The sequence below is a fragment of the Desertivibrio insolitus genome (assembly GCF_017355965.1).
Lineage (GTDB): Bacteria > Actinomycetota > Actinomycetes > Actinomycetales > Microbacteriaceae > JAFIQW01.
This window is the reverse complement of record NZ_JAFIQW010000002.1, coordinates 322,512-549,711: the sequence shown is the minus strand read 5'-3', so window position 1 is coordinate 549,711 and position 227,200 is coordinate 322,512. Positions and strand designations below refer to the sequence as shown.

General features: G+C 70.6%; 203 protein-coding genes, 3 tRNA genes and 2 pseudogenes (2 of these 208 only partly in view). 66 read left to right on the top strand and 142 right to left on the bottom strand.

Features of this window, described 5'->3' with window-relative positions; genetic code table 11:
• Positions 1–27, top strand: the end of a protein-coding gene (locus tag JUB10_RS06515; protein WP_207454847.1) for a glutamate--cysteine ligase. The gene continues 1,104 nt to the left of window position 1, outside the view; 27 of the gene's 1,131 nt are visible here — the last part of the coding sequence; its start codon lies beyond the left edge, outside the window; the stop codon is at positions 25–27.
• A gap of 85 nt (positions 28–112) precedes the next feature.
• Here the strand turns inward: JUB10_RS06515 and JUB10_RS06510 are convergent, their stop codons facing one another.
• The 3 genes from JUB10_RS06510 to ftsY all read right to left on the bottom strand — a co-directional run bounded on the left by JUB10_RS06510 (position 113) and on the right by ftsY (position 3,564).
• Positions 113–895, bottom strand: coding sequence for an LLM class F420-dependent oxidoreductase (locus JUB10_RS06510; protein WP_207454846.1), 783 nt, complete (start codon positions 893–895; stop codon positions 113–115).
• 183 nt (positions 896–1,078) lie between these two features.
• The gene (ffh, locus tag JUB10_RS06505; RefSeq protein ID WP_207454845.1) at positions 1,079–2,629 is read right to left on the bottom strand and encodes a signal recognition particle protein; all 1,551 of its coding nucleotides are present in this window, start codon (positions 2,627–2,629) and stop codon (positions 1,079–1,081) included.
• Between the two features lie 68 nt (positions 2,630–2,697).
• Positions 2,698–3,564 (bottom strand): signal recognition particle-docking protein FtsY, encoded by an 867-nt coding sequence (gene ftsY / locus JUB10_RS06500; protein ID WP_207454844.1) that lies wholly within the window; start codon positions 3,562–3,564, stop codon positions 2,698–2,700.
• Positions 3,565–3,695: 131 nt separating this feature from the next.
• On the opposite strand from ftsY, the gene JUB10_RS06495 reads away from it, so the two are divergent.
• Both JUB10_RS06495 and JUB10_RS06490 read left to right on the top strand, forming a co-directional pair.
• Positions 3,696–4,676: a TIGR03885 family FMN-dependent LLM class oxidoreductase gene (locus tag JUB10_RS06495; RefSeq protein ID WP_207454843.1), complete on the top strand. Its 981-nt coding sequence runs from the start codon at positions 3,696–3,698 to the stop codon at positions 4,674–4,676.
• Positions 4,673–6,340, top strand: a complete 1,668-nt coding sequence (locus JUB10_RS06490) for an alpha-amylase family protein (RefSeq protein ID WP_207454842.1) — start codon at positions 4,673–4,675, stop codon at positions 6,338–6,340. Before JUB10_RS06495 ends, JUB10_RS06490 begins: the two co-directional genes overlap by 4 nt.
• Here JUB10_RS06490 and JUB10_RS06485 read toward each other — a convergent pair.
• Together JUB10_RS06485 and smc are read right to left on the bottom strand one after the other, a co-directional pair.
• Positions 6,292–7,068 carry a YqjF family protein gene (locus JUB10_RS06485; protein WP_207454841.1) on the bottom strand — a complete coding sequence of 259 codons (777 nt, stop codon included), beginning with the start codon at positions 7,066–7,068 and terminating at the stop codon, positions 6,292–6,294. The genes JUB10_RS06490 and JUB10_RS06485 overlap by 49 nt on opposite strands.
• The gene (smc, locus tag JUB10_RS06480) at positions 7,065–10,598 is read right to left on the bottom strand and encodes a chromosome segregation protein SMC (RefSeq protein WP_207454840.1); all 3,534 of its coding nucleotides are present in this window, start codon (positions 10,596–10,598) and stop codon (positions 7,065–7,067) included. The genes JUB10_RS06485 and smc overlap by 4 nt, the downstream gene beginning before the upstream one ends.
• Positions 10,599–10,743: 145 nt before the next feature.
• Here smc and JUB10_RS06475 point away from each other — a divergent pair, with 145 nt between their 5' ends.
• Positions 10,744–11,817, top strand: coding sequence for a GNAT family N-acetyltransferase (locus JUB10_RS06475; RefSeq protein ID WP_207454839.1), 1,074 nt, complete (start codon positions 10,744–10,746; stop codon positions 11,815–11,817).
• Positions 11,818–12,004: 187 nt separating this feature from the next.
• On the opposite strand, the gene mutM is transcribed toward JUB10_RS06475, so the two are convergent.
• The 4 genes from mutM to JUB10_RS06455 form a co-directional block, all read right to left on the bottom strand.
• Entirely contained in the window at positions 12,005–12,910 is a 906-nt protein-coding gene (gene mutM / locus JUB10_RS06470; RefSeq protein ID WP_207454838.1) for a bifunctional DNA-formamidopyrimidine glycosylase/DNA-(apurinic or apyrimidinic site) lyase, read from the bottom strand.
• A gap of 23 nt (positions 12,911–12,933) precedes the next feature.
• Positions 12,934–13,596 (bottom strand): ribonuclease III, encoded by a 663-nt coding sequence (rnc, locus tag JUB10_RS06465; protein ID WP_307859120.1) that lies wholly within the window; start codon positions 13,594–13,596, stop codon positions 12,934–12,936.
• Between the two features lie 62 nt (positions 13,597–13,658).
• Positions 13,659–13,862 carry a 50S ribosomal protein L32 gene (gene rpmF / locus JUB10_RS06460; RefSeq protein WP_207454836.1) on the bottom strand — a complete coding sequence of 68 codons (204 nt, stop codon included), beginning with the start codon at positions 13,860–13,862 and terminating at the stop codon, positions 13,659–13,661.
• Between the two features lie 2 nt (positions 13,863–13,864).
• Positions 13,865–14,431, bottom strand: a complete 567-nt coding sequence (locus tag JUB10_RS06455) for a YceD family protein (RefSeq protein ID WP_207454835.1) — start codon at positions 14,429–14,431, stop codon at positions 13,865–13,867.
• A gap of 96 nt (positions 14,432–14,527) precedes the next feature.
• Here JUB10_RS06455 and JUB10_RS06450 point away from each other — a divergent pair, with 96 nt between their 5' ends.
• Positions 14,528–14,980, top strand: coding sequence for a nitroreductase family deazaflavin-dependent oxidoreductase (locus JUB10_RS06450; RefSeq protein WP_207454834.1), 453 nt, complete (start codon positions 14,528–14,530; stop codon positions 14,978–14,980).
• A gap of 50 nt (positions 14,981–15,030) precedes the next feature.
• Here the strand turns inward: JUB10_RS06450 and JUB10_RS06445 are convergent, their stop codons facing one another.
• From JUB10_RS06445 to JUB10_RS06410, 8 genes are read right to left on the bottom strand one after another with little or no spacing between them, the layout of a single operon-like run.
• Complete coding sequence (locus JUB10_RS06445) at positions 15,031–16,356, bottom strand: aspartate aminotransferase family protein (protein WP_207454833.1); 1,326 nt, start codon at positions 16,354–16,356, stop codon at positions 15,031–15,033.
• Positions 16,357–16,413: 57 nt separating this feature from the next.
• Positions 16,414–17,556 carry an ABC transporter substrate-binding protein gene (locus tag JUB10_RS06440; RefSeq protein ID WP_207454832.1) on the bottom strand — a complete coding sequence of 381 codons (1,143 nt, stop codon included), beginning with the start codon at positions 17,554–17,556 and terminating at the stop codon, positions 16,414–16,416.
• A 29-nt stretch (positions 17,557–17,585) separates the two neighbouring features.
• Positions 17,586–18,380, bottom strand: coding sequence for an ABC transporter permease (locus JUB10_RS06435; protein ID WP_207454831.1), 795 nt, complete (start codon positions 18,378–18,380; stop codon positions 17,586–17,588).
• Positions 18,377–19,207, bottom strand: a complete 831-nt coding sequence (locus tag JUB10_RS06430) for an ABC transporter ATP-binding protein (protein WP_242682173.1) — start codon at positions 19,205–19,207, stop codon at positions 18,377–18,379. The genes JUB10_RS06435 and JUB10_RS06430 overlap by 4 nt, the downstream gene beginning before the upstream one ends.
• Positions 19,204–20,121: an ABC transporter permease gene (locus JUB10_RS06425; protein ID WP_207454830.1), complete on the bottom strand. Its 918-nt coding sequence runs from the start codon at positions 20,119–20,121 to the stop codon at positions 19,204–19,206. Before JUB10_RS06425 ends, JUB10_RS06430 begins: the two co-directional genes overlap by 4 nt.
• The gene (locus JUB10_RS06420) at positions 20,118–21,134 is read right to left on the bottom strand and encodes a TIGR03842 family LLM class F420-dependent oxidoreductase (RefSeq protein WP_207454829.1); all 1,017 of its coding nucleotides are present in this window, start codon (positions 21,132–21,134) and stop codon (positions 20,118–20,120) included. Before JUB10_RS06420 ends, JUB10_RS06425 begins: the two co-directional genes overlap by 4 nt.
• Positions 21,135–21,144: 10 nt before the next feature.
• Positions 21,145–22,578 carry a dihydropyrimidinase gene (gene hydA, locus JUB10_RS06415; protein WP_207454828.1) on the bottom strand — a complete coding sequence of 478 codons (1,434 nt, stop codon included), beginning with the start codon at positions 22,576–22,578 and terminating at the stop codon, positions 21,145–21,147.
• A 32-nt stretch (positions 22,579–22,610) separates the two neighbouring features.
• A complete protein-coding gene (locus tag JUB10_RS06410) occupies positions 22,611–23,459 on the bottom strand; it encodes a nitrilase-related carbon-nitrogen hydrolase (RefSeq protein ID WP_207454827.1) in 849 nt (282 codons plus the stop codon).
• A 292-nt stretch (positions 23,460–23,751) separates the two neighbouring features.
• Here JUB10_RS06410 and JUB10_RS06405 point away from each other — a divergent pair, with 292 nt between their 5' ends.
• From JUB10_RS06405 to cofD, 4 genes are read left to right on the top strand one after another with little or no spacing between them, the layout of a single operon-like run.
• Positions 23,752–24,729: a putative F420-0 ABC transporter substrate-binding protein gene (locus tag JUB10_RS06405; RefSeq protein ID WP_307859119.1), complete on the top strand. Its 978-nt coding sequence runs from the start codon at positions 23,752–23,754 to the stop codon at positions 24,727–24,729.
• 53 nt (positions 24,730–24,782) lie between these two features.
• Positions 24,783–25,781, top strand: coding sequence for a putative F420-0 ABC transporter permease subunit (locus tag JUB10_RS06400; RefSeq protein ID WP_242682294.1), 999 nt, complete (start codon positions 24,783–24,785; stop codon positions 25,779–25,781).
• Positions 25,778–26,545: an ABC transporter ATP-binding protein gene (locus JUB10_RS06395; protein ID WP_207454824.1), complete on the top strand. Its 768-nt coding sequence runs from the start codon at positions 25,778–25,780 to the stop codon at positions 26,543–26,545. Before JUB10_RS06400 ends, JUB10_RS06395 begins: the two co-directional genes overlap by 4 nt.
• Positions 26,542–27,486 (top strand): 2-phospho-L-lactate transferase, encoded by a 945-nt coding sequence (cofD, locus tag JUB10_RS06390; RefSeq protein ID WP_207454823.1) that lies wholly within the window; start codon positions 26,542–26,544, stop codon positions 27,484–27,486. Before JUB10_RS06395 ends, cofD begins: the two co-directional genes overlap by 4 nt.
• Before the next feature lie 7 nt (positions 27,487–27,493).
• On the opposite strand, the gene cofC is transcribed toward cofD, so the two are convergent.
• The 9 genes from cofC to JUB10_RS06345 form a co-directional block, all read right to left on the bottom strand.
• Positions 27,494–28,093: a 2-phospho-L-lactate guanylyltransferase gene (gene cofC / locus JUB10_RS06385; protein WP_207454822.1), complete on the bottom strand. Its 600-nt coding sequence runs from the start codon at positions 28,091–28,093 to the stop codon at positions 27,494–27,496.
• A 9-nt stretch (positions 28,094–28,102) separates the two neighbouring features.
• A complete protein-coding gene (locus JUB10_RS06380) occupies positions 28,103–30,313 on the bottom strand; it encodes a transglutaminase family protein (protein ID WP_207454821.1) in 2,211 nt (736 codons plus the stop codon).
• Positions 30,306–31,541: a DUF58 domain-containing protein gene (locus JUB10_RS06375; RefSeq protein ID WP_207454820.1), complete on the bottom strand. Its 1,236-nt coding sequence runs from the start codon at positions 31,539–31,541 to the stop codon at positions 30,306–30,308. The genes JUB10_RS06380 and JUB10_RS06375 overlap by 8 nt, the downstream gene beginning before the upstream one ends.
• 2 nt (positions 31,542–31,543) lie before the next feature.
• Positions 31,544–32,515, bottom strand: coding sequence for an AAA family ATPase (locus JUB10_RS06370; RefSeq protein ID WP_207454819.1), 972 nt, complete (start codon positions 32,513–32,515; stop codon positions 31,544–31,546).
• A 344-nt stretch (positions 32,516–32,859) separates the two neighbouring features.
• Positions 32,860–33,621: a coenzyme F420-0:L-glutamate ligase gene (locus JUB10_RS06365; RefSeq protein WP_207454818.1), complete on the bottom strand. Its 762-nt coding sequence runs from the start codon at positions 33,619–33,621 to the stop codon at positions 32,860–32,862.
• On the bottom strand, positions 33,621–34,625 hold the full coding sequence (locus JUB10_RS06360; RefSeq protein WP_207454817.1) for a TIGR03557 family F420-dependent LLM class oxidoreductase: 1,005 nt from the start codon (positions 34,623–34,625) through the stop codon (positions 33,621–33,623). The genes JUB10_RS06365 and JUB10_RS06360 overlap by 1 nt, the downstream gene beginning before the upstream one ends.
• Positions 34,626–34,664: 39 nt before the next feature.
• The gene (coaD, locus tag JUB10_RS06355) at positions 34,665–35,156 is read right to left on the bottom strand and encodes a pantetheine-phosphate adenylyltransferase (protein WP_207454816.1); all 492 of its coding nucleotides are present in this window, start codon (positions 35,154–35,156) and stop codon (positions 34,665–34,667) included.
• A gap of 69 nt (positions 35,157–35,225) precedes the next feature.
• Positions 35,226–36,242, bottom strand: coding sequence for a glucose-6-phosphate dehydrogenase (coenzyme-F420) (gene fgd / locus JUB10_RS06350; protein WP_207454815.1), 1,017 nt, complete (start codon positions 36,240–36,242; stop codon positions 35,226–35,228).
• Positions 36,243–36,320: 78 nt separating this feature from the next.
• Positions 36,321–38,471, bottom strand: coding sequence for an ATP-dependent DNA helicase RecG (locus tag JUB10_RS06345; protein ID WP_307859118.1), 2,151 nt, complete (start codon positions 38,469–38,471; stop codon positions 36,321–36,323).
• 52 nt (positions 38,472–38,523) lie between these two features.
• Between JUB10_RS06345 and JUB10_RS06340 the strand changes: the two genes are divergently transcribed.
• Entirely contained in the window at positions 38,524–39,315 is a 792-nt protein-coding gene (locus JUB10_RS06340) for an EI24 domain-containing protein (protein ID WP_207454813.1), read from the top strand.
• Here JUB10_RS06340 and rsmD read toward each other — a convergent pair.
• Both rsmD and thiL read right to left on the bottom strand, forming a co-directional pair.
• Positions 39,312–39,890, bottom strand: a pseudogene (gene rsmD, locus JUB10_RS06335) (16S rRNA (guanine(966)-N(2))-methyltransferase RsmD); the annotation flags it as partial. The gene JUB10_RS06340 and the pseudogene rsmD overlap by 4 nt on opposite strands.
• Before the next feature lie 25 nt (positions 39,891–39,915).
• Positions 39,916–40,911, bottom strand: a complete 996-nt coding sequence (gene thiL / locus JUB10_RS06330) for a thiamine-phosphate kinase (protein WP_207454811.1) — start codon at positions 40,909–40,911, stop codon at positions 39,916–39,918.
• Positions 40,912–40,934: 23 nt separating this feature from the next.
• Here thiL and JUB10_RS06325 point away from each other — a divergent pair, with 23 nt between their 5' ends.
• Positions 40,935–41,465, top strand: coding sequence for a DUF3515 family protein (locus JUB10_RS06325; protein ID WP_207454810.1), 531 nt, complete (start codon positions 40,935–40,937; stop codon positions 41,463–41,465).
• Between the two features lies 1 nt (position 41,466).
• Here the strand turns inward: JUB10_RS06325 and JUB10_RS06320 are convergent, their stop codons facing one another.
• The 10 genes from JUB10_RS06320 to JUB10_RS06275 form a co-directional block, all read right to left on the bottom strand.
• On the bottom strand, positions 41,467–42,480 hold the full coding sequence (locus tag JUB10_RS06320; protein ID WP_207454809.1) for a CPBP family intramembrane glutamic endopeptidase: 1,014 nt from the start codon (positions 42,478–42,480) through the stop codon (positions 41,467–41,469).
• A 497-nt stretch (positions 42,481–42,977) separates the two neighbouring features.
• Entirely contained in the window at positions 42,978–44,066 is a 1,089-nt protein-coding gene (locus JUB10_RS06315) for a D-alanine--D-alanine ligase family protein (protein WP_207454808.1), read from the bottom strand.
• Positions 44,066–45,091, bottom strand: a complete 1,026-nt coding sequence (locus JUB10_RS06310; protein ID WP_242682172.1) for an NAD(P)H-dependent glycerol-3-phosphate dehydrogenase — start codon at positions 45,089–45,091, stop codon at positions 44,066–44,068. The genes JUB10_RS06315 and JUB10_RS06310 overlap by 1 nt, the downstream gene beginning before the upstream one ends.
• A complete protein-coding gene (locus tag JUB10_RS06305) occupies positions 45,088–45,840 on the bottom strand; it encodes a lysophospholipid acyltransferase family protein (RefSeq protein WP_207454807.1) in 753 nt (250 codons plus the stop codon). Before JUB10_RS06305 ends, JUB10_RS06310 begins: the two co-directional genes overlap by 4 nt.
• A gap of 27 nt (positions 45,841–45,867) precedes the next feature.
• Positions 45,868–47,181, bottom strand: coding sequence for a UDP-N-acetylglucosamine 1-carboxyvinyltransferase (gene murA, locus JUB10_RS06300; protein WP_374191694.1), 1,314 nt, complete (start codon positions 47,179–47,181; stop codon positions 45,868–45,870).
• Between the two features lie 59 nt (positions 47,182–47,240).
• Positions 47,241–47,837, bottom strand: coding sequence for a 3-isopropylmalate dehydratase small subunit (gene leuD, locus JUB10_RS06295; protein WP_207454806.1), 597 nt, complete (start codon positions 47,835–47,837; stop codon positions 47,241–47,243).
• Positions 47,837–49,309, bottom strand: coding sequence for a 3-isopropylmalate dehydratase large subunit (leuC, locus tag JUB10_RS06290; RefSeq protein WP_207454805.1), 1,473 nt, complete (start codon positions 49,307–49,309; stop codon positions 47,837–47,839). The genes leuD and leuC overlap by 1 nt, the downstream gene beginning before the upstream one ends.
• Positions 49,310–49,481: 172 nt before the next feature.
• The gene (locus tag JUB10_RS06285) at positions 49,482–50,516 is read right to left on the bottom strand and encodes a TerC family protein (protein WP_207454804.1); all 1,035 of its coding nucleotides are present in this window, start codon (positions 50,514–50,516) and stop codon (positions 49,482–49,484) included.
• Between the two features lie 299 nt (positions 50,517–50,815).
• Positions 50,816–50,888: transfer RNA gene (locus JUB10_RS06280), tRNA-Glu, on the bottom strand.
• A gap of 65 nt (positions 50,889–50,953) precedes the next feature.
• Positions 50,954–51,853 carry a diacylglycerol/lipid kinase family protein gene (locus JUB10_RS06275; RefSeq protein WP_207454803.1) on the bottom strand — a complete coding sequence of 300 codons (900 nt, stop codon included), beginning with the start codon at positions 51,851–51,853 and terminating at the stop codon, positions 50,954–50,956.
• Positions 51,854–52,014: 161 nt separating this feature from the next.
• On the opposite strand from JUB10_RS06275, the gene JUB10_RS06270 reads away from it, so the two are divergent.
• The 5 genes from JUB10_RS06270 to JUB10_RS06250 are packed head-to-tail and all read left to right on the top strand — an operon-like array spanning position 52,015 to position 56,604.
• Positions 52,015–53,304 carry an ABC transporter substrate-binding protein gene (locus JUB10_RS06270; RefSeq protein ID WP_207454802.1) on the top strand — a complete coding sequence of 430 codons (1,290 nt, stop codon included), beginning with the start codon at positions 52,015–52,017 and terminating at the stop codon, positions 53,302–53,304.
• Positions 53,301–54,245: a carbohydrate ABC transporter permease gene (locus JUB10_RS06265; protein ID WP_207454801.1), complete on the top strand. Its 945-nt coding sequence runs from the start codon at positions 53,301–53,303 to the stop codon at positions 54,243–54,245. Before JUB10_RS06270 ends, JUB10_RS06265 begins: the two co-directional genes overlap by 4 nt.
• 9 nt (positions 54,246–54,254) lie before the next feature.
• On the top strand, positions 54,255–55,142 hold the full coding sequence (locus JUB10_RS06260) for a carbohydrate ABC transporter permease (RefSeq protein ID WP_307859116.1): 888 nt from the start codon (positions 54,255–54,257) through the stop codon (positions 55,140–55,142).
• Positions 55,139–55,933 carry a DeoR/GlpR family DNA-binding transcription regulator gene (locus tag JUB10_RS06255; protein ID WP_207454800.1) on the top strand — a complete coding sequence of 265 codons (795 nt, stop codon included), beginning with the start codon at positions 55,139–55,141 and terminating at the stop codon, positions 55,931–55,933. The genes JUB10_RS06260 and JUB10_RS06255 overlap by 4 nt, the downstream gene beginning before the upstream one ends.
• A gap of 29 nt (positions 55,934–55,962) precedes the next feature.
• Positions 55,963–56,604 (top strand): MBL fold metallo-hydrolase, encoded by a 642-nt coding sequence (locus JUB10_RS06250; RefSeq protein WP_207454799.1) that lies wholly within the window; start codon positions 55,963–55,965, stop codon positions 56,602–56,604.
• Between the two features lie 28 nt (positions 56,605–56,632).
• Here the strand turns inward: JUB10_RS06250 and JUB10_RS06245 are convergent, their stop codons facing one another.
• The 4 genes from JUB10_RS06245 to JUB10_RS06230 all read right to left on the bottom strand — a co-directional run bounded on the left by JUB10_RS06245 (position 56,633) and on the right by JUB10_RS06230 (position 57,983).
• The gene (locus tag JUB10_RS06245) at positions 56,633–57,004 is read right to left on the bottom strand and encodes a PH domain-containing protein (protein ID WP_207454798.1); all 372 of its coding nucleotides are present in this window, start codon (positions 57,002–57,004) and stop codon (positions 56,633–56,635) included.
• 124 nt (positions 57,005–57,128) lie between these two features.
• On the bottom strand, positions 57,129–57,449 hold the full coding sequence (locus tag JUB10_RS06240; RefSeq protein ID WP_242682171.1) for a DUF7882 family protein: 321 nt from the start codon (positions 57,447–57,449) through the stop codon (positions 57,129–57,131).
• 10 nt (positions 57,450–57,459) lie between these two features.
• Entirely contained in the window at positions 57,460–57,780 is a 321-nt protein-coding gene (locus tag JUB10_RS06235; RefSeq protein WP_207454796.1) for a hypothetical protein, read from the bottom strand.
• A 131-nt stretch (positions 57,781–57,911) separates the two neighbouring features.
• Positions 57,912–57,983, bottom strand: a tRNA-Gln gene (locus JUB10_RS06230).
• Between the two features lie 138 nt (positions 57,984–58,121).
• On the opposite strand from JUB10_RS06230, the gene JUB10_RS06225 reads away from it, so the two are divergent.
• On the top strand, positions 58,122–59,060 hold the full coding sequence (locus JUB10_RS06225) for a cytochrome b/b6 domain-containing protein (RefSeq protein ID WP_307859115.1): 939 nt from the start codon (positions 58,122–58,124) through the stop codon (positions 59,058–59,060).
• Positions 59,061–59,069: 9 nt separating this feature from the next.
• Here the strand turns inward: JUB10_RS06225 and gltX are convergent, their stop codons facing one another.
• The 4 genes from gltX to JUB10_RS06205 all read right to left on the bottom strand — a co-directional run bounded on the left by gltX (position 59,070) and on the right by JUB10_RS06205 (position 63,613).
• On the bottom strand, positions 59,070–60,560 hold the full coding sequence (gene gltX, locus JUB10_RS06220; RefSeq protein WP_207454795.1) for a glutamate--tRNA ligase: 1,491 nt from the start codon (positions 60,558–60,560) through the stop codon (positions 59,070–59,072).
• 148 nt (positions 60,561–60,708) lie between these two features.
• A complete protein-coding gene (locus JUB10_RS06215; RefSeq protein WP_207454794.1) occupies positions 60,709–61,461 on the bottom strand; it encodes a fumarylacetoacetate hydrolase family protein in 753 nt (250 codons plus the stop codon).
• Positions 61,458–62,549, bottom strand: a complete 1,092-nt coding sequence (locus JUB10_RS06210) for a branched-chain amino acid aminotransferase (protein ID WP_207454793.1) — start codon at positions 62,547–62,549, stop codon at positions 61,458–61,460. The genes JUB10_RS06215 and JUB10_RS06210 overlap by 4 nt, the downstream gene beginning before the upstream one ends.
• A gap of 11 nt (positions 62,550–62,560) precedes the next feature.
• Positions 62,561–63,613, bottom strand: a complete 1,053-nt coding sequence (locus JUB10_RS06205) for a 3-isopropylmalate dehydrogenase (RefSeq protein WP_207454792.1) — start codon at positions 63,611–63,613, stop codon at positions 62,561–62,563.
• A gap of 102 nt (positions 63,614–63,715) precedes the next feature.
• Here JUB10_RS06205 and JUB10_RS06200 point away from each other — a divergent pair, with 102 nt between their 5' ends.
• Complete coding sequence (locus JUB10_RS06200; protein WP_207454791.1) at positions 63,716–63,964, top strand: DUF6458 family protein; 249 nt, start codon at positions 63,716–63,718, stop codon at positions 63,962–63,964.
• A 148-nt stretch (positions 63,965–64,112) separates the two neighbouring features.
• On the opposite strand, the gene serA is transcribed toward JUB10_RS06200, so the two are convergent.
• Positions 64,113–65,705: a phosphoglycerate dehydrogenase gene (gene serA / locus JUB10_RS06195; RefSeq protein ID WP_207454790.1), complete on the bottom strand. Its 1,593-nt coding sequence runs from the start codon at positions 65,703–65,705 to the stop codon at positions 64,113–64,115.
• 225 nt (positions 65,706–65,930) lie between these two features.
• On the opposite strand from serA, the gene JUB10_RS06190 reads away from it, so the two are divergent.
• Complete coding sequence (locus tag JUB10_RS06190) at positions 65,931–66,380, top strand: RbsD/FucU family protein (RefSeq protein ID WP_207454789.1); 450 nt, start codon at positions 65,931–65,933, stop codon at positions 66,378–66,380.
• Between the two features lie 35 nt (positions 66,381–66,415).
• Here JUB10_RS06190 and JUB10_RS06185 read toward each other — a convergent pair whose 3' ends face one another.
• From JUB10_RS06185 to JUB10_RS06160, 6 genes are all read right to left on the bottom strand, one after another.
• Positions 66,416–67,156, bottom strand: a complete 741-nt coding sequence (locus tag JUB10_RS06185) for a triose-phosphate isomerase family protein (protein ID WP_307859114.1) — start codon at positions 67,154–67,156, stop codon at positions 66,416–66,418.
• Between the two features lie 23 nt (positions 67,157–67,179).
• Entirely contained in the window at positions 67,180–68,052 is an 873-nt protein-coding gene (locus JUB10_RS06180) for a phosphogluconate dehydrogenase C-terminal domain-containing protein (protein WP_242682170.1), read from the bottom strand.
• Entirely contained in the window at positions 68,045–68,848 is an 804-nt protein-coding gene (locus tag JUB10_RS06175) for a sugar phosphate isomerase/epimerase family protein (protein ID WP_207454788.1), read from the bottom strand. The genes JUB10_RS06180 and JUB10_RS06175 overlap by 8 nt, the downstream gene beginning before the upstream one ends.
• A gap of 4 nt (positions 68,849–68,852) precedes the next feature.
• Positions 68,853–69,314 (bottom strand): ribose-5-phosphate isomerase, encoded by a 462-nt coding sequence (locus tag JUB10_RS06170; protein ID WP_207454787.1) that lies wholly within the window; start codon positions 69,312–69,314, stop codon positions 68,853–68,855.
• 9 nt (positions 69,315–69,323) lie between these two features.
• On the bottom strand, positions 69,324–71,057 hold the full coding sequence (locus JUB10_RS06165; RefSeq protein WP_207454786.1) for a dihydroxyacetone kinase family protein: 1,734 nt from the start codon (positions 71,055–71,057) through the stop codon (positions 69,324–69,326).
• Between the two features lie 69 nt (positions 71,058–71,126).
• Entirely contained in the window at positions 71,127–72,512 is a 1,386-nt protein-coding gene (locus JUB10_RS06160; protein WP_374191691.1) for an MFS transporter, read from the bottom strand.
• A 132-nt stretch (positions 72,513–72,644) separates the two neighbouring features.
• Here JUB10_RS06160 and JUB10_RS06155 point away from each other — a divergent pair, with 132 nt between their 5' ends.
• From JUB10_RS06155 to JUB10_RS06145, 3 genes are all read left to right on the top strand, one after another.
• Positions 72,645–73,394, top strand: a complete 750-nt coding sequence (locus tag JUB10_RS06155) for a FadR/GntR family transcriptional regulator (RefSeq protein ID WP_207454785.1) — start codon at positions 72,645–72,647, stop codon at positions 73,392–73,394.
• 92 nt (positions 73,395–73,486) lie between these two features.
• Positions 73,487–74,251 carry an SDR family NAD(P)-dependent oxidoreductase gene (locus tag JUB10_RS06150; protein WP_207454784.1) on the top strand — a complete coding sequence of 255 codons (765 nt, stop codon included), beginning with the start codon at positions 73,487–73,489 and terminating at the stop codon, positions 74,249–74,251.
• Between the two features lie 5 nt (positions 74,252–74,256).
• Positions 74,257–76,062, top strand: coding sequence for a hypothetical protein (locus tag JUB10_RS06145; protein ID WP_207454783.1), 1,806 nt, complete (start codon positions 74,257–74,259; stop codon positions 76,060–76,062).
• A gap of 128 nt (positions 76,063–76,190) precedes the next feature.
• Here JUB10_RS06145 and JUB10_RS06140 read toward each other — a convergent pair whose 3' ends face one another.
• From JUB10_RS06140 to JUB10_RS06040, 21 genes are all read right to left on the bottom strand, one after another.
• Positions 76,191–77,171 (bottom strand): D-ribose ABC transporter substrate-binding protein, encoded by a 981-nt coding sequence (locus tag JUB10_RS06140; protein ID WP_207454782.1) that lies wholly within the window; start codon positions 77,169–77,171, stop codon positions 76,191–76,193.
• A 69-nt stretch (positions 77,172–77,240) separates the two neighbouring features.
• Positions 77,241–78,365 carry an ABC transporter permease gene (locus JUB10_RS06135; protein WP_207454781.1) on the bottom strand — a complete coding sequence of 375 codons (1,125 nt, stop codon included), beginning with the start codon at positions 78,363–78,365 and terminating at the stop codon, positions 77,241–77,243.
• Positions 78,362–79,918 (bottom strand): sugar ABC transporter ATP-binding protein, encoded by a 1,557-nt coding sequence (locus tag JUB10_RS06130; RefSeq protein WP_307859113.1) that lies wholly within the window; start codon positions 79,916–79,918, stop codon positions 78,362–78,364. Before JUB10_RS06130 ends, JUB10_RS06135 begins: the two co-directional genes overlap by 4 nt.
• Positions 79,915–80,565 carry a DUF2291 family protein gene (locus JUB10_RS06125; RefSeq protein ID WP_207454780.1) on the bottom strand — a complete coding sequence of 217 codons (651 nt, stop codon included), beginning with the start codon at positions 80,563–80,565 and terminating at the stop codon, positions 79,915–79,917. The genes JUB10_RS06130 and JUB10_RS06125 overlap by 4 nt, the downstream gene beginning before the upstream one ends.
• Positions 80,566–80,966: 401 nt before the next feature.
• Positions 80,967–81,374, bottom strand: coding sequence for a hypothetical protein (locus tag JUB10_RS06120; protein WP_207454779.1), 408 nt, complete (start codon positions 81,372–81,374; stop codon positions 80,967–80,969).
• Positions 81,371–81,802 carry a hypothetical protein gene (locus JUB10_RS06115; protein WP_207454778.1) on the bottom strand — a complete coding sequence of 144 codons (432 nt, stop codon included), beginning with the start codon at positions 81,800–81,802 and terminating at the stop codon, positions 81,371–81,373. The genes JUB10_RS06120 and JUB10_RS06115 overlap by 4 nt, the downstream gene beginning before the upstream one ends.
• Complete coding sequence (locus JUB10_RS06110) at positions 81,802–82,932, bottom strand: mannitol-1-phosphate 5-dehydrogenase (protein ID WP_207454777.1); 1,131 nt, start codon at positions 82,930–82,932, stop codon at positions 81,802–81,804. The genes JUB10_RS06115 and JUB10_RS06110 overlap by 1 nt, the downstream gene beginning before the upstream one ends.
• Entirely contained in the window at positions 82,929–83,831 is a 903-nt protein-coding gene (locus JUB10_RS06105; RefSeq protein ID WP_207454776.1) for an EamA family transporter, read from the bottom strand. Before JUB10_RS06105 ends, JUB10_RS06110 begins: the two co-directional genes overlap by 4 nt.
• 161 nt (positions 83,832–83,992) lie before the next feature.
• Entirely contained in the window at positions 83,993–85,018 is a 1,026-nt protein-coding gene (gene ilvC, locus JUB10_RS06100; RefSeq protein WP_207454775.1) for a ketol-acid reductoisomerase, read from the bottom strand.
• Between the two features lie 48 nt (positions 85,019–85,066).
• Positions 85,067–85,573 carry an acetolactate synthase small subunit gene (gene ilvN, locus JUB10_RS06095; RefSeq protein ID WP_207454774.1) on the bottom strand — a complete coding sequence of 169 codons (507 nt, stop codon included), beginning with the start codon at positions 85,571–85,573 and terminating at the stop codon, positions 85,067–85,069.
• Between the two features lie 3 nt (positions 85,574–85,576).
• Complete coding sequence (locus JUB10_RS06090; RefSeq protein WP_207454773.1) at positions 85,577–87,373, bottom strand: acetolactate synthase large subunit; 1,797 nt, start codon at positions 87,371–87,373, stop codon at positions 85,577–85,579.
• A 36-nt stretch (positions 87,374–87,409) separates the two neighbouring features.
• Positions 87,410–89,104, bottom strand: a complete 1,695-nt coding sequence (gene ilvD, locus JUB10_RS06085; protein WP_207454772.1) for a dihydroxy-acid dehydratase — start codon at positions 89,102–89,104, stop codon at positions 87,410–87,412.
• A gap of 44 nt (positions 89,105–89,148) precedes the next feature.
• Positions 89,149–89,571 (bottom strand): monovalent cation/H(+) antiporter subunit G, encoded by a 423-nt coding sequence (gene mnhG, locus JUB10_RS06080; RefSeq protein WP_207454771.1) that lies wholly within the window; start codon positions 89,569–89,571, stop codon positions 89,149–89,151.
• Positions 89,568–89,852, bottom strand: a complete 285-nt coding sequence (locus tag JUB10_RS06075) for a monovalent cation/H+ antiporter complex subunit F (RefSeq protein ID WP_207454770.1) — start codon at positions 89,850–89,852, stop codon at positions 89,568–89,570. Before JUB10_RS06075 ends, mnhG begins: the two co-directional genes overlap by 4 nt.
• A complete protein-coding gene (locus JUB10_RS06070) occupies positions 89,852–90,415 on the bottom strand; it encodes a Na+/H+ antiporter subunit E (RefSeq protein WP_207454769.1) in 564 nt (187 codons plus the stop codon). Before JUB10_RS06070 ends, JUB10_RS06075 begins: the two co-directional genes overlap by 1 nt.
• Positions 90,412–91,971, bottom strand: coding sequence for a Na+/H+ antiporter subunit D (locus JUB10_RS06065; protein WP_207454768.1), 1,560 nt, complete (start codon positions 91,969–91,971; stop codon positions 90,412–90,414). Before JUB10_RS06065 ends, JUB10_RS06070 begins: the two co-directional genes overlap by 4 nt.
• Positions 91,968–92,426 (bottom strand): Na(+)/H(+) antiporter subunit C, encoded by a 459-nt coding sequence (locus tag JUB10_RS06060; RefSeq protein ID WP_207454767.1) that lies wholly within the window; start codon positions 92,424–92,426, stop codon positions 91,968–91,970. The genes JUB10_RS06065 and JUB10_RS06060 overlap by 4 nt, the downstream gene beginning before the upstream one ends.
• Positions 92,423–95,326 (bottom strand): Na+/H+ antiporter subunit A, encoded by a 2,904-nt coding sequence (locus JUB10_RS06055; RefSeq protein WP_207454766.1) that lies wholly within the window; start codon positions 95,324–95,326, stop codon positions 92,423–92,425. Before JUB10_RS06055 ends, JUB10_RS06060 begins: the two co-directional genes overlap by 4 nt.
• A gap of 86 nt (positions 95,327–95,412) precedes the next feature.
• A complete protein-coding gene (otsB, locus tag JUB10_RS06050; protein ID WP_207454765.1) occupies positions 95,413–96,222 on the bottom strand; it encodes a trehalose-phosphatase in 810 nt (269 codons plus the stop codon).
• A complete protein-coding gene (otsA, locus tag JUB10_RS06045) occupies positions 96,219–97,718 on the bottom strand; it encodes an alpha,alpha-trehalose-phosphate synthase (UDP-forming) (protein WP_207454764.1) in 1,500 nt (499 codons plus the stop codon). Before otsA ends, otsB begins: the two co-directional genes overlap by 4 nt.
• A gap of 48 nt (positions 97,719–97,766) precedes the next feature.
• The gene (locus JUB10_RS06040) at positions 97,767–98,531 is read right to left on the bottom strand and encodes a fructosamine kinase family protein (RefSeq protein WP_307859112.1); all 765 of its coding nucleotides are present in this window, start codon (positions 98,529–98,531) and stop codon (positions 97,767–97,769) included.
• 64 nt (positions 98,532–98,595) lie between these two features.
• Here JUB10_RS06040 and JUB10_RS06035 point away from each other — a divergent pair, with 64 nt between their 5' ends.
• Both JUB10_RS06035 and JUB10_RS06030 read left to right on the top strand, forming a co-directional pair.
• Positions 98,596–99,558: a magnesium transporter CorA family protein gene (locus tag JUB10_RS06035; RefSeq protein WP_207454762.1), complete on the top strand. Its 963-nt coding sequence runs from the start codon at positions 98,596–98,598 to the stop codon at positions 99,556–99,558.
• Positions 99,559–99,625: 67 nt separating this feature from the next.
• On the top strand, positions 99,626–100,465 hold the full coding sequence (locus tag JUB10_RS06030) for a sugar phosphate isomerase/epimerase family protein (RefSeq protein WP_207454761.1): 840 nt from the start codon (positions 99,626–99,628) through the stop codon (positions 100,463–100,465).
• Positions 100,466–100,483: 18 nt separating this feature from the next.
• On the opposite strand, the gene JUB10_RS06025 is transcribed toward JUB10_RS06030, so the two are convergent.
• From JUB10_RS06025 to JUB10_RS06015, 3 genes are read right to left on the bottom strand one after another with little or no spacing between them, the layout of a single operon-like run.
• Complete coding sequence (locus tag JUB10_RS06025) at positions 100,484–102,370, bottom strand: YhgE/Pip domain-containing protein (protein WP_207454760.1); 1,887 nt, start codon at positions 102,368–102,370, stop codon at positions 100,484–100,486.
• A complete protein-coding gene (locus tag JUB10_RS06020; protein WP_207454759.1) occupies positions 102,367–105,246 on the bottom strand; it encodes an MMPL family transporter in 2,880 nt (959 codons plus the stop codon). Before JUB10_RS06020 ends, JUB10_RS06025 begins: the two co-directional genes overlap by 4 nt.
• A gap of 4 nt (positions 105,247–105,250) precedes the next feature.
• Positions 105,251–105,811 carry a TetR/AcrR family transcriptional regulator gene (locus JUB10_RS06015; RefSeq protein WP_207454758.1) on the bottom strand — a complete coding sequence of 187 codons (561 nt, stop codon included), beginning with the start codon at positions 105,809–105,811 and terminating at the stop codon, positions 105,251–105,253.
• Between the two features lie 143 nt (positions 105,812–105,954).
• Between JUB10_RS06015 and JUB10_RS06010 the strand changes: the two genes are divergently transcribed.
• Together JUB10_RS06010 and JUB10_RS06005 are read left to right on the top strand one after the other, a co-directional pair.
• Entirely contained in the window at positions 105,955–106,146 is a 192-nt protein-coding gene (locus JUB10_RS06010) for a hypothetical protein (protein WP_207454757.1), read from the top strand.
• Positions 106,143–106,346, top strand: coding sequence for a hypothetical protein (locus tag JUB10_RS06005; protein ID WP_207454756.1), 204 nt, complete (start codon positions 106,143–106,145; stop codon positions 106,344–106,346). The genes JUB10_RS06010 and JUB10_RS06005 overlap by 4 nt, the downstream gene beginning before the upstream one ends.
• 71 nt (positions 106,347–106,417) lie before the next feature.
• On the opposite strand, the gene JUB10_RS06000 is transcribed toward JUB10_RS06005, so the two are convergent.
• Together JUB10_RS06000 and JUB10_RS05995 are read right to left on the bottom strand one after the other, a co-directional pair.
• Positions 106,418–106,897 (bottom strand): histone-like nucleoid-structuring protein Lsr2, encoded by a 480-nt coding sequence (locus JUB10_RS06000; protein ID WP_207454755.1) that lies wholly within the window; start codon positions 106,895–106,897, stop codon positions 106,418–106,420.
• A 47-nt stretch (positions 106,898–106,944) separates the two neighbouring features.
• Positions 106,945–107,020 (bottom strand) — tRNA-Lys (locus tag JUB10_RS05995).
• A gap of 160 nt (positions 107,021–107,180) precedes the next feature.
• Here JUB10_RS05995 and bcp point away from each other — a divergent pair.
• Positions 107,181–107,657: a thioredoxin-dependent thiol peroxidase gene (gene bcp, locus JUB10_RS05990; RefSeq protein WP_207454754.1), complete on the top strand. Its 477-nt coding sequence runs from the start codon at positions 107,181–107,183 to the stop codon at positions 107,655–107,657.
• 32 nt (positions 107,658–107,689) lie between these two features.
• Here the strand turns inward: bcp and JUB10_RS05985 are convergent, their stop codons facing one another.
• Positions 107,690–108,931, bottom strand: a complete 1,242-nt coding sequence (locus JUB10_RS05985) for a mechanosensitive ion channel family protein (protein WP_207454753.1) — start codon at positions 108,929–108,931, stop codon at positions 107,690–107,692.
• Positions 108,932–108,987: 56 nt separating this feature from the next.
• The gene (locus tag JUB10_RS05980) at positions 108,988–109,410 is read right to left on the bottom strand and encodes a hypothetical protein (RefSeq protein ID WP_207454752.1); all 423 of its coding nucleotides are present in this window, start codon (positions 109,408–109,410) and stop codon (positions 108,988–108,990) included.
• 177 nt (positions 109,411–109,587) lie between these two features.
• Here JUB10_RS05980 and JUB10_RS05975 point away from each other — a divergent pair, with 177 nt between their 5' ends.
• A complete protein-coding gene (locus tag JUB10_RS05975) occupies positions 109,588–109,836 on the top strand; it encodes a WhiB family transcriptional regulator (protein ID WP_207454751.1) in 249 nt (82 codons plus the stop codon).
• Positions 109,837–109,992: 156 nt separating this feature from the next.
• The gene (locus JUB10_RS05970; RefSeq protein ID WP_207454750.1) at positions 109,993–111,069 is read left to right on the top strand and encodes a DNA polymerase IV; all 1,077 of its coding nucleotides are present in this window, start codon (positions 109,993–109,995) and stop codon (positions 111,067–111,069) included.
• Positions 111,070–111,151: 82 nt separating this feature from the next.
• Here JUB10_RS05970 and JUB10_RS05965 read toward each other — a convergent pair whose 3' ends face one another.
• The 3 genes from JUB10_RS05965 to JUB10_RS05955 form a co-directional block, all read right to left on the bottom strand.
• Positions 111,152–112,642 (bottom strand): sensor histidine kinase, encoded by a 1,491-nt coding sequence (locus tag JUB10_RS05965; protein WP_207454749.1) that lies wholly within the window; start codon positions 112,640–112,642, stop codon positions 111,152–111,154.
• Between the two features lie 170 nt (positions 112,643–112,812).
• On the bottom strand, positions 112,813–114,042 hold the full coding sequence (locus JUB10_RS05960) for an AAA family ATPase (RefSeq protein WP_207454748.1): 1,230 nt from the start codon (positions 114,040–114,042) through the stop codon (positions 112,813–112,815).
• Positions 114,042–114,665 carry a hypothetical protein gene (locus JUB10_RS05955; protein ID WP_207454747.1) on the bottom strand — a complete coding sequence of 208 codons (624 nt, stop codon included), beginning with the start codon at positions 114,663–114,665 and terminating at the stop codon, positions 114,042–114,044. The genes JUB10_RS05960 and JUB10_RS05955 overlap by 1 nt, the downstream gene beginning before the upstream one ends.
• 90 nt (positions 114,666–114,755) lie before the next feature.
• Between JUB10_RS05955 and JUB10_RS05950 the strand changes: the two genes are divergently transcribed.
• Positions 114,756–115,055, top strand: a complete 300-nt coding sequence (locus JUB10_RS05950) for a helix-turn-helix domain-containing protein (protein ID WP_207454746.1) — start codon at positions 114,756–114,758, stop codon at positions 115,053–115,055.
• On the opposite strand, the gene JUB10_RS05945 is transcribed toward JUB10_RS05950, so the two are convergent.
• Positions 115,052–115,633 (bottom strand): hypothetical protein, encoded by a 582-nt coding sequence (locus tag JUB10_RS05945; RefSeq protein ID WP_207454745.1) that lies wholly within the window; start codon positions 115,631–115,633, stop codon positions 115,052–115,054. The two genes, JUB10_RS05950 and JUB10_RS05945, sit on opposite strands and share 4 nt — an antisense overlap.
• 148 nt (positions 115,634–115,781) lie before the next feature.
• On the opposite strand from JUB10_RS05945, the gene JUB10_RS05940 reads away from it, so the two are divergent.
• From JUB10_RS05940 to JUB10_RS05930, 3 genes are all read left to right on the top strand, one after another.
• Positions 115,782–116,243, top strand: a complete 462-nt coding sequence (locus JUB10_RS05940; protein WP_207454744.1) for an Rv3235 family protein — start codon at positions 115,782–115,784, stop codon at positions 116,241–116,243.
• A 42-nt stretch (positions 116,244–116,285) separates the two neighbouring features.
• Positions 116,286–118,274: an acyltransferase family protein gene (locus JUB10_RS05935; protein WP_207454743.1), complete on the top strand. Its 1,989-nt coding sequence runs from the start codon at positions 116,286–116,288 to the stop codon at positions 118,272–118,274.
• A gap of 93 nt (positions 118,275–118,367) precedes the next feature.
• Positions 118,368–121,067 carry a glycoside hydrolase family 9 protein gene (locus tag JUB10_RS05930; protein WP_307859111.1) on the top strand — a complete coding sequence of 900 codons (2,700 nt, stop codon included), beginning with the start codon at positions 118,368–118,370 and terminating at the stop codon, positions 121,065–121,067.
• A gap of 81 nt (positions 121,068–121,148) precedes the next feature.
• On the opposite strand, the gene JUB10_RS05925 is transcribed toward JUB10_RS05930, so the two are convergent.
• The 10 genes from JUB10_RS05925 to mtrA all read right to left on the bottom strand — a co-directional run bounded on the left by JUB10_RS05925 (position 121,149) and on the right by mtrA (position 134,042).
• Positions 121,149–122,141: an LLM class F420-dependent oxidoreductase gene (locus JUB10_RS05925; protein ID WP_207454741.1), complete on the bottom strand. Its 993-nt coding sequence runs from the start codon at positions 122,139–122,141 to the stop codon at positions 121,149–121,151.
• A gap of 20 nt (positions 122,142–122,161) precedes the next feature.
• Entirely contained in the window at positions 122,162–123,157 is a 996-nt protein-coding gene (locus tag JUB10_RS05920; RefSeq protein WP_207454740.1) for a PHP domain-containing protein, read from the bottom strand.
• 1 nt (position 123,158) lies between these two features.
• Complete coding sequence (gene secA / locus JUB10_RS05915; RefSeq protein ID WP_207454739.1) at positions 123,159–126,050, bottom strand: preprotein translocase subunit SecA; 2,892 nt, start codon at positions 126,048–126,050, stop codon at positions 123,159–123,161.
• A 69-nt stretch (positions 126,051–126,119) separates the two neighbouring features.
• A complete protein-coding gene (locus tag JUB10_RS05910) occupies positions 126,120–127,592 on the bottom strand; it encodes a sensor histidine kinase (protein ID WP_207454738.1) in 1,473 nt (490 codons plus the stop codon).
• Positions 127,589–128,320: a response regulator transcription factor gene (locus tag JUB10_RS05905; RefSeq protein WP_207454737.1), complete on the bottom strand. Its 732-nt coding sequence runs from the start codon at positions 128,318–128,320 to the stop codon at positions 127,589–127,591. The genes JUB10_RS05910 and JUB10_RS05905 overlap by 4 nt, the downstream gene beginning before the upstream one ends.
• A gap of 130 nt (positions 128,321–128,450) precedes the next feature.
• Complete coding sequence (gene hpf, locus JUB10_RS05900) at positions 128,451–129,152, bottom strand: ribosome hibernation-promoting factor, HPF/YfiA family (protein ID WP_207454736.1); 702 nt, start codon at positions 129,150–129,152, stop codon at positions 128,451–128,453.
• A gap of 93 nt (positions 129,153–129,245) precedes the next feature.
• Positions 129,246–129,905 (bottom strand): ComF family protein, encoded by a 660-nt coding sequence (locus tag JUB10_RS05895; RefSeq protein WP_207454735.1) that lies wholly within the window; start codon positions 129,903–129,905, stop codon positions 129,246–129,248.
• Positions 129,906–129,967: 62 nt separating this feature from the next.
• Positions 129,968–131,680 (bottom strand): LpqB family beta-propeller domain-containing protein, encoded by a 1,713-nt coding sequence (locus JUB10_RS05890; RefSeq protein ID WP_207454734.1) that lies wholly within the window; start codon positions 131,678–131,680, stop codon positions 129,968–129,970.
• Positions 131,677–133,344 (bottom strand): MtrAB system histidine kinase MtrB, encoded by a 1,668-nt coding sequence (gene mtrB, locus JUB10_RS05885; protein WP_207454733.1) that lies wholly within the window; start codon positions 133,342–133,344, stop codon positions 131,677–131,679. The genes JUB10_RS05890 and mtrB overlap by 4 nt, the downstream gene beginning before the upstream one ends.
• Positions 133,345–133,355: 11 nt before the next feature.
• Positions 133,356–134,042 carry an MtrAB system response regulator MtrA gene (gene mtrA, locus JUB10_RS05880; protein WP_207454732.1) on the bottom strand — a complete coding sequence of 229 codons (687 nt, stop codon included), beginning with the start codon at positions 134,040–134,042 and terminating at the stop codon, positions 133,356–133,358.
• Positions 134,043–134,203: 161 nt separating this feature from the next.
• Here mtrA and JUB10_RS15020 point away from each other — a divergent pair, with 161 nt between their 5' ends.
• Genes JUB10_RS15020 through JUB10_RS05855 form a run of 5 tightly spaced genes read left to right on the top strand, consistent with a single transcriptional unit; the run spans position 134,204 to position 139,704 of the window.
• On the top strand, positions 134,204–135,601 hold the full coding sequence (locus tag JUB10_RS15020; RefSeq protein WP_307859110.1) for a glycerophosphoryl diester phosphodiesterase membrane domain-containing protein: 1,398 nt from the start codon (positions 134,204–134,206) through the stop codon (positions 135,599–135,601).
• Positions 135,598–136,239, top strand: a complete 642-nt coding sequence (locus tag JUB10_RS05870; RefSeq protein WP_207454731.1) for a DUF4129 domain-containing protein — start codon at positions 135,598–135,600, stop codon at positions 136,237–136,239. The genes JUB10_RS15020 and JUB10_RS05870 overlap by 4 nt, the downstream gene beginning before the upstream one ends.
• Positions 136,236–137,396 carry a DUF4350 domain-containing protein gene (locus JUB10_RS05865; protein ID WP_207454730.1) on the top strand — a complete coding sequence of 387 codons (1,161 nt, stop codon included), beginning with the start codon at positions 136,236–136,238 and terminating at the stop codon, positions 137,394–137,396. Before JUB10_RS05870 ends, JUB10_RS05865 begins: the two co-directional genes overlap by 4 nt.
• A 44-nt stretch (positions 137,397–137,440) precedes the next feature.
• Positions 137,441–138,391 (top strand): AAA family ATPase, encoded by a 951-nt coding sequence (locus tag JUB10_RS05860; RefSeq protein ID WP_207454729.1) that lies wholly within the window; start codon positions 137,441–137,443, stop codon positions 138,389–138,391.
• Entirely contained in the window at positions 138,391–139,704 is a 1,314-nt protein-coding gene (locus JUB10_RS05855) for a DUF58 domain-containing protein (RefSeq protein ID WP_207454728.1), read from the top strand. The genes JUB10_RS05860 and JUB10_RS05855 overlap by 1 nt, the downstream gene beginning before the upstream one ends.
• Positions 139,705–139,823: 119 nt before the next feature.
• On the opposite strand, the gene JUB10_RS05850 is transcribed toward JUB10_RS05855, so the two are convergent.
• Complete coding sequence (locus JUB10_RS05850) at positions 139,824–140,819, bottom strand: stage II sporulation protein M (protein WP_207454727.1); 996 nt, start codon at positions 140,817–140,819, stop codon at positions 139,824–139,826.
• 16 nt (positions 140,820–140,835) lie between these two features.
• On the opposite strand from JUB10_RS05850, the gene JUB10_RS05845 reads away from it, so the two are divergent.
• The gene (locus JUB10_RS05845; protein WP_207454726.1) at positions 140,836–141,687 is read left to right on the top strand and encodes an RDD family protein; all 852 of its coding nucleotides are present in this window, start codon (positions 140,836–140,838) and stop codon (positions 141,685–141,687) included.
• Between the two features lie 87 nt (positions 141,688–141,774).
• Here JUB10_RS05845 and ahcY read toward each other — a convergent pair whose 3' ends face one another.
• The 3 genes from ahcY to JUB10_RS05830 form a co-directional block, all read right to left on the bottom strand.
• The gene (gene ahcY, locus JUB10_RS05840; protein ID WP_207454725.1) at positions 141,775–143,256 is read right to left on the bottom strand and encodes an adenosylhomocysteinase; all 1,482 of its coding nucleotides are present in this window, start codon (positions 143,254–143,256) and stop codon (positions 141,775–141,777) included.
• Between the two features lie 74 nt (positions 143,257–143,330).
• Positions 143,331–144,752, bottom strand: coding sequence for a phosphomannomutase/phosphoglucomutase (locus JUB10_RS05835; protein WP_207454724.1), 1,422 nt, complete (start codon positions 144,750–144,752; stop codon positions 143,331–143,333).
• Positions 144,749–144,970, bottom strand: coding sequence for a DUF3499 family protein (locus JUB10_RS05830; protein ID WP_207454723.1), 222 nt, complete (start codon positions 144,968–144,970; stop codon positions 144,749–144,751). Before JUB10_RS05830 ends, JUB10_RS05835 begins: the two co-directional genes overlap by 4 nt.
• Positions 144,971–145,014: 44 nt before the next feature.
• Here JUB10_RS05830 and JUB10_RS05825 point away from each other — a divergent pair, with 44 nt between their 5' ends.
• Positions 145,015–145,449, top strand: coding sequence for a metallopeptidase family protein (locus JUB10_RS05825; protein WP_207454722.1), 435 nt, complete (start codon positions 145,015–145,017; stop codon positions 145,447–145,449).
• 22 nt (positions 145,450–145,471) lie between these two features.
• Here the strand turns inward: JUB10_RS05825 and JUB10_RS05820 are convergent, their stop codons facing one another.
• From JUB10_RS05820 to JUB10_RS05800, 5 genes are all read right to left on the bottom strand, one after another.
• The gene (locus tag JUB10_RS05820; RefSeq protein ID WP_207454721.1) at positions 145,472–146,884 is read right to left on the bottom strand and encodes a DUF5719 family protein; all 1,413 of its coding nucleotides are present in this window, start codon (positions 146,882–146,884) and stop codon (positions 145,472–145,474) included.
• Positions 146,877–149,693, bottom strand: a complete 2,817-nt coding sequence (locus JUB10_RS05815; RefSeq protein WP_207454720.1) for a glycosyltransferase family 2 protein — start codon at positions 149,691–149,693, stop codon at positions 146,877–146,879. Before JUB10_RS05815 ends, JUB10_RS05820 begins: the two co-directional genes overlap by 8 nt.
• Before the next feature lie 75 nt (positions 149,694–149,768).
• Positions 149,769–150,095 carry a WhiB family transcriptional regulator gene (locus tag JUB10_RS05810; protein WP_207454719.1) on the bottom strand — a complete coding sequence of 109 codons (327 nt, stop codon included), beginning with the start codon at positions 150,093–150,095 and terminating at the stop codon, positions 149,769–149,771.
• Positions 150,096–150,449: 354 nt separating this feature from the next.
• Positions 150,450–151,412, bottom strand: a complete 963-nt coding sequence (gene galE / locus JUB10_RS05805; RefSeq protein ID WP_207454718.1) for a UDP-glucose 4-epimerase GalE — start codon at positions 151,410–151,412, stop codon at positions 150,450–150,452.
• A 6-nt stretch (positions 151,413–151,418) separates the two neighbouring features.
• The gene (locus JUB10_RS05800) at positions 151,419–151,637 is read right to left on the bottom strand and encodes a hypothetical protein (protein ID WP_207454717.1); all 219 of its coding nucleotides are present in this window, start codon (positions 151,635–151,637) and stop codon (positions 151,419–151,421) included.
• Positions 151,638–151,727: 90 nt separating this feature from the next.
• Between JUB10_RS05800 and JUB10_RS05795 the strand changes: the two genes are divergently transcribed.
• Entirely contained in the window at positions 151,728–152,693 is a 966-nt protein-coding gene (locus tag JUB10_RS05795; protein WP_374191690.1) for a GlxA family transcriptional regulator, read from the top strand.
• Positions 152,694–152,796: 103 nt separating this feature from the next.
• The gene (locus JUB10_RS05790; RefSeq protein WP_207454715.1) at positions 152,797–153,894 is read left to right on the top strand and encodes a hypothetical protein; all 1,098 of its coding nucleotides are present in this window, start codon (positions 152,797–152,799) and stop codon (positions 153,892–153,894) included.
• Between the two features lie 16 nt (positions 153,895–153,910).
• On the opposite strand, the gene manA is transcribed toward JUB10_RS05790, so the two are convergent.
• Entirely contained in the window at positions 153,911–155,095 is a 1,185-nt protein-coding gene (gene manA / locus JUB10_RS05785) for a mannose-6-phosphate isomerase, class I (protein WP_207454714.1), read from the bottom strand.
• Positions 155,096–155,201: 106 nt separating this feature from the next.
• Here manA and JUB10_RS05780 point away from each other — a divergent pair, with 106 nt between their 5' ends.
• A complete protein-coding gene (locus JUB10_RS05780) occupies positions 155,202–156,410 on the top strand; it encodes an acyl-CoA dehydrogenase family protein (RefSeq protein ID WP_207454713.1) in 1,209 nt (402 codons plus the stop codon).
• Here JUB10_RS05780 and JUB10_RS05775 read toward each other — a convergent pair.
• Positions 156,407–157,516 carry an acyltransferase family protein gene (locus JUB10_RS05775; RefSeq protein WP_207454712.1) on the bottom strand — a complete coding sequence of 370 codons (1,110 nt, stop codon included), beginning with the start codon at positions 157,514–157,516 and terminating at the stop codon, positions 156,407–156,409. The two genes, JUB10_RS05780 and JUB10_RS05775, sit on opposite strands and share 4 nt — an antisense overlap.
• An 83-nt stretch (positions 157,517–157,599) precedes the next feature.
• Between JUB10_RS05775 and JUB10_RS05770 the strand changes: the two genes are divergently transcribed.
• Together JUB10_RS05770 and JUB10_RS05765 are read left to right on the top strand one after the other, a co-directional pair.
• A complete protein-coding gene (locus tag JUB10_RS05770; RefSeq protein WP_207454711.1) occupies positions 157,600–158,961 on the top strand; it encodes an O-antigen ligase family protein in 1,362 nt (453 codons plus the stop codon).
• 9 nt (positions 158,962–158,970) lie between these two features.
• Positions 158,971–160,245: an exopolysaccharide production protein gene (locus JUB10_RS05765; protein ID WP_207454710.1), complete on the top strand. Its 1,275-nt coding sequence runs from the start codon at positions 158,971–158,973 to the stop codon at positions 160,243–160,245.
• On the opposite strand, the gene JUB10_RS05760 is transcribed toward JUB10_RS05765, so the two are convergent.
• Genes JUB10_RS05760 through JUB10_RS05750 form a run of 3 tightly spaced genes read right to left on the bottom strand, consistent with a single transcriptional unit; the run spans position 160,242 to position 164,157 of the window.
• On the bottom strand, positions 160,242–162,248 hold the full coding sequence (locus tag JUB10_RS05760) for a glycosyltransferase (RefSeq protein WP_207454709.1): 2,007 nt from the start codon (positions 162,246–162,248) through the stop codon (positions 160,242–160,244). The two genes, JUB10_RS05765 and JUB10_RS05760, sit on opposite strands and share 4 nt — an antisense overlap.
• A gap of 49 nt (positions 162,249–162,297) precedes the next feature.
• Positions 162,298–163,458, bottom strand: coding sequence for a UDP-galactopyranose mutase (gene glf, locus JUB10_RS05755; RefSeq protein ID WP_207454708.1), 1,161 nt, complete (start codon positions 163,456–163,458; stop codon positions 162,298–162,300).
• Positions 163,459–163,518: 60 nt separating this feature from the next.
• Complete coding sequence (locus tag JUB10_RS05750; RefSeq protein WP_207454707.1) at positions 163,519–164,157, bottom strand: histidine phosphatase family protein; 639 nt, start codon at positions 164,155–164,157, stop codon at positions 163,519–163,521.
• A 114-nt stretch (positions 164,158–164,271) separates the two neighbouring features.
• Here JUB10_RS05750 and JUB10_RS05745 point away from each other — a divergent pair, with 114 nt between their 5' ends.
• Positions 164,272–165,147 (top strand): decaprenyl-phosphate phosphoribosyltransferase, encoded by an 876-nt coding sequence (locus tag JUB10_RS05745; RefSeq protein ID WP_207454706.1) that lies wholly within the window; start codon positions 164,272–164,274, stop codon positions 165,145–165,147.
• Here the strand turns inward: JUB10_RS05745 and JUB10_RS05740 are convergent.
• Together JUB10_RS05740 and JUB10_RS05735 are read right to left on the bottom strand one after the other, a co-directional pair.
• The gene (locus JUB10_RS05740) at positions 165,123–166,301 is read right to left on the bottom strand and encodes a glycosyltransferase family 4 protein (RefSeq protein WP_207454705.1); all 1,179 of its coding nucleotides are present in this window, start codon (positions 166,299–166,301) and stop codon (positions 165,123–165,125) included. The genes JUB10_RS05745 and JUB10_RS05740 overlap by 25 nt on opposite strands.
• Entirely contained in the window at positions 166,274–167,515 is a 1,242-nt protein-coding gene (locus JUB10_RS05735) for a lipopolysaccharide biosynthesis protein (protein ID WP_207454704.1), read from the bottom strand. Before JUB10_RS05735 ends, JUB10_RS05740 begins: the two co-directional genes overlap by 28 nt.
• A gap of 172 nt (positions 167,516–167,687) precedes the next feature.
• On the opposite strand from JUB10_RS05735, the gene JUB10_RS05730 reads away from it, so the two are divergent.
• Positions 167,688–170,651 carry an arabinosyltransferase domain-containing protein gene (locus JUB10_RS05730; protein ID WP_242682245.1) on the top strand — a complete coding sequence of 988 codons (2,964 nt, stop codon included), beginning with the start codon at positions 167,688–167,690 and terminating at the stop codon, positions 170,649–170,651.
• Here the strand turns inward: JUB10_RS05730 and JUB10_RS05725 are convergent, their stop codons facing one another.
• Genes JUB10_RS05725 through JUB10_RS05715 form a run of 3 tightly spaced genes read right to left on the bottom strand, consistent with a single transcriptional unit; the run spans position 170,652 to position 174,638 of the window.
• Positions 170,652–171,482, bottom strand: a complete 831-nt coding sequence (locus JUB10_RS05725; RefSeq protein ID WP_207454702.1) for a glycosyltransferase — start codon at positions 171,480–171,482, stop codon at positions 170,652–170,654. It abuts the gene before it with no gap.
• A complete protein-coding gene (locus JUB10_RS05720) occupies positions 171,479–172,408 on the bottom strand; it encodes a glycosyltransferase (protein ID WP_207454701.1) in 930 nt (309 codons plus the stop codon). Before JUB10_RS05720 ends, JUB10_RS05725 begins: the two co-directional genes overlap by 4 nt.
• Positions 172,409–172,451: 43 nt before the next feature.
• Positions 172,452–174,638 (bottom strand): LGFP repeat-containing protein, encoded by a 2,187-nt coding sequence (locus JUB10_RS05715; RefSeq protein ID WP_207454700.1) that lies wholly within the window; start codon positions 174,636–174,638, stop codon positions 172,452–172,454.
• A 231-nt stretch (positions 174,639–174,869) separates the two neighbouring features.
• Here JUB10_RS05715 and JUB10_RS05710 point away from each other — a divergent pair, with 231 nt between their 5' ends.
• The 6 genes and pseudogenes from JUB10_RS05710 (at position 174,870) to JUB10_RS05695 (ending at position 180,105) form a co-directional block, all read left to right on the top strand.
• Positions 174,870–175,301 (top strand): GtrA family protein, encoded by a 432-nt coding sequence (locus JUB10_RS05710; protein WP_207454699.1) that lies wholly within the window; start codon positions 174,870–174,872, stop codon positions 175,299–175,301.
• Positions 175,302–175,305: 4 nt separating this feature from the next.
• Positions 175,306–177,282 (top strand): DUF6541 family protein, encoded by a 1,977-nt coding sequence (locus JUB10_RS14575; RefSeq protein WP_242682169.1) that lies wholly within the window; start codon positions 175,306–175,308, stop codon positions 177,280–177,282.
• 44 nt (positions 177,283–177,326) lie between these two features.
• On the top strand, positions 177,327–178,199 hold the full coding sequence (locus JUB10_RS05705; protein ID WP_307859109.1) for an ABC transporter permease: 873 nt from the start codon (positions 177,327–177,329) through the stop codon (positions 178,197–178,199).
• Positions 178,183–178,926: pseudogene (locus JUB10_RS14570) on the top strand (ABC transporter ATP-binding protein); the annotation flags it as partial. The gene JUB10_RS05705 and the pseudogene JUB10_RS14570, both read left to right, overlap by 17 nt.
• A complete protein-coding gene (locus JUB10_RS14565; protein ID WP_242682243.1) occupies positions 178,912–179,373 on the top strand; it encodes an S-layer homology domain-containing protein in 462 nt (153 codons plus the stop codon). The pseudogene JUB10_RS14570 and the gene JUB10_RS14565, both read left to right, overlap by 15 nt.
• A 72-nt stretch (positions 179,374–179,445) precedes the next feature.
• Positions 179,446–180,105, top strand: coding sequence for a hypothetical protein (locus JUB10_RS05695; RefSeq protein ID WP_207454696.1), 660 nt, complete (start codon positions 179,446–179,448; stop codon positions 180,103–180,105).
• On the opposite strand, the gene JUB10_RS05690 is transcribed toward JUB10_RS05695, so the two are convergent.
• From JUB10_RS05690 to JUB10_RS05680, 3 genes are read right to left on the bottom strand one after another with little or no spacing between them, the layout of a single operon-like run.
• Entirely contained in the window at positions 180,102–181,442 is a 1,341-nt protein-coding gene (locus JUB10_RS05690) for an LCP family glycopolymer transferase (RefSeq protein WP_307859108.1), read from the bottom strand. The two genes, JUB10_RS05695 and JUB10_RS05690, sit on opposite strands and share 4 nt — an antisense overlap.
• Positions 181,439–181,906: a 5-(carboxyamino)imidazole ribonucleotide mutase gene (gene purE, locus JUB10_RS05685; RefSeq protein WP_207454931.1), complete on the bottom strand. Its 468-nt coding sequence runs from the start codon at positions 181,904–181,906 to the stop codon at positions 181,439–181,441. Before purE ends, JUB10_RS05690 begins: the two co-directional genes overlap by 4 nt.
• Before the next feature lie 44 nt (positions 181,907–181,950).
• Complete coding sequence (locus JUB10_RS05680; RefSeq protein WP_207454695.1) at positions 181,951–183,066, bottom strand: 5-(carboxyamino)imidazole ribonucleotide synthase; 1,116 nt, start codon at positions 183,064–183,066, stop codon at positions 181,951–181,953.
• Between the two features lie 153 nt (positions 183,067–183,219).
• Here JUB10_RS05680 and JUB10_RS05675 point away from each other — a divergent pair, with 153 nt between their 5' ends.
• Positions 183,220–183,924 carry an SGNH/GDSL hydrolase family protein gene (locus tag JUB10_RS05675; protein ID WP_207454694.1) on the top strand — a complete coding sequence of 235 codons (705 nt, stop codon included), beginning with the start codon at positions 183,220–183,222 and terminating at the stop codon, positions 183,922–183,924.
• Here JUB10_RS05675 and JUB10_RS05670 read toward each other — a convergent pair.
• The 7 genes from JUB10_RS05670 to JUB10_RS05640 all read right to left on the bottom strand — a co-directional run bounded on the left by JUB10_RS05670 (position 183,921) and on the right by JUB10_RS05640 (position 190,641).
• Complete coding sequence (locus JUB10_RS05670) at positions 183,921–185,261, bottom strand: UDP-glucose dehydrogenase family protein (protein ID WP_207454693.1); 1,341 nt, start codon at positions 185,259–185,261, stop codon at positions 183,921–183,923. The genes JUB10_RS05675 and JUB10_RS05670 overlap by 4 nt on opposite strands.
• An 89-nt stretch (positions 185,262–185,350) precedes the next feature.
• On the bottom strand, positions 185,351–185,890 hold the full coding sequence (locus JUB10_RS05665; protein ID WP_242682168.1) for a PH domain-containing protein: 540 nt from the start codon (positions 185,888–185,890) through the stop codon (positions 185,351–185,353).
• 3 nt (positions 185,891–185,893) lie between these two features.
• Positions 185,894–186,700 (bottom strand): biotin--[acetyl-CoA-carboxylase] ligase, encoded by an 807-nt coding sequence (locus tag JUB10_RS05660; protein WP_207454692.1) that lies wholly within the window; start codon positions 186,698–186,700, stop codon positions 185,894–185,896.
• A 134-nt stretch (positions 186,701–186,834) separates the two neighbouring features.
• Positions 186,835–188,142, bottom strand: a complete 1,308-nt coding sequence (locus JUB10_RS05655) for a DUF6716 putative glycosyltransferase (protein WP_207454691.1) — start codon at positions 188,140–188,142, stop codon at positions 186,835–186,837.
• The gene (locus tag JUB10_RS05650) at positions 188,139–189,011 is read right to left on the bottom strand and encodes an N-acetylneuraminate synthase family protein (protein ID WP_207454690.1); all 873 of its coding nucleotides are present in this window, start codon (positions 189,009–189,011) and stop codon (positions 188,139–188,141) included. Before JUB10_RS05650 ends, JUB10_RS05655 begins: the two co-directional genes overlap by 4 nt.
• Positions 189,008–189,751: an acylneuraminate cytidylyltransferase family protein gene (locus JUB10_RS05645; RefSeq protein ID WP_207454689.1), complete on the bottom strand. Its 744-nt coding sequence runs from the start codon at positions 189,749–189,751 to the stop codon at positions 189,008–189,010. Before JUB10_RS05645 ends, JUB10_RS05650 begins: the two co-directional genes overlap by 4 nt.
• Positions 189,748–190,641, bottom strand: coding sequence for a hypothetical protein (locus tag JUB10_RS05640; RefSeq protein WP_207454688.1), 894 nt, complete (start codon positions 190,639–190,641; stop codon positions 189,748–189,750). The genes JUB10_RS05645 and JUB10_RS05640 overlap by 4 nt, the downstream gene beginning before the upstream one ends.
• A 221-nt stretch (positions 190,642–190,862) precedes the next feature.
• Between JUB10_RS05640 and JUB10_RS05635 the strand changes: the two genes are divergently transcribed.
• Both JUB10_RS05635 and JUB10_RS05630 read left to right on the top strand, forming a co-directional pair.
• Entirely contained in the window at positions 190,863–192,434 is a 1,572-nt protein-coding gene (locus JUB10_RS05635) for an acyl-CoA carboxylase subunit beta (RefSeq protein ID WP_207454929.1), read from the top strand.
• Positions 192,431–192,658 (top strand): acyl-CoA carboxylase subunit epsilon, encoded by a 228-nt coding sequence (locus JUB10_RS05630; RefSeq protein ID WP_307859107.1) that lies wholly within the window; start codon positions 192,431–192,433, stop codon positions 192,656–192,658. The genes JUB10_RS05635 and JUB10_RS05630 overlap by 4 nt, the downstream gene beginning before the upstream one ends.
• Positions 192,659–193,229: 571 nt before the next feature.
• Here the strand turns inward: JUB10_RS05630 and JUB10_RS05625 are convergent.
• Genes JUB10_RS05625 through JUB10_RS05610 form a run of 4 tightly spaced genes read right to left on the bottom strand, consistent with a single transcriptional unit; the run spans position 193,230 to position 197,346 of the window.
• Positions 193,230–194,282, bottom strand: coding sequence for a hypothetical protein (locus JUB10_RS05625; RefSeq protein ID WP_307859106.1), 1,053 nt, complete (start codon positions 194,280–194,282; stop codon positions 193,230–193,232).
• Positions 194,279–195,475: a sensor histidine kinase gene (locus JUB10_RS05620; RefSeq protein ID WP_207454687.1), complete on the bottom strand. Its 1,197-nt coding sequence runs from the start codon at positions 195,473–195,475 to the stop codon at positions 194,279–194,281. The genes JUB10_RS05625 and JUB10_RS05620 overlap by 4 nt, the downstream gene beginning before the upstream one ends.
• The gene (locus JUB10_RS05615) at positions 195,459–196,115 is read right to left on the bottom strand and encodes a response regulator transcription factor (protein WP_207454686.1); all 657 of its coding nucleotides are present in this window, start codon (positions 196,113–196,115) and stop codon (positions 195,459–195,461) included. The genes JUB10_RS05620 and JUB10_RS05615 overlap by 17 nt, the downstream gene beginning before the upstream one ends.
• Before the next feature lie 10 nt (positions 196,116–196,125).
• Positions 196,126–197,346 (bottom strand): class I SAM-dependent RNA methyltransferase, encoded by a 1,221-nt coding sequence (locus tag JUB10_RS05610; RefSeq protein ID WP_207454685.1) that lies wholly within the window; start codon positions 197,344–197,346, stop codon positions 196,126–196,128.
• Positions 197,347–197,367: 21 nt separating this feature from the next.
• On the opposite strand from JUB10_RS05610, the gene JUB10_RS05605 reads away from it, so the two are divergent.
• Both JUB10_RS05605 and JUB10_RS05600 read left to right on the top strand, forming a co-directional pair.
• Complete coding sequence (locus tag JUB10_RS05605; protein ID WP_207454684.1) at positions 197,368–198,012, top strand: Maf family protein; 645 nt, start codon at positions 197,368–197,370, stop codon at positions 198,010–198,012.
• A 90-nt stretch (positions 198,013–198,102) separates the two neighbouring features.
• Positions 198,103–199,872 carry an acetyl/propionyl/methylcrotonyl-CoA carboxylase subunit alpha gene (locus JUB10_RS05600; RefSeq protein ID WP_207454683.1) on the top strand — a complete coding sequence of 590 codons (1,770 nt, stop codon included), beginning with the start codon at positions 198,103–198,105 and terminating at the stop codon, positions 199,870–199,872.
• Between the two features lie 53 nt (positions 199,873–199,925).
• Here JUB10_RS05600 and JUB10_RS05595 read toward each other — a convergent pair whose 3' ends face one another.
• From JUB10_RS05595 to JUB10_RS05585, 3 genes are all read right to left on the bottom strand, one after another.
• A complete protein-coding gene (locus JUB10_RS05595; RefSeq protein WP_207454682.1) occupies positions 199,926–200,897 on the bottom strand; it encodes a type IV toxin-antitoxin system AbiEi family antitoxin domain-containing protein in 972 nt (323 codons plus the stop codon).
• Positions 200,898–201,096: 199 nt separating this feature from the next.
• On the bottom strand, positions 201,097–202,533 hold the full coding sequence (locus JUB10_RS05590; protein WP_207454681.1) for an NAD(P)H-quinone dehydrogenase: 1,437 nt from the start codon (positions 202,531–202,533) through the stop codon (positions 201,097–201,099).
• Positions 202,534–202,757: 224 nt separating this feature from the next.
• Positions 202,758–203,150 (bottom strand): hypothetical protein, encoded by a 393-nt coding sequence (locus JUB10_RS05585; RefSeq protein WP_207454680.1) that lies wholly within the window; start codon positions 203,148–203,150, stop codon positions 202,758–202,760.
• Positions 203,151–203,258: 108 nt separating this feature from the next.
• Here JUB10_RS05585 and JUB10_RS05580 point away from each other — a divergent pair, with 108 nt between their 5' ends.
• The 3 genes from JUB10_RS05580 to JUB10_RS05570 all read left to right on the top strand — a co-directional run bounded on the left by JUB10_RS05580 (position 203,259) and on the right by JUB10_RS05570 (position 207,370).
• Positions 203,259–204,086, top strand: coding sequence for a purine-nucleoside phosphorylase (locus tag JUB10_RS05580; RefSeq protein ID WP_207454679.1), 828 nt, complete (start codon positions 203,259–203,261; stop codon positions 204,084–204,086).
• Positions 204,083–205,744: a phospho-sugar mutase gene (locus tag JUB10_RS05575; RefSeq protein WP_207454678.1), complete on the top strand. Its 1,662-nt coding sequence runs from the start codon at positions 204,083–204,085 to the stop codon at positions 205,742–205,744. The genes JUB10_RS05580 and JUB10_RS05575 overlap by 4 nt, the downstream gene beginning before the upstream one ends.
• A 306-nt stretch (positions 205,745–206,050) precedes the next feature.
• Positions 206,051–207,370 (top strand): dicarboxylate/amino acid:cation symporter, encoded by a 1,320-nt coding sequence (locus tag JUB10_RS05570; RefSeq protein WP_207454677.1) that lies wholly within the window; start codon positions 206,051–206,053, stop codon positions 207,368–207,370.
• A 391-nt stretch (positions 207,371–207,761) separates the two neighbouring features.
• On the opposite strand, the gene JUB10_RS05565 is transcribed toward JUB10_RS05570, so the two are convergent.
• From JUB10_RS05565 to JUB10_RS05545, 5 genes are read right to left on the bottom strand one after another with little or no spacing between them, the layout of a single operon-like run.
• Positions 207,762–208,034 carry a PTS sugar transporter subunit IIB gene (locus JUB10_RS05565; protein ID WP_207454676.1) on the bottom strand — a complete coding sequence of 91 codons (273 nt, stop codon included), beginning with the start codon at positions 208,032–208,034 and terminating at the stop codon, positions 207,762–207,764.
• On the bottom strand, positions 208,031–208,477 hold the full coding sequence (locus tag JUB10_RS05560) for a PTS sugar transporter subunit IIA (protein WP_207454675.1): 447 nt from the start codon (positions 208,475–208,477) through the stop codon (positions 208,031–208,033). The genes JUB10_RS05565 and JUB10_RS05560 overlap by 4 nt, the downstream gene beginning before the upstream one ends.
• Positions 208,477–209,592: an adenosine deaminase gene (locus tag JUB10_RS05555; RefSeq protein ID WP_207454674.1), complete on the bottom strand. Its 1,116-nt coding sequence runs from the start codon at positions 209,590–209,592 to the stop codon at positions 208,477–208,479. The genes JUB10_RS05560 and JUB10_RS05555 overlap by 1 nt, the downstream gene beginning before the upstream one ends.
• Before the next feature lie 10 nt (positions 209,593–209,602).
• On the bottom strand, positions 209,603–210,331 hold the full coding sequence (locus tag JUB10_RS05550) for an IclR family transcriptional regulator (protein ID WP_207454673.1): 729 nt from the start codon (positions 210,329–210,331) through the stop codon (positions 209,603–209,605).
• Positions 210,328–211,491, bottom strand: a complete 1,164-nt coding sequence (locus JUB10_RS05545; protein ID WP_207454672.1) for an adenosylhomocysteinase — start codon at positions 211,489–211,491, stop codon at positions 210,328–210,330. The genes JUB10_RS05550 and JUB10_RS05545 overlap by 4 nt, the downstream gene beginning before the upstream one ends.
• 59 nt (positions 211,492–211,550) lie before the next feature.
• Between JUB10_RS05545 and uriH the strand changes: the two genes are divergently transcribed.
• Positions 211,551–212,483 carry a uridine-preferring nucleoside hydrolase UriH gene (gene uriH / locus JUB10_RS05540; protein ID WP_207454671.1) on the top strand — a complete coding sequence of 311 codons (933 nt, stop codon included), beginning with the start codon at positions 211,551–211,553 and terminating at the stop codon, positions 212,481–212,483.
• 695 nt (positions 212,484–213,178) lie between these two features.
• Positions 213,179–213,676, top strand: a complete 498-nt coding sequence (locus tag JUB10_RS05535; protein ID WP_207454670.1) for a bifunctional nuclease family protein — start codon at positions 213,179–213,181, stop codon at positions 213,674–213,676.
• Positions 213,677–213,688: 12 nt separating this feature from the next.
• Here JUB10_RS05535 and JUB10_RS05530 read toward each other — a convergent pair whose 3' ends face one another.
• Positions 213,689–214,522, bottom strand: coding sequence for an aldo/keto reductase (locus tag JUB10_RS05530; protein ID WP_207454669.1), 834 nt, complete (start codon positions 214,520–214,522; stop codon positions 213,689–213,691).
• A 495-nt stretch (positions 214,523–215,017) separates the two neighbouring features.
• Positions 215,018–216,190, bottom strand: a complete 1,173-nt coding sequence (locus tag JUB10_RS05525; protein WP_207454668.1) for a TRAFAC clade GTPase domain-containing protein — start codon at positions 216,188–216,190, stop codon at positions 215,018–215,020.
• Between the two features lie 220 nt (positions 216,191–216,410).
• Between JUB10_RS05525 and JUB10_RS15015 the strand changes: the two genes are divergently transcribed.
• Complete coding sequence (locus JUB10_RS15015) at positions 216,411–217,979, top strand: SIR2 family NAD-dependent protein deacylase (protein WP_207454667.1); 1,569 nt, start codon at positions 216,411–216,413, stop codon at positions 217,977–217,979.
• Here the strand turns inward: JUB10_RS15015 and JUB10_RS05515 are convergent.
• Together JUB10_RS05515 and JUB10_RS05510 are read right to left on the bottom strand one after the other, a co-directional pair.
• The gene (locus tag JUB10_RS05515; protein ID WP_207454666.1) at positions 217,951–219,393 is read right to left on the bottom strand and encodes an ADP-ribosylglycohydrolase family protein; all 1,443 of its coding nucleotides are present in this window, start codon (positions 219,391–219,393) and stop codon (positions 217,951–217,953) included. The genes JUB10_RS15015 and JUB10_RS05515 overlap by 29 nt on opposite strands.
• A gap of 29 nt (positions 219,394–219,422) precedes the next feature.
• On the bottom strand, positions 219,423–220,331 hold the full coding sequence (locus tag JUB10_RS05510) for an ARPP-1 family domain-containing protein (RefSeq protein ID WP_207454665.1): 909 nt from the start codon (positions 220,329–220,331) through the stop codon (positions 219,423–219,425).
• Positions 220,332–220,417: 86 nt separating this feature from the next.
• Here JUB10_RS05510 and JUB10_RS05505 point away from each other — a divergent pair, with 86 nt between their 5' ends.
• Positions 220,418–221,053 carry an NUDIX hydrolase gene (locus JUB10_RS05505; RefSeq protein ID WP_207454664.1) on the top strand — a complete coding sequence of 212 codons (636 nt, stop codon included), beginning with the start codon at positions 220,418–220,420 and terminating at the stop codon, positions 221,051–221,053.
• Between the two features lie 97 nt (positions 221,054–221,150).
• On the top strand, positions 221,151–222,173 hold the full coding sequence (locus JUB10_RS05500) for an SDR family oxidoreductase (RefSeq protein WP_207454663.1): 1,023 nt from the start codon (positions 221,151–221,153) through the stop codon (positions 222,171–222,173).
• 5 nt (positions 222,174–222,178) lie between these two features.
• On the opposite strand, the gene JUB10_RS05495 is transcribed toward JUB10_RS05500, so the two are convergent.
• Positions 222,179–224,407 (bottom strand): UvrD-helicase domain-containing protein, encoded by a 2,229-nt coding sequence (locus JUB10_RS05495; RefSeq protein WP_207454662.1) that lies wholly within the window; start codon positions 224,405–224,407, stop codon positions 222,179–222,181.
• Positions 224,404–227,200, bottom strand: the 3' portion of a protein-coding gene (locus JUB10_RS05490; protein ID WP_207454661.1) for a DEAD/DEAH box helicase. Its footprint extends 3,533 nt past the window's final position; the window shows 2,797 of its 6,330 coding nt (coding positions 3,534–6,330); its start codon lies beyond the right edge, outside the window; its stop codon occupies positions 224,404–224,406. Before JUB10_RS05490 ends, JUB10_RS05495 begins: the two co-directional genes overlap by 4 nt.

Below are 227,200 nucleotides of genomic sequence, written 5' to 3'. Positions count from 1 at the left end.
GAGTTCCGCAACGGCGAGCCCGCGTAGGGGCGCCCGCCGGGCCCTGGTGGGTCCTCCAGATGCGGAAGGCCGGCCCCGAGTCATCCGGAGCCGGCCCTTCGTTCTGCGTGGATCAGCGCTGCTTGTCGCGCCAGGCGAGCCACTTCTTGACCGGCTCGAGGTCGTAGTCGGGGCCGGTGATGCCGAGCGTGAACAGGGTCGCGCCGGCGGCGAGCATCTCGTCGGCCTCCTGCTCGCTGCGGTTGCGCAGCTCGGTCGAGACCTCGATGACGCTCGTGTCGCGGCCGACGGCCTCGCCGTGCTCCTTGAGGATGCCGAGCTTGCGGGTCAGCGTCTCGGCGTCCGAGAAGCTGTGCCAGATGTCGGCGTGCTTCGCGACGAGGCGGAGGGTCTTCTTCTCGCCGCCGCCGCCGATCATGACGGGGATGTCGCGGAGCGGCGCGGGGTTGAGCTTGGTCCAGCGCTGCTCGATGCGCTCGAGCGACTCGCCCAGGGCGGCGATGCGGCTGCCGGGGGTGCCGAACTCGTAGCCGTACTCGTCGTAGTCCTTCTCGAACCAGCCGGCGCCGGTGCCGAAGATGAAGCGGCCGCCGGAGATGTGGTCGATCGTGCGGGCCATGTCGGCCTGCAGGTCGGCGTTGCGGTAGCTGTTGCAGTTGACGAGGCAGCCGAACTCGACGCGGCTCGTCTGCTCGGCCCACGCGGCGAGCTCGGTCCACGACTCGTAGTGGAGCCCGTCCGGGTCGCCGGACAGCGGGTAGAAATGGTCCCAGTTGAACAGGATGTCGACGCCGAGGTCTTCGAGGGCGGCGACGGTCTCGCGGATCTTCGGATACAGCGCGTGCTGCGGCTGCACCTGCACACCGAGGCGCACGGTACGGGAAGGGGTGGTCATACCCTCACGATACGTCGGCCGGGAAGCGGCCCCGGCCGTGGCGTATCTAGGAGCGCTCGCGCGACCCGCCGCGTCCTGGCGGCCGTCAGCGGCGTGTCATCCGCCCGACTCCTACAGACGCCGCAGTAGTCGGGGCCGGATGCCTCGGGCGCTGAGCCCCGGAGGCGCGCAGCCCTGCCGGGACTAGCGCCCGAGCAGCTTCTGCATGGCGGCGAGCTCCTCCTCCGAGGGCCCGCCCGCCTGGCCGCCGCCGAGGCCGAAGCTCGAGCCGCCGGACGACGCCTTCGCGCCGGCGCCGGCCGCGAGCGCGGCGTTCTCCTGCGCGCGCTTCGCCGGGTTGCCCGAACGCGAGCCGCTCTTCTTCTGCGGCTGCTGCTTCTTCTGGCGCGCGCCCGGGATCGGGCCCATGCCGGGGATGTTGGGCACGCCGCCGCGGGCGACGGTGCGCATCATCTTCGCGGCCTGCTCGAAGCGCTGGACGAGCTGGTTGACCTCGGTGACCGTGGTGCCCGAGCCGCGCGCGATCCGCAGGCGGCGCGAGCCGTTGAGGAGCTTCGGCGTGCGGCGCTCGGCGGGGGTCATCGACTGGATGATCGCCTCGGTACGGGTGATCTCGCGCTCGTCGAAGTTCTCGAGCTGCTCCCGCATGCCCTTCGCGCCGGGCAGCATGCCGAGCATGCTCTTGATCGAGCCGGCCTTCTTCAGCTGCTGCATCTGCGCGAGGAAGTCCTCGAGCGTGAAGGTGTCGGTCGCCATCTTCTCGGCGACCTTGCGGGCCTCCTCCTCGTCGAAGGCGCGCTGAGCCTGCTCGATCAGGGTGAGGATGTCGCCGAGGTCGAGGATGCGGCTCGCCATGCGGTCGGGGTGGAACGGCTCGAAGGCGTCGAGCGTCTCGCCCGTCGAGGCGAACATGATCGGGCGGCCCGTCACGCTTGCGACGCTGAGCGCGGCACCACCGCGGGCGTCGCCGTCGAGCTTCGTGAGCACGACGCCGGTGAAGTCGACGCCCTCCTGGAACGCGCGGGCGGTGGCGACGGCGTCCTGACCGATCATCGCGTCGATGACGAAGAGCACCTCGTCGGGGTTGGTGACGCGGCGGATGTCGCCGGCCTGACGCATCAGCTCGGCGTCGACGCCGAGGCGGCCGGCCGTGTCGATGATCACCACGTCGTGCTGGCGGTCCTTGGCGAGGCGCACGCCGTCCTGGGCGACGCGGATGGGGTCGCCGACGCCGTTGCCGGGCTCGGGCGCGTAGACCGCGACGCCCGCCTGTCCGCCGACGACCTGCAGCTGCTGCACGGCGTTGGGGCGCTGAAGGTCGGCCGCGACGAGGAGCGGGGTGTGCCCGTCCTTCGCGAGCCACTTCGCGAGCTTTCCGGCGAGGGTCGTCTTACCGGCACCCTGGAGGCCGGCGAGCATGATGACGGTGGGCGGCTGCTTCGCGAACTCGAGGCGGCGCTGGCGCCCGCCGAGGATCGCGATGAGCTCCTCGTTGACGATCTGCACGACCTGCTGCGCCGGGTTCAGCGCGCGGTTGACCTCGTCGCTCAGCGCGCGCTCGCGCACCTTGCCCGTGAACTCCTTGACGACGTCGAGCGCGACGTCGGCGTCGAGCAGCGCGCGCCGGATCTCGCGGACGGTGCCGTCCACGTCGGCCGCACTCAACCGGCCCTTGTTCCGGAGGTTGCGGAAGGTCTCGGTGAGGCGGTCGGAGAGCGTGCCGAAGGTTGCCATGGTGCGTCGATTCTAGCCGCGCGGGCTCCCCCACCCCGGCCGCGTCCGCGGCGAGGAGAACGGGCGGGTCAGCCGACGAGCTGCGCCGTGAAGGCCGGGCCGGAAAAACCGGTGAGGTCGCCGATGCCCTCGCCCTGACCGAGCAGCTTGATCGGGATGCCCGTCTGCTCCTGCACCGCGAGCACGAAGCCGCCCTTGGCGCTGCCGTCGAGCTTGGTGATTACGAGGCCGGTCACGCCCGCGTGCTCGATGAAAGCCTGAGCCTGCGCGACGCCGTTCTGCCCGGTGGTCGCGTCGAGCACGAGCAGCACCTCGGCGATCGGGGCGAGCTTCTCGACGACGCGCCTGACCTTCGACAGCTCGTCCATTAGGCCGGCCTTGGTCTGCAGCCGGCCGGCGGTGTCGATGATGGCGATCTCGAACCCGGAGCGCTGCGCCTGGTCGACCGTCTGGTACGCGACCGAGGCGGGGTCCTGGCCCTGCTGCTGCGGTCGCATGACGCCCGCGCCCGCGCGCTCGGCCCAGGTCGCGAGCTGCTCGACGGCCGCCGCGCGGAACGTGTCGGCCGCGCCGACGATGACGCTGCGGCCGTAGTTCGTCAGGAACTTCGCGAACTTGCCGATCGTGGTCGTCTTGCCGACGCCGTTGACGCCGACCACGAGCACGACCGCGGGACGGTTGGTGAGCTTGAGCGTCGGATCGAGCTTCGCGAACCGCTCCTCGAGGTACTCGCGGAGCATGCGCCGCAGGTCCTCCGGATCGGTCGTGCGGTAGCGCTCGACCTGCTCGCGCAGGTGCTCGATGGTCTGCTCCGTGATCGCCGGACCGAAGTCGGCGCGGATCAGCGCGTCCTCGAGGTCCTCCCACGTCCCCTCGTCGATCGTGCGCGTCGCGAAGATCCCGCGCAGCGCGTTGCCGAGGGAGAACGAGGCCATGCGGCAAGCCTATAGAACGAGCGCCGGATGACCCGGGCGGCCCCGCGCGGCATCCGACCCCACCGTCCTCCCAGCGTTCTCCCACCCACGACGGGTGGCGGAGCGGTCGCGGGCACTGCTCTGGTTGAGCCATGCCCGTCGTCGGATTCCACGCCTCCCATGAACAGATCGACCCGCGGACCCTGCTGCAGGCCGCCAAGCGAGCAGAGGAGGTGGGCTTCACGGCCGGCATGTGCTCCGACCACCTCGTGCCGTGGAGCGAGCGTCAGGGGCAGTCGGGCTTCGCCTGGTCGTGGCTCGGCGCCGCGCTCGCCTCGACATCGCTGTCGTTCGGCTGCGTCAACGCGCCGGGCCAGCGCTACCACCCGGTGATCATCGCTCAGGCCGTCGCGACGCTCGAGCAGATGTTCCCCGGCCGGTACTGGGTCGCGCTCGGCTCGGGCGAGGCCCTCAACGAGCACATCACCGGGGACAAGTGGCCGCGCAAGGAGGTACGCAACCAGCGCCTGCTCGAGTGCGTCGAGATCATGCGCGCCCTGCTCGCCGGCGAGGAGGTCAGCCACGACGGCCTCGTCACGGTCGACCGCGCCCGGGTCTGGACGCGACCGGAGACCCCTCCCCCGTTCCTCGCCACGGCCGTCAGCGAGCAGACCGCCCGCTGGGCCGCGTCGTGGGCCGATGGGCTCGCGACGATCTACAAGCCCAAGGAGGAGCTGCAGAAGATGATCGAGGCGTACCGGGGCGCGGGCGGGCGCGGCCCCATCGCCGTACAGGTGCACGTGAGCTGGGCACCGACGGACGAGGAGGCGCTCGACATCGCCCACGACCAGTGGGGCACCAACATCTTCGGGCAGCCCTTCAACTGGGACGTCGACGACGTGCGCATCTTCGACCAGGCCGCCGCCAAGGCGCCGAAGGACGCCGTGCGGGAGGCCGCGCTGATCTCGAGCGATCCCGCGCAGCACGTGGCGTGGCTGCGGGAGGTCGCCGACCTGCCGATCGACGAGATCTACGTGCACCACGTCGGCCAGCAGCAGGACGCGTTCCTCGACACGTACGGCACCCACGTGCTTCCGCAGCTCGACGTGAAGCCGAAGGTCGCCCGGGCATGAGGGTCACCGACACGAGCGATCTCTGGTGGAAGACCGCGGTGGTCTACTGCCTCGACGTCGAGACGTTCCTCGACTGGGACGACGACGGCGTCGGCGACTTCGCGGGGCTCGCGCACCGGCTCGACTACCTCGCCGAGCTCGGGGTGACCTGCCTCTGGCTCATGCCGTTCTATCCGACGCCCGACCGCGACGACGGCTACGACGTCACCGACTTCTACGCCGTCGACCCGCGCCTCGGGCACCTCGGCGACCTCGTCGAGGCGGTGCGCACCGCCCGCGACCGCGGCATGCGGGTGATCGCCGACCTCGTGCTCAACCACACGTCCGACCAGCATCCGTGGTTCCTCGACGCGCGCAGTTCGAAGGACAGCCCCTACCGGGACTTCTACGTGTGGCATCCGGACCCGCCGGACAAGGACCGGCAGACCGTCTTCCCCGGCGAGGAGGCGACGGCGTGGGAGTACGACGAGAAGACCGGCGAGTACTACCTGCACAACTTCTACAGCCACCAGCCCGACCTCAACCTCGCGAACCCCGTCGTGCGCGAGGAGATCGCGAAGATCATGGGGTTCTGGATGCAGCTCGGGCTCTCCGGCTTCCGGGTCGACGCGGTGCCGTTCCTGCTCGAGTCCTTCCCCGGCGGCGACGGCAAGGAGGCGCACGCCTACCTGCGCGAGGTGCGCAGCTTCCTCAACCGGCGCTCCGGCGAGGGCGTGCTGCTCGGCGAGGTGAATTTGCCCTACGAGGAGCAGGAGCGCTACTTCGGCGGCGTGGAGGGCGACGAGCTCACGATGCAGTTCGACTTCGTGGGCATGCAGCGCCTCTACCTCTCGCTGGCCCGGTCCGACGCGACACCGCTGGCCGAGACGCTCGCGGCGCGGCCGCATCCCGCGCGGGACTCGCAGTGGGCGAACTTCGTGCGCAACCACGACGAGCTCACGCTCGACAAGCTCAGCGACGACGAGCGCCAGGAGGTGTTCGACGCGTTCGGCCCCGAGGAGCGGATGCAGGTGTACGGCCGCGGCCTCGTGCGCCGGCTGCCCCCGATGCTCGGCGGCGATCCCCGCCGCATCCGCATGGTCTACAGCCTGCTGTTCTCGCTGCCCGGCACCCCCGTGCTGTTCTACGGCGAGGAGATCGGCATGGGCGAGAACCTCGACGTCGGCGGCCGCGGTGCCGTGCGCACGCCCATGCAGTGGTCGGACAGCCCGGCCGGCGGGTTCTCCCGCGCGCCCTCGGAGGAGCTGAGCGTGCCGGTGACGGAGGGGCCCTTCGGGTCCGAGCACGTCAACGCGATGCGTCAGCGGCACGACCCGGACTCGTTGTTCAACTTCATGAAGCTGCTGATCGCGCGCTACCGCGCGTCGAACGAGATCGGCTGGAGCGAGGTGCGGCTGCTCGAGACCGAGGAGCGCGACATTGCCGTGTTCGCGCACGAACTGCGCGCGGAGGAGGGGCGGATGGTCGCCTTCCACAACTTCTCGCCGGAGCCGCGGCGGGTGCGGGCGCGCATCGCCGACGTCGACGGGAGCTTCGTGTTCGCCGACCTGCTGCGTGAGGGCGAGTCGCGGGTCGACGACGCGGGACTGCTCGATGTCGAGCTCGACGGCTACGGCTACCGCTGGCTGCGCGTGCTGGAGCCCGGCACGAAGCGGCTGCGCTGACCCATCGGGCGCGGCGCCGAGAACACGGTGTCGACGCCCGAAGAGAAGAGCACCGAGTCGGGCGCCCGCCCGGCGAGGCCGGGAACGCCGGATGCCTCGAGCAGCGTGTCGTCGAGGTGCACGAGCTCCGCGCGCTCGAGCGGCCACGGCTCGTGCACGTTGCGGGCGTACCAGGTGCGCCCGAGGTGGCGCTGGTGGTACGCCCACCGGGCCGTGAGGAACTCCGCGAGCGGGTCCCCCGTCACGCGCTCGCCGGTGGGCCGGACGACGACGTGGGTGCGGGCGCCGGGGCGGCCGAGGCCGCGGGAGCGGTAGGCGAACTCGTCGTCGCGCCGACCCTGAGACATCCGGGACCAGCGGTACGGCAGTCCGAAGAGCACCCGTGCGGTGAGCACGGGGATCAGCCGCGACGCCTCCAGGGTGCGGAAGACGACGCCGCGCCGGCCCTCGTCGTCGACGGAGTACAGGCGCACGTTGATCTCCGGGAACGTGCCGAGCACGGGCACTGGCGGGCCGCCGAGGAACGCGCTGCGCGACAACCGGAACGGGATGAGCCCGACCCAGCTGGAGCCGTCGAACGTGTCGGGGCGGGTGCCGGGCGGCAGCAGCGGGGCGACCTCGGCGGGGTCGACGCGCCAGTGCAGGAACGCGACGTCGCCCCAGTGCTGCCGGATGACGGGGCGTCCGGGCAGCGGCGGCGCGGCGGGCTGCACCGGCTCGGCCGTCACCCGGCCTTCTCCTCCGGCTGCGCCACTCGCTGGCCGATGACGGCGCTCACGCCGTCCTGCCGCATCGAGACGCCGTAGAGCGCGTCGGCGATCTCCATCGTGCGCTTCTGGTGCGTGATGACGATGAGCTGGCTCGACTCCCGGAGGTCCTCGAAGATCGTCAGCAGCCGGCCGAGGTTGGCGTCGTCGAGGGCCGCCTCGACCTCGTCCATGATGTAGAACGGGCTGGGCCTGGCCTTGAAGATCGCGATCAGCAGCGCGACCGCGGCGAGGGAGCGCTCTCCGCCGGAGAGCAGCGACAGCCGCTCGATCTTCTTGCCGGCGGGCTTGACCGTCACCTCGATGCCGGTCGTCAGCATGTCGTCGGGGTTCGTCAGGTGCAGGCTGCCGGTGCCGCCGGGGAACAGGATCGGGAAGACGCGGTCGAACGCCGCCTTCGTGTCGTCGAAGGCCTCGGCGAAGATGTGCTGCATCTTCTCGTCGATCTCCTCGATGATCGTGAGGAGGTCCTTGCGGGTGTTCGTGAGGTCGGTCAGCTGCTCGGTGAGGAACCTGTGCCGCTGCTCGAGCGCCGCGAACTCCTCGAGCGCGAGCGGGTTGACCTTGCCGAGCTGCGAGAGCTTGCGCTCGGCGCGGGCGAGCCGCTGCTGCTGCTCCTCGCGGTCGAACGGCACGGTCGGCACCTCGTCGTCCTCGGCGAGGAGGCTCGCCGCCGTGACCGGGCCGGGGTCGAGCGGGACCGGCACGTGCGGCCCGTACTCGGCGACGAGCACGTCCTCGACGAGCCCGAGCTCCCCGCCCGCCCGCTCGAGCAGGGCGGAGAGGTGGAGCTTGCGCTGGTAGACCTCGAGTTCGAGGCCGTGCACGCGCTCGGTGATCGACGCGAGCCGCTCGCGCAGGGTCGTCTCCTCGCGGCGGAGGCCCGACAGCTCCTCGTTCTGCTTCGCGCGCTCCGCCTCCGCCGCGGCGAGCGCGACGCGCGCCTCGGCGACCGAGCGCCCGACGGCGGCGAGCACGGTGGGCAGCGCGTCGGTCACGGAGGTGGCGGCCTCGACCTGGCGGGCGCGGAGCACGGCGCGGCGCGCCCGCTCCTCGGCGGCGGCGCGCTCGGCCTCGAGCTGCTTGGCGAGCTCGGCGGCGCGCTGCCGCTCGGTGCGAACGCGCTCGCGCACGGTCTCGAGGGCGACCCGCTGCTCGAGCTCGACGGCGCGGGCGGCCTCGACCTCGGCCTGCACGGCGTCGCGGGCGCTGACGTCGAGCATCGGGCGCGGCGTGGAGGCGTGCGCGTCGCGGGCGGCGACGGCCCGGTCGAGTTCCGCCTCGGCGGCGTGCACGGCCTCGATCGCGGGCTCGAGCCCCGTCGACAGGCGCTCGCGCTCGGCCTCGGCGGCGTCACGCTGCGTGCGGGCTCGGGCGAGGCGCTGGTCGTGGGCGGCCGCCTGCGTCTCGTGCGAGCGCAGCGCCTGCAGCGCCGCTCCCGCGTCGGCCTTCGCGAGGGCGAGCTCCTGGCGCTTCTCGGCGAGGGCGTGCCTGCTCTCCTCGAGCGCCGTCGTCACCTCGGTGAGCCGGGCCTCCGCGTCGTCGCGGCCCGCGACGAGCTCGAGTCGCGACTGACGGGCGCCGGTGCCGCCGCGCACGACGTAGTCGGTGAGCACCTCGCCGGCGCGGGTGATGACGGTCGAGCCGGGGCGTTCGGTGAGCACGGTCGTCGCGGCCGAGAGGTCGTCGACGAGCAGCACGCCGGCGAGCAGCCCGAGCACGCCGCCGGGCGCCGTGACGACGGATGCCGCGGGCACGGCCCACTCCGACGCATCCGTCGCCGCCGCGGGTGCGGCGTCGGCGACGACGAGCTCGACGCGGCCGAGTTCGGCGTCGCGGGCGTGCTCGATCGCCGCGGCGGCGGACGCGCGGTCGTCGGCGAGCACGGCGTCGGCGACGGTGCCGAGCGCGGCGGCGATCGCCTGCTCGTAGCCCGGCTCGACGCGCACGTGCTCGGCGACGAGGCCGCGCACGCCGGGGAGCCCGGCGGCGACGATCGCGCTCGAGCCGTCCTTCTGGTCGAGGGCGAGCGACAGGGCGGCGGCGCGGGCGGCGAGGGCGTCGCGCTCGCGCTCGCCCTGGTGCACGTCGTCGCGGAGCGTCTCGAGCTCCGCCTGCACGGCGGCGACTCGCTCGTCGGCGGCCCGCTGCTCGTCCTCGAGCCCCGAGAGGTCGGGGCGGTCGCCCGCCTCGCCCTCGAGCGCGTCGAACGCGGCGCGGGCCTGGTCGATCCGCTCGTCCGCCTGGGCGAGGCCGCGCTCCTGCCGGGCGAGCGTCTCCCTCGCCGTGGCTAGCCGGGCCTCGGCGGCGTCCGCGCGGGAGCGGAGCTGGGCGGCCTCGAGGTCGTGCTTGGAGACGAGCGCCGACTGGGCGGCGATCTCGTCGTCGAGGGAGTCGAGCGCGGCGCGGGCGGTCGCGACCGCGGCGGCGGCGCGAGCGACGGAGGCCTCGGCCTGGGCGACATCCGCCTCGAGCCGCGCCGCCTCGTCGTGCGCGGCCTGCACCATCTCGGGCGTGACGGTCGGGGCGACCGGCTGCGCGTCGTCGGCCTGGCCGAGCAGGGCGAGGCGCTGGTTCGCGAGGGAGTAGAGGCCGCGCAGGCGCTCCTCGACGTTCTCGAGGCCGAACACGACGCGGCGGGCCTCGTCGACGGCGTCGCCCGTGTGCTGGCTCTCGAGCCGCTCGCGGCGGAGCGCCGCCCGGTCGAGCTGCTCCTGCAGCACGAGGCGTTCGGTCGCCCGGTCGGCCTCGTCGCTCGTGAGCGCGCGCAGCTCCTCGCGCACCTCGACGACGTCGGCCGCGAGCAGGCGGGCGCGGGCGTCGCGCACGATCGACGCGATCGACTGCGCCTCGCGGGCGACCTCGGCCTGGCGTCCGAGGGGCTTCAACTGGCGGCGGATCTCCCCGGCGAGGTCGCTCAAGCGGGTCAGGTTGGTCTGCATCGCCTCGAGCTTGCGCACCGTCTTCTCCTTGCGGCGGCGGTGCTTGAGGATCCCGGCGGCCTCCTCGATGAAGCCGCGGCGCTCCTCGGGGCTCGCGTGCAGCACGGCGTCGAGCTGCCCCTGCCCGACGATGACGTGCATCTCGCGGCCGAGACCGGAGTCGCTCAGCAGCTCCTGCACGTCGAGCAGGCGGCAGGTCTGCCCGTTGATCGCGTACTCGCTGCCGCCGTTGCGGAACAGGGTGCGACTGATCGTGACCTCGGTGTACTCGATCGGCAGGGCGCCGTCGGAGTTGTCGATCGTGAGCACGACCTCGGCGCGGCCGAGCGGTCCGCGGGTCGAGGTGCCGGCGAAGATGACGTCCTCCATCTTGCCGCCGCGGAGGGTCTTCGCCCCCTGCTCCCCCATCACCCAGGCGAGCGCGTCGACGACGTTGCTCTTGCCCGAGCCGTTGGGTCCGACGACGCACGTGACGCCGGGTTCGAACGCGAACGTGGTGGGCTGGGCGAACGACTTGAAGCCCTTGAGGGTCAGGCTCTTCAGATACATCCGCTCACCCCCTTCTGCCGCGCGATTCCGGGCGAATCTGCGGACAGGGTATAGCAGGGGTGCGCGGATGCCGGTGGCGCCGCGGCGCGCGATCGCGCTACGGTGATCGGCTGCCGGCCCGGTCGCGGCGGCGGAGAGGCGCCCGATGACCAGCGTGACGATCGAGGAGATCGCCATCCCGGCCACCCTCGACGCCCCGGGGGCCGAGGACTTCGTCGCCACGGTCGACGTGCGGAACGCCGTCGAGACCGACGGCTTCGGCACGGCGGAGTTCGAGTACGGCGCCGCCGAGCTGCTGCCGAGCTGGCTCAACAGCCACGAGCCGAAGAAGCTCTACGCCGCCAGAGTCGACGGGCGGATCGTCGCGCGCGCCATCATCGAGTGGGAGCCGGAGGGCTCGACCGTGTGGCTCGGCGTGCAGGTGTTGCCGGAGTTCCGCGGACGGGGCATCGGCTCCGCCCTCGCCGACCGGCTGGAGCAGGAGGCGGTCGAGACCGGGGCGACCAAGGCCCTCGTCTACACCGTGTCGAAGCAGGGACCGGGCGAGCGCCTCGCGCCGCCGACCGGAGCAGGCTCCGTGCCCGCGGGCAACACCGAGGTGCGCTTCCTGCTCGCCAGGGGCTACGAGCTGGAGCAGGTCGAGCGGTGCAGCCGGCTCGCGCTGCCGCTCGACCCCGTGATGCTGCGGGCCCGGCTGGACGCCGCGCACGCGGCATCCGGAGCTGACTACCGGGTGCACGAGTGGGGCGACTTCACGCCCGAGGAGTGGCTCGACGACATCGCGATGCTCGAGACGCGGATGACGACGGACGCCCCGACCGCGGGCCTCGAGGAGCCCGAGGTCGTCTACACGGCCGAGCGCATCCGTGACGAGGAAAAGGCGCGCGCCGACTCGCCGCGGCGCCGCCTCGTCGCGGCCGTCGAGCATGTGCCGACCGGCCGGCTCGCCGGGTTCACCGTGCTCGAGGTGCCCGCGGAGCTCGACCGGCCCGCCTCGCAGGACGACACCCTCGTGCTGCGCGAGCACCGCGGGCACCGGCTCGGGATGCTGCTCAAGGTCGCGAACCTCGCCCAGCTCGAACGCGTGCATCCCGGGCATCCGTCGGTGACCACGTTCAACGCCGAGGAGAACCGCCACATGCTCTCGGTCAACGAGGCCGTCGGCTTCGTGCCGATCGCGTACGAGGGGGCGTGGCGGAAGGACCTCGCGGCGGAGTAGCGGCTGCGGTCGACTCTCGGCGGTCGAGTAGCGGACGGAGCGCCGTCCCCGGCATCCGATCGCCGAACGGGCTTGCGATCGCGTGCGCCTTTTGCGATCGGGTGCGTCCGGATGACTCGCGGCGCGGTGAACTCGTCGGCGCGAGGGTCTCGATAGGCCGCTGCGCGGCTGCTCGACCGCCGGGAGGTCAGGCCGGAGTGCGCGGGGTGCGGATGCGCTGACAGAACGGGCAGAAGTGCGAGCCGCGGTTCATGAACTGCACGCGCTTGAGCGGCCGGCCGCAGCGGGCGCACGGCTTGCCCTGCTGGCCGTACGCGTTGAGCGAGTGGGAGAAGTAGCCGCTCGCGCCGTTGACGTTGACGTACTGGGCGTCGAAGCTCGTGCCGCCCTCGGCGAGCGCCCTGCCGAGCACGAGCCGCACCTCGGCGAGCAGGGTGGTGGCCCGGGCCCGCGACAGGGTCTCGGTCGGCTGGTCGAAGTGGATGCGCGCCGCCCACAGGGCCTCGTCGGCGTAGATGTTGCCGATGCCGCTGACGAGCGTCTGGTCGAGCAGCGCCCGCTTGATGCCCGTGCGCCGGCGGGCGAGCGCGGCGAGGAAGCGGCGGTCGTCGAAGTGCTCGTCGAGCGGGTCGCGGGCGATGTGGGCGACCTGGCTCGGCACGGTGTCGCCCGGCACGTCCGGCGTCGGCACGAGCACGTCGATCGCCATCGAGCCGAAGATGCGCTGGTCGACGAAGGCGACGCGGAGCGCGCCGTGCTCGGGCGAGCGGATGTCGAAGCGGATGCGCTCGAGGCGGTCGTCCGGCGCCTCGGGGCTCCGCAGCAGCACCTGCCCGCTCATGCCGAGGTGCGCGACGAGGGCCTCGGGCTCGCCGCCCGGTCCCGTGCCGTCGAGCGGGATCCACATGAACTTGCCGCGGCGGCGCGTAGTCAGCATCGTGCGCCCGACGAGGCGGTCGACGAAGTCCTCGGAAGGGCCCTGGTGGCGGCGCAGCGAGCGCTCGTCGCGCACGAGGACGCGCTCGATCACGGCATCCGTCACGGCGGGCTCGAGACCCGAGCGGACGACCTCGACCTCGGGCAGCTCAGGCACGGGTCGCCTCGGGAGGGACGCGGTCAGGCATCGGCGGTGAGGAGCATCCACGCGGCGAGCGCGGCGGACACCTCCGCCTGCTTCTTGCTCGTGCCCTCGCCGGAGGCGATCTCGTCGCCCGCGAGGGACACGACCGCGCGGTAGGTGCGCAGGTGGTCGGGGCCGGAGCCCTCGACGGCGTAGGAGACGGGTCCGCGGGACTCGCGCGCGGCGTACTCCTGCAGCGCGGTCTTCGGGTCCATCGCGGCGCCGAAGCGCTCGGGGTTCGACATGAGCGGCGCGACGAGGCGCAGCACGAGCTCGGTCGCGACGTCGCCGCCGGCGTCGAGGTAGACGGCGCCGATGATCGCCTCGACGGTGTCGGCGAGGATCGAGTCCTTATCGCGGCCGCCGGTGAGCTCCTCGCCGCGGCCGAGCCGCAGGTGCTCGCCGAGCGAGATGGAGCGGGCGACCTCCGCGAGGGCGATCGTCGAGACGACGGCGGCACGGCGCTTGGCCAGCGCGCCCTCGTCGAGGTCGGGGTTGTCGCGGAACAGCTTGACCGTGACGGCCTGCCCGAGAATGGAGTCGCCGAGGAACTCGAGGCGCTCGTTGTGCGGGATGCCGCCGTGCTCGTACGCGAACGACCGGTGGGTCAGCGCGAGTTCGAGCAGCCCGGGGTCGATCGTGACCCCGAGCGCGCGCACGAGATCGGCCCGGTCAGCGACGTGCGCTGACTCGGGCCGATCCTGTTTCCGTGCGGAATGACTCAAGCGTCGGCGACGCGGCGGCCCTTGTACTCCATGTACAGCGGGGTGCCGGCGGAGTCCTCGACGACCTTCGCGCGGTGCGGGAGGCTGTAGACGGTCTTACCGTTCTCGACGGTCTTGACGAGGGTGGGGACCTCCGCCTTCCACTGCGAGCGGCGGGCGCGGGTGTTGGCCCGCGACTGCTTGCGCTTGGGAACGGCCATGGCTATCTCTTCTCTCTTTCGGCACCGTCTCCGGTGGCCTCGGCTTCGGGGTCTTGTGCCAGCAGGCCCTGGAGCGCGGCCCATCGCGGGTCGAGCACCTCTTGGGGCTTCCGGTCCGGGACATCCGCGAGGCGCTCCCCCGTCACCGGGTCGAGGCCTGGGCAGTCCGGCTGGCAAACCGGCTGGAACGGCAGTGACAGAACCACTGCGTCCCTGACCACCGGTTCAAGATCCACGTGATCATCGTGAACCGAATAGTCGTAAGCGTCGTCGGCAGTGTACGCGAAAAGCTCCTGGAATTCGACTTCGACCGGGAGGGTGATGTCGGTCAGGCAGCGCCCGCAGACGCCGGTCGCGTCGGTGCTGACGTCGCCGGAGACGAGGATGCCGTCGTGCAGGGCCTCGAGCCGCACGTCGAGGTGCACGTCGGCGCCCTCCTTGACGGAGACGAGGCCGTCGCCCATCGCTTCGGGGGCGGCCACGTCGAGGGCGCGCTCGCGCATCTCGCCGGCGCGGTGCACGAGATCGCGCACGGGCAGCGTGAAAGCAGTGAGAGAAGGCGTGGACATGAGGATCAAGTCTAGGTGCGACCACCGTTCCGCGCCTGTGCGATGCTCCGCTCTGAGCGAAGGGGCGAGGGCCGGGTCGCGGGGCATGATGGAGCCATGCCTCTCTCCGGTGAATACGCCCCGTCCACGTCCGAGTGGGCCCGCAACCAGGCCGAGCTCTACGAGCGCACGAACGGCGAGGAGGGCAACGAACTCCGCGGCCGTCCCGTCATCATCCTCACCACGGTCGGCGCCAAGAGCGGGAACCTCCGCAAGACCGCGCTTATGCGGGTCGAGCACGACGGCGAGTACGCCGTCGTGGCCTCGCAGGGCGGTGCCCCGACGCATCCGGCCTGGTACTGGAACATGCTCGCCGAGCCGCGCGTCGAACTGCAGGACAGGGCCGACAAGCGCGACTACGTCGCCCGCGAGGTGACCGGCGCCGAGCGCGACGCGTGGTGGCAGCGCGCCAACGAGGTGTGGCCCGACTACGCCGAGTACCAGAAGAAGACCGACCGGCAGATCCCGGTGTTCGTGCTCTCGCCGATCACGTCCGAGAGCGCCGAGTAGCGGTGCGACCGCGTTGCGCCGCAGTCCTCGACCCGGCGCGACGCGGTCGCTCACACCGCGGCGGCGACCGCGGTGAACGCCTCGTCGTAGATCTCGAGCGCGCGCGACACCTCGTCGGCCGTGACGATGCACGGCGGCACGACATGCAGGCGGTTGTCGGCGACGAACGGCAGCAGCCCGCGCTTCAGCAGTTCGGTCTTGAGCGCGCCGACGACGGCCGGCGCGACCGGCTCGCGGGTGGCGCGGTCGGTGACGAGGTCGAGCGCCCAGAAGACGCCGAGGCCTCGCACCTCGCCGATGAGCGGATGCCGCTCGGCGAGCGCCTCGAGGCCGGGCGCGAGATGCTCGGCGCCGATCGCCCTGGCGTTCTCGACGATGCCCTCCTCGCGCATGGCGTCGATCGTTGCGACGATCGCGCCCATCGCGAGCGGATGCCCTGAGTACGTGAGCCCACCGGGGAAGACGCGCTCGTCGAACACCTCCGCGATCGCGGGCGGGATCACGACGCCGCCCGCCGGCACGTAACCGGAGTTGACGCCCTTGGCGAAGGTGACGAGGTCGGGGGTCACGCCGGACCCGTGGAACGCGAACCACTCCCCCGTGCGCCCGAAGCCCGCCATGACCTCGTCGAGGATCAGCAGGATGCCGTACTCGTCGCAGAGCGCGCGCACGCCCTCGAGGTAGCCGGGCGGCGGCACGAGCACCCCGGCGGTGCCGGGCACGGTCTCGAGCAGGATCGCGGCGATCGTGCCGGGCCCCTCTGCCTGCACGACGCGGCGCAGGTGGTGCAGGGCGCGCTCGGACTCCTGCTCGGGCGTCTCGGCCCAGAACTCCGAGCGGTAGAGGAACGGGCCGAAGAAGTGCACGTGCCCGCGGGCGTACTCGTTCGGCATCCGCCGCCAGTCGCCCGTCGCGACGATCGCGGCGCCGGTGTTGCCGTGGTACGAGCGGTAGGTCGAGAGCACCTTGTCGCGCCCCGTGACGAGGCGGGCGAGCCGGACGGCGTTCTCGTTGGCATCCGCCCCGCCGTTGGTGAAGAACACCTTGCTGAACGCGGGGCCGGCGGCCTCGAGCACCCGTCGTGCGGCCTCGCCGCGGGTGAGGTTCGCGTGCGCGGGCGCGACCGTGGCGAGCACGTCGGCCTGGGCCTTGATGCCGGCGATGACCTTCGGATGCTGGTGGCCGATGTTCGTGTTGACGAGCTGGCTCGAGAAGTCGAGGTAGCGGTTGCCCGCGAAGTCCCAGACCTCGCTGCCCGCGCCGCCCGCGATAACCATCGGGTTGAGCGCGCCCTGGGCCGACCAGGAGTGGAAGACGTGGGAGCTGTCGAGCTGCAGGGCCCGGTCGCCGTCGGCGGGGTCGAACGTCGTCGTCATGATTCCTCCATCGGAACGGTGCGGGGGCCGGCACGCGGCCCCCGCACGCTCAGGCTATTACTGGCCGCCCTCGGTGAGTTCGACCTCGATCGGCTCGAAGCCCTCGCCCGTCAGGTCGAGGTCCTCGCCCTCCAGCTCGTCGAGCGCCTGCTGGATCCACTCGTTGGTCCAGGCGCTCGCCGGCGGCTCCTCGGTGATGATCGCGGCGCCGGTCTCGTTGACGGTCTCGAGCGCGAGCGACACGGTCTGGTCCCAGGCGGCCTCGTCGATCACGCCGATGCCGTTCTCGCTCGGCCAGATCAGCTTGTTGGTCTCGTTGACCATCCAGAGCTCGTGGCTGTAGCCCCAGCCGGAGCCCTCGGCGATCGTCGTGTCGGCGGCCGCCTCGGGGTCCTCCGCGGCGTGGATCCAGCCCTTCACGACGGCCTTGAGGAACGCGACCGTCGTCTCCTGGTACTCCTCGTCGCTCTCGAGCCGCTCCGTGTCGGCCCAGACGGCGTCCTGGAGCATCGAGCCGCCCTCCTCGTTGTAGTCGATGACGGTGAAGTCCGAAGGCTGGTAGAGCTCGCCCGTGTCGGGGTTCACGGTCTCGAGCAGCTGGGCGTACTCGTTGTACGTCATCGCCTGCGCGGCGTCGATGTCGCCCTGCAGGAAGGCGTTCATGTTGAAGTCCTGCGTGATGATCTCGACGGTCGACGCGTCGACGCCCTGCGCCGCCATCGAGGCGAAGATCTCCCACTCGTTGCCGAAGCCCCAGCTGCCGATGCGCTTGCCGGGGAAGTCGGCGACGCTCTCGATGCCGCTGTCGGCCCAGGCCACCTGGAGCGTGCCCGAGCGCTGGAAGATCTGCGCGACGTTCGTGATGTTCGCGCCGGCCTCGATCGAGCCGAGCACCTTGGGCACCCAGGCGATGGCGTAGTCGACCTCGCCGTTGGCCAGCGCGTCCTGGGGCACGATGTCGCCGCCCGAGGGGATGATCTCGACCTCCAGCCCCTCCTCCTCGAAGTAGCCCTGCTCGAGGGCGGTGTAGTACCCGGCGAACTGCCCCTGCGGCAGCCACTGCAGCTGCAGCTTGACGGGCGTGAGGTCGCCCTCGGCCTCGGCGGAGTCGGTGCCGCCGCCGGCGCAGGCGGTGAGGGAGAGTGCGGCGGTCAGGCCGACCGCGGCGAGCGTCGTGAGCCGACGTCTGCTGTGCTTCATGGTGCCCCTTCGGAGGATGGTCAGGTGGATCACTGCGTGGTGGTGCTGGTGGTGCCGCCTGCGCGCGGGGGGCGCGAGGACATCGGGTCGGCCAGCCGCTCGGCGAGAGCGGTGGCGACGTAGAAGACGAGGCCGAGCACGATGGCCCCGACGACGTAGGCCCAGGCGCGGGGGTACGCGCTCGACGCGGCCGACGTGGAGATGAGGCCGCCGAGGCCGCCGCGAGGACCGCCGAAGTACTCCGCGACGAGGGCGGAGATCACGGCGAGCGACGAGGCGATGCGGATGCCGGTGAAGAGGAACGGCCGCGCGGCGGGCAGCGTCAACCGCAGGGTGGTCTGCCACCGCGAGGCGGCGTAGACGTGCATGAGGTCGCGATGCACCGGCCGCGCCTGACGGAAGCCGCGCAGGGCGTTGACGAACACGGGAACGAAGGTCGCGAGACCCGCGATAGCCCGGCGGCCGAACTCGCTGTCGGCGCCGTACATCGAGTTGAGCACCGGGGCGAGCGCGACGATCGGCACGACCGCGAGCGCGGCGACGACCGGGGCGGCGAGCGCGTCGACCGTGCGGCTGAACGACGCGGCGAGCGCGAGCAGGATGCCGACGAGCGTGCCGAGCACGAGCCCGACGAGCGCGTTCGTGCCCGTGATGCCGGCGGAGCCGAGCAGGGTCGGGAGGAACTCGCCCATCTCCGCGACGATCGCGAGCGGGCTCGGCAGCAGGTAGTCGTCGACGCCGCCGACGGACACGACGAGCTGCCAGCCGACGAGCACGGCGAGGCCGAGCAGCAGCGGCGCGGCGACGCGCGTCGCCCGCGTCATCGGTCCTCGCCGCGGCCCGACGGCGCGCCGCCGTGCAGCGACTCCCGCACGGCCGTGACCATCTCGAAGAAGCGCGGGTCCTCGCGCAGGTCGTCCGCCCGGCCCGACGTCGCGCCGAGCCGCATGGGCAGCACCTCGGCGATGCGTCCGGGGCGCGGCGACATCACGACGACCCGGTCGGAGAGGAACACCGCCTCGGGGATCGAGTGCGTCACGAACACGACCGCCGCCTGCGTCTCGGCGCAGATGCGCAGCAGCTCGGTCTGCATGTACTCGCGGGTCATCTCGTCGAGCGCGCCGAACGGCTCGTCCATCAGCAGCAGGCTCGGCCGCTCGGCGAGCGCCCTGGCGATCGCGACGCGCTGCTGCTGCCCGCCGGAGAGCTGGTCGGGGAAGCGCCCCGCGAGGTCGCCGAGCCCGACGAGCTCGAGCAGCTCGGTGGCCCTCGCCCGCCGCTCCGCCTTCGGAACGCCGTGCAGCTCGAGCGGCAGCTCGATGTTCCCGGCGATTGTGCGCCACGGCAGCAGCCCGGCCTGCTGGAAGGCGATGCCGTAGTCCTGGTCGAGCCGCGCCCGCTCGGCGGTCTTGCCGAAGATGCTGAGCTCGCCGCTCGTCGGCGTCTCGAGGTCGGCGATGAGCCTCAGCAGGGTGGACTTGCCACACCCGGACGGTCCGATGAGCGAGACGAACTCGCCCGCGGCGACATCGAGCGAGACGTCCTGGAGCGCCGTCACGATGCCGCCGCGGGTGTCGAAGGTCTTGGTGACGGATGCCGCGCGCACCGCGACCCGCGTCGCCGTGGCATCCGTCGTCATGGTCGTCGTCATGCCGACACCTCTCCTCTGCGGTAGTTCCGCAGCGTTCCGCCCAGCAGGGCGACGCTGCCGGCGGCGACGAGCCCGAGCACGACCGCGCCGAAGATGGGGCCCCACGCCTTCGCGGGGTCGCCGGACGCCTGCCCCGCGAACTGCACGAGCAGGCGGCCGATGCCGCCCTGCAGCCCCGTCGACACCTCGGCGACGACGGCGCCGACGACCGCGTTCGCGGCCGCGAGCCGGAGGGCGGGCAGCAGGTAGGGCACGCTCGCGGGAAGCCGGAGCCGCAGCACCGTGCGCCACCAGCCGACGCCGTAGCTGCGGAAGAGCTCAGCGTGCAGGGTGTCGGGCGACTCGAGGCCGCGCAGCGCGCCGACCGCGACGGGGAAGAACGCGAGGTAGCTCGCGATGAGGGCGACGCTCATCCAGTCCTGCCACTCGAACGCGCCGAGCTCGAGCCGGGCGCCCCAGCTGCGCACGAGCGGCGCGAACGCGATGAGCGGCACGGTCTGGCTGAGCACGACCCAGGGCAGCAGGCTCGCCTGCGCGAGTCGCCAGCGCAGCATCACGAGGGCGAGCGCCATGCCGACCGCGACGCCCACGAGCCATCCGGCCGCGGCGATGCCGAAGGTGACGAGCGCGGCCTCGCCGACGGTGAACCACAGCGGGTCGGCGCTCGGCGCGCGGGTGGTGCCGGATGCCAGGCGCGCGAGCATCTCCCACACGTGCGGCATCGCGAGGTCGGTCGTGCGCGGCAGCACGCGGGCGTCGCCGACGAGCACGCCCTCCTCGGGTCCGAGGAGCTTGTAGCCCTCCCACAGCAGGGCGACGAGGAGCACGCCGCCGACCCCGAGCAGGGAGCGGCGGAGCCACACGCCGGGGCTCCGTCGCCGCCGCAGCGCGGGCGCGAGACCGTCGGTCGTCATGCCTTCGCCGTGACGTGGTCGCGCAGCGCGGGCATCACGGTCTCGGCGTAGACCCGCATCGTCTCCTCCTTGTTGTCGTGCTGGAGGTAGCCGGCGAACTGGTCGACCCCGAGGTCCTTGAGCGCGCGGAGCTTCTCGATGTGCTCCTCCGCGGTGCCGAGGACGCAGAAGCGGTCGACGATCTCGTCGGGCACGAACGTCGTGTGCGAGTTGCCCGCGCGCCCGTGCTCGTTGTAGTCGTAGCCCTCACGACCGGCGATGTAGTCGGTCAGCGCTGTCGGCACGGCGCCGTCGGCGCCGTAGCGGGTCACGATGTCGGCGACGTGGTTGCCGACCATGCCGCCGAACCAGCGGCACTGGTCGCGCATGTGCTGCACGTCGTCGCCGACGTACATCGGCGCCGCGACGCAGAACTTGACCGCGTACGGGTCGCGCCCGGCATCCGACGCCGCCGTGCGCACCGTCTCGATCATCCACTTCGCGATGTCGAGGTCGGCGAGCTGCAGGATGAAGCCGTCGCCGACCTCGCCCGTCAGCTTGAGCGCCATCGGGCCGTACGCGGCGACCCAGACGTCGAGCGTCGAGCCATGCGACCACGGGAAGCGGAGCGTCGCGCCGTTGTACTCGACGCTGCGGCTGTTGGCGAGCTCGCGGATGACGTGGATCGACTCGCGCAACGTCTTCAGCGTCGTCGGGGCGTTGTTCGTGACGCGCACCGCGGAGTCTCCACGGCCGATGCCGCAGATGGTGCGGTTGCCGTAGAGCTCGTTGAGGGTCGCGTACGTCGAGGCCGTGACGGTCCAGTCGCGCGTGGCGGGGTTCGTCACCATCGGCCCGACCGTGATCCGCCGGGTCTCGGCGAGGATCTGGCTGTAGATGACGTAGGGCTCCTGCCAGAGCAGGTGCGAGTCGAAGGTCCAGACGTGGCTGAACCCGAACTGCTCCGCGAGCTTGGCGAGATGCACCGTGCGCGAGGCGGGCGGATTGGTCTGCAGGACGACGCCGAAATCCATGGTCGGCCTCTCAGATCAGGTACTGCGACAGGCCGCGCTTGACGAAGGCGCCGTCGCCCTTGCGTCCCACGTAGCCGGTCTCGTCGACGATGACCCGGCCGCGGCTGAGCACCGTGTCGACGTGTCCGTCGATCTCGAAGCCCTCCCACGCGGAGTGGTCCATGTTCATGTGGTGGGTCTTGCCCACCCCGATCGACGTGTGGCCGTTCGGGTCGTAGACGACGAGGTCGGCGTCGGCGCCCGGCTGGATCACGCCCTTCTTGCCGTACATGCCGAACATCCGCGCCGGCGTCGTCGACGTGACCTCCACCCAGCGCTCGAGCGTGAGCTCGCCCGTGACGACGCCCTGGTAGATGAGGTCCATCCGGTGCTCGACCCCGCCGATGCCGTTGGGGATCTTCGAGAAGTCGCCGAGGCCGAGCTCCTTCTGACCCTTCATGCAGAACGGGCAGTGATCGGTCGAGACCATCTGGATGTCGTTGGTGCGCAGGCTCCGCCACATGTGGTGCTGGTGGCCCTCCTCCCGGGAGCGGAGCGGCGTGGAGCACACCCACTTCGCGCCCTCGAAGCCGCCCCACTCGTCGCTCGAGGCGCCGAGCTGGTCCTCGAGGGAGAGGTAGAGGTACTGCGGGCAGGTCTCGCCGAAGACGTTCTGCCCCTGGTCGCGCGCAGCGGCGATCTGCGCGACCGCCTGCTTGGCGCTGACATGCACGATGTAGAGGGGTGCGCCGGTGAGGTTCGCGATCATGATCGCCCGGTGCGTCGCCTCCTCCTCCATTTGCCAGGCGCGCGCGACGCCGTGGAAGTACGGGTCGGTCTTGCCCTCGGCGACGAGCTGCTCGACGAGGACGTCGATCGCGGGCCCGTTCTCGGCGTGCATCATCGTGAGCAGCCCGAGATCGGCCGACTTCTGCATCGCGCGGAGGATCTGCGCGTCATCCGAGTAGAAGACGCCGGGGTAGGCCATGAAGAGCTTGAAGCTCGTGATGCCCTCGTCGACGAGGCCGTCCATCGCGGCGAGGGCGTCCTTGTCGACGCCGCCGATGATCTGGTGGAAGCCGTAGTCGATCGCGCAGTTGCCTGCGGCCTTCTCGTGCCAGGCGGCGAGGCCGTCCTGCACGCGCTCGCCGTAGCGCTGCACGGCGAAGTCGACGATCGTCGTCGTGCCGCCCCACGCGGCGGCCCGGGTGCCCGTCTCGAACGTGTCGCTCGCGGCGGTGCCGCCGAAGGGCAGCTCCATGTGCGTGTGCGCGTCGATCCCGCCGGGGATGACGTACTTGCCCGCCGCGTCGATCACCGTGTCGACGTTCGCCTCGAGGTCGAAGCCGAGCAGGGTCGAGCCGGGTGCGAGCACCGCGGCGATCGTCTCGCCGTCGACGAGCACGTCGGCGGTCGCGGTTCCGGTCGCGTTGACGACCGTCCCGTTCTTGATCAGAGTCTTCATCTCTCAGGTCCTCGTCGTCGTCGCCGGTCGCGTCAGGGCTTGGTGATGGCCGTGTAGCTGTCGGGCCGGCGGTCGCGGAAGAACTGCCAGGCGTTGCGCACCTCGCGGATGAGGCCGAGGTCGAGATCCCGGATGACGACGTCCTCGTGCTCGCTCGAGCCCCGCTCCCCCACGAAGTTGCCCTGCGGGTCGCAGAACTGGCTCGTGCCGTAGAAGGTCACGGCCTTCTCGCCGTACTCGTTGTCCTCGCGGCCGACGCGGTTGGGCGCGCCGATGAAGTAGCCGTTGGCGGCGGCCGCGGTCGCCTGCTCGAGGTCCCACAGCCGGTTGGAGAGCCCGGGCTTCGTCGCGTTCGGGTTGAACACGATCTCGGCGCCGTTCAGGGCGAGCTCCCGCCAGCCCTCCGGGAAGTGGCGGTCGTAACAGATGTAGGCACCGACCTTGCCGACCGCGGTGTCGAAGACCGGGTAGCCGAGGTTGCCGGGGCGGAAGTAGAACTTCTCCCAGAAGCTGTCGAGGTGCGGGATGTGGTGCTTGCGGTACTTGCCGAGGATCGTGCCGTCGGCGTCGACGACGACCGCGGTGTTGTAGTACACCCCGGGCATGTCCTCCTCGTAGATGGGGAGGACCATGACCATCCCGAGCTCCTTCGCGAGCGCGGCGAAGCGCTGCACGATCGGGCCGTCGGCGGGCTCGGCGTAGTCGTAGTACTTCGCGTCCTCGGTGATTCCGAAGTACGGGCCGTAGAACAGCTCCTGGAAGCAGATGACCTGCGCGCCCTCAGCGGCCGCCTGGCGGGCGAACCCCTCGTGCTTGTCGAGCATGGACTCCTTGTCGCCGGTCCAGGTGGTCTGGGTGATGGCGGCTCGAACGACTGTCATTGGTCCTCCTGCTGATGCGGTGGGCTCATCTTGGAGTGATGAGGTTTCCGCCGAGTTTCCTCCCGTTTCGCGTCTGTAACGAGTGCTTTTTCCGCGGTCGGCGACGGATTCCGTGGCAGGCGCCGGCGCGGGCGGCGCCCGCCCGGGCGGGCGTAAGGTGGAGGGGAACCCCCGCTCCGGGCTGTGGAGCGGTGCGTCGTCCTCGGATGTGAGGCGGCTGGTTCCTCCCTCGCCCTTTCCCTGCGAGCGGATGCCCCTGCCTGCCACCCGCCACGCCCCTCCGGAGTCCTCCGTGCCCCGTCCCGTTTCCGCCGTGCTCGCCGCGGCGTCCCTCCTCCTGCTGACCGGCTGCTCCACCGTGGCCGCGCCCGCCGAGCCCGCCGCCGAGGGGACCGCCGCCGCGGCATCCGTCGACAACTGCGGCACCGAGGTGCCGCTCGGCACCGCGCCCGAGCGGATCGTCACGATCAAGTCGACCTCGACCGAGCTGCTGCTCGCGCTGGGTCTCGGCGACCGCGTCGTCGGTCGCGCGTTCCCCGACGGACCCGTGCCCGAGGAGTGGGCCGACGAGGCCGAGTCGATCCCCGTGATCAGCGACTTCGTGCCCTCGCAGGAGGCCGTGCTCGAGCTCGAGCCCGACTTCGTGTTCGGTGGCTGGGAGTCGAACTTCAGCGCCGACGGCGCCGGCGAGCGCGACGAGCTCGCCGCCCTCGGCATCCGCACCTACGTCTCCCCCGCGGCGTGCCAGGAGGAGGGCTACCAGCCCGACCCGCTGACCTTCGACGTGCTCTTCGACGAGCTGCTCGAGGCCGGGCGTGTGTTCGGTGCGGAGGATGCCGCGGAGCGGCTCGTCGACGAGCAGCGTGCCGAGCTCGAGGCGATCGAGCCGGACGACCGCGGGCTCACCGCCGTGTGGTGGTCGAGCGGCGAGGACACCCCCTACGTCGGCGCCGGAATCGGTGCGCCGCAGATGATCCTGGACGCCGCCGGGCTCACGAACATCGCCGAGGACATCCCCGAGACGTGGTCGTCGCTCAGCCTCGAGGCCATCGTCGAGGCCGACCCCGACGTGCTCGTGCTCGTGGACGCCGAGTGGAACACCGCCGAGTCGAAGATCGCCGCGCTCCAGGCCGACCCGGCCACCGCCGCGCTGCAGGCCGTGCAGCAGCGCCGCTACGTGATCGTGCCGTTCGCGGCGGGCGAGGGCGGCGTGCGCAACGTCGAGGCCGCCGCCTCGATCGTCGAGCAGCTGGAGGCCCTGCCCGAGTGACCGAGCTCCCCCTCGCCCTGCGGGCGCCGCGCAGTGCCGCGGCGCGGCTCGCGCTGCGCGTCACGGCGGCGGGGGCGTTCGGGCTCGCGCTCGCGGCATCCGTCGTCGTCGCCGTGACGATCGGCGCGGCCGACCTCGCGCCGGGCGACGTGCTGCGCTCGATCGCGGCGCACCTCGGCCTCGGGGCGACGCCGCTCGACCCGCTGCGGGACGGGATCGTCTGGCAGCTGCGGCTGCCCCGCGTGCTGACGGCCGCCGCGGTCGGCGCGGGTCTCGCGATCGCGGGCTGCGTGATGCAGGCGATCACCCGCAACACGCTCGCCGACCCGTACCTGCTCGGGCTCTCCGGCGGGGCGTCCCTCGGGGCCGTGTCGGTGCTGCTGCTCGGGGCGTCGCTGCTGCTGCCGGTCGCGGCGTTCCTCGGCGCGGCGCTCGCGCTCGTCGCGACCCTCGGCATCGCCCGGGTCGGCGGCGCCCTCACCCCGACCCGCACCGTGCTCGCCGGTGTCGCGGTGTCGAGCCTCACGGGGGCGCTGACGAGCCTCGTCATCTTCTGGACCGCGACCGGCGACTCGTACCGCGAGATCCTGTCGTGGCTGCTCGGCTCGCTCGCCGGCGCCCGCTGGCCGGAGCTCGCGATCGCCGCCGTCGCCGTGCTCGTCGTCGGGCTGCCGCTCGTGGCGTCGGGGCGCACGCTCGACGCGTTCACCTTCGGCGACACCGCCGCCGCCGCGCTCGGCGTCGACGTCGCCCGCACCCGCTGGCTGCTGCTCGGCGCGACGGCCCTGCTGACCGGGGCGCTCGTCTCGGTCAGCGGCGCGATCGGCTTCGTCGGGCTCGTGCTCCCCCACCTCGTGCGGCTCGTCGTGGGTGCGCGGCACCGGATGCTGCTCCCCCTCAGCGCGCTCACGGGCGCGATCTTCCTCGTCTGGTGCGACACGCTCGCCCGCTCGGCGTTCGACCCCCGCGAGCTGCCCGTCGGCGTCGTCACCGCCATCCTCGGCGCGCCCGTCTTCGCGCTCCTGCTGCTGCGCTCGGGGGCCCGGCGATGACGCTCGAGGCCCGCGGCATCCGGCTCGCGGTGCGTGGCCGTGCCGTGCTCGACGACGTCGCGGTCGAGGCCCGCCCCGGCCGCATCCTCGCGCTGCTCGGGCCGAACGGCGCCGGCAAGTCGACCCTGCTGCGGGTGCTCGCCGGCGTGCAGCAGCCCGATGCGGGCGCCGTGTCGTGGAGCGGCATCGACTGGCTCGCCCTCAAGCGGCGCGAGCGGGCCCGGGTCGCCGCGCTCGTCGAGCAGGACGCGCCGGTCGACGTGCCCCTGACGGTGCGCGACGCCGTCGGGCTCGGCCGCATCCCCCACGAGTCGGGGTTCGGCGGCGGACGCGACGACGACCCCGCCGTCGAGCGGGCGATGCGCGACGCGGATGTCACCGGGTTCGCGTCCCGGCAGCTGTCCGAGCTCTCCGGCGGCGAGCGACAGCGGGTGCACCTCGCCCGCGCCCTCGCGCAGCAACCCGAGCTGCTGCTCCTCGACGAGCCGACGAACCACCTCGACGTGCGCGCGCAGCTCGCGCTCCTCGCCCTGCTGCGGCGCCTGACCGCCGAGCGCGGCCTCACCGTGGTCGTCGCGCTGCACGACCTCGGGCTCGCGCTGCGGCACGCTGACGACGCCGTCGTGCTCGACGCCGGACGCGTCGCGGCCGCCGGGCCCGCGGCATCCGTACTCGTTCCCGCCGTCGTCGACCCGGTGTGGCGCGTGCGCTCCCGCGTCGGCGAGCACGGCATCGCTTTCGACCTTCCGGAGGACGCCGCATGAGGATCACGGTGCTCGCGGGCGGAGTGGGCGGCGCCCGCTTCGTGCGCGGGGTGCGCGAGCTGGACGCCGAGGTCTCGGTCGTCGTCAACACCGGTGACGACCTGTGGCTCACCGGCCTGCGCGTCTGCCCCGACCTCGACTCGATCATGTATGCCCTCGCGGGCGTCAGCGACACCGAGCGCGGCTGGGGCCGGGCGGGCGAGACCGAGCGCATCAGCGCCGAGCTCGCCGAGTGGGGTCTCGGCTGGCCGTGGTTCACCCTCGGCGACCTCGATCTCGCGACGCACATCGCCCGCACGTCGCTGCTGAGGGAGGGACTCCGGCTCACCGAGGTGACCGAGCGGCTGAGCGCACGCTGGCCGCTCGGGGTGCGGCTGCTGCCCGCGACCGACGACGAGGTCGAGACCCACGTCGTGACCGCCGACGGGCAGGACCTGCACTTCGAGGAGTGGTGGGTGCGCACCCGCGCCGCGGCCGCCGCCCGGCGGTTCGTGCAGCGCGGTGTCGAGCGCGCACACGCGACGCCCGAGGCCCTCGCCGCCATCGCCGACGCCGACGTCGTGCTGCTCGCCCCCTCGAACCCCGTGGTCTCGATCGGCACGATCCTCGGGCTGCCCGGCATCCGCTCGGCGCTGCGCGACACCGAGGCGCCCGTGGTCGGGGTCTCGCCGATCATCGGCGGCGCCGTCGTGCGCGGCATGGCCGACGCCTGCCTCGCCACGATCGGGGTGGGAACGGATGCCGCGGCGGTCGCCCGCCACTACGGCGCCCGGCGCGACGGCGGGCTGCTAGACGGCTGGCTCGTCGACGACGCCGACGCGGCGTCGGTCGCGGGGCTGCGCGGCTCGGGCTTCGCCGCCGACGCGACCGGACTGTGGATGACGGATGCCGCCGAGTCGGCCCGCATCGCGCGGGCGGCGCTCGCGCTCGTCAGCCGCTGAGCCGCCGCTACAGCGCAAGTTCCGCGACGGCGGCGGCCGTCGCGGCGCCGACCCCGAGGCGGAGCGCCTCGGCGAGATCCCCGGCCGTGTCGACGTCCCGCCTGAGCGTAGGGGCGGCCTCGAGCACGGTGTGACCGGCCGCCTCGTGCCGCGCGCGGGAGCCCTCGCCGAAGCGCGGCACGGGTGCGCCGTCGGTCGCGGCGAGCAGGGTGGTGCCGGTGCCCGCGTCATCCGGAACCATGGCGCGCGGCTGCGCGAGGGCGAGAGTGAGGGCGTCGTCGAGGTCGGCGGCGCGCAGGGCGGGCAGGTCGCCGAGCAGCACCGCCAGCGGCGCGGGGCGGCCGGCGAGCCCGAGCGCGATCGCGGCGTCGAGTCCCGATGCGGTGTCGGGCACGACCTCGGCGCCGCGTTCGGTCGCGGCGGCGGTGAGCGCGTCGTCGGCGGTGACGACGACGATCCGGCCGACATGTCGCGCGGCGGCGACGGCGTCGAGCGTGTCGGTCGCGAAGGCGAGGGCGACCCGGTCGGCGCCCGCCACCTCGGCGCGCAGCCGCGACTTGGCGATCGCGAGGCGCTTGAGCGGCAGCACGAGCGTCCAGGCGGTCACCCGTCGAGGCTAGCCGCCGCGGACCGGGGCGAGCGGCGCCTGGAACTCCCGCCGCCCGCCGACGAGGGAGCGCGGGATCGCGATCGCCGCGGCGCGGGTCGCCGGCGAGGAGTTGTCGAGCAGGGCCTGCGTCACCTCGACGAGGTCGCCCTCGAGGCCCGCCGCCGGGGCCGGAGAACCGTAGAAGTCGCGTTCGATGCCCGTCAGGAGCCGGTCGAGGGTGTCCTCGGGGGCGCGCGGGGCGAGCCGCGCCGCGAACGCGCGCGGAGTCTCGCCCGTCTCGAGGTCGATGCCGACGTCGCGCGCGGTCGCGACGAGTTCGTCCCAGGCGGGACGGGCACCGCGGCGCCCGCTCCGCAGCGCGGCGAGACGACGGGCGCGCAGCAGCCGCCGCACGACGAGCGGCACGAACGCGAGCACGAGGAGCCCGGCGAGCACGAAGGTCGGCGTGGACTCGTCGTCGCGGGCACCGGGCGTGGCACCGGCGACGGCCGGGGCCGACGGCGTCTCCGAGGCGGAGGGGCTGACGGTCGCACCGCTGCTCGGGGCGGTGCTCGGCACCTCGTCGTTCTGCGGCACCGAGGGCTCCGCGCCGGGCTCCGACGGGCTCGCACCCTGCGCGTACTGCGGCAGCTCGCCGCGGCTCACAGTGGGCTCGAAGCGCACCCAGCCGGCGCCCTCGAAGTAGAGCTCGGGCCACGCGTGCAGGTCGTTCGCGTTGACCTGGAAGGCGCCCTCGCCGAGCGCGGTGCCAGGCAGGTATCCGATCGCGACGCGGGCCGGGATGCCGAGGGTGCGGGCCATGAGCGTCATGGCGGAGGCGAAGTGCGTGCAGTAGCCGGACTTCGCCTGCAGGAAGCCCTCGAGGATTCCGATGCCGGCGCCGTCGTAGTCGCCGTTCAGCGGCGCCTGCTCGCTGTAGACGAATCCGCCGCCGACGCGGAAGTAGTCCTGCAGCGCGATGGCCTGGGCATAGGCGGAGCCCTCGTCGCCGGCGACGTCGCGGGCGGTCGCGCCGACGATCTCGGGCAGCCCCTCGGGGATCTCGAGGTAGGGCTCGAACCCCTCCCGTGGGGTCGTCCGCCCCTCGAGCTGATCCGGCGTCGGGGCGACGACGAGCGACGTGACCTCGTAGTCCTGGTCGCGAGTGCCGCCGCTGCCGGTGGAGATCGTGATGGTGTTCGGCTCGAACGTCCAGCCGCCGGTGAGTCCGTCGACCTGGGTCGCCGCGTAAGGCGCGGGCAGCCAGCGGGTGTCGAGCGCGCCGATCGTGATCGCGGTGCGCACGGGCGCCGACGGCACCTCGGGCGCCACGCCGGGCGCCTGGTCGGGCAGCTCGGAGACCTCGAACACCTCGGTCGCGAGCCCCGACGGCCCCCACTCATCACCGGAGAAGTCGTCGATCGTCAGCATGCGCAGGTACTGCCCGCTGCCGTCCTCGGTCGTGTAGGCGAGCACGGGGGCGTCTGCGCCGCGGCGCAGGTTGTCGCCGAGCGAGATGACGGGGTTGATGCCGGTGCCGCTGCCCGAGACCGGCAGGGCGCGGGAGGGCACCGACGGCAGCGCGACCGTCAGTGCGAGCGCCCCGGCGAGCGCTCCGGCGCCGAGCACGGATGCCGCGAGCGGCCGCCTGCGCTCGTCGCGGGTGAGCACGAGCACCGCCAGCCACGCCGCCGCGGTCGCGACGACGACGACGGGGTCGATCGAGCCGCCGGGGAACAGCACGGGCACGATGACGAGCACGAGCGCCTGGAAGCCCACGAGGGCTGGCACCTTGAGCACGAACGCGAGCAGGTCGAAGACCACCGCGAGCACGGCCGACCCGGCGACGAGCAGGAACACGAGGCCGGGCCCGGCGACCGCGGGCACCGACTGCTCGGCGAGCGACTGCCGCGCTCCCGCGGCGAGCGCGCCCCAGCGCTCCAGCGTCTCCGGGGTCGGCACGAGCCCCGCGATCGCGGTCTGCGGCGCCGTCAGCAGCACGACGACGGCGACGAGCGCGAGGGTGCCGCCGAGGGTTGCGAGACCGGAGGGCACGCGGATGGCACGCAGGGCGGCGGATGCCACGAGGCCCGTCACCACGGTGACGCCCGCGGCGAAGAGCCATCCGGAGCCCTGCAGCACGGTGTGCAGACCGCCGATCGACACGAGGAGCGTCAGGGTGACGGCGGCGACCACGCCCCAGTCGACGCGGGGACGGGCGGGGGTGCGCTCAGACACGGCTGAGCTCCCTCGTGCCCACCCACACGGCCCCGAGGTCGTCGGCGGGGTCGACGGCGCGCACCGACCAGCCGGGTCCGCTGAGCAGTTCCTCCGCCTGCGGCTCGACCGGACCCGCGGCGAAGACGAGGCCGACGCGGCCGCGGCCGCGCACCGCGCGCAGCCAGCGGGCGAGCGCGACGTCGACGCTGCCGACGACTGCGACGAGCGGGCCCTGGGCATCCGACGACGCCGCCGGGATCTCGTGCAGGTCGTAGGCCTCGGTCAACTGCACCGTGGCCAGCGCGGTGAGGAACGCCGAGCCGGGTGCGAGCTCCTCGTCGGGGAGCGGGTCGGTGAGCTGACGCTCCCCCGCGGTCTCGAACGTCGCGATGCGGTAGCCGAGACGGGTCAGGTGCACCGCGGCCGAGCCGAGCATCGACACGCACCACTCGAACGCGTCGCTCTCGGGGCGGTCGGCCGACGGCGGCAGCATCGCCGGCACGTGCCACTCGCGGCGGGTCTCGAGCACGAGCCGCGCCTCTGGCACGCTGTGCTGCTCCTCCTGGCGCACCATGAGCTCGCCGTGGTGGGCGCTCGCGCGCCAGTGCACCCGGCGCATGGGGTCGCCGCGGCGGTACTCCCGTGTGGAGAGGTCGTCGTCGCTCGGGCTCACCCGGTTGTCGCGCAGGCGGGTCACGCCCTCGCCGGCCGAAACCTCGAAGCCGGAGTCGTCGAGCGCCGCGAGGAAGGGCAGCACGGTGACGGATGTCTCGGTGCCGGCGGTGCGCGTGTTGGTCGCCAGCCCGAACGGGTCGGTCACCCGCAGCGACACCGCGCCGAGCCGCGCCGGCCCGCGCATCGGCGGGACGGTCTCGTACCGCAGCACCTGGGTGCGGCTCTTGTCGGGCGGCGGCAGTTCTCCGCCGACCTCGTCCCAGGGCACGTACTCGCGCCACAGCCCTCGGGGCGCGGGGCGGCCGGACGGCGGCCGGAGCGTGAGGGTTACGCGCAGCGGCATCCCGGTCATGGGATATGGCGGAACGACGTCGCGCCGCACGTCGACGCCGGGGCGGCCGAGGATGACGAGCGCGAGCGCGGCCAGCACGAGGAGCCCCGCGAAGCACGCGGCGAGCAGCAGTTCGTGCACGCCGGCCACGTAGGCGGCGACGCCGAGCACGACCGCGCCGGCGAGGATGCCCCAGCCCCGCCCGGTGAGCCTCACCCGGCCGGGACGCTCCCCAGTCATCGTCAGCTCGGCACCGGCGCGCCGACCGGCACGCTCGTCGCGGCGACGATGCGCCGCACGGCCTCGGTGGCGACGGTGAGCGAGTCGGTGCCGCTGGAGGTGGAGCGACCGGTGGGCAGCAGGCGGTGCGCGAGCACGGGCACGGAGAGCGCGTCGACGTCGTCGGGCAGCACGAACTCGCGGCCGTCGAGGGCCGCGGCCGCCTTCGCCGCGCGGACGAGCTGCAGCGTCGCGCGGGGGCTCGCGCCGAGGCGCAGCGCCGCGTCGCGGCGGGTGGTCTGCACGATGCGCACCGCGTACTGCTCGACCGCGGGCGACACGTAGACGGTGCGGACGTAGTCGATCATCCGGGCGAGGGTCGGCAGGTCGACGACGGGGGCGAGCGCGTCGAGGGGGCTCGCGGTCTCGCGGTCGCGCAGCATCGCGAGCTCCGCGGTGAGGTCGGGGTAGCCCATCGAGATGCGGGCCATGAAACGGTCGCGCTGCGCCTCGGGCAGCGCGTACGTGCCCTCCATCTCGACCGGGTTCTGCGTCGCGATGACGGTGAACGGGGAGTACAGCCGGTGCGAGCGGCCGTCGACCGTGACCTGGCGCTCCTCCATCGACTCCAGCAGCGCGGACTGCGTTTTCGGGCTCGCGCGGTTGATCTCGTCGCCGATCACGATGTTCGCGAACACCGGCCCGGGGTTGAACTCGAACGCCCGGGTCTGCTGGTTGAAGATCGAGACGCCCGTGATGTCGCTCGGCAGCAGGTCCGGCGTGAACTGGATGCGTGTGACGGTGCCGTCGACGCTGCGGGCGAGAGCTCGGGCGAGCATCGTCTTGCCGACGCCCGGCACGTCCTCGATGAGGAGATGCCCCTCCGCCAGCAGGACCGTGAGGGCGGTGCGCACGGCGTCGGGCTTGCCGTCGATGACGGTGCCGACCGCACGCAGGATCCCCTGCGCGAACCCGTGAAACGTCGAGGCGTCCATAGAGCGCCGAGTCTGCCACGACAGACCGCCGGGGCGCTGGGGAAAATCATCCGCTTGCGTCGTGAGTTTTTCTCGCTATGCGTGGAGCGGATGTCGCGTGCGCGCCCCGCTAGGCAGCTCGGGCGGCCCGTGCTGCTTCCTGGGGATGCTGCCTCTGCCTGCTTCCCATCGGCGGAACTCATGAGTGGCGGGCCGACACGCGGGAGCGGCGCGGTGTGTCGCGCGGCGGTCCATGATTTCCGCTGGGCACGACCCCGCGGAGGCCGCGAGGCGCTTGCTCCTCGGCGACGGGCGGCGCTCCCCCGCTGCGACCCGCGGCGCTCACGCTGTGGCGACGGGCGCCGCTACTCCCCGCCACCCACCGCGGCGCGGCCCGCCTCGAAGCCCGCCGCATACGCCTCGTCGCTGCCGAGCCGGAACATGTCCTTCTCCGCGGGGCGCACGAGGGCGCGCGCCCCGGGCTCGTCGAGGTCCGTGACGAGGTGGCCGAGCCCGCGGACTACCGCCACGGGGTTGCCGCTCGCCTTGCCCTTGACGAGGTCCGCCGCGGCGGCGATCTCGTCGCCGACGGCGGTGATCGTCGCCTCGAGCGGGCGGCCAGAGGCATCCGTCGTGCCGCGGAGGTCGAGGGCGACGCGCACCCCGGCGGCGCCGATGGCGTGGTCGGTCTGGCCCTCGCGCCAGGCCCGGCCGAGGGTGTCGGTGATGACGACACCGAGGGGCACGCCGAACCGCTCGCGCAGCGCGACGCAGAGGGCGCGCGCGGAGGCATCCGGGTCCTCGGGCAGCAGCAGCACGAGCCCCTCGTCGACGTTCGACGCGTCGACGCCGGCGGCCGCGAGCACGAGGCCCTGCCGGTTCTCGACGATGCGGGTCACGCCGCCGGGGTGCGTGCGCGAGGCCACGAGCCGCACGGTCTCGTCGGTGATCGCCTGCTCCCGGGAGTCGGCGCGGATGATCCGGCCCTCCGCCTTCGACACGATCTTGCTCGTGACGGCGAGGATGTCGCCCGCCTCGAGGGTGCCGGCGGCGTCGCCGACGATGCGGGCGAGGTCGTCGCCCGGCCGGATCTCGCCGATGCCCTCGAGCGCCCAGATCGCGAGCATCAGCGCACCAGCTTCGGCAGGACGTCGCGGGAGAACACGTCGATCCACTCGCGCTGGTTGCGGCCGACGTTGTGCAGGTAGATGCGGTCGAAGCCGAGGTCGACGTAGCGCTGGATGTGCGCGCGGTGCACGTCGGGGTCGGCTGACACGACCATGCGGCCCTCGAAGTCGTCGGGTCGCACGAGCTTGGCGAGCTGCTCGAACTCGAAGGGCGAGCGGATGTCGCTCTTCGGGAACCGCATGCCGCCGTTCGGCCACTCGACGAGCGCGTTCGTGAGCGCCTCCTCGTCGGTGGGCGCCCACGACAGGTGCAGCTGCAGCACGCGCGGCATCCGGTCGGGGTCGCGGCCGCTCTCCCGGGCGCCCTCGGCGAAGCGGGCGAAGAGCCCGGCGATCTTCTCGACGGGGGCGCCCACCGTGATGAGGCCGTCGGTGTGCCGGCCCGCACGCTTGGCGGTGACCGGTCCGGCCGTCGCGACGAGGATCTCGGGCGCGGTCTCGGGCATCGTCCAGAGCCGGGTCGACTCGAGCTTGAAGAACTGGCCGGAGTGCTTGACGTCCTTGCCGGCGAGCGATCCGGCGAAGAGCTTCTTGATGATGTCGACGGCCTCGAACATCCGGTTGATCCGCTCGGGCGCCTCGGGCCAGTACTGGCCGACGATGTGCTCGTTGAGCGCCTCGCCGCTGCCGATGCCGAGCCAGTGCCTGCCCGGGTACATCGCCGCGAGCGTCGCGCTCGCCTGGGCGACCATCGCCGGATGCCAGCGGAAGGTGGGCGCGGTGACGCCCGGGCCGACGTCGCCGCGGGTGCGCTCGGCGATCGCGGTGAGCACGTTCCACACGAACGACGACTGCCCCTGCTGCGGCACCCAGGGCTGGAAGTGGTCGGCGGCCATGACGCCGGAGAAGCCCTTCGACTCCGCGTAGGCGCTGAGCTCGACGGCCTCGGTCGGATGGAACTGCTCGAGCATGGCGGCGTAGCCGATGCGGAGAGCGTTCGTCATGCCCTCAATCCAAGCACCGGCGCGGGCCGCGCCCGTGCGTCAGTCGACCTCGTTGGTCTGCAGCAGCTCGGCGACCGGACGCGGCACGTACGGCGAGACGTCGCCGCCGAGCGAGGCGACCTGGCGCACGAGCGAGCTCGAGACGTGCGCGTGGGCGGGGTCGGGCAGCATGAACACGGTCTCGACATTCGCAAGGTTGCGGTTGACGATCGCCATCGGCGTCTCGTACGACACGTCGAGCTGCGAGCGGATGCCCTTGACGAGCACGCTCGCGCCGACGTCCGTGCAGTAGTCGACGAGCAGCCCGACGCTCCACCCCGTCACGACGATGTCGCCCTTGATGCGCGCGTCGCGGATCGACTGCTCGATGAGCGTCACGCGCTGCGCGATCGGCAGCAGGGCGGTCTTGCCGGGGTTGTGCACGACGACGACGTGGATCTGGTCCCAGAGCTTCGCCGCGCGCTCGATGACGTCGAGGTGACCGAGGGTGACGGGGTCGAACGACCCGGGCACGACGGCGATCCGACTCATGGCTCCAACCCTATCGATCCGGCTACGCCGAACCTGGGAGGCGCCGCCCCCGGCATCCGGCCGGCTCGGTCACAGCGCGCGCAGCCGCGGGGCGAGGTCGCGCTCGAAGAGCTCGAGGAAGCGGCGCTGGTCCTGACCGGGGGCGTGGAAGACGAGGTGATTGAGCCCCGCGTCGACGTACTTCGCGATGTCGGCGACGACGGCGTCGGGGTCGGAGCCGACGATCCAGCGCGACGCGATCTGCTCGATGGGCAGCGCGTCGGCGGCCTTCTCCATCTCGACGGGGTCGGTGATGTCGTGCTTCTGCTCCTTCGACAGCGCGAGCGGCGCCCAGAAGCGGGTGTTCTCGAGCGCGGCGTCGTGGTCGGTGTCGTAGGACAGCTTGATCTCGATCATCCGGTCGATCGAGTCGTAGTCGCGGCCGACCTTCTCGGCGCCCTCCTTGACGGCGGGGATGAGGTCGTCGGTGTAGAGCGACATGCCCTTGCCCGAGGTGCAGATGAAGCCGTCGCCCGCGCGGCCCGCGTAGCGCGCGACGACCGGTCCGCCGGCGGCGACGTAGACGGGCACGCCGCCCTCGGGCCGGTCGTAGATCGACGCGTCGTGGGTCGAGTAGTACTCGCCCTCGAAGTTCACGCGGTCCTCGGTCCACAGGGCGCGCATGAGCTGCACGGCCTCGCGCAGCCGGGCGAAGCGCTCCTTGAACTCGGGCCAGGTCTGCTCGCCGGCGCCGCGGAAGCCCGTCGCGATCTCGTTGAGCGCCTCGCCGGTGCCGACTCCAAGGAAGATCCGGCCCGGGTAGAGCACACCCATCGTCGCGAACGCCTGCGCGAGCACGGCCGGGTTGTAGCGGAACGTCGGGGTCATGACCGAGGTGCCGATGCGGATGCTCGAGGTGCGCTCGCCCACGGCCGCCATCCAGGAGAGGGAGAACGGCGCGTGCCCGCCCTCGTGCCGCCACGGCTGGAAGTGGTCGCTGACCGCGACGCTCTCCATCCCGTGGCCCTCCGCGGCCACGGCCAGCTCGACGAGCTCCCGCGGGGCGAACTGCTCCGCCGACGCCTTGTATCCGAGCGTGATCGTCATGTGGTTCCTCGTTCCGTGAGTGGGCGGGCGGGCGGGCGGTTCCAGTCTCGCAGCGCGCCGCTGGGCGCGCGGTCGGCGTCAACTCTTCGCGAGGAAGGCCTCTGACTCCTCGTCGAGCCGCCGCGCGAGCGCGTCGCGCAGGGCGGTGTGCGCGGCGAGGGTCGGGTCGTCGGCGAGCACGGATGCCGCCGCGTGGCGCGCCTCGGCGATGAGGTCGCCGTCCTTCGCGACGCGCAGCAGCCGCAGCGACGAGCGGCCGCCCGACTGCGTGCTGCCGAGCACGTCGCCCTCCTGCCGCAGCTCCAGGTCGATCTGCGCGAGCTCGAAGCCGTCGAGGGTCGACGCGACGGCCTCGACGCGCTCACGGGCGAGGGTCTCGGCGGGCGCCCGGGTCACGAAGAGGCAGAGCCCAGGAACGCTCCCCCGGCCCACCCGGCCGCGCAACTGGTGCAGCTGCGAGACACCGAACCGGTCGGCGTCGAGCACGACCATCGTCGAGGCGTTCGGCACGTCGACGCCGACCTCGATCACGGTCGTCGCGATGAGCACGTCGATCTCGCGCGCGGCGAAGGCGCGCATGATGCGGTCCTTCTCCTCGCCCGGCATCCGCCCGTGCAGCGCCTCGATGCGCCGCCCGGCGAGCACGGGGTTCGCCCGGGCCTCGGCGAGCGTCGCCGTGACCGAGGCCGGCGGCGGGCCGGCGGATGACTCGGGCTCGGGGGCATCCGGATCGTCCTCCACCTCCGCGGCGTCGATCGCCGGGCACACGACGAAGGCCTGCCGCCCCTGGGCGAGCTCCTCGCTCATGCGCTCCCAGACGCGGTTCGCCCAGCCGGGCTTGTCGGCGAGCGGCACGACGAACGAGCTGATGCCGGCGCGGCCGCCGGGCAGCTCGGAGATCGTCGAGACGTCGAGGTCGCCGAACACCGTCATCGCGACCGTGCGCGGGATCGGCGTCGCCGTGAGCACGAGCACGTGCGGCGGCTTCGCGCCCTTCGCCCGCAAAGCCTCGCGCTGCTCGACGCCGAAGCGGTGCTGCTCGTCGACGACGACGAGGCCGAGGTCGAAGAACGAGACGTTCTCGCCCATGAGCGCGTGCGTGCCGACGACGATGCGCGACTGACCGCTCACGATCGCGAGCATCGCCTTGCGTCGCTCAGCCGCGCCGAGCTGCCCCGTGAGCAGCACCGGATGCAGCCTGGCGGCGAGGTCGGGGCCGAGCGTGCGCACGATCGAGCGCAGGTGCTGGGCGGCGAGCACCTCGGTCGGGGCGAGCAGCGCGGACTGGCCGCCGGTGTCGGCGACCGCGAGCATCGCGCGCAGCGCGACGAGCGTCTTGCCCGAGCCGACCTCGCCCTGCACGAGCCGGTTCATGGGCTGCGAGCCGGCGAGGTCGCGGGCGATCTCCTCGCCGACCGTGCGCTGGTCTCCGGTCAGCTCGAACGGGAGCGCGGCGTCGAAGCCCTGCGCGATCGACCCCGCGACGCGCGGCGTCGCCTCGAGCGAGCGGACCTCCTCGCGCTGGCGGAGCAGCGCCGCCTGCAGCACGAACGCCTCCTGGAACTTCAGCGCCTTCCGCGCCATGCCGTAGTCGGCATCCCGCTGCGGCCGGTGGATGAGCTCGAGAGCGCGCCCGTAGGGCACGAGCTTGCGCTCCTCGCGAACCTCCGGGGGCACCGGGTCGTCGAGCTCGCCGAGCCCGTCGAGCACGACCTTGACCGACTCCTGCACCTGCCAGGAGGAGACGCTCGAGGTCGCCGGATAGATCGGGATGAGCGTGTTGGCCCACTCGACCGCGACATCCGCCCCCTGCTCCTCCTCGTCGAAGAGCCTGTAGTCGGGGTGGGCGAGCTGCCGCGTGCCGCGGTACTCGCCGACCTTGCCGGCGAAAATGCCGCGGGCGCCCACCCGCAGCTCGTTCTTGCGCCACGCCTGGTTGAAGAAGGTCAGTGTGAGCTGCCCGGTGCCGTCGCCGATCACGACCTCGAGCAGCGAGCCGCGGCGCTGCCGCATGGGACGGTCGGTCGAGCGCAGCACCTGCGCGACGATCGTCACGTTCTCGTCGACCGGCAGCTCGGCGAGGCCCGTGAGCTCACCGCGCTTGGCGTAGCGGCGCGGGTAGTGGCTCAGCAGGTCGCCGACGGTGCGCATGCCGAAGGCCTTCTCGAGCGCCTGCGCGGTGCGGCCGCCGAGGGCCCCTGAGAGCTTCTGGTCGAGCGGCCCGGTCACGAGAAGAAAGGGTAGTCGCGGCGACCGACCCGGCCTTCGATAGCCTGCACAGGTGACCTCCCCCGCCGTGTCCCGCGAGTCCGTCGTGCGGGAGTTCTTCGCCGGCGTGCGCCTCATCGGGCGCGGCTTCGGCATGTGGACCGACTCGCCGAAGCTCATGCTCCTCGGCGCGATCCCCGCGCTCGTGGTCGGGCTGCTGTACCTCGCGGCCGTCGTGGTGCTCGTGCTCGCGCTCGACTCGATCGTGCTCTGGGCGACGCCGTTCGCCGAGGGCTGGGACGAGCCGTGGCTCACGATCTTCCGCATCTTCGTCGGGCTCGCGGTGCTCGTGCTCGCGACGTTCCTGCTCGTGCGCACGTACACGGGGCTCACGCTCGCGATCGGCGACCCGTTCTACGAGCGCATCTGGCGTGACATCGAGGCCCGCCTCGGCGACGCGCCCGCCGACGAGACGACGTTCTGGGCGGGCGTCGGCCGGGGGCTCCGTAGCTTCCTCAGCCTCACGGCGATCTCGGTGCCGCTCGGGCTCCTGCTGTTCGCGCTCGGCCTCGTACCCGTCGTCGGCGCCCCGCTGTCGATCGTGCTCGGCGCGGTCCTCGGCGGGCACGTGCTCTCGCTCGAGCTGTCGGGCTACGCGATGGATGCCAGAGGCATCCGCTTCCGCGAGCGCCGGCGGCTGCTCCGGCAGCGCCGGGCGCGCACGCTCGGCTTCGGCATGGTGACCTACCTGATGTTCCTGGTGCCGATCCTCTCGGTCGTCGCGATGCCGGCCGCGGTCGTCGGCGCGACGATCCTCGCCCGGGAGTCGCTCGGCGAGAACACGACGCCGGTGGCGCCCGCCTAGCCCGTCTCTGGCGTGCTCAGCCAGTAGACGGCGGTCTCGCCGTAGTCCTTACGCCGGTCGAGCTCGAGCCCCTCGGGCCACTGCGGCGCGCGGTCGCGGGCGCTGCGCTCGACGACGACCGTCGCGCCCGGGGCCAGCCTGCGCACGAGCATGTCGAGGTTGTGGCCGAGCTCCGCGCCGCCGAGGTCGTAGGGCGGGTCGAGGAACACGAGGTCCCACTCCCCCTGCGTGCCCTGCAGGAAGGTCTGCACGGGCGCGCTCGTCACGACGATCTCCAGGTCGCTGCCCTTCGGCGCGCGGCGGCGCACGAGCTCTGCGTTGTCGCGGCCGATCCGGGTGGCGTGGTTGTTGCGGTCGACGAGGGTGACGGATGCCGCGCCGCGCGACGCCGCCTCGAGCCCGAGCGCCCCGGTGCCGGAGTAGAGGTCGAGCACGCGGGCGCCCTCTATCGCGTCGCGCGCCTCGAGGGCACTGAAGATCGCCTCGCGAACGCGGTCACTCGTCGGGCGGGTGCCGGTGGGCGGCACCCGCAGGGTGAGGGAGCCGGCGAAGCCGGCGATGATCCGGGTCATCGCGCCTCCTCGGTGCGCTCGCGCCGCGTCATCCGGCGCCTCCGTTCCAGCCCGCGTACGGGTCCCAGCCCGAGTCGGCCTCGTAGGGGCGGCCGTCGACGAGCAGCTGCGGACCCGCGGCGCCGGCGTCGACGACGCGGCCGAGCGGCCGGAAGCCGCCGGGCAGCGCCGCGTCGGCGGGGAACGTCGCGAAGAGGGAGTGGTCCTCGCCCCCGTCGAGGGCGAGCCTCCCGCCGACCGCGGCGGAGTCGAGGTCGATCGAGACCGCGCTCGCGCGGGCGACCCGGCGGGCGTCCTTCGTGAGACCGTCGCTGAGGTCCAGCATCGCTGTCGCGCCGGCGACCGCGGCGGCGACTCCGTCGGCGATCGGCGGGCGCGGGGCGAGCTGCGCCGCGAGCAGGGCGGGGGCCTCCTCGCGGAGCCGGGCGGCGGCCTGCGCGGAGGGCTCGCCCGCGGCATCCGTGCCCCGCTCGAAGAGCAGGGCGAGTCCGCCCGCGGCCTCGCCGAGCGGCCCGGAGACCGCGACGACGTCGCCGGGGCGCGCGCCGGAGCGCAGCACGGGCGCGCGACCCTCGAGGTCGCCGATCGCGGTGACGGCGACCGTGAGGGTCGAGGAGACGGAGAGGTCGCCGCCGACGACGCCGCAGCCGGGAGCGAGGGCGGAGCACGCCTCGCGCAGTCCGTCCGCGATGCCCTCGAGCAGCGCGACCGGCGTGGCCGCGGGCGCGGCGAGCGCGACGACGAGCGCGGTGGGGCGGGCGCCCATCGCCGCCACGTCGGAGAGGTTCGTGGCCGCGGCCTTCCAGCCGAGCTCCTCGGGTGCCGACCAGGCGAGCCGGAAGTCGGGGCCGTGCACCATGAGGTCGGTCGTCATCACGACGCGGCCGTCGGGCGAGGCGATCACGGCGGCGTCGTCGCCTGGACCGAGCAGGGCGGATGACGCGGCGGGCAGCCTCGGGAACAGCCGCGCGAGCACGGCCAGCTCGCCGAGTTCGCCGAGGGTCGCGGCATCCGTCGTGTCCACCCTTGAACGGTAGCCTGAGTGCGATGTCCCGCTCGCTCCGTTCCCGCCGGGCGGTCGCCGCTCTCCTCGCCGCGCTCGCCCTGTCGGGCTGCAGCGCCCCGGTCGCGATGACCGCCGCGGAGAACGCGACCGATCCGCGCTGCGCCGACGTCGTCGTGCGCCTGCCCGAGGTCATCGACGAGCTCGAGCAGCGCGAGACGAACGCGCAGGCGACGTCGGCGTGGGGCGACCCCGCCGCGGTGCTGCTGCGCTGCGGGCTCGAGCCGGTCGCGGCGTCCCCGCTGCCCTGCGTGCAGGTCGAGGACGTCTACTGGCTGCGCGAGGGCGAGGAGGGCACCGTCACGTTCACGACCTTCGGCCGCGACCCGGCCGTGCAGGTCGTCGTCGACCGTGACCGCACGTCGCCGGGGCTCGTGCTCTTCGAGCTGCACGACGTGCTCTCCTTCACCGAGCCCACCGGGCAGGAGTGCACCGACGTCGAGGACAGCCTCGTGACGCCGGGGCAGGAGGGCGCGACGCCGTCGCCCTCCCCGTCGGCTCCCGCCGAGGGCTGAGCTACTCCGCGGACTCCGCGAGCGTCAGTCCCGGCTGCGGCTGCTTGCGGAACTGACCGAGCAGCACGAGCACCGCGATCACGACCGCCAGCACGATCCAGCCCGCGACCCCGAGGATCGTGCCGTGCACGCTGCCCGGCTCGGGCACGAGGAAGGTCACGAGGAACAGCGGCGTCGCCGTGTTGATCGCGCCGTGGGCGAGCACGGCCGGCCACACCGAGGCGGTGCGCAGACGGGTCCAGCCGAGCAGGACGCCGAGGAAGACGCACGCGATCGTCATGAAGAGCACGCCGGAGGCATCCGTGACGCCGAAGTTGTAACCGAGCAGGATGACGGGCGTGTGCCAGAGGCCCCAGAAGGCGCCGGAGAGCACGAGGGCCGGCCAGGTGCCGAGCGGGCGGAGCGCCGGGAGCAGCCAGCCGCGCCAGCCGAGCTCCTCACCGAAGGTCGCGACGCTCGTGACGAGCGAGTTCACGGGGAGGGCGATCAGCGACACGATCGCGAGGGTCGGCAGCAGCTCCGGCGGAACGGGCTGGCCGCCCTGCGACTCGAGCAGCTGCGCGAGCGCCGCGAACGAGAAGTCGAACTCGACGAAGCCGAGCACCTGCCCGAGCGCGAGCGCCGCGAAGGAGATCAGCGGCAGGGCGACGAGCATCGCGGCGGCGAAGCCGAACGTGCGCCAGGCCGGCCGGATCGGCACGAGCCCGAGCATCCGCGCCGGGGCCGCCGGGCGCTGCACCCGCACCGCGACGAGCGCGGCGACGGCCGGCGTGAACATCATGACGAGCGTCAGCGGAGTGAACAGGGGGCTCGCGAGCCCCTCCCCCGACAGCCACACCGGGAGCTGCACGAGCCATGCGAGCCCGACGGACACGGCCGCGAAGACGGCGACCGCGCGCCACGGCACCGTGGTGGGGATCGCGGGCGCCTCGGCGTTGCGGGCACGTTGACGGTCGGCGGCGGCGCGGCGGCGGTGCTCGCGGGAGGGGCTCGGCGGGGTCGTCGTGTCACTCATGCTGAGAAAGTACCGAGAGGCGGATGCGCGTGGCATCCGTCTGTGGGCGGAGTGGGGCTCCGCCTGGTGGCGGGTCCGGGCGTGGGCCCAGCCGCGGATGCCTCGGGCAGCGTGGGCGCAGCCGCTCCGCGCGCGGAGGTCGCTCTGCTTGCGGCATCGGAAGCGGCGCGGTGGCGTCTGTAGGAAAGCGCGCCGCGACACACCTTGCACCAGTGGCCGCCGACGGCGCGTCGCGTCTCGGCCTCCTACAGACGCCACGCGCATCCCGCCAGCAGGACAGAGCGCGCGACTCGCCGGACACGGCGGCGCCCGGAACGGCGCGTCGCGCGCGATGTCCTGTTGAAGGAACCGCGCGTGGGGTGGGGCGTCGTCCCAGACGCCGCTTCGCGGCTCCTCACGACGCGGGAGGGCACCCAGCGCTCCTCAGCACTCGAGAGGCGCACACTGTGCGCCCTGAGAAGCGTCGGAGGAATGCCTCGAAGGGCGGGACCGCCCGCCTAGCGCACCGTCTCGAGCCCGAGCGCGATGAGCTCGTCGATCAGCTCCGGGTAGGTCATGCCCGACGCGATCCAGCACTTGGGGAACATCGAGATCGGCGTGAAGCCCGGCATCGTGTTGAGCTCGTTCACGACGAAGCGGTCGCCCGTGTAGAAGAAGTCCACGCGGGCGAGGCCGGAGCCGCCGATCGCCTCGAAGGCGCGCGCGGCGACGCGCTGCATCTCGGCGAGCTCGCCCTCGGCGAGGTCCGCGGGGCAGACGAGCTGCACGACGGTGTCGTCGAGGTACTTGGCCTCGAAGTCGTAGAAGTCACGTCCGGTGACAATGATCTCGCCGGCGACGCTGACGCGCGGCTCGGCACCGTCGCGGCCGGAGAGCACGGCGCACTCCACCTCGCGGCCGGGCACGGCCTGCTCGATGAGCGCCTTGCTGTCCTCGGCGAACGCGACCTCTAGGGCGGCGTCGAGCTCGTCCCACTCGGAGACCTTGGTCACGCCGACGCTCGAGCCCGCGCGGGCGGGCTTGACGAACACGGGCAGCCCGAGCGCCTGCGCGCGGCGGCGCCACAGGTCGTTGTCGCGCTGCCAGCCGCGCGGGTCGACCGTGATCCACGGCGCGACGTCGATGCCGGCCGCCTCGAGCACGGTCTTGGTGAAGTGCTTGTCCATGCCGACGCTCGACGCGAGCACGCCGTTGCCGACGTAGGGCAGGCCGGTCAGCTCGAGGAGCCCCTGCACGGTGCCGTCCTCGCCGTAGGGGCCGTGGAGGATCGGGAAGACGACGTCGACCTCGCCGAGCGAGCGGATGCCGGAGTCCTCCGCCACCCGGAGTTCCCGCGTCGTCGCGGACTCCGGCCAGAGCACGCGCGTGCCGTTGTCGGCGACCTCGGGCAGCTGCTCGGGGCGCAGCGCGAACAGGTCGGCGTCGTCCGGCTGCAGGGTGAACGCGCCGTCGCGGGTGACGCCGACGGGGATCACGTCGTAGCGCTCGCGGTCGATGGCGCCGAGCACGCCGCCCGCCGTCGCGCAGCTGATGGAGTGTTCGCTCGAGCGGCCGCCGAACAGGATCACGACGGTCAGCTTGGGCATTACTCTCCCTGCGGGGTCGGGTCGCTGGTCAGGTGCGGGGCGATGTCCCGCGGAGCCAGCGTACCGGCGAGCACCTCGGCGACCTGGGCGACGATGGGCATGTCCACGCCCTTCGCCTTGGCCAGTTCGAGCACCGGTGCGACGGAGGCGAGGCCCTCCGCGGTCTGGTTCATCTGCCGCACGACGTCGTGGTAGCTGTAGCCCTGGCCGAGCAGCCGGCCCGCGGTGTTGTTGCGCGAGAGCGGCGACTCGCACGTCGCGATGAGGTCGCCGAGCCCCGCGAGCCCGGCGAGGGTGCCCGCCTGGGCACCGTACGCGACGGCGAAGTCCGTCATCTCGGCGAGGCCGCGCGTGATGATCGAGGCCTTCGTGTTCTCGCCGTAGCCGACGCCGTCGACGATGCCGATCGCGACGGCGATGAGGTTCTTCAGCACGCCGCCGAACTCGGTGCCGATGACATCCGTGTTCACGAACGAGCGGAAGTACCCGTTGGTCGCGGAGGCCGCGACGGTCGTCGCGGTGTCGATGCTCGCGCTCGACACGACGGCGGCGGTGGGGTGCTCGCGCGCGATCTCGAGGGCGAGATTGGGCCCGGATGCCACGGCTATCCGCTCGGGGCCGACGCCCGCCTCCTGGGCGATGACCTCGCTCATCCTGAGGCCGGTGCCCTTCTCGACGCCCTTCATGAGGCTGACGAGCACGGCGCCGTCGGGAATGACGGGCAGCGCGGCGCGGAGGTTCTCGCGCAGGGTCTGACTCGGCACGGACAGGTACACCTGCGTCGCGCCGGCGAGGGCGTCCTCGAGGTGGTGCGTCGCGCGGAGCGAGCGGGGCAGGTTGACGCCCGGCAGGTAGTCGCTGTTGCGCTTGCTCTCGGTGATCTCGCGGGCGAGCTCGGCGCGGCGGGCCCAGAGCACGACCTCGTTGCCGCCGTCGGCGAGCACCTTGGCGAACGTGGTGCCCCAGCTCCCGGAGCCGAGCACGGCGACGCGGGGCGCCGCGGCGCCCGGGTTGGTGGTACTCAAAAGCGTCCCGTCTCCGTCTGGTCGTTCTTCGCGGGGTCCCAGCGCTCGGCCGGCGGCGTCTCGCCGCGCAGCTCGCCGAGGAGGGCGGCGATCCGCGCCATGACCCGGTCGGTCGCGACCGCGAGCGCCGCGGCATCGGACGACCGTCCGGCGAACTCGCTGAGGTCGACGGGCTCGCCGAAGGCGATGTCGATGCGCTTGCGGGGGAAGAGGCTGATGCGCTTGCCGTAGCGCGGCATGACGTGCTGCGTGCCCCAGTGCGCCGCGGGGACGATCGGGATGTCGTGGGCGAGCGCCGCCTTGACGGCGCCGAGCTTGCCGCGCATCGGCCACAGGTCCGGATCGCGCGTGAGGCTGCCCTCGGGGTAGACGATGACCGAGTGGCCCTTGGCGATGAGGTCGGCGGCCCCGGCGAGCGGGTCCGCCGTGCGCGTCGACCCGCTGCGCTCGACCGGCACCTGACCGCTCGCGCGCAGGATGCCGCCCACCACGGGCACCTTGAACAGTGACGCCTTCGCGAGGAACCGGGGCATGCGCCCGCAGTGGTACATCGCGACGCCCATGATCAGGGGGTCGATCTCGGAGTAGTGGTTCGGCGCGAGGATGAACGGCCCGGATGCCGGGACGTTCTCCTTGCCGCGGATGCTGAGCTTGGCGATGCCGTGGATGAAGGGCAGCGCGACGGACGCGAGCCCGAGCCAGAGAGGCGTCTTCTCCGACTTGGCGCGCGTCGTCGCTCGGTTCTGCACCGTTCGAGTTTAGGCGGCGGCCCGGGGCTAGGCGTTCACGCGGAAGTCCGCGCCCAGCGCCTGCAGCTTCTCGCCGAAGTGCTCGTACCCGCGGCTGATGATGCCGACGTTGGTGATCGTCGACTCGCCCTCGGCGGTCAGCGCCGCGATGAGGTGGCTGAAGCCACCGCGCAGGTCGGGCACGCGGACGTCGGCGCCGTGCAGCTTCGACGGACCGGTGACGACGGCGGCCTGCTCGAGCGGGCGGCGCGGCACGCGGCGGGTGACGCCGGCGAGGCCGTCGCGGTGCACGACGATGTCGGCGCCCATCTGGTTGAGCGCGTCGGTGAAGCCGAAGCGGTTCTCGTACACGGTCTCGTGCACGACGGAGACGCCCTCGGCCTTCGTCAGCGCGACGACGAGCGGCTGCTGCCAGTCGGTCATGAACCCGGGGTGCACGTCGGTCTCGACGACGATCGGCTTCAGCGCCCCACCGGGGTGGTAGAAGCGGATGCCGTCCTCCTCCACGTCGAACGCGCCGCCGACCTTGCGGAAGATGTTGAGGAAGGTGAGCAGCTCCTGCTGCTTCGCGCCCTTGACGAAGATGTCGCCCTCGGTCGCGAGCGCGGCGGAGGCCCAGCTCGCGGCCTCGTTGCGGTCGAAGATCGCGCGGTGGCTGTAGCCGCCGAGCTTCTCGACGCCCTCGATGAAGATGACGCGGTTCGGCTCGACCGTGATGATCGCGCCCATCTTCTGCAGGATCGCGATGAGGTCCATGATCTCGGGCTCGATCGCGGCGTTCTTCAGCTCGGTGACACCCTCGGCGCGCACCGCGGTGAGGAGCACCTGCTCGGTCGCACCGACCGAGGGGTAGGGCAGCTCGATGTGCGCGCCCTTGAGGCCGTTCGGCGCCGTGAGGTGGATGCCGTTGGGCTGCTTGTCGACGACCGCGCCGAACTTGCGCAGCGCGTCGAGGTGGAAGTCGATCGGACGGTCGCCGATGCGGCAGCCGCCGAGATCGGGGATGAACGCCTCGCCGAGCTGGTGCAGAAGCGGACCGCAGAACAGGATCGGGATGCGGCTCGAACCGGCGTGGACCTCGATCTCGACGAAGTTCGCGCTCTTGACGTTGCGCGGGTCGAGCAGCAGCTCGCCCGGCTCCGGCTCGGTGACGACGACGCCGTGCACCTCGAGCAGGCCGCGGACGACCTCGACGTCGCTGATGGCCGGGACGTCCTTCAGCAGGCTCTCGGTCTCACCGAGCAGCGCCGCGACCATCGCCTTGGTGACGAGGTTCTTGGCACCGCGCACGTGCACCGTGCCCTGCAGCGGCTTGCCACCCCACACCGTGAGGCTCTCGATGGTGGTGAGCGGGCTCCGCGGTGCCGGCTTCGGCGAGGCGATCGAGTTCACAGGCAGTCCTATCTGACCGGGAGGGTCGTGGGGCGCCAGCCTTCGCGGCGGGCTTCGAATTCCGTGATGCGCGCTTCGTCGCGCAGGGTCAGACCGATGTCGTCGAGACCCTCGAGCAGCCGCCAGCGAGTGTAATCATCGATCTCGAACGAGACCGTGAGGTCGCCCGCCGTGGCGGTTAGTGCAACCAGATCGACCGTCATCTCCATTCCCGGGTTCGCGTCGAGCACGTCCCAGATCCGCTCGATGTCGCTCTCGGCGACGACGGCGGCGAGCAGACCCTGCTTACCGGAGTTCCCCCGGAAGATGTCGGCGAAACGTGCGCTCAGCACGACGCGGAAGCCGAAGTCGCGCAGAGCCCAGACGGCGTGCTCGCGGCTCGAGCCGGTGCCGAAGTCGGGTCCTGCCACGAGGATGCGGCCCTGGTCGAACGGCGGCCGGTTGAGGATGAACTCGGGGTCCTGGCGCCAGCCGTGGAAGAGGGCGTCGTCGAAGCCTGTCTTCGTCACGCGCTTGAGGAACTGCGCGGGGATGATCTGGTCGGTGTCGACGTTCGAGCGCTTGAGCGGCACGGCGACGCCGGTGACGGTGCTGAACTTCTCCATCAGGCGCTGACCTCCTCGGTGCGCGACGCGGCGGCATCCGTCTGGTCGTTCTCGAGATCCCAGGGGCTGGAGAGCGTGCCGCGGATCGCGGTCGCCGCGGCGACGAGCGGAGAGACCAGGTGGGTGCGGCCGCCCTTGCCCTGGCGCCCCTCGAAGTTGCGGTTCGAGGTCGAGGCGCAGCGCTCCCCCGGAGCCAGCTGGTCGGGGTTCATGCCGAGGCACATCGAGCAGCCGGCGAAACGCCACTCGGCACCGAACTCCTCGAACACCTTGTTCAGGCCCTCCGCCTCGGCCTCGAGACGCACGCGCGCGGAGCCCGGCACGACCATGACGCGCACGCCGTCGGCCTTCTTCTTGCCGCGGATGATCGACGCGAACGCGCGCAGGTCCTCGATGCGGCTGTTGGTGCAGGAGCCCATGAAGACCGCGTCGACCGGGATCTCCTTCATGGGGGTGCCGGCCTCGAGGTCCATGTACTCCAGGGCGCGCTCGGCGGCGGCGCGCTCGTTGGGGTCGATGATCGTGGTCGGGTCGGGCACGGTCTGGCTCAGCGAGACGCCCTGGCCCGGGTTGGTGCCCCACGTGACGAAGGGCTCGAGCTCGTTCGCGTCGATGAAGACCTCGGCGTCGAACACGGCGTCGTCGTCGGTCGCGAGGGTGTCCCAGTACTCGACGGCGGCGTCCCAGTCGGCGCCCTCGGGGGCGTGCGGCCGGCCCTTGAGGTAGTCGTAGGTGATCTGGTCGGGGGCGACCATGCCCGCGCGGGCGCCGGCCTCGATCGACATGTTGCAGATCGTCATCCGGCCCTCCATCGAGAGCGAGCGGATGGCGCTGCCGCGGTACTCGAGCACGTAGCCCTGGCCACCGCCGGTGCCGATCTTGGCGATGACGGCGAGGATGATGTCCTTCGCGGTGACCCCGGGCCGCAGCTCGCCCTCGACGGTGATCGCCATCGTCTTGAAGGGCTTGAGCGGCAGCGTCTGCGTGGCGAGCACGTGCTCGACCTCGCTCGTGCCGATGCCGAACGCCATCGCGCCGAACGCGCCGTGCGTGGAGGTGTGCGAGTCGCCGCAGACGACGGTGATGCCGGGCATCGTCAGGCCGAGCTGGGGCCCGACGACGTGCACGATGCCCTGTTCCTTGTCGCCGAGCGAGTGCAGGCGGATGCCGAATTCGGCGGCGTTCCTGCGCAGGGTCTCGATCTGGGTGCGGCTCGTCAGGTCGGCGATCGGCCGGTCGATGCCGATCGTCGGGGTGTTGTGGTCCTCGGTCGCGATCGTCAGATCGGGCCGGCGGACCGGGCGCCCCTCGGCGCGGAGGCCGTCGAACGCCTGCGGGCTCGTGACCTCGTGCACGAGGTGCAGGTCGATGTACAGCAGGTCGGGTGCGCCGTCCTCACCCTTGGCGACCAGGTGGTCGTCCCAGACCTTTTCTGCCAGGGTTCGGGGCCGTCGAGTCTCTTCGATGCTCATGGATGCAGTCCTTGTTCTAGATCTGTTGCGGCCCGCGTTGGACTCCGCGACGAGAGAGGCCTTGGATCAGGACTCGCCGCGGCGCGTAAGAAGTCGCCGATCGATCTGCATCCCCCGAGGGTAACATCCGGCCCCCGCGCGCGTAGGGCCGGATGTCACACGGCGGAGCAGGTCAGTCGCGGCTCTCGACGGTGACCGAGGACGTGTCGTCCGCGGCATCCACCTCGACCTTGCGGCCGTCGCGACGGAGCTTGATGAGGCTCGCGACCACGGCGACGGTCATCGCGGCGACGATGACCCCGAGCGAGGTCGTGGTGCCGATCTCGGGCGCCCACTCGATGTGGTGGCCACCGTTGATGAAGGGCAGCTCGTTCGTGTGCAGGGCGTGCGCGACGAGCTTGACGCCGATGAAGCCGAGGATGAACGCGATGCCGTACTTGAGGTACTCGAGCTTGTCGACGAGGTCGCCGAGCAGGAAGTACAGCTGGCGAAGACCCATCAGCGCGAAGACGTTGGCGGTGAACACGATGAAGGGGTCCTGCGTGATGCCGAAGATCGCGGGGATCGAGTCGATCGCGAACAGGAGGTCGGTCGTGCCGATCGCGATGAACACGACGAGGATCGGTGTGAAGGCCTTCTTGCCGTCGACCATGGTGCGGATCTTCGCGCCGTCGTAGTGGTCGGTGATGTGCACGCGGCGGCGGAGGAGGCGGATGAGCCCGCTCTCGCGCTGCTCGACGTCGTCATCGTGCGAGAACGCCTGCTTGATCGCCGTGTAGATGAGGAAGGCGCCGAAGAGGTAGAAGATCCAGCTGAACGACTCGATGAGCTGGGCGCCGAGCAGGATGAACGCGCCGCGGAACACGAGCGCGAGGATGATGCCCACCATGAGCACCTCCTGCTGGTACTTACGGGGCACCGAGAACTGGGCCATGATCAGCAGGAACACGAACAGGTTGTCGACGCTGAGGCTGTACTCGGTGAGCCAGCCCGCGACGAACTGACCCGCGTGCTCGGGCCCGGCGATGAAGAACATCAGCGCGGCGAAGGCGAGCGCGAGGAAGACGTAGAAGCCGACCCAGAGGCTCGACTCCTTGGTCGAGGGGATGTGCGGGCGGCGGTACACGATCACGAGATCGGTGATCAGGATGGCGGTGAGGCCGACGAACGCGGCGATCTCGAACCACAGGGGCAGGGCGAGTTCCAAGGAGGATCCTTCGTGGGGGTAGGCGGAAGACTCGAAAGTCTCTCCCACGCCTCGCACGGCGCCGCCACCCGAGGGCTCGACGACGAGGCCCGTACTGACCGGATGACGAAGACGGGATACTCCCCTTCGCGACCCCCGACTCTACCTCGCAGGAGATTCCGAGGCAGGGCTTGACACGGATCGGATGGCTCGGCGCGCCGGCATCCGCGGATCCGAGCAAGATCGGGGCGGGCGGCACCCGCCGCCGATCACGTCCGGGAAACAGAAAAGCGCCCGACCAGCGGGCGCTTTTCCTGTTGTGACCCCAGCGGGATTCGAACCCGCGTTACCGCCGTGAGAGGGCGGCGTACTAGGCCACTATACGATGGGGCCGAAGTGACAACTCGAAGAGTATGCCACACGTTTCGGGCGGCCTCCAAATCGAGCCGCCCCCGCCCTCACGCGAGCAGGCGGAGCGAGCGCGGCACGACCTCGACCTGGAGGGGCAGCGAGCCCATCCGCTCCCCGTCGGCCCAGGCGACGATGTCGTCGGACTCGATGCGCACGCGGCGAGCGCGGCGCACCGAGAACTTCGGGTGGGTCAGGTGGTCGCCCCGGTAGACCCGGGGGAAGGCCCGCACGAACTCCAGGCGCGAGCAGGGGGCGATCGTCACGACGTCGAGGAAACCGTCGTCCATCTCGGCCTGCGGGGCGACGTGCATGCCCGCGCCGAAGTGACTGCTGTTGGCGACGGCGACGAGCATCGCGTCGAACTCGAGGGTCTCGTCGTCGAGCTGCAGTCGGTAGTGCCGCGGCTTCAGCATCGCGAGCTCGACGAAGACGGCGATCGCGTAGCGGGAGCCGCCGGTCGGGTAGCGCAGCCGCTCGGCCCGTTCGTGCACGTAGGCGTCGAAGCCGGCGGAGAGGATCGTGCCGTACCGCCGCTCCCGTGGGCCGCCGTCGACCTGCACGGTGTCGATCACCCGCGGCGCCATCTGCAGCGAGACGAGCAGTTGGGCGAGGGTCGCGTCGAGGTCGCCGACCGGCAGCCCGAGCGATCTGATCAGGTCGTTGCCGGATCCGGTGGGCACGATGCCCACGACGGTCTCCGTGCCGGCGGCCGCGTTGATCCCGAGGTGCACGGTGCCGTCACCGCCGACCAGCACGAGTGCGTCCGCGCCGGCGAGGACCTGCGCCCGCAGCGCCTCTTCGAGCCCGTCCGCGTCCGGGGCGTCGACCACGACGACGTCGTGTCCGTCGGCGCGCAGAGCGTCGATCGTGCGCGCTCCTGCGCGGACTGCCGCGCCGGAGCCCGCCCGGGGATTCGCGGCGACGACGACGCGCTTGCGGTGGGGCACGCTGGGGACCCTACCGCGGCGGCGGAGAGCAGGGAAACCACCACAAGTGAGCAGAAACGATCAGAACCGGGCATCCGCTGGAAAGCCTTGAAATCCTCCTCCCTGCGCCCTCGAATGGGGAGCAGAGGCGTGCACGAGCGCCACCTGCGGAAGGGACCCCCATGGACCTCACGAGACGACAGCTTCTGGGCACCGCGGGGGTCTTCTCCGCGTCCGCCCTGCTCGCCGGCTGCGCCGGCTTCAGCCGCCCCGACTCGGGCGGCGGCGAGGGTGGCGCCGACCTCACCTTCACGACGTGGGCCTCGGAGAGCGAGGAGGTGGTGTTCCGCTCCCTCGTCGACCGCTTCCAGGAGGCGAACGGCGTCACCGTGAACCTCAACGTCGTCCCGTACGAGCAGATCTTCCGCAACATCGACGCTCAGCTGCAGTCGGGCACCGCGCCCGACGTGTTCCGCGTCGACTACGGCAACCTCGGCGTCTACTCCAGCCAGGAGCAGCTCCTCGACCTCTCCGACCTCGTCGACAACGGGAACGACTTCATCCCCGCGTTCTGGCAGGCGGTGCAGTTCGACGGCACCCCCTTCGGGGTGCCGCACCAGACCGACGTGTCCGCGATCGTCTACAACGTCGCCGCGTTCCAGGCGGCGGGCATCACGAGCGTGCCCGACAGCCTCGAGAGCGCGTGGACGTGGGACGAGTTCTCCGGGGTGCTCGCGCAGCTGCGCGGCTCGCTCCCGCCCGAGCAGTACCCCTTCGTCTACAACTGGCAGCTCGGCGGCGCGCCGCGCTGGCTGAGCTTCCTCTTCGCCGCGGGCGGCCGCTTCGTCGAGGACGACCTCGTCACGCCGGCGATCGACTCCGACGCGGGTCGCCGCGCGCTCGACTACACGAAGGGGTTCTTCGAGCAGTCGTGGGTGCCCGCGAACAGCGCGGTGAAGTCGTCGACCTACGCCGACGCGGTGTTCCTGGCCGAGACCGCCGTCATGGCATCCGCCGGCAGCTTCGTCGTGCCCGGCCTCGACGCCGCGGGATTCGAGTGGGCGACCACCTACCTCCCCCGCGACCAGCGCGGCGCGACCGACCTCGGCGGCAACGCGCTCGTGGCCACCGCCGGCACGGCGAACCCCGACCTCGCCGCCGAGTTCCTTCGCTTCATGGTCGAGCAGGAGGCGATGGCGGAGTTCTGCGCCGCGACCAACGAGCTGCCGACGCTGACGAGCCTCGTCGACACAGAGCTCGACTACGCCGTGCGGCCCGACGTGATGCCCGTCTTCGTGCAGCAGGCGACGACGCTCGAGGAGTCGGATGTCGCGCAGCTGACGATCCCCGGAATGGCCTCGGTCACCACCGCGCTGCAGGACCAGCTCGACCTCGCGTTCACGAGCGGTCAGTCCACCGAGCAGACGCTCGCGAACCTCTCCGACGCGATCGGGCAGGCGACCGGCGCGTGACGGCGGACACCCGCTCCCTTAGTCGCCCCCTCGCCGGGCGCTCCCCCGCCCCGCGCACGGGCGGGCGGAGCGCCCGGCTGCAGGAGGCGCTCGCGGGCTACAGCTTCGCCGCGCCGAACCTGGTGCTCATCGGACTGTTCCTGCTCTACCCCGTCGTCTCGGCGGTCCTCATCAGCCTCCGCGACGCCCGCGGCTTCGGCGACGGCGACTTCATCGGCCTCGGCAACTACGCCCGGCTGCTGTCGGATGCCGCGTTCTGGCAGTCGACCGCCAACACCGTGCTGTTCACGGCGATCACCGTCCCGCTGTCGATGGCGCTCGGGCTCGGGCTCGCGGTGCTCATGAACTCCGTGCTGCCGGCCCGCGGTCTCTTCCGCACGATCATCGTGCTGCCGATGGTCGTGTCAGGCGTCGCGACCGCTCTGGTCGGGGTGCTGATCTTCGACGAGGGCACCGGCATCCTCAACAAGCTGCTGCGAGCGATCGGCGGCCCGGCGCTGTCGTGGCAGTCGGGTGGCGCCGAGGCGTTCGCCTCGGTCGTGATCATCACGCTCTGGGTGCGTGTCGGCTTCAACATGGTGATCTACCTCGCGGGGCTCCAGGGGGTCTCCCCCGAGCTGTACGAGTCGGCGCGTCTCGACGGCGCGAACGCGTGGCAGCAGTTCCGCAACGTCACGCTCCCGCTCGTGGGCCCGTCGACCTTCTTCCTGCTGGTGATGAACGTCATCTACTCGTTCCAGGTGTTCGACATCATCTTCGTGATGACCGGCGGCGGCCCCGGCTACTCGACCTCCGTGCTCGTCACGTACGCGTACCAGAACGGCTTCGTGACGCGCGAGCAGGGCTACGCCGCGGCCCTCGGCATCGTGCTGCTGATCATCACGCTCGTGTTCACCGCCCTGTACTGGAGGGCGAGCCGTGCCCGTGACCTCACCGACTAGGAGGACGCCGTGACGACCGCTCCCCCGCTCGCCGTCGCTGCCGAGGCGCGGCAGATCCCGCAGCGCCGCGCCGGCCGGCGCCGTGGCCGCGGCGCGTACGCACTGCGGGTCGTGCTGGCCGTGGTCGCGGCCGGGCTGCTGCTGTTCCCGCTCTACTGGATGGTCGTCGTGGCGTTCTCGCCGCGGGCGGAGCTCTTCTCACGTGAGCTGCGCCTCTGGCCCTCGACGTTCACGCTCGACAACTTCACGCGGATCTTCACCGAGTACCCGGTCGTGACGTGGCTCGGCAACTCCGTCGTCATCACCGTCTTCGTGACGGTGCTGACGGTCGTGCTCAACCTGATGGCCGGGTACGCGTTCGCCCGTCTGCGCTTCCGCGGGCGCAACGTCATCCTGCTGCTGGCGCTGTCGACCCTGATGCTGCCGGTGCAGGTGATCATGGTGTCGCAGTTCCAGCTGGTCACCCGCCTCGGCATCTACGGCACCTACTGGGCGGTGATCCTGCCGTCGGCCGCGACCGCGTTCGGCATCTTCCTGTCGCGGCAGTTCATCATCGGCATCCCGCAGGAGATCATCGAGGCCGCGCGAGTGGACGGCGCCGGCCACGTGCGGGTGTTCCTCAAGATCGTGCTTCCGCTGTGCAAGCCGCTCATCGCCGTGCTCATCCTGCTCACCGCGATGTCGACGTGGAACGACTTCGCGTGGCCGCTCATCGCGCTGAAGGAGAACTACCTCTTCACGCTGCCGATCGGACTGCTGTTCCTGCGCGGGCAGTACACGGTCGACTTCAACATGATCATGGCGATGGCCCTGCTCGCGACGCTGCCGATGGTGCTGCTGTTCCTCGTCTTCCAGCGCTACTTCGTGCAGGGCTTCACCCGGAGCGGCATCAAGTGAGCAGGGTCGCCGGCGACGCCGAGCACGTCCCCGCGGGCATGGTGCCACGGCAGCGCGAGCTCGTCGGGTACCTCCGCACGCACGGAGCGGCGGATGTCACCGAGCTCGCCCGCACCCTCGGGGTGAGCGCCTCCACGGTGCGCCGCGACCTCGACGAGCTGCACGCCCGTGGGCTGATCGAGCGCCACCACGGCGGCGCCTCGGCGACGGGGTCGGACATGCTGCTCACCTGGCCCGCCCGCTCCGCCTCCCGGGCCGAGGAGAAGCAGCGGATCGGACGGGTGGCCGCCGGGCTGGTGCCCGAGGGCTCGACGATCCTCGTCACGGGCGGCACCACGACCGAGGCGATGCTTCCCCACCTCGCCCAGCACCGCGCGCTGACGGTGGTGACGAACAGCTTCGTCGTCGCCAACCGCCTCGCCCACGCCGAGCACGTCGAGCTCGTGGTGCTCGGGGGCGTGCTGCGGCGCCGGGAGATGACGACGCTCGGGCACCTCACCGTGGCCGCCCTCGCCGAGCTGTGCATCGACCAGGTCTTCACCGGCGCCTACGCGATCGACGCGGAGGGTGGCGTCAGCCGCACCAACCTGACCGAGATCCAGACCGACAGGGCGCTGCTCGCCGCCGGGCGGCGGCTCGTGGTGCTCGCGGACGGCAGCAAGTTCGGCCGCCCGGCATCCGCACGCCTGGCATCCGTCGATCAGCTCGCAACGGTCGTGACGGATGTCTCGGCGCCGCCCTCCCAGCTGGCGCGGCTGCGCGAGCGCGGCGTCGAGATCGTCATGGCCTAGCCTGCGGCACCCGTGGGTACTGTCGGTTCATGAGGCTCACCAAGTTCGAACACTCGGCGATGCTGCTCGAGCAGACCGGCGCGCGGCTGTTCATCGATCCGGGCAACTTCACGACCCCGATCACCGAGGCGGTCGAGGTCGTCGCCGTCGTGATCACGCACGAGCACCCCGACCACTGGACGCCGGAGCAGTTGCGCCGCATCATCGCGCAGAGCCCGGAGGCGCGGATCCTCGGCCCGGCCGGGGTCGCCGCCGCGGCCGCGCCGGAGTTCGAGGTCGAGGTCGTCTCGCCCGGCGACAGCGTCGAGGTCGGGCCGTTCACGCTGCGCTTCTTCGGCGGGCGGCACGCGGTGATCCACTCCTCGATCCCCGTCATCGACAACGTGGGCGTGCTCGTCAACGACGGGCTGTTCTACCCCGGCGACTCGTTCACCGTTCCGGAGGGCGTCGAGGTCGACACCCTCGCGGTACCGGCGGGCGCACCGTGGCTGAAGATCGGCGAGGTCATGGACTACCTCGCCGAGGTCAAGCCGCGCCGGAGCTTCCCCGCGCACGAGATGACACTCTCGGTCAACGGGAAGAACATCCACTACGACCGGATCAGGACCGTCACGGAGCAGGGCGGCGGCACGTTCTACCCGCTGGAGCCGGCGGAGTCGCTCGACTTCTAGTCCGCTGCGCGACCCCGCCTGGCCTGGTTCAGCGCGAGGTCAGCACCGCGTGTGCGATCAGCTGGTCGATGCGCCGGATGTCGGCTCCCCTGCCGACCTTGATCTTGATCCGCCCGGCACGCGTCCACATCTCGAGCTCGGCGTTCATGTCGAGCGTGCCCGCGTTCTCCGACGACCACATGTTGATCGTCGAGTACGGCAGGGAGTAGATCTCGACCTTCTTGCCGGTGAGCCCCTGCGCGTCCCGCACAATGAGCCGCTTACTGGTGAAGATCGCGCTGTCCCGGAAGGTCTTGAAGGCCGTCCAGGCGGTCTCCCCTTCGATGAGCAGCGCGGACACGTCGTCCGGAACGGGAACCTCCTGAACGAAGGTCCACTCGGTGATCGCAGCCGTTTCCATCGTCATCCTCTCGTCGGCCGCACTGTGGCAGCCGAAGGGGGACGCTATCCAGTGACGGCGTGAAGAGGGCCGCAGCCACGGGCGCGTCGTGAAGCGCTGCGCCGCGCCTCGCCCGAGGGCGGCGTCAGTACGGCTGGTTGCTGCCGACGGAGTAGGCGAGCGAGCCGTCCTCGTTCGTCACGATGAGGCCGGTCGCGCTCTCGGCGCTCGCACTCAACTGCGCGAGCCACTTCTGGCTGATGGCGGGCAACCGCGAGCCGGCGAACTTGAACGAGAGCTCGCAGCCGGGGTGCAGCCAGATCGAGCTCCGCCCGTTGCCCACGGCGACGTCGTCGCGCCAGGACATCGCGAAGCTCTGGTTGCGGCGGAACTGCTGAATGATCACGATGTGCAGGTGCGCGAGCACCCGGTCGTCGAAATGCACCCGCGAGCCGTTGTAGGTCAATGTCCCCACGTCAGTCGGTGCCGGCGGCGAAACCCTCGCTCAGGGCCTCGAGGTCGGGAGTGCGGTAGCCGTCCAGCTTCTCCCGCATGTACGCGACGACGGCGTCGTTGTCGGGTTCCGGCAGGGTCGAGTTCGTGCTCTGGACGACGAACACGCTGCCGCTGTTCAGCAGGAACGAGGCGGTCACCTCTTCGCCGTCGATTCCCACGGCGTTCAGCTGGACGCTGTCCGCCGAGTTCAGCTTTCCCAGCAGCGCCGCGTACTCGATCAACGTGTCGGCCGCCTCGTCACCCACGAGCAGCGACTTCTCGGCCACCGAAATGTGTTTCACGGTCAGAAAGAGTAGGCGTGAGGAATACTCGCCCCGGGGGACTTCCCCGTCGTCATCTTTTATGCAAGCGCGAGCGCGCCGAACGCGGAGCCTGAATGGAAAAAGCCCCGTCGAAACGGGGCTTCTCGAAGCTGGGGTACCTGGACTCGAACCAAGAACAACTGAACCAGAATCAGCCGTGTTGCCAATTACACCATACCCCAAGGGGCTTCCAGCCGAGGCCGGAACCGAGGGACAACGATACCGCATCCGAAGGGGTGCTCGTGACCGCGCCGTCATCCGTACGCCCGACGACCGCTCCACGACGGCCGCCTCGCGCGCACGTCAGTAGGCTGGAGGCCGTGCCTCAGCCGACCGTCCGACTCCGGCGATCGCTCCTCTGGCTCGTGCCCTCGGCCGTCGTGCTGCTCGTCGTGGCGGTCCTCCTCGCCCGTGCCGTTCGCGCCGACGCCGCCTTCGCCGGGTTCTTCTCCGCCTACCCCGGCGAGCTGCCGCCGCCGGAGGGAATGCCCGTCGGCATCCCGCCCTGGCTCAACTGGGCGCACTTCCTCAACTCGTTCTTCCTGCTGTTCATCGTGACCTCGGGACTGCGCATCCGGTCGAAGGAGCGCCCTCCGGCCTTCTGGACCCGCGACCCCGCGCGTTTTCCCCGTCTCTCGGGCAGCCCGAAGCGGCTCAGCATCCACACCTGGTGGCATCTCGTCGTCGACACCCTGTTCGTGCTGAACGGCCTCGCCTACCTCGTGCTCCTGTTCGCGACCGGACAGTGGCTGCGGATCGCGCCCCTGAGCTGGGAGGTCGTGCCCAACGCCCTGTCGGCGGGCATCCAGTACCTCTCGCTCGACTGGCCGGTGCACGACGGCTGGGTGAACTACAACAGCCTGCAGCAGCTGTCGTACTTCGCCACGGTGTTCGTCGCCGGGCCGCTCGCACTGCTCACGGGCCTCCGCCTCTCCCCCGCCTGGCCCGCGAAGTGGACCCGCCCGAACGGCGTACTCGGCGACCGCGCCGCCCGCCTCGCGCACAACGGGGTGCTCTGGTACTACATCGCGTTCACGGTCGTGCACGTGTTCCTCGTGCTCACGACGGGCGCTCGGCACAACCTCAACACCATGTACGCCTCGAACGACGGCGACGGATGGCTCGGGGTCGTGATGTTCCTGCTCTCGCTCGCCGTGATCGCGGGCGCGTGGTGGTTCCTCCGGCAGCGCATCACGGCGCTCGCGAAGCGCACGGGAAACGTGCGCGAGATGCCCGCGCTCCGGCAGCCGAAGGGCTGACGCGGGCGGCTAGAGCTCGCTCTCGAGCCGCGCGATGCGGGCGAGCGACGAGGTCATCCCGAGGATCTCCATCGACTCGAAGAGCGGCGGGCTCACACGGCGGCCGCTCACGGCGGTGCGCACGGGACCGAACGCGACGCGCGGCTTCAGTCCGAGGTCCTCGACGAGGGCCTTGCGCAGGGCTGCCTCGATGTTCTCGGCGTTCCACTCGACGACTGGCTCGAGGGCCGTGACGGAGGCCGCGAGCACGGTCTTCGCGTCCGCGGCGAGCGCCTTCAGGGCGTCCTCGTCGTAGGTGAGGTCGAGGTCGTCGGTGAAGAGGAACGCGAGCATGCCGCGCGCCTCGCCGAGCAGGCCGATGCGCTCCTGGATGAGCGGCGCGGCCTTGGTGAGGCGCACCTCCTCCTCCGGGTCGAGCGGGTCGCTGACGAGTCCGTCGAGGTAGGGCAGCAGGCGCTGGGCGAAGTCGGCGGGATCGAGCCGGCGGACGTGGTCGCCGTTAATCGCTTCGGCCTTCTTCAGGTCGAAGCGGGCGGGGTTGGGGTTCACGTCGACGACGTCGAACGCGGCGACCATCTCGTCGGTGGTGAAGACGTCGCGGTCGTGGCTGAGCGACCAGCCGAGCAGCGCGAGGTAGTTGACGAGCCCCTCGGGCACGAAGCCGCGGTCGCGGTGGTGGAAGAGATTCGACTCGGGGTCGCGCTTGGAGAGCTTCTTGTTGCCCTCCCCCATCACGTACGGCAGGTGCCCGAAGCGCGGGATCACGTCGGTGACGCCGATCTCGATCAGCGCCGTGTAGAGCGCGATCTGACGTGGGGTCGACGAGAGCAGGTCCTCGCCGCGCAGCACGTGCGTGATGCCCATCAGCGCGTCGTCGACCGGGTTCACGAACGTGTACAGCGGAGCGCCGTTCGGTCGCACCACCACGAAGTCGGTGAACGAGCCAGCGGGGAACGTGATCGGACCGCGCACGAGGTCGTCGAAGCTGAGGTCGGTGTCGGGCACCCGCAGCCGCAGCGCCGGCTGGCGCCCCTCGGCGCGGAACGCCTCGCGCTCGGCATCCGTCAGGTCGCGCTCGAAGTTGTCGTAGCCCTGCTTCGGGTCGCGGCCGTTGGCGATGTTCCGGGCCTCGATCTCCTCCGCCGTCGCGAAGGACTCGTAGAGGTGCCCGGATGCCTTGAGCCGCTCGATCATGTCGAGGTAGATCTCCCCGCGCTGCGACTGCCGGTACGGGCCGTGCGGGCCGCCGACGTCGATGCCCTCGTCCCAGTCGATGTGCAGCCAGCGCAGGCCGTCGAGGATCTGCTGGTAGCTCTCCTCGCTGTCGCGCGCGGCGTCGGTGTCCTCGATGCGGAACACGAGCTTGCCGCCGGTGTGCCGGGCGTAGGCCCAGTTGAACAGGGCCGTGCGGATGAGCCCGACGTGCGGGGTGCCGGTCGGCGAGGGGCAGAAACGCACGCGCACGTCGGCGCCGCTGGCGGTGGAGAAGGGAGCAGACATCGGCACCGATTCTAGTGAGCGGGGATGGAGGGGCCGGTGCCGCCAAAAGCGGGCGCGAGGGTCTCGATACGCGCCGCTGCGCTCCGCCACTCGACCGTCGGCTGAGGCACGGCGCCGCTCGACCGCCGAGTGCGGCGCCGCTGCCCGGCTACGGGCGGGCGATCGCGGGGTTGCGAAGGACGCCGATGCCCGCGACCTCGACCTCGACGCTCTGGCCGGACTCGATCACGCGGTTGCCGCCAGGGGTGCCGGTCAGGATCACGTCGCCGGGCAGCAGCGTCCAGATGGTGCTCGCGAAGGCGACGAGCTCGGCCGCCGAGTGGATCAGCTGCGAGGTGTTGCCCGTCTGCCGCTCCTCCCCGTCGACGCGGCCGACGAGGTCGACGTCCTCCGGGTCGAGATCGGTCTCGATGAAGGGTCCGAGCGGGGTGAAGGTGTCGTACCCCTTCGCCTGCGGTACGCGGTCCTTCATCAGCTCGATGGCGGTCACGTCGTTCGCGGCCGTGTAGCCGAAGACGTAGTCGAGCGCGTTGCCCACGTTGACCTGCTTGGCGATGCGGCCGATGACGACGGCGAGCTCAGCCTCGATCCAGATCGGGCCGACGCCCGGGGGCAGCACGATCGGGTCGCCGGGGCCGATGACCGACGTGTTCGGCTTGAGGAAGAGGAACGGGTCGCCCGTGGCATCCGTCGGCTCGCCGTAGTTGTACGCGGCGCCGACGACCTTGGAGCGGGGCAGCACCGGCGAGAGCAGCTTCGCCTCCGAGAGCGGCACGCGGTCGCCGGTCGTGTCGTAGCCAGCGAACATGGGGTCGCCGGTCAGGACGACGAGCTCCTGCTCGTCCTCGTCGAGCACGCCGAAGCGCAGGACGCCGTCATGGCTGAAACGGGCGATCTTCATGCGTCGAGCCTCGTCATCCAGCCGTGCGGGTCGGCGATGCGGCCGTACTGGATGTCGGTGAGCTCCTTGCGGAGCGACATCGTGAGCTCGCCGGCTTCGGCATCCGCGGAGCCGATCTCGAAGTCCTCGCCCTTGAGCAGCGCGATGGGGGTGATCACGGCGGCGGTGCCGCACGCGAAGGCCTCGACGATGTCGCCGGATGCGGCCCCCTCGCGCCACTCCTGCAGCGAGATCGGCCGGCGCTCCACGCGGTGGCCGCGGTCCTCGGCGAGCTGCAGCACGCTGTCGCGCGTGATGCCCTCGAGGATCGACTCCGAGGCCGGGGTGAGCAGCGTGCCGTCCTTCTTCACGAGCACGATGTTCATTCCGCCGAGCTCCTCGAGGAACCCGTCGGAGAGGAACAGCACCTGGTCGCAGCCCTGCTCGTAGGCCTCCGCCTGCGGCAGCAGGCTCGCGGCGTAGTTGCCGCCGGTCTTCGCCGCGCCCGTGCCGCCCTTGCCCGCGCGGTTGTAGTTCGTCGACAGCCAGATCTTCACCGGCTTCACGCCGCCTGCGAAGTACGAGCCCGCGGGGCTCGCGATGACGTAGTAGCCGACCTTCTGCGCCGCGCGCACGCCGAGGAACACCTCGGTCGCGATCATGAACGGCCTGAGGTAGAGGCTCGTGTCGGGGGCCGAGGGCACCCACTCGCCGTCCACGCGGATGAGTTGCTTGAGCGACTCGACGAAATCCTCGACCGAGAGCTCCGGCAGCGCCATGCGGCGGGCGGAGCGCTGCAGGCGGGCGCCGTTGGCCTCGGGACGGAAGCTCCAGATCGAGCCGTCGGCGTGCCGGTAGGCCTTGAGCCCCTCGAAAATCTCCTGCGCGTAATGCAGCACGGATGCCGCGGGGTCGAGCGACAGCGGACCGTACGGCACGACGGCGGCGTCGTGCCAGCCGCCCTCGAGCGTCCACTCGATCTGGACCATGTGGTCGGTGAAGTGCTTGCCGAAGCCGGGGTTGGCGAGGATCGCCTCGCGCTCGGCCTCGGCGCGCGCCGCCGGGGAGGGGGTGTGGGAGAAGGTGAGCGGGAAGGCGGTGCTCGTCATGGGGTGTCCTTCTAGTTCGTGAGGGCCGCGGTGATGGCGGCGCCGATCTCGGCCGTCGTCCGGGTCTGCCCGGCGCGGGCGGCGAGGTCGGCGGCGACTGCGCGGGTGACGGAGGCCGAGGCATCCGTCAGGCCGAGGTGATCGAGCAGCAGGGCGATCGAGAGGATCGCGGCGGTGGGGTCTGCCTTCTGCTGGCCGGCGATGTCGGGAGCGGAGCCGTGCACCGGCTCGAACATCGAGGGGAAGCGGCCGTCGGGATTGATGTTGCCCGAGGCGCCGAGACCGATGCCGCCGCCGATCGCGGCCGCCAGGTCGGTGAGGATGTCGCCGAAGAGGTTGTCGGTGACGATCGTGTCGAACCTACCAGGATCGGTGACCAGGAAGATCGTCGCGGCGTCGACGTGCAGGTAGTCGACCGAGACGTCGGGGAACTCGGCGGCGACGCGGTCGACGGTGCGCTGCCAGAGCCCGCCGGCAAAGGTGAGCACGTTCGTCTTGTGCACGAGGGTCAGCTTCTTGCGGGCACGCTTCGACGCGGTCTCGAACGCGAAGCGCACGACCCGCTCGATTCCGAACGCGGTGTTGACGCTGACCTCGTTGGCGACCTCCTCGGGCGTGCCGACGCGGATGGCGCCGCCGTTGCCGACGTAGGGGCCCTCCGTCCCCTCGCGCACGACGACGAAGTCGACGTCGCCGGGCGCGGCGAGCGGGGAGCCGACACCGTCGAACAGGCGGGTCGGGCGGAGGTTCACGTAGTGGTCGAGGGCGAAGCGCAGGCGCAGCAGCAGGCCGCGCTCGATGAGGCCGCCGGCGAGGCGGGGATCGCGCGGGTCGCCGCCGACCGCGCCGAGCAGGATCGCGTCGTGCTGCTTGATGGCCTCGAGCTCCTCGTCGGGCAGGATCTGCCCCGTCTCGAGGTAGCGGCCCGCGCCCAGCAGGTACTCGGTCGCGTCGATCGTGACGTCATCGGGGACGGCCGCGCGCAGCACGCCCATGGCCTCCCGGATGACCTCGGGCCCGATGCCGTCGCCCGAGATCACGGCGAGGCTGATCGTGCGTGGCATCCGTTCTCCGTCCTGGAATGTCGAGGGCACCAGCGTATCGCCGCGGCCGATGCTGAGTGTCCGCCGAATGCGCGCTGGAGAACTAGGAGTAACGTGCCGAACATGAGCATCGGCTTCGGAATCTTCCTGATCGCCCTCGGCGCGATCCTCACCTACGCCCTCAACGTCGAGGTGTCGTGGGCGGACCTCGACACCATCGGCATCATCCTCATGATCGCCGGCGCGCTCGTCACGATCCTCGGCATCATCCTCGTGCTCCGCCGCCGCAGCGCGGTGAGCGAGACCCGCACGGGCTACGACGCCAACGGCAACCGCATCACCCGCCGCAGCTCGGACGTCGACCCGCTCTGAGCATCGGCGCCGCCGGCGTGCGCAGTTGTTCGCGAGCTGCGCGGTAACTGCTGCGCATCCGGCGAACAGCTGCGCATCCTGATCGCGGTGCAGCGGGAACGAGAAAGGGCACGGTCCTCACGGACCGTGCCCTTCGTCGTCTCTGGGCTCAGTCGAGCTCGACGTCGATCTCGCGCATGAGCGAGGCCTGGATGCTCGCGCGCACCGTCTCGAGCACGTGGTCGGGCACCGGGGAGTCGACGGTCAGCACGCTGAGCGCCTGGCCGCCCGCGGTGCGCCGGGCGATCTGCATGCCCGCGATGTTGATGCCGGCCTCGCCGAACTCCTTGCCGTACACCGCGACGATGCCCGGGCGGTCGGTGTAGACCATGACGATCAGGTGCTCGGCGAGCGGCACCTCGACGTCGTAGCCGTTGATGCCGACGATCTTCTCGACCTGCTTCGGGCCGGTCAGCGTGCCGGAGACCGAGATCTGGCTGCCGTCGGAGAGGGCGCCGCTGATGGTGAGCAGGTTGCGGTACTCGTCGCTCGAGGCATCCGTCAGCAGGCGCACCTCGACGCCGCGCTGCTCGGCGATCAGCGGGGCGTTGACGTAGCTGACCTGCTCGTCGACGATCCGCGAGAAGATGCCCTTGAGCGCCGCGAGCTTGAGCACGCTGACGTCGTACTGCTGCAGCTCGCCGCGCACCTCGACGTCGATCGAGACGAGCGGGCTGTCGGCGAGGCCGGCGAAGACCTGGCCGAGCTTCTCGATGAGCGGGATGCCGGGGCGCACGTACTCGTCGATGACGCCGCCCGCGACGTTGACCGCGTCGGGCACGAGCTCGCCCGAGAGGGCGAGGCGCACGGAGCGGGCGACGGCGATGCCGGCCTTCTCCTGGGCCTCCTCGGTCGAGGCGCCGAGATGCGGCGTGAGCTGGATGTTCGGCAGGCCGAGCAGCGGCGAGTCGGTCGGCGGCTCCTTGGTGAAGACGTCGAGACCGGCACCCGCGATGCGGCCGGTGGAGAGCGCGTCGAAGAGCGCCTGCTCGTCGATGATCCCGCCGCGGCTGGCGTTGACGATGCGGAGAGTCGGCTTGGCCTTGGCGAACTCGTCGGCGCCGATGAGGCCGGTCGTCTCCGGGGTCTTGGGGATGTGGATCGTAATGAAGTCCGACTGCTCCATCACCTCGTCGAGGCTCGCCAGGGTGACGCCGAGCTGCTGGGCGCGCGCCGGCGAGACGTAGGGGTCGTAGCCGATGATGCGGGCGTCGAAGCCCGACAGGCGCTGGGCGACGAGGGCGCCGATGCGGCCGAGGCCGACGATGCCGATCGTCTTGTCGTAGAGCTCGACGCCCGTGAACTTGGAGCGCTTCCACTCCCCCGCCTTCAGCGAGGCGTTGGCGTCGGGGATGAAGCGTGCGAGGCTCAGCAGGTGGCCGATCGCGAGCTCGGCGGCGCTGACGATGTTCGACGTCGGCGCGTTGACGACCATGACACCGGCTGCGGTCGCGGCCTTGACGTCGACGTTGTCGAGGCCGACGCCGGCGCGGGCGATGACCTTGAGGGTCTTCGTCGCCGCGATCGCCTCCGCATCCATCTTGGTCGCGGAGCGGATGAGCACGGCGTCCGCTCCGTCGAGCGCGGACAGCAGCGCCGCGCGGTCGGTGCCGTCGACGTTGCGCACGTCGAAGTCGGGGCCGAGAGCCTCGACGGTGGCCGGGGACAGTTCTTCTGCGATCAGCACGATCGGCTTTGCCACGGGATGTTCCTCTGCTGGGCCGGCGGGTCTGGCCGGACGCGGTCCGGCCGTAAAAACCCTAGTGCAGGCGGAGCAGAGGCTCGGCGGCATCCGTTCGCCCGACGTAACACGAGGTGGGGTCGACCGCGCCGACGGGCGTGCTGCGCACCGTTACTATCGCGACGGGCTGATCGCCCGGACTCGACGACGAGGATGCGGGCTGCGCCCGCGGGAGGAGGAGGACGCATGCTCAAGGGCATCGATCCGTTGCTCGGAGGCGCGCTGCTGCACCTGCTCGACGACATGGGACACGGCGACCAGTTGCTGGTCGTGGACCGCAACTTCCCGGCCGTGGCGACCGGCAAGCCGGTCGTGCGTCTGGGAGAGGCGACGATGTCGCGCGCGATCGGCGCGATCCTCAGCGTCTTCCCGCTCGACGTGTTCCTCGAGACACCGCTCGAGCGCATGGAGGTGGACGGCGATCCCGCGCGGACGACGGCCGAGCAGGACGCCGTGCTCGAGCTCGCGCGGGCCTCTCATCCGAAACCTCTCGAGTGGGGCGTGATCCCCCGCCTCAACTTCTACGAGCGCGCGAAGGGCGCCTTCGCCGTCGTGCACGTGCTCGATCCGGCGCCCTGGGGCTGTTTCGTGCTGCACAAGGGCGTCGTGTTCCCGGATGACGCCGAGGCGCCCTGACCTCTGAGTCAGACCCGGCGCGAGGCGCCGCCGACCTAGGCGGCGGCCGCCTCGGCCAGGATCTGCGCGAACGCGGCCGGATCGTGCGCGAAGCGACCGAGGAAGAGCCCGTCGACTTCGTCGCCGAGCCTTCCGAACAGGCCCGGCTTCGCGCTGCCGCCGTAGATCACGGAGCTGCCCGCGAAGGCCGGTCGGGCGGCGACGTGCTCCTTGAGCCGGGCGCACACGGCGCGGATGTGGTCGGTGCCCGCCGGTTCCGCTGCCCCGATCGCCCAGACGGGCTCGTAGGCGACGACGATCCGGCCGCCGTGGCCGCTCTGCTCGGCGGTCCGCACCGCGCTGTCGAACTGCGCGATCGTCTCGCGCGCCGCTTCCTCGGGATCGCCGTCCTGCAGCTCGCCGAGGCACAGCACGGGGGCGAGGCCGTTGCGCAGGGCGGCATCCGTCTTGCGGGCGACGACCTCGTCGGTCTCGCCGAAGAGGCGGCGCCGCTCCGCGTGCCCAACCTCGACGAGTCGCGTGCCGATCTCGGCGAGTTCGGCACCGCTGACCTCGCCGGTGAACGCTCCTGCGTCGTCGGTCGCGAGGTCCTGCGCCGCCAGAGCCACGCCGGAGCCGGCGAGCACGTCGCGCGCGGGCACGAGCGCGGGGAAGGTGGGGGCGACGAACACCTCGACGGTGCCGTCGCCGACGGCCGGGGTGGAGCGCGCGGCCGCGGCGACCGCGGCGCACCACTCCAGCGTCCTGGCGTGGCTGAAGTACATCTTCAGGCTCACGCCGACGATGCGGCTGGACGTGCTCAGCGCGTGATCCCACCTTCGAGCTTGAGCATGCGGCCGATCACGTAGTCGAGCTGGTCGTCGGAGAAGATCTTCTTCCAGTCGTCACGCACGATCGACTCGCGTCCGTAGTCCATCGCGATGTGGCACGCGTCGGAGAACGGGTTGGAACCGCGCAGACCGTTGGTGAGTGCGATCCAGGTGTGGCCGTAGAGCATCGCGCGAGCGGCCTCGTAGGGAACGCCCACGCCGTTGACGGTCTCGTCGAGCGCCTCCTTGAGGAACTCACCGACCATGCACGCGATCGTCTCGACGAGCGTCGGCTCGAGCACGGCGAGCTGCTTCACGGTGACCCAGTGCACCTTGATCACGGGCGAGTACATCGTGGCGATGACGGTCTCGGCGATCGCCCGGACCTCGTCGTCGCCCTCCTCGAGGGCGGCGACGACCTCCTGGGGCGCGGCGATGCCGCCGAAGGTGTCGGCCCACTCCTCGGGGGTGGTGCGCTCGAGGAACACGGAGGGGTGGCAGGGGTGCGCCACGGCGTAGTGGATGTCGTCGCGTCGTGCCAGCAGCCCGGCGTAGGCCGCGGCGGGGTCGAGGGTCAGCACGATCGACCCGGTCTTCATGTCGGGCACGACCGTCTCGGAGACGGCGCCGAGCACGACATCCGGCACGGCGAGGATCACGACGTCGGCGTCCTTGATCGCGTCGGCCGTCTCGGTGATCTCACGCCCAGCCTCGCGCACGCGCTCCTGGCCCGCGGGCGAGGCCTCGCTGTAGAACACGGTGTGATCGGTCTTCGCGAGGTTGTTGGACACGCGCATGCCCATCTTCCCGCCGGCGCCGATCACGGCGATCGTGAGGGTTCCCGTCGACACGAGGTCAGTCATTGTTCTTGCTCCTTAGGTATTCGAGTGTTGCGGTGGTCCACTCGCGCTCGAGGCGAGCGGTGGTCTCGTAGTCGTCGGTCCACGGAAGCCAGTGCTCGACGACCTGGCTCAGCCCGCGCGCCTTGGCGTCCGTCCTGTCCAGCAGGCGGTCGTAGTCGAGCAGGCCCGTGCCCATCTCCGTCCCGGCGAGGGTGAATCCCACCCAGCCGCCGCGACGCGAGAAGGCGAAGTCCTTGCTGTGGATGTTGACGGTCAAGGGGCCGGCACGATCGATGACGTCGTTCGGGTGCTCGAGCCCCGCGACGCCGTTCGCCGGATCGAGACAGATCCCCAGGTGCTCGCTGCCCACCCGTTCGACGAGCGCGACGAGGTCGGCCGAGGGGATCTGCTCGTACGTCTCGAGCGCGAGGGTCACCCCGCGCTGCGAGTAGGCGGGCAGGATCTCCTCGCGCAGCAGACGCTCGGCCTCGTCGAGGGACGGCCGGAAGTCGGGCGAGAACACCATGCTGCGCACGAGGGTCACGCCGAGCGGCTCGGCCAGCTCCAGGTAGCGCAGCAGGTGATCCGGCCGCAGGCCCTTGGTGCCGAGCTCGAGCACGATGCCGAGTTCGTCGGCGACGGTCTTCAACTGCTCGAGCTCAGGCCGGGTGCGCCCCTCGATCTGCGGGTAGTCGCAGATCTGGAAGACCTCCGCGCCCTCCTCCGCCGTGTCGCGGAGCATCGCCTCGAGCGTCATCGGCTCGGGGGCCCGCTCCGACCATCGCCAGAAGTAGGCGTAGGTGCTCGTGCCGATCACGTCGTCAGACGCCCTCGTACGCGCAGATCTCCTGCACCTTGTCGTTCGAGGCGCTCGACTTGTCGAAGGTGTACGTCAGCCACTCCTTGGCGAGGCGACGCGCCAGCTCGAGCCCGACGACCCGCTGCCCCATGCACAGCACCTGCGCGTCGTTCGACAGGATCGACCGCTCCACCGAGAAGCTGTCGTGAGCGGTGACGGCGCGGATGCCCTTGACCTTGTTCGCCGCGATCGCGACGCCGAGCCCGGTGCCGCAGATGAGGATGGCGCGATCGGCCTCGCCGCGGGCGACGATCTCCGCCGCGGCGGTCGCCACCGCCGGGTAGTTGGTGTGGCTGTCGGCGTCGACACCGACGTCGACCACGGAGACGACGGCCCCGTTGGCCTCGAGGTCGGCCTTGATTCGTTCCTTGTACTCGTAGCCCGCGTCGTCGCTTCCGACGACGAGGCGCAGTCCCTCAGCCATGGTTCTCCTTCAGTTCGAGGTCTCGAGGACGCCGGCGATCGCCAGCGTGATCAGTGCGAGCGAGTGGGCGCCGGCATCCGGCGTTCCGAGGCTCTTCTCCGCGTGCGGGCGTGCACGCCCACGCTTGGGCAGCAGGTCGGCGGTGGCCGCGGCCGCGACCTTCGCCTGCTCGGCGGCGTCACGCCATGCCGCACGCAGGCCCTTGCCGGACTGCACTCCCGCGGCCAGTGCGTCGGCGAAGGGCTGCAGGACGTCGACCATCGTCTTGTCGCCCAGCTCGGCCTTACCGACGTCGACGACGGCGCGAGCTCCGGAGGTGACACCGGCGGCGACGGAGGCCGCATCCGGGGCGGAGTCGTCGCCGAGCTCGTCGCCGACGCTTCGCAGGATGAGGCCCCAGAGCGCCCCGGAGGTGCCGCCGGCGCGGTCCGCCCATGCGTCGCCCGCCTTGAGCAGCACGGTGCCGGCACCGGCACCCCGTGACGCTGCAGCGACGGCCGCGTCGACGGCCGCGGCGCTGCCGCGCTGCATCCCGATGCCGTGGTCGCCGTCGCCCGCGACGGCGTCGATCCGGCCGAGTTCTTCGACGTTCTCGTCGATGGTTCCGCTGAGCGCCCGGAGGACGTCGACCACCAGGGCCGCCGCGGCCCGCGACTGCTCGGAGGCCTCGGGCACCGTCTCGTCGGCTGCGGCCTCGGCGCGCGACTCGCTCTCGTCCATGACCTCGACGGCACCCACCGAGCCCTTGCGGTAGGCGGGGGAATCGGCGGGGGCGGCCCAGAGCCGCTCGAGCTCGTCGTCGAGCCAGAACAGGGTGAGCGAAGCGCCCGCCATGTCGAAGCTCGTCACGAGCTCGCCGACCTCGGGCTCGACGACCGTGAGACCCGCCTGCTCGAGCAGCTGCGCGACCCGGCGGTAGACGACGAAGAGCTCCTCGTACTTGACCGAGCCGAGTCCGTTGAGGATTACGGCGACGCGGCTGCCCTCGACCCGGTCGACCGCGGGCGGGACCTCGCCGAGGAGCTTGGCGACGAACAGCTCGGCGAGCTCGTCGGCCGTGGGGACGTCCGTCTCGCTGATGCCCGGCTCGCCGTGGATACCCATGCCGACCGCCATGCGGCCCTCCGGCACGTCGAACAGATCGTGGTCGGCGCCCGGCAGCCGGCATCCGGAGAACGCCACCCCGAACGAACGGGTGCGGTCGTTCGCCTTGGCGGCGATGCGGACGACCTCGTCGAAGTCCGCTCCCGCCTCGGCTGCCGCCCCTGCCACCTTGAAGACGCACAGGTCGCCCGCGATGCCGCGGCGCTTCTCGATCTCGTCGATCCCCGCACTCGAGATGTCGTCGGTGACGACGACGGTGGCGGTGCGGACGCCTTCGGCGCTCAGCCGCTCCTGCGCCTGACCGAACTGGAGCACGTCACCGGCGTAGTTGCCGTAGGTGAGGAGCACTCCCCCGCCGCGCTCGGCCGCGCTTGCGACGGAGTAGACCTGCTGCGAGCTCGGCGAGGCGAAGAGGTTGCCCATCGCCGCTCCCGACGCCAGTCCGGGGCCGACCAGGCCGCCGAACGCGGGATAGTGACCGGAGCCGCCGCCGACGACGACGGCGACCTGGTTCTCGGCGGTGCGGGTGCTTCGGACGACGCCGCCCTGCACCCGCCTCACATAGGCGCGGTTGGCGGCGACGAAGCCATCGATCATCTCGTCGGCGAACGCCGAGGGGTCGTTGTACAGGCGGGTCATCTTCGGTCTCCTGTCACTGGATGGGTGGATGCCGCGGCGGTGGAATGTGCCACCGCCGCGGCAGGGTCGTCAGGCCGCGGGGACCGTCTCGGCCTGAGGCGTGTCGGCGGAGGTGTTCACGCGACCCTTGGCAGCGAGGAGCGCCATGAGGATCGCCGAGAGGCCCATGAAGCCGCCGACGATGATCATCGGGACGACGTACTGGGGCTCGCCGTTCACCGCGGTGGCGTCGGCGACCGCTCCCGAGATGTACGGCGCCGAGAACCCGGCGAGGTTGCCGATCGTGTTGATCAGCGCGACCCCCGCCGCGGCCGCCGCGCCGGTGAGGAACTGGGTCGGCAGGGTCCAGAAGTTCGGCAGGGCCGAGAAGATCGCCATCGCGGTCAGCGCGACGAGCGCGATCGTGAGCGCGGGCGAGTTCGCGAAGAGCGCGAGCGGGATGGTCACGGCGCCGACCACGGCGGGGATGACGATGTGCCACGTCCGCAGCCCCCGGCGCGACACGTCACGCGACCAGAGCCACAGGGCGATGGCGGCGGGAACGTACGGCACGGCGGTGATGAGACCGCGCTGGATGATGTCGAACTCGGTGCCGAAGGTCTCCTGGAACCCGCCGATGATCGTCGGGAGGAAGAAGGCGAGGGCGTAGAGGCCGTAGATGAAGCCGAAGTAGATGAACGACAGCATCCAGACCCGGCCGCTTCCGAACGCTTGGCGGAGGCCGCTGTGTCCCTTGGTGTTCTGCGACTCGGTTCGCGCACGCTCGACCTCGAGCTCCCCGACGAGCCAGGCGCGCTCCTCCTCGGTCAGCCACTTGGCGTCCTTCGGGCTGTCCTTGAGGTAGAACCAGGCGATGATGCCCACCACGATGGCCGGGATCGCGACCCCGAAGAACATGAAGCGCCAGCCGGCGAGCCCGAAGACGCCGTCCTGCTGGATCAGCCAGCTCGCGAGCGGGGCGCCGATCACGGTGGTCAGGGGCTGCGCCAGGTAGAAGAGCGCGAGGATCTTGCTGCGGTGACGCGCGGGCACCCAGAGGCTGAGGAAGAGGATCGCCCCCGGGAAGAAGCCGGCCTCGGCGACACCGAGCAGGAAGCGGAGGATCGCGAGCTGCTCGAAGTTCTGCACCCAGGTGAACAGCAGCGCGACGACGCCCCAGGTCACCATGATCCGGGCGAGCCAGCGACGAGCACCGAAGCGGTGCAGGGCGAGGTTGCTCGGGACCTCGAGCAGGATGTAGCCGATGAAGAAGACGCCCGACGCGAACCCGAACTGAGCGGCCGAGAGCGCGAGGTCCTCGTTCATCCCGTTCGGCGAGGCGAATCCGATCGCGGTGCGGTCGAGGTAGTTGATGAAGAACATCAGCGCCACGAACGGCACCAGACGGATCGAGATCTTCTTGATGGCGGATCTCTCGATCCCGCTCACGCTCCTTCGAGCGTTTTCCAGGTCCACGTTGACTCCTTCAGGCCTGTACGTCGTTGTGCAGCCGCTGTCGCGGCGCGACCAGTATCGAACCGTGCACCCTCAGAGTCAAACCGGTTGACCAATAGGCGTGTCTCGCCTCCCGCTGTTAGCGTTACCGCTGTGCCCGCCTTCGCCGACGACGTCTCTCACATCGAAGATGTGATCGGCTCGGTGCCCGTCGGCTCCGCGGTGGCCCTCGTCACGAAACGCCTTCTCGACGTGTTCACGAGCGGCCAGATCGAGCCGGGCTCGCGGCTCCCGCCGGAGCGGAACCTCGCCGCGACGCTCGGCATCGGCCGGTCGGCTGTGCGCGAGGCGCTCGCGGCGCTCGAGATCCTCGGCATCGTCGAGGTGCGACCGGGATCCGGCACGTACCTGCGCGGGTCGGCGAGCGAACTGCTCCCCGAGACCCTCAGCTGGGGCCTCATGCTGAACGCCTCACGCACACGCGAGCTCATCGAACTGCGCGGCGACCTCGAGATCGTGGCCGCGCGCCGCGCTGCGGAGCGCGCCACCGACGCCGATCTCGCTGCCCTCGAGAAGCACGTGGAGACGATGCGCGCGAGCACGAGCAACCGGTCGCGCTTCGTCGAAGCCGACCTGAAGTTCCATCTCCAGATCGCCAGGGCGGCGAACAACAAGGTTCTGCTCGACCTGCTCCAGAGCCTGCGGGCGATGCTGCGGATCTGGGTCGACCGTGCCCTGCGGGAGCCGGAGGAGTACCGCGCCGCTCTCGAGGAACACGCGCACGTACTGGATGCCATCCGCTCGAGGGATCCCGAGGCGGCCGCTACCGCCATGTCGGCGCACATGACGACGGCCGGCCAGCGCCTCGAACACAGCTTGAACCCTCCGGCCGCCCCCTCCTGACCCGCGCGGTGGTGTCGCTAAGTCGCGGTTCTACCGGTCAACCGGTTTGTGCTTGAATCGGAGCCTCACGGCTTTCGAAGGAGACTGACCCGATGACCCAGCCCCGCCTCCACGGCAAGACCACCCTTGTGACCGGCGCGGGAAGCGGCATCGGCCGCGCGGTCGCCGAGCGCTTCGTGCGGGAGGGTGCCCGCGTCGTCTTCACCGACCGCGACGAGAGCGCCGCCGAGGCCGCGGCGCGCGAAGCCGACGGAGTCGGCGAGGCCCTCGCCCTGCGGATGGACATCGCGGACGAGTCGAGCGTCGAGGGCGCCTTCGCGGCTCTCGCCGAGCGCAACTGGTTCCCCGACGTCGTGGTGGCGAACGCAGGAGTACAACTGTTCGGCCAGGACGCGCGCGTCGCCGACCTCGACCTCGAGGCCTGGCGCAAGACCGTCGACATCAACCTCACCGGCACGTTCCTCACCGTCAAGCACGGGGTGCGGGCGATGCTCGGCCGCGGTGGCTCGATCATCCTCACCGGCAGCCCGACGGGTCTGAACGGCGAGGGGCAGGACTTCACGGCGTACAGCACGACCAAGGCCGGGATCCACGGTCTGGGGCGCACCGTCGCGGCCGCCTACGCGCACGAGGGCATCCGGGTCAACACCGTCGTGCCCGGCTACACCGAGACGACCCTGGTGACCGCCATCTCCGAGGACCCGGAGTCACGGGCGGCGATCATCTCCCGCATCCCGCGGGGGCGGGCCGGGCGCCCTGACGACGTCGAGGGCATCATGGTCTACCTCGCCAGCGACGAATCCGATTTCGCCACCGGCGCGCTATTCCGCGTCGACGGCGGAATGACGACGCTCTGACGCGCATGATCACCTCACCTGCCGGCGTTCCCCGCGACCTGCTCCTGCCCGCCGAGCGACAGGAGACGACGTACCGCAGCGGCCCCTGGTCGCTGACGGTGCGTCGGGGAGAACTCGACGACATCGTCTTCGACGGGGCCGTGGGCCTCCGCAGCATCCGCTTCGTCGTACGCGACCGGGACTGGGGAACCGTGCCGAGCGGGCTCCGCAGCCTCGAGGTCACCGAGGACGGCCTGATGGTGAAGGGTGAGGCCGCCCGGTCCGACGTCGTGGTGCCCTGGGAGCTGCGGGTGCGCGCCGACGAGGAGCGCCTCACCGTCGATCTGGCCGCCACTTCGACCACCGCCTTCCTGCGGAACCGCATCGGCCTGATCGTGCTGCATCCCGCCGATCTGGCGGGACGGGAGCTCGTCGTCGGTCATTCCGACGGATCCACCGAGACCACGCAGTTCCCGACCACGGTGGCGCCGCACCAGCCCGCCCGCGACATCGCATCGCTCGGGTGGCAGCGGGACGGCGTCGATTTCAGGGTCCAGTTCGGCGGCGACGTCTTCGAGATGGAGGACCAGCGGAACTGGACGGATGCGTCCTTCAAGACGTACTCCACACCGCTCTCGCTGCCGTTCCCCGTCGAACTTCAGTCCGGCGAATCGGTGCAGCAGTCGATCGCGGTGCAGGCGTCACGGGTTGCCCCACGTGCCGCGGCCGGCGCGGATGACCCGCGGGTCCTTCGGGTATCCGGGGTGACTCCCGGACGGATGCCGGAGATCGCCCGATCCGCGACGAGCGCGCCGGACACCTCCGCCCTCTCGACGGAATTTCGCGGAACCGTTCTCGTCGAGCTCGATCTCAGACTCCCCGGGTGGCGGGCGATGCTCGAACGAGCCTGCGGAACCGGCGCGACCGCGATCGACCTGCGCCTCGTCGCGGACGACGTCGCGGGGCTCCGCACCGTGCTCGATGCCCTCCCGGCCGAGGAGTCGCTGCCGCTCGCCCGGGTCGCCGTCTTCGATTCCCGCACCCACGCCACCGACGCCGCGCTGCTTCCCCTGATCTCGGAGGAGTTGCGCAACCGGGGTCGGCGGGCCGAGGTCGTCGCCGGAACCCGCGCGCACTTCACGGAGCTGAACCGGCACCACGGCAAGCTGAGCGACTGGCCCGGGGCGCTCACCTTCAGCATCACCCCATTCATGCACGACATCAGCGGCCACCAGCTCATCGAGTCCCTTCCCGTGCAACGGGTGGTCGTCGAGTCGGCCGGGGTCATCGCCGACGGACGCCGGATGCACATCGGTCCGATCACCCTCGGTGCCCGATTCAACGCGGTCGCGACGAGCGCATTCGAGGCGACGGGCGACGAGACCATGCGGCACGGGTACGGCCCCGAATTCGTGGCGGGGGCCACCGACCCGAGGCAGCACGCGCCGTCGTTCGGCGCCTGGGTCGTGGGCAGCCTCGCCGCCCTCGCCGCCGGCGACGTCGCGTCCCTGACGTACTTCGAGACCAGCGGCCCCCGAGGCACCGTGACCGAGGGCGGCGGAAGGACCCCCGCGGACCTGATCCTGCAATGGGCGGCGGAGCTCAGCGGAGCGCCTCTGCTCGAGGTCTCGGCGCCCGGCCTGCACGCGGTCGGAGTCCGGCAGAACGCCGAGGACGTGATCCTGCTCGGCAATCTCGCCGCGGAGCCGGTCTCCGTCGACCTGCAAGGGCACGCGGAGGTCGTGTTCGCGGACGGGGCCGATGCCTCGGCCGGCCGTCGGATCGAGCTGGCGCCGGGCGCAGCCGCGCGGGTGTCACTCCCCCACGCCTGACCCTTCCCACACGGGTGAGGCCCTTCATCGTCCGCGGACGATGAAGGGCCTCACTGCTGAGCGCGGAGTCGGGAGGGTCCCCGGCCGCGGTTGCGGTGAGGAGGATCGCTCCCCCTCACCGCCTTCGCTCACTCGATCGCGAACAGGGTGTACGAGTCCGCGTTCTCGGCGTTGATGACGACGCAGTCGATCGACTGCTTCTCGTCCGCGCCGGTCTCGCCGGTGCGGATGAAGCTGTCCGCCTGCTGCACCGCGAGTTCGGCGATGAGCACCGCGGGCTGGAGACCGGTGGCGATCAGCTTGCCCTCCTTGATCGCCTCGACGGCGTCGGGGCTGCCGTCGAATCCGGCGATCACGATCTTGCCGGTCAACCCCGCGGCCTCGACGGCAGCCACGGCACCGAGAGCCATGGTGTCGTTGCCCGCGATGATCCCCTGGATGTCGGGGTCGCGCTGGAGCAGCGTCTCGATCTTGGTGAAGCCTTCGTCCTGGCTCCAGTTGGCGGTCTCCTTGGCGACCTGCACGAGGTCGGGGTACTGGGAGATCACGCTGGCGAACGCCTCGGAGCGCACGCCGGCGTTGGTGTCGGACTCCTTGCCGGTCAGCTCGATGTACTTCCCGCCGTCGGGCAGGGCGGCGACGAACTCCTCGGCGACCGCTGCAGCGCCCTGAGCGTTGTTGGCGACGATCTGGGCCTTCGCGATCCCGGTCTCGTTGATCTCACGGTCGATGAGGAAGACCGGCACACCGGCATCGGTCGCCTTCTGAACGGGCCCGATGGAGGCGTCCGCCCCGGCGTTGTCGAGGATGATCGCCTTCGCGCCATTGTTGATGGCGGCGTCGATGAGTTCGCTCTGCTTGTTCGGGTCGTCGTCGTGCGACGCGACCGAGGTCTCGTACCCGAGTTCCTCGGCCTCCGCCTGGGCGGCGTCCGCTTCGGCCTTGAAGAACGGGTTCTCCAGCGGCGGCGTGATGATGGCGATCAGACCGCCTGCTTCGCCCCCTCCTCCCCCGGAAGAGGATCCCCCGGACCCGGCATCCGCCGAGCAGCCGACCAGAGCGAATGCCGTCAGCGTGGCCGCAGCAGCAGCGATGATCCTGCGTCGCATGTGTTCCTACCTTTCGAGTGGTTGTGTTCTCTTGGTGCCCGCCGGCCGTGCAGCCGACGGGTACTCCGCTCAGGCGCCGGTGGGGGCCTGGCGCGAAGACTGTTTGTCCGCAGCCGCGAGTGCGGCGTTCTTCGAACGCGTGATGCGCTGCTGCGCCTGGTCGAGCATGACGGCGAGGATGATCACCGCGCCCTTGATCGTGATCTGCCAGAACGTCGACACCCCCAGGAGCACGAGACCGTCGCTGAGGAAGCCGATCACGAAGGCGCCGATCAGCACTCCGCGGACGTTGCCACGTCCCCCCGTCAGTGCGGCACCGCCGATCACGACTGCGGCGATCGCGTTGAGCTCGAAGGTCTCGCCGAGTTGGGGGGCCGCGCTCGTCAGCTCGGAGGAGATGATGAGGCCGGTCACCGCGGCGCAGAAACCACTGATCATGTAGACGCGGAGCTTGACCTTCCGCACCGGCACCCCGGAGAGTTCCGCGGCCCGCTCGTTGCCGCCCGTCGCGTAGACCCATCGTCCGAAGGGCGTCCTGCGCAGGATGAAGAACGCGGCGAGCGCGAAGACGACCATGATCCAGATCGCCGTCGGGATGCCGAGGATGCGTCCACCGCCGATCAGCAGGAAGCCCTGGTTCCCCAGCTCCTCGCTGCCCGCCAGCCTGGGATACGTCGTGCCGTTCGAGATGAGCAGCGCGGCTCCGCGTGCCACGTACAGCATCCCCAGGGTCGCGATGAACGGGGCGACGTTGAACCGGGTCACGAGCACGCCGTTGATGAAACCGACCAGTGTGCCGACCGCCAGCGAAGCCGCGACGACCACCCACACCGGCGGGTAGACGACGACATCGAACAGGGTGAGCTGCCAACCCTGCAGCAGGGTTCCGGCGACGACGCCCGAGAGCCCGACCGTCGACCCGACCGAGAGGTCGATGCCGCCCTTCAGGATGACGAAGAGCATCCCGAGCGCGAGGATGGCGTTGTACGCCACGTGCTTCGTCATCGTGATCAGGTTGTTGACCGTCAGGAACGAGTCCGACAGCAGCGCGAAGATGATGATCAGGACGATCAGCGCGATGAAGGCTCGCCCTTCGAGCAGCAGCGACCAGATGTCGACGTTCTTGCGCCCGTTCGGCCCGCCGGGGAGCGGGGTCTTGGCTGCTCGTGATTCTTCGATCCTGATCGCGTTCATGCTGTGGTGCTCCCGATGGTGTCGTCGTCGGTCGTCTCGCCCGAGGCGACCATGAGGTCTTCACGTGTGGTGGTGCGGGGATCGAACTCGCGCACGATGCGGCCCTTGGACATGACCACGACGCGGTTCGATACGCCCAGGGCCTCGCCGACCTCGGAGGTGGCGAAGAGCACGGCGAGGCCGCGGCGGGCCTCCCGCGCCATGAGGGCGAAGATCTCGGCCTTCGCTCCGACGTCGATGCCCCTGGACGGTTCGTCGAGGAGGATCACGTCGGGCTCGGTCATGAGCACCTTGCCGATGACGACCTTCTGTTGATTGCCGCCCGACAGCGACGTGATCGAGGCCCCCGGCCCGGCCGTTTTCACCCGGACATCCGCGATGCCCTTGGCGATCCCCTCGTTCTCGCCGCGGCGACGGATCCACGCCCCCTTCACGAAGCTCAGCAGGCTCGCCAGCGAGCTGTTCTCGCCTACCGACATCGTCTGCACGAGTCCGTCCCGTTGACGGTCCTCCGGCACCAGCGCGAGCCCCAGTTGGATCCGCTCGCCGATCGACTCCCCGCGCAGCTCGCGGCCGTTGACGACGACTGTGCCCTTCTGAATGGGTACGCGGCCGGCGAGCGCCTCGAGCAGCTCCGTCCGCCCGGCGCCCATCAACCCGTAGAGGCACACCACCTCGCCCTTGCGTACGTCGAGGCTCAGCTCCTCCACCGCCAGACGCGACGGGTTGGCCGGATCGGCCACGGTGACCGATCGCAGTGAGAGCGCCACCTCTCCGAACTCGTCGAGCAGGTCGGGGGCGAGGTCGTCGGCCGAGCGACCGACCATGTTGGAGATGACCCAGTTGATGTCGATCTCGCCGCGGTCTCCCTTCGCCACCAACTCGCCGTCGCGGAAGACGACCGCGTGATCGGCGATCTCCAGCGCCTCCTCGAGGTGATGGGAGATGTAGACGATCGCGACGCCGTTGGCCGTCAGTTCCCGGATCAGCGAGAAAAGCACCTCGACCTCGCTGCCCGAGAGCGCGCTGGTGGGCTCGTCCATGATCAGCACCCGGGCCTCGCCCGCGAGGGCGCGGGCGATCTCGACGACCTGCTGCTGGCCCAGACGCAGGTCGGCCACCAGGGTGCGTGGGTCCAGGTCCTCCTCGAGCCTCGCCATGAGCTCACGCGCCTTGGCGTTCTCCGCGCGCTCGTCGACCACGATCCCGCGGACGAGTTCACGCCCCATGTAGATGTTGTCTCGGACGCTGAGGTTGGGGCAGAGGCTCAACTCCTGGTGGATGATCGCGATGCCCCGGCGCGCGGCATCCACGGTGTCCTGCAGACGGATCTCCTCGCCGTCGAGCTCCAGCACCCCGTCCGTCGGGGTCTCCACCCCGGAGAGAATCTTCATCAGCGTCGACTTGCCCGCCCCGTTCTCACCGAAGAGAACCGTCACCGTGCCGCTGCGGATCTCGAAGTCGACGCCCTTGAGGGCGCGAGTGGGACCGTAGGTCTTCGTGATGCCCCGCGCGCGCATCACGACCCGGTTCGCGAGGGCGTGGGACGTCACTGCTGCACCTCGAAGACCACCGGAACGACCGACACGAGTTCGGGGTTCACCCTGGTGAAGGCGCCCACAACGCGGATCGTGGCGCCGGGCAGCGTGGCCGGGTCCACGTCGGCCAGGACGCTCTCGCGCACGGAGTTGTTCAGCTCGGTGGCGACCTCCTGGAATTCCAGCTGGTTCGTGAACTCGTTGAAGGAGATCGTGCCCGTGACGTCGCGGAGCGCCGTGCCGTTGATGGCCGGCCCGATCTGCACCTGAGTCGTGATCTCCGCGGGGACCCCCTCGACCGTCACGGGAAGGATGGAGCCCGCCGACTCGCCGGCGACCGCCGTGAACTCGACCGGGAAGCTGTAGGCGCTACCCGAGCCGGGCGTGTTGCCGAATTCCGCCTCGTCCGCGCCTTCGGCCAGCGACGTCAACAGGGTCGCGAGATCGACCGCGTCCGCTTCGATCTGGGGCGCGATCTCGGAGGCGAATCGTTCATCCGCGTACGTCGCCGCGTCGAACCGCTCACCGCTCGCCGCCGCTTCCGCCTCTTGGAGGCTGACGAACTTCGTGCTCGTCACGGCCGAGACGGCGAGGACGGCGAGGACCGCGCTCCAGATCATCCAGGGCCGGACGCGTGAGCGTGGGCGGGTTGGTCGAGCCATCGGTGCTGCTCCTTCGCAGATGGGTGGTGGGGGCGACTAACGACGTGACGACGTGCCGGCAGCGAGCGGCACGGGCCGCCCGTCGATCGACGCGGCAGAAGCACGCCGGCCACGACTCGGGCCTGCAGCCCGCTGCGAGAGACGAGGGCAGGGGGTGCCGGCGGCGGGGACACGGGGGTGAGGCATCGATTCTCCTTCGAATCACGACTCCCGGCGGCCCTAATCAAGCAACCGGTTGACCGATTCGAAGCGTAGTGGACGTGGTGCGCCTTGCGTCAAGCCCTGAGCGGCGACACGCCGTGCGACGCTCTGCGGCCCCGCCCAGCCTGAGCGGTGGCAGGTAGCGACGCCGCCGGCGGCCCCGCCCTTCCGCCCGCGGCGGCGCACCGCCGAGAGCGTCCCTAGAGTCCGCCGGCCCGCACGTAGGCGGTGAGCGACAGCGTGACGACGGCGACGACCGCGAGACCCGCGAGCAGCAGCAGCGCCCGCTGCCAGAGCGGACGGCGTCGGCCGAGCATCGCCGCGACCACGAACACGAGCACGGGGGCGAGCACGTTCATCGTGAGCGCGCTCCACGGGATAGCGGTCGAGATGCCGAGCGCCTCGAGCACGGCGGGGTCGGCGGTCTCGAGGTCGAGATCGAGGGTCGAGGAGAGGAACTCCCGCGCGGCGTCGATCTCGGCGGTGCGCTGCTGCACCGTCAGCACCATGTTCGCGATCGCCTCGTAGAGGTCCCAGGCGTAGAGCAGCCCGAAGCCGACGAGCACGGCCAGCACGGCGGGGGCGACGGAGAGGCGGCGGGCGCTCACGAGAGCCCTCCCAGCACGAACGGCCACGGCACGAGCAGCACCGCTCCGCCGATCAGCCAGGCGAAGCGGGCGACGCTGCGGCCACGGGTGAGCAGGTACGTCGTGCCGAACCAGAGCGCCGGCGCGAGCACGGCGAGCACGTCGCCGACCGTCGCCATCACCTGCGCGAGCGGATCGGCGAGCGTGAAGGGGTCCTGCACGACCGAGAGCACCCAGCCGACCGTGTACAGCAGGTACGCGCCGGCGAGGATGCCGAGGCCGACGAGTCCCGCGGAGCTCGCGCGCGCGACATCCGCCCGCCCATCCTCGTCGTCGGCCAGGGCTCCGGATGCCTCGCCGCGCGGGCGCACCGGCCGGGCGCCGTCGACATGGCTCGGGTCACCGGCGTCGCCCCAGCTGAGGGCGGCGTCATCGTCGGGGTCGGGCACTAGCGCTCCAGTCGGAGCCGGACGACCTCGACGAGGTGCGGGAACAGCGGGTGCTCGGGCTCGACGCCCGTGATCGTCTGCGCCAGGTCCTCGGGCGTACGTCCGCTGCGGAGCAGCTCCTGCAGCTCGACGCTCTCGGCGTCCTCCGGCACATCGAAGCGGAGGGCGGCGCCGATCGCGTTGAGGAGGTCCCAGGCGGGCAGGCCGCGCTCGGCGAGCTGCGCCGCGGGCGACACGAATCGCTCGTTGCGGCTGAGCTTGCGCAGCGGCCCGCGGCCCACGCGCTCTGTCGTGTCGGGCAGGTGCGGGTTCGAGATGCGGGCGAGCGTCTTCTCGATGTACTTCTGCTGCTCGTCCTCGCCGAAGCCGTGCTTGGCGACGAGGAGGGTCTTCGTCTCCTCGAGCACGGCGCGCACCTCGGCCTGCAGCTCGGGGGTCGCGAGCGCCTCGCGGATGCTCGTCCAGCCCCGGTCGTGCCCGTGGTACGCCGCCGCGGCATGCGCGGTGTTGACGGTGAACAGCTTGCGCTCGATGAACGGGGTCAGGTCGTCGACCCAGGTGACGCCATGGATGTCGGGCTCCGCGCCGCCGAACGGGGTGCGGTCGACGACCCACTCGTGGAACGACTCGATGGTCACGTCGAGCCCGCCGTGCTGCTCGGGCACGATCCGGTCGATCGCGCAGTTGGCGAAGATCGCGTTGTCACCCGAGGTCTGCTTGCGCACCTCGCCGGCGAGGATGTCGGTGCCGCCGATCGCGTTCTCGCACGCGATGACGGTGAGCTTCGGGGCATCCGGGGCTCGCAGCTCGAGCCCCTTGGCGATGACGGGCGCGACGAAGGGCAGGATGCGGGCGCCGACCGCCGTCGTGACGACCTCCGCGGCGGCGATCGCCTCGACCACCGCGGCCTCGTCGTGGCGGCTGTTGATCGCGCGGTAGCCGTCGACGACGTGCGTCTGCGCGCCCTCGCCGACCTCGTGCACCTCGTAGGAGGGCTGCGCCTGCAGCGCCCCGATCAACTCCTCGCTGACGTCAGCGAAGACGACCTCGTATCCGCTCGCGTGCAGGAACTGCGCGACGAACCCCCGCCCGATGTTGCCCGCACCGAAGTGCACCGCCGTCTTGGTCACCCTTCGATCCTATTGAGCCCGTCGCTCGGGTCGGGCTGGGAGTCCGGGCGGATGCTGCGAGCGCGCGTCACCTGCACGCCCACGGTCGCCGCGGTCACGAGCACGAGAGCCACGAGCTGCAGCGGCCCGAGGGCCTCCCCCAGCACGACGAGCCCGGCGAGGGCGGCGACGGCTGGGCCGAGCGCGGACAGCACGCCGAAGACGCGGGTCTCGAGGCGGCGGAGCGCGGTGAACTCGAAGGAGTACGGCAGCACGCTGGTCGCGAGCGCGACGCCCGCGAACACGAGGAGCAGCGTCGGGTCGGCCGCGACGGACGCCGCGGCATCCGCGGCCCCGAACGGCAGGGAGACCAGCATCGCGACGACCATGGCGACCGCGAGCCCGTCGAGCCCCCTGCCGCGACGGCCGACGCGCGAGCTCAGCACGATGTAGCCGGCCCAGCAGGCGGCGGCCGCGAGGGCGAAGACGACGCCGAGCGGGGCGATCGCTCCCGTGGTGTCGAGGCCGAGCAGCGCGACGCCCGCGAAGGCGAGGAGTGCCCAGCCCGCGTCGAGCCAGCGGCGCACCTGCACGAGGGCGACGGCGAGCGGGCCGACGAACTCGATCGTGACGGCGACGCCGATCGGGATCTGCTCGATCGCGAGGTAGATGAGCAGGTTCATCCCGCCGAGCGCGACGCCGAGCGCCGCCACCCCGGCCCAGGTGCGGCGGTCCCAGTCGCGCACGCGCGGGCGCACGACGAGCACGAGGATGACGGCGGCGAGCACGAGCCGGAGCGTCGCGGCGCCGGTGGGCGACGTGTCGCCGAAGAAGGAGCGGCCGGTCGCGTTGCCGAACTGGACGCTGAACACGGCGAGCACGACGAGGAGGGTCGCGGGGACGCGCTCGAGGAGGCGCACGGTGCTCCTTCCGGCGGTGCCGGCTCGTGGTGGGGCGCCGCGGGTGGCCCGAAGCGCGTCGGGGGAAGACGGAGGGGGCGGATGCCTCGTGGCATCCGCCCCCTCGCGGTTCAGCGGGTCTCGATACGCGGGCTGCGCCCGCTACTCGACCGCCGGATGGGTCAGCGCGCGGCGCTGCCCTCGGTGTAGTCGGCGTCCTGCTGCTTCCACGCGAAGAGGGCGCGGAGCTCCTTGCCGGTGGCCTCGATGGGGTGACCCTGGGCCTTCTCGCGGAGCGCGAGGAACTCGGGCGCGCCGGCGTCCTGGTCCTCGATGAAGCGCTTGGCGAAGGCACCGTTCTGGATGTCCGCGAGCACCGCCTGCATGTTCTCCTTGACGCGCGGGTCGATGACGCGCGGGCCGGAGACGTAGTCGCCGTACTCGGCCGTGTCGCTGATCGACCAGCGCTGCTTGGCGATGCCGCCCTCCCACATGAGGTCGACGATGAGCTTGAGCTCGTGCAGCACCTCGAAGTAGGCGATCTGGGGCTGGTAGCCGGCCTCGGTGAGCACCTCGAAGCCGTACTGGACGAGCTGCGACATGCCGCCGCAGAGCACGGCCTGCTCGCCGAAGAGGTCGGTCTCGGTCTCCTCGGTGAAGGTGGTCTTGATGCCGCCGGCACGGAGGCCGCCGATGCCCTTCGAGTACGACCACGCGAGGTCCCAGGCCTGGCCGGAGGCGTCCTTCTCGACGGCGGCGATGACGGGGACGCCACGGCCGGCCTCGTACTCGCGGCGCACGGTGTGGCCGGGGCCCTTGGGGGCGACGAGGATCACGTCGACGCCCTCGGGCGCCTCGATGTAGCCGTAGCGGATGTTGAAACCGTGGCCGAAGACCAGGGCCTTGCCCTCGCCGAGGTTGTCGCGGATGTCGTCGGCGTAGACGTGCCGCTGCACCTGGTCGGGGGCGAGGATGACGATGACGTCGGCCCAGGCCGAGGCCTCGCCCGGCGTCTGCACCGTGAAGCCGGCCTCCTCGGCCTTCAGGCGGGACTTCGAGCCCTCCTTCAGGCCGACCCGCACCTCGACGCCCGAGTCGCGCAGGTTGAGCGCGTGGGCGTGACCCTGCGAGCCGTAGCCGATGACGGCCACCTTCTTGCCCTGGATGATCGACAGGTCCGCGTCGTTGTCGTAGACGATCTCGGCCATTTAGGTTTCCCTTTCTGTTGGTCGTGCCCGGCCGTGCGGCCGGAAGTACTAGTTCTTGCCGACCCGTTCGCTGATGCTCTTGGGGCCGCGGCCGATCGCGAGCAGGCCCGACTGGGCGATCTCGCGGATGCCGTAGGGCTCGATGACCCGGAGGAAGGCCTGCACCTTGCCGGAGTCGCCGGTCACCTCGATGACGAGCGCGTCGGGCGCGACGTCGACGACGCGGGCGCGGAACAGGTTGACCGCCTCGATGATCTGCGACCGGGTGGCGTTGTCGACCCGCACCTTCACGAGCAGGTGCTCGCGCTGCACGGACTGCGAGGGCTCGAGCTCGACGATCTTGATCACGTTGATGAGCTTGTTGAGCTGCTTCGTGACCTGCTCGAGCGGGAGCTCCTCGACGTCGACGACGACCGTGATGCGCGAGAGCCCGGGCACCTCGGTCTTACCGACCGCGAGGGACTCGATGTTGAAGCCGCGGCGGGCGAAGAGCCCGGCGACACGGGTCAGCAGACCCGGCTTGTCTTCGACGAGCAGGGAGAGGACGTGGCTCACGGATTACTCCTCCGCCCACTCGGGGGCGTGGTCGCGGGCGTACTGGACGGACGAGTTGCCGACGCCCTGGGGCACCATCGGCCACACCATCGAGTCGCGGCTGACGACGAAGTCGATGACGACCGGACGGTCGTTCGTCTCCAGCGCGAGCTTGATCGCGGGGTCGACCTCCTCGGGCCGGGTCACGCGGATCCCGAGCGCGCCGTACGCGTCCGCGAGCTTGACGAAGTCGGGGATCATCCGCGTCTCGTGACCGGTCTCGAGGTCGGTGAAGGAGTGCCGGCTCTCGTAGAAGAGCGTCTGCCACTGCCGAACCATGCCCAGCGAGGAGTTGTTGATGACCGCGACCTTGATCGGGATGTCGTTGATCGTGCAGGTCGCGAGTTCCTGGTTGGTCATCTGGAAGCAGCCGTCGCCGTCGATCGCCCACACGGTGCGCTGCGGCTCGGCGACCTTCGCGCCCATCGCGGCGGGGACGGCGTAGCCCATCGTGCCCGCGCCGCCGGAGTTCAGCCACGAGTTGGGGCGCTCGTACTTGATGAACTGCGCCGCCCACATCTGGTGCTGGCCGACCCCGGAGGCGTAGACGCCCTCGGGTCCGGTGAGCTCACCGATGCGCTTGATGATCGCCTGCGGGGCGAGCAGCCCGTCCTCGGGCTCGGTGTAGCCGAGCGGGAAGTTCTCGCGGAGCGTGTTGAGGCGCTTCCACCACGGCCCGATGTCCGACCGGCCGCCGGCGGAGGCCTGGCCGTACGCCGCGATGAGGTCGGTCAGCACCTCCTTCGCGTCGCCCACGATCGGCACGTCCGCGACGCGGATCTTCGAGATCTCGGCCGGGTCGATGTCGACGTGCACGATCTTCGCGTTCGGCGCGAACTCGCTGACCTTGCCGGTCACGCGGTCGTCGAACCGCGCGCCGAGCGAGATGAGCAGGTCGCTCTCCTGGATGCCGAGCACCGCGGGCACCGTGCCGTGCATGCCGGGCATGCCGAGGTGCTGCGGGTGAGAGTCCGGGAACGCGCCGCGGGCCATGAGCGTCGTGACGACGGGGGCCCCGCTGGCCTCGGCGAAGGCGAGCAGCTCGGCGGAGGCGCCGGAGCGGATGATGCCGCCGCCGACGTACAGCACGGGGCGCTCGGCCTCGGCGAGCAGCTGGGCCGCCGCCTGGATCTGCTTGCCGTGCGCCTTGGTGACGGGACGGTAGCCGGGCAGGTCGAGCTTGGTCGGCCAGACGAACGGGGCCCTGCCCTGCTGGGCGTCCTTCGTGATGTCGACGAGCACGGGGCCGGGACGACCGGTCGACGCGACGTGGTACGCCGCGGCGAGGGTCGAGGGCACGTCCTCAGCCCTCGTGACGAGGAAGGAGTGCTTCGTGATCGGCATCGTGATGCCGACGATGTCGACCTCCTGGAACGCGTCGGTGCCCATGAGCGTCGAGAACACCTGGCCGGTGATCACGAGCAGCGGCACGGAGTCCATGTGCGCGTCGGCGATCGCGGTGACGAGGTTCGTCGCACCGGGGCCGCTCGTCGCGATGACGACGCCCACTCCCCCGGACGCGGTCGCGTAGCCCTCGGCCGCGTGGCCGCCGCCCTGCTCGTGCCGGACGAGGATGTGACGGATCGTGGTCGAGGCCATCAGCTCGTCGTAGAACGGGATGATCGCCCCGCCGGGAAGCCCGAAGACGTCCTTGACGCCGAGCTTCTCGAGCGAGCGGAGGATCGCACCGGAGCCGGTGAGGACCTCCGGCTCCGTCGTCGTGGTGCGCGCCGCGGAGCGCGGCGTCACGTCGGTGGCCATCGTTCGTCCTTTGCGTGAGGTGGGGATGGAGGGCGGCTAGCCCGTCACTGCTCCGTGCGCGGCTGAACGCACGAGCTTGGAGTACTTCGCGAGCACGCCGCGGGTGTAGCGGGGAGGCAGAGGCTCCCAGCCGTTTCGGCGGGCCTCCAGCTCGGATTCATCGACCAGTACGTCGAGCGTGCGAGCGGCGATGTCGACGCGGATCGGGTCGCCATCGCGCAGGAAGGCGATGGGACCTGCGTCCACCGCCTCAGGAGCGATGTGGCCGATGCAGAGGCCGGTTGTGCCGCCTGAGAATCGACCGTCCGTCAACAGTAGTACATCCTTGCCGAGCCCTGCGCCCTTGATGGCCGCGGTGATCGCGAGCATCTCGCGCATGCCGGGGCCGCCCTTGGGGCCCTCGTAGCGGATGACCACGACGTCGCCGGGCTTGATCTCGCCGTTGGTGAGCGCGTCCATGGCGCCGCGCTCGCGCTCGAACACCCGCGCGGGGCCCTCGAAGGTCGCGCGGTCGAAGCCGGCGGTCTTCACGACGGCACCCTCGGGGGCGAGCGAGCCGGAGAGGATCGTCAGGCCGCCCGTCTTGTGGATCGGGTTGTCGAGCGTGCGCAGCACCTCGCCGTCGAGCGGGTCGATGTCGAGCTCGGCGAGGTTCTCCGCGAGGGTCTTGCCGGTGACGGTGAGCGCGTCGCCGTGCATGAGGCCCGCGTCGAGCAGCGCCTTCATGAGCACGGGGAGGCCGCCGTGACGGTCGACGTCGTTCATGACGTACTTGCCGAACGGCTTGAGGTCGCCGAGGTGCGGCACCTTGTCGCCGATGCGGTTGAAGTCGTCGAGCGTGAGGTCGACCTCGGCCTCGTGCGCGATCGCGAGCAGGTGGAGCACGACGTTGGTCGAGCCGCCGAGCGCCATCGCGACGGCGACGGCGTTCTCGAACGCCTTCTTCGTGAGGATCTGGCGCGCGGTGATGCCGCGGCGCAGCAGCTCGACGACGGCCTCGCCCGAGCGGTGCGCGTAGTAGTCGCGGCGGCGGTCGGCCGCGGCGGGCGACGCGGACCCGGGCAGCGAGAGGCCGAGGGCCTCGGCGACCGACGCCATCGTGTTCGCGGTGTACATGCCGCCGCAGGCGCCCTCGCCCGGTGCGAACGCGCACTCGATGCGCTTGGCGTCCTCCTCCGACATCCGCCCGGCCTTGACGGCGCCGACGGCCTCGAAGGAGTCGATGATCGTGATGTCCTTCTCGGTGCCGTCGCTGAGCTTGACCCAGCCCGGCGCGATCGACCCGGCGTAGAGGAAGACGCTCGAGAGGTCGAGACGCGCGGCGGCCATGAGCATGCCGGGGATCGACTTGTCGCAGCCGGCGAGCAGCACGCTGCCGTCGAGGCGCTCGGCCTGCATGACGGTCTCGACGCTGTCGGCGATGACCTCGCGGCTGACGAGCGAGAAGTGCATGCCCTCGTGGCCCATCGAGATGCCGTCGGAGACGGAGACGGTGCCGAACTGGAGGGGGTAGCCGCCGCCCGCGTGCACGCCCTCCTTCGCCGCCTGCGCGAGGCGGCTGAGCGAGAGGTTGCAGGGGGTGATCTCGTTCCAGGAGGACGCGATGCCGACCTGGGGCTTGTCCCAGTCGGCGTCCCCCATCCCCACGGCGCGGAGCATGCCGCGGGATGTCGTCGCCTCGATGCCGTCCGTGACGACGCGCGAGCGAGGTTTCCAGTCTGTTTCGGGCATGGCACGAAGTCTAAGCGGCGGCGCGGGCCCGGGCAGACGCGGTGTCACCGCGCGCGGTCGTCGTCCCCCTCGCGGTCGTCGAGAGTGCGGCCGACGGGCTCGCCCGCCTCTTCGCTGCTGACGTGGTCGGCGCGGGCGATGTCGTCCTCGAGTTCGTCGGCGACGAGCAGCTCCGAACGGAAGTCGCCGGTGCGGTAGCCGGCGCGGCCGATCATGTGCGCCGACATCGGTGCCGTGAACAGTTGCAGCACGACGACGGGGATGAGGGTGAGCAGCACCGCCCACTCGCGCAGCGAGAGCGCGATGGCGAGCACGACGCAGATGAGCCCGAGGATCTGCGGTTTCGTGCCCGCGTGCATCCGGCTGAGGGCGTCGGGGAAGCGCACGAGACCGGCGCCCGCCGCGACCGAGAGCAGCGCGGCGACGACGAGGAGAACCCCGGCGGCGACGTCGAGCACGAGGTTCACTCCTCCTCCCCCGTCCGCTCGACCCCGCGGCGCGAGACGTAGCGGGAGACGGCGATCGCGCTGAGCGCGCTCGTGCCGGCGAGCACGAGCATGAGGGGCACGCCGACCGTGGTGCGGTTGAAGACGCAGTACGCGCCGACGGTGAGCACGAGGGTCGTCAGGAGCACGTCGGTGGCGATCATCCGGTCGAGGATGCCGGGACCGCGCACGAGTCGGACCAGCACGAGCAGGGCGGCGAGCGCGAAGAGCGCCACCGCGACCGTGTGCAGCAGCTCGACCATCAGGCCACCCCCTCCCCCTGCAGGCGTTCGACGTCGCGGTTCGACCCGACGGCGCGGATCAGCCGTTCCTCCGTCTTCAGCACGCGGCGCCGCATGTCCTCGAGGTCCTCGGGGCGCTCGGCGCCGAGCACGTGGAGGAAGAGCACCGACCGCTCGCGGTCGACCTCGAGCACGAGCGACCCCGGCACGAGCGACGTGAGCACGGCGGTGAGGGTCACGACGAAGTCGCTGCGGCTGAGCAGCGACACCTCGACGACGGCGCTCGAGCGGATGCCCCGCGGCGAGAGCGCCTTCGCCGAGACCTCCGCGCTCGCGGCCACGAGCTGACCGAGGAACACGAACAGCAGCCGCGTGAAGGCGACGGGGTGGAACCGGCCCGACAGCGCGACGGCCGGCAGGTAGAACACGCGCGTGACGCCGATCGCGAGCAGGATGCCGGTGAGCAGGGTGAGCACGCTGACGCTGCCCCACAGCAGCATCCAGAGCGCGACGAGCACTCCGAGCAGCGGCAGCTGGTGCAGCACGCCGCGGAGGATGGCCCGGCGCTCGCCCTCTTCGCTCATCGCCCGCCTCCCAGCACCGAGTCGGTGTAGTAGCTCGCGCCCTCGAGGTTCTCCCCCGCGCGGTCGGAGATCGCGTAGAGCGGCCCGGCGGCCACGGTGAGCGCGACGCTGAGCACGACCATCGCGGTGGTCGACGCGATCATCAGCGGCGAGCGCTGCCTCGTCTCGGTCATCGTGCCGCCGGTCCAGCGGGCGTCGTCGAAGTCCTCGGTGGGCTCCTCGGGCGTGTGCCGCACCTGGTCGAGCGGTCGCCAGAACGCGAGGTTCCAGGCTCGGGCGAGCGCGTAGAGCGTGAGGAGCGAGACGAGCGCCCCGGCGCCGACGACGACGATCGCGAGCGGGGAGCCCTCCTGCACCGACGCCTCGAACAGTCCGAGCTTGCCGATGAAGCCCGAGAAGGGCGGGATGCCGGCGAGGTTCAGCGCCGGGACGAAGAACAGCACCCCGACGACCGGCGCCGCCTTGAGCAGTCCACCCAGGTGCAGCAGGCTCGTCGATCCCGCCTCGCGCTCGATGAGGCCCGTCGCGAGGAAGAGCGTGGTCTGCACGATGATGTGGTGCACGATGTAGAACGTCGCGGCGGCCGTGCCCTCGGGGGTGCCGAGGCCCACGCCGAGGATCATGTAGCCGATGTGGCTGACCAGCGTGAACGACAGCAGTCGCCGCAGGTCGGTCTGCGCGACGGCGCCGAGGATGCCGACGACGAGCGTCAGCAGCGCGACGACGAGCAGCGCGGGGTTCAGCTCTGGCGTCGGGAAGAGGATCGTCTCGGTGCGGATGATCGCGTAGACGCCGACCTTGGTCAGCAGGCCGGCGAACACCGCCGTGACCGGCGCCGGGGCGGTCGGATAGGAGTCCGGCAGCCAGAAGGACAGCGGGAAGACCGCGGCCTTGATGCCGAACGCGACGAGCAGCATGACGTGGAGCAGGATCTGCACGTCCTGGGGCAGCTCGGCGATCCGCACCGACAGCTCGGCGATCGTGACGGTCCCGGTCGCGGCGTAGAGCATCGTCACGGCGGCGAGGAAGAGCAGCGACGACAGCAGGCTCACGACGATGTACGTGACGCCCGCGCGGATGCGCAGCTCGGTGCCGCCGAGCGTGATGAGCACGTAGCTCGCGACGAGCAGGATCTCGAAGCCGACGTAGAGGTTGAACAGGTCGCCGGCGAGGAAGGCGTTGAAGACGCCCGCGGCGAGCACGAGGTAGCTCGGATAGAAGATCGAGACCGGGGTCTCGTCGTTGCCGTCGGTGAGACCCTGCCCGACGGCGAAGACGAGCACCGCGAGCAGCACGGCGGCCGAGACCACGAGCATGAGCGCCGACAGGCGGTCGACCACGAGCACGATGCCGAACGGCGCCTGCCAGCCCCCGACGTGCATGACGAGGGTGCCGTCGGCGTCCACCACGACGAGCAGCGCGGCCGAGACGACGAGCACGATCGCGAGCGAGCCGATCGCGACGAAGCGCTGGGCCACGGGGTTACGGCTCGCGATGAGCACGCCGCCCGCGGCGAGCAGCGGCACGAGCACGACGAGCGGCAGGAGGGCGGTCATGTGCTGCTCCTCGCCTGTCGCTGTTCCTCGTCCTCGTCGACCGGGTCGAAGTCGGTCGCGGTCGCGAGCTCCTCGAGGTCGGGCTCGTCGACGTTGGTGTCGCGCGTGCCGATCGCCACGTCCTCCTCGTCGACCTCGAGGTCGTCCTCCGCCGCGAGGCGCCAGGAGCGGTAGATGAGCGCGAGCAGGAACGCCGAGACGGCGAACGTGATGACGATCGCCGTGAGCACGAGGGCTTGCGGCAGCGGGTCGGCGATCTCCGACTCCTCGACGCCGTCCGTCATGATCGGCGCGAGCCCCGGCTCGCCCGAGATCAGGAGGATCAGGAGGTTGGTCGCGTTGCCGAGCAGGAGCACGCCGAGGAGCACCCGCGTCATGCTCTTCTCGAGCAGCAGGTAGACGCCGCACGCGTAGAGCACGGCCATCGCGACGAGCAGCACGAGCGAGACGGTCACTTCGTCACCTCCGCCTGTCCGGGGTGGGTCGCGACCTCACTCGGCACTTCCTCCTCCTGCTGGCGGTCGATCTCGCCGCCGAGGCTGCGCAGCACGTCGAGCATGAGCCCGACGACCACGAGGTAGACGCCGATGTCGAAGATCGACGACGTCGTGAACGACAGGTGACCCAGCACGGGCAGGTCGCCGGAGAGGTACACGCTCGTCAGGGCATCCGCGCCGAACAGCAGCGGCACGGCCGCGGTGCCGCCGGCGATCACGAGACCGAGCCCGAGCAGCTTCCCGGCGTTCGCGGGGGCGGCGATCACGAGTTCGTGGCGCCCGCCGGCGAGGTAGCGGGCGACGAGCGCGAGCCCGGCGACGAGCCCGCCGGCGAAGCCGCCTCCGGGGGCGTTGTGGCCGGCGAAGAGCAGGTAGACCGACAGCACGACGAGCGCGTGGAAGACGAGCCGCACGACCACCTCGAGCAGGATCGAGCGCTGCCGGGGCGCGAGCGTGCGCCCCGCCAGCAGCCACGCCCGCTGGTCGTCGTTGTCGGCGTCGCGGCGGCGCCGGGGCTGCACACGGTCGACGACGGCGTCCGGTCGCGCCTCGCGGGCGGTCGGCAGGTCGTCCTGGCGTCCGCCGACGAAGAGCAGGCTGGCGATGCCGGTCGCGGCCACGATGAGCACGCTCAGCTCGCCGAGGGTGTCCCAGCCGCGGATGTCGACGAGGGTCACGTTGACGATGTTGAGCCCGTGCCCCTCCTCGACGGCGAGCCGGGGGTACTCGACCGAGACGGGCTCGGCCGTGCGGATGCCGACGGCGACGACCGCCACGAGCGCCATGAGCGTGCCGACGAGGCCGGCGATGATCGCCCGCCCGCGCTTGAACACGCTGCCGTGCTTGGTGCCGAGCTGAGCGGGCAGCACCCGCAGCACGAGCACGAACGCGACGAGCGTGACGATCTCGACGAGCACCTGGGTGAGCGCGAGGTCGGGAGCGCCGTGGAAGGCGAAGAGCGCGGCGAGCCCGGTGCCCGTGACACCCACGAGCACGGCCGCCTGGAACCGTTTCGCGGAGCGGGCCGCCGCGACGGCGGCGACCATCATGATGACCGCGATCACGGCCTGGGCCGGGTAGTCCCACAGGCGGATGTCGTCGGGCAACCGCCGCGACAGCGCGAGCGCCGTGCCGCCGGCGGCGACGAGCACGAGCAGGATGACGCCGAGGTAGACCGGCAGCGAGCCGCGCTGGATGAACGCGGTCGTGCGCGCCGCGGAACGGTCGACGCCCCGGGAGGTGGCCGCGTAGACGCCGTCCGCGGTGATGCGCCCGGCGAAGCGCTCCTGCAGCGAGGAGAGCGGATGCCGCACGGCGAACACGCCGACGCCGAGGGCGATGGTCACGATCGACAGCCACAGCGCGGTCTCGAACCCGTGCCAGAGCGCGAGGTGGTAGTCCTTCTCGGCGGCGGCGGGCAGCTCGTCGGCGACGAGCGCGAACGCGCTGTCGAGCAGGGGCGCGGCGAACCCGGCGACGAGCCCGGCGACCGCGAGCACGGCGGGAGGGCCGAGGAACCAGACGGTCGCGCGCACCCGCGACGACTCGACGCCGGGCTTCGACCAGAACGCGCCCCAGAAGAAGCGGAGGCTGTAGGCGACGGTGAGCACGCTGCCGGCGACGATGCCGACGAGGGCGACCGCGCCCCAGGGGCGCCCGGTCGCGGCGTCGTCGAGGAACGCCGTGAGCGCGCCCTCCTTCGCGACGAAGCCGACCATCGGGGGCAGGCCCGCCATCGACGCGACAGCGAGCGCGGAGATCGTCGCGAGCGCCTTCGACGAGCGGCCGACGCCGGAGAGCTTGCGCAGGTCGCGCGTCCCGAGCTTGTGGTCGATGATGCCGACGACGAGGAAGAGCGTCGACTTGAACAGGGCGTGCGCGACGAGCAGCGCGAGCGCGGCGAGCATTGTCTCGCGGGTGCCGTAGCCGGCGAGCAGGGTGAGGAAGCCGAGCTGAGCGACGGTCCCGTAGGCGAGCACGAGCTTGAGGTCCCACTCGCGGATCGCACGCCAGCCGCCGACCAGCATGGTCAGCACGCCCAGCACGACGATGGTCTCGCGCCAGCCAGGGCTGTCGGCGAAGCCGGGCGCGAGGCGGGCGACGAGGTAGACGCCGGCCTTCACCATCGCGGCGGCGTGCAGATACGCGCTCACCGGGGTGGGCGCCGCCATGGCGCCGGGCAGCCAGAAGTGGAACGGCACGAGTGCCGACTTGGAGACGGCGCCGACGAGCACGAGGATCACCGCGAGCGGCACGAGCGGTCCGTTCGGGGGCGCGGCGACCAGCTCCGAGAGGCGGCTCGTGCCGGCATCCACGGCGAGGATCACGAGCCCGACGAGCATCGCGAGTCCGCCGAGGGTCGTCACGAGCAGGGCCTTGAGCGCGGCGACGCGGCTAGCGCGGCGGTCGCTGTAGTGCCCGACGAGGAGGTAGGAGAAGACGGTCGTCGCCTCCCACATGACGTAGAGGAGGTAGACGTCGTCGACGACGACGAGCCCGTACATCGAGCCGGCGAACGCGAGCAGGAACCCGGAGAACCGCGGCAGTCCGTCGGTGACGTGCTGGAAGTAACGCCAGCAGTAGACCAGCACGAGCGCGCCGACCCCGGTGACGATGAGGGTGAGCACCCAGGAGAGCACGTCGAGCCGGGTCGCGAAGGCGAGGCCGAGTTGCGGGATCCATTCGACCGTCTCGACGACGGCGTCGCCGGCGAGCACGGCGGGACCCTGCGCGACCGTGTGCACGAACGCCGCGGCCGGCACGAGCGCCGACGCGAGGAAGACCCGCGAGTTCAGTCGCCGCGCGAGGAACGGCACGAGGAGGGCCGTGATCCCGAACACCGCGAGGAGGACGAGCATGGGTCCTCCTGTACGTCGGCCGTCGGTGCGGGCGGTCTGGCGTGGTCCCCGAGTCTAGCTTGGGGCACCCTGGGAGGAGCAGGGAGCTACTGCTCGTGCGGCCCGCCGGCGCGGAACGACGCGAGCACGCTCAGCACCTGCGCGACCTGCTCCGGACCCTCGACGCGGTGACTCGCGAGGGTCTCCCCGCTGCCGCTCTTCAGCCCGAGGTCGTGCGGTTGCAGCGCCGCGAACGCGTCCTCGTCGGTGACGTCGTCGCCGGCGTAGAAGACCGCGTCGGCGTGCGTGTACTCCCGCAGGTGCTCGACCGCCTCGCCCTTCGTCGTCGAGCGCACGGCGAACTCGAGCACGTTCTTGCCCCTGCGGATCTTCAGGTCTTCGATCTCGGCCTTCGCCTCGCTCGTGGCGACGAGGTGGGCGACGCGGCTGTTCGCCTCGGTCGCGAGTCTTGTGTGCAGCGCGAAGCCCGCGGGCTTCGGCTCGAGCCACACGTCGTCGATCGCGCCCGCGACCTCGCTCAGCACGGTGTCGAGCACGCGCACCTTGTCGAGCTCCGACTGGTCGAGCAGCACCGTGGGGTCGGGGGTGTCGAGCCGGATCTCGATGCCGTGCGAGCCGACGAGCAGCGTGTCATCCGGCAGGTCGGTGACCTCCTCGAGGCTCTTCAGCGCGCGGCCGCTGATCATCGCGACGCGCGTGTTCGGCAGGGCGAGGAGCTGCAGCACGGCGTCGTGCGCCTCGGGCAGCGCGCGCGCCTTGGCGGGGTCGTCGACCTCGGGCGCGAGGGTGCCGTCGAAGTCGAGCGCGACGAGCAGCCGCCGCACGCGGGCGAGCTCGTGCAGGGCGCCGACGAGATCCTCCGGCAGGCCCGCGGTCGAGGGGGCGCGGTCGCTCACAGCGCCGGCCCTCTGCCCGGCGGCAACCACTCGAGGTCCTGGTCGTCCTCGTCGTCGACGACCTCGCCTGGCTCGGCGGGCAACGCCGACTTGCTCGCGGCGAGCGCGGTGAGGAAGGCGCTCGACCACCGGGCGACGTCGTTCTCGAGCACCTTCTTGCGCAGGGCGCGCATGCGCTTCGCGCGCTCCTTCGGGCTCATCTCGATCGCCTCGACGATGCGGTTCTTGAGTCCGTCGATATCGTGCGGGTTCACGAGCAGGGCTTGCTTCAGCTCGTCGGCGGCGCCGGCGAACTCGCTGAGGATCAGCGCTCCCCCGTTGTCGATGCGGCTCGCGACGTACTCCTTCGCGACGAGGTTCATGCCGTCGCGCAGCGCGGTGACGAGCATGATGTCGGCCGCGAGGTACAGCGCGACCATCTCGTCGCGCGGGTAGCCGTGGTGCAGGTAGGAGATCGCGGTGTGGCTGATTGTCGAGAAGTCGCCGTTGATGCGCCCGACCGTGAGCTCGATCTCGTCGCGCAGCAGGCGGTAGGTCTCGACGCGCTCACGGGAGGGGCTCGCGACCTGCACGAGCGTCACGTCCTCCACGGTCATCCGGTGCTCGGCGAGCAGCTCGCCGAAGGCCTTCAGGCGGTGGCCGATGCCCTTGGTGTAGTCGAGTCGGTCGACGCCGAGCATGATCGTCTTCGGGTTGCCGAGATCCTCGCGAATCTGCTTCGCGCGCGCCTGGATCTCGGGGGTCGCGGCGAGCCGCTCGTACTCGGAGGAGTCGATTGAGATGGGGAACGCCTTCGCGACGACCGTGCGGCCGCCGTCCTCCGGCACGTCGATCAGCAGTCCCCGGGTCGTGTAGTTCAGCAGCCGCCGCACCGCGCGGGAGAAGTTGCCGGCGTCGGCCCCGCGCTGGAACCCGATGACGTCGGCCCCGAGCAGGCCCTCGATGATCTGCTTGCGCCAGGGCAGCTGGGCGTAGATGCCGTAGGGCGGGAAGGGGATGTGGTTGAAGAAGCCGATCGTGAGGTCGGGGCGCTGGTCGCGCAGCATCCGCGGCACGAGCTGGAGCTGGTAGTCCTGCACCCACACCGTGCCGCCCTGCTGGGCGACGCGGGCGGCCGCGTCGGCGAAGCGCTGGTTCACCTCGACGTAGCTGTCCCACCAGACGCGGTGGTAGCTCGGCTGGGCGATGACGTCGTGGTACAGCGGCCAGAGCGTGTCGTTGGAGAAGCCCTCGTAGTAGCGCTCGACCTCGGTGGCCGACAGCGCGACGGGCACGAGGTGGATGCCGTCGGAGGTGAACGGCTCGACGTCCACGTCGGCCTGGCCGGGCCAGCCCACCCAGGCGCCGTCGTTGCCGCGCATCACCGGTTCGAGCGCCGTGACGAGGCCGCCGGGCGACTTCTTCCAGCCGGCGTTGCCGTCGGCGTCGACCACTCGGTCGACGGGAAGTCGGTTCGAGACCACGACGAAGGCGTAGGTCGTTGTGTCTTCGGTCATGTCTTCCGTTTCCGTAGCGCGTTCCCGCGCCGCGATGGGGGCAGGGTATCAGCCGAGTTCCAGCGTGCTCCGAGCAGCCTCTGTGAGAGCTCTGCCATACGAGGGCCCGTGACCGGCCGCGTGCACCGCGAGCGGATGCAGCTGGTGGAGCCCGAGACGGTCGCGCCAGCCGGGGCGAAGCGGATGCTCGGACTCGTAGCCGGCGACCACCTCGTCGAGGTGCGGGCAGCCGAACAGCGCGAGCATCGCGAGGTCGGTCTCCCGGTGCCCGCCGTGCGCCGCCGGGTCGATGAGCACCACGCCGCCCTGCCCGAACAGCACGTTGCCGTTCCACAGGTCGCCGTGGATGCGCGCCGGCGCGTCGCCGTCGTCGAAGTCGCCGGCCGCGATGCGCTCGCACGCCTCGCGGACGAGGTCGAGACCGGATGCCGAGAGGTTGCCGGCCCGCACCGCGATCTCCGCGTACGGCAGCACCCGGTCGCGGGCGTAGAAGGCGCCCCACCGCGTCTCGCCGGCGGTCCGCAGCGGGCGGCGACCGATGAAGCAGGGGCCGTTCCAGCCCTCTGGCGGGGAACCGAACGCGTCCGCGCCGGCGTCGTGCGTGCGGGCGAGCGCGGCCCCGAAGCTGCGTGCGGCGGCGGCCGTCGGGCGCGCCTCCGGCACGCGCTCGAGCTCGATCCGTCCGGGCGACACCGCGACCACCCGTGCGACGGCCGCGCCGCCGGCCTCGGCGAGCCAGCGCAGGCCCGCGGCCTCCGCCTCGAAGAAGCCCTCGGGCGCGTCGGCCCTGGTCTTCACGATCGTCGAGGGCACGCCCCAACTCTGGCATCCGCCGCCCGGAAGAACGCTGGCATCCGCGCCTCCTAGGATCGGCGGAATGGGAACGACGAGACTCTGGCGGGACGGCGCCGTCGCGCTGGAGGGCTTCCCCGTCGCCGACATCTCCGACTACGCCGCGAGCGACGACTGCCTCGTCTGGGCGGACTTCGTCTCTCCGACGGAGCAGCACCTCGCCGCGATCGCGGAGGAGCTCGACATCCACCCGCTCACCGTCGAGGACGCGGTGCACGAGTTCCAGCGCACCCGGTTGACCCGGTTCGAGAACCACGGCTTCCTCGCGCTGCACGCGATCGCGATCGACGAGCAGGGCGAGGTGACGGATGCCCCGATCACCGCGTTCCTCACCAAGCGCGCGCTCGTGACGGTGCACGGCCCCGAGTTCGACATGACGCCCATCACCGAGCGCTGGGACAAGGAGCGCCGGCTGCTGAGCGCGGGCGTGCCCGCGCTCGTGTGGGCACTGCTCGATCACGTCGTCGACGGGCACTTCGCCGCCGCGCAGGAGCTCGACTCCCGCCTCGACGTGCTCGAGGACGACCTGTTCGACGAGGACGGCGGCGACGGCGACGTGCAGCGCCGCTCGTTCGCGGTGCGCAAGAGCCTCACCCAGCTACGCAAGGTCGCGACGCCCACCCGCGAGATCGTCGCGACGCTGCTGCACCGCGAGCCGGTGCTCCCCCGCGAGATCGCGCCGTACTACCAGGACGTCTTCGACCACACCGTGCGGGTGATCGAGTGGACCGACACGATGCGCGAGGTCGTCGGCACCGTGCTCGAGACGCACGTGGCGCTGCAGGGAAACCGGGCGAACGCGATCATGAAGCAGGTCACCAGTTGGGCGGCCATCATCGCGGTGCCGACCGCGATCACCGGCTTCTTCGGGCAGAACGTGCCCTTCCCCGGGTCGGGCGAGCCGGGCGGCGTCGTCGTGTCGTCGGTGCTGATCGTCACGGCATCCGTCGCCCTCTACGCGGGCTTCAAGCGGCGCGGCTGGCTCTGACCGTGTTCTGGGCGTGAGTCAACCGAGTGGACACCGACCGTTCAGTGTGAGGACTTAGTCTCGAACGATGATCCGCGTCGGTATGAGCACCACCTGCGTCTACCCGCTGAGCCCCGATCACGCCTTCCGCCTGGCGAAGCTCGCCGGCTTCGAGGGAGTCGAGATCATGGTCACCAACGACGAGGTGACCCAGGACTCGGATGAGCTGAACCGCCTCGTCGACAAGTGGCAGCTGCCGATCCTGTCGGTGCACGCGCCGGTGCTGCTGCTCACGCACTTCGTGTGGGGGCGCGACCCGAAGGTCAAGCTCGAGAAGAGCGCGGAGCTCGCGCACAACGTCGGGGCCTCGAACGTCGTCGTGCACCCGCCGTTCCGCTGGCAGGCGAACTACGCCAAGAACTTCCTGCGCATCGTGCGCGAGACGGCCAACGCCACGGGCGTCGAGATCGCCGTCGAGAACATGTTCCCGTGGAAGGTGCGCGGCACCTCCGTCAAGGCGTACGCGCCGGGCTGGGACCCCACCCTCATGGACTGCGACGCGATGACGCTCGACTTCTCGCACGCCGCGCTCTCGGGACAGGACAGCTTCGAGGTCGCGAAGAAGATGGGCGACAAGCTGCGCCACATCCACCTCTGCGACGGCTCGGGCTCGCTCGACGAGGGCAAGATCTTCGACGAGCACCTGTTGCCGGGTCGCGGCGGCCAGCCCGTCGCCGAGGTGCTGGAGTGGCTCGCCGAGCGCGACTGGGACGGCTCCGTCGTCGCCGAGGTCAACACCCGCAAGGCGAAGAGCGAGCAGGCGCGCCTCGAGATGCTCGAGGAGACCCGCGCCTACGCCTTCGACAAGCTCGGCCGCGGCCACGAGCGGCACGAGCCGGCCGAGCTGCCCGCTCACGGAGCGGACTAGCCCGGACCGGCGGTCGCATCACGCGGTCGCGAGCACCGACCGGCGGATGTCGCGGCGGCGCCGTGCCCCGGTCGCGACGACCGTCACGAGCACGGCCAGCAGGGCCGTGACCGCGAGCAGCACGATCGCGAGCACCACGCGGGCGGGGTCGCCCCCGGCGACGATCGCCTGCACGCCGTCGACCGCCCAGCTCAGCGGCAGCAGCGGGCTCAGCGCCTCGAACGGTGCCGAGAGCACCGCGGTCGGGTAGAGCCCGCCCGTCGAGGCCAGCTGCAGCGCGAGCAGCAGCAGCGACACGACGAGGCCGGCGCGCCCGAACAGGGCGGTGAGCGCCGCGTGGATCGCGGCGAACGCGAGCGCGACGACGAGTGCGAAGCCGAGCGTCGCCGGCAGCGCCTGCCAGCCGAGATCGAGCGTGCCGTGCAGCACGGCCACGAGGAGCACCGCCTGCGCGGCGACGATCGCGAAGGCCTTGAGCAGGGTGCCCGACACGAGCCGGCCGGTGGTCGCGGCGGACTCGAGGGCACGTCGGCTGAGCGGTGCGAGCACCAGGAAGACGGCGAGCGCGCCGAGCCAGAGGCCGAGCGGCACGAAGAGCGTCGCCACGATCCGGGTCGGGTCGTCGACCTGGTTCGTGCGCTCGACGCTGACGTCGACGGGGTCGGCGAGGGCATCGGCGGCGCCCTCCGGGTCGTCCGCACCGGGCAGCTGGTCGGCGCCGGCCTGCAGCCCGTCGGAGAGCTGCTGCGCGCCGGAGGCGAGCTGGTCGGCGCCCGTCACGAGCTGGTCGGCGCCGCCCGCGGCATCCGAGGCTCCCGTCGCGAGCGAGTCGAGACCCGTCGCGAGCGACCTCGCGCCCGAGTCGAGGGCGGCGGACCCGGCCGACAGCTGCGCGGCGCCCGAGGCGGACTGGTCGATGCCGGACTGGATGCCGTCGACGGCGGTGCCGGTCGCGGTGACGAGCTGGTCGCCGCCGACCGCTGCGGCGGAGAGGCCGTCGGTGATCTGCTGCAGCGAGGCCTTCAGCTGCGGCGGGATCACGGCGTCGGGGTAGGCCTGGATCGCGCCGTTGACCTGTCCGAGCCCGCCGGAGAGCTGGTCGATCCCCGCGTCGTACTCGTCGATGCCCGTGGTGAGGTCGTCGAGGCCCGCGGCTCCGCGGTCGAGCTGCTGCAGGCCGGAGGACAGGGCGTCGACGCCGTCGGTGTACTCGTCCACCCCGGCGGCGAACTCGTCGGCGCCGGTCGCGGCGTCGGCGGCGCCGCTCGCGAGAGTGTCGAGCCCGGTGCCGAGCCCGTCGATCCCGGTCGCGAGCTCCCCTGCACCGGTTGAGAGGTCGCCGGCGCCGGAGGCCGCCTCGGTGAAGGAGGACCCGAGCGTCGTGTACAGGCCGCCGAGGTACTGGCTCGTGATCTCGGTGCCGAACGCGTCGGCGAGACCCTGTCCGACCGTCTGCACGAGCGAGCCCGTGAGGTAGTCGTGCGCGTCATCCGTCCGCACGTCGATGCCGGCCTGGGCGGTGCCGCCCTCGAGGATCGACTTCAGCGACGCCGAGAAGTCCTCCGGGATCGTGAGCACGGCGTTGACCTCGCCGGAGTCGAGCAGCTGCTCGGCGTCCTCGGCGTTCGTGATCGTCCAGGCGAAGCCCTCGGTGTCGGGCGCGGTCAGCTCGGTCACGAGCTGTCGGCCGCCGAGCAGCGGGGTGTCACCCTCGGCGGTCGTCAGCGTCACGAGCTCGTCCTCGTTCACGACGGCGGCGGGGATGCGGCCGTCGTCGGAGTCGAGGGCGCCGATCGCGCCGACGACGAGACCCGCGAACGCGAGCGGCACGGCGAGGACGGCGGCGACGGCCAGCGGACGGCGGAAGCCGGGGCGTCGGCCCTGGCGCGGGATGGCCGTGCTCATGCGCGGATTCCTTCGGAGATGTCGAGGCTTCGGACCGGGCGACCGCCGGGAGCGGTGCGGGTCGCGGTGTCGGAGGTGCCGAGGACGAGGGTCGTCCCGGGCGCGGCCAGGGTCGAGACGGCGCCGAGGAAGGCGCTCTGCTCGTCGGCCGGAAGGGCGTCGGGCTGGTCGAGCACGACGACCGGGGTGCGCTCGAGGATCGCGGCGGCGGCGAGCACCGTCGTGCGCTCGAGCGCGGGCAGGTCGGCGAGGCGCGCGCCCGCGCCGAGCGAGCGGGCGCGGTGACCGGCCGAGGCGAGCGCGTCGCGCACGGCCTGCACCGCGGCGTCCGACTGCCTGCGGGCGGCGCCGGAGCGGAGCACGGATGCCCGGAGGGCGAGCCGCTCCCCCAGCACGTCGCCGACGGTGCGCCGTGCCTCGTCGCCGCCGAGGTCGAGGGAGGCCATCGCGACCAGGCGCCCCACCCTGCCCGACTCGGACGGGAGCGGGTGGCCCGCCACCTGCAGCGACCCGGCGAGCGGCTCGAGCCGGCCGGCGAGGGTCGCGCCGACGATGCGGCGCGCGGACCCGGAGCCGTCGAGCAGCAGGATGCCGCCCGGCGGCACGTCGACGTCGAGCGGGCCGACCTCGTGGCCGGGGGCACCCGCGACGAGGCCCTCCGCCGTGATCGCGCTGTCGGTCTTGTCGGCGGCCCACGCGTTCGCCGCGCGGTGCTCGCCGAGGCTCTCGCCCTCGATGTCGACGTTGGGCAGCACCCGGGCGAGGCCGCGGGGCAGCCACCACGCCGAGCGGCCGAGCAGGGTCATGACGGCCGGCACCAGCGTCATCCGCACGAGGAACGCGTCGAACGCGATGCCCGCGGCGAGCCCGAGCGCGATCGGCTTGATCGTGCCGGAGCCCTCGGGCACGAACGCGAAGAAGACGAAGAACATGATGAGCGCCGCGGCCGTGACGACCCGGGCGCCGTGAGCGAAGCCCTCCTCGACGGCGCGTCGGGGGTCGCCGCCGTGCACGAACTCCTCGCGCATGCCGGAGACGAGGAAGACCTCGTAGTCCATGGCGAGACCGAACAGCACCGCCATGAGGATGATCGGCATGAAGCTGAGGATCGGTCCGGGGTTCTCGACGTGCAGCAGGTCGGCGCCCCAGCCCCACTGGAAGATCGCGACGACGACGCCGAAGGAGGCGACGACGCTCAGCAGGAAGCCGAGCGCGGCCTTGACCGGCACGACGATCGAGCGGAACACCATCAGCAGCAGCACGACCGAGAGGCCGACGACGACCACGCCGAACGGCAGCAGCGCGTCGCTCAGCCGCTGCGAGATGTCGATCGAGACCGCGGTCGTGCCGGTGACCCAGACCTCGGTGCCGTACTCGTCCTCGAGCTGCGGCGCGAGCTCGCGGATCGACTGCACGAGGGTCTTCGTCTCCGGGTCGGCCGGCCCGGACTCCGGGATCACGCGGATGATCGCGGTGTCGAGCCCGGGGTCGGGGATGCCCTGGCTGACGAACGCGACGTCGTCGAGGTCGTCGAGTTCGCCGCCGATGGCCTTGAGGTCCTCCAGCACGTCGGTGGTCTGAGTGATGTCGACGGCGACGATGAGCGGGCCGTTGTAGCCGGGGCCGAAGCCCTCGCCGATAAGGTCGTACGCCTGGCGCTGCGTCGACTCGGCGGGCTCCGAGCCGTTGTCGGGCAGGTTGAGGTCGAGCGACAGCGCGGGGATCGCGAGCGTGCCGAGCACGGCGACGACGCCGACCGAGGCGAGCACGGGATGCCGCATGACGCCGCGCACCCAGCGGCGGCCCATCGTCGGGCGGCCCTCGGCGCCCTCGACCGCGCGGCGATGGCTGCGCGAGCCGGGCTTCGGGGCGAGGCGCCCGCCGGCGAGGCCGAGCAGCGCGGGCAGCAGCGTCGTCGCGACGGCGATCGCGAGCAGCACGGCGATCGCCGCGGTGACGCCCATGACGCTGAGGAACGGGATGCCCACGACGAGCAGGCCGAGCAGCGCGATGATCACGGTGACGCCGGCGAACACCACGGCGCTGCCGGCGGTGCCGACCGAGACGGCCGCGGACTCCTCCGGGTCCATCCCCCTGGCGAGCTGGGTGCGGTGCCGGGAGACGATGAACAGCGCGTAGTCGATTCCGACGGCGAGGCCGATCATGAGCGCGAGCAGCGGGGCCGTGCTCGACACCGTCGTCACCGCCGAGAGCAGCGTGATCGCCCCCATGACGATCCCGACGCCGATGAGTGCGGAGAGCAGCGGCATCCCGGCCGCCGCGAGCGAACCGAAGGTGATGAGCAGCACGACCGCCGCGAAGATCACGCCGAACACCTCGGTGATCGTGATCCCGAAGGTGTTGTCCTGGAACACCTGCCCACCGAACTCGACGCGCAGCCCGGCGTCCTCGCCGATCGACGCGAGGGCGGTGAGGTCTTCGAGGGTCTGCTCCGTGACATCCGTCGCCGGTCCGTCGAACTGCACCTGGATGTACGCCATGGTCTCGTCGTCGTTCACCGCGTCACCCGCGAACTCGTCGAAGGGCCCGACGACGCCGTCGACGCCGTCGAGGTCGGATGCCTCGTCGACGAGCTCGTCGATGACGGGTCCGTCGTCCTCCGCGGTGATCGTCTCGCCCTCGGGTGCGACCAGCAGGATCTGCGCGCTCGCACCGGCGACCTGCGGGAACACCGCCTCGAGCCGGTCGAGCGCCTCCTGCGACTCGGTGCCGGGGATCGCGAAGGACTCCTCCGTCTGGCCGCCGGCGAGCACGCCCGCGCCGAGCACCGCCGCGAGGGCGAGCAGCCACGCGGCGATCACGTACCAGGCGCGACGGAACGAGAACCGGCCGAGCCGGTAGAGCAGGGTTGCCACGGAGTTACTCCTGGTCGACGGGGGCGAGCAGTTCGGTCATCACGGTGATGAGCGCCGCGCGCATCGTCGGGAGCGGCTGGGGAAGCTGCTCGTGCATGTCGCCCTGCACGAGCATGTAGGCGGAACCGGCAAGGGCGATGCCGAAGCGGATGCGGGTCTCGACCGAGTACTCCTCGCGGTCGAAGACGTCGGCGATGCGCGCGACGAGAGCGTCGGTGCGCTCGAAAACAGGGGCGTCGACGCCGCTGTTCGACTGGTTGACGAAGATGTGCACGGCCTGGCGGTGCGCGAGCAGGAAGTCGACGAACTCGACGACGAAGGCCTCGCGGCGCTCGCGCGTGAAGGGCCTGCCCTCGAGTCCCCTCAGGATCTCCTCGATCGCGAGGCAGGCGGGCTCGAGCACGGCGGCGAGCAGCACCTCCTTCGAGGCGAAGTGGTACAGCACGCTGGCCTTGCTCGTGCCGGTGGCATCCGCGATCCTCTGAAGAGAGGTGCCCGCGTAACCGGCGCGCGTGAACTCGTCGAGGGCGACACGCAGCAGCTGTTCCCGGGTGGTCGTGGCCATGTCCGCGAGTCTACTGTCCGATCGGTCAGTTTTCTAACCGTTCGGTCAGTTCCTCCCCGCCGCCGCTCAAGCTGAACGCCGACTGGACGAGGGCTGGCCGCGGTTCGCTAGCGTGGGGAGGAAGGAACGAGCGAGGAGCCGGAATGCGCAAGTACCTCTTCAACGGGGCCATCATCGGATCGATCTTCAGCGGCATCGGGACCATCCGATCCACCACCTCCGGGCCCCGCGACTGGCGGCTCGTGCTCACCTGGGTGGCCTGGGCGGCGACGCTCGCCGTCGCGGTGGGCACCGTGGTGATCGAGAACCGCCAGGAGGAGCTCGAGGGCCGATGAACCAGGGCGGCGATTTCGAGATCGTCGACGCGCTCTACGCGACCGGCACGGCGCTGTTCTACGTCGTGCTGCTCGTGGCCGCGGCGATCGTCACGGCGCTGTTCGTGCGCTTCCTGCTCACGGCGACGAAAGCCGCGCAGCTCTACATCGACCGCCATCAGCCGGACGGACCAGGGAACGAAAACCAGCCCCGTCACTAGAAACGAACGAACGGCCCCGACGCATCCGCGTCGGGGCCGTTTCGCGTTTCCGCCCGGTTATCGAGCGGAGCTCAGTGGGCGGCTTCGTAAGCGTCGATGATCTCCTGGCGCAGCCGGCCGCGGTCGCCCGTGGGATATCCGTTCTGGTTCGCCCAGGTGCGGATCTCGGCGAGGCGGGACGAATCCGACGACGAGGACGACGAGGAGCGGCGCTTGGTCGAGCTGCCGCGGCTCTGGGCCGGGGCGTTGCCGAAGCGGGGCTGCACCTGACGAGCCGCGTCGATGAACGGCGAAAGCGCCTCGCGCAGGCGGTCGACGTTCTCCTCCGAGAGATCGATCTCGTATTCGGTGCCCTCGAGCGAGAAACGCGTCGGACGGAAGTCGTCCGGCAATTCCGACCCGTCGAGATCGTCGCGGTAAGTCGTGACAATTTCCTTGACCATGGTCGTGAATATAGGGCAGAAACCCCGCGGCGAGCAATTCCCCGCCGGAATTGCACCTGGAGCATGCGCCGAGAATTTCGCGTGGTTATCGGCAAAACGAATGGGCACGGGTTGAACGAAAAAGCGCCCCGTCCGGATGGACGGGGCGCTTTCGGTGGTACACCCCCTGGGACTTGAACCCAGAACCCACTGATTAAGAGTCAGTTGCTCTGCCAATTGAGCTAGAGGTGCGAGCGACGAAGAGCTGTGGAAGAGCTCCGCGCCGAGGATCAAGGTTAGCACCTCGACCGGCCTTCGTGCCAATCGGGTCGGCGGCCGTGCCGATCGGGCCCGGGGCATCCGTTCGAGAGGCCTCAATAGGATGGCGCCGACTGGCGATCGAAAGGACACCATGACCGCTCGCATCGAGGCCGGCGCCGAGGCCCCCGACTTCACGCTTCCCGACCAGGACGGCTCCCCCGTCTCGCTCGCCGACTTCCGCGGCCGCAAGGTCGTCGTGTACTTCTATCCGGCGGCGTCGACCCCGGGGTGCACCACGGAGGCGTGCGACTTCCGCGACAACATCAACTCCCTCGCCTCGGCCGGCTACCAGGTGCTCGGCGTCTCGAAGGACCCGCTGCCCGCGCTGCAGAAGTTCCGCGAGGAGCAGAACCTCAACTTCCCGCTGCTGAGCGACGAGGACCTCTCCGTGCACAACGCCTACGGCGCCTACGGCGAGAAGTCGATGTACGGCAAGACCGTGACGGGCGTGCTGCGCTCGACCTTCGTCGTCGACGAGGAAGGCCGCGTCCAGCTGCCGCTCTACAACGTCAAGGCCAAGGGCCACGTCGCGAGCCTCCGCAAGAAGCTCGGGATCGACGCGGGCTGACGTGCCGCGCGGCGTCGCTGTCCGCGCCTCGCTCAGTTCGCCGAGTCGCCCCGCCCGCGGTCGCGCTCGAAGCCGTCGTCGAGCGGCGGCTCCTGCTGCTTACTGATCGTCTGGATCGGGCCCGTGAACTGGCTCGCCCGCTCCTCCGCGCCCGCCGTGCCGTGGAACAGCGCCGACGGGGCGGTATCGGTCGAGGGCTGGGCGGGCGAGCGCCGGGTGCGCCCCTTCGGCTGCGGCTGCTCGGCCTCGACCATCTGCACGCGGGTGCGCGGGATCGCGTCGGGGCTCTTGGTGTGCAGCCATGCCACGAGCTCCTCGCGAATGAAGCAGCGCAGGTCGAACAGCGTCGGGGCGTCGATAGCGGTGACCAGCACGCGCACGCGCACGTAGCCGCCCGTGGCATCCGTCACCTGCAGCACCTTGACCCGGCCGTCCCAGAGCTCGGTGCGCTCGAGGATGCGGTCGAGCTCCTCGCGCATCTCCTGCGGGGTCACCCGCCAGTCGAGGTCGAACTCGACGCTGCCGAGCAGCTCGCTCGAGGTGCGGGTCCAGTTCTCGAACGGCGTCGACGTGAAGTACGTGCTCGGCAGCACGAGGCGGCGGTCGTCCCAGATGTGCACGACCACGTAGGTGAGGGTGATCTCCTCGATGCGGCCCCACTCCTCCTCGACGATGACGACGTCGTCGACGCGGATCGCGCCGGAGAAGGCGAGCTGCACGCCGGCGAACACGTTCGCGAGCGTCGACTGCGCCGCGAGACCCGCCACGATCGAGAGCAGACCGGCGGATGCCAGGAGGCTCGCGCCGGCGGCGCGGGCGCCGGGGAAGGTCAGCAGGATCGCGGCGAGCGCGACCACGACGACGACCGCGACGGTGAGCCGGCGCAGGATCAGGATCTGCGTGCGCACGCGGCGGGCGACGCGGTTGTCGCGCACGTCGGTGCGGTAGCGGCTGAGCCACATGCTCTCGAAGAACGTCAGCAGCCCGCCGGCGAACCAGGCGCCGCTCGCGATCGCGAGGATCAGGAAGAGGTGATCGAGGCCCGCGCGCCACTCGGGCGCGGGATTCGAGACGGCGAAGGCCGCCCAGAGCAGCATCACGAGCAGGAACACCCGGAACGGCAGCCGCGCGTGCTTGATGAGGCGGCGTGGCCAGTCGTGCTTCCTGCCGACGAGTCGCAGGGTCGCCGCGAGGACGACCGTGAGGACGACGGCGGTGACCACCGCCGCGGCGACAAGGACCAGGAAGCCCCACCAGGAGTCGGGTCGGATCAACTGCTCTCCCTTCGTTTCGAAGCCGACAACGTTAGTCGAGCCGACCTGTGAGGCCGTCAGTCGTTCGTCGCGTCATCCTCTCCGCGCAACGAGAGGGCCGAGACGACGGGCGGGGTGAAGAGCAGCACGATGATCGCCGCGGCCGGCACGAGCAGGTACCAGGCGACATCCGCGCGGGCGAAGACGCCCTGGAAACTGCCGAGCGCGAGCGCGAGCTGGAGCGCCTGCCAGGTGAGCGCCGCGCCGCGCGTCCAGGCGCGCCCGCGGCGTGCGTTGACGGCGATCGCGCCCAGCCAGACGGCGGCCAGCGCGGCGAGCACGGCGAGCCCGATCGCGCTCGCGAGCGAGGTCGCGTCGGCGACGAAGATCTCGACGACGAGGAAACCCGCGATGACCGCGAGAGCCGCGCTCTCGAGCGCCAGGAGGGCGACCAGGAGGTTAACGAGAGGTGACGGGCGGGTTTCGCCGGGAGCGTTCATCCGCGTCCGATCTATTGACTCGACTTGGTCGATGTGTGAGCATAAACGACGTTGATTTTCGCGCCCACAGTGTAGTGAGCCGGCGCTGAGACTTCCCTCTCTTCGAACCGAAGGCGGTCGTTCGACCGTATGCGCGCTCCATCAGCGCGCCCGCTATACAAGGAGTACCAAAACCTCATGGATTGGCGTGACAAGGCTGCCTGCCTCACTGCAGACCCCGAGCTCTTCTTCCCGGTCGGCAACACGGGTCCGGCCGTCGACCAGATCGAGAAGGCCAAGTCCGTCTGCGCGTCGTGCAGCGTGACCGAGCTCTGCCTGCAGTACGCCCTCGAGACCAGCCAGGACTCGGGTGTGTGGGGAGGCCTCAGCGAGGACGAGCGTCGTGCGCTCAAGCGCCGCGCCGCCCGCGCTCGCCGCGCCTCCTGACGCAGCAACGGATCGCGTGAACGGGCCCCGCTGGGGCCCGTTCCGCATTTAACCGGCAGCGCGACCGGATGCCCGTGGCATCCGCCACGCCCCTCGTCCTGGCCATCGCCGCTCCTCGTCCTGGCCATCGCCGCCCGGCACGGTCAGGATGAGTCCATGACGGCCTGGGTGCTGCACGTCGACATGGACCAGTTCATCGCCGCGGTCGAACTGCTGCGCCGGCCGGAGCTGGCGGGCAGACCGGTCGTCGTCGGCGGCCGGGGCGACCCGACCGAGCGCGCGGTCGTCTCGACCGCGTCGTACGAGGCGCGCGCCTTCGGCATCCGGTCGGGCATGCCGCTGAAGATCGCGGTCAAGCGATGCCCGGACGCGGTGTTCCTGCCCGTCGACTTCCCCGTCTACGAGGCGGCGTCGGCGCGGGTGATGGAAACGCTGCGCGCGTTTCCGGGGGCGACGGTCGAGGTGCTGGGCTGGGACGAGGCCTTCGTCGGGCTCGAGAGCGACGACCCCGAGGCGACCGCGCGAGCGCTGCAGGCCGCGGTGCTCGAGGCGACGCAGCTGCACTGCTCGATCGGGATCGGCGACACGAAGGTGCGGGCCAAGAACGCCACCGGCTTCGGCAAGCCGCGGGGCGTGTTCCGGCTGACCCAGGAGAACTGGATGACCGTGATGGGCGACCGGCCGACGAAGGAGCTCTGGGGCGTCGGCAGCCGGATCGCCGAGCGGCTCGCGGGGCTCGGCGTGCGCACGATCCGCGAGCTCGCCGCGGCGCCCGAGGACGCGCTCATCGCCGAGTTCGGCCCGAACACCGGGCCGCACTTCGGGCGGCTGGGGCGCGGCGACGGGAGCGCCGTCGTCGACGACACCCCGTGGGTGGCGAGGGCCCACGGCCGGGAGACGACCTATCAGCGTGACCTGACGACGCGGGAGGAGGTCGGCGAGGCCCTCCGCTCCCTCGCCGAGCAGGTGGTCGGCGACATCCGGCGCGAGGAGCGCGCCTGCGTGCGGGTGCACCTCAAGGTGCGCTTCGCGCCGTTCGACACGCTGACCCGGGTGCGCAAGCTCGCGGAGCCGACCTTCGATCCCGCGGCGATCGCCGCGACGGCACTCGCACTGCTCGACGCTCTCGGCGACGACCGGCCGATCCGGCTGCTCGGGGTGCGGGCCGAGATGGAGCCGCCCGAAGGCGGCTATGAGCCGCCGCGCACGCACGGCCGGCGGGGCGGCCCCTAGCAGAGCGAGTTCGGCGCGGCGCCAGCGCCGTCGCCCGTCCCGGGCGACGGACACTCAGCCTGCCCGACGGGTTCCTGGGTCGTCAGCGCTTCGCGAGCCAGCGGAGCGGAACGTCGATCGTCACCTCGGTGCCGCTGCCGACGAGCGTGTGCCAGTCGATCGTGCCGCCGAGCTCGCCCTGGATGAGGGTGCGCACGATCTGCGTGCCGAGTCCCGCCCCGACCTTGCCCTCGGGCAGGCCCACGCCGTTGTCGCGCACGCGGACGACGAGGTGCTCGTCGTCGTGCTCGGCGATGATCTCGACCTCGCCGTCGCTGCGGCCGGCGAGACCGTGCTCGACGGCGTTCGTGACGAGTTCGGTGAGGGCGAGGGCGAGCGGCGTCGCATACTCGCTCGGCAGCACGCCGAAGCTGCCGCGGGAGCGCGGGCGCACGGTCGTCGAGTGCGAGCTCGCGACCTCGGCGACGAGCAGCAGCACGCGGTCGAACACCGCGTCGAAGTCGACGTTCTGGCTGAGGCCCTCGCTGAGGGTGTCGTGCACGACGGCGATCGCGCCGACGCGACGCATCGCCTGCGTGAGCGACTCGCGGGCGACGTCGCTGTGCACGCGGCGGGCCTGGATGCGCAGCAGCGACGCGACGGTCTGCAGGTTGTTCTTGACGCGGTGGTGGATCTCGCGGATCGTCGCGTCCTTGGTGATGAGCTCGCGCTCCTGGTGGCGGAGCTCGGTGACGTCGCGGCAGAGCACGATCGCGCCGGTGCGCTCCCCGCTCGCGCGGATCGGGATCGCCCGCAGGGAGACGGTGACGCCGCGCGACTCGATGTCGGTGCGCCAGGGCGCGCGGCCCGTGACGACGAGCGGCAGCGACTCGTCCACGATGAGCCGGCCGGTGAGCAGGTTCGTCGTGACCTCGGCGAGGGACTCCCCCTCGAGCTCGCCGGCGAAGCCCATGCGGTTGAAGGCGGAGAGCCCGTTGGGGCTCGCGAACGTGACGATGCCGTCGACGTCGAGCCGGAGCAGTCCGTCAGAGGCCCGCGGGGCGCCGCGACGCGGGCCGGTCGGGGCGCCGAGGTCGGGGAAGTCGCCGAGCGCGATCATCGAGAAGAGGTCGTTGGCGCACTCGTTGAACGTCAGCTCCTGGCGGCTGGGCGTGCGTGCCTCGCCGAGGTTGCTGTGCCGGGTGATGACGGCGATCGGCCCCGTGACGCTCTTGTTCGCCGGGTCGATGCGGCGGAGCACGGGCACGGCGCGCACGCGCGTCGGGGTCTCCTCGAACCAGTGCGGGGCGGCGGTGTCGACGATGCGGCTGGTCTCGAACGCCTCGCGCACCTGCTCCTCCCACTCCTGGCGGATCTCCTGTCCGACGAAGTCGCGGTAGAAGAGCGTGGCGGAGCTGGAGGGGCGCGCGTGCGCGACGGCGACGAAGCGACCGGACGCGGACGGCACCCAGAGCACCATGTCGGCGAAGGCGAGATCGGCGAGCAGCTGCCAGTCGCCGACGAGCAGGTGGAGCCACTCGACATCCGACTCGGGGCGACCCTGGGCGAGCACGAGGTCACTGAGCGTCGACACGCCCTCAGTCTAGGTTGGGCGCGGAAGGCCGGATGCCGACCGTCGTTCGGTCGCCGCCGGAGCTGGATGCCCACGGCTCGACGCCCCCGGCTCGACGCCCCGGCGCGACGCTCACGGCTCGACGCTCGCGGCTCGGCGCCCCTGAGCTGAACGCCTGCAGCTCGTCGCTCTCATACCGCGGGCACGGCTGCCCTCCGCCCCAGCAGTCCGCGCGACCGCCGCGGGGCTGCGGCCGGTGGCGCGAGCCGTTCGGCTACTAGCCGCTGCAGGGGAACCCGCACGGGCGAGCGCGGCGCGACGTCGAGCAGGGTGCGCCCGGCGAGCAGGGCCGCGTCGAAGCCGGCGGGATCGGAGGGCAGCAGCACCGCCTCCGCGATGCCGGCGAAGCGGGACAGCGTGCGGGTCACCTGCGTGTGCGGGTTGAGCCCGATCGCGGAGGCGCGGACGCGGTTCATGACGACCGTGATCCGCTCCGGCTCGACGAGGTCGACGAGGTCGACGTGAGCGCGCAGGAATCTCGACAGACCGACCGGGTCGGCGGCGCCGACCGCGAGCACGGCGTCGGCGTCGCGCAGGGCTGCGAGCGTCGCGGCGTTGCGGCGCGGAGCGAACACGTCGCTCGAGATCTCCTCGTCACTCTCGAGGCTCGACGCGACGTCGACGACGGTCCAGTCCGCCCACGTGCGCGTCTGCCGCAGCACGCCGGCGACCCGCTCGGCGCCGAGCTCGGGCCAGCGACTCGGTCGTCCGATGCCGGTGAGCACCTCGAAGTCGCCGCGTGCCGACTCGTAGCGCTGGCTCACCCGCTCGAGCTCGGCGTGATCGAGCCCGCCGGCGTCGACGAGCCGGCACGCGGCGGCGAAGCCGGGGGACTCGTCGAGCAGCCCGAGCGCGGGCGCGATCGAGGCGCCGTGCGTGTCGGCATCCGCGAGCACGACGCGGTGACCGGCCGTGGCGAGCTCCGCGGCCACGCCGATGGCGACGCTCGTGCGGCCCGGCGCTCCCGGCGGGCCCCACACCGCGACCACCGAACCGCTGCGTCCGCTGGGCCGCTCGGGAGAGAGCGGTGCACCGAACGCGGCGGCATCGAGCTCGCTCCAGTCGCTGTCCGCGTCGTGGATCTCGCGGATGCCGAGGCCTCCGGCGAGGCGGCGGCCGCGATCGTCGGCCGCGAGCGCGAGCGGACGGGTGCCGACGAGGTCGCAGGCCGCGAGAACACGGTCGTTCAGCAGCTCGGGCTCTGCGGCGATCACGAGCAGGTCCGGCGCGAGGTCGACGATCGCCGCGGCGGCGGTGTCCGCGTCCCCGAGCCGCGCGAGCACCAGATGCCCGTGTCGCGCGGCCTCCGCCGCGTGACGTTCGGCGAGCCAGGAGGGCAGCGCGAGCAGCACGCGGGCCATCAGCCGAGCCCTCCGCCGACGGGCACGAGGGCGAGGGCGTCCTCCGCGGCGACCGCCTCGAGCACGCGCGCGACCCGGTCGTCGGGAACCAGCAGCTCGACCGACACGGTGTCGCCCGCGACCACCATCCCCTCGGGCTCCGCGATCCTCGCGACGGTCGCCTCGGGCACGAGCACGGCAGGCGGGCCGACGTCTTCCCCCGCAGCGCCGCCGGGCGACGACCAGAGATCCACCGCGGCACCGGGCGCGACGGCCTCCGCGAGCTCGCCCGTGATGCTCACCATCACGCTGGCCGAGTCGACGTCCGCCGCGTCGCCGAGGACGGAGCGGGGCAACAGCTCCCCCTGCGCGACGGGCCGGGTCAGCACGACACCGTCGGCGGGCAGCTCCCCGACCGTCAGGTAGGTGCGGTGGGCCTCCGCCAATCGCACCGGCCGCGCGACGAGCTCGGCCTCGCTCACCCGGTCGCCCGGCAGCAGGGTGTCACGGGCGGCGTAGATCTCGACGGTCTCATCGGCCGCGGCGACGACGGCCACGACCCCGGCGACGGAGCCGGCGACGAGGAGGACCCCGATGAGGAAGCGGATGTCGAGCCAGAAGGCGCGGAACGGTCGAGCGGCCATGGCGCTTATCGTGCGCCCGCGGCGATCGCCGCGCTCGACTTATCCACAGGGCCGGCGCGGCGGTTCGACGGGCCGAGAATAATCGCCTCCATGACCGACTCGGCAGCCGCTGGCCTCGGCCGCTTCCTCACGATCGGGGACGTCGCCGACGTGCTCAACGTGTCGGTCGGCCAGGCGTACGCCCTCGTGCGCAGTGGCGAGCTTCCGGCCATCAAGATCGGCGGGCACGGGCAGTGGCGGATCGAGCGCACGGTGCTCGAGTCCTACATCGAGGCGAAGTACGAGGAGGCCCGGCGCCTCAGCCTCTGGAACCAGTCCGACCTGGGCAGCGTCGCCGAGTTCGCGCCGCGCGACAGCCGCCGCGACTGGGCGCCGAGGAACCCCGGCTAGTACCGGACCAGCACGAGCTGCTCGAACGGCACGATCCGCCACTGCGCCACCGAGCGCTCGCGGCGGGGCTCTCCGACGGCGTGCACCGCGAGGTCGAGGTGATCCCGCCCGACCCGGTCGATCGTGCCCGTGACCTGGAACCCGTCGCAGCGCAGGTCCACCGTGCGCCGGCGACGGCAGAGGTCCCGCAGCACGAACGAGAGGGTCAGCTTCGCCGAGAGGGAGCGGTCGCCGTCCGGCTCGCCGGAGGGGACGCTCGAGGGCAGCTGGCGCCTGCCGAGCACGAGCGACGCGACCGACGCGATCGGCAGCAGGGCGTCACGGCGCTCCCCGAGGTCGAGCCGGCCGGACACCCAGTCGCGCCCCACCGAGGCGACCTGCAGGGAGATCGTGTCCCCGCCCCGCAGCACGACACGGACGGGATCGGCCTGCCGCTCCGCGAGAGCCCGCAGGCGGTCGCGCACGCTCATCCGGCCGAGCCGCAGCCGCTCCTCCTCCGCCTCGAGGTCGACCGCCTCCGCGCCTAGCTCGTGGTCGAGCTGGCCCTCGAGGTCGTCGAACAGACGGTCGAAGCGCATGCGGCCGACCGTACCGACGCCTCGAGCACGCCGTCCCGGTTATCCACAGAAGCACTGACCGCTGTTTACACGCCGCCGCTCCGGCTGCTTTCATGTGCCTACGTGTACCCCCTTCGGGGGGTCCCTCGACCACATGCGAGGAGCCGCGATGAGGCCTGCACCACCACTGACAGGAGCGACGCCGCCGAGCGCCGGAGCCACCGCCCGCGTGCTCCGATCGCAGCTCGACACGGACGAGTACTTCGGCCATCAGCCGACGGGGAGCGATGCGCTCCCCGATCCGCAGCCACTGCTCGAGAATCTCGCCCGCTGCGTCGTCGAGGTGCTCGCGGGGGCGCGTGACCTCGAGCAGATCGCCCGGTGGGTGAGCGACGACGTCTACCGGCATCTGCTGAAGCGCGTCGTGCTGAGCACCCGGGCGCGGCAGGCGAAGGGGCAGGCGCCGACCCGGCCGGCCGTGCGGATCGGCTCCGTGCTCGTCTGCCAGCCCCGCGACGGCGTGGTCGAGGCGACGGTCGTCGTGCACGCGCGGGCCCGCACCCGGGCGGTCGCGCTCCGCCTCGAGGGTCTCGACCGACGCTGGCGCGCGACCGCGATCCACGTGCTCTGATCGTTCACCCGCGCGTCATCCTCCCGCCCTAGCGTCGCCGACGTGAGCGAGGCGGAGGGCGTGCGAGGACGCGGGCACTTCCGGCGCGACCTGCAGGGCCTCCGAGCGGTCGCCGTACTACTCGTCGTGGCGCACCACGCCGGGCTCCCGGTCGCCGGCGGCTGGATCGGCGTCGACGTGTTCTTCGTGCTCTCCGGGTTCCTCATCACCGGGCTGCTGGTGCGGGAACTGGACGCCACGGGCCGCGTCGACCTCGGCACGTTCTACGCCCGGCGGGCGCGCCGCATCCTCCCGGCTGCGCTCGTCGTCGCGCTCGCCACCGCGTTGCTGAGCGTCGTGTTCGTCGCCCCGCTGCGTCTGCCCGACGTACTGGAGCACGGGGTGGCGGCGGTGCTCTCGGTGCCGAACGTGCTCTTCGGCATCCAGGGCACCGACTACCTGGGCGAGGACCTCCCGTCGCCCTTCCGGCACTACTGGTCGCTCGGCGTCGAAGAGCAGTTCTACCTCGTCTGGCCCCTGCTGCTGCTGGCGGTGAGCGCCGTGACGCGGCGCAGAGCGGCGCTCGCCGCGGCCCTCGTCGCGGTGACGGTCGGGTCCTTCGTCGCATGCCTCGCCATGCTTCCGGTCTCGCAACCGACGGCGTTCTTCCAGTCGCCGTTCCGGGCGTGGGAGCTCGCAGTGGGCGGCGTGCTCGCGCTGCTCCCCCTCGCACGGATCCCTGAGACAGCCGCCCGCGCCGCCGGCTGGGCCGGCCTCGGCGCCCTGCTCGTCGCGGCGATCGTGCTCGACGACGCGACGCGGCATCCGGGCTGGGCGACGCTGCTCCCGGTGCTTGCCACGACGGCCGTGATCGCCGGCGCCCACGCGCAGCAAGGAGCACGGGTGCTGCTCGCCGCGCGCCCGATGGTGGCCATCGGCGGCCTGTCGTACTCGCTCTACCTCGTGCACTGGCCGCTGCTCGTGCTGCCGCACGAGGCCGTGCAGTGGCACGCCCTGCCCGGCTGGCTCGACGTCGTGCTCGCGGCCGCGGCGTTCCCCCTGGCCTGGCTGGTGCACCGCGTCGTCGAGGAACCGGCGCGCAGCCTCCGGATGCCGCGCGCCCGCACACTGCTCGCCGCGGCGGCGGCCCTCACCGTCGCCGCGGTCGCCGTGGCGGCGGCCGGCATCGTCGCGACGGCGCGACTGCCCGAGCTGCACAGCACCCGCGCGGCGGCGAGCGCGCCCGCGCCGGCGCGCTTCGTGCCGAGCGACCTCACGCCCACGCTCGCCGGCGCAAGGGAGGAGCGCGGCGACCTCACCGACCTCGACTGCCAGCAGAGCCGCTCGGGCGAGGGGCTCGTGACGTGCGACTTCGGGCCCGCGGCATCCGGTGTCACCGTCGCTCTCGTCGGCGACTCCCACGCGGGGCGGCTGTTCCGCGCGTTCGAGGGCGCCGCGCAGTCCGAGAGCTTCACCCTTCGCACGATGGTGAAGTCCGGGTGTCGCTCCGTCGACCCTGACGACGGCTGGCTGACTCCCGACAACCCGACCTGCGGGACGTGGCGCACGGACATGCTGGCGGCGGTGCACGCGGACCCGCCGGATGTCATCGTGCTCGCCAATCACACCGGCGTCGGCGGCAGTCGGGGCGAGAGCGGCTGGCGCGACGCGCTCGAGCAGTCGATCGACCGCCTGCCGTCGTCGGCGCGCGTCGTCGTCATGCAGGACTCCCCCGACCTCGGCCGCTCCCCGCTGTACTGCCTGTCGGCGAACCTGGACGCGGCGGACCGCTGCGGGGCCGAACGCAGCGCCGCGCTGAACCCTGCGGCGCGCTCGGCCTTCGCCGCGGTCGCGCCCGAGCGCGGCGCCGGGCTCGTCGACCTCACCGAGCGGTTCTGCGACGACGCCTGGTGCCCGGCGATCATCGGCAGCACCCTCGTCTACACCGACGATCACCACCTGTCCGACGACTTCGCCGCCTCCCTCGCTCCCGCCGTCGCCGACGCGCTCGAGCCCTTCCTCACGACGAGCGGATCCTCCTTCTCGGATTGACGCTGGACAGCCGAGGGAGGCTCGGGTTAGTTCATGAGAGCGCTCCCACAGGCGCGGGACGCTCTTTCCTCTCACCGGATAGATGGAGACGACGTGGTCTCAGCAAGACGAAGTCTGACGCGCGCAACGGCGGCCCTCGGGGCCGGCATCCTCGCGACTTCCACCCTTCTCATCGCCGATTCGGCAGCGGCCGCCCCGGGCGACGCCGCGGTCGAGCAGGTGCCCGGCGGCGACTTCCAGGACGGCACTCTCGACCCGTTCTTCGCCACCGCGGGCACGACGAGGATCACCGACGGCGTGCTCTGCGTCGACCTGCCCGGCGGTACCACCAACCGCTGGGACCAGATCGTCGGCGTCAACGGCATCGTCGTCGAGGCGGGCACCACCTACACGCTGTCGTTCGACGCGAGCTCGTCGACGGGCCGCCCGATCCGGGCGATCCTCGGCGACGACGACGCACCGTACGACGTGCTCTTCGAGCAGAACCCCACGCTGACCAGCGGGCTGACGCGCTACGAGTACACCTTCACGCCGGGCAAGGGCTTCCCCGCCGCGGCCGGCGAGGACCCGGCAAGTGGCCAGGTGGCCTTCCAGGTCGGCGGCTCGGCAGAGCCCTGGACCTTCTGCCTCGACAACGTGTCGCTTCTCGGCGGCACGGAGGAGGAGCCGTACGCCCCCGAGACCGGGCCGCGAGTGCGCGTCAACCAGGTCGGCTACCTGCCCGAGGGCCCCAAGCAGGCCACCCTCGTCACCGAGGCGACGGATGCCGTGAGCTGGCAGCTGCAGCGGAACGGCACGGCAGTGGCATCCGGCCAGACGACTCCGGCGGGCGTCGACCCGACGGCCGGCCTCAACGTGCACGTCATCGACTTCGGAAACGTCACCGCGCCCGGCGAGTACACCCTCGTCGCGGACGGCGAGACGAGCTACGCCTTCGAGATCGGGCAGAACATCTACCAGCAGCTGCGGGCCGACGCGCTGAACTACTTCTACCCCGTACGCAGCGGCATCGCGATCGACGGCTCGATCATGGACGGCCAGCCGCACGCGGACGAGTACACCCGCGACGCGGGCCACGTCGAGAACCCCGAGAGCTCCCTCGTCGCCGACAGCCCGAACAAGGGCGACTACGACGTGCCGTGCCTCTCGCGCGAGACGGAGGGCCAGTACTGGAAGTACGGCGACTGGACCTGCGACTACACGCTCGACGTCACGGGCGGTTGGTACGACGCCGGTGACCACGGCAAGTACGTCGTGAACGGCGGCATCGCCGTCGCGCAGCTGCTCGGCACCTACGAGCGCACGCTGTACAGCCCGACGGGCACCGCCTCGGCTCTCGAGGACGGCAGCCTCAACATCCCCGAGGCGGACAACGGCATCCCGGATGTGCTCGACGAGGCCCGCTGGGAGCTCGAGTGGATGATGAGCATGCAGGTGCCGGAGGGCGCCCAGTACGCCGGCATGATCCACCACAAGGTCGCGGACGTCGACTGGACCGGGCTGCCCCTGCTGCCGTCGGAGGATCCGCAGGCGCGTTACCTGCACCGCCCGTCGACCGCGGCGACGCTGAACTTCGCCGCCGTCGCCGCTCAGGGCGCTCGTCTCTGGGCTCCCTACGACGCGGCGTTCGCCGAGGAGCTGCTCGCCGCCGGTGAGGTCGCCTGGCACGCCGCCGTCGCCACGCCGAACCTGCTCGAGCCGGCGCCGAACGCCGACCCCAACCCGGGTAGCGGTCCCTACAACGACGCCGAGATCGGTGACGAGTTCTACTGGGCCGCGGCCGAGCTCTTCCTCACCACGGGCGAGCAGGAGTTCGAGGACCACGTGCTCGCGAGCAAGTACCACACCGCCGACATCTGGACCGCGGACGGCTTCGACTGGGGCCACACCGCGGCGCTCGGGCGCCTCGACCTCGCCACCGTCGAGTCCGACATCGCCGGGCGTGAGCAGATCCGCGCCTCGGTGATCAGCGGTGCCGACCGCTACCTCGCCTGGCAGGAGAAGCAGCCCTTCGGCACCTCCTACCCCGGCAAGGGCGGCGTGTACCAGTGGGGCTCGAACAGCATGGTGCTGAACAACCAGGTCGTCCTCGCGACCGCGTTCGACCTCACGAGCGACCAGCGCTACGCCGACGCCGTGCTCGAGGCGATGGACTACCTGCTCGGCCGCAACGCGCTGAACAACTCGTACATCACGGGCTACGGCGACGTGTTCTCCGAGAACCAGCACAGCCGGTGGTTCGCCCACTCGATCGAGCCGAGCCTGCCGAACCCGCCGCGCGGATCCGTCTCGGGCGGCCCGAACTCCGACACGGGCACGTGGGACCCGGTGATCAAGGGCGTCTACACCCCCGAGCGGATGTGCGCTCCGCAGTTCTGCTACCTCGACGACATCCAGTCGTGGTCGACGAACGAGATCACCGTGAACTGGAACTCGGCGCTGTCGTGGGTCGCCTCGTTCGTCGCTGACCAGGGCGCCGGTGACCGCAGCGACGCCGGACAGGTCGTCCGCGTGACGGGCGACCCGCAGGACGCGACGGTGCGCAACGGCTCGAAGGTGACCTTCACCGCCGCGGCCACGGGCGCGCCCGCCCCGACCGTGCAGTGGCAGGTGCTCGCCGACGGCGTGTGGAAGGACGTGAAGAAGGGCCAGGGCACTTCGCTCACGATCACCGCGACCAAGAAGGACAGCGGCAGCCAGTACCGAGCGTTCTTCGAGAACGAGTTCGGCGGCGCGTACACGGAGCCGGCGACGGTCACCGTGACGGAGCCCGGCAAGGGAAAGGGGCGCTGATCGGCGGGTAACGCCTCCGACCGAAGATGAGGAGCCCGGGTCACGTCGGTGGCCCGGGCTCCATCTCGTCTGCGGACGCGACTACTGCAGCGCCGGCACGACCTCGCGCTCGAACAGGTCGATGCCCGAGCGGTCGTACGCGGCCTCCGGGAAGTAGTGGATCGCGTAGCCGAGGCCGAGCTCCTGCATCCCGCGCAGCTTCTCGACGACCTGCTCGGGCGTGCCCACCGCGAGCGCCTTGTCGGTCTTGTACTCGGCGATGAAGTCCGCCGCGCGCTCCTCGCCGATGAACGGGCGCACCCGCGCCTCGATCGCGTCGAGCCGGTCCGCGACCTCCGCCTCGGTCTCCGCGATGACCGTGTTGTAGTTCGCGCTGCGCACGATCGCGTCGAAGTCGGTGCCGAGCTCCTGGGTGTGGGCGCGCAGGATCTCGCTCTTGGCCGTGAACTCCTCAGGGGTGCCGGCGAAGTTCGTGTACGCGGCGTACTTCGCCGCGATGCGCAGGGTGACCTTCTCGCCGCCGCCCGCGATCCAGAGCGGGATGCCACCCTGCTGCAGCGGCAGCGGACGCACGATCGCCCCGTCGACCTGGTAGTGCTCGCCGTTCAGCGTCGCGACGCCCTGCGTCCACGCCTGGCGCATGATCTCGACGCCCTCGTCGAGGCGGCCGAGCCGCTCCCCGATCCGCGGGAAGCCGTAGCCGTACGCGCGCCACTCGTGCTCGTACCAGCCACCGCCGATGCCCATCTCGACGCGGCCGCCCGAGACGATGTCGACGGTCGAGGCGATCTTGGCGAGGTAGGCCGGGTTGCGGTAGCTCATGCAGGTGCACATCTGACCGAGGCGCACGCGCTTGGTCGTCGCGGCGAACGCGGCCATGAGCGTCCACGCCTCGTGGGTCGCCTCCTCAGTGGCGACGGGCACGGTGTGGAAGTGGTCGTACACCCAGATCGACTCCCACGGGCCGTCGTCGGCCTGCTGCGCGAGGGTGTTCATGGTCGCCCACTGCTCCGTGGGGTCGATGCCGACGAGGTCGTGCCGCCAGCCCTGGGGAATGAAGAGTCCGAATCTCATGCTTCGACCCTAGGCCGGAATCAGCGCTTCCTCGTCGTCCACTCCAGGAGCTTCTCGGCGGGCCACGTCGTGACGATCCGCTCCTCCGGCACCCCCGCCCGCTCGGCGCGTTCCGCGCCGTAGTCGAGCAGCGAGAGCTGGCCGGGAGCGTGCGCGTCGCTGTCGATCGAGAACAGGCATCCGGCGTCGAGGGCGAGCGCGATCAGCTCGTCGGGCGGGTCCTGCCGCTCGGGCCGCGAGTTGATCTCGACCGCGACGCCACGAGCCGCGCATTCGGCGAAGACGGCCTCGGCGTCGAACGTCGCGCCGGGTCTCGTGCCCCTGGAGCCCTCGACGAGGCGACCGGTGATGTGCCCGAGCACGTCGGTGTACGGGTTCGAGACCGCGCCGATCATCCGTCGCGTCATCTGGGCGGGATCCATCGACAGCTTCGAGTGCACGCTCGCGACGACGACGTCGAGCCGGCCGAGCATCTCGTCGGTCTGGTCGAGCCCGCCGTCGTCGAGGATGTCGACCTCGATGCCCGAGAGCAGGCGGATGCCGTCGCCGCCGAGCCCCGCGACGACCTCGAGCTGCCGCTCGAGCCGCTCGACGCTCAGCCCGTTGGCGACCCGGAGTCGGGGCGAGTGATCGGTGAGCGCGAGGTACTCGTGGCCGAGCGCCCGCGCAGCATCCACCATCTCCTCGATCGGCGTGGTGCCGTCCGACCATTCGCTGTGGCTATGCAGATCGCCGCGGAGCCTGGCGCGGAGTCCGCTCGTCGGTCCGCCGCCGGTGCGCTCGCGCAGTTCCGCGAGGTAGTCGGGCACCCGGCCCTCGAGCGCCTGGCGGATGACCTTGTACGAGGAGTCGCCGACGCCCTTCACTGCCTTCAGCCGCACCGGGTCGGCGACGACGTCGGCGGGCAGGGACGCGATGGCGTCCGCCGCCCGCCGGAACGCCTTCGACTTGAAGGCCGACGCGCGTTCCCGCTCGAGGAGGTACGCGATCTCGGTGAGCGCCTCGAGCGGGTCCACGTCAGCTCTTCTTCTTGTTGCTCTCCTGCGACCGGCGCTGCGCGCGGTTGGCGGGCGCCGCGGGGGCCGCCTCCTCCGAGCGCTGACCGAAGCTGCCGCGGGCGCCGCCCTGCGGAGCGGCCGCGCGGCGGGCGGTCGCCGCCTGGCTGGCGCGAGCGGCGGCGGGGCGTGCCTGCGCCGTGGCGGGTCCGCCGTTGGAGCGGCCGAACGCGGGGTTGAGCGAGCCCTGCGCGGCGGCCTGCTGCGCACGCGCCGTCGCGGCGGGCTGCAGCTGGCCGCGCTGGTTGCGCACCTCGACCTCGCCCTGGTTGTCGGCGTCCGGTGCGGTGTAGGTGAGACCGGTGGTCGGGGCGGAGGCGCCGAGGCCCTTCGCCGAGACCGAGGCCGTGCCCTCGCCGCCCGTGACCTCGACCTCGAGGTTGAACAGGAAGCCGATGGACTCCTCGCGGATCTGCGCCATCATGCTCTGGTACAGCGCGAAGCCCTCGCGCTGGTACTCGACCAGGGGGTCGCGCTGCGCCATCGCGCGCAGGCCGATGCCGTCCTTCAGGTAGTCCATCTCGTAGAGGTGGTCGCGCCAGCGGCGGTCGATCACGCTCAGCACGACGCGGCGCTCGAGCTCGCGCATCGCGGGCTCGCCGAGCGACTCCTCGCGGCGCTTGTAGGCGACGCGGGCGTCGGAGAGGATCTCGTCGGTCAGGAACTTCGGCGTGAGCCGGCCGTTCGCCTCGCTCAGCACCTCGTCGATCGTGATCGACACGGGGTAGAGCGTCTTGAGCTCGGTCCAGAGGGCGTCGAGGTCCCAGTCATCCGAGTTGCCCTCGGCGGTGTGCTGGTCGACGACCTCGGTCACGACGTCGGTCAGGAACTTCTGCACGCGGTCCTGGAGGTCGTCGCCCTCGAGGATGTGACGGCGGTCGGAGTAGATCGCCTCGCGCTGCCGGTTCAGCACGTCGTCGTACTTGAGCACGTTCTTGCGGATCTCGGCGTTGCGCGCCTCGACCTGCGCCTGGGCCGAGCGGATGGCCCGGCTGACGACCTTCGACTCGATGGCCAGGTCGTCCGGCACGTTGCTGCGCGTCATGAGCGCCTCGGCGGCACCGGAGTTGAACAGGCGCATGAGGTCGTCCTGCAGCGACAGGTAGAAGCGGCTCTCGCCGGGGTCGCCCTGTCGGCCGGAGCGTCCGCGGAGCTGGTTGTCGATGCGGCGCGACTCGTGGCGCTCGGTGCCGAGCACGTAGAGACCGCCGGCCTCGATGACCTTCTCGGCCTCCTCGGCGACCTCCTTCTTGACCCGCTCGTAGACCGAGTCCCACTCGGCCTCGTACTCCTCGGGGGTCTCGACGGGGCTCAGCCCGCGGCCGTTCATCTCGGCGACGGCGAGGAACTCGGCATTGCCGCCGAGCATGATGTCGGTTCCACGGCCGGCCATGTTGGTGGCGACGGTGACAGCGCCGATGCGACCGGCCTGCGCGATGATCGAGGCCTCACGCGCATGGTTCTTCGCGTTGAGCACCTCGTGCTTGATGCCCTTCTTGGCCAGCAGGCGCGAGAGGTACTCGCTCTTCTCGACGCTCGTGGTGCCGACGAGCACGGGCTGGCCCGACTCGTGGCGCCGGGCGATGTCCTCGACGACCTGGTCGAACTTGGACTTCTCGCTCTTGTAGACCAGGTCGGACTGGTCCTTGCGCTGCATCGGCTTGTTCGTCGGGATGGGCACGACGCCGAGCTTGTAGGTCGACATGAACTCGGCCGCCTCGGTCTCGGCGGTACCGGTCATGCCGGAGAGCTTCTTGTAGAGGCGGAAGTAGTTCTGCAGCGTGACGGTCGCGAGGGTCTGGTTCTCGGCCTTGACCTTCACACCCTCCTTCGCCTCGATCGCCTGGTGGATGCCCTCGTTGTAGCGGCGCCCGGCGAGGATCCGGCCCGTGTGCTCGTCGACGATGAGCACCTCGCCGTTCATCACGACGTAGTCCTTGTCGCGCTTGAACAGGGCGTTGGCCTTGATCGAGTTGTTGAGGAACGAGATCAGCGGGGTGTTCGCCGACTCGTACAGGTTGTCGATGCCGAGGTAGTCCTCGACCTTCTCGATGCCCGGTTCGAGCACGCCGACGGTGCGCTTCTTCTCGTCGACCTCGAAGTCGACGCCCGGCTTGAGCCGCTTGGCGATGTTCGCGAACTCGGTGAACCAGCGGTTCGCCTCGCCCGAGGCGGGGCCCGAGATGATCAGCGGGGTGCGCGCCTCGTCGATGAGGATCGAGTCGACCTCGTCGACGATCGCGAAGAAGTGGCCGCGCTGCACCATGTCGCTCGTGTTCGAGGCCATGTTGTCGCGCAGGTAGTCGAAGCCGAACTCGTTGTTCGTGCCGTACGTGATGTCCGCGGCGTACTGCTCGCGGCGCTCGGCCGGGGTCTGCCCGGCGAGGATGCAGCCGGTCGTCATGCCGAGCGCGCGGTAAACGCGGCCCATGAGCTCCGACTGGTACGACGCGAGGTAGTCGTTGACGGTGACGACGTGCACGCCGCGGGAGGCGAGCGCGTTGAGGTAGGCGGCGAGGGTCGCGACGAGCGTCTTGCCCTCACCGGTCTTCATCTCGGCGATGTTGCCTAGGTGCAGGGCGGCCCCGCCCATGAGCTGCACGTCGAAGTGCCGCATGCCGAGCGTGCGCTTGGCGGCCTCGCGCACCGCGGCGAACGCCTCGGGCAGCAGGTCGTCGAGCGACTCGCCATTGCCGTAGCGCTCGCGGAGCTCGTTCGTCTCGTTCTTCAGTTCCTCGTCCGTGAGGCTGGAGAAGTCGCTTTCGAGTTCGTTGACCGCCTGGGCGTAGTGCTGGAGCCTCCGAAGAATGCGCCCCTCACCCACGCGCAGGACGCGTTCGAGAACGTTTGCCACCTGAACTCCCAACCTGTCGGTTCCGGGCGGACAGCACCCGGCCGTTACCGGCCCGTAACTCTAGCAATGCTAGCGACGGGTTCGCTGCGGCGCGGCTGCCCCATCGCGCGCCTGGAATTCGCCCTGAGCGAGCGGCAGCCGCACCGTGAAGACGGTGCTGCCGGGCCTGCTGTCGACGCCGATCGAACCTCCGTGCGCCGCCACGACGGCGGCGACGATCGACAGCCCGAGACCGGTGCTGCCGGCGTTCCGCGAGCGCGACGAATCGGCGCGCGCGAAGCGCTCGAAGAGGGTGTCGCGCACGCTCTCGTCGACCCCGGGGCCGTCGTCCGCGACGGTCACCACCGCGGCCTCCCCCTCCACTCGCACCCCGGCGGTGACCGAGGTGCCCGGCGGGGTGTGCACGCGCGCGTTCGCGAGCAGATTCGCGACGACCTGGTGCAGCCGCGGCGCGTCGCCGAGCACGACGACCGGGGTCTCCGGCGCATCGAGGCCCCACTCGTGGTCGCTCGACGCGACGGCGGCGTCGCTCAGCGCGTCGCGCACGAGCGGGACGAGGTCGACGGGCGCTCGGTCGAGCTCGCGGCCCTCGTCGAGCCGGGCGAGGAGCAGCAGGTCCTCGACGAGCGAGGTCATCCGCAGCGACTCCGACTCGATCCGGCCGAGCGCGTGCCGCAGGTCCTGCGGCAGGTCGCCGCCGCGCATGCGCGTGAGCTCCGAGTAGCCGCGGATCGCGGCGAGCGGCGTGCGCAGCTCGTGCGAGGCATCCGCGACGAAGCGTCGCACCCTGGCCTCGCTCGCCTGCCGGGCGGAGAGAGCGGATGCCACGTGCCCGAGCATCCGGTTGATCGCGAGCCCGAGCCGCCCGACCTCGGTGCGCGGGTCGGTGTCGGCGACGCGCTCGTCGAGCACGACCTCGCCGGAGGCGAGCGGCAGCTCGGACACCCGGCTCGCGGTCGCGGTCGCGCGGTCGAGGGGGCGGAGGGCGAGGCGCGCGACGAGCACCGCGAGCGCGCCCGCGGCCACGAGCCCCGCGACGCTCACCCCGAAGACTGTCCAGCCGAGCTGGGTGACGGTGCCCTCGACCTGGTCGAGCGGCAGCCCCACGACGAGCACGGCTCCGCCGGGGCCCGCGCTCGCGACCATCCGGTAGTCGCCGAGCGTCCCGAGCTGCACCGTGCGCGGCTCCGCCCCGGGCCGCAGCGCGACGACCTCCTCGATGCTGTCGACCCCGAGCACCCGGATGAGGCCCTGCTGCGTCGACACCTCGGCGCGGACGACGGTGCCGTCGACGAGCACCGCGCCGAAGGTGCCGGCCTGCTGTCCGACGGCGCCGACGAGCGCGCCGGACGCGTCGCCGCGCACCTCGACCGCCGCCTCGGCTCGGCCGACCGCGGACGCGAGCTGGTCGTCGATCCGGTCGAGCAGGAAGCCGCGGAGCGCGAGCACGCTGATCGTGCCGATGACGGCGCTCACGACGACCGTCAGCGCGATCATCCCGACGACGAGCCGCCGCCGGAGCGACCACGCCCCGCGTCTCATGACGCGGGCTTGAGCATGTAGCCCACGCCCCGGACGGTGTGGATCATCGGCTCCTCCCCCGCGTCGATCTTCTTGCGGAGGTAGGAGATGTAGATCTCGACGATGCTCGATCTGCCGCCGAAGTCGTAGCTCCACACCCGGTCGAGGATCTGCGCCTTGCTGAGCACCCGGCGCGGGTTGCGCATGAGATAGCGGAGCAGCTCGAACTCGGTCGCGCTGAGCGACACCTGCCGGTCACCGCGATGCACCTCGTAGCTCTCCTCGTCGAGGACGAGGTCGCCCACGCGGAGCACGGGGTCGTAGGCATCCGCCGCCACCGCAGTGCGCCGGATGAGTCCCCGCAGCCGGGCGATGACCTCCTCGAGACTGAACGGCTTGGTCACGTAGTCGTCGCCGCCTGCGGTGAGGCCGGCGAGCCGGTCGTCGAGCGCGTCCTTCGCGGTGAGGAACAGCACGGGCACGTCGCCGTTCGAGGCGCGGACGCGCTTCAGCACCTCAAGCCCGTCGAGGTCGGGGAGCATGACGTCGAGCACGATCACGTCGGGCGCGAACTCGAGCGCCGTGCGGATCGCCTTCTGGCCGGTCTCCGCGGTGCGGACGTCCCAGCCCTCGTAGCGCAGCGCCATCGCGACGAGATCGCTGAGCGACTCCTCGTCGTCGACGACCAGCGCGCGCACGGGCGTGCCGTCGGCGCGGGTGAGGCGGGGCATGGCGGATGCGGAGGACATGGGGAGCACCATCGGGGAGGAAGCTAAGAGCATCCTATGAAGCGACCAACGCTCCGCTCAGGCCCAGCCGGAACGGCGGAGCGCCCGGCTCCTCGCGAGGAGGGACCGGGCGCTCTCGGCATCCGTCGTCCTACGCGTTGATCTTGCGCGCGGCGACCGCCTCCTCCTGCAGCTCGGGGGCGTCGTCGTCGAGCGCGATGACCCCGTAGTCCCAGCCCTTGCGGCGGTAGACCACGCTCGGGCGGTTCGACTCGCTGTCGATGAAGAGGTAGAAGTCGTGGCCGACGAGCTCCATGTAGTAGAGCGCGTCGTCCACCGTCATCGGCGTCGAGGCGAACACCTTGCGACGGATGACGACGGGCGAGTAGCCGTCGTACGGGTTCTCCTCGTTCTCGGCCGACTCGTCGACCACGGCGATCGACCCCGTCGCGACACGGTCGAGCACCTCGGTCGTCGCCGGCGTGATGTCGATCTGGCTGAACCCGTCGCCGCTCGCCTCGTGCAGCGAGGTCGGCCGGTGCTGCCCCCGGTGGATCTTGCGTCTGTCCTTGCCCCGGCGCACCCGTTCGAGCATCCGCCCGAACGCGAGGTCGAAGGCCGCGTACTTGTCCGGGCCCTCGGCCTCCGCACGGATCACCGGTCCCGGCCCCACCAGCGTGAGTTCGACCCGGTCGTTCGCGGCCGTGCCGTTCGGCTGGCTGTGACGACTGAGCCGGACCTCGAGCACCTGCGCCTTCTCGGCGAGAGTCGCGATCTTCTCGGACTTGTCGGTTGCGTACTCACGGAAACGATCGGTGACTTCGACCTTCTGGCCCGTGATGCTTGTGTCCACGACAACCTCCTGCTCCTCGGCGCACCGCCCGCGGTATCAGGCGGTTCCGACGCCTTTCGGTCGTTCAACGCTAGCCCGGCCCCTTCTGCGAAGTCACTGAGGAGTTCCCTGAGTATCCGTCGACCTTCGCCGACGGGGCGTGTGGGCGACGACGGCGGCACCCACGACGTCGGCACCCGCCGCGCGCAGGGCGCGCGCCGCCTCGGCGAGGGTCGAGCCGGTCGTCGCGACGTCGTCGACGACGAGCACCCGGATGCCGCTGAGCGGCCGGGCCGCGACGAGGGACCCCTGCCGGTTGGTGCGGCGCTCCTCGAGGCCGAGCCGCTTCTGCTCCCCGGCGGCGCGGACCGGCTTCAGCGCCCGCGGCAGCACGGGCAGCCCCGCGCGGGACGCGAGCATCGCGACGGGGTCGAACCCCCGGCGGCGCAGGCCGGCCCGGCTAGGGGGAACCCGGACCGCCCAGGTGCGGCCGCCGCCGAACTCCGCGGACGCGGCGGCGAGCGCCGGAGCCAGCGCGCCCGCGAGCGCGCCGCTCCCCCGCTCCTTCAGCCCCGCGACGACGGCGCGCACGGTGCCCTCGTACGCGAGGCCCGCCGCCGCCGGGGTGCCGTCGGGCAGGGCGAAGCGTGCGACGTGCGGAACGAGCTGGGCTCGGCATCCGTCGCACACGCTGCGGTCGGGCTCGCCGCAGCCCGCGCAGTCGACCGGGAACAGCACCGCGAGCGCGTCGAGCAGGGCGTCGGCGAGGGGCACGCGTGGAGCATCGCCCGCAAGCCGGCGGGCCGGGGCGCTCGCGACGGGACCGGGGAGAACGGCTACTGCTGCGTGCCTATGAAGGAGACGTCGCGGATGACGGCGGCCCAGCCGCTCGCGGCGCGGACGTAGACCGTGCCGTTGCCGCTCAGCGCGCGGATGGCGGGCACCGTCGCGGTGCTGTTGCCGCCGACGATCCGCGTGGCGCCGTCGACCGTGCCCAGGCGGAGCGAGCCGCCGCCGAGGGTGCGCTGCTCGACCAACCGGCCCTCCCCGGTCTCGATGAGGGTCGCCACGCTGTGGTCGGACACCCACGTCGCGTCGAGCGCGGTGCCCTCGTCGAGCGGCATGTCGAGCACGGCCTGGGTGAGGCCGGTCGGGGCGCCCGAGGACCGCAGGATGCCCGCGACGACGAGCCTCGGCCCGCTGTCGCTCCAGAGCAGCAGGAGCAGCCGCGACCCGTCGCGGGACACGTCGATCGAGACCACGCGCGAGGCCTCGGGCAGCGACGTCGTCGACACCGCGATCGGGTCGCCACCGTCGACCGGCCGCGCCTGCAGGGCGTACGGGCTGTCGCCGGGCACGCTCCAGACGTAGTCCTGCTGGTCGATCGAGGGCGGGACGAGACCCGGCCGGTCGTCGAGCAGCACGGGCTCGGTGTCGCCGGTCCGCACGCCGAACACCCCCTGCGGGGCGAGGACCGCGGCGCCGGTGATCTGCGAGTTGAGGGTCGCGGCGGTCGCCTGAAGTGCGACGACCTTGCCGCTCAGCGACCCGATCGGGCCGACCGCGCCGCCGGAGTACCAGCCGAACTCGCCGTCGCGCATCACGAGCGTGCGGTCGTCGACGGCCGGGTCGATCGTCGCCTCGGAGCCGCCCTGCGGCACCGTGAGCGGCGTCTGGTCGACGGTGAAGCGCACCCCGGTGATCGTGGGGACGTTGCGGAGGCTCTGCTCGGCCTGCTGCCGCATCAGCCGCAGCTGGGCGTCGCTCGCCGTGAGCGCCTCGTCGGAGAGGTCGATGACGGCGATCCCGTCGTCGTCGACGGTGACGGCGCTGAGCTCCGACAGGGCGGTGCCCTCCGGGAACGCGGAGCGCACGGCGCCCTGCAGCCACTCGCTCGGCCCGGCGAGCAGCGCCGAGATGATCCGGGTGGAGGTCTGCGAGCGGCTCGCGAACCAGCGCACGTCGGGCACGAGGAACGTGGTCGTCTGGTCGAAGAAGTAGAGCGAGTGCTGCGAGAACAGCACGTCGAAGTCGGCACGGGAGAGCACGATGCCGTCGGGGCCGTCGGCGATGCGCCACTGGCCCTCGGCATCCTGCTCGAACGTGTAGGACAGCGTGACGGACTGGCTCGACGGGAGTTCGGTGTAGTGCCCCGCCGCGTCGACGCTGCCGCCGACCGTCGCGATGTAGTCGACGCGCACGCCGGAGGAGGCCTCGTCGCCGGTCCCGGTCGGGATGAAGCTCTCGATGCCCTCGCGGATGAGCACGCTCTGCTGCGGCTGCCACTGCTCGGCGAACGCGGGCGTCAGGTACTGGCGCGCGACGGCGTAGTTGTCCTCGGTGCCGGTGGCGGCGTCGACGAAGCCGCGGAGGATCGCGTCGGGCTCCGCGTCGCGCTGCGGGGGCGAGGGGAGGAACGTGATGTCCTGCCGCACCTCGGGGTCGATGACCTGCCCCTCCATCACCGGGCCGGTCGTCGGCACGCTGACGCAGCCGACGAGCGCGACCGGCAGCAGCAGCGCGAGCACCGCGAGCAGGACGCGCCTCATCGCACCCGCTCCCCCCGCGGCGCGCGGAGCGTGGGGATCGGGGCGGTCGCCGGACGCGGCTCCGCGTCGGCCGGCGGGAGCGGCAGCGGCGAGACCGTGATCGGCACGTCGATGTCGCGCGGAAGGGTCAGGCGGAAGCACGCCCCGGCGCCCTTCCGCGACCACGCCTCGAGCCAGCCGCGGTGCAGCAGCGCGTCCTCGAGCGAGATCGCGAGACCGAGGCCGGTGCCGCCGATCGTGCGCTTGCGGGAGGGGTCGCCGCGCCAGAACCTGTCGAACACGTGCTCGACCTGGTCCTCGTCCATGCCGACGCCGTAGTCGCGCACGGCGAGCGCGACCGCCTCCTCGTTGCTGTCGACCGTGACGACGATGTCGCGGCCCTCGCCGTGCTCGACCGCGTTGCCGAGCAGGTTGCGCATGATGCGGCGCACCCGACGGGGGTCGACCTCGGCGTCGAAGTAGCCGCCGAGGGCGACGAGGCGGAGGTTCGACCCGTGCTCGACCGCGAGCGGGCGCATCTGCTCCATCGCGTCCTCGGCCAGCCGCACGAGGTTCGTCGGCTCGGTCTCGAGCTCCACGGCGCCGGCGTCGAAGCGGGAGACCTCGAGCAGGTCGGCGAGGAGCGTCTCGAAGCGCTCGATCTGGTCGTGCAGCAGTTCCGCCGTGCGCGCGGTCGTCGGCGGGAAGTCGTCGCGGGCGTCGTAGAGCACGTCGCCGGCGAGGCGGATGGTCGTGAGCGGAGTGCGCAGCTCGTGCGAGACATCCGACACGAAGCGCTGCTGCACGCGCGAGAGTTCCGCGAGCTGCGTGATCTGCGACTGCAGGCTGTCGGCCATGCCGTTGAAGGATCGGGCGAGGGTCGCGAGCACGTCCTCGCCCCGCTCGGGCAGCCGCACCTCGAGCTCCCCCGCAGCGAGCCGTTCACTCGTCTCGGCGGCCTCGCGGATCGGCCCGACGACGAACCGCACGACGACCCACGTGACGATCGCGATGAGCGCGAGCAGGGCGATACTGCCGATCGCGAGCGTCTGCTGCACCGTCGTGAGCGTCTCCTGGGTGTCACTGAGGTCGAAGACGAGATAGAGCTCGTACACGCCGCTGCCCGGGACGGTGAGCAGGGAGCCGACGATAAGCCCCGGAACGTCCGGGGCGTCCTCCCGAGGCACCGTGATCGACTGCAGGAAGAGGCTGCCCCGTTCGCCGAGGCTCACCCGGTCGGCCTGCGAGGCCACCGAGGCGCGCAGGTCGTCGGTCGGCTGGTCGTCGGGGAAGCCCGGGCTCGTCTGGTTCTGCAGGACGGCCTGCCCGACCTCCTGCCCCTCGACGCGGAAGATCGCGATGTCGGTGCTCGACGGGGTCGAGGTCGACTGCAGGATCGCGTTGCGCGCCTCCGCCCCGAGGGTGTCGAGCTCGGTGCCCTGCGTCGCCGTCGAGTTGTCGAAGAGGGACTGGGCGCGGAGCGTCGCGCGCTCGGCCTCGGTCTCGATCTGGTCGCGCCGGGCCTCGAAGAGGTTCGTGCCGATCGACACGACCATCGACGAGACGATGAGCGTCACGACGAAGCCCGAGAGCAGCATCGTCGACGCGACGGCGCGGAACTGCAGCGACGTGCGCCAGAACTCCGGCACCTTGCGCAGGAGGTCGACGATGCGGCGACCCGTCATGGCCTGACCGATCAGGAGGACGAGGAGGAGCCGGCCCGGTAGCCGACGCCGCGCACGGTCGTGACGATCTTGGGGTTGTCCGGGTCTTCCTCGATCTTCGCCCGGAGCCGCTGCACGTGCACGTTCACGAGGCGGGTGTCGGCCTTGTAGTGGTAGCCCCACACCTGCTCGAGCAGCATCTCGCGGGTGAACACCTGCTGCGGCTTCAGCGCGAGGGCGAGGAGGAGCTCGAACTCGAGCGGGGTGAGCGCGATCTTCGTGTCGCCGCGGCGCACCTCGTGGCCGGCGACGTCGATCTCGAGGTCGCCGATCTGCAGCGTGTCGGCCTGCGTCTGCGGGGCCGGGCGGAGCCGCGTGCGGATGCGGGCGACGAGCTCCTTCGGGTTGAACGGCTTCACGACGTAGTCGTCGGCGCCGCTCTCGAGGCCGGCCACGACGTCGGTCGTGTCGCCCTTGGCGGTCAGCATGATGATCGGCACCCCGGACTCGGCACGGATGCGGCCGCACACCTCGATCCCGTCGGTGCCCGGCAGCATGAGGTCGAGCAGCACGAGGTCGGGCTTCGTCTCGCGGAACGTGCCGAGCGCCTCGTCGCCGTCCGCGCAGAAGGTCGGCTCGAAGCCCTCGGTGCGCAGGACGATTCCGATCATCTCGGCGAGCGCGGTGTCGTCGTCGACGACGAGGATTCGGGAGCTCATCTGGTCCTTCTGTCGGGGCCGCCCGCGCGGCGCTGGGCACCAGAGTAACGGTCCCGCGACACGGGGGCTCGGGCGCCCGCTCTCCCGCTCCGCTTCGTGGTCGCGGCGGGCTGTGGGAACATGACTGCCGGGCGGAGGGATCGCCCGCGGAGGGAGGGTCCGTGAGCGACGCACAGGAGGGCGCCGACCGCGAGCGCCCGCCCGTGGGAGCGACGCCTCCTCCGCCGCCGGCCCCGCCCGTACCGCCCGCCCCGCCGCAGCAGCAGGGCTCGCCCGCGCAGCCGTTCGCGGCGCCGCAGCCGCCCGCGGCATCCGCCCCGCCGCAGCCCTTCGGCGCGCCCGCCGCTCCGTCGCAGTACGGCTGGTCGCAGCCGCAGACCGGGCAGCCGTTCGCGGCGCCGACCCAGCAACCCGTCGGCGCGCCGCAGCAGCCGTTCGCCGCTCCAGCCGGGCAGCCGTTCGGCACCCCCGCCGGGCAACCCTTCGGCTCCGCCCCTGGCGCCCGTCCCGGGTGGGCCCCGCCGCCGAAGCCCGGCCTCGTGCCGCTGCGCCCCATGACCCTCGGCACCCTGCTCGGGGCGTCGTTCCAGGTGCTCCGCCGCAATCCGCGCCCGACCTTCGGGGCGTCGCTGCTGCTGCAGGGCCTCGTCGCCGTGATCTCGGGGCTGCTCGTCGGCTTCGTCGCGGTCGCCGCGTTCAACCGCGTCGAGAACGCCGACCCCGCCGACTACGACGCGGTGCAGGCCGGCTCGGTCGGCATCCTGCTGCTCTCCTCGCTCGTGCCCGCCGTGCTGTCGCTCATCGTGACGAGCGTGCTGCAGGGCGTCATCGTGCTCGAGGTCGCCCGCGGCACCCTCGGCGAGAAGCTGCGCTTCCGCGAGCTCGTGGCCCTCGCCCGGGGCCGCATCGGCGCGCTGATCGGCTGGGCGTTCGTGCTCACGCTCGCGGTGCTGCTCGCGATCGGGCTGCTGCTGCTCCTCGTCATCCCGCTCATGGTGATCGGGGGCGGCGCGGGGGTCGCGATCGGCGTGATCGTCGGCATTCTGGGCACGCTCGCCCTCGTCGTGCTCTACGCGTGGCTCAGCACCCGGCTCGCGTTCGTGCCGAGCGCGATCGTGCTCGAGCGCCTGCCGCTGCTCGCGGCCGTGCGACGGTCGTGGACCCTCGTCGGCGGCTACTTCTGGCGCACGTTCGGCATCATCCTGCTCGTCGCGGTGATCGTGAACGTCATCGCGAACGTCGTCTCGGTGCCCGTGACGCTCCTCGCACCGATGCTGATCCTGCTCGTCGACCCGACCGGGGCGAACCCCGCCCTCGCGGGGGTGCTCGGCGTCGCGGTGCTGCTGCTGACGCTGCTCGTCACCGTCGCGTTCGTCGCGGCCGCCCTCGTCGTGCAGTCCGCCACGACCGCCCTGCTCTACCTCGACCTCCGGATGCGCAAGGAGGGGCTCGACCTCGACCTGCAGCGTTTCGTCGAGGCGCGGCAGGCGGGCGCGACGGATGCCGCGGATCCCTTCCGCCCGCGCGACGCGGCCCGGCCGCAGGGCGGGCGGGCGTGATCCTCCCCGCCGAGGTGCCCGTCGACCCCGGCACGCCGGAGGACGCGCGGGACCGCCTGCTCGAGGAGCTGTCGAAGCCCGAGTACCAGGCGGCCCGGCCGACCTGGTTCGACCTCGTGGCCGAGGCTGTGCAGGACTGGCTCGCGGGCCTGCAGTTCGGCGAGCTCGAGGGCCCTCCCGCCCTCGCGCTGCTGCTGATCGGGCTCGCCGTCGCCGCCGCGCTCGTCGTGGCGTTCGTGGTCTTCGGACTGCCGCGCCTCAATCGCAGGAGCGTCGCGTCGTTCGAGCTGTTCGGCGCCCGCGACGGGCGGAGCGCCGACGAACTGCGTGAGGCGGCCGAGGCCGCCGCCGCCCGAGGAGACTTCGCCGCCGCGATCCCCGAGATGTATCGCGCCATCGCCCGCGGCCTCGCCGAGCGCACGATCGTGACGCCGAGCCCCGGATCGACCGCGCACGACTTCGCCCGGCGCGCCGCCGAGGCCTTCCCCGACCACGGCTGGCGCCTCGAGGCCGCGGCGACGACCTTCGACGGGGTGCGCTACCTCGGGCGCGTCGGCAGCGCCGCCGAGTACGCGTCGGTCGCCGAGCTCGAGCGCGACATCCGCTCCGCCACCCCGCGCCTGGCGGTCGCCGCGTGAGCGCACCGGGAACGACGGTCTCCACCCCGACCGTCCGCGCGGGACTCCGTCGCGTGCGCTTCTGGATCATCGCGGTCACGTTCCTGCTCGTGGTCGCCGTCGCGACGCTGCTGCTGACCACCGGCGGGGGCGACGGTTCGCCGCTCAGCCCCGAGAACCCCGCCCCCGAGGGCAGCCGAGCCGTGGTCGAGGTGCTGCGCGACGAGGGCGTCGACGTGTCGGGCGCGGCCTCGTTCGAGCAGGCGATCAGGGAGGCATCCGGTGCCGACGTGCTCGTCTACGACCCCAACAACTTCCTCGACGATGCGCGGTTCGACGAGCTCGCGGATGCCTCGGCGCGGCTGATCCTCGTGCAGCCCGACGACACCGACCTCGCCGCGCTCGCACCGGAGCTCGACGAGGACGAGGACGCGTTCGCGCCGGAACCCGAGGCCGTGGAGCCCGGCTGCGCGCTCGGAGCGGCGGAGGACGGCGGCACGCTGTGGCTCGACGGAACCGTCTACGACACCGGCGGCGCGAGCGGCTGCTACGAGCTCGCCGACGACCGCTTCTCGGTCGTCGAGACGGGTGACACCGTCGTGCTGGGGTCGCTGCTGCCGCTGCAGAACGACTCGATCGTGCGGGAGGGCAACGCCGCCTTCGCGCTCAGCCTGCTCGGGCGGAGCGGGCGGCTCGTCTGGTACCTCCCCTCGCCGCTCGACGTCGACATCGCCGAGGCACCGACGCTCGGCGAACTGACCCCGCAGTGGCTGCCACCCGCCTCCGGGCTGCTCGTGCTCGCAGGCATCGCCGCGATGGTGTGGCGCGGGCGCCGCTTCGGTCCTCTCGTCGTCGAGAACCTGCCCGTCGTCGTGAAGTCGAGCGAGACCATGGAGGGCCGCGCGCGGCTGTACGAGAACTCCTCGGCGCGCACGCGCGCGCTCGACGCCCTGCGGCTCGGCACGCTCGAGCGCCTGGCCGGCCGGCTGGGGCTGCCCCGCAGCGCCGGGGTCGACGAGATCGTCGCCGCGACGGCGAGGGTGCTCGGCACGGACGCCGCCGGGCTCCGACAGCTGCTCGTCGACCGTGCGCCGGAGCACGACGCCGACCTCGTCGCGCTGTCCGACGAGCTGCTCCGCCTCGAGCGCGCGGTCGAGCAGGCGACCCGGGCGCACTGAGCGCGAGTCATCCGGATGCGGACAACACGAAAGGGAACGATGCGATGAGCGAGCTGAGACAGGCCTTCGGGCGTGTGCGGACCGAGGTGGCGAAGTCCGTGGTCGGGCAGGACGGCGCGGTGACCGGCCTGCTGATCGCGCTGCTCGCCCAGGGGCACGTGCTGCTCGAGGGCGTGCCCGGCGTCGCCAAGACGCTGCTCGTGCGCACGCTCAGCCGCACCCTGAGCCTCGACACGAAGCGCGTGCAGTTCACCCCCGATCTCATGCCCGGCGATGTGACGGGCTCGGTGGTCTACGACGCGAAGCTCGGCGAGTTCGAGTTCCGCGAGGGCCCGGTCTTCACGAACCTGCTGCTGGCCGACGAGATCAACCGCACGCCCCCGAAGACGCAGTCGTCGCTGCTCGAGGCGATGGAGGAGCGGCAGGTCACGGCCGACGGGCAGACCCGTCCGCTGCCGTCGCCGTTCCTCGTCGCGGCGACGCAGAACCCGATCGAGTACGAGGGCACCTACACGCTGCCGGAGGCACAGCTCGACCGCTTCCTGCTGAAGCTCGTGCTGCAGGTGCCCGACCGCGACACCGAGTTCCAGGTGCTGTACCGGCACGCGGGCGGCTTCAACCCCCGCAACCTCGACGCCGCGGGAGTCACGCCCGTGCTCGGACCCGCGGAGCTGCAGGCCGCCCAGGCCGAGGTCGTGCGGGTCGGCGCCTCCCCCGACGTGCTCGCCTACATCGTCGACCTCGCCCGCGCGACCCGCGAGAGCCCCTCGGTGCGGCTCGGGGTCAGCCCCCGCGGCACGACCGCGCTCCTCGCCGCGTCGAAGGCGTGGGCGTGGCTCAACGGGCTCGACGCGATCACGCCGGACCACGTGCAGGCGATGGCCCTGCCGGTGCTCCGCCACCGCCTCGCGCTGCGCCCCGAGGCGGAGCTCGAGGGCGTCTCCGCCGACACGATCCTCACGTCGATCCTCCAGCAGGTGCGGGTGCCGATCTAGTGACAGTCTCGGGCTGGTTCGTCCTCCTCGTCGCGCTCGGCGTCGTGCCGATCGTCGCGACGGGCGAACCCCTCGTGTTCTTCGCCTGGCTCGCGCTGTGCGTCGTGCTCGGCGCGGTCGACCTCGCGCTCGCGGGGTCGCCGCGCCGGGTCGGGATCGAGCGGCAGCTGCCCACGCGCGTGCGGCTCGGCGAGACCGTCGAGTCGACGCTGCTGCTCACCAACCGGGGCACGCGGACGATCCGCGGGATCGTGCGCGACGGGTGGCAGCCCTCCGCCGGCGCCGCGACCGCCCGCGCCCGCGTCGATCTGCCCGCCGGGGAGCGGCGCGCGGTCACGATCCCCCTCACGCCGTTCCGCCGCGGCGAGCGGCGGGCGATGCACGTCACCGTGCGCTCCTTCGGGCCGCTCCGCCTCGCCGCGCGCCAGGCGACGATCGACGCGCCCGCCGCGATCCGCGTGCTGCCGCCGTTCCACGCCCGCCGGCACCTGCCCTCCCGGCTCGCCCGCCTGCGCGAGCTCGACGGCCGCACCGCCGTCATGGTGCGCGGTCAGGGCACGGAGTTCGACTCGCTGCGCGAGTACGTGCGCGGCGACGACGTGCGCTCGATCGACTGGCGGGCGACGGCCCGCCGCACCGCCCCGGATGCCGCGGGTCCGACCCTCGTCGTGCGCACCTGGCGCCCCGAGCGCGACCGCCGCGTCGTGATCATCCAGGACACCGGCCGCACCGCCGCCGCCCGCATCGCCGACGAGCCGCGCATCGACACCGGGTTCGAGGCCGCGCTGCTGCTCTCGGCCCTCGCCTCCCGCGCCGGCGACCGCGTCGACTTCGCGATGTGGGACCGCCGGGTGCGCGGACGCGTGCAGGGCGCCGTCGGCGCCGAGCTGCTCTCCCGTCTCGTCGACACGATGGCGCCGGTCGAGCCCGAGCTGCTCGAGACCGACTGGTCGGCCGTGCCCGCGCTCGTCCGCGAGATCACCTCGCGCCACGCGCTCGTCGTGCTGCTGACGGCGATCGACGCCCCGGGCGCCTCCCGGGGGCTGCTGTCGATCATGGGACAGCTCACCCGCACGCACACGGTCGTCGTGGCATCCGTCACCGATCCGGCCGTGCTCGAGGCGACGAAGCAGCGCCGCGACCGCGCGGAGGTGTACCGCGCCGCCGCCGCGGAGCGCGCGCTGCTCGACACCGCCCGCGTCTCGGCGGCGCTCCGCCAGCTCGGGGCGGAGGTCGTCACGGGCGCGCCGGCCGACCTGCCGCCCGCGCTCGCCGACCGCTACATCGCGCTGAAGGCGGCCGGGCGGCTCTGAGGCATCCGGTGCCGGCGTTCGTTGCCGCCGCGGCGCCACGCCGCGCACTTCTCACCGGGATGGGCAGCAACTACTGCGTCAGTCGGCGAGAACTGCGCACTCCGCGGATGCCTCGCGGCTCAGCCCGCGGTGAGCCGCCGCGCCCCCGCCTCGAACTCGTCGAGGTCGCCGGTCTGCCCCGCGCGGTACGCCCGGCGGCCGACAACCCACTGGTAGACGAGGAACGCCACGAGCGCGATCGTGCCGATGGGGATCTTGATCCAGAACGGCAGCGCGGAGCCTGTCACGAAGCCCTCGACCACGCCGGAGACGAGCAGGGCGAGGATGAGGCCGACGACGACCGTGAAGATCGCCCGGGACTCGGTCGCGAGCGACTCCAGGCGGGTGCGCGGTCCCGGCGCGATCCACGCCCAGAAGATGCGGAGCCCCGCCGCTCCGGCGACGAAGATCGAGTACAGCTCGAGCTGGCCGTGGGGAAGGATGTAGAGGAAGAAGATGTCGCCGCGGTCGTAGGCGAACATCAGCCCGCCCGACATCCCGATGTTGAGCGCGTTGTTGTACAGCAGGTACGGCACGAACACGCCGAGCACGCCGAAGGCGATGCACTGCGCCGCGAGCCACGCGTTGTTCGTCCACACCTGGCCCGTGAACGACGACGGCGGGTTCTCCGAGTAGTAGGCGACGAAGTCCTCCTCGACGAACTGCCGCCGGAACTCCTCGTCGCCGAACGTCGCGAGCACCGCCGGGTCGCGGTAGGCCCAGTAGCCCCACAGCACGGCGATGACGATCGTCGCGACGGTCACCGCGAGCGTGAGCCAGCGGATGCGGTACAGCGCGGCCGGCAGCTGGGCGAGGAAGAACCGCGGCAGCTGCTGCAGCACGTTCGAGCTCGCGCCGGTGAAGCGCAGCCGGGCCCTGGAGAGCGCGAGGGAGAGCCGGTCGCCCTGGATCGACTGCCCGGCGCTCGTGCGAATGGCCGAGAGATCGGCGGCGCCCGCCTGGTACCGCTCGATGAGGCGGTCGGGCTCGGAGCCCTCGAGTCGGCGCTTGCGGCCGAGGCGCGCGAGCTCGTCCCACTCGTCCTGGTGGGCCCGGGCGAACGCGTCGAGATCCATCTGCTGTAATACTCCCATGGCCCAGGTGGAGCAGTCCTCGCTCGCCTACGCCGACCACGAGCGCGAACTCATCACCGGTGAGGCGGTCGCCCTCGACCTCCGTCCGGCCGGATTCATGCTCCGCGCCGCGGGCGCGGCCATCGACTTTCTGTGCGTCGTCGTGCTCTACATCGGGATCGTGCTGATCGCGTTCTCGCCGCTGTTCTCGCAGTTCCTCGACAACGCCTCCGCCGCCGCCGTCGCGATCGCCTCGCTCGTGCTCTGCATCGTCGTGCTGCCGGTGACGATCGAGACCGCCACGAAGGGCAAGTCCATCGGCAAGTACGCGATCGGCGCCCGCGTCGTGCGCGACGACGGCGGGGCGATCGGCTTCCGGCACGCCTTCATCCGCGGCCTCGTCGGCGTCATCGAGGTCTTCATGTCCTTCGGCGGCATCGCCGCGATCACGGCGATGCTCAACGGACGCTCCAAGCGCCTCGGCGACCTCCTCGCCGGCACCTACAGCCAGTACGAGCGGGTCGCGAAGCTGCCGCCGCCCGCGCTCGACGTGCCACCCGAGCTCACCGACTGGGCGCGGCTGGCGGACGTCGCCCGGATGCCCGACGCGCTCTCCCGCCGCATCAGCCAGTTCCTGTCTCAGGCGCCGAAGCTGTCGCCCTCGACGCGGGACCGGCTCGCGCGCGAGCTCGCGAACGAGGCGTCCGCCTTCGTCTCCCCCGTGCCGCAGGCCCACCCCGAGGCGTTCCTCGTCGCGGTGTCGGCGGTGCGCCGCGGCCGCGAGTACGCGGCCCTCGAGGGCGAGCGCACGCGGCTGCAGCTGCTCTCCCCCGTGCTCGAGGGCACGCGCCGGGGCTTCCCCGACCGCTAGACCACGGCCCGGAACGACGGATGCCGCGAGGCGTCGGCCCCGCGGCACCGTCGGCCGCCGCCCTGACCGGGCGGCGCGGCTCTGCGCTCAGTAGCGGTAGTGGTCCACCTTGTACGGCCCCTCCGGGTCCACGCCGATGTATGCGGCCTGCTCCTCGGTGAGCTGCGTGAGCTCGACGCCGAGCGCGCCGATGTGCAGGCGCGCCACCTTCTCGTCGAGCTTCTTCGGCAGCACGTAGACCCGGTTCTCGTACTTGGCGCCGTCGACGTACAACTCGAGCTGCGCGAGCACCTGGTTCGAGAACGACGCGGACATCACGAACGACGGGTGACCGGTCGCGTTGCCGAGGTTCATCAGGCGACCCTCGCTGAGCACGAGGATGCTGCGGCCGGTGGGCAGCCGCCACTCGTGCACCTGCGGCTTGATCTCGACCTTCTCGGCGCCCTCGAGCGACTCGAGCGCCGCCATGTCGATCTCGTCGTCGAAGTGGCCGACGTTGCCGACGATCGCGAGGTGCTTGAGTCCCAGCAGGTGATCGATGGTCACGACGCGCGTGTTGCCGGTGCCGGTGATGAGGATGTCGATCTGGTCGATCACGCTCTCGAGCTTCGCCACCTGGAAGCCGTCCATCGCGGCCTGCAGCGCGTTGATCGGGTCGACCTCGCTGACGATCACGCGGGCTCCCTGGCCGCGCAGCGCCTCGGCGGCGCCCTTGCCGACGTCGCCGTAGCCCGCGACGAACGCCACCTTGCCGCCGATCAGCACGTCCGTGGCACGGTTGAGGCCGTCGGGCAGCGAGTGCCGGATGCCGTACTTGTTGTCGAACTTCGACTTGGTGACGGAGTCGTTGACGTTGATGGCGGGGAAGAGCAGATCGCCCTTGGCGGTGAGCTCGTACAGGCGGTGGACGCCCGTCGTGGTCTCCTCGGTGACGCCCATGATGCCGTCGCCGACGCGGGTCCAGCGGGTGGGGTCGGCCGCGAGGGAGCGGCGCAGCAGGTCGAGCACGATGCGGTACTCGCCGCTGTCGCCCTCGGATGCCTCGGGCACGAAGCCCTGCGCCTCGAACTCGCGACCCTTGTGCACGAGCAGGGTGGCGTCGCCACCGTCGTCGAGGATCATGTTCGGGCCGTCCCAGTCCTCACCGGCAGCGGCGGCCTCCGCGGACCAGTCGAAGATGCGGTCGGCGCACCACCAGTACTCCTCGAGAGTTTCGCCCTTCCAGGCGAACACCGGCACGCCCGCGGGGGCGTCCGGGGTGCCGGTCGGGCCGACGGCGATCGCCGCGGCGGCCTCGTCCTGGGTGGAGAAGATGTTGCAGCTCGCCCAGCGCACCTGGGCGCCGAGGGCGACGAGGGTCTCGATCAGCACGGCGGTCTGCACCGTCATGTGCAGGCTGCCGGCGACACGCGCGCCCTTCAGCGGCTGCGTCGGGCCGAACTCCTCACGGAGGGCCATGAGTCCGGGCATCTCGTTCTCGGCGAGGCGGATCTGGTGGCGTCCGGCCTCGGCGAGCGAGAGGTCCCGCACCTTGAAGGGCAGCACGGATGTCTGGGGCGCGAGGGTCATGTGTGCAATTCTCGCATCCGAGGGCGCCCTGTTACCGGCTCCGCGTCGGGCTGCCCTTCAGCTCACGGAACGACTCAAGCGCGGATGAGCGCGAGCACCTCGTCGCGCACCCGCTCCATCTCGGCCGGGCTCGACGCCTCGACGTTGAGCCGGAGCAGCGGCTCGGTGTTCGACGGGCGGACGTTGAACCACCACCAGTCGGCATCCGTCGACACGGGGCCGGTGACGGTGAGGCCGTCGAGCTCGTCGAAGTCGCCGCGGCCGGAGAACCGGTCGACGATGCGGGCGTAGACGGCCGGGATGTCCTCGACGGTCGAGTTGATCTCGCCGCTCAGCGTGTAGGGGCTGACCGCGTCGGAGAGCGCCGAGAGCGGGCGCTCCTGCGAGCCGAACTCCGCGAGCACGTGCATCGCGGCGAGCATGCCGTTGTCGGCGCCCCAGAAGTCGCGGAAGTAGTAGTGCGCCGAGTGCTCGCCGCCGAAGATCGCGCCGCTCGCCGCCATCTCGTCCTTGATGTACGAGTGCCCGACGCGGGAGCGCAGCGGCTGCGCGCCAGACCGCTCGATGGTCTCGGGCACGAAGCGCGACGTGAGCAGGTTGTGGATGACCACGATCTCGCCGTCGGGCTGGGCCGCGCGCACGCGGTCGATCTCGCGCTTGGCGACGATCGCGGCGATCGCCGAGGCGCTCACGGCCTCCCCGCGCTCGTCGACGAGGAAGCAGCGGTCGGCGTCGCCGTCGAAGGCGAGCCCGAGGTCGGCACGGTGCTCGACGACGGCCTTCTGCAGGTCGACGATATTCTTCGGGTCGAGCGGGTTCGCCTCGTGGTTCGGGAACGTGCCGTCGAGCTCGAAGTAGAGCGGGATGATCTCGATCGGCAGCTCAGGCAGGCCGGCGGCCGTGCCGAGCACGGCGGGCACCGTCTTGCCGCTCATCCCGTTGCCGGCGTCGACGACGACGCGGAGGGGACGGATGCCGGAGAGGTCGACGAGCGAGCGCAGGTAGCCCGCGTACTCCGCGAGCAGGTCGAGCTCGCGGTAGCCGCCCTGCTGCTCGGCGACGGGGATGCCGGAGGCGAGGAACTCCTGGGCGCGGTCACGGATGCCGCCGAGGCCGGTGGAAAGGCTGATGCCCTGGGCGCCCGCACGGCTGAACTTGATTCCGTTGTAGGTCGCGGGGTTGTGGCTCGCGGTGAACATCGCGGCCGGGGCGTCCAGCCGGCCCGACGCGAAGTAGGTCATGTCGGTCGAGCAGAGGCCGATCGAGACGACGTTCGCGCCGCGCTTGCGCGCGCCCGAGGCGAAGGCGTCCTTGAACTCCGGGGACGAGTCGCGCATGTCGTGACCCACGACCACGTCGCGTCCGGCGGCGCCGACCTCGTCGACGAAGCCCGCGGCGAGGGCCTCGACGACCTCGGGGGTCATCTGGGATCCGACGAGGCCCCGCACGTCGTAGGCCTTGATGAACGCGGTGAGGTCGATGGTCTGCGAAGTCACGACGCAAAACCTACATCGCCGAGCACCGCGTGCCGCACGACCTGCCAGCCCTGCGGGGCGGAGAGTCGCTCGGAGTGGCGCGCGCACAGGTCGTAGCTGTGCGGCTCGGGATGCTGGCTGAGCGGCCCCAGCACGACCATCGAGTCGGCGTACACGTAGGTGAGCGTCACCGTCGCCTGCTCCTGGCAGGAGACCTTGCTGCACGGACGTGGGGACATCAGGGCTCAACGATACGTGCCGCCCCGGCGATTACGATTGCAACATGCCCAGATCGGGATCGCGTCGCTCGAGTGCCCGTCTGAAGTCCCGTGACCGGCACGGCAGAGGCATCCGCGGGTCCGTCGCCGGACCCCACCTTCCGCTGCTGAGGACCAGGCTCGACCTGTTCGACCAGACCGTCGCGTCGGCCGTGGACTACGTGCGCGACCTGTGGCCGGACGAGCTCGAGGGCGTGCGCTTCGAGGTCGCCGGGGTGCCGCGCACCGTGGGGCGCGCCGGAGTCGACCGCTGGGCGGTGTCGCGTGCCGAGCGCCGCGTCGTGCTGTACCGGCTGCCGATCGAGCGGATGGCCCACCTGCACAAGAACGACGAGTGGCATCGCCGCTCGCTGATCGAGAGCTGCGTGTTCCGGGCCGTCGCCGAACTGCTCGGCCGCGACCCGTGGGACATAGCGCCGGAGCGCTACCGCCACTTCTGACGCCGAGCGTCGCGGGCGTGCGTCAGCGCGGCACCGGGTACACGGTGATCGGCGACGAGCCCGGCGCGGGACGGCCGAGCGCGAGCCATCCGGCCTTGGCGGGCGTGCCGTATGAGGCCGCGGCGTGCAGGCCCTCGGTTCCCGTCAGGGTGTAGGCCGCGGATGCCTCGACGGGAACGCCGACGGCACCGCCCGCCGGGACCTCGACGCTGCTCGTACCGCCGGGAGCGGCCACGGTCACGGTCGCGGGAACGTCCGCCGGATTCGCGAGGCGGAGCGCCGCACCCTCGCCCGGTGCGAGGACGGCGAGCGTCGTGTCGCCCAGCGTCTCGGTCGTGGTCGACCAGGCGAAGTCGTTGACGCCGGCGTCGTCGGCGGTGGCGACCCGCATCGCGGCGACGAAGGGAGTGTCGGCCGTGAGCTCGATCGCGTAGGCGCCCTCGGCCAGCCCCTCGACGGGGAGGTCGAAGACGACCCCGGCCTCGAGCGGGACGTCGAACACGGCGCCGGCCAGGTTCGGGTCCTCCGGCACGACGGTGACCGAGACGGTCGTCGGCTGCCCGCCGGTGGCGAGCAGCCGCAGCGTGGGCGCGAGGTCGCCGTAGCCCTCCTCGCCGAGCCGGTTCTCGACGGCGGCGACCTGCCCGAGCACGACGCCGGGGATCACCGCGTCGGTGGCAGGAGGCGCCGAGGGCCCGATGAGGTCCACTCCCCCGGCCTCGAGGGTCCGGACGGTGGTCTGCTGCAGGTCGGCGACGACGGAGCCGCCGCGACTGGAGACGTGCACGACGGGTGAGACCACGTCGGGGGCGAAGCCCGCGAGCGAGAGCACCCGCTGACTGCCGGCCGCGACCGAAATGCCTTCCGTGCCCGGCGCGGTGATCGGGCCGCCCTCGCCGTAGAGGTCGAGGTCGACCGTGGCGGGCACCTGCGACGGGTTGGCCAGCGTGAGCACGGTCGTGCGTCCGGTGGTCGTCGCGCCGCCGACGAGCCAGGCGTCGCCCGACCCTTCCTGGCACGCTGCCACGGCGAGGCCGGCCTGCTCCTCGCCGGTCAGCGTCTCGGTCTGGCTGCCCGCGAGTTGCGAGGCGGCGTCGACCGGTGCGAGGGCGCCGACGGCCGGCAGAGTGCCGGTGGAGTTCTGCGTCGCGCTGAGCGAGCCGTTCGTGACCTCGCCGGACGTCGCGGCGAAGAGCGTCGCGGGGGTCCCGCTGCTCGAGACGGCACCGTCGGCGCCGACCGTCAGCATCGGCCCCGGGCAGGCGCGCTGCTGCGTCGTCGCGACGGGCTCGACGAGGATGCCGTCGGCGGTGACGCTGTATTCGGGAAGCGGCGCGAAGGACGCCCCGGCGACGGCGCCGCCCGCCAGCACGAGCGCGGCGCTGATGGCGGCGACGCGGAGCGCGTGGCGGCGGCGGGTCCTGGGGTCAGTCATCGTCCTCAACCTCGAAGGTCTGCGCGGGGGCCAGCGGTTCGGGCTTGATCCTGCGCACCCGGCGCCGCGACGTCGGCACGGCGAGCAGGGCGCTCACGAGCAGCACCGCGGCCTGGGCGGAGGCCACGCCGACGGAGAGCGTCGACGGGGCGGCGGCGGCGATCGCGGCATCCGTCGCCTGGGGGAAGCGCCAGAGGAGGCCGCGCACCGTCTGTCCGACGGGGGTCACGCGCGCGTTGCCGTCGAGCGCGTCCGACACGCGCTGCGCGATCGCCTGCTCCTCCGCGGTGTCGCCGGGGGTGAGCAGCACGAAGCTCAGCGCGTACTCGTCGAGGTCGGCGCTCGGGTCGTAGCCGCTCTCGCTCGCCAGGTTGCCGGCGAGCACGGCGAGCCGGCGCCCGTCCTCCGAGGTGCCGGTCGCGGTGTAGGCGAGCGTCGACTGGTCGTCGAGGGTGGAGCCGTCGCCCACCTCGAGCCGGGCGGCGAGGCCGGCGCCGTCGGGCTGCAGCACGAGGGTCGACCGGCCGGGCGTCGCCTCGTCCGCCGCGACGACGTAGGGCGGCAGCAGTCGCGGGTTCGAGGGCTGCACGAGCGCGGCGCCGGTGACGGCGGCGAGGGCCACGGGCGCGATCGCGAGCGCTGAGCCCACGGCGGCGACGGTGCCGAGGGCGCTGGGCACGCGGATGCCGTCGAGCGCGAGGGCCGCGGCGCCGACCAGGCCGAGCCAGTAGAGCGAGAGGGGGCCGCCCGTCCAGAGCGGCAGCGCCTCGGCGCCGTCGACCGCGACCGCGAGGGTCGACGCGACGACCGCCGTGGCGAAGCCGACGAGCGCGACGGCGAGTGCGGGCACCGCCCGCCGCACCGGTCCCGTCGCGAGCGAGGCGAGAGCGAGAAGCGCCACGGGCGCGACCGTGACGGCGACCACCGCGGGTGTCCACGCGGCGACGTCGAAGTTGGCGAGCAGGTCGTACCAGCCGCTCACCCCGCGTTCGGGGAAGCCGAGGGCGAGCTGCCACGGGGTCGCGGGCGCGAGCGCCGCGGGGGCGCCGGGATCCGCGAGCAGCCCGAGCGGGGTCCCGCGGGAGGTCTGCTCCACCGCTAGCGGCGCATACAGGGCGAGCACGGGCAGCAGCACCGCCAGCACCCGCACCAGGCGCCGCACGTGCAGCGCGGCCCGGACGAGCACCGCCAGCGCGAGCGGCGGGACGAGCGCCGGTACTCCCGCTCCGATGACGGCGAGGAGCAGCCCGGCGGAGGCGGCGGCGGGCCAGGAGCGGGGTGCCCGCAGCAGCGCGAGCGCGAAGACCGGCAGCAGCACGTGAGCGAGCACCGCGCCGAGCCGACCGTCCGAGAGGGAGGTGAGGAACATCGGCGCGAGCGCCCAGACGACGGCGCCGACGGCCGGCACCCACGCCCGGTGGACGGTGACGTCGCGCACCGCGAACCAGGCGGTGAGGCCGGCGAGCGGGATCGCCGCGAGCACGAGGAGCACGACCGAGAGGGAGGGCTGCCAGAAGGTCAGGGTCCCCAGCGCGGCGAGCACCCATGCGAACGGATCGGCGGCCCCCGTGAAGCCCGCGCCGAGGTCGCGCCAGCCCGAGTAGAGGTTGCGCCAGAGTTCGCTCACCTCGTGCGCCAGCGGCAGCAGGCCTCCTCCGGAGGCGGCCTCCGCACCGACGAACGGGTGCAGCAGCACGAGTGAGAGCGCCGTAAGACCGAGCACGGTCCAGAGCCCCCCGGAGGCGACGAAGGTCGCCGGGTTCAGCTCCTCGTGCTCGACCGCGATCGACGCCACGGCCGCCTCGCGGTGCTGCGCGCGTCGTTCCCGCACCTCCGCGGGGCTCATCCGGAGCGGGGCGATCGCCTTCCAGCCGAGCCGGCGACCACGTCGCAGCCGCGTGCGCGCCGACACGACGGCGCCGATGCGGGCCATCGCGACGAGGGCGGCGACGAACTCCCCGGGCACGGCACCGGGTCGCTTGCGGAGCAGGTGCCAGACGCTGCGCACCATCGCGAGCGGCAGGAGGCTCAGCCAATGCAGCGGCGCGGCCCACCACGGCGCGTAGACCAGGCGACGGTGCAGCCCCGCGGTGCGGACGAAGCGACGCCGACGTGCCGGCGTGACGTGGCCGCGTCCGAAGGTCTCGGGGGAACCGCTCGTCACGACGCGTGCGTCGGGCACCGTGACCACCCGCACGCCCGCGAGCCGCGCCCGCACGGCGAGATCGAGCCCGGCGTCGAGGTGAGGGAGGGCCGGGTCGAAGCCGAGCCGCTCGAGCAGGTCACGCCGGATCAGCATGCCCTGCGCGCTCACGCCGAGCACGTCGTGCTGCTCGTCGTGCTGCGCCTGGTCGAGTTCGTCGTCGACCAGTTGTACCGTCGCGCCGAGGCGGGTGAGGGTCTGCCCGAACGAGGCGATCGTGTCGCGGCGCGCGGCATGCACGAGCTTAGGTCCCGCGACGCCGACGGAGGGCGCCCGCTCGACCGCGGCGAGCAGCGCGCGGAGAGCGCCGGGCTCCGGCGCGTTGTCGTGCCCCAGCAGCCACACCCACTCCGCGTCGGAGGCGGGGTCGTCGAGGGAGCGCACGCCGTGCATGACCGCTTCGCCGAACCCGAGTTCGTGCCGCAGGGAGACGACGTGACCGGGGTTGGCCCGCTCGAGCAGGGCCCGCGTGGCATCCTTCGACGCGACGTCGACGGCGACGACGCGATCGGGAGCGTGGGTCAGAGCGGCGAGCGCGTCGAGCGTCGCCGGAAGTACCCCCGCCCCGGTGGAGGCGACGAGGATCGCAGTGACTCTCGGATGCATCGCCTGCACCTTAAGCGCCGCTCGCCGCGGTCCCCGAGAGGACCGCGGCGAGCCGCTCAAAGCCTTTCGGCGTTATTACGCCGTGCGCTTGCGGAGCTTGCGACGCTCGCGCTCCGACAGTCCACCCCAGATGCCGAAACGCTCGTCGTTCTCGAGCGCGTACTCGAGGCACTGCGCGCGCACCTCGCACGAACCGCAGATCTTCTTGGCCTCGCGGGTCGACCCGCCCTTCTCGGGGAAGAAGGCCTCGGGGTCCGTCTGCGCGCACAGGGAGTCGGCCTGCCACGCCAGCGGGTTGTCGTCGTCGTCCTGGGCCGGGCGACGAACGCCGGGCACTCCCAGACGGACCGGGTCGACGAACCAGTCGTCGGGCACACCGGCACGAAGCTCCGTGATAGCCATTAGCACACTCTCCCCTCAACGCCCGCGCGGCTGGCGCAAGCACTTGTGTAATTACACCGGTGTAATCAGGGGCTAGTCAAGCCGCGGAACCATACGACCTCAACCGGTGCTGCAGGGTTAGCCGCGCGCGGCGTGTCACCCCTTTGGGGGGAATTTGCAGAGGGCGCAAGGCATCCGCCGATGCCTCGCATCGGCCGACACGCCGCTGCTTCCGCGGATCTCGGTGCTCTGGCGAGGCTCGCCGGAGCACCGATCGGATGAGGGTGAGCGACGGCCTTCGGGTGGCCGGACGCGGCGTGTTGAAACCTGGTTTTTACATTCGACCACGCGCGGGCTGGGAGCCCGCCACGAGAGTCAGGCCGCGCGACGGCGCGCGTCCCAGGCGGAGCGCACCATGTCCTCGAGCGAGTGCCGCATCTGCCAGCCGAGGTCACGCGCGGCGAGATCGCCGCTCGCGACGATGCGGGCGGGGTCACCGGCGCGGCGCGGCCCGATCTCCGGCTCGAAGTCGATGCCCGTCACGCGAGCGACGGCCGTCATGATCTCGCGCACGGACACGCCGTCGCCGCTGCCGAGGTTGTAGGCGACCTCGAGCTCCTCGCCCGCCTCGAGCAGCCGCGCCGCCTCGACGTGAGCGAGCGCGAGATCGGACACGTGCAGATAGTCGCGCACGTTGGTGCCATCCGGAGTCGGGTAGTCGTCGCCGTTGATTTTGGGAGTGCGCCCCTCGACGAGGGCGTCGAAGACCAGCGGGAACAGGTTGTGCGGGCTGGTGTCGTAGATCGACGGGTCGCCGGAGCCGACGACGTTGAAGTAGCGCAGCGACGTGTGCTTCAGCCCGGTGGCCACGGCCTGGTCGCGCAGCAGCCACTCGCCGATGAGCTTCGACTCGCCGTACGGCGACTGCGGGTTCTTCGGCGTGTCCTCGACGACGAGGTCGACGTCGGGCGTGCCGTAGACGGCGGCCGAGGAGGAGAAGACGATCTTGTCGACCCCCGTCGCCGCCATCGCCTCGAGCAGACGGACGGTACCGGTGACGTTCTGGTCGTACGTGTGGAGCGGCTTCTGCACGGAGACCCCCGCGTACTTGAAGCCGGCGAGGTGCACGACACCGGTGACGCCGTGCTCGGTGACCGCGCGCTCGACCGCATCGCGGTCGAGGATGCTGGCGCGCACGAGCGGGGTCTTCGGGCCCACGAAGCCCTCACGTCCGCTCGCGAGGTTGTCGAGGGCGACGGCTGCGATGCCCGCCTCTTCGAATGCCTTGACGACGTGCGCCCCGATATATCCGGCCCCGCCGGTCACCAACCATGCCACGGTGTTTCAGCCTAGCGAGCGCGGATGACGCGGGGCGGGAAGCCTCAGCGAGCGGCGCGCCCGCGGCGCCTTCCTCGCCTCCCTCCTCGCGGGCTTCCGGTCGAGGAGGCGGAGGCGATCGGGGTCGAGCGGCCGCGGCCGGTACCCGTCGAGCAGCAGGTCCTTCACGGTGGCCGCGATGCCCGCGACCACGAGGACTCCGAGAACGATGATGAAGATGTCCATGGCAGGAAAGCTACGACTGGCTCGAGAATGCCACGAGTGGCAGGATTGCCGGACATCGTCGTTCTTCTGCCACTCGCCGGGAGGCCCCCCGTGATCCACTCCGTCGCTCTGCTCGCGATTCCCAACACCGCGCCGTTCGAGTTCGGTGTCATCTGCGAGGTGTTCGGCATCGACCGGACCGACAGCGGCGGACCGAGCTGGGACTTCCGCGTCGTCACGGCGGACCCGGGCCGCGTCCCCATGAGCCTCGGCTTCGACATCGTCGTCGACGAGGGGCTCGACGCGGCCGAGGAGGCGGACCTCATCGCCGTGCCGGCGCACACGGCGAGCGCCGCCGAGATCGACCCCCGTTACTTCGAGTTCCTGCGCCGCGCGCATGCCCGCGGGGCCTGGATCCTCTCGGTCTGCACCGGCGCGTTCGTGCTCGCCCGGGCCGGGCTCCTCGACGGCCGACGCGCGACGACGCACTGGATGCACGCCGACACCCTCGCCGCGCTCTTCCCCCGGGTCGAGGTCGACCCGGACGTGCTCTTCGTCGAGGACGGCCGCATCGTGACATCCGCCGGCACCGCGGCCGGGATCGACGCCGCGCTGCACCTCGTGCGCCGGGAGCACGGCGCCGCCGCAGCGAACGTGATCGCGCGCCGGATGGTCGTGCCGCCGCAGCGCGACGGCGGGCAGGCGCAGTTCATCGAGACGCCGATGCCGGAGCACCGGTCGGACTCGCTCGCCGAGGTGACCCGATGGATGGCGGAGAACCTGCACCGCGAGCTCTCGGTCGACGAGCTCGCCCGACGCGCGCTCATGTCGCCCCGCACCTTCGCCCGCCGCTTCCGCGCGGAGACCGGCACCACCCCCGCCGCCTGGCTCGGCCGTCAGCGGCTCATCCGCGCCCAGCAGCTGCTCGAGGCGACCGACGAGCCGCTCGAGCTCGTCGCGCAGCGGGCGGGCTTCGGCACGGCCGCGGTCATGCGCAGTCACTTCGTGCGCGTGCTCGGCACGACCCCCACCGCGTATCGGCGGACGTTCGGGGCGCGGGCGGCGGTCGCGTCGTAGCGACGCCGCCGCTTCGGCCGCCGGACGCGCCGCGCGCAACGACTGCATCACGTTCCGCGGAGGTGGGCCGGCTGCGGCCCTCCTGACTCGTAGCCTGCGGCTCATGAACCGACGACGCATGATCGCGCACTCCGCCGCGGTACTCGCGATGCTGGCACTCGCGGGTTGCACGAGCACGCCCGTCGCCGAGCCCACCCCACCTCCCACGACGGCTCCCGCCAGTCCCACCCCCGTCCCCACGGCGACCACGGCCCCGCCCACCGCCACCCGCCCGACGCCCTACTGGGGTTTCGAGTGCTCCGATCTCGTCGACCCCGCGGAGCTCTCGTCGCGGGTGGGGGTCGAGCTGACCGCCGTCACGGATCGCGAAGGGCACCTGGGCAAGCGGAAGCACGGTCCCTCCTCCTATCACTACCGGCAGCTGGGCGGGCTGGATTGTGCGTGGACGAACGGGCAGGCCGAACGTTCCGAAGCCGGATACGTCGGCCTCGAGATCTCCCTGCTGCCGAACTCCACCCAAGGCTGGAGATGGGCGACCGAGGCGATCGAAGGCGCGACCGAGATCGACTGGCACTGCGGTGACAGGTACGGCTGCAGCATCCAACGGCTCGTGCGCGACACCTGGATCGTCGTGGATCTCGCGTGGGGCACACCGAACGCCCTGCCCTCGTCTCGTCCGGTCGTCGAGGAGTACCTGGCGCGGACGGAGCAAGCCCTCGAGGCCGCACCCGAGGGGCAGCGCCCGTCGACCGACAACCCCTCGGCTGCGTACTCGACGGAGGCCTGCGAGGCCGTCATCACGCCCACCCAGGTCGCTGCGGTCTACGGCCGCGAGCTCGTCTCCACCGGGTGGGTGGACGGCCCGTGGGCGATCCAGTTGGAGGCGGAACGGCGGGCCGCGATCGGATGCCAATACGCGGCCGACTCCGGAATGGATACGCCGGCGACGGCTTCTCTCTCCTGGATCCCGGACGGCGAGTGGGCATGGCAGCAGGCTCGTCCGACGGGAGAGCCGATACAGCTGCAGGACGGCCAGCACGCGACGCTGAGCCTGCTGGACTGCGGTGCCGACTTCTGCGAGCTGAACGTGCTCGTCGATTCGACCTGGATCGAGTGGACGATGTTCCTCTCTGACGGGAGCGACCCGGCCCAGTTGGCTCCCGCACTCGTCGAGGCGTTCGTCGCCACCGTCGGCACCTGACCGGCGTCGCCCGTTATCAGGCGCCGGTCGTCGCCAGATACACCGTGCCGGCCCCCTCGAAGGTGAGCGCAGCCTCATCCGGCGTGATGAACACCGCGTCGCCGCGCTCGAGAGTGAGCGACGACGTCGCGCCCTCGAGCTCGACGGTGCCGTGGGTACAGAGAGCGATGGCGGGGCCGGTCAACTCGTACCCGGCGTCGGTCGCTCCGCCCGGCACGAGCGAGATGTGCGCCAGCACGAAGTCGGGCACGTCGGGCCGGAAGACGCGGATGCCCGGTGCCGGGATCTCGGGCTCGAGGTAGGGCGCAGGCAGAGGGCGGAAGTCGAGCACCTCGAGCAGTTCGTCGACATCGACGTGCTTGGGCGTGAGGCCGCCACGGAGCACGTTGTCGGACGCGCTCATGAGTTCGATGCCGAGCCCGTGCAGGTACGCGTGGATGTTGCCTGCGGGCAGGTAGAGCGCCTCGCCCCGGGCGAGCGTCACCCGGTTGAGCAGCAGCGAACCGACGACCCCGGGGTCGCCCGGGTACTTCGCCGCGAGCTCGCGCACGGTCTCGAACTCCCGCGCGTACGGCCCGCCCGTGATGTCGACCACGAGCTCCGACACCCGCTCGACGAGTTCGGTGACGCCCGGCCCGCGGGTGGCGAGCCACGCGAACGCATCCCGCAGGTCGCCGAGTCGGTCGCGCAGCTCCTGCAGCTCCCGCGGGCGCGGCTCCGCCGATGCGGCATCCGCCTCGAGCAGGTGATCGAGGATCAGCCGCGTGTCGTCGGTGTCGCGGAAGCCGGCGAGCGCCTCGAACCGGTCGCTCACCGCGACGATCAGCTCGGGCTTCGCGTACGGGTCCCTGTAGTTGCGGTGGGGCGCGTCGATCGGGACGCCCGCCGCGTTCTCGCGCTCGAAGCCCGCTCGCGCCTGCTCGGGGCTCGGATGCGCCTGCAGCGAGAGCGCCGACTCCGCCGCCAGCACCTTCAGCAGGAAGGGCAGACGCGGATGGGACCCGAGGGCTTCGTCGCCCTGCTGCTCCAGCCAGCTCGCGAGGTCTCCCCCACCGTGCAGCACGCTGGGTGAACCGGGATGCGCACCGAGCCACAACTCCGCCTCCGGCGCACCGCTCGGCAGTCTGCCGAGCAACTCCGCGATCGCGGTGTGCGAGCCCCAGTCGAAGGGCCTGGGCGTGTTGGTGATGCCTACAAACATGACGTCCTGTTCTCGAGCCTGGCTGGCACCAAAGTACAACCGGCTTGGTGCACGGATGCCGCGTGCCTAGCCTCGTCGCGGTTTCCCGCGAGCAACGGAGCGATGCATGGCGATCGACGCCCTTTCCACCGACCTCATCGAGCTGCAACAGTTGGGCAGCGACTTCTACGGCTTCGAGTCGGATCTGAGCGACCGAGAGAAGGACGTGCTCGCCCGGCTGCGGGCGTATCTCGAGACCGAGGTGAAGCCGCTCGTCAACGACCACTGGGCGCGCGCCGAGTTCCCCCACCGGATCGTCAAGGGCCTCGCCGACCTGGAGATCTTCGCCATGCCGTGGGAGGAGGTCCGGCCGTTCGAGAACTCCGCCGTGTTCCGCGGCTGGGTTGCACTCGAGCTCGCGCGAGTCGACCCGAGCGTCGCCACGTTCTGCGGCGTGCAGAACGGCCTGGCGATGGGCGCCATCGGCGTCACCGGCTCGTCCGAGCAGCGTGCGGAATGGCTGCCCCGCCTGGCATCCGGAGAACTCGTCGGCGCCTTCGGGCTGACGGAGCCGCTGTCGGGATCCGACAGCGCGCAGGGCCTGCGCACGATCGCGACGCGGGACGGCGACGATTGGATCCTGAACGGGTCTAAGCGCTGGATCGGCAACGCGACCTTCAGCGACATCACGATCATCTGGGCGAAGAGCGCCGAGGACGGGCAGGTCAAGGGGTTCATCGTGCCGACCTCGACGCCCGGCTACACCGCGACCAAGATCGAGAACAAGCAGTCGCTGCGCATCGTGCAGAACGCCGACATCACCCTCGAGAACGTGCGCGTACCGGAGTCGCTGCGCTTGCAGAACGCGAACTCGTTCCGAGACACCGCCGCCGTGCTGCGGCTGACGCGCGCCGAGGTCGCCTGGGCAGCGGTCGGTACGGCGATGGGCGCGTACGAGGCGGCGCTGGAGTACGCCGGGAAGCGCATCCAGTTCGGCAAGCCCATCGCCGGACATCAGCTCGTGCAGGACCTGCTCGTGAAGTGCCTCGGCAACATCACCGCATCGATCGCCATGGTGACCCAGGTGTCCCGGATGCTCGACGAGGGCCGCCAGCGCGACGAACACTCCGCCCTCGCGAAGGCGTTCACGACGTCGCGGATGCGGGAGACGGTCGCGTGGGCCCGCGAGGCGATGGGCGGCAACGGCATCGTGCTCGACAACGACGTCGCCCGCTTCCACGCCGACGCCGAGGCTCTCTACTCCTACGAGGGCACCCGCGAGATGAACACGCTCATCGTCGGCCGCGCGATCACCGGACAGGCGGCGTTCGTCTAGCGGATGACGGGGGCACCCTCGCCCCGGGTGAGCGAGCGCTCGACGGCCGCGCGCAGCCGAGGTCCGAGAGGCTTCTCCACGAACCGCCAGATCAGCCACGCCACCACCAGCGACGCCGTGATCGCGAACGCGAGTACGGCGTACGCCGGCAGGGCCGGGTACAGCGCCGCGATCAGGCGCCAGCCCCACAGCTCGTGCATCAGGTACAGCGGATACGCGAGCGCTCCGACGAAGGTGAGGCCCGGCAGGCGCACGGTGGACAGAGGCGTCAGCGTCGCGGCCATCACCGCCAGCAGCATGAGGGTGAGGATGACGGCGACCACCGGGTAGGGCAGGGCGTTGTCGGCGACGCCGATGTTCCACGGCAGGATGAACGAGTACGCCACGCGCATCGCGAACGCCCAGTTGAGCAGGATCAGCAGGACCGTGGCCGGGGTCCACCCCTCCTGCCAGACCAGGTAGATCAGCATGCCCAACGCGAAGAAGGGCGCGAAGTTCGGCTCCAGCAACGCCCCCAGGAAACCGAACCCCGTGCTGGTGGCGAGAGCACCGGCGACGGGCCAGAACGCGCAGAGCAGCAGCACACGCTTCCTCGTCACGCCGATGAGCGCCAACAACCCGAGCAGCAGGTAGAACTTCAGCTCGACCCAGAGCGTCCAGTAGACACCGTCGACATGCGGCGCCCCCCAGGCGGTCTGCAGCATGGTCAGATTCACGATGACGTCGGGCAGGCGCACGTTCGAGGTGGCCGTGTTGAAGCCCCTGTCCACGAGAAGCAGGGCTCCCGTGGTCACGACCGCGAACCAGTAGGCGGGGTAGAGCCGACCGATACGGGACGCGGCGAATCCGGCTGCCGTGCGACCGAAGAGACTCATCAGGATGACGAAACCGCTGATGATGAAGAAGAGGTAGACGCCGAGACTTCCGTACTGAGCGAACCCGCTGAGCGTCGGGAACACGATCGACGGGTCCGTGCCCCAGGCGGGAGACGGCCTGCCCGCGAAGTGGAACAGCACGACGAGCAGAGCACCGACGAAGCGCAGACCGTCGAGGACGACGAGTCGCTCCTTCGATGGCGCGAAGTCCGCCGCGCGCGCTTCTACCATGCCTCTCCCTGGCCTTGGCCCTCGAAGAGGGGCACTGCATCGTAACGGACGGCGGCACCCGCACGATCACCTAGCCTTGTGGGGTGATCGATCGTCAGGGCCTCCGCGCGGCCTACCTGACGGTGATGCTGTTCGCACTGCTCGCCGGCGACGCCGTGCGCTACACGATCAGCTGGTACGGCTTCGCCGCTCTGCACCTCGCGCTGCTCGGCGTCGCGGTCTGGCTCATCGTCCGCGATGAGAATCGCCCGCGGCTGAAGAATCTGCCGCTCACGCTGCTGGCGTTCGTCGGATATTGCGCGCTCACGCTTCTCTGGTCGGAGTACCGGCTGGAGACGCTTGCCGCCACGGTCATCCAGGTCATCACGGCGGTCGGTGCGATCGCCGTGGCCCTGACCTACGGCTGGGACGAGATCCTTCGGCATCTCGGTCGGGCGCTGCGGTTCATCCTCGGTCTCTCGCTCGCGTTCGAGCTGGTCGTGTCGATCGTCATCCGCCGCCCGATCCTGCCCTTCTGGGTCGACTACGGCGGCATTCCCATCGAGGACCTGCCGGTCGTCACGTACTGGTCGCGCAACAACATCTTCGAGGGCGAACGGATCCAGGGTCTGGTGGGAAACGCCAGCCTGCTCGGCTGGGCCGCGGCGCTCACGATCATCGTGATCGCGCTCCAATTCGCCGCCGGTCAACTCCGGCGACTCAAGGCCTCGATCTGGCTGGGGATCGCCGTTCTGACCCTCGCCCTGACGAGGTCCGCGACCGTCTACGTCATCCTGCTCGCCGTCGGCCTCGTGCTCACGCTCGCGCTGCTGTTCCGGCGGTACGAGACCCCGCGCGAACGTCGGCTGATCGGCGGCGGTGCGGCCCTCGTCGTCGCGCTCGCGGCGGTGGCGGCGGTCGCCCTCGACACCCGGCTCCTCGCCCTCGTGGGCAAGTCCGAGGACCTGACCGGCCGAGTCGACATCTGGTCGACGGTGATCGGGCTCGCCGAGGAGCGTCCGGCCTTCGGCTGGGGCTGGATCAGCTACTGGGTGCCCTGGCGCGAACCGTTCGACGACCTCGTCATCCGCAACGGCGTCGTGCAACTGCACGCGCACAACGCGTGGCTCGACGTCTGGTTCCAGCTCGGGGTGGTCGGTCTGGTGCTCTTCGGCCTCCTCGTGCTGACGACGCTCGGGCGGTCGTGGTTCCTCGCAATCGACCGCACCTACCGCGCGGACCGCACCCCGCTCCCCTACCCCGTCGTCGCCCTGCTGCCGCTGCTGCTGCTCGTCGCACTGCTGGTCCAGTCGCTCGCCGAGAGTCGCCTGCTGCTGGAGTACGGCTGGTTCCTGCTGGTCCTATTCTCCGTCAAGACCAAGCTCGAGCGCTACCGGTCCTGGGGCGCCGCTCCGGCGGCGCACAGCGCCGCCGGCATCCCCGCCACCTCGACGCGCGCTCGCTAGCCTGTGGGGATGTCGGGGTCGCACCACGTCCGAGAGTGGCTCCTCTCGGCAGCGCGGAGTCCGCGGCTCGCGGCGGCTCTCGCCACCGCCGGCATCGGAGTCGTGGTCGCCGCGCACCTGATCGAGAACCTCATCGGTTGGCCCGGTCTCGCCGCCATGCTGGCGACGACCGTCGTGCTCGCCGCCGTCTCGCTCGTGGCCAGGCGGAGCGAGATCGAGTGGCACGGCCTCCTGCCCATCTCCCTGCTCGCGTTCGTGGCCTGGTGCACGATGAGCATCGGATGGAGTCAGTACACCAGCGCCACGCTCCTGGGCGTCCTCTACCAGCTCACCGTCGGGTTCATCGGGCTCTACGTGGCACTCGTTCGCGACGTCATCCAGATCCTCCGAGCCGTGGGCGACGTGCTGCGACTCGCGCTGGGGTTGTCTCTGTTCCTGGAGGTCCTCTCCGGCGTCCTGCTGGACGTCCCGATCCCGTTCCTCGGCATCCAGGGCTCGATCGCCACCGGTGGTCCGATCCAGGGCATCTTCGAGACCCGCAATCTGCTCGGCTTCATGGCATTGCTCGCGCTGGTCACGTTCTCGGTCGAGTTCGCGACCCGGTCGGTACAACGCTCGACGGCCGTGGCTTCCCTCGTGGTCGCGGCCCTGATGCTGGGATTCTCCCGGTCCCCCGTGACGGGCGCCGTGCTCGTCCTGCTCGCGGCGGCCGTGGTCGCGCTCGCCGGCATCCGTCGCCTGCCTCACGAGCGCCGGATGACCGCTCAGCTGTTCCTGGGTGGAGCGGCGGTGGTCACGGGCGTGATCGTCCTCCTCGCCCGCAACGCCGTCGTGAACCTGCTGAGCGCGGGGAGCGAGTTGGAGTACAGGCTCGGGCTCTGGAGGCGCGTCGAGTTCCTCGCCGACCTGAACAACCTCGAGGGCTGGGGCTGGATCGGCTACTGGCGGCGGTCCTTCCCGTTCACCGCGCTGCGAGGTGAAGGAGGGCGCCTCAACGATTCGGCCCTGAGCGCGTACGTCGACGCATGGTTCCAGGTCGGGCTCGTGGGAGTCGCGCTGCTCGTCGTCCTGCTGGCGCTGGCGACCGTGCGTGCATGGCTGCTCGCCTCCACACAGCTCAGCGTGGTGTACGTCTGGCCTGCGCTCGCGATCATCCTGGTCGCCGCCACCTCCCTCGCCGAGAGCTATGCCCTCGTCGAGGTCGGCTGGCTCCTGGTGGTCATCGTCGCGGTGAAGAGCTCGCAGCGATGGTCGTGGCGGCAGCGCCTGACCGCAGGCGCCTAGCGCGAACGCGACTCGTCGTCGAGCTTCAACGTCTTGGCCCAGGTGTCCGGGCTGGTGATCTCAGGCAGCGCGGCCCGGTATCGCTTGCTGAGCTCGGCCCATTCGCGCCGGATCCGCCGACGGAACAGGAAGCTCTCGATGAGCATCTTCCGGAACAGCCGTCCGTCGCGCCGGTGCCACGCGACGGCAGATCCTTCGGCGTTCGTGACCAACGCGCTGTCGTAGAGAGGCAGCACCCACCAGCGCGCTTCCTCGAAGGCGAGATGCACCTCCGGAGGCCGCTTGTCCTTGGCGCGGGCAGTGCTGAAGAAGTGCTTCGGGACGTTGCGCAGCAACCAGCGGAATGCCCAGACCTTGCCAGGGGGGTTACGTCGCAGCACGTTGGGATCCGGCGTCTCCGCGTCGTCGACGATCTCGGGCAGGTCGACCTTGCTCTTGATGAGCTGGGTCTCCGGGAACCGCTTGGCGAGTTCGCGGACCTCCCCCTGACGGGTCTGGATGTCGTCGTGAAGCTGTCGCGGGCCGCTGAGCACGTTGCGATACGCCTCGTGGCGAGCGGCGACGGCGAAGTACTGCATCGACAACAGGTGCTTCACGTCGAGGGCCAGGTTGTCACGGGTCAGACGCCCTCCCTTCTCGAACGGGGAGTGCAGCAGTGCGGCGACCAGGCGGTTCCGAGCGTGGAAGAACGCCTGCCAGTCCTGGGAGTCGTCCTTGTCGACCCAGGAGACGTGCCATACGGCGGCGCCGGGCAGCGAGACGGTCGGGACACCCTTATCGCCCGCTCTGAGCGCGAACTCCGAGTCGTCCCACTTGATGAAGACGGGGAGCGAGAGCCCGACCTTCCTGATGACCGAGACCGGGATCAGGCACATCCACCAGCCGTTGTAGTCGACGTCGATACGCCGGTGCAGCCAGCGCGTCTGCCGGAGGTTGGACGAAGCGAAGTCGTGACGGTGAGGCGTTTTCGGCCCCCACATGAAGTTGAAGAAATCGATGCCCTCGCCGAAGGCGTGCAACTTCGTCTTGTCGTACATGTCGAACATGTGTCCGCCGACGATGGTCGGTCGCAGCGCGTAGTCGGAGAACCGGAGCGCCCGCAGGACTCCCTCCGGCTCGATCGCGATGTCGTCGTCGAGCAGCAGGACGTGATCGGAGACGCCCGCCTGCAGCGTCTCGTACATCGCCCGGGAGAACCCGCCACTGCCGCCGAGGTTGGCCTGCTCGATCAGCTGCAGCCGGCCGCCCAACTCCGTCTCGGCTGCGGAGAAGTCCGCTGCGTCGCGGATCTTCTGGGTGCCCTGATCGACGACGTACACCTTGTCGATCGACTGGCGAACCGCGTCGACGCTCGCGAGATCGCGGAGCAGCTGCACGCAGTACTCCGCGCGGTTGTAAGTGGTGATCCCGATGCTGACGGTCGACTGCCGGCCGCCGTTGGGCTCCGCGCCCTCGGGCGCGTACCAGCCTGCTTCGACGAGAGCGAAGTCGCTGTCCTCGGCGACGAGGTCGAACCAGAGCCATCCCCCGTCGCCGAAATAGGTGAACGGAAGAGAGAACTCGACGGTCTGCTCACCGTTGACGTCGGCCGTGTCCATCCGCTGGATCACACCGCGCGCGTTGGAGCGATACACCAGCACCTGCCCACTGCCGCGGGTGGTGACGCGAAGCACGACCGCATCCAGGGTGGTGTGATGGCGCCAGTACGAGGCCGGGAACGCGTTGAAGTACGTTCCGAACGAGACCTTCCGCTGGTGCGGGATCTGGAATCCCCGATCGCCGCGGATCGCGCTGAACATGCTCACATCCGACATCCGGACCACCGCCTGACCGGGATCGGAGTAGACGAAGCCGCGCTGGTGCTCCAGCGCTTCGCGCTCCTGATGCACCGGCAGCGTCGTCCAGAAATCCGCGTCGACGTAAAGCGGCACGATGTCCGGATCGTGATCGGACGGGAAGACGACCCGCTGAAGCGGGCTACGGGCGAACGCGCTCGTTGACACCTGGAAACCTCGTGATGAGTCGGGGCCGCTGGGGCCGGAGACGATTGAGCTACGCAGCCTTCGGCGTCAGCACTTCGAGCAGCTGGTTCTCGAACATGGACAGCGCCGATCCGATCGCCATGTGCATGTCCAGGTACTGATAGGTGCCGAGTCGCCCGCCGAAGAAGACGTCCTTCTCACCCTTCCCGAGCTCGCGGTAGCGCAGCAGCCCCTCGCGGTCCTGCGGGGTGTTCACCGGGTAGTACGGCTCGTCTTCGCCCTCGGCGAAGCGCGAGTACTCCCGCATGATCACCGTCTTGTCCGTCGGGTAGTCGCGTTCCGGGTGGAAGTGCCGGAACTCGTGGACCCGGGTGTAAGGCACCGTTGCGTCTGCGTAGTTCATCACGGAGGTGCCCTGGTAGTCGCCGATCGGCAGCACCTCCTCTTCGAAATCGAGCGTGCGCCAGCTGAGGCGCCCCTCGGCATAGTCGAAGTAGCGGTCCACCGGCCCCGTGTACACGATGGGCAGCTGCCCGACCGTTGCGGTCTTGTTCAGCGGCTGGGACGTGTCGAAGAAGTCGGTGTCGAGTTTCACCTGGACACGAGGGTGATCGGCCATACGGGTGAGCCACGCGGTGTAGCCGTCGACGGGCAGTCCCTCGTACTTGTCGTTGAAGTACCGGTTGTCGTAGTTGTAGCGGACAGGAAGGCGGCTGATGACCTCGGCCGGTAGCTCCTTCGGGTCCGTCTGCCACTGCTTCGCGGTGTAGTCCCTGATGAACGCCTCGTAGAGCGGTCGCCCGATGAGCGAGATGCCCTTCTCCTCGAGGTTCGTGACCTCGGTACCGGCGATCTCGCCTGCCTGCTCGGCGATGAGCGCCTTCGCCTCGTCAGGCGAGTACGCGGCGCGGAAGAACTGGTTCACCGTGCCGAGGTTGATCGGCAACGGGAAGACCTCTCCCCGATAGTTGGTGTAGACGCGGTGCTGGTAGCCGGTGAACCGGGTGAACCGGTTGACGTATTCCCAGACGCGGGTGTTGGACGTGTGGAAGAGGTGCGCACCGTAGCGGTGCACCTCGATACCCGTCTCCTGCTCGTTCTCGCTGTAGGCGTTGCCGCCGAGGTGGGAACGCCGATCGATGATCGTCACGTTCATGCCGAGTTCTTCGGCTGCGCGCTCGGCGACCGTGAGACCGAAGAAGCCGGACCCTACGACGAGAAGGTCAGTCACAGTTCTCCTTAGAGGGATCAGGAAGAGTGTCCGGGTAAGGGTACCCGGACGGGCTCGAGGCTAGACCGCGCCGACGTCCTTCGACTCGTCGGCGAGCTTCGGCGCGGGCACCCGATAGCCGACCTCGACCAGTCGGTCGCCATCGAATCGGAGTTGCGTGATGCTCGACAACGCGCACCGCCGCTTCGTCGGAAGGTGCGCGAGGGATTTCCCGGTCGCGATCCGGTGCGCCATCCAGATCGGCATCTGATGCGACACGAGAGCCACGTCGCCTTCCGGCACGCTCGCCCACGCATGACGGAGCTCCGCAAGCATGCGTTCCGCCACGTCCCGGTACGGCTCGCCCCAACTCGGCCGGAGCGGATTGATCAGGTAGGGCCAGGCCGCGGGTTTGCCGAAGATGGAGAGATTCATCTGGTACGGCCCGCCCTCGAGTCTGCTCGTCGCTTCGAGGAGCCGATCGGACGTCTCCACCGGCAGCCCGGTCAGGGCCGCGATCGGCTCGGCCGACTGGACGGCTCGTTCCAGAGGCGAAGCCACGAGTCGGCGGATGTCGTACTCGCGAAGCAGCTCGGCCGCCGCCGCCGCCGTCGCCCGCCCCCTGGCTGTCAATCCGAAACCCGGCAGTCTCCCGTAGAGCACGTTGTTCGGATTGTCTACCTCACCGTGGCGGACGAGGTGCAGAGTGGTCGCTGGCACAGCCCGAGTTTACGAGAGGCGGTGCGTCCGGCGGCTACGCTGGGTTAGTCCATCGACGAGGAGAGTCCGATCAGCACCCCCGATCTCATCCCGGCGCCGTCGGCGTCCGACTCCATGACCCGCGGCATCATCAAGACCGCTCGCATCCGGCAATGGGTGAAGAACGTCCTGGTGTTCGCCGCGCCGCTCGCCGCCGGACAGGTGTTCCAGGCCGACGTCATCCTCGCGACGCTCGTCGCATTCGGCGCGTTCTCGCTGTCGGCGTCGGCGATCTACTTCCTCAACGACGCACTCGACGTCGAGGCCGACCGGGATCACCCGCGGAAGCGGCATCGTCCGATCGCTGCCGGCGTGGTGCCAATCCCGATCGCCCTCACCGTGTCGGTGCTGCTGCTCGCGGGAGGGGTCGCTCTCGCGTCGGTGGCCAACGTCCAGCTCGTCGCGGTCATCCTTGTCTACGACGTGGTGCAGATCCTCTACTGCCTCTGGCTGAAGCATCAGCCGATCCTCGACATCGCGGTCGTCTCATCCGGTTTCCTGCTCCGCGGGATCGCCGGCGGTGTGGCTGCCGAAGTGGCGCTCAGTCAGTGGTTCCTCCTCGTCGCGGTCTTCGGCTCCCTGCTGATGGTGGCAGGCAAGCGCTTCGCGGAGATCAAGGCGAACCCCGATCTCGAGGGCGAGGTGCGGCGTTCGCTGCGGGGATACACCGACTCCTACCTCGGGTTCGTCTGGCACTCCGCAGCCACGATCCTCGTACTCGGGTACAGCCTCTGGGCGTTCGAACTTCAGACCTCGGTGCGGAACCCGTGGATCGCCATCTCGGTCGCGCCGTTCATCCTCGCCGTGCTGCGATACGTGCAGCACATCGACCGCGGCGACGCGGAAGCACCCGAGGACATCGCGCTGAGCGATCGTCTGCTGCAGGTCCTCGCGCTGCTGTGGCTCGCAGTCCTCGGTGTCGGGCTCTACCTCGTGCCCGCGCTGGGCTGACCCGCGAACCGGTTCACGAGGTCCTCGTACCGATCGATCACCGTGTCGAGGCCGAAGAGCTCGCGCGCCTTCGTCGCCTGCGCCTCGGCGTCGAACTGCGAAGGTTCGAACTCACGGAGGGCGTTGGTGATCGAGCGAGCATCCCGCACGGAAACGATCCTTCCGAAGCCCGTCGCACGGACGGGTTGACGGACTCCGGGGAGGTCCGACGCGATTGCGGGGACACCTGTCATCATCGCCTCCACTTGTACGATCCCGAAGGCCTCGAACGCGTTGACGGAGGTGAGCGCGAAAAGGTCCAGTGACGCGTAGAAGTCAGCCATGCGGTCCTCCGGCACGAACCCGAGCACCTTGATGCGCTCGTCCCTCCCGATCGCGGCACGGACACGATCCACGACGGATCCTCCGGCGACCGCGCCGTAATCGCCGGCGATCAGCAGCCTTGCATCCGGATCCTCCAAGGCCGAGAATCCCGCGACCAAGTACTCGATGCCCTTCTCCTCCACGATGCGCCCGAGGAACCCGACGGTGAGCCCCGAGGACTCCCGGTACGTCGGACGGCCGCCGCGTCGGTCGTGACACCCGGGTGGGATCACGACGCGACGCGCTCTGAGCGCCGGGGCGATACGTGAGTGGTCTGCGTAATCGTCGCTGGTGACCACCACTGCGTCGCTGTTCCGCGCGGCTGAGCGAGAGGAAGCGTCGATCACGCGCGTCTGCAGAGCGTTGACGGGTCCCGGGGGAAGGCTGACGTCGCAGTGATAGGTCGTGACGACCGCGGCCCCGGTCGCGCGCCGCACCCGCACTGCGACTGCTCCCGCCTCGAGCATCGGGGCGTGGACGTTGACGACGTCCGCTCGCCGGGCTTCGCGCACGACGGTCGCGACGAAGGACGGAGCGACGACGCCCTTGCCGAATCGCAGCCGCACCGGGCAGCGGACCACGCGCACTCCGTTGAGCGTCTCCTCCAGGGGCAGTGCGTCATCGTGCCTGCTCGTCACCACGGTGACGAGGTGACCGCGGGCCGCGAGCCCTTCGGCTTCGTCCCGGGCCACGTTCGTCAGTCCACTGACGTACGGCGCGTAGTAGTTGAGCGCGATCACCACTGATGCCACGGGAACTCCGTTCAGCTCGCGGAATGGGCGGTTCGCCATCGTAGCTGCAGGATGCTGACAACCCAGGCGACCAGTGCCCCCGTCAGCAGACCGAGCGCGACGGCGAGCGGGACCTCCAGTGCGAATCCGAGCCCGAACCCGACAGCAGCAGCCGCCAGCGACGCCAGCCACGCGTAGGCGGCGGAGCGAGTCCGGCCATTGACGATGAGCGCCTGCGTGTTGATGACCAGACCCACATAGATGCACACCGCGGCGATGAGTAGTGCTACGCCGGCCGGAGGTAGGGAGCGGCCAGGACCGAAGAGGAGCTCCACGAAGAAGGGCCCCACGAGCCAGCCGAGAGCAGCGCCGAGGAGAGCGACCCCCAGAACGGCGACCGCGAACTGGGACAAAGCGGTGGTCAGCTCCTGCACCCGCCCCGCCCGGACGAGGGGCGCCATCCGCCCGATGAGGACAGCTTGAAGGGGCAACACGACGAGCAGCGGCAGCCTGGCGAGATTGAAGGTCGCTTGGAAGGCACCGGTCGATCCGGCTGCGTCCACCAGGGCGTCGATCACGAGCGGACCGGAGTTGAGAAGCACCTGCCCGGCCAGCGACGGAACGAGGATTGCGAGCACGACTCGAACGCGCGACACCGTGCCTCTCAAGGACAGCCGTGGTCGACGAAGCGCGGGAAGCAGCACCCATACGTACGCCGTCACCAGTGCGATCGCGACGGCCAATGACGCCAGGCCTGCATCGTCCCCGCGGCCCGACGAGAGTGCCATCAGGAAGGCGACTGCGGCGATTCCGGTACGTACGACGTTCTCGACGACGGTTGTCACGGAGTGCAGGACGATCCTGTCCTGCTGCACCAGATGCCCCTTCGCCGTGTACTGCAGAGGAGACAGCAGGGCCAGCCCGATAGCGATCCACAAGATCGCAGGGGGTAGCTGCACGACCCCGGAGCCAGCGAGCACCGTGAGCACGATCACGGCGACGCCGCTCAGCAGTAACCCCACGGCCAAGGTTTCGTGGACGCCGCGCGCCTGATCTCCCCCGCGCCGGTCCCGCGCGAGCTCCTGTTCCAGGGGCACGAAGAGGCCGAAGCCGACCAGCAGCGAAAGCGACCAGAAGACGGAGAAATCGTCGAACGCCGCCGCGGTGAGGCTCCTGGACACGAGGGCGAGGAACACATAGGTGAGCAACCCCGACACGACGGTTGCGGCCAGGGCGGTGACGTACGGAGCGCGTCGCGACCCCTCCCCCACCATGCGCCATAGACTATCCGGGCCTCGGCGGCGGCCCGACGCCCCTCGCCCTCGGACAGCGGAAGCCACAGACCTGATGCCAATCTCTCGCCCATTCCTGCGCGCTCACGACACGGGAAGCGACCCCGGCGGAGCGAGGCGCCCACTCGCGATCCTCCTGGCGGCACTGGTGGCGATGGTCGCTGGCTTCGGTCTGGCGATAGCACCGGTCGACGTGTCGGAGGTACGGGTGTCGTGGCCGCAGGACGCGTCCGCACCCGAGCCCACCAGCCTCATGCTCGCGAACCAGACCCCGTACTCGATCGAGGTCGGGTTCGATGACGAGTCGCTTCGTGCCGCCGCTGGCGGCGGGGGCCTGCTTCTGTCGACGATCGACGCCGCGGATGAATCGTCCGCCCGGGCCGGGCTCAAGATCACCGCCACCGATGCGGCCGCCACGATCGCCGGAGGCGGCGAGTCCTTCACACGGGAGTGGGCCGACACCAGCGAATGGGTGGTGCACGCCACGACGACCGGCGGCACGGTCGTTCGGATCGACGGGCAGGAGGCCGTCAGATGGCCCGACGTGCTGCCGCCTCAGGTGGACGGCTTGTTCACCGACGTGGATGCGCTACCGGCCGGAGCCCTGTCAGTCGAACTGCAGGTCGTCAACGATTACGATTCGACCCCCACGCCGCTCAAGCTCGCGCTGATGGTGATCCTCTGGCTCGCAGTCGCGCTGACCTTCATCCTGCTCGTGATCGAGTTCCGCCACTCCCGGGTGTCCGCTCCGCTCCGAGTTCGCGCCTTCGCCTGGCTGCGAACGCTGGGCGCGGTCGACATCGCCGTCGTCGCAGGTCTGGTGCTGTGGGTGTTCATCGGACCGATGACGGACGACGACGGCTACTACGCGGCGATGTCGCTCAGCTACGGTGACGCCGGGTACGTCGGCAACTACTACCAGATGTACAACCAGCCGTTCGCCCCGTTCACCTGGTTCTGGGAGTTCCTCTACTACTGGCAGCAGATCGGCGGTCGGTCGCCCGTCTGGCTGCGCGTGCCGGCGCTCATCGCCGGCATCGTCGCCTGGCTGGTCGCTCGCACCCTCCTGAGCAGTCAGCTCGCCGATGCCCGCCGCTGGACCCGGACAGCAGCGGTCGCGTTGCTCGCCCTTGTCTTCTGCGGCTGGTGGTTCGCTTTCTCCATCGGTTCTCGACCGGAGATTGTGGGCGCAGCAGGTTCGGTGGCGGTGATCGCACTGGTGCTCCGCGCCATCTCGCGAAACACGCTCGTGCCCGCATTCGCCGCCGCCGTGGTCGCGGGCCTGGCGTTCGCGGCGCACCCCACGGGGGTCGTCACGTTCGCCCCTCTTCTGCTCGCTCTGCCATCGCTATGGACTGTCGCCCGGACGGGCACCGATCTCCTGGGGGCGGCGGCGCGTACCGCGGGGGTACTTTCGGCCGGTGCGGTCGCACTGTTCGTGGCCTTCCGCGACGCGAGCCTGAACGACGTGTTGGCGGGTCGCGCCACCTTCGCCGCGGTCGAGACGCCGCAGACGTGGATGGACGAATGGGACCGCTATTCGTTCCTGATGAGTCCTATCGCGATGGGCAGCTACGCCAAGCGGAGTTTCGTCCTCGTCGGGCTGGTGCTGCTCCTGTGGTTCGTCGTCGCGACCGTGTTCGCCAAAGGCAGGCTCTCGCTTCCTCCCGTGTACCGGCTGACGGGGTGGACATTCGCGCTCTCGCTCGTATTGCTTTGGATCACCCCGAGCAAATGGACGCATCACTTCGGCGCCCTTGCCACGGTGGGGCCGCTGATGATCGTCCTCGTGCTCATTGTGACGCCACGTCTGCTGGCGCGCTCCGAAGAAAGCTCCGTACCCTCGTGGCTGGCCCCACTCGCCGTCGCGTCATTGATTCCCCCGATCGTGGTCGGCCTGAGCGGCCCCAACTCCTGGGCCTACTCCTGGGACCAGGGCATGTTCCGGCACGGCGATGTGCCCGGCTTCAACGCCGTTCGGTTCGATTCCCTCGGGCTCTGGCTCCTCGTGGCGGTCGTAAGTCTCGCCGTGGCGGTGGTGGTGATTCGTCGCCGCTTCGGAACGGCGCGTAGCGCGCGAGCACTCCTCGCCGCCACGGGCCTGGTCACCGTGTTCGCACTTCTGACGACGGGATACCTCGTCGCCACCTTCGCTCTCTCAGCCTTCAGGGGCTCGGGGTATTACACGCCGGGAGGCGCCAATCTCGCGGACCCCCTCGCCGAAAACTGCTTGATCGACGAGGCGATCGAGATCTGGGACGCGTCCGAGGGGACTCCGCTCGCCGTCGCGGAGGGCGAATCTCGACTGACGGGAACGTGGCAGGAGAACGCAGGCTGGCCGGAAGCGGATCCCCTGCCACCGACTCAGGCCGGCGTGACCGTTTGGGGTAGCGCGAACCAGGCGACCCAAAGCGCCGGTACGCTCACAACGCCCGTATACGACATCCCGGCGCTCGATCCGGATCAGCGGCTGGTCCTGCTTGTCGGCGGCGACCTCAATGCCGCGGAGCCCAACTCCGTGCGCATCGAATACGCCGCGCGCGGCTCGAGTGCGATGCAGCAGCTCGAAGTCGACTTCCCCGGTGAGCAGCCAGGCTGGCGCACGCTGAACGTGCCGCTCCCTCCGCAGCTCGCGCAGGACGGAGGAGTCCTCCGGGTGGTCGCCGAGGACGCCACCACGCTCGAGAATCAGTGGCTAGCGGTCTCGTCCCCGCTCGTCGTGAACGGGAGGCCGCTCTCGGCGGTCGTGCCCCCGGGCGCTGCCACCGCGGTCTCCTGGACCTCCTCGTTCTGGTTCCCCTGCCAGCGCCCGATGTCCGTCTCGAACGGCATCTTCGAGCGCCCCGTCATGGCGACGTCGTGGGGAACCGGAGCGCCCGACAACATCTGGGTCGAGGCGAGGGGCGGGCAGATGGTCGCGCCGGCTAGGACGGCGAGCGTCTCCGTGCCCTATACCGAGTTCGATACGGCCGGCACCGCTTGGGGCAACATCCAACTGCTTCGATACGACGTCGCCCCCGCAGCGTATGACCTGAGGGTTGCGCGCGTCACGCTGCCCGGGTGGGTGGACCCGTTCGGACCGACGGCCCTGCTCGTCAGTGCCGAGCGGGACGGCTGATCATTCGACCGAACGCGCCAGGACGCGACGGTAGGCGGCCCGCCTCACCGCCTGGGGCACCAGCCGGTAGGGAGCCCTAAGCGCGACGTTGCGTGCCGCCTGCCAGCGCGTCGTGAATCCGGAGCGCCGGAACTCACGCTGCAGACGCAATTCCGCGACGAACTGTCCGAAGCCGCCGCGGCGGGCATACGCTCCGTCCCCCACCCGGTACATCACGAGCGGGTCGGCGAGATTGATGACGCTCGCTCCGCTCTGGATCATCCGAGCGAACAGCCAGTAGTCCTCCATCAGTCCGAGGTCGCGGTATCCACCGGCAGCGCGGACGGCACTACGCCGATAAACCACGGTGGGATGATTGAACGGATCGTGGAAACGCGAGTACCGCACGATAGCGGCAGGATCCGTCGGCGGCACGCGTCGCGCGAGCACCGCCCCGTGCGTCTCAGCGAACTCGAGCATCCCGGAGCCCACCAGGTCGAAGCCGTCGCGGATCTTCTCCAGCTGCTTCTCGAACCGCTCAGGAAGGGAGATGTCGTCCGCATCCATGCGTGCCACCACATCGTGCGCGCATTCGTCCAGTCCCCGCTCGAGAGCACGCGCGAGACCGGTGTTCTCCTTTATCCGCACGACGCGCGTCGGTATCGGGCTCTCCGCGGCGAGGGCGTCCATCAGTCGCTCTAGCTCGGCCCCGACCGGACCGTCGCGCACGATGATCGCCTCCGACGGCCTCAGCGTCTGCTCCGCCGTGGAGCTGAGGAAGGCCTTCTCGAGGTACTCGGGCTTGTCTCCGGCGTAGACGGGCAGCAGCAGAGAGAAGTTCGTCTCGGTCATGATTCGAACGCCTTGACCAGTCCTTCGGCTCTCGGAAGGTCGCGCATCACTTCCGAGTTGGGGCGGGGACGAGTGCGTGAACCGTCGCGAACCCCGGCGCGAAGGGCTCGTGCGAGAGTCCGTCGGTCCTGGGAACGTCGGAAGGTCCGAACCCAACGCACTGCCGTGGAGGCGCCGTAGACCGCTTTCTCCCCCGGCGCCAGGGAGCGCGAGAGACGGTACATCCACAGCTTGTTGCGGACCTCGAAATAGAAGCGGTCTCCTGGATCGTCGTCCGTCGAGACGAGCCGTTTCGTGCGGTGCTCGACGACGCTGTCGGGCACGTAGACGCCCCTGCGGGAGCGGATCAGCCGCGTCGAGTACTCGAAGTCGTCGTTCCAGATGAAGTAGTCGGCGATCGGCAGTCCCTCGGCCCGCACTGCGGATGCCCGCACCAGCATGGAGACGAACGATGAGCTGCGTACCGGCACCGCGCCACCCGTCCGCCGACGCTGGAAAGGATGCCGACGAGGCGTGTTCATCGGGTGGTCGGACCCGTCCGTCCATACGACTCTGGATGCAGCGACCACCGCACTCTCCCGCGCTGCGCCGGCGAGCAGCGACGCGAGCGCCCCCGGGGTGGGAATGGTGTCGTCGTCCATCAGCCATACGTACTCTGCGCCGTGGTCCTGAAGGGCGGCGGCCAAGCCCACGGCGAAACCACCGGCACCGCCGACGTTCCGTTCGAGGGCGATCACGTCGGCCTGCGGAGAGACCCGTCGGGCGACCGCAACCGAATCGTCTGTGGAGGCGTTGTCGATCACGACCAGGGCGTCGACAGGACGGCTCTGAGCATCGACCGCCCGAAGCGCCTCAGCCAGCAACTCCTGTCGGTTGTAGGAGACGATGACCGCGACGACTCGAGATCGCCGATTCTCCGTCGTCACTGGCTCTCCGGGCGATCATGTCGGTGGGTGGAACGTCGGTGAGTCAGTATCGCACGACCGTGAAGGTGGAGCCGCGCAGCTCGATGCGTCCGTTCTGGAACTCCTGGATGAAGACACCGTTACGGCTGTACTCGTCTCCCCGAGGGAAACCGAGTCCCGATGCTTCCGCGCCCAGAGAGACGTAATGGTCGCCCAACCATCCGCGAGTGATCGCGAAACCTGCGGGACTGACGTAAACCCGTCCGCCCTGGAACTGCTGGAGGTACCCCACCGTGCCGTTCCTCGCGGTCACCTGCTTCTCATCGCCCCGCGGGTACCTCAGCGGGGACGACTCGGCACCGGCAGAGTTGTACTTGTCACCGATCGACCCACGAACCACGAACGCGCCGGCGGAACTCGAGTAGATCCGTCCGGCCCGGAACGTCTGGACAGCTCCGCCGGAGAGGCTGCGCTCGAACGAGGTGGGAGCGCCAAGGGGAGAGGTCAGAGCACCAGTGGTCGCATACTTGTCGCCGATCCAGCCGCGCACCCCATAGGCGCCCGCGGACGTGGAGTAGAAGATCCCTCCTGTGAACTGCTGACTCGCGGACGACGCCGCTGCTTGCTCGTTCGACCTGGGGTAGCCGAACGCCGAGGTCCAGCCGCCCACCGAGTTGTAGGCATCACCGATCCAGCCCCGCACCACGAAGGCGCCGGCGTTCGACTGGACGATCCGACCGTTGGCGAACTGCTGATAGTTGCCGGAAGGCGGAGCGCTCTTCTGATCGTCGCGGGGAACTCCCACGACCGAGGCTGGACCGCCTGCGGCGTCCCAGGCCTTGTCGATCTCGCCACGCATCACATAGGCGTTAGGGGTGCAGCAGACGATGCTCCCCTTCTGGAAGTCCTGGATCACGACGCCCGATTTCGCGTACTCGTTGCCCAGCGGCAGACCCAGGTCCTTCTCCGCCCCGAGAGCACGGTACTTGTCCCCGATCCAGCCCCGCACGCTGTACGTGCCCGTGGCGGTGGCGACGAGGGCCCCGAACTGGAATTGCTGAACAGCTCCAGCCGAGACGCCGTATTCGTTCCCGACCGGGAATCCCAGCGCCGAGGTGCTTCCGCCCAGCCGGATGTACTCGTCACCGATCCACCCTCGAGTGATGAAGGCTCCGCTGGCGGAGGCGTAGATCCGACCCCGCTCGAACTCCTGCCAAGCGCCGCCGCGCAACGGCTTCTCATCGGCAGTCGGGAGACCGATCGGGGACTTTTCGCTGCCGGAAGCCGCGTAGACGTCCTCGATCCATCCTCGGACGCCGAGCACGCCGCGACCCGTGGCGTACATCACGCCTCCCCCGAAGGTCTGCACCTTGCCGAAGGACAGAGTGAGTTGCGGGGTCGTGGGTCGCCCGTACGGGCCGTTCGTGCCGCCGGAGGCGTTGTAGTAATCGGCGAATGCCGACCCGACCGACGGGATCGCCCCGAACCAGTCGATCATGTAGTTGTAGAAGTTGCGGTTCCCGTAAGCGGAACAGCTGTCGCCTGTCTGGTATCCGGCGTTCAGCGCGGCCCTATTCGGCTGATAAGGCGTGTAGAAGTAGAGCGCGGCGGTGGCCTTGTTCTCGATGAACACCTTGGACGAGCCGCACGACGTCGACGGGTGGTAGTACACGTCGACGGACTTGCCCGGCGCATAGCGCGTGTAGACCGTCGACCACGCGGTGCCCGGTCCGGTGCCGGCCGGGTTGTTGTAGCGCTTGAACGCCCAGGCGGCCTTGTATACCTGGTTGTAGAAGCCGTAGTACTGGGCGTCGCAGGGCGCGGTGTCAGGACATCCGTACCCGGTGGCGGACCGGTATTGCCCGGAAGTGGGGCGAGTAGAGGTCACAAGGCTCTGCTCCTTCTGAAGCAGCACGATGAGCACCTGTGGATTGATGCCACATGCGCGGGCGACCTTCACGATGATCGCCGCCGCGCTTTCCGAGGCAGCGCCCTGGTAGGCCCCGCACATCGGATCGGCGGAACGACTCCAGGTGTCCTGGCGGTAGTCCTTCAAGCACGTGTACCCGCTGCTGCACGTAGCGACCCTCGAGTCGAGGAAGCGCTGAACGGCGGTGGCGTCCATGGTCCCGCTGTTGTAGAACACCTCGTCACTGATGATGGCACCGGGACGGAACTGGGTCAGGTCCGCGGCCTGAGCGGCGGGCGTCGCCACGAACAGGGTAAGCATCGCACCGAGCGTCACGATCATCGCTACGAGGGCGCGCCCGAGTCGCGCGCGCTTGCCGTGTGTCAAGAGAACCTCCCGTTGGGCACGCCCACCCTACGAGCGGACGGGGTACATTCCTGACGCGAACCGCCAGGTTCCCCCTGAACGGGGGGGGCGTTACGGCGGCTGCTGTCCTGAGTCCTGGCCGGACGGCAGGCGGAGCTCGAGAGCGGGTGAGGTACTTTGGTGCGGTCCAAAGACCCGGAAGGAACAATGCGAGGCCTCTTCGCCAAAGGATGGAAGTTCCTCGTCGTCGGAGCCATCAGCGCTGTCATCGAACTGACCGCATTCAACGTCTTCGTCTATGCGCTCGGGCTCGATCCCGTGACTTCGAAGGTACTCGCGACGGGGGTCGCGATGATCAACGCCTACTTCGGCAATCGGCAGTGGGCGTTCCGGTCGAGCGACAACAGGGGCCGGACGAGCGAAGTGTTCCTCTTCTTCGCCGTCAACATCCTCTGTCTCGTTCTCGGCGCCGCCATCGTCGCACTCGGTGTCTGGGTCATCCCGGATCACGGCCCAGTCGTCCTCAACTTGATCAACGCGGCCAGTATCGGACTCGTTGTGATCGTCCGCTTCGCCTTCTACCACTACGTCGTCTTCCCCGAGCGGACGTCCTCCGTCTCCGTAGAGCAGCGCGACTGAGCCGTTGACGCCCGGGCTGATCCTGGCGACGGTCGCCGGCATATTCCTCCTCGTCCTGCCTGGTGCGGCAGTCCTGCCGAGTGGGCGAACGCGTCTCCTCGCTGTGGCGTCGGCCGCTCCGTTGTCCGTCGCGCTGCTCGGCCTGCTCGGCGTCGGATACGCCTTAGTCGGGGTGGAGTTCCGCCCCCTCACCGTGCTTCCGGTCTTCGCCGCGATCGCACTGGCGGCCATCACGGCGCTCCTGATGCGTCCTCAGCCGAGCCGGCACAGGAATTGGCCACTCCTCGCAGCCGCCGGTCTCGCAGCGACGGCGTCGGCAGCGATTCTGCTCTCCGGCATCGGTGCCGGATCGAGCGTCAGTCTCAGCTATGACGCGGTGTTCCATCTTTCCGCGAGCGCTGCCGTCCTCGAGTCCGGCAACGCTTCGTCGCTCACCCTCTACGAGATCAGCAATCCCGGGACAGCGGCGTCCGACTTCTACCCGGCGGGCTGGCATTCGTTGGTGGCACTCCTCGCCGGCGGGACCGGCGTCGGGATCCCTGTGGCGACCAACGCGGCGACGCTCGCCGTCGCGGCGGCGGCGTGGATACCCGGCGTGGTGTTACTCACGGACACGCTGTTCCCCGGCTTCAGCCGGCGAACGTCGCTCCGTGCTGCGGCGGCACTGCTGGCTTCGTGTTTCGCAGCGTTTCCCTACCTACTCGTCGACTGGGGAACGCTCTATCCGACTTACCTTGCGTATTCTCTGCTGCCCGCGGGCCTCGCCCTGCTCCTCCTGCTTCTCCGCGGCGAGCGCCCCCTTCTTACGGGTGGGCTCTTCGGCGCCTGGCTGGTGGCCGAGATCTTCGCTCATCCCCGCTCACTCCCGACATTCGCGGTACTGGCTGTCCCCCTGCTGGTGAACGTCGTCGTCGCGACGCTCGTGCGGATGCACGGGCGCGAGAAGACACGGAATCGGGCGCGTGTGCTCGCCGTCTCACTCGTCGCCGGCGCGATCGTCGCGCTGCCACTGGCGGCGGTGTCGCTATTCCGCTTCTTCGACGAACCAGGCCGACCGATTTCCGATCGACTGAACGGGGGACCAGCGCGTGCCAACCAGTCGGTGACCGATGCCGTGGCTCAAGCCGTCGGACTCGGGCCGGTCGTCTCGCCCGCGGAGTCCCCCGTACCCCCGTCGCTTCTGCTCGCGGCCGCCGTATTGCTCGGCCTACTGCTGTGTCTGCGGCGACCCGGACTGCTCTGGATCGTCGCGAGCTGGGCGGCTCTTGTGGTCCTCTACGTCTGCGCTGCTTCTAGCGATGCGGACGCGGCGAAGATACTGACCGGACTGTGGTACAAGGACAAGTACCGCCTCATGGCCGCGATTCCGGTGCTCGCCGCTCCACTGGCGGCATTCGGCGTGCTGACCGTCGCAACGGCTTCGGCTCGGTTATTGGGCCGCCGGGCGCGGAACCGCATCCGCGCAACGAGCTCTCTTCTCGTTGCAGCGGTCGCTCTGTCGTCATGGTTCGGCCCGTCGATCGGGGGTGTGGTGTCCGCCACGCGGACGGTGTTCACAGCACCAGAGGACGGAGCGTCCGCAGCGCTGGTGGACGAGGACGCTCTGAGTCTTCTCGCCCGTATGGACGATGTGGTGCCGGACGGGGATCTCGTGATCGGCAACCCTTGGAGGGGAGGCGCCCTCACATGGCCGCTCGGGGACCGCGAGCCGGTATTCCCTCACCTCACCGGCGATTGGGACGCTCCCCGTGTCCTAATCGCTCAGCGCCTCGATGCCGCTCTCGACGATCCCGCTGTCTGCGACGCGGCTCGTCAGCTAGGGGCGACCTTCGTGTTCACCACGGACGAGATCCTTGGCGACGGCGGCGATGCAGCGGCGTTCTATTCGGGCATCGACCGAGCGATCGACGTACCCGGAATCATGACCGAGGTCGCGCGAGAGGGCGACGCCGCCCTGTACCGCCTCACCGCCTGCGAGTGACCCCACCGTTACAATCGGACGGTTCTTCTACCGAACGGACGAGAGTGACCCAACTCATCACCCCTTCCCAGCCGCGTGGGTTCAGCACCCCGGGCAAGGGCGCGGGACTCGTCGACGTCTTCCGTCGGCGCTATCTCCTGGCTCTGCTCGTGCGCAAGGAGACGCGGGTGCGCTACCGCGGCTCCGTGCTCGGCTGGCTCTGGTCGTACGTGAAGCCAACCGCGCAGTTCCTCGTCTTCTTCCTCGCGCTCGGAGTCTTCCTGCGGCTGAACGAGAACTACGAGTTCTACCCGATCTACCTGTTCTCGGGTCTCATCGTCATCAACTTCTTCACCGAGGCGTTTTCGAACGGCACCAAGTCCCTCGTCGACAACGGGGCCCTGATCAAGAAGATCTACCTGCCGCGCGAACTCTTCCCCGTGGCATCCGTCGTGGTCGCGTTCGTCAACTTCCTGCCGCAGGCGCTCATCACCCTCATCGTCTGTCTCTTCGTCGGGTGGACACCGAACATCCTGCAGGTGCTCGGCATCCTGCTGGCTCTGCTCATCGTCATCACGCTGTCGCTCGGCCTGGGCATGCTCTTCGGGTCGGCCAACGTGTCCTTCCGCGACTCGCAGAACTTCGTCGAACTGATCACGCTCGTCGCGACCTGGGCCTCGCCCGTGCTCTACACATGGACGATGGTGCAGGGGCGGATCCCCGACTGGGCGCTCGAGCTCTACCTGCTGAATCCGCTGACCGCCGCGGTCGAGCTCTTCCACGCGGGATTCTGGTACCCCACCACTGACGGCGGTCAGCCCCTCCCCCCGAACCTCTGGATGAACGGGCTCATCGCGCTCGCGATCTCCCTCGCGGTGCTCGCGCTCGGCCAGTTCGTTTTCCGCAAGCTGGAGCGCCGCTTTGCCCAAGACCTCTGAGCTCACCGATACCACTCGCATCGTCGTGTCCGGTGTCGACAAGCGCTTCCACCTCCGTCACACGCACTCGCTCAAAGAGACCTTCATCGCGCTGATCAAGCGCAAGAAGGTGTCCGAGACCTTCGACGCTCTGCACGGTGTCGACTTTCAAATCCGCGAGGGCGAGTCGGTCGCTCTGCTGGGGTTCAACGGCTCCGGCAAATCGACGCTGCTGAAGCTCATCTCGGGCGTACTGGTGCCGGATGCCGGGCAGGTGCTCACCCGGGGGCGCGTCGCAGGTCTCATCGAGGTGGGCGCGGGCTTCCACCCGGACCTCAGCGGCCGGGAGAACGTGTATCTCAACGCGGCGATCCTCGGCATGTCCAAGGACGAGGTGGACGAGAAGTTCGACGAGATCGTCGCGTTCAGCGAGATCGAGCAGTTCATCGACACCGAGGTCAAGCACTACTCCTCCGGCATGTTCGTCCGTCTGGCCTTCGCCGTCGCGATCCACACCAAGCTCGACATCATGCTCGTTGACGAGGTGCTGTCGGTGGGCGACGAGCCCTTCCAGCGCAAGTGCCTCGCAAAGATCCGCGAACTGCAGGAGCAGGGCAAGACGATGGTGGTGGTCAGTCACGACCTCGATACGGTGGCGGAGCTCTGTCAGCGCGGGATCCTGCTCAGAAAGGGTCAGATCGTCTTCGACGGCGACTCGAAGGAAGCCGTTCGGATGCTGCGTGAGAACCGTCCGACGGCGTTCTCTGATGTGCGCGAGTCCGACCCGGACCATGATTCGATCCGTTGGGCTTCGGAAGTCGGCATCTCCCGTGGCTACCCGGATGGCAGTTACCGTCCGGACGAAGTCGTCTCGCGTCAAGCCGCTGCAGCGTTCCTGTATCGCGCCTTCTCCACGGCAGGATCATCGGCACCGGAAGCGGACCCGGCGGGCGACGTTCCCGCAAGCCATCCCTTCAGTCGCGAGATCGGGTGGTACCTCACCAGCCGCGGGCTCCGCGGTTGCGAACGCTTCGAGCCTGACGGGCCCTTCCTCGAGAGCGATCTCCGGGACGCCCTCGTCGCGCTCGGACATCCCGCTCCTGAATCCGCTTTCTCGTATGCCGAAGTGCCGGTCACGCGTCGGCAGATCGCCCGGGTGCTGCATCTTCTGAAAACACCGACGACGCTCGCGTGAGCCGCGGCATCCGTTATATACCCGATACATCCAAGGCGCCCTCAGAGGCTTTTCCCGCGCTACGTTTCGGCCATGGCTTCGCGTCGCTTCAACGGCCTCCTGCTGACCACCGTGGTTCTGTCGCTTTCCGCGTGCGCCTCCGCTCCGGCTTCCAACCCCTCCCCTCATGTCAGCTCCTCGCCGTCAGCGGAGACGGACGCCGTGCCGACCGTTCGGAAGGCGGCGGGGGCGACAGGAGGCCGCTCATCCAAGCCTTCCCCCGCGCCAGCCCTGCCTGAGCCCACGCCGATCGACGTGACGCCGGCCGGCCTTCCGGACTGTGACCACCTTCTCCCCTCCGCCGTTTACGAGCACTGGTCGGCGGACGGCCTCGAGCCGCTTTACGAGCAGGTCACGCGGCTCTCCGCCGAGTGGGTTCCGCATGCCGTCCTGCTCACGAGCGAGGACAGTCGCCTGTGCCTGTGGGGAGAGCAGTTCACGGACTACTCCTTCTGGTACGGGATCGGCACCGTATCCGCCGCGGAGAGCGACTCCGTCATCACCGCGCTACTAGAAGCCGGCTACGACGAGACAGAGGATTCGCGCGGCCACCGCGTCGAGTACTTCGGGGAGGGACCGTACGGAGGGATGACGAGTCCCCACCTCATCACTCCGGAGGGATATCTCCTCCTCGCGAGCTCGAGCGATCTGCTCGACGACCTTTACGAAGCGACGCGCGACCACCGCAGCTAGCCCGTCGCCGTCGCCTCCGCCACCAGCTCCCGGATCCTCTCGAAGTCCGGGTGCACGACGTCCGGCACGTTGTCGGGCGGCGTCAGCTCGAGGGTGGTGAACTCCTTGCCCTTCGCCTTGAGCGCGAGGTCGACGAACGTCCCGAGCATGCCCTGAGGGATGTCGGTGCTGACGACCTGGGCGCCGGCGTGGGCGATGCCCTCGAACTTCGTGATGACGTTCCACGGGTCGAACTGCTGCAGGATCGCGGCCTGCACCTGACGCTGACGCTCCATGCGGTCGTAATCGTTCGTGCCGTAGCGGGCGCGGGCGTACCAGAGGGCGGTGATGCCGTCCATGTGCTGCATGCCGGGCTCCACCCAACGCTCGACGCCCTCGAGCTCGCCGTCCTCGTTCAAGTGCCCGCCGAACGGGTAGCGGCCCTTCGACTCGATGTCGATGCCGCCGAGCGCGTCGATCAGCTCGACGAAGCCCTGCATGTCGACGATCGTGTAGTACTGCACCGTCAGGCCGGTCACGCCCTCGACGGCGTCACGCATTGCCTCGATGCCCGGCGACGAGTCGGCGGAGAGCGCCTCCGGGTACATGTCCGGGTGCTCCTCGCCGTACGTGTACAGCGCGTTGATGAGGCACTCGTCGCCGCAGTTGTAGCCGTTGGGGTAGGCGTCCCAGAGCGGGGAGCCCTCGGAGAACGGCACGCGGTAGAGGTTCCGCGGGATGCCGATCGTGGTCACGGCCCCGGTCGAAGCGTCGATGCTCACGACGGAGATGCTGTCGGGGCGCAGGCCGATGCGGTCGGCACCGGCGTCGCCGCCGAGCAGCATGATGTTGTAGCGACCGTCGACCGGGGAGGCCATGTTCCCGCCGGCGAAGACGTCGCCGATCAGCCCGCGCTGCACCGAGGTGAGATAGGCGCCGTAGGCCGCACCGCCCGACAGCACGAGCAGCGGCACGAGCGCGAACGCGACGAGCGGCAGCCGCCGCTGCGGGTTCGCCTTCACCAGCCGCACGAGCACGAGCGTGTTGAGCGTCAGCACGACCCACAGCACGGCGTACGCGAGCAGAGCCCACTGCAGCACCGTGAGCGCGACGACGTTCGTGGCGACCGTGAAGATCGCGACCGGCCACACGAACCAGAGCAGGACGCCGAGCAGAGCGAGCCCCCACAGCACGAGCGTCGCGACGATGCCGACCCGGCCGAGGCGGCGGTTGCCCGCGACGACCTGCGCCGACCCGGGCAGCAGCAGATTGAGCGCGAGAAGCCACCACGCCCGCTTCGTCATCAGCGGACGCGACGTCGTGTCCGGGTTGCGGACGGGAGTCGGGATCGTGCTCACAGGCGCGACTTGAGCTCCGCGTTCTTGGTCTCGACGAGGTCCTCGAGGCCGCGGGCGAACTCCGCGAGGCGCGCCGCGATCGCGTCATCCGTCGAGCCGAGGATGCGGGCGGCGAGCAGTCCCGCGTTGCGGGCCCCGCCGATGGAGACCGTGGCGACCGGCACGCCCGAGGGCATCTGCACGATCGACAGCAGCGAGTCGAGCCCGTCGAGCTTGGCGAGCGGCACCGGCACCCCGATGACGGGCAGCGTCGTGAGCGACGCGACCATGCCGGGCAGGTGAGCCGCTCCCCCGGCGCCGGCGATGATGACGCGGATGCCACGGCCCGCGGCATCCGAGGCGAAGTCGACCATCTTGCGGGGCGTGCGGTGCGCCGACACGACCTCGACCTCGTGCTCGATGCCGAACTCGGTGAGGGCGTCTGCGGCCGCGCTCATGACGCTCCAGTCGGAGTCGGAGCCCATGATGATCGAGACGACGGGGTTCGGCACGACGAGAATGGTACGGGTCAGAACGTGAAGAAGGCGGCGGCGGCGCGCGCCCGGAAGGCGACGTCGTCGAGCTCGCTGCCGACCGCGGTCACGTGGCCGACCTTACGGCCGGGCCGCGGGTCCTTGCCGTAGTGGTGGATCTTCGCGCCGGGCTGGTCGGCGAAGGCGCCCGCGAGACGGTCGGACATCGGCCCGTGCGACGGCCCGCCGAGGATGTTCACCATGACGCTGACGTCGGCGAGCGGAGTGGTCTCGCCGAGGGGCAGGTCGAGGGCGGCCCGCAGGTGCTGCTCGAACTGGCTCGTAACGGCTCCGTCGATCGACCAGTGCCCGCTGTTGTGCGGGCGCATCGCGAGCTCGTTGACGAGCACCCGGGCATCCGTCGTCTCGAAGAGCTCCACCGCGAGCACGCCGGTGACGTCGAGCCCCTCGGCGATCGTCGTCGCGATGCGGGCGGCGAGGTCCTCGACACGGCCGGTCGAGCCGGGCGCCGGGGCGATGACCTCGACGCAGACGCCGTTCTGCTGCACCGTCTCGACGACGGGCCAGGCCCGCAGCTCGCCGCTCGGGCGACGCGCGACGAGTTGGGCGAGCTCCCGCTGGAAGTCGACGAGCTCCTCCGCGAGCAGCGGTCCGCGTTCGAGCCAGTCCGCGGCCTCGGCGGCATCCGACACGACGCGCACGCCCTTGCCGTCGTACCCGCCGCGCGGCGTCTTGACGACGGCACGACCGCCGTGATCGGCGAGGAAGGCGGCGAGCTCGTCGTGCGAGGTGACCTTCGCCCAGTCGGGCATCGGCACGCCGAGCTCGGCGAGGCGCGCACGCATGTCGAGCTTGTCCTGCGCGAAGCGCAGGGCGTGCGGGCCGGGCGAGACGCGGATGCCGCGCGCGACGAGCTCCTCGAGGATCGGGGTCGGCACGTGCTCGTGATCGAAGGTCACGACGTCGACCTGCTCGGCGAAGCGCAGCACGGTGTCGAGATCGGTGTAGTCACCCACCTGGGTCGCGGCGAGCGCCGCGCTCGAACCCTCGGTCTCGGCCAGGACCTTCAGCTCTATGCCGAGGGCGACCGCCGGGGGGATCATCATGCGGGCGAGCTGTCCGCCGCCGATCACGCCGATTCGGAACGTCACCCCATGAGGGTATCCGCTGCAGCCGGGCCTCCTGACGCCAGGACTGCGGAGAGCGTGCGGGTTTGCGGCGACGGCCGTCCGCGCGACGCCGGTAGCGTCGAAGCGCCGGCCAGCACCCGGCGAACGGAAGCTCACCCGAAGGGCACCCGACTCTTGGTCAAACTCCTCGCAGCGCTCAGCGCTGCCTTCCTGTCGATCGCGCTCGCGGGCTGCGTCGTCCTGCAGACCCAGCTGATGCAGGTGTCGGATGTCACGCCCGTCGAACCCGGCGAACCGGTGACGGTCGCCTTCCTCGGCGACAGCATCACCTCCGGCTTCGGCGAGATCGACTACTCGCAGATCTGGCCGGCCTCGGCGAGCGCGGAGCACGGCTGGCGGATGGAGCAGTTCAGCGTGCCGGGCACCGGCTACCTCGCGCACACCCCCCAGGACGACTTCTCGTCCCGGGTCGCGGCGGTGGCCGAGGTCGAGCCCGACGTCATCGTCGTCGCGGGCGGCACCAACGACTACCCCTTCCCCGCGGAGGACGTGCGCGTCGCGGCATCCGACCTGCTCGACGAGCTGCAGGATGCTGCGCCCGACGCCGACATCGTCATGCTGAGCGCGTTCCTGCCGCCGGCGTTCGTCACCGGATTCACGCCCGACGGTCGCTCGTCGGCGCAGCTGGTCGACGAGCAGACGGTCGAGCTGCGCGACCTCGCGGAGGATCGGGGCATCCCGTTCATCGACACCCGCACCGTGTTCACGCTCGAGGACACCTCGGCGCTGATCCTGCCCGACGGCGTGCACCCGACGACCGCGGGGCAGCAGCTGCTGGCGGAGTACCTCGGACCGAGGATCGTCGCCGCGATCGACTAGGCCTCGACGAGCGCAGGCGCCGCGACCCGCGCCGGCCCCGCCGCCGGCCGCCCGAGCGCCCGGTACCGCCACCCCGCCGCGACCCACTCGTCGCGGTCGAGGCAGTTGCGCCCGTCGACGACGAGCTTCGACGAGGCGAGCATGCCGACCGCGGCGGGGTCGAGCTCGCGGTACTCGCGCCACTCGGTGAGGACGAGCACGGCCTCGGCATCCGTCACCGCAGCGCCGACGCAGGTGGCGTAGCGGAGCTGCGGATGCCGACGCAGCGACGTCTGCACGGCCTGCGGGTCGGTCGCGGTGACCTCCGCCCCGAGTCCCGCGAGGCGGACGGCCACGTCGAGCGCGGGCGAGTCGCGCACGTCGTCGGAGTCCGGCTTGAAGGCGAGGCCGAGCACGGCGATCCGCCGCCCGGCGACGGAGCCGCCGAACTCCTCGAGCACGACGTCGACGAGCCGGTCGCGCCGCCGGTTGTTGATCGCGTCGACCTCGCCGAGGAAGCCGAGCGCCTGGTCGACGCCGAGCTCGTCGGCCCGCGCCATGAACGCCCGGATGTCCTTCGGCAGGCAGCCCCCGCCGAAGCCGAGGCCCGCGCCGAGGAAGCGGCGGCCGATGCGCTCGTCGTGGCCGAGCGCGTCGGCGAGCTGCGTGACATCCGCCCCGGTCGCCTCGGCGACCTCGGCCATCGCGTTGATGAACGAGATCTTGGTGGCGAGGAACGCGTTGGCGGCGACCTTGACGAGCTCGGCGGTGGCGAGGTCGGTCACGATCTTCGGCACGTCGGCGGCGAGCGCGCCCGCGTAGACCTCGTCGAGCAGCGTCTCGTCGGCCGGCCGAACGAGCCCGTAGACGATCCGGTCGGGGATGAGCGTGTCGGCGATGGCGTGGCCCTCGCGCAGGAACTCGGGGTTCCAGGCGAGCGATGCGCCCGTCGTGGCGATGCGCGGCAGCAGGTCGGCCGCGGTTCCCACCGGCACCGTTGACTTGCCGACGACAAGATCGCCCGGGGCGAGGTGCGGAAGCAGCGCGTCGACGGCGGCGTTCAGGAAGGTCAGGTCGGCCCCGTTGCCGTCGGAGCGCTGCGGTGTGCCGACGGCGACGAAGTGCACGCTCGCGCCCGCGGCATCCGCGATGTCGGTCGAGAAGCGCAGGCGGCCGGATGCCCCGGCGCGGGCGAGCAGCGCGGGCAGACCGGGCTCGTAGAACGGCGGATGCCCGGCGGCGAGCACCTCGACGCGGGCGGCGTCGACGTCGATGCCGATCACGTCGTGACCGAGGTCGGCCATCGCGGCCGCGTGCACGGCGCCGAGGTACCCGCAGCCGATGACCGAGATCTTCACGCGGGCAGCGTAGGAAGCGGGGGACGCGGTTCCGGTGGCGACGACACGACACGGTGTCGTCGGGCAGGTGAACAGTGGGGGCGGGCGGCCTAGGGCAGCTCGTCCGTCTCGAATCGCACCGTCTCGCCGGCCGCCGAGCTCTGCTGGCGCCGGAAAGCGACGGGGTTCATGTTCGACTCCATCAGGTCGTGCAGGGCGTCCTGGACGAGATCGGCCTTCGGCACGTCCTCGAGCACGACGGGATGCTCGAGCCCGGTGTTGATGAGCAGGTCGCCGCTGCCGAACATCGACTGCAGCGCGGACTTGCGCACGGTGAGGTCGTAGCCGCGGCTGTGCAGGAGTTCCTGGCGCACGCGCACGAGCAGTCCGCGGCGCAGGATGAGGCGCCGCGTCGTGATCGTGTAGCTGAGGCTCAGCCAGCGCAGCAGCGGGATGACGAACAGCGCGATCGCGAGCACGGCCGCGGCTATCAGCAGGGCGACGTTCTGCCACTCCTCGGGCAGCCGCCCGCCGAAGTACGCGAGCACGAAGGCGATCGCGGCGAGCGCGACCGTCGGCCAGACGAGGGCCCGGCCGTGGCGGCGGAGACGGGCGATGACGCGCTCGCCGTCACCCTCCTGCCCCGCCATGCGTCATTCATACCGCAGGTGCGTCACGTCCCCGGCCGACACCTCGAGTCGCGAGCCATCCGTGGTCATGAGCACGAGGCGGCCCTGCCGGTCGACGTCCACCGCCCGGCCGTGGGTGCGCGTGCCGTCGGGGAGGTCGACGTAGACGTCGCGTCCGACGGTGCCGCAGCATCCGACCACCGCGTCGCGCAGCTCGCCGGAGTCGGCCGAGAGCTCGAGCACGCTGAGCAGCTCCCGGAGTTCGCCGAGGTAGGCGCCGAGCACCCGGTCGAGCAGGTTGTCGGCGTGCGCCCCCTCGAGGGCGAGCGACGTCGAGGTGGGCGTCGGCAGCTGGTCGCGGGTGAGCGTGAGGTTCACCCCGGCGCCGATGACGACGCTGCCGTCGGATGCCAGTTCGGAGAGGATCCCGCTGACCTTGCGCTCCACGCCGTCCTCGCCCTCGACGAGCACGTCGTTCGGCCACTTGAGGTGCACGTTCCGCGCGGGCAGCAGGGGCTCGACCGCGCGCAGCATCGCAACACCCGCGGCGAGCGGCAGCCAGCCGAGGCTCTCGGCGGGGAACGGCTCCCCCGACTCGGCGCCGGGCCGGACGAGCACCGAGACGGCGAGCGAGGCGCCGGCGGGCGCGACCCACTGACGGCCGAGCCGTCCGCGGCCGGCGGTCTGGTTGGTCGTCGCGAGCACGGAGAAGTGGGGCTCGTCGGCGGCGCGGGAGACGAGTTCGGTGTTGGTCGAGCCGGCTTCGTCGAGCAGGACGAGTCGCGGGGCGACGGCCCGCGCGCGGCGCAGGTCGTGGGTTGCCGTGAGCATCGATGGAGCTCCTTCCGCAGCGCCGCACCGGAGTCCGGGCGATCACGAACCAGGGGTGATCTCGAACCCTACGAGCCACGCGATCCGGCCGCGTGTACGGCGGGTGAACGACGGTGGGCCGTTCGGTGCCGGGGTCAGACCGCGAGCTCGTCGGGGCGCTCCCGCCGCAACCGGCGCGAGATCCTCTGACGGAGCTTCGCGGCACGATACAGGGGGTAGCCGACGGCGAGCGCGACGATCCCCAGGGGGGTTGACCCGTGGCGTCCGAGGGCTCGCTGCCGTTCCCACGCGAGGCGAAGCGCTCCCCCGAGCGCGGGCACCGCGCGCGGCCGCAGGGGCAGCCCCTCGCGACGGCGCTGCTCGACGAGCGCCTCGAGGTGCTCGTGCCAGTCGTTGTCCTCCGAGGGGTGCAGGTAGTTCAGCCGCGCCCACTCCGGGTCGACGGGGCGGAAGTCCCCGGCGAGCAGCCGCCGCCGGTCGCCCATCAGTCCGCTGTGCTCGAACACGGGGTTGATCAGTCGCTTCGTGACGCCGAAGTCGCCGATCGCGTGCACGGGCACGCCCGCGGCCAGCGCCTCGAGGATCGCGGTCGAGCTCACGGTCACCAGCGCGACGGCCCGCTGCAGGTGCTCCGCCATCGGTCCGCCCTCGACGACGAGGTTGGCGGGCGACTCGCCCCGCTCGACGAGCAGTTCGGTGTACGGATGGGGCTCGTCGTGGGTCTGTCGCTCGCCGCCGACCGCCCGCACCTTGAGCACGACGCGGTGCCGCGGATGCCGCTGCGCGTACTCCGCCAGCATGTCGAGCACCGCGCGGCGGTCCTCGAGCGCCTTCGGCACGATCGACTGCACGGCGAAGACGACCTCGTTCCGCACCTCCGAGCTCCCGGATGCCGCGGTGCGGAGGAACGGCAAGGTCAACAGCCCCGCGCGGAACTCCACGCCGCGCTCCTCCGCCATCTGCGAGAACGACTCGACCTCGCGGTGCGAGTGCAGCAGCACGAGGTCGGCCTGCGCCCGGTAGTCGATCGCCTGACGGGTCGCGGGCCAGCTGATGCCCGGGAATCCGCTCACGAGCACGGGACGCCGTTCGAGCCGGCTGAGCGCGTGCAGCACCACCCGGGCCACGGGCCCGCGCGTGGCGACGAGCACGAGGTCGGGCGTGTGCTCCGTGACCACGGCGACGAGGTCTGGCAGGCGCAGCATCCGCACGCGGCGGCCCGCCCGGCTCGTGCCGGCGAGCGCGGTGGCGAGCTGCGCCTCGCTCGGCGCGTTCTCCGAGAGCAGCACGACGAGGTCCGCGGTCCAGCCACCCGGCAGCCCGTCGAGCACTGCGGCGCCCCACTTGACGTAGGAGTCAGTGTCCGCCACGACCATCGCGGTCGTCCGTCGCACGGTCGCCGCGGGTCCGTCCGCCGGCGACGGCGCGACGGTGCCGGTCATGCCCCGACGCGGCGCAGCTTCGCCAGCGGCGCGAGCTCGCCGGGGAAGACGCGCTTGACCCCGTCGCCCATGGCCTCCTCGATCGTGCGGATGTCGCGCACGAGCTCGGTCAGCTGACGCGGCTCGAGCGAGGCGCCGTGGTCGGAGCCCCACATCGTGCGGTCGAGGGTGATGTGCCGCTCGACCGCCACCGCGCCGAGCGCGACGGCGGCGAGGGAGATCTCGAGTCCGGTCTCGTGCCCCGAGTAACCGATCGGCACGCCGGGGTAACGCTCGGCGAGCGTGGGGATCATCCGCAGGTTCGCCTCGGCGGGCGGCAGCGGGTAGGTCGACGTGGCGTGCAGCAGGATGAGGCGCTCGGTGCCGAGCACGTCGATCGCGCGGTCGATCTGCTCGAGCGTCGACATGCCCGTCGAGAGGATGATCGGCTTGCCGGTCTCGGCGAGGCGGAGGAGCAGCCCGAGGTCGGTGAGCGACGCGGAGGCGACCTTGTGCGCGACGACGTTGAGGTCCTCGAGGAAGTCGACGCTCGGCTCGTCCCACGGCGAGGCGAACCAGTCGAGGCCGCGGAGCGTCGCGTGGTCGCCGATCTCGATGTACTCGTCGCGGTCGAACTCGACGCGGTAGCGGTAGTCGAGGTAGGTCATCGTGCCCCACGGGGTCTCGCGGAGCACGCCCTTCATGTGCTCGGGCGTCGAGATCGCGGGCGTGCGCTTCTGGAACTTCACGGCCTGGGCGCCGGCGTCGGCCGCGACGTCGATCAGCTGCTTGGCGACGTCGACGCTGCCGTTGTGGTTGAGCCCGATCTCGGCGATGACGTAGGCGGGGTGCCCCGCGCCGACGGTGCGGGCTCCGATGCTGACGTTCATGCTGTGGTCCTCTCGGTGGGAAGGGGCCGGGCGGCCGCGTCGGGCCGCTCGGGGGTGGGACGTTCGGGGGCTCGGGCGTCGAGCACGCGGGCGACGGCCTGGGCGAGCTCGAGCTGCTCGAGGGTGTCGACCTCGAGGGCGCGGCGCTCGTCGGTGAGCGCGACGCCGACGCGGCCGAAGAAGCGGTGGCCCGCGGCGCGGAAGCCCGCGGTGCGGAGCACGTAGAAGGCGCCGGTCTCCTGGAACGACGGCTCGCGGTCCTGCCGGCGGGGGCGGGTGCGCCGGTCGTGGTTGACGCCCTCGGCGCCGCCCTCGCCGACCCGCCACAGGAAGGCGTAGGTCTCGAACGCGGCGAACACGACGTCGTTCTCCCCCGTCAGCACGCGCCCGACGGCGGCGTCGAGGTCGGCGGGGTCGATGAACGGCGAGGTGGCCTGCAGGAACACGGTGACCTCGGGCTCCTCGCCGAGGGTGTCGAGCGCGTGCAGCAGCGCCGACTCGCTCGAGGCGGTGTCGCCCGAGAGCTCGGCCGGCCGCGCGACGACCTCGGCTCCGGCCGCGCGGGCGAGCATCGCGATGTCGGTGTCGTCGGTGGAGACGACGACGCGGTCGATCGACGCGGCGGACCGGGCGGATGTCACGGCGCGGACGATCAGCGGCACGCCGCCCACCGGCCGCAGGTTCTTGCCCGGCACGCCCTTGGAGCCGCCCCGCGCGGGGATGATCGCGACGACGCTCATCGCGCCACCTCCTCGACGATGAATCGACGCCGGGCGTCGGCGAGCACGAGCTCGAGCGTGGTGAGCGCGCTCGAGGGCAGGCTCACGATCTCGACGGGCCCCGGATGACCCGAGAGCGCGAGTTCGACCGGCAGGTCGGAGCGGTCGAGGTCCATCCCGGTCTCCTGCGCGAGCGCGGCGGCACGCTCCTGGTCCTCACGCCGGTGCGGCACGAACAGGGTTCCCGGACGGGCGTGCCGCCGCACCCACTTCTCGTACTCGCCCTCGCCGATGCGGCCGTCGACGGCGGCGGCGCTGCCGAGGAGCACCCGCGGATGACTGGGAGCGGCGCCGGCCGCGGTCGAGCGGAGCCATTCGAACGCATTGCCCTCGGCGCGCACGCGGTCGCCCGCGGCATCCGCCACCGGGAACGCGCTGAAGAACGCGAGGTCGCCACGGCGGGCGAGGCGCAGCAGCACGCGTCGCGCGGCGCTGCCGAGCACGGCGTGCAGCGTGCTCTCGGTGTGGCCGGGGCGGGAGTACGGGGTGCTCGAGGCGAGCACCTGGGCGAGGTGCAGCGACATCCGTCCGTCGTCGAGCAGCGTGACCCGGTCCGGAAAGCCGGTGGTCAGCGCGGCGCGCACCACGCCCGAGAACGCGTCGCCGAGCACCCAGTGCTCGCTGTCGAGCAGGAGCCCCGCGGGCACGAGCCGGGTCGGCGGGTCGATCGTGACGCCGGCGGGCAGCCCGCGGCGGAGCAGTTCACCGCGGGTCGCGGTCATCTGGCGGTGCGTCGCCCGGGGCACGATCCGGAGGGGAGATCCGCTCGCGGCGGCCCACTCGACGGCGGAGAGCAGCTGGAGCGGCGACTCGACCCAGGCGACCGGGATTGACCTGCGCGCGTCGTTCACCGTGCTCCCCTCGTTCTGCTCCTGCCACGATCGTCGCGGCCGAGTGGACGGCACGGTAGGCAGGGAAGAAGAGGGTCCTGTGAACCGCGGGTGAACAACCGGTGCGGAGTCTCGGCGGATTCCTGTAGGGATTCCACAACCGGGGGCGACAGGAGGGCGCCGGTAGGGTGAAGGCCGTGACCGAATCCGACAAGGCCGGCTCCGCGGCACCCGCTCACGACATGCTGACCACGGCGGGCAAGATCGCCGACTTCAAGGACCGCTATCACGAGGCCGTGACGGCGAGCGGCGAGGCCGCGATCGCGAAGCAGCATGCCAAGGGCAAGAAGACCGCCCGTGAGCGCATCGAACAGCTGCTCGACCACGGCTCGTTCGTCGAGATCGACGAGTTCGTGCGGCACCGCACGCACGCCTTCGGCATGGACGCGAAGCGACCCTACGGCGACGCGGTCGTCACGGGCACCGGCACGATTCACGGCCGCCAGGTCGCGGTCTACGCGCAGGACTTCACGATCTTCGGCGGCTCGCTCGGCGAGGTCGCGGGCGAGAAGATCATCAAGGTCATGGAGCTCGCGCTCAAGACGGGCGTGCCGATCATCGGCATGCTCGACTCGGGCGGCGCGCGCATCCAGGAGGGCGTCGTCGCGCTCGGCAAGTACGGCGAGATCTTCCGCCTGAACACCGCCGCCTCGGGCGTCATCCCCCAGATCTCGATCATCATGGGCCCGGCCGCGGGTGGCGCCGTCTACTCCCCCGCGCTCACCGACTTCGTGATCATGGTCGACAAGTCGAGCCACATGTTCGTCACGGGCCCGGATGTCATCAAGACCGTGACCGGTGAGGACGTCGGCTTCGAGGAGCTCGGCGGCGCACTGACGCACAACCGCACGAGCGGTGTCTCGCACTACCTCGCGAGCGACGAGGACGACGCCCTCGACTACGCGCGCACCCTGCTCGGCTTCCTGCCCGACAACAACCTCGCCGACGTGCCCGAGTACGCCAGCGAGGTGGAGCTCGAGGTGACGGATGCCGACCGCAAGCTCAACACGCTGATCCCCGACTCCCCCAACCAGCCGTACGACGTGCACACGGTGATCGAGCACATCGTCGACGGCGGCGAGTTCCTCGAGGTGCAGCCCCTGTTCGCGCCCAACATCGTCGTCGGCTTCGGTCGCGTCGAGGGCCGCTCGGTCGGCATCATCGCGAACCAGCCCTCGCAGATGGCCGGCACGCTCAACATCGAGGCCGGCGAGAAGGCCGCGCGCTTCGTTCGCTTCTGCGACGCGTTCTCGATCCCGATCCTCACGCTCGTCGACGTGCCCGGCTACCTGCCCGGCACCGATCAGGAGTGGACCGGCGTCATCCGCCGTGGCGCGAAGCTGCTCTACGCGTACGCCGAGGCGACAGTGCCGCTCGTCACCGTCATCACGCGCAAGGCGTACGGCGGCGCGTACATCGTCATGGGCTCGAAGCAGCTCGGCGCCGACATCAACCTCGCATGGCCGACCGCCGAGATCGCCGTCATGGGCGGCCAGGGCGCGGTGAACATCCTGTACCGCTCCGAGCTGCGCCGCGCGGAGGAGGCCGGCGAGGACGTCGCCGCCGTGCGCACGAAGCTCGCGAACGAGTACACCTACAACGTGGCGAGCCCGTTCCTCGCCGCCGAGCGCGGCGAGCTCGACAACGTGATCGAGCCGGCCGCGACGCGCGTCGCCGTCATCAGGGCGCTCCGCGCTCTGAAGACCAAGCGCGCGAGCCTGCCGCCGAAGAAGCACGGGAACATCCCGCTGTGAGCGAGCAGCCCCTCGACGCCGCCTCGATCGAGGTCGTCGCCGGCTCCCCCACCGAGGAGGAGATGGCGGCGGTCACGGCCGTGGTGCAGGCGCTCGCGGAGGAGCACGACGCTCTGCAGCGCCGCGAATCCGGGCCCGCGCGCAACGGATGGGAGCGCTCACGGAGGGCCCTGCGGGGCACCCCCAGTTCGAGTGACACGGTTTGGCGCGGATTCGGCGGATAGCAGAAGTTCCGCGCGGCGTGTTTTGCGGAATCCGTCGTACTCCTGCTCCTGCTGCACTGATTCCGTCGCGTCAGCGCGGTTTTGCGGCGCAAGAGGCCTGTCCCTCGCGACTTTTCCTCGTGTCCTCATTTGTACCCCAGTTGCTGGGGCGACCCTTCGCCTGGCCCCCGTGATCGCAGGGAAGCGGCGGAATCGGCGGAAAAATTGTCCCCCGATCTCTTCCCAAAGACGCGAGGGCTGGTTTATCGTTGAGTCACTGCAAGAAAGACAGTGCTAGGTGTCTCTCTCGGAGTAACACCACCAGACGTCGCCGACTAGGGTAAGCGGGCGCGTCTCGGGGGCGGGTCAAGGAGGTATTCGGGTTACCTCCTCGACCCGGGGTTCTGAGGGCCGGAGCATCGCTCCGGCCCTCTTTCCGTTAACGGCGCTCCGCGCGCGCCGGCCCCGGCGCCGTCGGGCCGGCTGCGTCGGATGCGCACCTGTTGTCGGCGTGCGCAGTTCTAGGTGCGCATCTCGCCAGGAGGCGCGCATTGCGCGTCAGGACGAGACGGTCGCGGCGGCGCGCCTGCCGCTACTTGCTGCCGACGGAGGCCGCGGTCTGCGGGTCGCGCGGGATCTGGATGAAGGCCTGCACCGAGTCATCCGAGTCGTCGTCGCCGAGGAGCGAGGCGGACTCGTCCTTCTGCTCGAGCGCGACCACCGTGACGGCGTGGGGCGAGCGCTCGCCCGCGGTGCGGATCACGATCTTGCCCGGGCTGAGCGGCCGGAGCGACTCCGCAAGCGCATCGCGCACGCGCTCGAGCTGCGGGGTCGGCAGCTCGTCGAGGCCGCCCTCGTCGAGGAGGGTCACGGTGGAGCCGGCACGGCGCTGGTCCATGACGACGTCGCGGACGGCGTCGTTGAGCAGCATCCGGCCGCGGATCTCGTCGCGCATGGCCTGCTCGAGGTAGCGGCACTCGTCGCGCTCGCGGCTCGTGAGGCGGCCCGCGCTGTCGACGATGCGGTAGAGCATCGGCAGGGTGCGGCCGCTGGTCTGCTGGAGGCGGTCACGGCGCTCGACGAGGCGCGCGTCCTGCGCGGCCTTCCACTGCGCGGCGCCGCGCTCGGCGGTGGCGTAGGTGATGCGCTCCCGGCGGGCGTTCTCGAGGGCGCGGGAGATCGCGGTGGCCGCGGCGGTCCAGGCGAGGGCGCCGGTGATGCCGATGGGCACGAGGGCGGCGGGTCCCGCCCACACGACGATGTGGAAGATGAGGAACGCCATGCCCATCCACGCGTACGGCACCCGCGAGCGGGCGGCCGTGACGGCGAGGAGCATGCCGATCGCGCCGACGTACCAGGTGGAGTACGCGCCGTTCGTGGCATCCGCGGGGTCGAGCTGGCTCGTGACGAGGAGGGGCACGGCGATCGCGACGGCGAGGTTGAACAGGGCGACGACGAGTTCGAGCCGCAGCCGCTTCGTGCCGGAGAGGCTCGCCGCCATCGCGGCCACGTAGAGCGCGAGCGCGACGACGACGAAGCGCGTATCGGCTACGCGGTTGAGGCTCGTCAGTGCGAGCACGACGTGGTACGCCGCGAACAGCGCGGCGAGCAGCATCAGGATCGTCGTGCGGAAGACGGTCTTCACGGCAGCCACCTCAGCTTCACGACGGTGCCGCGCTCGGGGCTCGAGTCGAGCTCGGCGCGCCCGCCGGCGGCGGCGACGCGCTCGATGATCGACACCCGCACGCCGAGCCGCTCGGGCGGGATGCCCCTCAGGTCGAAGCCGCGCCCGCGGTCGCCCACCTCGACGAGGGCGCCTCCGTCGGTGCCGGTGACCGTGAGCCAGCGGGGCACGTGCCGTCCGGCGTGCTGCTGGCTGTTGACGAGCGCCTGCACGGCGGCGGAGTACATCGCCTCGGCGGTGGTCAGCGGCAGCTCGACGCCCTCGATGTCGGTCGCGGTCACCGACACCGGCTCGGTGAGGGTCGCGGCGACGTCACGGAGGCGCTCGGCGAGTTCGGCGAGCGGCACGGCGCTCGCCTCGTCGGGGTCGCTCGTCTCGGCGGCGGTGAGCTCGCTGATCGCCGAGCGCGCCATCGACACCGCGAGCGCGCGGTCCTCCTCGGTGTGGGCACGGCTGGCCGCGAGCAGGGTCGCGAGCACCTCGTCGTGCACGAGCGCGTCGACGCGGCTGCGCTCCACCTCGCGGGCGTGCTGGCGAACGGCGCCCTCGTACCGCTCGAGCGCGCGGGCCTGAGCGGTGTCGACGGATGCCGCCGACTCCCGCAGCACGAGCACGAGCACGAGCACCACGACGTCGACGACGAGCAGGTACACGGCATCGAGCAGCGCGCCCTGCACCACGTCGATCCCGCCCCCGGTCGCGATGCGGGCGACCGCGAAGACCGGCGGCAGCAGCACGACGTAGACGGCGGCCGCGACGGGCGGGGCCGCGAGCACCGCGAGCACCGCGCCCACGGTGATCCAGAGCCACGGCGCCGGACGCTCGCCGGCGAGCGCGGCGTGGTCGACGAGCGCGAGGGGCCAGGTCACGAGCGACACGAGGAAGAGACCGGCGGTCACGAGGGCCGTCAGCCGCACCGCCTTCTGCAGCAGCACGGCGACGACGAACGCGCTGACGCCGATGCCGATCGAGATGCTGAAGCCGTAGCTCCACAGCGGATGCAGCGACGGCGCCTGCGCGAGGTAGCCGGGGAACGCCTGCACGCCCAGCACGACCGCGAGCACCGCGGAGATGCGGGAGAAGACGCGCTCGAGGCGCGGAACACTGGAGGCGACCGCCGGGGCGACCACCGGTGCCTCAGACGCGGTCGTCATTGCTGCGCGGCAGGATGCCGTCCTCCACCGCGCGTCTCAGCAGTTCCACCTTCGTCGGGGCGGGGCGGCCCACCTCGATGTACTTGGCGCGCACGCGGTCGAGGTACTCGCGAGCGGTCGAGACGCCGATGCCGAGCTGCTCGGCGACGGCCTTGAGCGGCAGGCCCGAGGCGTAGAGGTGAAGCACCTCCTGCTCGCGGCGGCCGAGCGAGGCGCGGGTGAACTCGGGGTCGGCGTCGATCGCGCTGGCCCACTCGAGGTTGTTGAGCACGTTGCCCTGCGCCACCGTCGCGACGGCTGCCATGACCTGACTCGTCGCGGAGGCCTTGGGGATGACGCCCGCGGCGCCGGCGGCGAGCGCCTCGCGCACCAGCGCGACCCGGTCGGCGATCGAGTGCACCAGCACGGCCGAGCCCGTGGCCTGCACGCGCTTGACGTTGTCCGTGACCTGCGACCCGTCGCCGAGCGACAGGTCGAGCACGGTCACGTCGATCTCGCGGTCGCCGCGCTCGCGCTCGAACTCGTCGAGGTTCGAGGCGGCGAGCACGAAGTCGTACCCGGCGTCGATGGCGGCCATCTTCAGACCGAGTCGGACCGTCTCGTGGTCGTCGATCACGGCTACGGAGGGCGCACGGGACATGCCCCGCATGTTACTTGCTGAGGGAAGCCACGGCCTCGACATGATGCGTGTTGGGAAAAAGATCGAACCCACGGATGCCGTCGAGCTTCCAGCCGCGCTCGCGCAGCAGCCCGACGTCGCGGGAGAGCGCGACGGGGTCGCACGCCACGTAGACGAGCTGTGCGGGCGCGAGCTCGTCGAGGCTGGCGACGACGTCCTTGCCCGCCCCCGACCGCGGCGGGTCGAGCACGACGGTCCCGCGACGCAGCCGGTCGCGCTCGCCGGCGCTCGAGGTGCGCAGCAGGTCGCGCAGGTAGCGGTCGACGCGGGCGGTCACGGCCTGCGCGCCCACCCACTCGGCGAGGTTCTCGGCCGCGTGGTCGGTCGCCCGCTCCTCGCTCTCCACCGTGGTGATGCGGGTGGTCGGGCCGAAGCGGTCGCCGACGGCCGCGGCCAGCAGGCCGACGCCCCCGTAGAGGTCGAGGTTCGCGGCGCGCGGGTCGAACGTCGCGTCGTCGATCGCCTCCTGCACGGCCTTCGACAGCACGGATGCCGCGTGGCGGTGCACCTGCCAGAAGCCGCCGTCGTCGAGGCGGAACTCCCGCTCCCCCACGCGCTCGACGATCGTCGAGGGAGACTGCTTGCCGATGATGAGGCGCGCGCCGCCCTCGCTCGGCTCGAGCACGCCGATCTGGTCGGTGCCGGGGAAGCGCTCGGTGAGCGGCGCGGTCCGCTCGACCGCCTCCGTCGCGAGCGGCAGGTCGGACACCGCGATGACGCGGTGCGAGCGGGCGGCGTAGGGGCCGACGCGGCCGTCGTCGTCGACGTGCAGCGTGACCCGGGTGCGCCAGTGCAGCCCGCGGTGCTCGTCGTCGCCGGGCAGCGGCTGCACCGTGACATCCGTCTCGACGCCGCCGAACCGCTTGAGGGAGTCCTCGAGTACGTGGCGCTTGAGGTCGCGCTGGTGCGTGAGATCGATGTGACCGAACTCGGCGCCGCCCGCGCGGTCCGCGGGAGCGCGGTCAACCGACGCCGCCGACCACACGTGCTCCTGCCGGTGCGGGCTCGCGTCGAGCACCTCCAGGGTGTCGGCGCGCGCGAACGACTTCTTCACCTCGCCGATGCGTGCCCGCACTCTCTCCCCGGGGATCGCGTCCGCGACGAAGACCACGCGGCCCTCGTGCCGGCCGACCATGACACCCCCGTGGGCTACGTTTGACACCTCGAGCTCGAGCTCATCTCCCACGTCCACCCGACGAGCATAGGAGCGCGGATGCGGCTGTACCTGGCCTCGACGTCTCCCGCCCGCCTCGCGACGCTGACCGCGGCGGGGGTGCGACCGTTCGCGCTCCTCTCCCCCGGCGTCGACGAGCCCGCCCACGTGGCTTCGCTCGGGCACTCGCTCGGCCGCCCGCTCACGCCCGAGGAGGTCGTACTCGAACTCGGCCGGGCCAAGGCGGAGGCCGTCGTCGGGATGCCGGTGGACGGCGAGCCCATCGACGGCTTCATCCTCGGCGGCGACAGCGCGTTCGAACTCGACGGCGCCGTGTACGGCAAGCCGCACGAGCCATCCGTCGCCCTCGAGCGTTGGCGCGCGATGCGCGGCCGCACCGGGCGCCTGCACTCAGGCCACTGGCTGATCGACCACCGCGGCGGCAGCGTCAACGGCGCGGCCGGCGGCGTCGACTCCGCGGATGTCTCGTTCGGCGCCGATCTTGACGACGCCGAGCTCGAGGCGTATGTCGCGACCGGTGAGCCGCTGCAGGTCGCCGGGGCGTTCACGATCGACGCCCGCGGCGCCGCGTTCATCACGAGCGTCACGGGAGCGCCCTCGGCGGTCGTCGGACTGTCGGTGCCGCTCGTGCGCCGGGTGCTCCGCGAGTCGTTCGGCGTCGCCTGGCACGAGCTCTGGGACTGACCTCGTTGTAGGGAACCCCAGCCCTTTCGCCTCGCTTTTTGGCCGTGGTGCCCAAACAGGGGTCATTCGAGCGTCAATAGGGTGAAACCTATGCCGCGAATCACGAAGGTCCTCATCGCGAACCGGGGCGAGATCGCCGTCCGCATCATCCGGGCGGCGCAGGACAGCGGCATCGCGTCGGTCGCCGTCTACGCGGACCAGGACCGCGACGCCCAGCACGTCAAGCTCGCCGACGAGGCGTACGCCCTGGACGGTGCGACGAGCGCCGAGACCTACCTCGTGATCGACAAGCTGCTGTCGGTCGCCCGCCGTTCCGGCGCCGACGCCGTGCACCCGGGCTACGGCTTCCTCGCCGAGAACGCCGACTTCGCCCGCGCCGTGATCGAGGCGGGGCTCACGTGGATCGGCCCCTCGCCCGACGCGATCGAGCGCCTCGGCGACAAAGTCTCCGCCCGGCACGTCGCAGAGAAGGTCGGCGCCCCGCTCGCCCCCGGAACGCTCAACCCCGTGGCATCCGCCGACGAGGTGCTCGAGTTCGTCGAGCAGCACGGGCTGCCGGTCGCGATCAAGGCGGCGTACGGGGGCGGTGGCCGCGGACTCAAGGTCGCCCGCGAGCGCGAGGAGGTCGCCGAGCTCTTCGAGAGCGCGACCCGCGAGGCGATCGCCGCCTTCGGCCGCGGCGAGTGCTTCGTGGAGAAGTACCTCGACGAGCCGCGACACGTCGAGACGCAGTGCCTCGCCGACGCCCAGGGCAACGTAGTAGTGGTCTCGACCCGCGACTGCTCGCTGCAGCGCCGCCACCAGAAGCTCGTCGAGGAGGCGCCCGCGCCGTTCATCACAGACGAGCAGCGCGAGCTGCTGTACTCGGCCTCGAAGGCGATCCTGCGCGAGGTCGGCTACCTCGGCGCCGGCACCTGCGAGTTCCTTATCGGCAAGGACGGCACCGTCTCCTTCCTCGAGGTCAACACCCGCCTGCAGGTCGAGCACCCCGTCTCCGAGGAGGTCACCGGCCTCGACCTCGTGCGCGAGCAGTTCCGCATCGCCGAGGGCGGCACGCTCGACTACGACGACCCCGAGGTGCGCGGCCACAGCTTCGAGTTCCGCATCAACGGCGAGGACCCGGGCCTCAACTTCATGCCGACCCCCGGCCCCGTTCACGTCTTCAAGGCGCCGGGCGGCCCCGGCGTCCGCGTCGACTCCGGCGTCGCCGCCGGCGACGTGATCTCGGGCGCGTTCGACTCGTTGCTCGCGAAGCTCATCGTCACCGGCGCGACCCGCGAGGAGGCGCTCGAGCGCTCCCGCCGCGCGCTCGACGAGTTCGAGGTCGCGGGCCTGCCCACCGTGCTGCCCTTCCACCGCTCGATCGTGCGCGACCCCGCGTTCGCCCCGGCCGACGGGCAGCCGTTCTCCGTCTACACCCGCTGGATCGAGACCGAGTACGACAACCAGATCGAGCCGTGGAGCGGCTCGCTCGGTTCGCCCGACGGCCTCGTCGCCGAGGCGGCGCGCAGCAACGTCGTGGTCGAGGTCGGGGGCAAGCGCATCGAGGTGTCGCTGCCCGGGCGGATGCTCGGCGGCCAGTCATCCGCTCGCCCCACTCCCCCGCGTCGCCGCGGCGGCAGCAGCTCCGTCGTCACCGCGACCGGCGACAGCGTCAAGAGCCCGATGCAGGCCACGATCGTCAAGCTCGCCGTCGGCGAGGGCGACCGCGTCGTCAAGGGCGACCTCGTCGTCGTGCTCGAGGCCATGAAGATGGAGCAGCCCCTGATGGCGCACCGCGACGGCGTCGTCGCCCGCGTCAACGGTGCGGTCGGCGCGACCGTGTCGGCGGGGCACGTGCTGCTCGACATCGTCGACTGACCGGGAGCGTCCGCCGCGCGCCCGCCGCTCGAGGTCAGACGGAACCGACGAGATCACTCCTCCCTGGAGCTCGGTCTCGTCGTTCTCGTGTGACCTCGCGCCAGTGGCAGCCCGGCGCGTAGCAGGTGCGCGCGGAGGAGGCGCGGTGACAGCGCCGTGGCCCAGTCCCAACGCGTGACGCACGGCCCGAGCGCACGCAGCCGGTCTTCGCGGCGTTTCTCGCGGTACACCGCCTCGCCCGGGCTGAAGTTCCCGAGGTACTCCGGCTTCAAGTACTTGCCCTTGCCGTCGAACTCACCGATCAGCTCGAACTCCGGCCAGTAGAAGTCGGCAAACATGCGTCCTTCGGCATCGACGAAGCGCGCCTGTAGTTGTGGGGCCGGGAATCCGGCGAGGTGGATGCTCGCGCGGCTCACCGATTCACCGACGCTCTCGGCCGCGCTGTCGGCGAGCTCGAGCACGGTCCGGGCCATCGCTCTCCCGCGACTCGACGAGCTCGAGATTTCCTCGTCGAGCTCCTCGCGTGTCGCGGCCGGCCGATGGAAGGCGGGCCGCAGCGCCTGATCGGCGATGGCCAGCGCGACCGGCAGCGCCTGAGTGCGCGCGATGTCGACCACCGTCCGAGCCAGACTCGTGACACGCAGACCGTCGCGCGTCTGATGGGCGAACGGATCACGCACGAGGGTGCGCGTCACCGCCGTAGTCGACCCGCTGTGCGCATGTCCGCTCAAGGTGATGTGCGGCTTCAGGGGCCACGCGCCGACCGTCGACAGCCCCCAGATACGTGCAGCGGACAGGTGCGAGAAGACGACATGACGAGGATGTGCCACCGCGATCGCTCGAAGTCGCCAGAGGAAGCGCTCGTCGTCATCCGCTGCCCGCCACAGCTCGGACGGCAGATAGACGCCGTGGGCTATCCGGGTGAGCTCGGTGTCGTCGACGCCGACCCGGCGCCACGGGTTCGACTCGTCGGCGGCGAGCAGCAGAGCCTGAGCCCACGGCTCGACGAGCAGGGAGAGCGGCATGCAGTGACGATGCCCCACGCACCGCGGCACCGCCCTAACCCCGGCCGCCTCGGTGCATGCGAGGCACACGGCCGGGGATGGGAAGGAGTGGCCGAGGTCACATCAACCCGACGAGGTCACCACCCGATAGGGCGTCAACTCGTCGGTTCGGTGTGATCTCGCCCGGGAGCACGCCGAGGGCGGATGCCCCGAGGCAGCCTCAGCTGACGATGTGCATCGCCCGCGCCGCATCCGTGATCGCGCCGGAGAGCGACGGGTAGACGCTGAAGGCGCGGCCGACCTGGTCGACCGTGAGGCGGTGCTCGACTGCGAGCGCGATCGGCAGGATCAGCTCGGAGGCGTGCGGGGCCACGATGACTCCGCCGATCACGGTGCCGGAGCCCGTGCGGGCGAACAGCTTCACGAAGCCGTCCTTAATGCCCTGCATCTTGGCGCGGGGGTTCTGCGACAGCGGGAGCTTGTAGATCTCGCCCTGCGCGATGCCCTCCTCGATCTGCTTCTGCGACCAGCCGACCGTGGCAATCTCGGGCTGGGTGAAGATGTTGCTCGTCACGTTGCGCAGCTCGGTCGGGGTGACCGCGTCGCCCATGGCGTGGTAGACCGCGGTGCGCCCCTGCATCGAGGCGACGGATGCCAGGGGCAGGAAGTCGCTGCAGTCACCCGCCGCGTAGATCGACGGCACCGAGGTGCGCGCGACGCGGTTGACGCGGATGTGGCCGGAGTCGGTGAGCTGCACGCCCGCCTCCTCGAGGCCGATGCCCGCCGTGTTCGGGATCGCGCCGACCGCCATGAGGCAGTGGCTGCCCTCGACGGTGCGTCCGTCGGAGAGGGTCGCGACGACGCCGTTCTCGGTGCGGACCACGCTCTGCGCGCGCGACTTGTTGAGCACGTTCATGCCGCGGCGCTTGAACACGCCCTCGATCACGGCGGCGGCGTCGGCGTCCTCGCCGGGCAGCACCTGGTCGCGGCTGGAGATCAGGGTCACCTTCGAGCCGAGCGCGTTGTACGCGGAGGCGAACTCGGCGCCCGTGACGCCGGACCCCACGACGATGAGGTGCTCGGGCACGTGGTCGAGGTCGTAGAGCTGCTTCCAGTTGAGGATGCGCTCGCCGTCGGGCTTCGCCGAGTCGAGCTCGCGCGGGCGCGAGCCGACCGAGACGACGATCGTGTCGGCCTCGATCTCCTCGAAGTCGGTGCGGCGCGCACCGGAGCCGGCGGCCACGACGATCTTCGACGTGCCCTCGAGCCGGCCCTCGCCCTGCACGATGCGCACGCCGTTGCGTACAAGGTGCGAGCGCATGTCCTCGGACTGCTGGCGCGCGAGGCGCAGCAGCCGCTGGTTCACGGCGGTGAGGTTGACGGCGACGTCGGGGCGCACGGGGCGTCCGGCGTCGTTTCGCGAGAAGAACTGCACGCCGAGGTCGGCGGCTTCGCCGATCGAGTTCGACGCCTCCGCGGTCGCGATCAGCGTCTTCGACGGAACGACGTCGGTGATGACGGCGCTCCCGCCGACGCCCGCGCGCTCGACGACCGTGACCTCCGCGCCGAGCTGAGCTCCCGCGAGGGCGGCCTCGTATCCGCCGGGCCCTCCGCCGAGGATCGCGATGCGATGCTTGCGCTCGAACTCATAGGCCATGCGACACATTCTCGCGTAATAGCGCAGATGCCGCCGACGCTGGCTGGGGTGTTCGCCTGGGGCGCTCGGCGGCCTACAGCAGGGCGCGCCTCCGCGTCATCCGCGCGTCGACCGCGCCGCGATGGAGCGGAGGAACATCAGGCGCTCGGCGCCCGAGTCATCCGCATCAGAGGGAAGGAACCCGAGGCATCCGCCGCCCGAATCGACGGATGCCCCGGGGTGTCTCAGTAGCGATCGCCCAGTGCGCCGCCCTGGCCCTTGAAGGGCCGGTTCGAGTCCCAGTTGGTGAGGAAGTACTCGGCCACGAGCGCGGCGCCGGAGCCAATCCAGTAGGCGCGCGCCGCCGGCTCCCGGTGCAGGCCGAGCAGCAGCGGCGCGAGGATCGCGACCGGGGCGCTAACGGCGTCGATCTTGCCGTGCGTCGCGAACGGGATGACCTTCTTGATCGCGTACTTGTGCTCGGTCAGCGAGTTGACCGCGCCCTGCACCAGCCCGAAGCCGCCGTAGAGCAGGCACGCCTTCGCCGACATGCCCAGCAGCTTCGGCACCGCGAGGTTCGTGGCCGCGAAGCCGTAGTCGAGCAGAGCGTGCACATCACGTGAGATCGGTTTCGCCATACCTCGATGCGAACACCATGTTGCTGGGAGGGACCAGGGGTTGCGCCTGACAGTCGGCAGCAGCAGAGGGCCGGATGACTCGTCGCGGGTGCGTCCTAGAGTGGGCACGTGACCACGCAGCATCCGCTCGACGACCCCAACGCCGACCCCTTCGAGATCGCGCAGACCGCCGCCGCACAGCTCGCCGAGAAGACCGGCGTGGAACGGCACGACATCGCCCTGACCCTCGGCAGCGGCTGGGGCAAGGCCGCGGACCTCATCGGTGAGACGACCGCCACGATCCCCGCCGAGGAGATCCTCGGCTTCAGCAAGCCCGCGCTCTCGGGGCACACCGGGTCGCTGCGCAGCATCCTGCTACCGAGCGGCAAGCGCGCGCTCGTGATCGGCGCCCGCACGCACTATTACGAGGGCCACGGCGTGCGCCGGGTCGTGCACTCGGTGCGCGCCGCGGCGGCCGCCGGGGCGACGACGATGATCCTCACCAACGGTGCAGGCGGCATCAAGTCGCACTGGAAGCCCGGCACCCCCGTGCTGATCACCGACCACATCAACCTCACCGCCGACAGCCCGCTCGAGGGCGCGACCTTCATCGACCTCACCGACCTTTACTCGCAGCGCCTCCGCGCGCTCGCCAAGGAGGTCTCCCCCGACCTCGACGAGGGCGTCTACGTGCAGTTCCGCGGACCCCACTACGAGACCCCGGCCGAGGTGCAGATGGCCAAGGCGATCGGCGGCCACATCGTCGGCATGTCGACCTCGCTCGAGGCGATCGCTGCCCGCCAGTCGGGCATGGAGATCCTCGGCATGTCCCTCATCACCAACCTCGCCGCGGGCATCACCGGCGAGGCGCTCAGCCACGCCGAGGTCATCGAGGCGGGCCGCCAGGCCGAGACCGTGATCGGACCCCTGCTCGCCAGCATCGTGGAGAAGCTGTGAACCCCGCCGACGTTCTCGAGACCGCCCGCGGCTGGCTCGCGCAGGACCCCGATCCCGCGACCCGCGCCGAGCTCGAGGAGCTCGTCACGAAGGCCACGGACGGCGAGGCCGCGGCATCCGCGGAGCTGCAGACCCGCTTCGCCGGGCGCCTCGAGTTCGGCACCGCCGGCCTGCGCGGCGAGCTCGGCGCCGGGTCGATGCGGATGAACCGGGTGCTCGTCAGCCAGGCGGCCGCCGGCCTCGCCGCGTACCTGCTCGCCCGCGAGGAGCAGCCGAGCATCGTCATCGGCTACGACGGACGCCACAACTCGGACGTCTTCGCCCGCGACACCGCGGAGCTGATGGCGGGCGCCGGCGTGCGCGCGATCCTGATGCCCCGGATGCTGCCGACGCCCGTGCTCGCGTTCGCCGTGCGTCACCTCGACGTGAGCGCCGGCGTCATGGTGACCGCCTCGCACAACCCGGCCCGCGACAACGGCTACAAGGTGTACCTCGGCCGCGACTCGGAGGGCTCGCAGATCGTCGCGCCCGCCGACAAGGAGATCGCCGCCGAGATCGAGCGCGTCGCCGCGGGGTCGATCGCCGACCTGCCGCGCAGCACCGACTTCGAGCTCGCCGACGAGTCCGTCGTGACCGAGTACATCGCGCAGACCGCCGCGATCGGCAACGCTCCCGCGCCGCTGAAGTTCGTCTACACCGCGATGCACGGCGTCGGGTGGGAGACGGCGTCCGCCGTCTTCCGGGCCGCGGGCTTCGACGACATCGTCGCCGTCGAGGAGCAGCTCACCCCCGACCCCGAGTTCCCGACCGTCGCGTTTCCCAACCCTGAGGAGCCCGGCGCGCTCGATCTCTCGTTCGAGGTCGCGACCGAGGCGGGCGCCGACCTCATCATCGCCAACGACCCGGACGCCGACCGCCTCGCCGTCGCGATCCCCTCCGAGAACGGCTGGCGCCGCCTGACCGGCAACGAGGTCGGCGCGTGGCTCGGCTGGCGCGTCGCCGAGCGGATGTCGCAGGGCGCCGAGGACGGCACGCTCGCGGCATCCATCGTGTCGAGCCCGGCCCTCTCCCGCATCGCGCGCGGCTACGACCTCGGCTACGCCGACACTCTCACGGGCTTCAAGTGGGTGTCGCGGGTGCCCGGCCTGGCCTACGGGTACGAGGAGGCGCTCGGCTACCTCGTCGACCCGGTGAAGATCCGCGATAAGGACGGCATCTCGGCCGCGGTCGCGTTCCTGTCGCTGGCATCCGAACTGAAGGCAGCCGGCGTCTCGTTCGAGGAGCACGAGCGGACATTCGCCGAGAAGTTCGGGGCGTTCGCGTCGGGGCAGATCTCGGTGCGGGTGAAGGACCTCAAGGAGATCCCCGCGATCACGTCGCGCCTGCGCACCGAGCCGCCGACCGAGATCGGCGGGGTGGCCGTCGTGCAGGTCGACGACTTCGCGGTCGGAGTCGGCGAGTTCCCGAAGGGTGACATCCTCCGGTACACGCTCGAGGGCGGCTCGCGCGTGATCGTCCGCCCGAGCGGCACGGAGCCGAAGCTCAAGGTGTACCTCGACGCCGCCAGCGAGGAGGGCTCCGCCGAGGAGCGCATCGCCGCGGCGCAGCGCACCCTCGAGACGCTCGACCGGGGCGTGCGGGCGCTGCTCGCGGTCTAAAGCCCTATCGATAGCGGAGGCGTTTCCGCGGCATCCGGTCGCCATGCGACCTCGGGTGCGTGGAACGCCTCCGTTATCAATGCGGGTTTCCAGTGCACTGGCGGCACACGCCCGCGCGTGCCTAACGGAGGAGAAATAGCCCATTCAGGTCGGTTACCGACCGAGGGGCCCGATTTCTCCTCCGTCAGGTACGCAACGGAGCCGGATCCAACGCATCTTCACGCAGCGGAAACACGGCCGCACCGAGTGGGAAACACCGGTGGGAGTGAATGGACTCACCCCGTCCCGCCCACATCGGAGACCGTCGTGAAACTCGCATCCCTGAAGAACCCCGCGATCCTGATCGGCCTCGCGGCCATCGCCGGCATCGTCTTCGGCGTCCTAGTCGGCGATTGGGCCGCCAATCTGAAGGTCGTCGGCGACGTCTTCATCCGGCTGATCCAGATGGCGATCGTCCCGCTCGTGATGGCGTCCGTGATCGTCGCGACCGGGTCGATGGGCGGAGCCGGCACGGGCAAGCTCGCGTTCCGCACCTTCAAGTGGATGATCGGCTTCTCGATCGTCGCAGCCGCCCTGGCGGTGCTGCTCAGCCTGCTGTTCCAGCCCGGCGCGGGCGCCACGTTCGCCGGTGAGATCGATCCCGCCCTGCAGGAGTCCGCGGCCGCGGCTGCGACCTGGCAGGACACGGTCCTCGGCTTCTTCTCGACCAACATCATCGGCTCGATGTCGACCGCGACGATGGTGCCGATCATCATCTTCTCGCTGCTGTTCGGCGTCGCCCTCAACAAGTACGTCGCCTCGACCGGCAACCCGCAGCTGCTCAAGGGACTCCAGCAGCTGCAGCAGGTGCTGCTCATCCTGATCCGGATGGTCATGGTCGTCGCCCCGATCGGGGTGTTCGCCCTGCTCGCGGCCCTCGCCGGCGACGTCGGGTTCGCGGTCGTGACGACCGCGCTGTCCTACCTCGGCACCACGCTGCTCGGGGTCGTCATCCTCACCGTGCTGTTCGTGGCGATCGTCGCCGCGCGCACCCGGCTCAACCCCTTCAAGCTCCCGCGCAAGCTCGGCGAGCAGACCGCCATCGCCGTCACGACCACGAGCTCCGCCGTGACCTACCCCACGGTGCTCAAGAACACCGTCGAGAAGGTCGGCGTCAGCCCCCGCGTGGCCAACTTCGCACTGTCGGTCGGACTCACCATGGGGTCGTACGGCGCGGTGCTCAACTACACGATCGTCGTGTTCTTCCTCGCCCAGGCCGGAGGCGTGACCCTCAGCCCGCTGCAGATCGTGTTCGGCATGGGGCTCGCGATCCTGCTCAACATGGGCACGATCACGGTGCCCGGCGGGTTCCCCGTCGTCGCCCTCTTCCTCGCCGCGACGCTCGGGCTGCCGATCGAGGCGGTCGGGCTGCTCATCGCCGTCGACTGGTTCACGGGCATCTTCCGCACCTTCCTCAACGTCAACGGCGACACCCTCGTCGCGATGCTGGTCGCGAATGCCGACGACGAGATCGACCGCGACGTCTACAACGACGAGCGCGTCGTCGCCGAGCAGTCCGTGCCAGCTCCGGATGCCGCCGAGCGCGACACCGTGCCCGCCGTCGACGCCTCCGCGGCGAGGAGCTGACGCGGCCCGCCTCCGACGCGGAAGAGCCCGCCGCCCACGCCGGACACCGGCCGGGGCGGCGGGCTTTCTCATGTGGCCGCCCTACCGCTAGGAGCCGCGCCGTCGCGACTCGACGCCGCGCGGCCGGCGCGTACCTAACGGAGGAGAAATCGCACGTTCAGGTCGGTTTCCGACCGGGAAGCCCGTTTTCTCCTCCGTTAGGCGCAGCACAACCGCGGCGGCCCGACGAGCAGCCGGATGCCACGAAGCGGCGCTTGGCAGACCCAGGAAACAGCCGGATGCCACGGAGCGGCGCCCGGCAGACCCAGGAAGCAGCCGGATGCCACGGAGCGGCGCCTGGTAGACCAGGAAAAGCCCGGATGCCACCGAGCAGCACCCCAACGGCCGCGCCCTACCCGAGCGCAGCGTCCAACTTCTCCTCGAGCTCCTCGAGGTCGAAGTAGTTGTTGATCACGATGACGTCGGCGTTGGTCTTGCCTATGGCCTCGACGAACTCGGGGCTCGTGAGGATGATCTGCGCGTTGGCGCCCTGGACGGCGATCGAGCGGAGATCGGTGGCGGTGACATCCGCCTCGAGTCCGAGCCGGTCGAGCACGCGTTCCGCGTTGACCTTGAGGATGCCGGAGGAGCCGACGCCCGCTCCGCAGATGGCGACGATCTTCACGCCACACCTTCCATGATGCTGTGGACCTCGTCGACGGTCTGAGCGGCGGCGAGCCGGTCGACGGCGGTCTTGTCGTTGAACACGTTGGCCAGTTCGGCGATCATCCCGAGGTGGGTGTCGCGGGTCTTGACCGCGAGTCCGAGCACGACCCGCACCGGGTCGTTGTACGGATGCCCGAACGTGACCGGTTCCGCGAGGGTGACGACGGCGAGGCCGTCGGCCTTCACGGCGGGCCCGGGGCGGGCGTGGGCGAGCGCGAGACCCGGGGCGATGACGACGTAGGGGCCGTGCTCCTCGATCATCCGGATCATCTCGTCGGAGTAGGCGGGGGTGGCGATGTCGGCGCGCGACAGGGCGAGCCCGGCGGTGCGGACGGCGTCCTGCCAGTCGCGCACGCGCATGCCCAGCAGCACCGCGTCGTCGCGGAGTAGTCGGTGTGGCATCAGGCCTCGCTGAACCCCCGCGTGATCAGTTCGGCGAGCTCCTCGCGGTCTTCGACGGACAGGAACGCGGACTCGGCCGCGTTCAGCTGGAACACCTCGAAGTCGCTGAGGTCGTAGTCGAACGCGTCGGCGAGCAGGGCGAGCTCCTGCGTGAGCGACGTGGCCGACATGAGCCGGTTGTCGGTGTTGACCGTCACCCGGAAGCCGAGCTGGTACAGCAGGTCGAAGGGGTGGTCCTCGATGTCCTCGCCCCAGGGCGAGATCGCCCCGGTCTGCAGGTTCGACGAGGGGCTCGTCTCGAGGGCGATGCCGCGGTCGCGCACCCACTGGGCGAGCGGACCGAGGGTGACGTAGGTGTTCTCCGCGTCGGTGCCCTCGATCGTGATGTCTTCGGCGATGCGCACGCCGTGGCCGAGGCGCAGCGCCCGGCCGTCGACGAGGGCACCCCGGATGCTGTCGAGCCCGGCGGCCTCGCCCGCGTGCACGGTCGTGGGCACGAGGTTCTCGGCGAGGTAGCGGAACGCGTCGGCGAAGCGGCTCGGCGGGAAGCCGTCCTCGGGGCCGGCGATGTCGAAGCCGACGACGCCGCGGCCGTGGTGGCGCACGGCGAGCTCGGCGAGCTCGCGGCCGTGGTCGTTGTGGCGGAGGGCGCTGATGAGCTGCCCGGTGCGCACGATGTGGCCGCGGTGGCGGGCATCGTCGGCGCCGAGCTCGAGGCCCTCCTGCACGGCCTCGACGGCCTGGTCGAGCGTCAGCCCGCGGCCGAGGTGCTGCTCGGGCGCCCAGCGCACCTCGCCGTAGATCACGCCGTCGGCGGCGAGGTCGTTGACGAAGTCGCGGGCGACCCGGATGAGTCCCTCGCGGGTCTGCATCACGGCGACGGTGACGTCGAAGGTCTTGAGGTACTCCACGAGCGAGCCGGAGTCGGAGCGTTCCGCGAACCAGTCGCCCAGCTCGTCGGCATCCGTCGCGGGGAGTTCGAGGTCGATCGCGTCGGCCAGCTCGATGATGGTCTCGGGCCGCAGCCCGCCGTCGAGGTGGTCGTGCAGGGAGATCTTGGGCAGCGCCGCGATGTCGGCGTCGTCGTCGATCGGCTCGGCGGGGTCGGCACTCATGGACACAAACCTACCGGCGACCGGCGTCCCCCGGACTGCCGAGATGCTGCGAGATGGCGTCGGCCGCATGAAGAGCCGCCTGCAGGGCGGCCCGCTCGGTGGCGGGGGCGAACGACGCCGCGAGGTAGGGCACGTGCAGGGCGGCGACCCACGCGTCATCCGCGCCCCGCACGGGCACGACGATGTCGGTGATGCCGGGCTGTCCGGGGTCGGGCGCGACGAGATGCCCGCGGATCCGGATGCCGCGGTGCTCGGCGCGCTCGCCGAGGCGCTGCCGCACGTCGTCCGGTGCCCCCGCGAGCAGCACGCGGCCGGGCGCGCCCTCGTCGATGCCGAACTCCGCGCCGACCCGCACCCGGTAGCCGAAGGGCGCGGGCGACTCGACCGAGGCGACGATGCGCACGTGGTCGGCGTCGATCACGCCCAGGTTGCACGACTGGCGCAGGTCGCCGGCGAGCTGCCGCATGGGGGCGAGCGCGGCCTGCACGAGTCCGCGGAGGGGCGGATGCCGGTGGGCGAGCTCGAACATGCGCAGCGAGAGCGCGTACTGGCCGCCCGCGTCGCGGACGACGTAGCCGCGGCGCTCGAGCGTGGTGAGCACGCGGAAGATCTGGCTGACGCTGCGGCCGACCGCCGAGGCGATCTCGCTCTGGCTGAGCGTGCCGGACGCCGAGGCGAGCAGCTCGAGGATGTCGAGCCCCTTGTCGAGGGCGGGCACGGCGTATTGCGGCTCGCTCATCGGTGCGCCCCCATCGCGCGGAGCATGCGGCGGGCGATCTCGCGCTCGAGGTCGTCGGGCACGGGCTGCGCACCGGGGGCGAGCTCGGCGGCGCGCGTGGCGACGCGCTCGAGCGAGAGGGTCTGCAGCAGGAAGCCGAGGTCCATCGACTCGAGGGAGTTGCCCTTGGGCTCGCGCCCGGCGAGGTTGAGCATCCGTCCGCCGGTGAGCAGCACGACGTGGCGGCCGTTCGGCAGGTCGACGCGCTCGATGCCGTCGGTGACCTCGGTGGTCTCGCCCGCGGCGTAGAGGGCGGCGGTGTCGATCTCCCACGGGAAGTGACCGGCGTTCGCGAGCACGGCGCCGTCCGTCATCCGTTCGATGACCGGCAGAGAGATGACGTTCGGGGCGCCGGTCGCGGTGATGAAGGTGTCGCCCCACCCGGCGAGGTTCTCGAGAGTGTCGACGCGGTAGCCGTCGAGGGCGGCCTCGAACGCCTTGAGCTCGTCGATCTCGGCGACGGCGACCTTGCCGCCGAGGGCGCGGAGGTACTGGGCGATGCCGCGCCCGCACCAGCCGTAGCCGGCGACGACGAAGCGGCGGCCGGGCACCATCAGGTTGGTGACGCGCATGAAGCTCTCGACGACGCTCTGACCGACGGCGTGCCGGTTCTCGCCGATCGCCTTCAGCAGCGAGTCGTTGATGACGATGATCGGGAAGGCGGGCGTGGGCAGGTCGCGGCGCAGGCGGTCTCCGCCAGAGGTGGTCTCCTCGGTGCCGCCGATCACGGGCAGCCCGCGCTCGATCGCGCCGGCGGCGAGGTCGGCGCCGTTGTCGAGCAGGATGTCGGGCTCGGCGTCGAGCACGCGGGCGACGTTGCCGGCGTGCTGGTCGAGGTCGTCGTCGCGGCGCCCGAAGAGGGTCATGCCCTGCTCGCGCAGACACGCGACGACGTCGTCCTGGGTCGAGCCGTGGTTGCCCGTCGCGACGACCTCGGCACCGCCGGCCTGCAGCGCCTCGAGCAGCACCGCCGTCTTCGGTTCGAGGTGCAGCGACATACCGATGCGCCGGCCCGCGAAGGGGCGGCGCTCGGCGAACTCGTTCCGGATGTCTCTCAGCAGCGGCATCCGGGAGCGGATCCAGGTGACGCGGGCGGCACCGCGCTCGGCGAGGTCGGTCATCCGGCGAGTGTTTCATATCCGCAACTGCTTTTCACAGGGGCAGCGATAGGCTCGACGGCGTGACGAAGATCATCCTCGACTGCGACCCCGGCCACGACGACGCGATCGCGCTGTTCCTGGCGGCGGGCAATCCCGACATCGAGCTCGTCGCGGTGACGACGGTCGCGGGCAACCAGATCCTCGAGAAGGTCACCCGCAACGCGCTCGCCGTCGGCACGGTCGCCGGCATCTCGGGCGTGCCCTTCGCCGCCGGGGCGGACCGGCCCCTGGTGCGGCAGATCGAGATCGCCCCGTCGATCCACGGGGAGTCGGGGCTCGACGGGCCCACCCTGCCCGAGCCCACGATCGAGCTCGACCCGCGGCACGCGGTCGACGTCATCATCGAGACGGTCATGGCGCACGAGCCGGGCGAGATCACCCTCGTGCCGACGGGCGTGCTCACGAATATCGCGCTCGCGGTGCGCAAGGAGCCGCGGATCGTCGAGCGCGTCAAGGAGGTCGTGCTCATGGGCGGCGCGGTCTCCGGCGGCAACTGGTCGGCGACGGCCGAGTTCAACGTGGTGGTCGACCCGGAGGCGGCATCCGTCGTCTTCAACGCCGGCTGGCAGGTGACGATGGTCGGGCTGGATGTCACACACAAGGCCCTCGCGACGCCGGCCGTGCTCTCGGCGCTCGCTGGCCTCGACACCCGCACCGCGCGCTTCACCGAGCAGATGCTCGCCTTCTACGGCTCGACGTACCTCGAGTCGCAGGGCTTCGCCTCTCCCCCGGTGCACGACCCGGTGGCGCTCGCCTACGTGATCGACCCGACCCTGCTCGAGGTGCGGCGAGCGCCGCTCGACGTCGAGCTCACCGGAACGCTGACCCTCGGCATGACGGTCGCCGACCTCCGCCGTCCGGCCCCGGCCGATTGCCCGACCGCGGTCGCGCTCGACCTCGACGTCGACCGGTTCTGGGCGCTGGTGCTCGACGCGGTGTCGCGGCTGCCGTAACCCCCACCCTCGGCGGCCCTCCCCCACCCGGCGGTCGAGCAGCCCGCGCAGCGGGCGTATCGAGACCCTCGCACTTATGCGGTTACTAACACCCGCGATCCATCCACAGAGATAGCGCGGGTTCGATTCCCGTCACTCGCCCCGGCGGACGGTAGGGACATGTCCCTCCTCCTACCCGAAACCCGCCGCCCCGCCCCGGACGTCGACACCCTCGCCGACCTCTGCCGCCTCACCCTCCCCCGCTACCCGGGCGCCGTCATCTCCCACGAGACCGCCGCTCTCCTCTGGCGACTCCCCCTCCCGCAGGCGGCGCCGACTCTCCTGCACGTGACCGCACCTGCCCGTCTCAAACACCCGGGCCTCGGCGTGGCCACGCACCAGGCGAAGCTCCGCAACGACGACCAGAGCTGGGTGCGCGGCGTCCCGGTCACCTCCCCCATCCGCACCCTGCTCGACCTCGCCGCGACCCTCGACGAGCTCGCCCTCGAACAGACAGTCGACTCCGCGCTCAACCGACGGCAGCCCCTGACCTCGCGCGACGAACTCCGGGCCCGAGCCGCACTGCTACCCCGGACCGCCCCACCGCGGGGCGCTCTACTGCGCCTGACCACCGCCCCGCAACCTGAGGATGCCTCCCGCCTGCAGGCTTACGATGAGCCTCAGCCCCAACTCCGGGTGGTCGGGAGGGTGACGGAATGGTTCAGGTCCGTGTCGTCGGCGTCGCGTTCGATCCGAGGTCGCAGCCTCTCATCCTGCTGAAGCCCGTCGACGAGCCGCTTGGCGAGGGCAAGATGCTGCCGATCTGGATCGGTCCGCAGGAGGCCACCTCAATCGTGATCGCGGTCGAGGGCGCCGAGGCCCCGCGCCCGCTCGCGCACGATCTCATGAAGAGCCTGCTCGAGACGCTCGGCGGCGAGGTCGAGCGCGTCGAGGTGACCCGCCTCGAGGAGGGCACCTTCTACGCGGAGGTCACCGTCGACACCCGCACGGGCCGCCGCGTGCTCGACGCCCGCCCCTCGGATGCCATCGCCCTCGCCTCCCGCACTGGCGCTTCGATCTGGGTCGCCGACGACGTCCTCGACGAGGCCGGCATTCCGGATGAATCGCAGTCAGCGCCCGCGGACGACGACGAGAGCGTAGAGGAGTTCAAGCGCTTCCTCGAAGAGGTCGACCCAGAGGACTTCCAGGGCTGATGACTCGCTCGGCTAGTTGACCTCGTTCGGGTCGCCGCCGACGCGTCGGTTCTCGTCGAGCGCGTCGATCGCTGCCATCTCGTCGGCCGTCAACTCGAACCCGAACAGGTCGAGGTTCGCCGCCATGCGCTCGCGACTGCTCGACTTCGGAATGATCACGTTGCCGGTCTGCAGGTGCCAGAGCAGCACGACCTGCGCGGGCGACACATCATGCGCCGCCGCGGCAGTCTGGATCGCGTCCATGCCGAACAGGTCGTACTTGCCCTGCCCGAGCGGACCCCACGCCTCGGTGACGATTCCGTGCTCGGCATGGAAGGCGCGCAGCTCACGCTGCTGAAAGATCGGGTGCAGCTCGACCTGATTGACGGCCGGGGTGACGCCGGTCTCGTCGATCAGTCGCTGAAGGTGCGGCACGAGGAAGTTGCTGACGCCGATCGCCTTCGCGCGTCCGCCCTCGAAGAAGCCGCCGAATGCGCGCCAGGCGGGCACGAAGACGTCGTTCGCCGGCATCGGCCAGTGGATCAGGTAGAGGTCGATGTGCCCTATGTCGAGCGCATCGAGGCTGCGATCGAACGCGCGCTCGACATCCTGCGCCTTGTGGTGGTCGTTGCGGAGCTTCGTGGTGACGAAGAGCTTCTCGCGGGCGATGCCGGAGGCGCGGATTGCGGCGCCCACCTCGGCCTCGTTCTCGTAGCCGGTGGCGGTGTCGATGTGGCGGTAGCCGACCTCGAGCGCATCCTCGACGACACGCTGTGTGTCTTCGGGTGCGACCTTGAAGACGCCGAACCCGACCTGCGGGATGGCGGTGCCGGAGTTGAGGGGAAGGGCGGGAACTGCGCTGGTCATTCTTTGAATGTAGTCAGGTCGCGCCCTCTACTCTCTGCGCTTGCCGCGGCGGCTCTGCTGACGAGAAGACGCTCGACTGTGTTGCAATGCCTCGACTTTGTCCCGCTCAGAAGGGCGGCCGACGTCATCACCGAGCCTCGAGCGTCCACTACGCCTCGGTCCCACGCCGAGGCGGCGCCGGGATGTTCCAGATCGCTTCGTACTCGGCGGCGCACCCAGGCCAGATCAACCTCAACCCAGATTCGACGGAATCGACGGCCGAACTCAACGGGCTCAGGACAACAAAGTCGTGCTGTATCAACCTCCCAGCGGAGTCCTGCCGACCTAGGGGATCGGGAAGTCGCAGTGCCGTCACTTGGTTGACTTGCCGAAAGAATACGTGTTCACCTCGCGCGTCTCCAAAGGCCTTCTCGTACTCTTCGAGAGGATCGAGAAATCCCCCGTTCCGTAGGAAGCGGAACCCCCAGCTCCTGCCACGTGTCGCCCAGATGAAAGTCACCTGGAGCCCCGAAGGAGGATCCGCTCGCTTTCGCCCTGAATCAGGCTCAACTGAAACCCAGTGAGCACCGCGCGAAGTGTCTCTTTCTTCGCCAGCGCGTCTTCGTTCGCTCTCTTCAATTTCTCCGCGCCCATTTCGGCAGCATCCTCGAGAGCGGAGCCGAAGTGGGTGAGAATGAGACCGAGAGAAGTGAGCAACTTGTTGTCGCCTTGACTCAGCTTCACTGCGAGAGCGCCGATCCCTCCGGCCGCGGCGGCCATCGCACCAGCACCACGGATCAGGTGCTCGAACACCTTGCCCCCACCCTGCATCGCCCTAGCCCATCGAACGTGTCGCTCGAAGGGAAGCATCGCGGCGATGGGCAGAACCAGATTCAGCCCTACCCGCTCGGTCACTTCAATCTTCCCGCCATCAAATTTGGCGGAGGACAGCAGCACAAAATCCTCCCCGACAGAAAGCGCCTCGCTGCTCTCTACGAATTCCGACAAAACCTCCTGAAGACGGTCAATCTCATTGCTCGCTTTCTCGACGAGTATGTCTCGGAATCGGAAGACGTCCACATCGGGCAGGAGATCGCATTTCGATAACGCGAAGACCCAGATCCTTGGAAATTGAACCAGCCGGCGTCCGCCGGTCAGGACTTCGTCTTTGACCAGCCGCAGGCCGTTGCTGATCGAGGTAAGCAGTGCCTTGAGATAACGCTCTTCTTCTCCCGTGTTATCAAGTAACCGCTGGCCATCGATGAGCAGGAGCGCGACATCGGAGCGCAACAGGTTCCTGAAAGTTTCCACTCGCCGGATGGCTTCAGCCCCGTCCAGGTCCTGCTCGAACCACTCGCCGGGGTAGTCATGCCAAACGAGCCGCAACGCGTCGAACGCTCGGCGTCGTTCACGCTGCTTGCCTTCGTTCTTCAGATTCATGGAGAAGGCGTAGGAGTCGGAGGCAAACCTCGTAGCGATTGGCAACCGCGCAGAGCCTCGCATCCCAAGGTAGTTCTGATGCAGGAAGCGCCCTTGAGCCTGACTGTCAGCAACGACGTCGAACAGAGCATCCCTCTTGTATGCCTGTTCCTGCGTCGCTCCGTAGAAGGACGACACCATCACGGTCTTGCCACTGCCACTCTCACCGAACACCGCGATGTGCTGTTCAAGTTTCCTGCTCTTGCGCATGTTGGCAATTTAGGCGATCGGGCGGGCCGGACCGCAGCTCGACGCGTGCTTCTTGCACGCCTGAACTGGCAGTGCCCGCTATTGCCTCGGGCTGTACAGCCGTCTCGTCGCTCGTCTGAGTCATTGCGCTGGCAGGGGTTGGCTCGATGTGCCCCGGGAACGCGAGAAGAGCCGCGAGCAGCCGACCTGATCTCGCCACTCATCAGTAGGAGAATCAAGTGTGTCCTCGCACCTTTTCGTTGCACATGCCGACATCACTCATCTCGCCTGCGATGCCTGGCTTCTACCGACCGACCGGCGGATGAATGTCACCGATCCATGGCATGCGAGCCTGCCCGACCTTCGTGCGTGGATCGCGGCCAGCGATACGAGCAAGTTGCGCGTGGGCGAATCGCTCACCGCGGAGGTTCGACGCGGAAGCTCGTCACCGATTCCCGTACTCACCGCCGTACCCCTCGCCGGCTTCAACGATCCCAACGATCTCCGCCCTGCGATCAGAGCCTTCGTTCAAGCAGGCGCGGCTATCGCGGAACGACGGCGCGAGTCTGGCGAAGGAACCTCCGGCAGGCGCCCCAATCCCCTACTCGCAATGCCCTTTTTCGGCAGCAAGGAAGGGGGTGGACGACTTCGACTCGGTCAACTTCTCGGAGTGATCTTGGACGAGGCCGGGACAGCCGCTCGGAAGAACGGAGTGGATATCGCGCTCATCTTCAAGGACCAGCGAAGCTATGCGCTCGCTCAATACATCCGGCAGCGCTCGGACGACGCATGGAGCGGGGAGTTGGAACCACGCCTGCTAGCGGAAGCGCGCAACCTCGCCGCGATCGCTGCGGCAGGCAGGCTCGTGCCCTTCATGGGCGCGGGCGTCAGCGTCAGCGCCGGGGCGCCGACCTGGAAGGTATTGATCGAACAGCTGGCAGCTGCCCTCGACCTGGCGGGCAGTGAATTGAAGAGTCTGTTGAAAGAAGGGCGCAGTCCGCTGGATCAAGCGGCCTATCTGAGATCCGCGTTTTTGGCGCGCCCCATCTCGAGCGCATCGGACGGCGGTTTCAGCGCCGCGATCTCGGAGTCAGTCGGTGTCACTCAATACGGACTCGCGCCCGCCCTGCTCGCCTCTATCGCTAGCGAGCAGGCGATCACGCTCAACTACGACCGCCTCTTCGAGATCGCTTGCGAAGATGCTGGCGCCCCTCGACGCGTGATCCCAGGCGGTCATAGCTCCACTGAGCGCTGGCTGCTGAAGCTGCACGGCTCTGTTGATCAGCCCGATTCGATCGTGCTTACTCGGGAGGACTATCTCGGCTTCAACAACGAAAGGGCCGCGCTCAGTGCGCTCGTGAAAGCCACCTTGATGACGCGACACCTGCTATTCGTGGGCTTCGGTCTTTCGGACGACCATTTCCACGAGATTGTGCACGACGTCCGCCGCGCCATGGCTGGGCAACCGGATGCAGGCCCAGTAGGGACGGCGCTGACTCTTCACGATGACCCTCTGAACCGAGCCCTGTGGCAGAAGGACCTTCACTTCGTGGCCATGCCGGAAGATGAGTCCGTGATCGCGTGCGCGCGTTCCCTCGAGATATTTCTCGACGCTCTGCTCGCATTCGCCAGCCGTAGTCAGTCTTATCTACTGGCCAAAGGTTATGAAGACGGACTTGATGAGCCGGAGCTCGAGCTCCGCCGCACGCTGCTCGCACTGCACGCATCGTGGACGGAGGAGGTTCGATCGTCCGAGGCCGGCGGGAAGGTGCAGGAGCTGCTTACCGAGCTTGGGCTGCACGCGGGTTAGTCAGCAGTACCCTCTCCGCAGCACTCCTGAGGAACGGCTTCGGCATGGCAGTCGGAAGTACGGCCTCAACGTCGCGGAACGCGGACTCGAGCGGCACCCCAAGGTGCCGTGCCGAGTACAGCGCCGCCACCGACGGCGTGCGGCTCTGCGCCTGCACGCAATGCAGCAGCACCCGCTTCCCCTCAGCCCGGAACGCCGCGATCGCATCCGCCGCGTCGGCGAGCACGAGCTCGAGGTTCTCGTTGCTGTCGGGGCGGTCGATCAACCACATCTCGACATGATCAGCCGGATCGACGCGGATCTGACCGGTGCCGACCCGACAGAGCGAGACGACCGCGTCGACGTCCGCAACGTCGAGAGATCCGACCGCGCCGATCCACACACCGTCGTCGTGCGGATGCTGGACGAGCGCCGACACATCACCCCAGTCCGGATAGTCCATCCGCTCCGCGGTCGGCCAGCCGTGACTGTCAGGCTGGCCACCCCGCGCCGCAAGTGCGGCGAGCGCCACGAGATCGCGGGCGCGCAGCCGCGGCCACCCGTGCAGCACCCGGCGCCAGCGGGCGGGGACCGCGGACGCGCCCCAGCGTGCACCGGCGAGCGAGCCTGCGATCGCCGCGACCGTGTCGGTGTCGTGGCCGCCGCGGACGGCGCGCTCGACGCTGTCGACGAAGCCGCCGCCGTGTACAAGCCCCGACCAGGCGCCCTGCAGCGCCTCGACGACCCAGCCGTTGTGATGGAAGTCCCGAGGCTCTTTCGCCTCAGCCTCGTCGATGCGCTGGCCCCACACGGCTCGCCGGTCCTCCGGAAGCCACGTCAGCTGCGTCCGCAGGTCGTACTCCCCCTCGAGCACCGCGTGACGGATCGCCAGACACCAGAGCACGCACGCGTCGCCGGCATCCTGCTCGAAGTGCGTGAGGTCACTGACGCGCCGCGCAGCGGCGGCCAAGCCTTTCTCGTCATCGAGGTATGCGAGCGCCACCGGCGCCGTGCGCATCAACGAACCGTTGCCCGCTGATCGTCCTGCCGCTTCATGCACTGCCCGCGCCGCCGCGCGGGCCTGCTCCTCGGTCGGCTCATCGATTCGCCGGAAGGCGGCACGGGTTTGGGCGCCGACATCCTTCGCGTCACGCGCCCAGTCGAGCCACTCGGCGACAACGCGACCGAGTATCTCCGGGTCGTCGAACCGCTCGCCGCGAGCCGCGGCCTGCGCGAGCGGGATCGCCATGCTCGTGTCATCCGTCCACTCCCCCGGCTCGAAGCCGAAGGGTCCGCCGCCCTTCATGGTGACCGCGACATCGTCGTCGAGGGCGGGGCCGAACTCGTAGCCGGCGCCGAGCGCGTCTCCGGATGCCAGACCGAGCAGCACTCCGACCGCACGGTCCATCTGGGCCGAGCTCGATTTCTTCGCCATGATCACTCCCTTCGTTCGTATGTCGTCACTCAGTCCTGCGCCAGCAGCGGATGCGCCTCGTTGAACACCGCGAGGTGCAGCACCGCGTCGACTTCCGCGAACATGCGTCCGACGGCGTCCTCAAACGAGCTCTGCTCGGGTGAGGCGAGCGCCAGTCCGGACAGGGTCAGCTGCTCGTGTCGCGACGCTAGCCGCTGTGCGGCGCCGTCCGCGTCGCCTCGTTCGAGGGGCAGAGCTCCAAGCTTGCGGATGAAGCGGCGCGCGTCAGCCGACGTCGTGCGGGTCGCCGAAGCAAGCCGCGCGTCGAGCCTCGCGGCGTCGACGACACCCTGCCATCTGCTCGCGAGCGCCTTCGAGCTGCCGAACAGCTCGGCGCCGACGATCGCGCCTCCGATGCCGATCACGACGCCCCGCTGACCCTCGATGAGGCGAAGGGCGGATCCCTGCGCGCGGTCGAGGTGCTCGACCATCGACGAGGTCCGGGTACTGCCCAGCTCCCGTTCGTAGCGGCCCACCCGACGCCACACCTCGCCTTGCCGGTCATCGGATCGCCGGCTCACGCTGCCGTGGCGCACCCGCAGCGCCGCCTTGCGGCCGCGCGCCGAGTGTCCGGAGTCGCCGCCCCAGCGACCCTTCTCGACGCACACCACGTCTACGCGACGTCGCTCCCCGCCCGCGATCACGGCGCTCTGGGCGAGCATGCGGTTCTGCCATCCACCCTCGAGCAGGTCGCCCTCGAGCACGACGACGGGGCGGGGGGCAGAGTTGGAGACCGTCAGGTGCCCTACCGAGGGCCCGTTCTCCTGTTCGTCGACCTGCAGCCGACCGGCGTTCCAGCTCACTCCGGCAACGGCCGGCCCGTCGATCCAGACCGGGAAGAGGGACAGGGCGCCTTCGTGCATGCCATGTCCGACATGCAGGGTATTCGTCGTGGTCATCATTGGCTCCTGATTAGCTCGCATATGCTCTAATCCCGACAGTAGGGGCTACCACCGACTTTGCGCAAGAGTGCGATAATCGACTCGTGTACCGCGACTCATCAGGCAAGACGCTCGAGGACTATCCGCGCCCCTCGGTCGCGGTGGACACTGCCGTGCTGACCGTGCCGCCCGACGAGGCACTGTCAGTCCTGCTTGTGCACAACAAGGAGGGGTGGCGGCTTCCCGGCACGTTCCTGCACGAGAACGAGCGTCTCGCCGACGCGGTGCTGCGTTCGCTGCGCCAGAAGGCGGGCGTCACGGGTCTCGCGCCTCGCCAGCTGAAGGTGTTCGACGAGCCCGGCCGCGACGACCGCGGCTGGGTGCTGTCGGTGGCCCACGTCGACGCGGTTCCCGCGTCGAGACTCGACCTGACGGAGTCGGACGCACGACTGGTGCCCGTCGACGCCGACGAGCTGCGAGGCCTCCCCTACGGACACGGCGAGATCATCGAAGCCGCCGTCGCCGCGCTCCGCGCCTCCTACGAGGAGCACCCGGACCCGGCGCGCCTGTTGCAGCGGCCGTTCACCCTGCGTGAACTGCGCAAGCTCCACGAGGCGGTCGCCGGTCAACCGCTAGCCCGGGATACGTTCCGCCGGCTCATGGAACCCCAACTCAGCGCAACGGGTCAGATGAGCACCGGCCGGGTCGGCAAGCCGGCCAGGCTCTTCTGGCACGAGTAGGTCAGCCGCCCCTCGAGGTCGGGCGGCACCTGAGAGACCGTTCCGCGTTTCCCGCCAGCCCTACGGATGACACCGCCGCCGGTCATAGCGTCGAAGAATGAAGCTCAAGAACGCCACTGTCGTGATCACGGGAGCCTCCAGCGGAATCGGGCGGGCCACGGCCCTACGCTTCGCGAAGGAGGGGGCCAACCTGGTACTCGCCGCGCGCAGCGAGGACGCTCTGGAAGAGGTCGCCCAGCAGTGCCGTAGGCACAGGGTGCAGGCTTTGGCCGTTCCGACGGATGTTACCGACATGAACGCCGTCGACGAGCTCGCACTCGCCGCGGTGGAGGAGTTCGGCGGGATCGACGTCTGGGTGAACGATGCCGCGGTCTCCGTGTTCTCCCCGTTCCTGGACATGCCCCTCGACGACTTCCGCCGCGTGCTGACCGTCGACGTCATGGGCTACGTTCACGGCGCCCGAGCCGCGCTGCCGATCATGCAGAAGCAGGGCAAACCGGGCAAGGGTCACGGCGTGCTGATCAACGTGTCATCCGTGTCCGGAGTGGTTCCGCAGCCGTACGTTGCGCCCTACTCGATGGCGAAGGCGGCGGTGCGTGCTCTCGGCACGAGCCTGCGGTCGGAACTGATGCTGCAGAAGTCGAAGATCGAAGTCGTCTCGATCCTGCCCGCGGCGATCGACACCCGCTTCTTCCAGCACTCCGGCAACTACACCGGTCGACAGGTGAAGGCCATGCCTCCGGTGTATCCCCCGGAGCTGGTAGCGAAGGCGATCCTCAAGGCGGCGGCAAAACCGAAGCACGAGGTCGTGGTCGGCGCCATCGCGAAGAGCATGGTGAAGCAGCACAAGGTGTCGCCAACGAGCGTCGAGGCGTCGATGGCCGTCCAGACCGCCACAGGGCATCTGTCGCTCGAAAAGAGCGCCCCGAACGGGACCGGGATCCTCTATGCGCCGATCACCTCGGTCGAGGAGGCGAGCATCACCGGCGGCTGGAAGGGCAAGAAGCGGACGGGACGACGGGTTGCGCTCGCCCTCGCAACAGGCTCGGCCGCGTTCGTCGCATTGAACCGGACGTTCAGCTTGGGTCGGGGGAAGCGAGCGCCGAGCGGCAACCGCTAAAGCTTTTAGGCTCCTGTTTCTACCGAACTCAGCAACCTGCTCGGTTCGCCGGTCCAGGTGATCGAGAGCACGTCCCGGGCGCGAGTCGCTCCCACATACAGGAGAGAGCGCTCACGGAGCTCAGCGTCTCCTTCGGCCCCGTGAGCCACCGCCGACTTCATCACGGCCGGATTCGGGATGTTGTCCGCTCCAGCCCCAACAATGCAGACGCGCGAGAACTCGACACCTTTAGCCCGATGCAGAGTCATCACGGCGACGTTCGAGCCGCCCCGCTCTACCCGGTCCACAGCGGACGCTGGAACGCCTCGCTCCGATAACGCGCGGGCAACGGTGTCCCTGAGCCCTTGCGTACGAACGAGCACTGCGAGCGACCCCTTGGGGTCGTCGTCTATCCAACCCTTGATGAGATTGGCCACGTAATCCAACTCTTCAATGAGGCTCGTGAAGCCTCGGCGCTCCGGGTGCGGCCCAATGCGTGACGACCGGTAACCCGCGGTCGACTCCGCCTCGGACTCAAGGTCCTCGTAGTCTCCGCCCTTGAGCACAGCCACCGCGTAGCCAAGATTTTGCGCCGTCGTTCGATAGTTGAGCGTCAATCGTTGGGACCGACCGACGACCCGGATACCCCACCGGGAGAGGACCGTTCGGGCACCATAGATCCGCTGATGCGAATCCTCGGCTATGAACAGATCGTTGACGCCTTCCGGGGCCAAGGAGCGAAGAAGACGCCACTTTGCGGGCACTAGATCCTGCCCCTCGTCGACGAGGACATGGTCAGCCGGTCGCGGCACGCCCGCCGCATCAAAAACTTGCGCTGCCACGGCCGCAATCTCGTCGAAGTCCGCGGTGCCTTCCATGCGGTGAAGCGCCCGATAGGCGGCGATTACCTTCCAAATCTGATCGCGCTTGCTACGGTCTAGAGCGACGTGACGACCCGGGCGACGTACCGTGAAGTATCGTTCCCGGGTCGAGATTGTGTTTGGCAAGACGATCGATTCGTACTCCTCAGCCAGGAACGTCGGCGACGCAATCTCCGCCGGCAGCCCGCTCACTCCGCTCGCGGCGAGTGCAGAAGACCAGCGATCGGAGGCGGCATCCACGCCCTTGATTAGACGCGGCTCGCCAAAGATGGCCTCAGTCGCGGCTGGCACGGCTTCGGGGCGCAGCTTCAGGGCGGCACTGGCGAGAGCATCAATCCCATTGACGTAGATGCCCGGCTGACCCAGTGCCGTCGCCAGCGGGATTTGCTCGTCCAGCGCCCGGAGATCTCGCTTGATGTTCTCAGCGAGATTGACGGTATACGTCGTCAAGATGATGCGCGCTTGAGGGTTCTGCCTCGCAAGCCGAGCAGCGCGATGGAGCAGCACAACCGTCTTACCGGTGCCAGCCCCACCCGAGAGACGAAATGGGCCGTTGAAATTGCGCTCTACGTACCGCCGCTGCTCCGGGTGAAGGAAGATTCGCCAATTCGCGAAACTGCCCTCCTCAATCACTCGACGCAATTCGTCGTTGTCATGGACAAAGGCGAAGGTCATCTGTGACGCGGGATGACGCATCGCATCGATGAGCGTCTGATCGCTCTTCCGATCCGGAGTCGCCCGTGGGGCAACATCGAGGGCAGCGACAACCTCGTCAATAGCCGTTCCGGCCGCAATGTCGAGTAGTGCCATTCCTTGCCAGTCTGGCGCTAGACCCGCGACCTCTAGGAGCGCATCCTCGGTCAGGGCGGCGAACGCGCGCTCGGCAATCCCGGATTCCATACCAAGACGGTCAACTAGATCACGGGGGCTAATGCCAATAGCTCGCAGGAGCGATACCTCGGTCTCCGCCTCCTCGCGTCGTGACCTCGAGCGGGAGGGCGAAGGCAACGGAGCTGCGCTGAACAGGTCTTCTGACGTCGGCAACGGCTCGGCGATGAGCTCCGCCACACCATTGATCGGGTTCACCTGCAAACGCCTGGAGCAAGCAATCTCGATCGCTCGGTCGTGTGGCCAAGTGCCCACATACACGTAGGTCGGCTCGCCTGCCTGCCCTTCAAGCCGGAACAGAACAGCCCGGAAGTTGTCGTCCACGCGGCCCGTGCGGGCACGGGGATCCGTCGGATTCTTCATCGGCTCAATGTGCAGCCCCGGCAGCTCGTCGCTCTGCGCGAGCTTCTCCATGAAGGCCCAAACCTTCTTCTTGATGGCGCCATCAACCGAGTTGGTCGCTTTCGTCATGATGATGTTCGTCATCGTGCTCCCTCCACTAGACCGAGCGCGGCGAGAATGTGCTTCGCGTGCGCGGGAACGACGGTCCAACCGGCGATTCTGAGCTGCTCAACTTCGAACGGGTCAAGCCGTAGTTCCACCGCGAGCTGCCGCTCAGGCCAGGCAATCGCGAGCGGTATGCCATCGCCAATCTCCTCTCCCAGCTCGGGAAGATGCGGCACATTAAGCGCGGCAAGCTCGGAAAGCAGTTCGCGCTCCAGGTCGCCCACAGCCATTTTGATCAGGGCATCCCAATCCGACGACACGACAGGAGCGGTTTCAGACAGCGAATCCACGCCTGCCTGGCTGTGGGTCAGCGCACCGACGACAAGCGGCGCCTGCCGGAGGAACATGAGGTTGGAGAGCGTCAGCCACCTGCGCCAGTCGTTAGCGAACCCATCGCCGAGAAGTGCTTCGCTTCGATCGTCGAGAACCAGCGCCGCGTCGGTGGACAGGACGCCGTTCGGGGCCGTGAGCAGGGCAAGGAATCGAAGTCGGTCGCCCACCGACGATGAGACCCCGTGTGCCGCTCCCGCCTGCACGGCCGCTGACGTCAATTGAGCGACTGCGATAGTGGCCGCAGACACGCCGGCCGGGAGCGCTGCAGGCGCACTGCCTGCGCAGATCAACGGCAGGCTGTCTCCGAACTTGCGCCAGGCGTCGACATCCGGCTGTTGCAACCACCGGAGGAGCATGGTCATCGGTCCGCCGCGGGCGGCGTCGATGACTCCTGGTGCGAGAGAGGTGTTGAGAGAAAGCGCGTTCTGCACCGCCGCTTGGCTGTACCACCAAGGTGTCCCCGGCTGGCCCGACTCGTCGTCGAGGTCCTTCCAGGTGACGGCGATCACTCCGTAGCCCTGGGAGCGAAGTATCGCCCGCTTTTGCGCATCGTCGGCGATCCGGTTGTGGGTTAAGGAGGCGTGATACGCGAGCCCGTCCGTGTATATCGCGATTCGCGGGATGGTCGTGTCCGTCGAACGGAGCACAAAATCAGGAACGGTAGCGCCCAGGTGAACCTGCGGTTCAAGACTCCAGACGCGGGCGTCGCCGGGAAGCGTGATCGTCAGCATGTTGCCGTGCGGCGTCGGCTTTTCCTTGACGGTCGCACCGATCGCCTTCAGCCGCTTCGCGAACTGTGCCCGGAATCGTGCTTCAATGGCCGGCTCAGAGGTGTCCGGGACCGTCGGCACCTCCGCGAGAATCCATCCGTGTTCACCCTGCGCAACATCCGGCACGTCATCCTCACCGGCGGCCAGGATCCGTCGCAGATGTACCTCGGCTGTCTCGCGGGCCACAGTTCCGGTATCCCACGGCGGGGCGAACGGGAGCAGGCAGCGATGGCACGCCAGCCGCTCCTCGTCGGCGCAGGCGCAATCCCGCACCGTCCGCCACGCGGCATGCAAAAGTGACCACACCCGGGCCGGGTCGGCCAGATCTGCGAGGTAACCGGTTCCGCCGGGCACGACGTCGTGGAGCAGCAGGGCGTCCGCGACTTCGCCGTCGTCCCCGACCGGCTCCGTGATCCGCGCGATCTCGATGTGGTCCGGAGCGCCACCCATGAGTTCACGGAGCCCCAGAAGGAGCGCGGCCGACAGACTCGGAACGGCGAACTTGTCGTACTTCAACGTGGAGGGCAACCGCACCAACACGCCCTGCGTGTGCAGCTGGCGCATGAGCGCAACGGTGCGGGTGTGCTCCTCGTGAGAGCTCCGACGCGGACACCACGGTCGGTGCTCCTCGCGGCTGTTCGACCTGCTCGAGTCGTCCAGCTTGCCGCAGGTGTCACAGACTCGGAACAGCGGAGCCATGAGGTCGCGGCCGGCGAGCGGTCGGGAGGTCGCCTGCTTACTTGCCGGCCCCAGGTTCACCCATCGGAGGTCAACGTCGGGCAGGTGGCGCATGCCGAAGTCGTAGCCTTCGATGAACCATTGCGATTTGACCTTGTGCGGGTCGATGTCCGCGGCGGTGAGCACGGTGTATCGGGTGCGCTCACGTTCGTCTCGGGAATCACTGATGAGGGCGTCGTCACGTCGCACTTGCGCGGACACACTCGTCATCTGCACGGTGTCGATCCGCTGTTTGACGTCCCCGATGGCCTTCGCCTTGCATCGCGGACATTCACTCAGCGCGGGTTGCCCCGGAAGCTCCGCCCGCGCATACCCACAAGCAGGGCAGTATGACCAGGGTGTCGGCACCGTCGAGTCCTGGCCCAGGTCGATCGCATCGATATTGACGACGAAGCCGCGGGAGTAGAAGGTCGCGCCGGGCGCGAACTCGGTGAGCGCGCTGGCGGAGCCGCGCTGGTAGCTCATGCTGTCCGACTCCCAGCTCTGGGTGTCCGGGTCGAACCAGCTGAGCGCCACATCCAGCGTGACGGAGTCGTCGAGCAGTGTGTAGTTGGGGAAGATGCCGTACTCCTCGAGCACGCTGATCCAGTACTCGCCCTTGAGGCGGCCGAGCTGGCCATCGGTCATCTTCAGCGTCGCGCGTGCCACCCGTTCGGCGCGCTTGTCCTCGTCGGTGGCCGCCGGCGACTGAGCTTTGGCCTCGAGTGTCGGAATGGTCTGCAGGAGAGCAGCCTTGCGGAAACTGAGCTCGTCGATCGTCGCGCGCCACCGTCCGGCGGCCTCGGCGAGGAAGCGCTCGAGCTGGGTCGCGTCGCCGTTCCTGGAGATCCACTCGCGCAGCCGTCGGTCGACATCTGGCGCCACGGCGTCGAAAGTTGCCAGGAATCGGTTGAGCATCTCTTCGGTGGCACGGGCGGCGATTTCGCCGAGG

Excerpts from the sequence above, each read along its gene's own strand:
- JUB10_RS06510 (WP_207454846.1), bottom strand. The coding sequence starts at position 895 with ATGACCACCCCTTCCCGTACCGTGCGCCTCGGTGTGCAGGTGCAGCCG.
- ffh (WP_207454845.1), bottom strand. The coding sequence starts at position 2,629 with ATGGCAACCTTCGGCACGCTCTCCGACCGCCTCACCGAGACCTTCCGC.
- ftsY (WP_207454844.1), bottom strand. The coding sequence starts at position 3,564 with ATGGCCTCGTTCTCCCTCGGCAACGCGCTGCGCGGGATCTTCGCGACG.
- JUB10_RS06495 (WP_207454843.1), top strand. The coding sequence starts at position 3,696 with ATGCCCGTCGTCGGATTCCACGCCTCCCATGAACAGATCGACCCGCGG.
- JUB10_RS06490 (WP_207454842.1), top strand. The coding sequence starts at position 4,673 with ATGAGGGTCACCGACACGAGCGATCTCTGGTGGAAGACCGCGGTGGTC.
- smc (WP_207454840.1), bottom strand. The coding sequence starts at position 10,598 with ATGTATCTGAAGAGCCTGACCCTCAAGGGCTTCAAGTCGTTCGCCCAG.
- JUB10_RS06475 (WP_207454839.1), top strand. The coding sequence starts at position 10,744 with ATGACCAGCGTGACGATCGAGGAGATCGCCATCCCGGCCACCCTCGAC.
- rpmF (WP_207454836.1), bottom strand. The coding sequence starts at position 13,862 with ATGGCCGTTCCCAAGCGCAAGCAGTCGCGGGCCAACACCCGCGCCCGC.
- JUB10_RS06455 (WP_207454835.1), bottom strand. The coding sequence starts at position 14,431 with ATGTCCACGCCTTCTCTCACTGCTTTCACGCTGCCCGTGCGCGATCTC.
- JUB10_RS06450 (WP_207454834.1), top strand. The coding sequence starts at position 14,528 with ATGCCTCTCTCCGGTGAATACGCCCCGTCCACGTCCGAGTGGGCCCGC.
- JUB10_RS06445 (WP_207454833.1), bottom strand. The coding sequence starts at position 16,356 with ATGACGACGACGTTCGACCCCGCCGACGGCGACCGGGCCCTGCAGCTC.
- JUB10_RS06440 (WP_207454832.1), bottom strand. The coding sequence starts at position 17,556 with ATGAAGCACAGCAGACGTCGGCTCACGACGCTCGCCGCGGTCGGCCTG.
- JUB10_RS06435 (WP_207454831.1), bottom strand. The coding sequence starts at position 18,380 with ATGACGCGGGCGACGCGCGTCGCCGCGCCGCTGCTGCTCGGCCTCGCC.
- JUB10_RS06430 (WP_242682173.1), bottom strand. The coding sequence starts at position 19,207 with ATGACGACGACCATGACGACGGATGCCACGGCGACGCGGGTCGCGGTG.
- JUB10_RS06425 (WP_207454830.1), bottom strand. The coding sequence starts at position 20,121 with ATGACGACCGACGGTCTCGCGCCCGCGCTGCGGCGGCGACGGAGCCCC.
- JUB10_RS06420 (WP_207454829.1), bottom strand. The coding sequence starts at position 21,134 with ATGGATTTCGGCGTCGTCCTGCAGACCAATCCGCCCGCCTCGCGCACG.
- hydA (WP_207454828.1), bottom strand. The coding sequence starts at position 22,578 with ATGAAGACTCTGATCAAGAACGGGACGGTCGTCAACGCGACCGGAACC.
- JUB10_RS06410 (WP_207454827.1), bottom strand. The coding sequence starts at position 23,459 with ATGACAGTCGTTCGAGCCGCCATCACCCAGACCACCTGGACCGGCGAC.
- JUB10_RS06395 (WP_207454824.1), top strand. The coding sequence starts at position 25,778 with ATGACGCTCGAGGCCCGCGGCATCCGGCTCGCGGTGCGTGGCCGTGCC.
- cofD (WP_207454823.1), top strand. The coding sequence starts at position 26,542 with ATGAGGATCACGGTGCTCGCGGGCGGAGTGGGCGGCGCCCGCTTCGTG.
- JUB10_RS06375 (WP_207454820.1), bottom strand. The coding sequence starts at position 31,541 with ATGACTGGGGAGCGTCCCGGCCGGGTGAGGCTCACCGGGCGGGGCTGG.
- JUB10_RS06370 (WP_207454819.1), bottom strand. The coding sequence starts at position 32,515 with ATGGACGCCTCGACGTTTCACGGGTTCGCGCAGGGGATCCTGCGTGCG.
- JUB10_RS06365 (WP_207454818.1), bottom strand. The coding sequence starts at position 33,621 with ATGCTCGCGATCTGGGCGCTCGAGGGCATCGGCGAGATCCGGCCGGGC.
- JUB10_RS06360 (WP_207454817.1), bottom strand. The coding sequence starts at position 34,625 with ATGACGAACGCTCTCCGCATCGGCTACGCCGCCATGCTCGAGCAGTTC.
- coaD (WP_207454816.1), bottom strand. The coding sequence starts at position 35,156 with ATGAGTCGGATCGCCGTCGTGCCCGGGTCGTTCGACCCCGTCACCCTC.
- fgd (WP_207454815.1), bottom strand. The coding sequence starts at position 36,242 with ATGACGATCACGCTCGGATACAAGGCGTCGGCGGAGCAGTTCGCCCCG.
- JUB10_RS06325 (WP_207454810.1), top strand. The coding sequence starts at position 40,935 with ATGTCCCGCTCGCTCCGTTCCCGCCGGGCGGTCGCCGCTCTCCTCGCC.
- JUB10_RS06320 (WP_207454809.1), bottom strand. The coding sequence starts at position 42,480 with ATGAGTGACACGACGACCCCGCCGAGCCCCTCCCGCGAGCACCGCCGC.
- JUB10_RS06315 (WP_207454808.1), bottom strand. The coding sequence starts at position 44,066 with ATGCCCAAGCTGACCGTCGTGATCCTGTTCGGCGGCCGCTCGAGCGAA.
- leuD (WP_207454806.1), bottom strand. The coding sequence starts at position 47,837 with ATGGAGAAGTTCAGCACCGTCACCGGCGTCGCCGTGCCGCTCAAGCGC.
- leuC (WP_207454805.1), bottom strand. The coding sequence starts at position 49,309 with ATGAGCATCGAAGAGACTCGACGGCCCCGAACCCTGGCAGAAAAGGTC.
- JUB10_RS06270 (WP_207454802.1), top strand. The coding sequence starts at position 52,015 with ATGGACCTCACGAGACGACAGCTTCTGGGCACCGCGGGGGTCTTCTCC.
- JUB10_RS06250 (WP_207454799.1), top strand. The coding sequence starts at position 55,963 with ATGAGGCTCACCAAGTTCGAACACTCGGCGATGCTGCTCGAGCAGACC.
- JUB10_RS06245 (WP_207454798.1), bottom strand. The coding sequence starts at position 57,004 with ATGGAAACGGCTGCGATCACCGAGTGGACCTTCGTTCAGGAGGTTCCC.
- gltX (WP_207454795.1), bottom strand. The coding sequence starts at position 60,560 with ATGTCTGCTCCCTTCTCCACCGCCAGCGGCGCCGACGTGCGCGTGCGT.
- JUB10_RS06215 (WP_207454794.1), bottom strand. The coding sequence starts at position 61,461 with ATGAAGATCGCCCGTTTCAGCCATGACGGCGTCCTGCGCTTCGGCGTG.
- JUB10_RS06210 (WP_207454793.1), bottom strand. The coding sequence starts at position 62,549 with ATGACGAGCACCGCCTTCCCGCTCACCTTCTCCCACACCCCCTCCCCG.
- JUB10_RS06205 (WP_207454792.1), bottom strand. The coding sequence starts at position 63,613 with ATGCCACGCACGATCAGCCTCGCCGTGATCTCGGGCGACGGCATCGGG.
- JUB10_RS06200 (WP_207454791.1), top strand. The coding sequence starts at position 63,716 with ATGAGCATCGGCTTCGGAATCTTCCTGATCGCCCTCGGCGCGATCCTC.
- JUB10_RS06190 (WP_207454789.1), top strand. The coding sequence starts at position 65,931 with ATGCTCAAGGGCATCGATCCGTTGCTCGGAGGCGCGCTGCTGCACCTG.
- JUB10_RS06180 (WP_242682170.1), bottom strand. The coding sequence starts at position 68,052 with ATGACTGACCTCGTGTCGACGGGAACCCTCACGATCGCCGTGATCGGC.
- JUB10_RS06170 (WP_207454787.1), bottom strand. The coding sequence starts at position 69,314 with ATGGCTGAGGGACTGCGCCTCGTCGTCGGAAGCGACGACGCGGGCTAC.
- JUB10_RS06165 (WP_207454786.1), bottom strand. The coding sequence starts at position 71,057 with ATGACCCGCCTGTACAACGACCCCTCGGCGTTCGCCGACGAGATGATC.
- JUB10_RS06150 (WP_207454784.1), top strand. The coding sequence starts at position 73,487 with ATGACCCAGCCCCGCCTCCACGGCAAGACCACCCTTGTGACCGGCGCG.
- JUB10_RS06145 (WP_207454783.1), top strand. The coding sequence starts at position 74,257 with ATGATCACCTCACCTGCCGGCGTTCCCCGCGACCTGCTCCTGCCCGCC.
- JUB10_RS06140 (WP_207454782.1), bottom strand. The coding sequence starts at position 77,171 with ATGCGACGCAGGATCATCGCTGCTGCTGCGGCCACGCTGACGGCATTC.
- JUB10_RS06135 (WP_207454781.1), bottom strand. The coding sequence starts at position 78,365 with ATGAACGCGATCAGGATCGAAGAATCACGAGCAGCCAAGACCCCGCTC.
- JUB10_RS06125 (WP_207454780.1), bottom strand. The coding sequence starts at position 80,565 with ATGGCTCGACCAACCCGCCCACGCTCACGCGTCCGGCCCTGGATGATC.
- ilvC (WP_207454775.1), bottom strand. The coding sequence starts at position 85,018 with ATGGCCGAGATCGTCTACGACAACGACGCGGACCTGTCGATCATCCAG.
- JUB10_RS06090 (WP_207454773.1), bottom strand. The coding sequence starts at position 87,373 with ATGGCCACCGACGTGACGCCGCGCTCCGCGGCGCGCACCACGACGACG.
- ilvD (WP_207454772.1), bottom strand. The coding sequence starts at position 89,104 with ATGCCCGAAACAGACTGGAAACCTCGCTCGCGCGTCGTCACGGACGGC.
- JUB10_RS06075 (WP_207454770.1), bottom strand. The coding sequence starts at position 89,852 with ATGGTCGAGCTGCTGCACACGGTCGCGGTGGCGCTCTTCGCGCTCGCC.
- JUB10_RS06070 (WP_207454769.1), bottom strand. The coding sequence starts at position 90,415 with ATGAGCGAAGAGGGCGAGCGCCGGGCCATCCTCCGCGGCGTGCTGCAC.
- JUB10_RS06065 (WP_207454768.1), bottom strand. The coding sequence starts at position 91,971 with ATGACCGCCCTCCTGCCGCTCGTCGTGCTCGTGCCGCTGCTCGCCGCG.
- JUB10_RS06055 (WP_207454766.1), bottom strand. The coding sequence starts at position 95,326 with ATGCTCGTCCTCCTCGCGGTGTTCGGGATCACGGCCCTCCTCGTGCCG.
- otsA (WP_207454764.1), bottom strand. The coding sequence starts at position 97,718 with ATGACCGAAGACACAACGACCTACGCCTTCGTCGTGGTCTCGAACCGA.
- JUB10_RS06035 (WP_207454762.1), top strand. The coding sequence starts at position 98,596 with ATGGGAACGACGAGACTCTGGCGGGACGGCGCCGTCGCGCTGGAGGGC.
- JUB10_RS06030 (WP_207454761.1), top strand. The coding sequence starts at position 99,626 with ATGATCCGCGTCGGTATGAGCACCACCTGCGTCTACCCGCTGAGCCCC.
- JUB10_RS06025 (WP_207454760.1), bottom strand. The coding sequence starts at position 102,370 with ATGAGCACGGCCATCCCGCGCCAGGGCCGACGCCCCGGCTTCCGCCGT.
- JUB10_RS06015 (WP_207454758.1), bottom strand. The coding sequence starts at position 105,811 with ATGGCCACGACCACCCGGGAACAGCTGCTGCGTGTCGCCCTCGACGAG.
- JUB10_RS06010 (WP_207454757.1), top strand. The coding sequence starts at position 105,955 with ATGCGCAAGTACCTCTTCAACGGGGCCATCATCGGATCGATCTTCAGC.
- JUB10_RS06005 (WP_207454756.1), top strand. The coding sequence starts at position 106,143 with ATGAACCAGGGCGGCGATTTCGAGATCGTCGACGCGCTCTACGCGACC.
- bcp (WP_207454754.1), top strand. The coding sequence starts at position 107,181 with ATGACCGCTCGCATCGAGGCCGGCGCCGAGGCCCCCGACTTCACGCTT.
- JUB10_RS05980 (WP_207454752.1), bottom strand. The coding sequence starts at position 109,410 with ATGAACGCTCCCGGCGAAACCCGCCCGTCACCTCTCGTTAACCTCCTG.
- JUB10_RS05975 (WP_207454751.1), top strand. The coding sequence starts at position 109,588 with ATGGATTGGCGTGACAAGGCTGCCTGCCTCACTGCAGACCCCGAGCTC.
- JUB10_RS05970 (WP_207454750.1), top strand. The coding sequence starts at position 109,993 with ATGACGGCCTGGGTGCTGCACGTCGACATGGACCAGTTCATCGCCGCG.
- JUB10_RS05960 (WP_207454748.1), bottom strand. The coding sequence starts at position 114,042 with ATGGCCCGCGTGCTGCTCGCGCTGCCCTCCTGGCTCGCCGAACGTCAC.
- JUB10_RS05955 (WP_207454747.1), bottom strand. The coding sequence starts at position 114,665 with ATGGCCGCTCGACCGTTCCGCGCCTTCTGGCTCGACATCCGCTTCCTC.
- JUB10_RS05950 (WP_207454746.1), top strand. The coding sequence starts at position 114,756 with ATGACCGACTCGGCAGCCGCTGGCCTCGGCCGCTTCCTCACGATCGGG.
- JUB10_RS05945 (WP_207454745.1), bottom strand. The coding sequence starts at position 115,633 with ATGCGCTTCGACCGTCTGTTCGACGACCTCGAGGGCCAGCTCGACCAC.
- JUB10_RS05940 (WP_207454744.1), top strand. The coding sequence starts at position 115,782 with ATGAGGCCTGCACCACCACTGACAGGAGCGACGCCGCCGAGCGCCGGA.
- JUB10_RS05925 (WP_207454741.1), bottom strand. The coding sequence starts at position 122,141 with ATGAGATTCGGACTCTTCATTCCCCAGGGCTGGCGGCACGACCTCGTC.
- JUB10_RS05910 (WP_207454738.1), bottom strand. The coding sequence starts at position 127,592 with ATGAGACGCGGGGCGTGGTCGCTCCGGCGGCGGCTCGTCGTCGGGATG.
- JUB10_RS05905 (WP_207454737.1), bottom strand. The coding sequence starts at position 128,320 with ATGTCCTCCGCATCCGCCATGCCCCGCCTCACCCGCGCCGACGGCACG.
- JUB10_RS05890 (WP_207454734.1), bottom strand. The coding sequence starts at position 131,680 with ATGAGGCGCGTCCTGCTCGCGGTGCTCGCGCTGCTGCTGCCGGTCGCG.
- mtrB (WP_207454733.1), bottom strand. The coding sequence starts at position 133,344 with ATGACGGGTCGCCGCATCGTCGACCTCCTGCGCAAGGTGCCGGAGTTC.
- mtrA (WP_207454732.1), bottom strand. The coding sequence starts at position 134,042 with ATGAGCTCCCGAATCCTCGTCGTCGACGACGACACCGCGCTCGCCGAG.
- JUB10_RS05860 (WP_207454729.1), top strand. The coding sequence starts at position 137,441 with ATGAGCGAGCTGAGACAGGCCTTCGGGCGTGTGCGGACCGAGGTGGCG.
- JUB10_RS05850 (WP_207454727.1), bottom strand. The coding sequence starts at position 140,819 with ATGGATCTCGACGCGTTCGCCCGGGCCCACCAGGACGAGTGGGACGAG.
- JUB10_RS05845 (WP_207454726.1), top strand. The coding sequence starts at position 140,836 with ATGGCCCAGGTGGAGCAGTCCTCGCTCGCCTACGCCGACCACGAGCGC.
- ahcY (WP_207454725.1), bottom strand. The coding sequence starts at position 143,256 with ATGACCCTCGCGCCCCAGACATCCGTGCTGCCCTTCAAGGTGCGGGAC.
- JUB10_RS05830 (WP_207454723.1), bottom strand. The coding sequence starts at position 144,970 with ATGTCCCCACGTCCGTGCAGCAAGGTCTCCTGCCAGGAGCAGGCGACG.
- JUB10_RS05825 (WP_207454722.1), top strand. The coding sequence starts at position 145,015 with ATGCCCAGATCGGGATCGCGTCGCTCGAGTGCCCGTCTGAAGTCCCGT.
- JUB10_RS05820 (WP_207454721.1), bottom strand. The coding sequence starts at position 146,884 with ATGACTGACCCCAGGACCCGCCGCCGCCACGCGCTCCGCGTCGCCGCC.
- JUB10_RS05815 (WP_207454720.1), bottom strand. The coding sequence starts at position 149,693 with ATGCATCCGAGAGTCACTGCGATCCTCGTCGCCTCCACCGGGGCGGGG.
- JUB10_RS05810 (WP_207454719.1), bottom strand. The coding sequence starts at position 150,095 with ATGGCTATCACGGAGCTTCGTGCCGGTGTGCCCGACGACTGGTTCGTC.
- JUB10_RS05800 (WP_207454717.1), bottom strand. The coding sequence starts at position 151,637 with ATGGACATCTTCATCATCGTTCTCGGAGTCCTCGTGGTCGCGGGCATC.
- JUB10_RS05790 (WP_207454715.1), top strand. The coding sequence starts at position 152,797 with ATGAACCGACGACGCATGATCGCGCACTCCGCCGCGGTACTCGCGATG.
- manA (WP_207454714.1), bottom strand. The coding sequence starts at position 155,095 with ATGTTTGTAGGCATCACCAACACGCCCAGGCCCTTCGACTGGGGCTCG.
- JUB10_RS05780 (WP_207454713.1), top strand. The coding sequence starts at position 155,202 with ATGGCGATCGACGCCCTTTCCACCGACCTCATCGAGCTGCAACAGTTG.
- JUB10_RS05775 (WP_207454712.1), bottom strand. The coding sequence starts at position 157,516 with ATGGTAGAAGCGCGCGCGGCGGACTTCGCGCCATCGAAGGAGCGACTC.
- JUB10_RS05765 (WP_207454710.1), top strand. The coding sequence starts at position 158,971 with ATGTCGGGGTCGCACCACGTCCGAGAGTGGCTCCTCTCGGCAGCGCGG.
- JUB10_RS05745 (WP_207454706.1), top strand. The coding sequence starts at position 164,272 with ATGACCCGCGGCATCATCAAGACCGCTCGCATCCGGCAATGGGTGAAG.
- JUB10_RS05740 (WP_207454705.1), bottom strand. The coding sequence starts at position 166,301 with ATGGCGAACCGCCCATTCCGCGAGCTGAACGGAGTTCCCGTGGCATCA.
- JUB10_RS05735 (WP_207454704.1), bottom strand. The coding sequence starts at position 167,515 with ATGGTGGGGGAGGGGTCGCGACGCGCTCCGTACGTCACCGCCCTGGCC.
- JUB10_RS05730 (WP_242682245.1), top strand. The coding sequence starts at position 167,688 with ATGGTCGCTGGCTTCGGTCTGGCGATAGCACCGGTCGACGTGTCGGAG.
- JUB10_RS05725 (WP_207454702.1), bottom strand. The coding sequence starts at position 171,482 with ATGACCGAGACGAACTTCTCTCTGCTGCTGCCCGTCTACGCCGGAGAC.
- JUB10_RS05715 (WP_207454700.1), bottom strand. The coding sequence starts at position 174,638 with ATGATCGTGACGCTCGGTGCGATGCTTACCCTGTTCGTGGCGACGCCC.
- JUB10_RS05710 (WP_207454699.1), top strand. The coding sequence starts at position 174,870 with ATGCGAGGCCTCTTCGCCAAAGGATGGAAGTTCCTCGTCGTCGGAGCC.
- JUB10_RS14565 (WP_242682243.1), top strand. The coding sequence starts at position 178,912 with ATGCTGCGTGAGAACCGTCCGACGGCGTTCTCTGATGTGCGCGAGTCC.
- JUB10_RS05695 (WP_207454696.1), top strand. The coding sequence starts at position 179,446 with ATGGCTTCGCGTCGCTTCAACGGCCTCCTGCTGACCACCGTGGTTCTG.
- purE (WP_207454931.1), bottom strand. The coding sequence starts at position 181,906 with ATGGGCTCCGACTCCGACTGGAGCGTCATGAGCGCGGCCGCAGACGCC.
- JUB10_RS05665 (WP_242682168.1), bottom strand. The coding sequence starts at position 185,890 with ATGGCGGGGCAGGAGGGTGACGGCGAGCGCGTCATCGCCCGTCTCCGC.
- JUB10_RS05660 (WP_207454692.1), bottom strand. The coding sequence starts at position 186,700 with ATGCTCACGGCAACCCACGACCTGCGCCGCGCGCGGGCCGTCGCCCCG.
- JUB10_RS05655 (WP_207454691.1), bottom strand. The coding sequence starts at position 188,142 with ATGACCGGCACCGTCGCGCCGTCGCCGGCGGACGGACCCGCGGCGACC.
- JUB10_RS05650 (WP_207454690.1), bottom strand. The coding sequence starts at position 189,011 with ATGAACGTCAGCATCGGAGCCCGCACCGTCGGCGCGGGGCACCCCGCC.
- JUB10_RS05645 (WP_207454689.1), bottom strand. The coding sequence starts at position 189,751 with ATGAGCGTCGTCGCGATCATCCCCGCGCGGGGCGGCTCCAAGGGCGTG.
- JUB10_RS05635 (WP_207454929.1), top strand. The coding sequence starts at position 190,863 with ATGCTGACCACGGCGGGCAAGATCGCCGACTTCAAGGACCGCTATCAC.
- JUB10_RS05620 (WP_207454687.1), bottom strand. The coding sequence starts at position 195,475 with ATGACGACCGCGTCTGAGGCACCGGTGGTCGCCCCGGCGGTCGCCTCC.
- JUB10_RS05615 (WP_207454686.1), bottom strand. The coding sequence starts at position 196,115 with ATGTCCCGTGCGCCCTCCGTAGCCGTGATCGACGACCACGAGACGGTC.
- JUB10_RS05605 (WP_207454684.1), top strand. The coding sequence starts at position 197,368 with ATGCGGCTGTACCTGGCCTCGACGTCTCCCGCCCGCCTCGCGACGCTG.
- JUB10_RS05600 (WP_207454683.1), top strand. The coding sequence starts at position 198,103 with ATGCCGCGAATCACGAAGGTCCTCATCGCGAACCGGGGCGAGATCGCC.
- JUB10_RS05595 (WP_207454682.1), bottom strand. The coding sequence starts at position 200,897 with ATGCCGCTCTCCCTGCTCGTCGAGCCGTGGGCTCAGGCTCTGCTGCTC.
- JUB10_RS05590 (WP_207454681.1), bottom strand. The coding sequence starts at position 202,533 with ATGGCCTATGAGTTCGAGCGCAAGCATCGCATCGCGATCCTCGGCGGA.
- JUB10_RS05585 (WP_207454680.1), bottom strand. The coding sequence starts at position 203,150 with ATGGCGAAACCGATCTCACGTGATGTGCACGCTCTGCTCGACTACGGC.
- JUB10_RS05560 (WP_207454675.1), bottom strand. The coding sequence starts at position 208,477 with ATGCCACACCGACTACTCCGCGACGACGCGGTGCTGCTGGGCATGCGC.
- JUB10_RS05555 (WP_207454674.1), bottom strand. The coding sequence starts at position 209,592 with ATGAGTGCCGACCCCGCCGAGCCGATCGACGACGACGCCGACATCGCG.
- JUB10_RS05550 (WP_207454673.1), bottom strand. The coding sequence starts at position 210,331 with ATGAGCGAGCCGCAATACGCCGTGCCCGCCCTCGACAAGGGGCTCGAC.
- JUB10_RS05545 (WP_207454672.1), bottom strand. The coding sequence starts at position 211,491 with ATGACCGACCTCGCCGAGCGCGGTGCCGCCCGCGTCACCTGGATCCGC.
- JUB10_RS05535 (WP_207454670.1), top strand. The coding sequence starts at position 213,179 with ATGGTTCAGGTCCGTGTCGTCGGCGTCGCGTTCGATCCGAGGTCGCAG.
- JUB10_RS05530 (WP_207454669.1), bottom strand. The coding sequence starts at position 214,522 with ATGACCAGCGCAGTTCCCGCCCTTCCCCTCAACTCCGGCACCGCCATC.
- JUB10_RS05525 (WP_207454668.1), bottom strand. The coding sequence starts at position 216,190 with ATGCGCAAGAGCAGGAAACTTGAACAGCACATCGCGGTGTTCGGTGAG.
- JUB10_RS05515 (WP_207454666.1), bottom strand. The coding sequence starts at position 219,393 with ATGGCGAAGAAATCGAGCTCGGCCCAGATGGACCGTGCGGTCGGAGTG.
- JUB10_RS05510 (WP_207454665.1), bottom strand. The coding sequence starts at position 220,331 with ATGACCACGACGAATACCCTGCATGTCGGACATGGCATGCACGAAGGC.
- JUB10_RS05500 (WP_207454663.1), top strand. The coding sequence starts at position 221,151 with ATGAAGCTCAAGAACGCCACTGTCGTGATCACGGGAGCCTCCAGCGGA.
- JUB10_RS05495 (WP_207454662.1), bottom strand. The coding sequence starts at position 224,407 with ATGACGAACATCATCATGACGAAAGCGACCAACTCGGTTGATGGCGCC.